This is a genomic window from Streptomyces hawaiiensis (assembly GCF_004803895.1).
Lineage (GTDB): Bacteria > Actinomycetota > Actinomycetes > Streptomycetales > Streptomycetaceae > Streptomyces > Streptomyces hawaiiensis.
This window is the reverse complement of record NZ_CP021978.1, coordinates 7,736,176-7,966,861: the sequence shown is the minus strand read 5'-3', so window position 1 is coordinate 7,966,861 and position 230,686 is coordinate 7,736,176. Positions and strand designations below refer to the sequence as shown.

The window sequence follows — 230,686 nt, the reverse complement described above, 5'->3', positions numbered from 1 at the left end:
GCTGCCGGGTGAGAGGGGAGACGTCCGTCGGGAAGTCCTTGTAGAAGGTGGGCAGCTGGGTCCTCTCCTCGACGAGCCGCTCGTACATCTCCAGGACGACGTCGCCATGGCCGTCGTCGGCGGTGTACGGCACACCGGCGCGGTCGCAGAGGCGGAGCAGCTCGGGCAGCTCGGTGCCGGGGTGGATCTCCTCGCCGAGGGCCTCGCCGATGGCGCCGTAGACGGTCTTGACGGGCCATTGGCCGGAGATGTCGTACTCCTTGCCGTCCTTGTGGGCGACGGGCCTGCCGAAGGCGGCGGTCGCGGCGCCCTGGACGAGTTCGCGGACGAGGTCGAGCATCACGTCGTAGTCGGCGAAGGCCTGGTAGGCCTCCAGCATCGTGAACTCGGGGTTGTGCTTGTAGGAGACGCCCTCGTTGCGGAAGGTGCGGCCCAGCTCGAAGACCTTCTCCAGACCGCCGACGCACAGCCGCTTCAGATACAGCTCGGGTGCGATGCGCAGGTAGAGGTCGAGGTCGTAGGCGTTGATGTGGGTGGTGAAGGGGCGGGCGTTGGCGCCGCCGTGGATCTGCTGGAGCATCGGCGTCTCGACCTCGAGGTAGCCGCGTTCCAGCAGGCCCTGGCGCAGGGCCTGGACGGCGGTGGAGCGGGCGCGGATCACCTCGCGGGCGTCGGGGCTCGCGACCAGGTCGAGGTAGCGGCGGCGGATCTTGGCCTCGGGGTCGGCGAGGCCCCGGCGCTTGTCGGGCAGGGGGCGCAGGCACTTGCCGGTGAGCTGCCAGGAGGTGACGAAGACGGTCGGTTCGCCCTTGTCGCTGACGCCCGCCCGGCCGGTGGCGGTGATGTGGTCGCCGATGTCGGTGTCGGCGGTGAAGCGGTCCAGGGCGGGGCCGGAGCGGTCGCGGGTGAGGGCGAGTTGGTGGTCGCCGGACCAGTCGCGCAGGACGGCGAAGACGATGCCGCCGAAGTCGCGGACCAGCATGATCCGGCCGGCGACGGTGACCTGCTGGCCCGGCCGTACCTCGGCGAGGGTGTGGGTGCGGGCCGGGATGCCCACCGGGTAGGGGTCGGTGCCGTCGGCGCGCAGCCGGTCGAGCTTGTGGTGCCGGACGCGGACCTGGTCGGACAGGCCGGAGAGGGGGTCGGCGGGCTCGGTCCCGTCCCCTCCGGCGAGGCCGAGCGCCGCCAACGACGGCAGCCCCTCCGTGGTGGCGGGCCGCTGCCCGCCCTTCGGGTGCCCTTTTCCCCAGAGTTTGCGCATGGACGGTACGGAGACGAAGCCCTCGGCGATGCCGGAGGCGAGGCCGACCCGGGCGAGGGAGGCGGCCTCGGCGTAGCAGAGGAAGCGGGGGTACCACTCGGGGTGGTACTTGGCGTTGGAGCGGTACAGGGCCTCCAGTTGCCACCACTTGGAGAAGAACAGCAGCAGGCGGCGCCAGAGACGGAGCACCGGTCCCGCGCCGATGCGTGCGCCCTCCTCGAACACGGAGCGGAACACGGCGAAGTTCAGCGAGACCTTGCGCACGCCCAGTTTCGGGGCGGCGGCGCACAGTTCGGCGACCATGAACTCCATGACGCCGTTGGGAGCGGTGCGGTCACGGCGCATCAGGTCCAGGGAGACACCGTCCTTGCCCCAGGGCACGAAGGACTGGATGGCGAGGAGCCGGCCGTCCTGGTCGAGGGCCTCGGCGAGGAGGCAGTCGCCGTCGGCGGGGTCGCCGAGACGGTCCAGGGCCATGGAGAAGCCGCGCTCGGTCTCGGTGTCGCGCCAGGCGTCGGCCCGTTCGACGAGCTGCCGCATCTCCTCCTCGGAGAGGGTGGAGTGGCGGCGGACGCGGCAGGTGCCGCCGGTGCGGCGGACCCGGTTGACGGCCTGGCGGGTGACGCGCATGTCGCGGCCGTCGAGGTCGAAGTCGAGGACGTGCAGGATCGCCTCGTCGCCGAGCTGGAGCGCGCCGAGCCCGGCGCGGACGAAGGCCCGGGCGCCCTCCTCGGAGGCGCCCATCACGGCCGGGACCCAGGCGTGGCGGCGGGCCACGTCCTGCCAGGCGGCGATCGCGTGCGGCCAGGCCTCCCGGTCGCCCACCGGGTCGCCGCTGGCCAGGCACACCCCGGCCTCGACGCGGTAGGTGACGGCGGCCTTGCCGCTGGGTGAGAAGACGGCGGCCTTGTCGCGGCGGGTGGCGAAGTAGCCGAGCGAGTCCTGGTCGCCGTAGCGGCCGAGGAGGGCGCGGATGCGGGCCTCCTCGTCGTCGTGCAGGGCGGCTTCCAGGCGCTGGGAGCGGAACAGGGTGGCGGCGGCGTTGAGCAGGGCGAGCGCGCCGAACAGGCCGAGCAGGAAGAACAGGGCGTGCGGCGGGCGGCCGTCGAAGCTCCCGGCGGGGACGAGACCGCCGCAGACCCGGTTCGCCGCCCAGGCCAGCCGTTCGCCGCTGGGCAGGGTGCCCGGGAAGGCCTCCACCAGGGCCCATCCGGCCAGGATCGCGACGACCAGGCCGGCCACCAGGACGGCGAGGGCCCGGCGTACGGCGGCCCGGCGGGATGCGGCGTAGAACTCCTTGCGGGCGATGATCATCAGGACCAGGGCGAGGCCGCACACCACGAAGGAGGGGACGGACTCGGCGAACTCGCCGACGGCCATGCCGAGGATGTCGGTCAGGACCAGCAGGCCCAGGTAGACGACGACCAGCCACCAGGCGATCTTCTTGCGGGCGCCGGTCGCGGCGGCGAGCAGGAACAGGAAGACGGCGTAGGCGAGGTTGGCGCTGACCGGGACGAGCAGCAGGTCCAGGAAGCGGACGAGGGGGCGCAGCCCGGTGCGCAGCGGAGGGATCAGCGCCAGCAGGGCGCAGAGCAGACCGAGGGCCCCGAAGAAGACGGCGAATCCCTCGGGTACCCGGCTGAGCAAACCGTGCGCCCGGTGGGGCGGCCGTATCGCGCCTGAGGTGTCCTCGGCCCTCTCGGTGTCCGCGATGACGCTCATGCTTTCGACTCTAGGAACACCCGCGCCTCCTCGCCCGTCGAGCGCTCCCGCCCGGCGGGCGGGCGGGCCAGGGGGTTCAGATAGCCTCGCGGCGTGACGGAACAGCACGCCCATCGGTTCGAGCGGGGCACTGACGGGCCCAAGGTGATCGTGGTCGGGGTGGACGGCTCCGACTCCTCCCTGCGGGCGGCGGCCTACGCCGGTGGCCTGGCCCGGCGGCAGCACGCGCTGCTCGCCGTGGTGTACGTGCAGCCGGTGCTGGCGGCGGGCGCGGCGCTGGGGGCGCCGGTGGCCGAGACGACGGACGAGATCGCCGAGGACCTGGTGGCGCAGATCCGGGACGCGGCCGAGCGGCTCAAGGGGATATTCGAGGTCCGCTGGGAGTTCCACACGTTCCGCGGCGACCCGTACAACGGCCTGGTGACGGCGGCCGACGAACTCAGGGCGGACGCGGTGGTCGTGGGCGCCTCGGAGCAGGCGGGCCACCGCATCGTCGGCTCGGTGGCGGTCCGCCTGGTGAAGGCGGGGCGCTGGCCGGTGACGGTGGTGCCGTAGGGGAGCCAGGTCTCCGGTCGGCACGGTGGTGCCGCAGGGGACCCAGGACTCCGGTCGGCACGGTGGTGCCGTAGGGGAGCCAGGTCTCCGGTCGGCACGGTGGTGCCGCAGGGGACCTAGGTCTCCGGTCGGTGGGCACGGGGTTCGCCAGTGCCCGAGGATGCTGCGGTGACTTCTGACGCCTTCGATGTGGACGCCTTCCTGCGCCGGCCGCTCACCGCGCGCCTGGCCACGAACGGGCCGACGGTCCGGCCCGTGTGGTTCCTCTGGGAGGAGGGTGCCTTCTGGGTCCTGACCGGGCCCTGGGCACGCCTCCTGGACCGGGTGCGGGCCGATCCCGAGGTCGCGCTGGTCGTGGACGAGTGCGAGCCGGCGACCGGGCTGGTGCGGCAGGTGATCGCCCGGGGCCGTGCCGAGCTGCTGCCGTTCGACGTGGCGCGGGGGCGGCGCAAGCTCGTCCGCTACCTGGGGGCGGACGAGGAGCGGTGGGACGAGCGGTTCGTGCGCTACCTCCACGACGACCCGGCGCGGCGCGGGACGGTGTGGCTTCGGATGGAGCCGGTGTCGCTCGTGGCGCACGACCTGAGTTACACCGTGGCCCCCTGAGAGGCCACCGGTCCGCGCCGGGGCCGTGACAGCATCGCGGGTGCCGTCGCCGCCCTGCCCCGCGCCGAGTTCGCCGGGCTCGTCCCGAGGGCGGCAGGCGCTACTCCCCCATCACCAGTCCGTCCCCGGCCGCGCCGCGGCTGAGCACGACGTCGCGGATGCGGTCGCGGACGGCCCGCACGTCGGCGCCCTGGGCGATGGCCCGGTTGAGGTTCACGACCCGGCCGGCGTCGACGTCGAACAGCTGCGGGACGAACTCCGCCTTCGTCACCTCCCAGCGGCCGCCCGGGCGTGCGGGCGGGGCGAAGGTGAAGCGGCCGAGGGTGGACTGGTTGCCCCGCGGGTCCTTGGCGCCCTCGTGGTTGGTCATCAAGCCGGCGATCTGGTCGCCCATGCCGTAGACGACCCAGGTGCCGTTGACCTTCTCGTAGGCCTGCGGGACGTGCGCGTGGGTGCCGAGGACGAGGTCGATGTCGGGTCGGCCCTCGGTGCGTGCGGCGGTGAGGGTCCGGGCCAGGGTCAACTGCCGGTCGTCGGGGGCGTCCTGCCACTCGGTGCCCCAGTGCACGGAGACCACGACCACGTCGGCGCCCGCCCGGCGCGCGGCCCGGGCGTCCTCGAGGATCCTGGCCTCGTCGATGAGGTTGACGGCCCAGGGCTGCCCGTCCGGGAGCGGGAAGCCGTTGGTGTCGTAGGTGTAGGCGAGGTGGGCGACCTCGGCCGGGCCCGCCCGGAGGACCGTCGTCGTGCGGGCCTCCTGCTCGGTGCGTGCCGATCCGGCGTGCCGGACGCCCGCGCGGTCGAGGGCGTCGAGGGTGCGGCGGATGCCGTCGGCGCCGTCGTCCAGGGTGTGGTTGGAGGCGGTGGAGCAGCCGTCGTAGCCGGTGGCGGCGAGGGCCCGGGCCACCTCGGGCGGGGACTTGAAGGTGGGGTAGCCGGTGTAGACGCCGTCCGCGCCGTAGACGGTCTCCATGTGGCACAGGGACACGTCGGCGCGGGAGACGACGGAGCGGATCCCGGCGAGCATCGGCCGGAAGTCGTAGCCGGTGCCACCGGCGTCGAAGCGGGCCCGGTCGATGATCGTGCTGTGCGGGAGGACGTCGCCGGAGGCGACCAGTGTGAACCCGCGGGGCCCGGCGGCGGCCGGTGCCGGGCGTCCACGGTCGGGCTTCTCGTGGCCGCGGGCCTGGCAGGCGGCGCCTGCGGCGAGGACGACGGTCAGGGCCAGGGCGATCTGTCGACTGCGTGCGAGCATGCATTCACCCCACTGTGGGCGTTGTGGTCGTATTTACGCACAATCAGGAAAGAAGGCTCGCGGCGCCCCACGCGGCTCCGACACGCTCATCAGCCCCTCCGGCACCCACATGGCCGGGCACCCGACCGTTCGTCGAACCGTTCGTCGACGCGATCGACCGTCCGCCGCACAGCCGGGTGCGTGCCCTGTGCCCGGGCCGCGCCCTGCGGTGGCATACGGCCATGACGGCCGGATCCACTCTCACGAACGGAACCACCGCCGAGCACGAGCTCGCCGCACTGCAGCGGGAGCACGGCCGGCCCCTCTTCGCGTTGCTGCTCCGGCTCTGCGACGGCGACCGGCAGCGCGCGGAGGACCTGGTCCAGGAGACCCTGGTGCGCGCCTGGCAGCATCCCGAGGCTCTGCGCGCCGACGACTTCGACTCCGTACGGCCCTGGCTGATGACCGTCGCGCGGCGGCTCGCGATCGACGCACGGCGTGCCCGCCAGGCCCGTCCGGCCGAGGTCGGCGACGCGGTGCTGGAGAGCGCGCGGGTCATCTCCGACCACGCCGAGCGGGCCGCGGCGATGCTCGACGTCCGCCAGGCTGTGAAGACACTCACTCCCCAGCACCGTGAAGTCCTGGTGCTCGTGTACTTCCAGGGGGCGAGTGTGGCGGAAGCCGCGGCGGCCCTCGGGATCCCGCCCGGTACCGTGAAGTCCCGCGCGTACTACGCGCTGCGTGCCCTGCGCAGGGTGCTTCCGGGATACGCCACCGACCTGCGGTGAAACCCATGGATGGGTCAAGCCTCCGTAAAGCGCCTTGCCGATGACCCCGGTTGAGTAATCGGCTGTTCTCATCCGTGTTCCGGAGGGGGCCGTCAGCGTCCCCGGGGGCCCGGTGTCGGGCAACGCGCGCGTACCGGAGGAAGGCAGGAAGGGATGCTGGACGAAGAGCAGGGGAGCACGGACGGTGCCGACGGCGAACTGACCGTCCCCATGGCGTGGTTGTACGCCGAGTACATCGCCGACGAGCTGTTGCGGACCGGCGATCTGATGCCGCCGACGTCCTTCGAGTTCCGCGCCGGGCGGGATGCCCTGGCGCTGACCATCTTCCTCTCCGACACCGACGGGGAGCTGTCCGGCATCCGGGTCGTCACCCAGCTGGAGACGTGGCTGTCGCTGACCGCGTACGACCAGCCGTGGCAGGAGTGGGTGCGCGAGCGGCTGGCCGAGGTGGCCGCCGGCGCCGCGCGGTCGGGCCGGCCCGCGCCGGACCTGGCCCTCGCGGACGAGGCCTGGCGCTGGCTGCAGGAGACGGAGCTGCTCGCGCCCGATCTGAACGCGGTGCCGGGGGGCGCTCCGGTGGTCGGGGAGGACGAGGGGCCGAAGGTCTGGACGCCCGCCTGGCAGCTCGGACTGCCGCTGGGACACCTCGCGATCCATCTTTTTTAGATTTCCGCGGCCCCCGACCAATCCGGGGGCCGGAGGGCTCCGAATCCTTTGGTTGCGATTGTGTCACCGGCTTGAGTGATTCAGCTGCCTGGTCCGTACCGGTGGGAGCAAGGAGTAACCCCACCCGCACCCAACGGCACGAGGATTCGGCATGAGGTCCCTGGAGAGGCATCGCGACGTCGCGGCCTACGCGCTCGGCGTGCTGGACGAGGCGGAGGCCTTCCGCTTCGAGGACCACCTCATGGAGTGCCCTCGGTGCGCCGCAGAGGTGACGGAATTCGGCCCGACCGCACGGCAGTTGATGCTGTACCGGCGATCGACGCCCCGGTTCGTGCACCCGATGGCGCAGCCCGGGCCGCGCATGCTGGACGGGCTGCTGGCCGAGGTGGCGGCCCGGCGCCGGACCGGACGCAGGCGTCTGCTGTTCGCCTTGGCCGCCTCGGTGGTCTTCGCGGCGTCCGTACCGGGCATCGCGATGATGGCCGAGGGCAGCGCCGAGGGGCCGCTGACGGTCGCGGCGACCGACACGCGCACGGGCGTGTGGGCGCAGGTCACGACGGAGGACGAGGCCTCGGGCAGCCAGGTCGAGCTGAAGGTGAAGGACGCCTCGGCTCCGCGCGCCTGCCACCTGGTGATCGTCGGACGCGACGGCACCGAGGAGACCGCGACCAGCTGGCACGGGCCCGGTCACGACGACCACCCCGACACGATGATGGCCAGCTCCTCCATGCATCCGGAGGAGATCGCCCGCTACGAGATCCGCTCCGCGGCCGGCGAGGTCCTGTGGAGACTCCAGCCGAGCTGACCATCCGTGTGCCCCTGCCGCCGGGCGCCGGCAGCGCCCCGGTGTGAGACTGCTGGACGACGCACCCGGACAGCACGCGAGGGGAGACGAAGTGGCGACGGCGGAGACCGGCGACGGTCGTCTGGAGGAGTTCCTCGCCGACCCGGGGACCGCGGCGCTGGACCTGACCACCGCCGCGGCCTGCTGCACCAAGGCCCTGGGGATCCCGCACTCCGTGGTCTACCTGGCCGACATCCAGCAACGCCGGCTCGTGCCGCTCACCGACGTCACCTCGTCCCTCCTCGTCGACGACTCACTCGCGGGCTGGACCTACCGCACCCAGTCGCTGCGCGTGGCGGAGTCCGAGTCCGGCGGCATGACCGCCTGGCTGCCCCTGGTGGACGGCGCGGAACGCCTCGGCGTCCTCGCCGTGCACGCGCCCGCGCTGACGCCGGCCGTCCTGCACAGCGGCCGGGCCCTCGCCACGCTGATCGCGATGATGATCACGTCCAGCCGGGCGTACGAGGACTCCTTCGTCCGGCGCACGCGCATGCACCGGATGCGCCTGCCGGCCGAGATGCTGCGCGCCTTCCTGCCGCCCCGCACGATCGGCACCGCCCACGTCGTGTCCACGGCCGTGCTGGAACCGGCCTACGAGATCGGCGGGGACGCCTTCGACCACTCACTGACCGAGACGACCCTGCACGCCACGGTCCTCGACGCCATGGGCCACGACCTGGCCTCCGGGCTCACCACGGCCGTGTCGCTGGCGGCGTGCCGCAACGCCCGGCGGACCGGCGCGGATTTGCCGGAGCTGGTGCAGGGCGTCGACGACGCGCTGGCGCAGTGGCTTCCCGACCAGTTCTGCACGGGCGTCCTGGCCCAGCTGGACCTGGTCTCGGGAGTGCTGCGATGGACCAACTGCGGTCATCCGACCCCGCTCGTGATCCGTGACCGGCGGCTGCTCGTCGACGCCATGCTGCGCGAGCCGGACCCGCCGATGGGCCTGCCGTCCCTGCTCGCCGGACGCAGGCGGCCGGTGCACGAGATCGCGTTGAAGCCCGGCGACCGGGTGCTGATGTACACCGACGGGGTCACCGAGGCGCGGTCCGAGGACGGCGGGGAGTTCGGCCTGGAGCAGTTCGCCGACTACATCATCCGGGCGACGGCCGCCGGTGAGCTGGCGTCCGAGACACTGCGGCGCCTCATCCACTCCATCCTCGACTCCTCCACCAGCCGGCTGCGGGACGACGCGACCATCCTGATGTTCGAGTGGACACCGCCCCCACGGTGACGCGGGTCCGGGTCACTTCAGCAGCCGGGACATCCTGCGGTCCGCCAGCGGCTTGCCGCCCGTCTGGCAGGTCGGGCAGTACTGGAGCGAGGAGTCGGCGAAGGACACCTCGCGGACGGTGTCGCCGCACACCGGGCAGGGCTCGCCGGTGCGGCCGTGGACGCGCAGTCCGCTCTTCTTCTCGGCCTTCAGCCGCCCGGCCGCCACGCCGCGGGAGCGTTCGACCGCCTCGGTGAGCGTGTCGCGCAGGGCCGCGTACAGCCGCCCGGTCTCCTCCTCGCTCAGGGACGCCGCCAGCTTGAAGGGCGACATCCTCGCCGCGTGCAGGATCTCGTCGCTGTAGGCGTTGCCCACGCCTGCGATCAGGCTCTGGTCCCGCAACGCGCCCTTGAGCTGCCGCCGTTCACCGGCCAGGAGTTCCGCGAGGCGCCGCTCGTCGAAGTCGTCGGCGAGCGGGTCCGGGCCGAGCCGGGCCACGCCCGGGACCTCTCGCGGATCGCCCACGACGTACACCGCGAGCCGCTTCTGGGTGCCGGCCTCGGTCAGGTCGAAACCGGCGCCGGTCTCCAGGGCCACCCGCAGCGCGAGGGGGCCCTTGCCGGGGCGGGGCGGGCCGTCGGGAAGGCGGTCCTTCCAGTGCAGCCAGCCCGCGCGGGCCAGGTGCGCCACGAGATGCGGGCCGTCCGCGGTCTCCAGGTCGAGGAACTTGCCGTACCGGCGTACGGCGGCGACCTCGTGGCCCTCCAGCGCGGACAGGGGCGGTTCGTACGTCTTCAGGACGCTGATCGCGACGGGCAGCACCCGTACGATCTCGTGGCCGACGAGGTGCTCGGTCAGGAAGTCCTTGAGCGCCTCGACCTCGGGGAGTTCCGGCATAGGTCCAGAGTGCCACGCGCGGTCAGCCGCGGCCGGGCACCACGAACTCGCACCACACGGCCTTGCCACCGCCCCGGGCCTCCACGCCCCATACGTCGGTGAGCAGCTCGACCAGGAGCAGGCCCCGCCCGGAGACGCCCGAGTCGCCCGCCTCGCGGCGGCGCGGCAGGGCGCTGGAGGAGTCCTCGACCTCGACGCGCAGCCGGCGCTCGGAGCCGGTGAAGGCCCGCAGGGTGAGGACGGCGGAGCCCTCGGTGTGCATCAGGGCGTTCGTGATCAGCTCGTCGGCGACCAGTTCGATCTCGTCGGCGCGGTCGCCCGCTCCCCAGCCGGCGACCGCGGTGCGGATCATGTGCCGGGCCTCGGCGAGGGCCCCGGGGTCACCGGGGGCCACGTGCCGCTGGAGCCGGCGGCCGGACTGCGGGCCGTCGGGACCGCGCCGGCGCAGCAGGAGCAGCGCCACGTCGTCGTCGCCGCCGCGCTCGGCGGCCACGTCGATGAGCCGGTCGGCGAGGTCCCGTACGTCGTCGGGGCCGGTGTCGACGAGCGCGGTGAGGGTGCGCATGCCGTCGTCGAGATCGGCGCCGGGCTGCTCGACCAGGCCGTCGGTGCACAGCAGCAGGGTGTCGCCGGGGTCGAGCTCCATGGTGCCCACCGGGTAGTCGAGCCGGCCGAACTCGGCGGACAGGCCGAGCGGCAGACCGCCCGGGACGGTGACCCGGCGGCAGGAGCCGTCGGGGTGCCGCACGAGCGGGTCGATGTGGCCGGCCCGGACCATCTGGAGCACGCCGGTGGACAGGTCGGCCTCGGCGTAGAGGCAGGTCGCGGAGCGGTCGGTGTCGAGTTCGTGCAGGAAGACGGAGGCCCGGGCCATGACGGTGGCCGGGGGGTGCCCCTCGGCGGCGTAGGCGCGCAGGACGATGCGCAACTGGCCCATGACGGCGGCCGCGTGGGTGTCGTGGCCCTGGACGTCGCCGATGACGGCGCCGACGCGGCCGCCGGGCAGCGGGATCAGGTCGTACCAGTCGCCGCCGATGTCCCGGCCGACAGTGCCCCCGATGGTGGCGGCGCGGTAGCGCACGGCGACGTCGGCGCCGGGCACGCTCGGGATGGTCCGGGGCAGCATGGCCTGCTGGAGGCCCTGCGCGAGGTCCATCTCCTGCTCGTAGAACATGGCCCGCTGCAGGCTCTGCGCGATGCTGCTGCCGAGGGCGACGAGGATGTTGCGCTCCTCGGGCGTGAACCCGTGCCGGTCGCTGTAGAGCAGACCCATCGCGCCGATCGGCCTGGCCTGGACGATGAGCGGCAGATAGGCGGCCGAGGTGATGTCGAGGTCGGTGATGTGCGGCCACAGGATCGGGTAGCGCTCGGCGAACTCCTGCGGTGACTCGATGAAGCACGGGCCGAGGGTCCGTACCGCCTCGCTCATCGGGTAGGGCTCGTCGATCCGTGTGACGCGGGTGCCGGGCACGAAGCTGTCCGAGGGGCCCTCGGCGACCAGGCGGATACGGCCGGCCTCGACCAGGCCCATGACGAGGCTGGTGGCGCCCAGGTGGACCAGGCCGTGGGTGTCCTTGAGGACGTCGATGACGTCCTGGACGGTGCGGGCGTGGGCGAGCGCGGCCGTGGTGAGTTCGACGACGCTGGTCTGCTCCCGGCGGGCCTCGTCCTTGGCGGCCTGGTCGCGGCGGGCGTCGCTCTCGCCGAGTTCCCGGGTGGCGTCCCGGATGATGCCGATGATGCGGCGGGGGCGTCCGGTGTCGTCGCGCCGGATGTAGCCCTGAGTGTGGGTCCAGCGCAGGGTGCCGTCGCGGCGGCGGATGCGGAAGTAGGCGCCGTAGTTCTCGCTGCCGTCCTTCAGGGCCTGGGAGACCGCGGTGTCCAGGCGCCGGGACTCGTCGGGCGGGACGCGCTTGGCGAGGGTCTCGGGGTGGTCGTCGTACTCGTCGGGACGCATGTCGAAGACTTCGTGGGCCTGGGCGTCCATCTGCATCAGGCCGGTGTCCAGATCCCAGTCGAAGCTGCCCATCCGGTTGAGCGCGAGGATCGGGTCCGGGTGGGCGGGCCAGTCGTCCGGGAGGGACAGGGCGCTCGCTCCCCGATCAGCCATGGGCCCACCTTGCCAGGATTCGTCCGATTCTTCGACCAGATGTGCCGAGTGTACGAGCCGCTCCGCCGGATCGGCCCTCAGTTGATGAAGACGCCTGTGGGGCTGCCGGGGATGCGGTCGGCGGCCCGGTCATCGGGAATCAGCCCGGCTCCGTCGGGCGGATCGGGGTTGTCCGGGACGGTGCCGGGGCCGACCTCGTCCGGGCCGCCGGGCTCCTCCTCGGGGGCGGCCGGCTGGTCGGGGAGCGGGGCCGTCTCGTCGGCCGGGGGCAGGGCCGGGTCCGCGCCCGGGTCCGTGCCCGTGTCCGTGTCCTGGAGATCCACGTCGGCCGGGGCGTCCCAGGGCTGGGCGGTGCCCGGGTCCGGGAGCGGGACGGCAGGGGTCTGCCGCAGGGGCGGGGACGGCGGCCGGGACGGCTCGGGGGGTGCGGTCGTCCAGACCGGAGGAGGCAGGGCCCGGTCGTGGCGTACGTCGTGGCCGGGGCGGCGTTCGATCCAGGTCCGGGTGGTGAGGTCGATGATCGTGAAGTCGGTGACGCCCCGCGGTGCGGGGGTCACGACGATCACCTCGCCGGGGCGGTAGCCGGGCCAGGGGGTGCCTCGGGTGACCGGGGTGCCGCGCAGCGCCGCCGGCGGGCGGAGCGGGTTGCCGCAGGCGCAGCGGACACGCGGCATGCCCCGGTCGTCGACCAGGACGGCGGTTCCGGCCTGGAGGACGGACTGGTAGTGGGTGATCCGTCCGGCCCGGAAGCCGTGGCCGGTGACGCGGGTGTCGGCGCGCAGCACGACAGGGGTCAGTGCGCGCACGTGGTCGGGGACGGACGCCGGGGAGATGCCCGCGACCCTGGCGAAGGCGCGGCCCCTGGCCGGGTCGCGGGTGAGATGGCCGATCTGCCGGCCGATGTCACAGCTGCCGGTCCGCTCGGTGCCGCCGTACAGGCCGGGCGTTCCGCCGGAGAGGGAGCGCGGCCCGCGCGAGGCGGGGAAGGCCCGGTCGGTGCCACCCGGCGTTCGCGGGGCGAGGGACGGGGTAGCCGCCGTGAGGGCAGTGGAGTCCGTGAAGGGGTCGGGGCCCGGGGCGGCGGCGGGCTGGAGGAAGAGTTCTCCCCGGGTGCCGGCGTCGTCGCCGTGGCCGGTCGTGCCGCCGCCGCAGCCCGAGAGGAGGAGCGCCGCCGAAAGGACGCAGGCCAGGACGAAGGTTCCGGTGGGTGTCCGCACCTCGTCCTCCCGCTCACCTCGGCCCGTTGCGGGCAACTCGTCACTATTGTTTGCTTCGCTCACCTGGGTCACGCAACCGGAGCGGCGGTACACGGAGCGTGACAACCGGGTCGGGCGCCGACCGGGAGGAGGACCGCACGGCCGTGGAGTGGTTCACCGCATCCGACTACTGGCTGACCCGCCTGGTCTTCCAGCGGGCGCTGGCCGCCATGTATCTGGTGGCGTTCCTGACGGCGGCGCTCCAGTTCCGCGCGCTGATCGGGCGGCGCGGCATGCTGCCGGTGCCGCGTTTCGTGGAGCGGGTGCCGTTCAGGCGGGCGCCGAGCCTGTTCCAGCTGCATTACTCGGATCGCTTCTTCGCGCTCTGCGCCTGGGCGGGCTGCGCGGTCTCGGCGGCGCTGCTGGCCGGGCTGGACTCGCTGCTGCCGCTGTGGGGCGGCATGCTGCTGTGGCTGGTGCCCTGGATGCTCTACCTGTCGATCGTCAACGTCGGGCAGACCTGGTACTCGTTCGGCTGGGAGTCACTGCTGCTGGAGGTCGGTTTCCTCGCCGTGTTCCTCGGCAACGACGAGGTGGGGCCGCCGGTCGTGGTGCTGTTCCTGCTGCGGTGGATCCTGTTCCGCGTGGAGTTCGGCGCGGGGCTGATCAAGATGCGCGGCGACGCGTGCTGGCGGAAGCTCACCTGTCTGGACCACCATCACGAGACCCAGCCGATGCCGGGCCCGCTGAGCTGGTTCTTCCACCATCTGCCCAGGCCCCTGCACCGCGTCGAGGTGGCCGCGAACCATGTCACCCAGCTCGTGGTGCCGTTCCTGCTGTTCGCCCCGCAGCCCGTCGCCACGGCCGCAGCGTCGCTGATGATCGTCACCCAGCTGTGGCTGGTGCTGTCGGGCAACTTCTCCTGGCTGAACTGGATCACGATCGTGCTGGCGCTGTCGGCGCTGCGCTTCCCGGCCGATGCGCCGGACGTGCCCGACGCCCCGCTCTGGTACGTCGTGGTGGTGCTGGCGGTGTCCGCGCTGCTGGTGGGCCTCGGTTACCGGCCGGTCCGCAACATGCTCTCCCGCCGCCAGGTCATGAACCGCTCCTTCGACCCGCTCCACCTGGTCAACACCTACGGGGCGTTCGGCAGTGTGAGCCGGGTGCGGTACGAGGTGGTGGTGGAGGGCACCTCGGACGACGTACCGCGTGCCGACTCGGGCTGGCGGGAGTACGAGTTCAAGGGCAAGCCGGGCGATCCCCGGCGCTGGCCGCGTCAGTTCGCGCCCTACCATCTGCGGCTCGACTGGCTGATGTGGTTCGCGGCCCTCTCCCCCGCCTACGCCGAACCCTGGTTCGGCACGCTGGTGGAGCGGCTGCTGGAGAACGACCGGGACACCCTGAAGCTGCTGCGCCGCTCGCCGTTCCCGCCGGACGAACCCCCGCGGTACGTGCGCGCCCGTCTGTTCCGCTACCGCTACACGACGTGGCGCGAGCTACGGGAGACGGGCGCGTGCTGGGAGCGGACGTTCGTACGGGAGTACCTGCCGCCGACGCGGCTGGCGGAGCCGGTTCAGAGGCCGTAGACGCGGGTGGCGGTGGTTGTGAAGATCTGCGCGTGATCGTGCGGGTCGGTCAGCCGGCGCGTGGACCGCAGGATGTCGCCGTACGTCGCGCCGAGGGTGGACACCGGCCAGTCCGAGCCGTACATCAGCCGGCCGGGCCCGAAGGCCTCCAGGGCCACGTCGGCGTAGGGGCGCAGGTCCTCGACGGTCCAGGAGGCGAGGTCGGCCTCGGTGACCAGGCCGGACAGTTTGGCGACCGTGTTGGGCAGGGCGGCGAGGGCGCGCAGGCCGGACGCCCAGGGTTCGAGGGCGCCGGAGGCGACGGGCGGTTTGCCCAGGTGGTCGAGGACGAAGGTGAGGCCGGGCAGGGAGGCGGCGGCCTTGACGCAGGCGGGCAGTTGGTGCGGGACTACCACCAGGTCGTAGACGAGTCCGGCGTCGGCGACGGCGGCCAGTCCGCGGTGTACGTCCGGGCGGAGCAGCCAGTCCGGGTCGGGTTCGCCCTGTACCTGGTGGCGGATGCCCTTGAGGTACCGGCCGCCGGGAAGTTCCCGCAGCCGGGCGAGGTCGTCGGCGATGTCGGGGCGGGTGAGGTCGGTCCAGCCGACGACGCCCGCGATCAGGTCGTGTGCGTCGGCCAGGGCCAGGAACTCGGGGGTCTCCTCGGGCACGGTGACCGTCTGGACGAGGACCGTGCGGGTCACTCCGGCGGCTCTTGCCTCGGGTTCGAGGTCCCTCATGGTGAAGTCGCGGCGCAGCGGGGCGAGTTCCGGGCCGGTGATCCAGTCCTGGTCGCGGACGGACAGGTTCCACAGGTGGTGGTGGGCGTCGACGACGGTCATGACGGCAGCTCCCAGACGACGGGCAGGCCGGCGTCCGCGCCTTCGCCGGAGTAGTCGTGCACGGCGTCCAGCAGCTCGGCCATGCGGGCCTGCCAGGCGACGTTGACCGGCAGCTTCTCCAGTTCGGCCAGGAGACGGGCGTAGTCGTCGCACTCCAGGACGTGGAACAGATCCGTCCCACTGCGCCAGATCGTCCAGGAGACGGCGCCGGCGGCGCGGATGGCGTGGACGAGCTCCTCGGGGACCTCGCGGTGGGCGGCCTCGTACGCGGCGATGCGGTCGGCGCGGACCTTGGTGTGCAGGGCGACCCTCATGACGGCTCCTTCGGCGCCTCGCCGGGAACGGGTGCCTCGGTGGGCAGCAGACCCTTCGCCCGCAGGTCCTGCCAGAACGCGGCGGGCATCCGGGCGGCGAACTGGTGGGCGCAGTCGCGCACTTCGTGCGCCGAGCGGGCCCCGACGAGGACGCTGGCTACGGCCGGGTGGGCGGCGCAGAAGGCCAGGGCGGCGGCACGCAGCGTGGTGCCGTGACGGTCGGCGACGGACTTCAGTCGCAGGGCACGGTCGACCAGTTCGGAGGGGGCGACGGTGTAGTTGTACCTCGCCCCGGGCTCGGGGTTGGCCAGCAGACCGGAGTTGAAGGCGCCGCCGATGACGACGGACGTGCCGCGTTCGTGGGCCGCGGGCAGCAGGTCGGCGAGGGCGCTCTGGTCGAGCAGGGTGTAGCGGCCGGCGCACAGCACCACGTCGACGTCGGTGTCCCGGACGAAGCGGGTGAGCATCTCCGCCTGGTTCATCCCGGCGCCGATCGCGCCGACCACACCCTCGGAACGGAGCTTCTCCAGCGCCGGGTATCCCTCCCTGAAGGCCGCTTCGGCGTGCTCGTCGGGGTCGTGGAGGTAGACGACGTCGACCCGGTCGAGGCCGAGGCGTTCCAGGCTGGACTCCAGGGTGCGGCGGATGCCGTCGGCGCTGAAGTCCCACACCCGGCGGTGGGTCGCGGGCACGGCGAAGCCGCCCGCCAGGTCGTCGCCGGTGCCGTCCGTGGGTTCCAGGCGGCGGCCCACCTTGGTGGAGACGGTGTACCGGTCGCGGGGCCGGTCGCGCAGGGCGGCGCCGAGGCGGCGTTCGGACAGGCCGAGGCCGTAGTGCGGGGCGGTGTCGAAGTAACGGATGCCCCGCTGCCAGGCGGCCTCCACGGCCTCGTGCGCCTGTTCCTCGCCGACCTCCGTGTACAGGTTGCCGATGGCGGCGGCGCCGAAGGACAGGGCGCTGACCTCGACGGCGCTGCGGCCGAGCCGGTTCACCGGGCCACCGGGCGCAGCCGCAGGCCCTGCATGCCGCCGTCGACGGCGAGCGCGGTGCCGGTGGTGGCACCGGCCAGGGGGCTCGCCAGGTAGGCGATGGCACCCGCGACCTCGGCCGGGGAGACCAGTCGGCCGGTGGGCTGGCGGGCTTCCAGGGCGGCGCGTTCGGCGGCCGGGTCGGGCGCGGCGTCCAGGAGGCGGCCGACCCACGGGGTGTCGACGGTGCCCGGGTTGACGCAGTTGACGCGGATGCCCTCGCGGACGTGGTCGGCGGCCATGGCGAGGGTGAGGGAGTACACCGCGCCCTTCGTGGCGCTGTACAGGGTGCGCTGCGGCAGGCCCGCGGTGGCGGCGATGGAGCAGGTGTTGACGATCGCCGCGTGCGCGGAGGCGCGCAGGTGGGGCAGGCAGGCGCGGGTGGTGCGGACCATGCCGACGACGTTGACGTCGTAGACGCGGTGCCATTCGTCGTCGGGGTTGTCCTCGACGGTGCCCTGGGCGCCGATACCGGCGTTGTTGATCAGAACGTCCAGACCGCCCAGGTCGGCGACCGCCGCCGCGACCGCCTCACGCACGGACGCGTCGTCGGTGACGTCCGCGCGGTGGCCGAGGAGTGGCTTGTCGACCGGCGACGGGTCCAGGTCGAGGACGGCGACCCGGGCGCCGCGCTCGGCCAGGAGGTCGGCGGTGGCCCGGCCGATGCCGGAGGCGCCGCCCGTCACCAGGGCCTTCAGACCCTTGAAGTCGCTCATGAAACCTGCCCCTTCCGGAGGTCGGCGGCCCAGAACTCGCCGCCCGGGTAGGTGTACCGCGCCAGCGACTCGGGCCGCATGGCCGCCGAGAAGCCCGGCGCGGTGGGTGCCGTGTAGTGACCTTCACGGATCACCACCGGGTCGAGGAAGTGGTCGTGCAGATGGTCGACGTACTCGATGACGCGGTCCTCGGTGGTGCCGGTGAGGGCCACGTAGTCGAACATCGACAGGTGCTGGACGAGTTCGCACAGGCCGACGCCGCCCGCGTGTGGGCAGACCGGTACGCCGAACTTGGCGGCGAGCAGCAGGATCGCGAGGTTCTCGGGGACGCCGCCGACGCGGGCCGCGTCGATCTGGACGATGTCGAGTGCGCCCGCCTGGAGGAGCTGCTTGAAGACGATCCGGTTCTGCGCGTGCTCGCCCGTGGCGACCTTCACGGGGGCGACGGCCCGCCGGATCGCCGCGTGGCCGAGGATGTCGTCGGGGCTGGTGGGCTCCTCGATCCAGTACGGGTCGAACTCGGCGAGGGCCTTGGTCCAGCGGATCGCCTCGTCGACGTCCCAGCGCTGGTTGGCGTCGACGGCCATGCGGAGGTCGGGGCCGATGACCGAACGCGCCACGCGGCAGCGGCGGATGTCGTCGTCGAGGTCGGCGCCGACCTTGAGTTTGATCTGCCGGAAGCCGTCGGCGACGGCCTCGGCCGCGAGCCGGGTCAGTTTCTCGTCGTCGTAGCCGAGCCAGCCGGGCGAGGTGGTGTAAGCGGGGTAGCCGCGCTCCATCAGGCGGGCGGTGCGCTCCTCGGCGCCCTTCCGGCCCTGGCGCAGCAGGGTCAGGGCCTCCTCGGGGGTGAGGGCGTCGGTGAGGTAGCGGAAGTCGACCTGGCGTACGAGCCATTCGGGTTCGGCCTCGGCGAGCAGCCGCCACAGCGGCAGGCCGGCGCGCTTGGCGGCCAGGTCCCACACGGCGTTGACGACGGCGCCGATCGCCATGTGCATCACGCCCTTCTCGGGTCCGAGCCAGCGCAGCTGACTGTCGCCGATCAGGTCGCGGTTGAGGAGGGAGGGGTCGGCGCACAGCTCGTCCAGGTCACGGCCGACCAGGTGTCCGCGCAGCGCGTCGATCGCGGCGACCTGCACCTCGTTGCCCCGCCCGATGGTGAAGGCGAATCCGTGCCCCTCGTGCCCGTCGGCCGCGTCCGTGCGCAGGACGACGTAGGCCGCCGAGTAGTCGGGGTCCGGGTTCATCGCGTCGGAGCCGTCGAGCTCGCGCGAGGTGGGGAAACGGATGTCGTGGGTGTCGACCGCGGTGATGCGGGCGGGCGTCGGGGACACGGAGGTCCTTTCGGGTCGGGTGCGGGGGCGGGGACGTCAGTCCTGGGCGCGGCCGGTGGTGACCCGGGCGATCATGAGGGCGACCAGGATGATCCCGCCGTAGATGGCCTGGATCCAGAACGACGGCACCTGCGCGAGGGTGAGCAGGTTCTGCACGACCCCCAGCAGCAGTACGCCGGTGAGGGCGCCGAACATGGTGCCTTTGCCGCCGTCGAGGGCGATGCCGCCGATCACCGCGGCCGCGAACACCGTGAAGATCATGTTCTGGCCCTGGTTGGCGCTGATCGCGCCGACGTAGCCGGTCTGCATGATGCCGCCGACCGCGGCGAGGACGCCCGCGACGACGAACACGCCGAGCATGACGCGCTCCACGCGGATGCCCGCCGCCCGGGCCGCGTCCGCGTTGCCGCCGATGGCGTACAGGGCGCGTCCGACCCTGTGGTACTTCAGGACCAGCCCGGCGACCGCGAAGGCGATCGCGGCCAGCCACACCGACAGCGGCACCGTGAGGAAGGTGGTGGTGGCCAGCGAGTAGAAGCTGTCGGGCATGCCGAAGAGCGTCTTGCCCTTGGTCGCGCCGACCAGCAGGCCGCGCAGCACGATCAGCATCGCCAGCGTCACGATGAACGCGTTGAGCTTGAACTTCACGACCAGGACGCCGTTGAAGGCGCCGATGGTCGCGCCCGCGACCAGGACCGCCAGCAGGGCGAACGCGGCGGGGAATTCGGTGCCCCAGCCGGACTGGGCGGCCGGCAGCACGAGCAGCGCCCCGACGGCGGGCGCGATGCCGACCACCGATTCCAGGGACAGGTCGAACTTGCCGGTGATGAGGACGAGCGACTCGGCGAGCACGACCATCGCGAGGGCGGCGGAGGCGCCGAGGATCGAGATCAGGTTGCGCTCGGTGAGGAACGAGTCGTTGACGATCGTGCCGAGCACCATGAGCAGCAACAAGGCCGGTACGAGGGCCAGTTCGCGAGCCCTGCGCAACAGTACGGTCCTCGCCGACCCGGTGCCGGTCACGAGCACCGGCTTCACCGGCGGGGCCTTGGTGTCAGCCATGGTCCACTCCTTCGATGGAGGCGATGAGCTCGTGGTCGCGCCAGCCCGAACGGTGCTCGGCGACGACACGGCCGTGGAAGAGGACGAGGACCCGGTCGCAGCGTCTGAGGTCGTCGAGTTCGTCGGAGACGACGAGCACGGCGGTGCCGTCCTCGCGGGCGCTGTCGACGCGGGCGAGCAGGGATTCCTTGGACTTCACGTCGACGCCCGCGGTCGGGTTGACGAGGACCAGGAGCCGCGGGTCGGAGGCGAGGGCCCGGGCCATGACCACCTTCTGCGCGTTGCCGCCGGACAGGTCCGAGACGGGCTGCTCGGGGCCCTCGGCGTGGATGTCGAGCCGTTCGATCAGCGCGGTGGCGACGCCGCGTTTGCGGTCGGTGCCGACGAAGCCGAAGCGGCCGAGCCGTTCCAGCACGCTGAGGGTGGCGTTGTCGCCGATGGACATGCCGAAGACCAGGCCCTGCTCGTGCCGGTCGCGGGGCACGAAGCCGACTCCCGCTTCGAGGGCCCCCCGGACGTCGCCGAACGGCAGTGGCGCTCCCTCCAGCCGGGCCGTCCCGCTGGTGGGTGTGTGCAGTCCCGTGAAGGTCTCGGCCAGCTCGTTCTTGCCGCTGGCGCTGGACCCGGCGAGTCCGACGACCTCTCCGCGGCGCACGGTGAGGTCGACGTTCTCGTAGGCCGTCGAACGCAGGCCGCGGACGTCGAGGAGCACGGGGCCCGCGGCCTCGACGGTCCGCTGCCGCTCGGCCTGTTCGGTGATCGTCTCCCCCGCCATGGCCTCCACCAGCGCCTGGCGCGGGAGGTCGGCGACCGGTGCGGTGGTGATCCAGCGGGCGTCGCGCAGGACCGTGACGGTCTGGCAGACCTCGTACACCTCCTGGAGGTGGTGCGAGATGAACAGGAAGGTGACGCCGGAGTTCTGCAGGGCCCGCATCCGGGTGAAGAGGCGCTCTATCTCCCGGTTGTCGAGCTGCGCGGTGGGTTCGTCGAGGACGATGAAGCGGGCGCCGAAGCTCAGGGCCCGGGCGATCTCCACCATCTGCCGGTCCTCGACCCTGAGGTCGGCGGTGCGGGCCTCGGGGTCGACGCGCACGTCCCAGGTGGCGAGCAGGGCGGCGGCTTCGGACCGCAGCCGGCGCCAGCTGATGAAGCCCCGGCGCAGCGGCTGCCGGTTGATGAACAGGTTCTCGGCGACGGTCAGTTCGGGGACGACCGTCGGGTGCTGGTAGACGCAGGCGACCTTGCGGCGCCAGGCGTCCCGGTCGGTGAGCGGGGGCGCGGGTTCGCCGTCGAAGCTGACGGTGCCCTCGTCGGGGGCCTGGAGCCCGGTGAGGATGCGGACCAGGGTCGACTTGCCCGCTCCGTTGCGGCCGACCAGGGCGTGGGACTCGCCGGGCAGGACGGTGAGCCGGCCGTCGGCGAGGGCGGTGGTGGGGCCGTAGCGCTTGACGACGCCCCGCGCTTCCACGAGTGACGTCGTCATTGGACCGTGTTGCCCCAGAGCTCGGGGTCGTCGACGTTGTCCTTGGTGACCAGCGGCGCGGGCAGCTGGTCCTCCAGGATGCCGCTGGGCAGCTTGACGATGGTCGAGTCGTGGTCCGTCGGGCCCGGCTTGAACGTCTTCCCCCGCATCGCCGCCTTGATGTAGTACATGCCGTACTTGGCGTAGGCGTCGGCGGGCTGCGAGACGGTCGCGTCGATCTCGCCCTTGCGGATCGCGTCGAACTCCTGCGGGATGCCGTCGTTGGAGACGATGGCGATGTGGCCCTGCTGCCCGGCCTTCTTCAGCATGCCCTTGGACTTGAGGGTCTGGAGGGTGGGCGCGAGGTAGACGCCGCCCGCCTGCAGGTAGATGCCCTTGATGTCGGGGTTGGCGTTGAGGAGGGTGTCGAGCTTGGAGGCCGCCGTGTCGGACTCCCACTTGGCCGGGATCTCCAGCACCTTCAGCTTCGGGAAGTTCTTCTTCACACAGGCGCGGAACGCCTCGGAGCGGTCGCGGCCGTTGACCGAGGCGAGGTCGCCCATGATCTGCACGACCTTGCCGGAGGTGAGGTGCTCGCCGAGGTACTGGCAGGCCTTCTCGCCGTAGGCGACGTTGTTCGCCCGGACCACCATGGCGACCTTGCCCTTGTCGGGCGCCACGTCCACGGCGACGACCGGCACGCCCTTGCGTTCGGCCTGGTCGAGACCGGCCTCGATGGCGGCGCTGTCCAGCGGGGCGACGACCAAGCCCTTGACGCCCTGGTTCAGCTGGTTGTTGATGTCGGTGATCTGCTGCGAGGGGTCGCTGTTGGAGTTGACGGTCTTCATCGCGTCCACGCCCTCGGACTTCGCCATCTTGGGCACGTAGTCGTTGTACGACTGCCAGAACGGCGAGGTCAGCAGGGGCAGCACCACCCCGACCTTGCCGGTGCCGTCACCGCCTCCGGCCCCGGAGGCGCCGGTGTCCTCGGTGCTGCCGCAGGCGGCGAGCACCAGGGAGGCTCCGGCGGCCAGGGCCACCGCGCCGAGGATCCGGGACGTGGTCCGCTTGCGCACTGTGCTTCCGGGCATATCAGGGGGCTCCCATCGACCGGTCTTCCAGCAGATGCCCGCATATTTATCAGACCACTTCCCCGCCAGAACACCCTCTGACGCGGATTTTCGCGCTTCTGGGACCATAGTGGTCCGACCACCCTGCTGGTTAGACTGCGCCGGAGCACGGTGATCGGAGGAATGGCGTGGACGACGAGACAGCCCCGCAGAAGGGCACCGTGACGCAGCGCGCCATCGACCGGATCAAGGCGATGATCGGCGAGGGCCGGCTGGAGCCGGGCCAGCGGTTGCCGACCGAGCGCGATCTGGCCGTCCAGCTCGGCATCTCCCGCAGTTCGATGCGGGAGGCGATCCGCGCGCTCACGGTGCTGGGCGTGCTGGAGGCCCGGCACGGCTCGGGCATCTACGTGACGCAGCTGGAGGCCGGCGACCTGCTGGAGACCTTCGGGGTCGTGGCCGATCTGTCGCGCGGCCCGCAGCTGGTGGAGCTGCTGGAGATCCGGCGGATCCTGGAGTCGACGGCGACGGCACTGGCCGCCGCGCGGATCACCGCGGACCAGCTGGCCGAGGTGGAGAAGCACCTGGCGGCGATGAACGCCACGGACGATCCGGAGGAGATCCTCGCCCACGACCTGGCCTTCCACCGGGAGATCGCGGCGGCCGCGGGCAACGAGACCATGGCCGCGATCCTGGAGGGCCTGTCCTCGCGGACGTTCCGCGCCCGTGTCTGGCGCGGCTACCAGGAAGAGGGCGCCTTCGCCCGCACCCGCCGCGAGCACGCCGCGATCCATCGGGCCCTGGCGGCCCACGACCCGGAGGCGGCCCGCGCGGCGGCGGCCGCGCACGTGGGCGAGGTGGAGCAGTGGCTCCGGGCACAGCTCGGGCCCTAGGAGCATCCCAGGGCCCGGTACCGCGTGGTTACTTGAACTGACCCGGCTGGTAGTCCCCGGCCGGCTGCTCAAGCATCACGTTCAGCCGGTTCGCGGTGTTCATGAAGGCGATCAGGGTCACCAGCGCCATGAGCCCGTCCTCGTCGTAGTGCTTGGCGGCCCGCTCCCACACGTCGTCCGGCACCCCGCCGGCGCTGTCCGCGATCCGGGTCCCCTGCTCGGCCAGCTCCAGCGCGGCGCGCTCGGCCTCCGTGAAGACCGTGGCCTCCCGCCACGCCGCGACCAGGTGAAGACGTACGGCGCTCTCCCCCGCGGCGGTGGCCTCCTTGGTGTGCATGTCGATGCACACCGCGCATCCGTTGATCTGGCTCACCCGCAGCGAGACCAGCTCCCGTGTGGCGGCCGGCAGCGGTGACTCCACCACCAGCCGTCCCACGGCGGTGAACTGCTTGACGAGCTTGCTCGCGCTCGGGGAGGCGAAGATGTCCAGTCGTGCGCTCATGGTGAGCTCCTCTGCCGTTGTCGGTGCGTACACCCCTATGAGGCAGCGGCCCATCACGATGTGACACGCACGAATGTGACCTGCGTCTCCCGCTGCCCTCCGGCGGGACGCGGTCCCGGTCAGAGCTACCCTCCCGTGGTCGACGGGGTCACACTGGACCGTATGCGGCTTCGGGGCACCGCCTGCGCGGCCGCCGGACTGCTGCTGGCCCTCGCGACGGGCTGCACCGGCGGTGCGGAGGGCAGCGCGCCCGAGACCTCTGTGACGTCGGCCCGCGCCACCGGCGAGAGCCCGCGCCGCACGCCCTCCCCCACCCCGGCCGACCCCGTCTCCCTCCGGGCTCTGATGCAGCGCGAGCACACCGGCTCCGGCCTGCGCCTCGGCGCGGTGCTCGACCGCACCTCCGCCTACACCCGCTACGCCGTCACCTACGAGGCGAACGGCCTGACGATCTCGGGGATCATGAACATCCCGCAGGGCGAGGGCCCCTTCCCGGCGCTGGTGCTGGCGCATGGCCACATCGACCCGGACGTCTACTTCAGCGGCCAGGGCATGCCCCGCGAGCAGGACCGTCTGGCCCGCAGCGGCTACGTCGTCCTGCACACCGACTACCGCAACCACGCCCGCTCCGACAAGGACCCGGACAACGACGTGAACCTGCGGCTCGGCTACACCGAGGACGTCATCGGCGCCGCCCTGGCCCTGCGCGACTCCGGGCGCCCCGAGATCGACAGCGACCGCATCGGGCTGTTCGGGCGGTCCATGGGCGGCGGGGTCGTGTACAACACACTGGTCGTGGCGCCCGGTCTGTTCGACGCGGCGGTCGCGTACGCCCCGGTCAGCGCGCGGCCGCAGGAGAACATCGACCACTTCCAGCGGCCTGACGGTGACCCGCTCGTCACCGAGATCGAGGACAGGCACGGCACGCCCGAGGAGAACCCGGCGTTCTGGCGCGGCGTCTCCCCCCTCACCCACGCCGACCGCATGACCGAGCCCCTGCTGATCCAGCACGGCACCGCGGACGACACCTGCCCCCGCGCTGGTCACGCGAGGCCGCCGCGGTGTTCGAGAAGGCGGGCAAGGACGTCGAGCTCCGCACCGTCACCGGCGAGGGGCACACGTTCGGGCCGAAGTGGGCGGCCTCGATGGACGTCACCGAAACCTTCCTCGAGCGCCATCTGCGCTGAACCGGCCGCGGCAGGGCCCCCGCCCTCGGCATCGGCCCGGCCCCGGCATGGCCGGCGACCTCGACGCACGGCCTTCACCGGGTGCACAGTTCTCCCTACGTACTCGTCAGTAAGTCCGCCCTCTCCCCTCCGAGGAGCCGCTGTGACCACCTGGGCCGCCCGCACCGCCGCCGAGATATCCGCCGCCGTACGCGACAAGCGGGTGACGCCTCGCGAGGTGGTCGCCGAGCACCTGGCCCGGATCGAGCGGCTCGACGCCCGGGTCGGGGCCTTCCGCGCGGTGCGGGCCGATGCGGCCCTGGCCGAGGCCGACGAGGTGGCGGCACGCGGCGACTTCGCCGAGCTGCCGCTGGCCGGGGTGCCCGTGGCCGTCAAGGACAACCTCGCCGTGCGCGGTGAGTCCCGGCGGGTCGGCTCGGCCGCGACACCGGACACGCCGGCCGCGCGGGACCATGTGACGGTGGCCAGGCTGCGGGCGGCGGGCGCGGTGGTCGTAGGCCTGACGAACGTCCCCGAACTGTGCGTCTTCGGCACCACGGACGGTGTGCTGGGCATCGCCCGCAACCCCTGGGACCCCTCGCGTTCGGTGGGCGGTTCGTCGGGCGGCAGCGCGGCCGCCGTCGCCGCCGGGATGGTTCCGATCGCCCTCGGCAACGACGGCATGGGCTCGTTGCGCATACCGGCCGCCAACTGCGGCCTGGTCACCATCAAGCCGGGGCAGGGGGTGGTCCCGACCGGTGAAGGGGACAGCACCTGGTTCGGCATGTCGGAGAACGGGCCGCTCGCCACGACCGTCGAGGACGCCCGCCTGATGTTCTCGGTCCTCGCCGGCGTCGAACCCGGCCCCGTGTCCGCGCCGGGCGTCCTGCGGGTCGCGGTGTCGCTGCGCAGTCCGCTGGCCGGTGTCGCCATCAGCCGCCCGTACGCGGCGGCCGCCCGGGACGCGGCCGGGCTGCTGATGAGGGCGGGCCATCAGGTCCGGCGCGCCGACCCGCCCTACCCGCTGTCCCTCGCCACGACCTCCCTGGCTCACTGGACGGCGGGCACCGCCGCGGACGCCCGGCCCCTCGACCCCGGCTGCTGACCCGGCGTACCCGCGTCCACGCCAGGCTCGGCCGCCCGTTCCTGCGCACCGTGAGCTCGGGGGCGGGCCGGGAGCAGCTGCGCCGGCGGCTGGAGCCGTTCTTCGCCGAGCACGACGTGCTGCTCACGCCCGCGCTGGCCCGGCGCTCCCCGAAGGCCGGGCCGTGGCACGAGCGGGGCTGGCTGAGCAATGTGCTGGCGAACACGAACTACTCGCCCCTGACGCCTCCGTGGAACCTGACCGGCTGGCCGGCCATGTCCGTCCCCTGCGGGACTCTCCCCTCCGGCGCCCCGTGTGCCGTGCAGTTGGTGGGCCGCCCCGGCACGGAGTCCCAACTCCTGGATCTGGCCGGGCAGCTGGAGGAACGAAATCCGTGGCAGCGTACGGCGCCGATGGACTAAGGTCGGCCGGGTGACTGCCGGGTCGGCCATAGGCCATGTACGAGTGAGGCGCCCGGCCTCGACGTGAGCGCGGCGGGGGTGACCCCGCCCGGGCCCGTCCGAGAGCCGGAGAGGGCACGCGCCCCGCCTCTCGTCCTTGGTGTCTTGCACCCCTCGCGCCTCAGTGGCGCTTCACCACGGACCCCACGACCCGGAGACGAACTCACCCATGTCCCACACCCAGCACGCTCCCGAACCGCCGACCACGGTCGCCCACCTGAACCACACCGCCGTCTACGCCTCCGACCGCCACCTGTCCGCGGAGTTCCTGGCGGCCGTCCTGGGCCTGCGGATCGGCGCCCCCTTCGGCCCGTTCCTGCCCGTCGACCTGGGCAACGGCGTGACCCTCGACTACTACGAGAAGACCGACGAGCCGATCCAGTCGCAGCACTACGCCTTCCTCGTGCCCGAGGAGCAGTTCGACGGCATGATCGGCCGTCTGGAGGCGATCGGCGTCACCTACTACGCCGACCCGAGCCACACGCGGCCCGGCCGGGTCAACGACCTCTTCGGCGGTCGTGGCGCCTACTTCGACGACCCGGACGGCCACAACATGGAGATCATGACCCGGCCGTACGCCCGGCCCTGACAGCCGCGACGGCCCGGTCGGTCTACAACGCCCGGTACATGATGTGCAGCCCCACCCGGCCGTGCCGGGGGTGGTCGAACGCGTCGGGCACCGTGCCGAGGATCGTGAAGCCGAGGGACGTCCACAGTGTCACGGCCGGGTTGGTCTCGACGACGGCGTTGAACACCATGCCCCGGTAGCCGGCGGCCCGGGCTTCGGCCAGGAGGTGTTCGGCGAGGGCCCGGCCGTAGCCCCGGCCGCCCTGACCGGGGTCGACCATGAAGCCGGCGTTGGCGATACCGGCGGCCGGGCCACCGTAGTTGGGGGTGAGGTAGGCGGAGGCGACGACACCCCCGCTGTCGTCCTCGACGACGTAGACGCTTTTCGCCGGGTTCATCCACAGGACCCGGGCCTCCTCCTCGGAGGTGCCCGGGTCCCATGCGTAGGTCTCGCCCGCGGCGACGATGCGGTGCCAGAACGGCCAGATGCGAGGCCAGTCGTCAGCCGTTGCTTGCCTGATCAGCATGGTCGTGAGTCTGGCACGCCCATGAGCTGCGATCGCGGTGGGGGCTGCCCGCTGTCAGTCGACGCTGGGCAGGATGTGGGGCTCTGCGAGGTCCTCCTCGTAGCCCGCGAGGCGGATCGGGGCCGAACGGGCCCACACGTCGAGGCTGCCGAGCTCGTCGACCCGTCGGCCGGCGCGCTCGCCGCGTTCCTTGGGGCGCTGATCGCGATTCGTCTTCTCCGGTGTCACCGCGCACTCCTTATGTGTCGGTCACCCTCGGGACGCACGCGCCGGTCCTGCTGCGCCTGACGCCCGCTCGGGCCTCTATGTCAAAAGCAGTTCGGACGCGGTGGCGCCGGTCGACTCACGGGAGAGCAGGCCGTGGTGAACCGGCTGGTCCCATGACGGACCATGGGTGTGGGTAGGACCCCGTGCTGCTGTCCGTCCGCATCAGACTAACCAAATGAGCGGGGCCCCGCTCGATGGGGCTGAAAACAACCGGTAACGATCGCGCGTCACCAGTCGGTCAACTCGCGTTTACGTACGGTTTTGTAGACAGAAGGGCGTTTTGCGAATCACTCGAACGGCGTACGTCGGTGACGGCGCTTTCCAGCCGGTCGCGCGGTTGAGGTGCCGTTGGCCGTGTCGCAGGCTCGCGGACGCCCCGGTCCGGGCCCGGCCTCCTCGCCCTGCGCCAGGCATCCGAGGAGGGCCGCACCGCCGGTTTCGACGCCGGGGCCCCGGATGACCAGCGCAGGGCCTCTGACTGCCCGCGGCGCGCAACTCCCGCCTCGCAGCCGTCGAACGCCTCGTCACGGGAAACGCGCGACTACCACTTCCCGGGCGCGTAGTCCTTCAGGAAGACCCCGTACAGATCCTCTCCCACCTCGCCCCGCACGATCGGGTCGTAGACCCGGGCCGCACCGTCGACCAGGTCGAGCGGCGCGTGGAACCCGGCCTCGGCAAGCCGCAGCTTGTCGTAGTGCGGCCGCTCGTCCGTGATCCACCCCGTGTCCACCGAGGTCATCAGAATGCCGTCGGTCTGGAACATCTCCTGCGCGCTGGTCCGCGTCACCATGTTCATCGCGGCCTTCGCGGCATTGGTGTTCGGATGCCCCGCGCCCTTGTACCCGCGCCCGAAGACCCCCTCCATCGCGGAGACGTTCACGACGTACGCGCGCCCGCTCTCCGCCTTCTTCGCGGCCTCGGCCATGGCCGGCCGCAACTTGCTGATCAGGATGAACGGCGCCGTGTAGTTGCACAGCTGCGTCTCCAGCAGCTCGACGGGCGAGATCTGCTCGATCGTCTGCACCCAGGTGTTGGAGTCGACCACGTCGGGCACGAGCCCGCCCGCGTCGATCGCCGTGCCGTCCAGGTGCCGCTCGACGCTGGCGTTGCCCGCGACCAGGGCGAGGTCGGCGACCTGCTGGGCGTCGAGCCCGCTCGTACCGAGGGGCAGGGCGGCGATACCGTCGACCGCGCCGGAGTTGAAGGCGCCGATGACGTGGTGGGCGGGCAGCTCACCGGCGGGCAGCGGGGCGCTCTCGCCCTCGACCAGCGCGGCGTAGGCGGAGGGCAGGCGGCGCACGGTCTGCGTCGCGTTGTTGACGAGGATGTCGAGCGGGCCCGCCTCGGCGACCTGGTCGGCGAGGGCCACGGCCTGGGCCGGGTCGCGCAGGTCGATGCCGACGACCTCCAGGCGGTGCATCCAGTCCGCGGAGTCGTCCATCGCCTTGAAGCGGCGGATGGCGTCCTTCGGGAAACGCGTGGTGATCGTGGTGTGCGCGCCGTCGCGCAGCAGCCTCAGCGCGATGTACATGCCGATCTTGGCCCGGCCGCCGGTGAGCAGCGCGCGCTTGCCGGTGAGGTCGGCGCGGACGTCGCGCTTCTCGCGGTTCTGGCGGGCGCAGTCCGGACAGAGCTGGTGGTAGAAGTAGTCGACTTCCACGTACCGGGCCTTGCAGGTGTAGCAGGAACGCGGGCGCTGGAGTATCCCGGCGACCCTGCCCTCCTCGGTGTGCGAGGAAGGCAGCAGGCCTTCGGTCTCGTCGTCGATGCGCCGGGCGGAGCCGGTCGCCGTGGCCTCCGTGACCGCCTTGTCGTGGGCGGTCTTGGCGGCCCGGCGCTCCTGGCGCCGGCGCTGCTTGACCGTGCGGTAGACGCCGGCCGTGGCCCGGCGCACCGCGATGGCGTCCGGGTGGTCGACCTCCAGCTTGTCGAGTTCCTCGAGCACGCTGAGGCAGACGGCCAGCCGCTCCGGGTCGATGCCGGGTCCGTACGAGAGCGCGCTCGCCTCGTCCATGGCCTGCGGGCCGTCCTCTGTCACCGTCATCGCCGCTGTCGTTCCCTGCTCTGCCGTCGCGGCGCGCCGGTCGCGCCCGCTTTCGAAGGGCGAATTTTACGGAGCGCGGGCCGCGCCGCCAAACTCGCCTTGATCACGACCGGCAGGCCTTGATCAGCGTCGCCACCTCCTTCGAGACGGCCGTGGCGAACAGGTCGAGGTCGGGGACCGCCTCACCGTCGGCGACGAGGCCGTAGTGCACGCTGCCCCGGTACGTGGAGACCGCGACCGCCAGGGAGTGCCCGGGGGCCAGCGGGGCCAAGGGGAAGACAGCCGTGAGCGGGTGGCCGCCGAGCTTCAGGCCGAGACTGGGCAGGGGCACGCTGGTCACCAGGATGTCGAACCAGAGCCGGGCCGCCTGGCCGACCAGAGGGCCGCCGAGCCGGTGGGCGAGGGCGGGGACGTGGTCGGCGAGCAGGGCGACGGCGCCCGCGCCCCGGTTGGGGCCGGCGTCCTTGTTGCGGTCCATGGCGTCCCGGACCGAGGCGAGGCGGGCCAGCGGGTCGGGGTCGTCCACCGGAAGCCGTATCAGGTACCCGGAGAGCCGGTTGCCCTGCGGGTACGCGGTGCGCGGGCGGCGCTTGGAGACGGGGATCAGAGCGCGGGGCGCGACGTCCTCGCTGCCGTCGCCGCGCTCGTCGAGCCAGCGTCGCAGGGCGCCCGCGACGACGGCGATGAGGACGTCGTTGACGGTGCCGCCGACGGTCTTGCGGACGCGGTGCACGTCGTCGAGGTCGAGCACCACTCCGGCGGTGCGGCGGGTGCCGCTCGGCTCGCAGGTGAGCGCGGGGGTGGAGCGCACGTCGAGGGAGGAGCGGGCGACGGAGGCGCCGATGTCCAGCGCGCGGCTCATGTCGGACAGGGCGCCGCGCATCATGCCGGGCAGATCGCGCACGTCCGGCAGGGCGCCGCGCGGGGCCTCGGCGGGGCGGGGCCGGGGAGCTGGCATGTCCATCGGGTCCATGACGCCGGCGGCGAGGGTCAGCGCCCGCAGCCCGTCCGCCAGGGCGTGGTGGAACTTGAACAGCACGGCGAAGCAGACCCCGTCCTCGCCCGGCAGCACATGAGCCTCCCAGGGCGGCCGATAGCGCTCCAGGGGGCGCCCCATGAGCCGGCCCGCCACCGCGTGGAAGTCGGCGGTCGGGGCGTGCAGCCGCACATGGTTCAGGGGGTCGAAGTCCCGGTCCGCCTCACGGGCCGCGCCGCCGAAGGCGAGAGGCCGGCGCAGGGCGGAGGGCAGTGGCTGCCACACGTCGCGGATGCGCATCCGCAGGCCTGGGACACCGGCGGCCCGGGCCGCGAGCAGGTCCGCCGCGTGGGCGCCCGCGGCGGGCGAGTGAGCCGAGAAGATCCCGAGCGCGCCGAGGTGCATCGGGTGGTCGGCGGACTCGATGTTCCAGAACGCCAGGTCGAGAGGAGCGAGCAGGTCAGCAGTCAAGGGCTTGCCTCGCGTCGACGACGGGTGGGTCAGCAGTCAACCGCCCCCAACCGATTACGGTCAAGTACGATCAGGCTACGTACAGTTAACATCGGATTAAGTCCCGCCCCGATGAGAGGGGCGGGACTTATGGTGCATGTGCGGTCAGTCCAGCACAGGTCGCGCCGCCGGGCACTCCGTGGGAGTCACCCGGGAGGCGTCACGGATCAGCGCCTCGTGCGCGGCTTTCAGCTTGGCCGTGTCGGGTTTCAGCACCGTGCGGTCGTACGTGAGGAAGCCGTTCAGCTCACCCTCGACGTCCGCGATCTGGGTGTACACGGCACCGTTGCCGCCCTCGCAGACCAGCGCCCGGACCTCGTCCAGCTTCGTCAGGTAGTCCTCGGTGTAGGTCGCGGGGTCGACGTCGACGTACGACTGCTGCACCGGCCAGGCGTGGCCGGGTACCGCGAGCCCCAGGCCGCCGTACTCGCCGCTGACCAGGGCGCGCTTCCCGTCGGGGCGGGGCGGCAGGGCCGGGCTGGGGTAGCCGTGCTCGTCCATGAGGTCGCCGGTGCCGCCGTCGGCGCCGAGGTTCAGCCCCGACTGGCCGTTGACCAGCCGGGTCGGGTCCCAGGCCTTGGCCTGCTCGGCGACCCGGCCCACGTCGTACTGGCCCCAGCCTTCGTTGAAGGTCACCCACATGACGACCGACGGGCTGCTGATGTGCTCGTCGATCATCTCTTTCATCTCACGCTCGTAGCGGGCACGGGACGTGCCACTCGGGTTCACCCCGGCCGTCATCGCCGGCATGTCCTGCCACACCAGCAGCCCGAGCTTGTCGGCCCAGTAGAACCAGCGGTCCGGTTCGACCTTGATGTGCTTGCGCACGGAGTTGAAGCCGAGCCGCTTGTGCACCTTCAGGTCGTGGGCCAGGGCCTCGTCGGTGGGCGCGGTGTGCAGGCCGTCCGGCCAGAAGCCCTGGTCGAGGGTGGCCATCATGAAGACCGGCTCGCCGTTGAGGACCGTGCGCGGCACGCCGTCGATCTTCTCGACGGCGATGGACCGCATCCCGAAGTAGCCGCCCACCCGGTCGGCGCCGACCTTGACCTTGAGCTGGTAGAGGAAGGGGTCGTCGGGCGACCAGAGGCGCGGGTCGTGGACGGTCAGGGTCAGCGGGGCTCCGGTGCGCCCGCTCGCCGTGGCCACCTTGCGCCCGCCCTCGTACGCCGTCGCCGTGACCGGGACGCCGTCGCGGACGCCTCGGGCCTCCACGGTGACCTTCTCGCCGGCCACGTCGGGGGTGATCTTGAGGGAGTCCACGTGGTCGCGGGCCACCGGCTCCATCCAGACCGTCTGCCAGATGCCGGAGGACGCGGTGTACCAGATGCCGCTGGGATCCAGGCGCTGCTTGCCGAGCGGCGGGTTCTCCCCGGAGGCCGCGTCGGTCGGGTCGTAGACGCCGACGATCAGCTCCTGGGTGCGGCCGGGCTTCAGCGCGTCGGTGATGTCGGCGCCGAACTTGTCGTAGCCGCCCTCGTGTGTGGCGACCTTCGTGCCGTTGACGTACACCTCGGAGCGCCAGTCGACGGCCCCGAAGTTGAGCTTGAGCCGCTTGCCGGAGCCGATGTGCCAGTCGGCGGGGACGGTGAAGGTGCGGCGGTACCACATGCGGTCCTCGTGCCGTTCGATGCCGGAGAGCTGGGACTCCACCGGGTACGGGACGAGGATGCGCTCCTTCAGGGTCCTGCCGACGGGCGGCTGCTCGCCCGGCTCGGCGGCGGCGAACTGCCAGCGGCCGTTGAGGCTCCGCCAGGCGTCCCGGGTCAGTTGCGGGCGGGGGTATTCCGGGTGGGCGTTGCCCGGTCCGACCTCGTCGGCCCAGCGGGTGCTCAGTTGGTACTTGGAGTGGTTGGGGCCGCTGCTCCAGAACTCCTTGACAACGTTGCCGTCGGTGCCGGAGAGGCCGCCCTCGCCGTCGTAGCGGATGTCGGCAGTGCCGCGGGCCGTGCCGGTCTTGTTGCCGACGACCGGTTCCTCGAGGGTGACCAGGAGGGACGTGGGGTCGGCGGGGTCGAGGCGCGCCCCGCCCAGGGGCCAGGCGGCACCGCCGATCACCGCGTCCAGGTGGTCGGTGAAGCCGGCCGGGGGTGCGGTGACGGGCTGGGCGAAGTCGAGCTTCAGGGTGCGGCCGGTGGCCTGGACGGTGGCCGCGAGGGCTCCGTCGTAGTCGAAGCCGTCGGGGAGACGAAACGCCGACTGCGGGACGGGTTCCTTCGCGGCGCCGGGCCGGGTCCAGCGGAGGTGGAGGTTGGAGCCGCCGTAGTGCTCGAAGTACTCGACCTTGAGGTCGTAGGCCCGGCCTGCGGTGAGGTCGAGGGGCTGGGAGGTCTGTTCGCGGTCCCAGTCGTCGATCCAGTGGTCGATGGCGAGCTTGCCGTCGATCCAGAGGCGGAAGCCGTTGTCGCCGGTGATCGAGAAGGTGTGAGGGCCGGTCTTCTCAGGGACGAGCTTTCCGGTCCAGCGGACGCTGACGTCGTCGGACCGTCCGGTGGTGAAGTTCAGGCGCGGCTCCAGGTTGTCGAAGTCGAGGTCCTGGTCGAAGGCCGTCGCCTTGAGGGTGTGGAAGTCGAAGGCGCCGGGGGCGGAGTGGGTGTAGTACTCGCCCTTGAGGCCGTGGATCTCGGCGGGGTCGTCCGCGAGGGCGGGGGCCGCGGTCAGGCCGGTGAGGGCGAGGAGGGCGGCGAGCAGTAACGCGGGCCGGTTTCTGAGGCGTCCGGTACGCACGGAACCTCCATAACAACGTTGTCATGTACAGGAGATGGCATGACAACACGGATTCCGTTCTTCGTCCAGAGGCAGGACAAAGTCGCGCGGCCGGACTGCCTCAGGTGACCAGCTGGCCCTTTCCGAGCGCGATGACCCCGCCCTTGGACACCGTGTACAACTCCGCGTCCCGCTCCGGATTGACGCCGATGGTCGCGCCCGGCGGCACCTCGACGTTCTTGTCGAGGACGGCGCCGCGCACCACCGCGCCCCGGCCGATGTGCACGTTGTCGTGCAGCACCGAGCCCTGCACCACGGCCCCCGGGTCGACCACCACACCCGGCGACAGCACGGACCGGGTGACCTGCCCGCGCACCAGGCAGCCCGCGCTGATGATGGACTCGCTGGCGATACCGCCCGCGTTGAAGCGGGCCGGCGAGAGCTGGTACGAGTGCGTGTAGATCGGCCAGCTGCGGTTGTACAGGTTGAAGGCGGGGCGCTCGGCGATCAGGTCCATGTGGGCCTCGTAATAGGCGTCCAGCGTCCCGACGTCCCGCCAGTAGCCCTGGTCACGAGTGGTCTCGCCGGGCACGTGGTTGGCGCTGAAGTCGTACAGCGCGGCCTCGCCCCGCTCGGTGAGCTGGGGCAGGATCGAACCGCCCATGTCGTGCACGGAGGACTCGTCCTCGGCGTCCCGCCTGAGCGCCTCGATGAGGGCCTTGGTCGTGAAGATGTAGTTGCCCATCGAGGCGAAGACACAGGCGGGGTCGTCCGCGAGCCCCGGCGGGTCGGCCGGCTTCTCCAGGAAGCGGTCCACCGTCTGCCCGTCCGAGCCCGGCGTGATCACCCCGAAGGACGAGGACTCCGTGCGCGGCACCCGGATCCCGGCCACCGTCACGCCCGCCCCGCTCTCGATGTGCTGGGCGAGCATCTGACGCGGGTCCATGCGGTACACGTGGTCGGCGCCGAACACGGCGACGTACTCGGGGCGCTCGTCGTAGATCAGGTTCAGCGACTGCAGGATCGCGTCGGCGCTGCCCAGGTACCAGCGCGGGCCGAGGCGCTGCTGGGCGGGCACGGGCGTGACGTAGTTCCCGAGCAGGTTGGACATCCGCCAGGTCATGGTGATGTGCCGGTCCAGCGAGTGCGACTTGTACTGCGTCAGGACGCAGATGCGCAGCACGTCGGCGTTGACGAGGTTGGACAGGACGAAGTCGACCAGCCGGTACGTGCCACCGAAGGTCACCGCCGGTTTGGCACGGTCCGCGGTCAGGGGCATCAGCCGCTTGCCCTCACCGCCCGCCAGCACGATCCCCAGGACCGAAGGACCACCACCACGCATGGCCGCTCCCCTCACGCCGATTTCCCGATGCCTGCCCCTGAGCAGGACGGACTAAGCCTGTTTGACGATCTCCTCGTAGAGCCGGACCGTGCGGCGGGCCACGGCGTCCCAGCCGAATTCGCCGACCGCCCGCTCCCGCCCGGCCTCGCCCATCCGCCGTGCGGCCTCCGGATCGCCCAGGACGCTGTCCATGGCCCGGGCGAGGCCCGCCTCGAAACCGTCACCGGCCGGGACGAGCAGGCCGGTCCTGCCGTCGTCCACGACCTCGGGGATGCCGCCGACCGCCGAGGCCACCACCGGCGTGCCGCAGGCCATCGCCTCCAGGTTCACGATGCCGAGCGGCTCGTACACCGAGGGGCAGACGAACAGCGCGGCATGGGTCAGAAGCTGGATCACCTCCGGGCGCGGCAGCATCTTCGGAATCCAGAACACACCGTCGCGGACCCCGCTCAGCTCCCCGAACAGCTCCCGGAACTCCTGGTCGATCTCGGGGGTGTCCGGGGCGCCCGCGCACAGCACCACCTGCGCGGCCGGGTCGATGTCCCGCACGGCGCGCAGCAGGTGGGGCACGCCCTTCTGGCGGGTGATCCGGCCGACGAACAGCACATACGGGCGGGAGCGGTCCAAGCCGATCCGGTCCAGGGCGTCCGTGCCGTGGTCGGGCCGGTACAGGCTCGTGTCGATGCCGTTGTGCACGACGTGGACCTTCCCCGGGTCCAGCGCCGGGTAGCAGCCGAGGATGTCCTCGCGCATGGCCCCGGAGACCGCGATCACCGCGTCGGCGGCCTCGATCGCGGTGCGCTCGGCCCAGCTGGACAGCTCGTAGCCACCGCCGAGCTGCTCGGCCTTCCAGGGGCGCAGGGGCTCCAGGGAGTGCGCGGTCATCACGTGCGGGATGCCGTACAGCAGCTTGGCGAGGTGACCGCCCAGGTTGGCGTACCAGGTGTGGGAGTGGACCAGTTCGCGGCCTTCGAGGGCGGCGGCCATGGCGAGGTCGACGGAGAAGGTGCGCAGCGCGTCGTTGGCACCGTCCAGCGCGGACCAGGGCCGGTGGCGCAGCACGCCGTCGGCGCGGCCCTCGCCCCAGCAGTGCACGTCCAGGTCGATGAGCGGTCTGAGCTCGCGGGCGAGGAACTCCACATGGACGCCTGCACCGCCGTACACATCCGGCGGGTACTCCCGCGTCAGCAGTCCCACTCGCACCCGCAACTCCCTGCTCTCAGCGGCCGTTCCCTTTCATGGTCACCCAGAAGGGGCGCGTGGGGAAGAGCGAGGCGGCCGTGTGAAGCAACAGTCCCCGCAGACGCCCCCGCCGGGCACCCGGTAGTACAGGCAGCAGCTGCGGCGGCGGAAGGCGGTGCCAGTGAGGGTTCCGGCGCCGGTGAGCAGGGGGTGGGCCAGGAGTTCCGCGGTCAGCGACCGGCCCCGGGCGGCGACGTCCGTACGGCCGTGCCGCCCGGCCCAGCGCTCCAGTTCCCGGGCGGCGCCGGCCAGCGCGGAGGCGGCGTTGCCCCGCAGCAGGCCCGGGGCGAGGCGGTGGTGGGCGCGCAGGGCCGCCGCCAGCGGGACGAGGTGGCCGTGCAGGACGACGTCCGCGAGGGTCGCCGCGTCTCCGGGGAGCGGCGTCACCTGCGGGAGCCACAGGTCGTCGGGGGCGCTGCCGTCGGCGTCCCAGCGCAGCAGCCGGGCGTCGAGGCCGGGGACGGAGCCGTACAGTGCGGCACAGCCGAGGGCGATCGACCAGAGCCGGGCCGCGAGTCCCTGGTGGGTCACGGAGGCGGCGACGCGCAACTCCGGGGCGCGCAGGGCGGTCGCGACCTTCCGCACGCGAAAAATCAGGGGATTTCCCGACACATCCGGTGACGTGGCGGCATAGGCCTGTGCGAGAGTGGGAAGGGACCCGGCCGATGCTCCTTCCGTGCGCAGCACGAAGAAGCCGGCGAGCGGGCGGAGCGCGGCAAGGTCGGGGTCGAGGTCCACGAAGAGCAGTAGTACCAAGGCCCCTAGGGGATGCGACCCGGTGGCCCCCGACCGGAGGCGCCCACCCTGGGGATGACGGTGCTCCCCTCGTACTCCATCGGCAGTAGGACCCAATGAGTGCTCAGGGACGACGACGGGAAGACCTGGACACGGCAGGGTGTTGGTCATGAAAGCCCACCTTTCGCCGCGCCGGGCCGATGGCCCCCGCCTGACGCAGAGGAGCAGCCGATGAGCGCCCTCGCGTTGTCCGTCCTGCTGTCCCTCGTCTCCGCGTTCGCCTACGCGGGCGGGGCGATCGTGCAGGAGCGGGTGGCGGAGTCCTCGCCGGGCGAGCAGTACGCGCCGCTGCGGCGGCCGGGCTGGTGGGCGGCGGTCGCGCTGAACGGCCTCGGTGGGCTGCTGCACGTGGTGGCGCTGGCCTACGGGCCGCTGAGCCTGGTGCAGCCGCTCGGCGCGCTGACCATCGTGGTGGCCCTGCCCATGGCGGCGCTCTTCGTCGGCCGCAAGGCCGGTGCCACGGCCTGGCGGGGCGCGATCATGGCGACGGTGGGGCTCGCCGGTCTGCTGTCCCTGGTCGCCGCGTCCGACGCGCAGTCGCTGAACGCGGCGGAGCGGGTGGCCGTCGCCGTCGTCACGGCCGGTGTGGTCGTGGCGCTGATGATCGCCGCCCGGGCGGCGCACCGGCACCCGGCGGTCCGCAGCATGCTGCTGGCGACGGCCTCCGGTATCGCCTTCGGCATGTCCTCGGTGTTCACCAAGACCGTGGCGGTCGACTGGACCGGTGGCGTGACGGCGGGGGACGCGCCGTCCCTCGCCGTGATCGGCGTCCTGGCCACGTCCGGCATGCTGCTGTCGCAGGCCTCCTACCGGGGCGCCGGCCTCGCGGCCCCGCTGGCCACGCTGACGGTCGTGAACCCGGTGGTGGCGGCCGCGGTCGGCATCACGATGTTCGGAGAAACCTTCCGCTACGGCACGACGGGCACGGCACTCGCGCTGAGCTGTGGTGTGGTGGCGGCGGGCGGCCTGATCCTGCTGACGACGGAGCGGCTGGCGCACGGGCAGCCGGATGCCGTGCCCGGACCCGCGAAGGAGCCGAGCGGGGTGGGCGTGCGGGACCTGCCGGCCGCAGGCCTGCGTCGAGTGCCGGAGAGGGTGGGCCGGGGTGCTCTGCCCGAGCCGGTGGGTGAGCCGGAGAGCCCGCGCGGCGTGCCCGAGCCGGTCCATGCCGGGGCGGAGGCCGGGCCCGCGGGTGGGCGGCTGCTCGTGGAGGACGTGCTCGGGGCCGGAGCGAGGGGCGCCGCGGCGGTGCGGGTACCTGAGCCGGTGGCAATGGCGGCAGTGCGGGTACCTGAGCCGGTGACCACGGCGGCGGTGCTCGTGCCCGGGCCGGATATGCCGGCCGCGGTACTCGTGCCAGGGCCGGAGGAAGCGGCGGCGGTGCGGATACCGGAGCCGGTGGCTATGGCGGCGGCTCCCGTACCGGGGCCGGTGACCACGGCGGCGGCTCGCATACCGGAGCCGGTGACCACGGTGGCAGTGCTCGTGCCAGGGCCGGACACATCAGCCGTGGCACTCGTGACCAGACGGGACACACCGGCCGCGGTGCTCGTACCAAGGCCGGAGGAAGCGGCAGCGGTGCGCGTGCCAGCGCCGGACACGCCGGCCGCGGTGATCTTGCCCGGGCCCGCGGAAGCGGCCGCGGTGCGCGTGCCGGGGCCGGCGGGGCCTGCCGGGCAGGACACCGGGCAGGATGGCTCGTACGAGAGCGGGGAGCCGTCGGTGGCGGTGGCCTCCGACGACGAACGCCCGCTCCCCTACGCGCCCTTCTACGGCATCCCGTACGTCCCGTTGCCCACGGTCGACCGGCACCGCATGCGTGTCAGATCCTGACGCCGCCGGCCCGGAGGTACGCCACCGGGTCGACGTCCGAGCCGAACCCGGGCCCCGTCCGCACCTCGAAGTGCAGATGCGGGCCCGAGCTGTTGCCGGTGGAGCCGGAGCGGCCGATGCGCTGGCCGGCGCTCACCGACTGACCGTCCCTGACGGAGATCGCGGACAGATGGGCGTACTGGCTGTAGCGGCCGTCGGTGTGCCGGACCACGACCTGGTAGCCGAACGAGCCGCCCCACCCGGCGCTGACGACGCTGCCCGCCGCGACCGACGTGACCGACGTTCCCGTGGGCACGGGGAAGTCGATGCCGGTGTGGTAGCCCTTCGACCAGGAGGAGCCCGCCTTGCGGTAGGGCGTCCCGAGGGAGGCGTCGACGGGGGCGACAAGGCCCTGCCGGGTGGCCGTGGACCGGCCGGCGCGCTCCTTGTTCTCGTTCTTGGACCGCTCCTTCGACCGTTCCTTGGACGGCTCCTTGGACCGCTCCTTGGCGCGTTCCTGGGTCGGCTTCTTCGGTGACGGCTCGGCCGACGGGGCCGGCCTGGGCGCGGGGCGCGTCTTCGTGGCACCCTCGCCGCGCAGCGCGAGGCGCTGGCCGGGCACGATCAGATCGGGGTCGGACCCTATGGCCGAGCGGTTGGCGGTGTACAGGCCCCGCCAGCCGCCCCGGACGTCCTGGTCGTCCGCGATGCCGGAGAGGGTGTCGCCGCGGACCACGGTGTACATCTCGGCGTTGCCCGCCCGGGACTGCGGCGTGGATTGCGGCCGTACGTCCTCGATGGAGGTCTTGGCCTGCTTCTTGCTGTCCTTCTTCGTGTTCTGCGCGGCCGGCCGGATGTCGGGCTCGCCGCCACCCCGGGTCAGTCCGGCCCGTACGGAACAGACCGGCCAGGCGCCCGGCCCCTGCCCGTCGAGGACCTTCTCCGCGACGGCGATCTGCTGGTCCTTGCTCGCCAGGTCCGCGCGGGCCGCGTAGGCCCGGCCACCGTAGGCCTCCCAGGTGGACTGGGTGAACTGCAGTCCACCGTAGAAGCCGTTGCCGGTGTTGATGTTCCAGTTGCTGGTGGACTCGCAGGCGGCGACCTTGTTCCAGGTGTCCACGTCCGCCGCCTGGGCGGCGCCGGTGCCCATGAACGGCAGCGCCATGCCCGCGCCGCCCGCCGTGACGGTGAGTGAGGCGCGGTTGATCCTGTTCGGCTGATACCGGCGGTGCCGGCCGCGTACGGCCATCGAAAGCCCCCCTAGACATGCGTCAGGAGGGGCAAAAGTAAGCGCTGCGAACCGGCCAGAACAAGACGGCTATCGGCCGCCCGGAAGTCCAAATGGCCGGTATGAGGCCCCTGTTGCGCGACGTGCGCCACGGCGGTGCACCGTGTACGGCACACCGTGCGCGGGTGCGCCGTGCGCGGGGACGCGTACGTCGGCTGAGTGCGACGGGGCTCTCGTCCGTATCAGCCTGCGCGATGCCGTGCGCCCCGCGCGTGCGGACGAAGTAGCGGCACGTCAGGATGGTCGGCGGGGGCTGCCCGTGGGCGCCCCCCACCGGCAGCACCGATACCGAGGTCTTTAGGAGCGAACCGAATGAGCAGTACAGCGCAGATCGGCGTCACGGGTCTCGCGGTCATGGGCCGCAACCTCGCCCGCAACTTCGCCCGCAACGGCTACACGGTCGCGGTGCACAACCGGACGCCCGCGCGCATGCACGCGCTGGTGGAGGAGTTCGGCGGCGAAGGGGAATTCGTCGCGTGCGAGAGCGCGAAGGACTTCGTGGCGGCGCTGGAGCGGCCGCGGCGTCTGGTCGTGATGGTGAAGGCCGGTGAGCCGACGGACGCGGTGATCCAGGAGTTCGCGCCGCTGCTGGAGCCCGGCGACATGATCATCGACGGCGGCAACGCCCACTTCGCCGACACCCGGCGCCGGGAGCGCGACCTGCGCGAGCAGGGCATCCACTTCGTGGGCATGGGCGTCTCCGGGGGTGAGGAGGGCGCGCTGAACGGCCCGAGCATCATGCCGGGAGGCCCGAAGGAGTCCTACGACTCGCTGGGCCCGATGCTGGAGAAGATCTCGGCGAAGGCGGCGGACGGCTCGCCCTGCGTCTCCCATGTCGGTCCGGACGGTGCCGGGCACTTCGTGAAGATGGTGCACAACGGCATCGAGTACGCGGACATGCAGCTCATCGGCGAGGCGTACCAGCTGCTGCGGGACGTCGCCGGATACTCCCCCGCCGAGATCGCGGAGATCTTCCGGACCTGGAACCGGGGCCGTCTCGACTCGTACCTGATCGAGATCACGGCCGAGGTGCTGTCCCACGTGGACGCGGAGACGGACAAGCCGTTCGTGGACGTGGTGGTGGACCAGGCCGAGCAGAAGGGCACCGGCCGCTGGACCGTGCAGATCGCGCTGGACCTGGGTGTGCCGGTGTCGGGTATCGCCGAAGCGGTGTTCGCGCGCTCGCTGTCGGGCCACGCGGAGCTGCGGGAGGCCTCGCGCGGGCTGGCCGGCCCGAAGGCCCAGCCGCTGAGCGAGGCGGAGGCCCGGACGTTCGCGGACCGCGTGGAGCAGGCGCTGTACGCGTCGAAGATCGTGTCGTACACGCAGGGCTTCCACGAGATCGACGCGGCGCGCGGCGAGTACGGCTGGGACATCGACCTCGGTGCGGTGTCCGCGCTGTGGCGGGGCGGCTGCATCATCCGCGCGGCGTTCCTGGACCGGATCCGCGCCGCCTACGACGCCCGGCCCGACCTGCCGAGCCTGCTGTCGGACGCGACGTTCGCGCAGGAGATCGCGGACGCCCAGGACGACTGGCGTGAGGTGCTGGTCGCCGCGACCCGCCAGGGTGTGCCGACGCCCGGTTTCGCGGCTGCTCTCGCCTACTACGACGCCCTGCGCGCGGAGCGGCTGCCGGCGGCGCTGACGCAGGGGCAGCGGGACTACTTCGGTGCGCACACCTACCGCAGGGTGGACCGGGACGGTTCGTTCCACACGCTGTGGGGCCAGGACCGGTCGGAGACGTCCGCGTAGGCGCTGCCGCCGAGGGACGTGTGCGGGGCGGTGGACGGGCAGGAGATGCCGTCCACCGCCCCGTTCGCGTACCGGGTCAGGACAGTGGCGGGCCCGGCTCCGGGTTCGGCACGGGGTCCGGCCCCGGGGGGATCGGGGACGGGTCGGGGCCCGGCACGGGGTCGGGGCCCGGGGGCGCCGGCGGGGTCGGGCCCGGCGGCGGGGTGGGCGCCGGCGGAGGCGGGGTCGGCTCCGGGCCCGGCGGGGGCTGCGGGTTCGGCACCGGATCGGGGCGCGGTGGCTCCGGTTGCTGGGGATCCGGGCCCGGTGTCGGCGCCGGCGGCACGGGGTCGGGAATCGGGTTCGTCATCAGGTCCTCCAGCCAGTGGGACGACTCCGGCTCTGGACTACTCCCCCGCCTACCCGGCACCCGCCCCGGCAGTCACTCCCCCGCAGGACGAGGAGGGGACCAGGTGGGGGTAACGGGGCCGGGGCCGGGCGCCCGGCGGGGACGGGGTCGTCGTCAGAAGCGGCCGGGATGGGCCCTCAGCCAGTCCTTCGCCGCCGCCAGTAGAGCCTCGTCGGCCGACTGTGCCTCGTCGGGGTGGCGTTCGGCCCACTTGGTGATGTAGGGGCAGAGCGAGGCGACCGCACTGTTCTCACGGCCGGCGAGGGCGTAGAGCTCGCGGGCGAGTGAGCCCGCGATGCCCTGGCCCTCGTGGGCCGGCTCGACGATCGTGTGGACGGGCACGAGTGCGCGCTCGGGGCTTTCGAGCACGAAGTACTCGATGCGGCCGACGACTTCACCATCGGTCACGGCCTCCAGGCGGCCCGCCGCCCGGTCGTCACGAATCTCCGGGTCGCTCATGGACACGCTCCTCCTCTGCTCCGGACGCTTCCGTCAGGCCCGGACGGCCTGCGGGCTGCGCTGCTGGTCCGAGTCCGGCACCGGCTCGGACGGGTCGGCGCCCAGGGCCACGATCCGGTTGTCGCGGTCCACGTGCACGACCCGGGGGGCGAGTGCCCGCGCCTCGGCGTCCGTCACCTGCGCGTAGCTGATGATGATCACGAGATCGCCGGGGTGGACGAGGTGGGCGGCGGCCCCGTTGATCCCGATCACGCCGGATCCACGCTCGCCCTCGATGACGTACGTCTCCAGCCGGGCGCCGTTGGTGACGTCCACGATGTGCACGAGCTCGCCGGGCAGCAGATCGGCGGCGTCGAGCAGGTCGGCGTCGATGGTCACGGATCCCACGTAGTGCAGGTCGGCCTGGGTGACGGTGGCTCGGTGGATCTTGGACTTGAACATGGTTCGCAGCATGTTGAACTCCTGGAAGGCGGCTCCCTGCCTGCTTTGTGCAGGTCAAGGGCGATCCTCACTTTACAACTGGCACACGCCTGACTCGAAGATTGTGAGGAACATCGCTTCACCCTGAAAAAGGCGCCCTGCCTGCATTTCCGCAGGTACCAGGCCCGTTGCGACGCCACCCACCAGGCATCTGCTCGGGCAGCCGTCTCGGAGTGTGTCGGGGGCGATGCTGACCATTCGCGCTGGTCAGGTAGTTCTGGAAGGAAGTCGGTCGGCGGGGCGTGGAGGCGCCTCCATGTCCTTCACCAAGGCACCCTGTCGGGTTTGGGATAATTCGGACTGGGAACCGACCTCGCCGGTTTCACCCACAGCCATTGCATGCTACCGAAAGACGTCCCGATCAGCCGCTCTGGCCCGGCCGTGTCCGCGTAGCCCACGACGAGAACCTGAGGTCCGGCAAGTAAACGAAGCGAGAACGTCAGCTATCGCTCCGTGATCTCGACGTCCATGGTCATCGTGAATTTTACTTGGGGTGCCACCTCATCGAACCTGCTACGTCGGCGGAATGGTGCCACCTGTCGATTCCGGAGCGTTTCCATTCACTATATCGCCGTGGGTTACCGGCGGTCCGAGATCATCGACTGCCCCGCCCATTGCCTTGACCCCGCACTCCCTCGTGCGCTGTCCGACAATTTGTCCTTACTCACCGACTGTGACGGCGGTGAGGGCCGCCCCTCTTTCTAGCGTTCCCACCGCCTCGCCTGACAGCTGGACTTTGGCACTATGGGGCGGATCAATAAAATCCACTAGCCGCTCATAGCGGTTGATCCAGTCCAGGATCACAGGTGCTGCAATCATGTTGGAGCCAGCATTTGAGTCGATGCTGAAATGCTGGCCAGTGCGCACCACGCCCGCCACGCAGCGAACGATGCAAGTCGCTGCCGTCGCAGTGCTTTCCTCAACCTCATAGATCTGCAACTTCCCCGCAGTACTGTCAGCCATGCCTGTAGGCCTCCGCCACAAATTGTTTGATCTGTTCAGGTGCTAGTTTCGGTATGTCCCATTCCAAGGCATCGCTGATTCCTTCGTAAGTATTGATTCGAGGAACGTGGATCCCCATACCCTTAAGGATACTATGAGCGGTGCTAACAGGAAGCTCTACTGCAGCTCGGCGAGTCAGCTCAGAAGCAGATAGGTTCACGCCGACTTCTGCCTCTGCCCGGATGTAACCTCTCGCGGTGTCAACCCCTTCGAGCGCACTCCGAGGAATTACCTGGACCACGGACTCCCCGAATTGTTCTGAGTGTCTGGCAAACGCGGTTGCTACCCCTGGGTCCGTTGATGTGGGAGTGAACCCTGACGTCTGTGTACCCGCGCTGGCCTCAAATCCCTTTGTGGTTCCTCGGAAGAGGTGGTCCTCTTCGGGACATCCGACTGGCGCCAGGCCGAAAGGGTCAGCCCATGTGTGTGGATTGTGGACGTAGGCAGCTGCGTTGGGTGCGGGTGCCAGACCGAGAGGATCAGGAGTTAGGTAGCGCGCCGTTTCCGGGTCGTAGTGGCGGAAGTAGTTGTAATGCAGACCCGTTTCCGGGTCGTAGTACTGGCCGGGGAAGCGGAGGGGTGTGTAGGTGGTGCTGTTCGCGGCCCATGAGGTGGTACCCCACAGGGTGCTGCGTGTTCGCCAGGCCAAGTCTCCGTGTTCGTCGACCAGCTCGGTCGGCGTGCCGATCAGGTCGGTGACGATGGAGAAGAAGCGGGAGTCGATCTCCTCCTCTGGTGCGTCTGCGGCCGTGATGCGCTCGGTCTGGGCGACGGGGTGCAGGCCCCGGTGGTCCCACGTCACGGTGACTGGGTTGGGTAGGTCGATGGACGTGGTGGTCTGTTCGCACAGGGTCGTGCCATCCCAGGTGAAGTTCACGCGCTCGACGACCGTTTCGGCGTCTTCCGCCAGGCGGAGTTTCGCCGTGCGGCGGCCCAGGGGGTCGTACGTGTAGCGCCAGCGCGTGCCGTCCGGGGTCGTCACCGACGTGAGGCGATCCTCCGCGTCCCATTCGTAGCGCCAGGTGTCCGGCTTGCGGGACAGGCGGGTCTTCTGGCGCAGGGTGATGCGGCCGAGGGCGTCGTGTTCGTAGCGGACGTTGCCGGCTCGGGTGATGCGGGTGCCCTCGTAGTCGCGCGTGCCGGTTACATCCCCGCCCGGGTGTGAGGACGGCCAGTGCGCGGTCGTCTGGTTGCCGGCCGCGTCGTATGCGTACGTCTCCGACCAGTTCGCCGCGTGGACCGCCGTCACCCGGCCCGTCGCGTCCAGGTCGAAACGGCGGGAGCCCGAGAGGCGGTCGTCGATGCCGATAAGGTTGCCGTCGGCGCGGTAGGTGTAGGAGCGGTGTTGCACGGCACGGTCGCCGGTGCCCGTCACCGACTGGGTGGTCAGACGGCCCAGGGGGTCGAAGGTGTGCTCCAGGGTGACCGTCTCGCCGATGCAGCGGGTCAGTTCGCGGCCTGCCGGGTCGTAGGTGATGTCGATCGAGCGGCCTGAGGCCACCATGCCGGTGCGGCGGCCCGCGGCGTCGTACGACCATGTCGTCGTCGCGCCGGTCGGGGTCGTACGGCCCGTGCGGCGGCTCATCTCGTCGTACGTGTAGGTCAGCGTGCGGCCGTCGACCGTCTCCGAGCGCAGGCGGCCGAAGCGGTCGCGCAGGAGGGTCAGACGTGTGTCGTCCGGGCCGATGGCCTCCGCCAGTTGGTCCGTCATGTCGTACGCGTACGTCGTGATCCGGCCCGCCGCCTCCTTGCGGATCACCTGGCCGAGCTCGTTGCGCTCGAACCGCGTCTCCTCGCCGAGCGCGTTCCTCCGGGAGGTCAGGCGGTCGGCCGGGTCATACGTGTAGGTGAGTGTGCGGTCGTCGAAGTCCGTCTCTGTGATGAGGCGTCCGGCCGAGTCGTACTTGTAGTCCCACGTCAGGCCTTGTGGGTTTATGACCCTCGTCAGCCGAAGTTCCAGGTCGTGGTCGAACTCGTAGCGCACGCCGTCCGGACCCGTGCGGGCGGTCAACAGGTCGAAATGCGTGTACTCGAAGCGGGAGACCCCGCCGATCGGGTCCGTATGGGTGGTGCAGTTGCCCTCGCCGTCGTATGTCCATGACTCGGTCGAGCCGTCTGCTGCCGTACGGCGGGCCAGGTGGCCCTCCACCGTCCACTCCAGGCGGGTCACGGCGCCCGTGGGGTCGGTGACGGTGACCGGGCGGCCGAAGGCGTCGCGTTCGTAGCGGGTGGTCGCGCCGAGCGGGTCCGTGATCTCCAGGGGGAGGCCTGCGCGGTCGCACAGGATAGTCGTCGTGTGGCCCAGCGGGTCGGTCACGGAGGTGACATGGCCCGCCTCGTCGTGGGTGAAGTGCGTGGTCCGGCCCGACGGGGCGGTCACCGACGTCCGGTTGCCCCGGTCGTCGTACGTCTGGCGGACCACCGTGCCGTCCGCGTTCACCACCTTCACCGGCAGGCCGAGCTCGTTGTACTCGGCTCTTGCTTCGCGGCCGTCGGGGCGGGTCAGGGTGAGGAGGTGGCCCGACTCGTCGTAGTGGAACGTCGTGCGGTGGCCGAGGGGGTCGGTGCGGGAGAGGAGGCGGTGGTAACGGTCGCGTTCGAAGCGGGTGACCGCGCCGAGGGGGTCGGTCTCGGCGACGATCTGGCAGGCGTCGTTCACGACGTAGCGCCGGGTGTGACCTTCGGCGGTGGTCGTGGTCGTCACACGCAGGCCGGTGTCCGGGTCCCTGTCGTCGTAGGAGAGTCGCAGGGTCATGTGGCCGTGCGTGCCGCCCTCGGCGACGCAGCGGTTTTGGTCGTCGTACTCGTACGTGTAGCCGCGGTTGTTCGTGTCCGTCCAGGAGGTGATGCGGCCGGACTCGTCGTAGGTGAAGCGGAGAGGTCGGCCTGAGGAGTTGATGACCTCGGTGAGGTGGCCGTCCGTGTAGGCGTAGCGCTTCAGCTCCTCGCCCGTGGCGGCGAGCTGGAGGGCCGTCACGCGGCTCGCCTCCGTGGTGACACGGACGTGGTAGCCGCTGCTGGAGATCACGGCCAGCGGGGTGCCCTCCGCGTCGTACTCGAACGTGATCCAGTTGCCGTTGCGGTCGTCGATCTGTTCCAGGACCGCCAGGTCGTCGGTGCGGTCGGCGAAGTGCCAGACGCGGTGGGTGGTGGGGTCAGTGACCGTGTAGCCGCCGTTCTCGCGGTCCAGCGGCCAGCGCGGGCCGTGGGAGGGAAGCGTGGGGAGGCCCGGGGCCGGGTGCGGGTAGGTGAGGAGAAGGCCGTCCTCGGTGACGAGGACGACGCCCTCTGCGTCGATCTCCAGGCGCTGGTCCAGGGTGGAGGACCAGGAGGGGCCGAACCACCTGCCGTAGTGGTACCCCGACTCCACCCGCCGTCTGAAGACGAGGGGGAGGGCGCCGGGCAACGCCACGTCGGTCTGCGGCAGGTACATCTTGCCGGTGGTGAGGTCGACCGGGTCTGTGGGATCGCGCTCGACCTTCTCCCGCGGGTTCGGGGTGTCGTGCTGCTCCGGGTGCTTTCTGGCGGCGTCCGCGGCGCCCTTGGCTTCTCTGCTCGCTGCCCCCTCCATCCCCTCCTTCACCGCGGTCCGCAGCCCGCCCCGGGCCAGCCCCAGTCCCTTGGTGCCGATCAGCTCGGGGATCAGGCGGCCGATACCCTCGGACGGATCCTTCTTGAAGCCCTCCCACGCGGACTTCACCACGCGCTCGGGATGCGCGGCAGTGGAGACGAGACCGGAGAGCGTCATGCTGACGTTCTGGAGGTACTGGGCGGGGTGGGTGATGTTGTATCCGTCGAGGGGGTTGAGGCCTCGGGCGAAGTTGACCAGGCCCGCCCCGCCTTTGACCACACCACCGGCGACGTGGAGGATCTCGGTGTTGACCGCCACGTACCCGTCCTCGGCGTTGGCCCGGAGGCGGTCCAGGGCGGGCGGTTCTGCGGGTGCGTGGGCGAGTGCGGCCTGGACCGACGTGGCGGCGGTACGGCCGGCGTCGTTGCGCTGGCGGCGGGCCTCGGCGAGGATCTCGTGGGCGCGCTTGATGTCGGCGGTGCCCGGATCCTTGAAGGGCTCGGGACGCGGGCCCGGGTCCTCGTTCGTCTTCAGCTTGGCGTTGTAGGCGTCGACGCGCTTGTTGTACGAGTCGACCGCGGCGTCGGAGGCCTTCTTGCCCTTCTTGTACAGGTCGATGGCGTCCTGGGCCTGGGCCTGCGCCCACTTGACCGTGTCGGCGAAGTCCTCCAGCGCCTTGGCCGCCTTGTCACACGCGTCGGCAGCGTGCAGCCACTTGCTGGGGTGCATGGCGAACTTCTCACGGAAGGTGTCGGCGGCTTCACCCTTCCAGTGCGAGGAGTCCAGCTTCCGCATCCCGTCGCCGACCTTGTCGAAGGCCTTCCGGAAGTCCTTCAGGTGCGCGGCGGACGCCCGGATGGTGCCCGGGTTTCCGTGGATCAGCTCGTTCGCCTGCTCGGTCTGCCCGAGCTGCTGCTCGCCCGGCGTGGCACCGAGGTCCGAGGCCAGTTCGTCACCGAAGTCCTCGACCTTGTCGGCCCAGCCCTCGGCCCCGACCTTCTCCAGACCCGCACCGACGAGGTCGGTACCCTTGTCGATGCCCTCGCCGACAAGCTTCTTACCCGCGTCCCAGCCGTCCTCGAGCTTGCCCAGTCCGTCGTTGACGAGATCGCCGAAGCCCATCAGCGGCTCTCCTCCCCTGCTGGGGCTGTGGCTGCTGGGCCCGTTCCTCGGCCGACGGCCCGAAGGTCGCGTCCAGGAAGGTCTCGTACTGCTCGTCACTCACGCCCGTTGCCTGCTGGACGTTCAGCGGACTGGGGATCGGGCCGGACATCGCCTGCGAGGTCATCATGTCGCGGCTCGCGTCCATCCAGCCCTGCTTGCTGTTGTCCCACGCCTGGTCGAAGGACTCCTCGCTGTAGTCCGGGTTCCTGAGGGAGTCCATACCGGTGCCGGCGATCTGGCGCCAGCCCATCTGTGTGACCTCATCCTCGGAGGCGTAGGGGTTGCCCATCAGGGAGTTGGCGCCGATCTTCAGGGCGCCCTCCACGTACTGGTCCGTCTCGTGCAACGTGCCCGCCGACAGGCCCACGTTCTGCGCGAAGAGGTTGCCCTCGATCACGAGGTCGCGCACGCCCCACTCCCAGCGCTCGCAGAACGACTTGAACGTCGACGTGAGCCCGTCGTGCCCCAACTCGAGCCCCGACAGGGCGAGCGCCTCGAAACCACGGCCGGAACCGGCCATGCTGTCCATGCCGAGCTCCTTCAACTCGGTCAGCGTCAGTGTGATGCCCTGCGCAATGGCGTCGAGGCCGACCGCCTGAAGATCCTCGCCGCCTTGGCCTCTTTCACCGCTCACTGCGACTCCTCCCCGTTCACTGCCTGCGCGTCCACGGCTGTGGCGTCCGCCACGATCCCCGTCACCGGCGGGAACAACACGCCGTCCCCGTCACTCCCCACGTCCAACGCCACCCCGGTCGGCACCCCCGTCGCCGGAACACCGGCATCCAGCAACCGCGCCCCCAGCACATGCCGGTACTCCCACTCCCGCGAGCCTTCACCCCTCGCGATCGCGAACCGGGCCAGCGCCGACTCGTCCGAGAAGGCGTAGATCCAGCGAATGCCGCCGTAGTCCCCGACCAGCGGGGCTTCATCCTCGTCCAACGGCACGAGTACGGCCGTACGGCGGAACTCCCCGAGCAGGGCGGCGAACTCGCGGCGGGCACGGGCAATGTCGTCCGTGCTGCCCGGAGAGGGGGCCGCGGCGGTCGGCGATATTGCAGCTCTCGTCAGGGGGTCAGGCGATGGCGATTCAACGCTGTCCCGCGGCGCCTGCCCGGCCTTGTCGTCCGCGTCAGCGTTCTCCAGGTAGTCGTACAGCCTGGACCTGGGTATCTCCGGGCCCTCGCCCCCTCCTTCAGCCATGCCCGGGATCATCACATCCGCATATTGTCGAGCGCAACGCGGACCACCGGCCCCGTGGCGGGATTTGGCTGTCAAGTCGGCGCCGACTTCCCCGATTCCTACTGTGCGCGGAGGGCTCGGTACAGCCGTGAGGGGATCAAGGGGATGGCAGTGAGCCTCTGCCAGTAACGGAATATAACTTTGGTGATCGCTCCAGACGAATCATCAGGGATGGGTTCGTCGCTCACAATTGGGTGGGTCTCAGGGCCTGCTCAATCGCGACGGCAAAGCGCTGCTGCCGGCCGCCGGAGAGCTCCCACCGCGAGCATAGTTCCTTGCTCAGCCGGGAGCTTGATGTGGCGGGAAAGGCCTGAGTATGCCGAGGCGCTGCAGTTCGACGATGTGCTCTGCCGTGCGCCGCGGTGCTTCACCGCCTGTCACCAGCACACCCGCCTCGATGTTGCGCCGAGCAGCGGACTCGGTCAGGTTGGCGCTGCCGAGCAAGAGAGTGCGACGGTCGGCGACCGCCAGCTTGGCGTGCTGGCGTGAGCGGCCACTTTCGGCCGGGTCCCGTGCCCAGACCCACAGCAGCAGGCCGGGCACGGACGCGAACGCTTCGGCCGGTTCCCTCCCCGAGAGCAGGCCACCTGCGCCGGCCAGGGTCTCGACCACGACGTGCGTCCGTACGCCCCTGCCCGCAGCCTCTGTCAGGGCACGCGTCAGGGCGGGATACGGACGAGCGGCGTACGTCATTGCCAGCAGTTCGTGCTGCGCCTCGTTGATGACCTCTACCAGCACCTGGGCGGTGGCGCGCACCGGTACCGCCGGTGTCGAAGGACCGCTCCACACGGTGCGGACCTGCACCGTGTCCCGGGCCTGCCGCCGGGCGGCGACATAGCCGCGCACATAGGCAGCCGCCTCGGAGGCGGGCACCGACTCCGACTCCATGGCGTCGTGCAGCGCCGCGACAGCCTCGCTGACTCCGGGTGTCGCCAGTTCGGTCAGTATCCGTTCCCTGGTACGTCCCTGGGCGAGCAAGCCGGCGAGGTCCTTGCTGCGGGAGAGACCGAGGGCCACGACGGCGGCCTCGGCAGCGCCCTCGAAGGCGGGCCGGCTCACGGCAGCAGACCGACCGGGGTCAGCACAGGATCCTGGTCCCCGGTCAGCGGCACGAGGAACCGACGGTCAAGGAACCGGTTGCCGCGTTCGCACGTGGTTTCCGACACGAACAGGCAGACATGGCAGGCGGCTCCGTGGAGGAAGTCGGCCGGGTCCTGCGGCAGGCGCTCGGCGCACAGCGGGTCGGCCGAGCAGTGGCGCGCGTCGGTCAGGGCCCGACGCACGATCCGGTCGAACTCCCGCTCCTCGGCGAGGGACACCAGACCTCCCAAGGTGCCCTCGGAATCCGGGACGGCGGTGTAGATGAGGATGCCCGTCCTCGGATTCTGGTCGTCACCCGCGTAGATCCGCTCGGCGAGCGAGGCGGAGTTGTAGCCGCACTCCAGGGCGATGGTGCGGATCAGCAGGTGGGAGAGGGTGTGCAGGGCGATGTACCGCGCTCCGGGCCAGCCGTAGTAGGGGTCGAAGTCACTGGTCTTGCGGTCCGACTTCCGGTTGGCGCGGAACCGTGCGTACGCCTGTCTGTGCGCCTCCATCTGCGGTGACTTCTCCATACGAGCGACCCACTCGGCCATCAGACCGTCCCGCACGCGGAGGAAGACGCCCTCACCGCGCACCTCACTGGCCGGTACCCAGTTCCGGATCCCGCGGGACAGCTCGACGCGCGTGGCGATCTCCGGTGATTCGGGGTCGGGCGCGTCGAGCCGGGTGAACCCGATCAGCGCCCGCGCCTCACGCAGCCGCTCGACCTGTCTGATGTCGGCGAAGAACTCGCTCAGACGGGCCGGCACGGGCATCTGCCGGAGTGCGAAGTCGTCGCTGGGGGTGGGAACGGGACCGGAGAGCGCGTCCCATTCAGGTCCGAAGAGGTCGGCCTGGACGTCGGGGGCGGAGGGGGCCGACCCGGCCGTTCCCTGCTTGCGGGCCGTGATCGCCGCGACCACCGCGTCGGCGTCGAACTCCTTGAGAAAGGTGAACTTGGGCATGCGCGCCATGAAGTCGAACTGCCCTCGGTCCTCGATCAGTTCGAGGTCGGGCCAGTGGTCGTCCAGGAGCTTGCCGATGTCTCCGCCCTGCGCCTTGGGAAGTGCCAGGGCACTGAGGGTGAGCGGGAACCACTGGTTGGACGCGCCCGCCACCATCAGGACCGGTTCCTGGTCGCAGCCGTTCGTCTCGTAGGTGCCGAGATGCGGATGCCTTCCACGGCACCGGGGCAGGTTGCGCCGGCCTCGTTCGCCCATGGCTTCCCGGATGTTGCGCTTCACGCCGCAGGCGACACACTCGATGGTGACGTTGGCGGCCTGGTTGCCGCCATGGTCCTTCATGCGCAGCTTCGGGCGCGGCGTCTTGCCGCAGGCCTGCCCACGGTGCACGTACGGGGTGTAGGGGAACTCGTCGAGATGGCCGGCGGTGCACACGAGGGTGAATCGGGCCGCCACGGCCAGCGGCTTGCCCCGCTTGCAGTCGTGGACGAACTTCGCCTCGTGCGGTGTCCGTGGGTTGGCGTTGACGAAGGCGAACTCACCCGAGTCGATCGCGGCCAGCACATTGCACGCGGTGCAGCGCAGCCACTGCGGGAACGGCGTGACGGGCACTCCGACCCCCTGTGCCGCCCAGCCCTTCGGGTCCGCGTCGGCGCCCTCCAGCCAGGGAGCGGCACGCAACTGCTCGACCTGGCCACGTCCATAGCGCTGGAGCGACCGGTTGACGGCGGCGCGCAGCCGGGGTTCGTCGATGTCGTAGTCGGTGACACCGGAGTGACTCCAGGAGTCGATTCCCCGGATCAGGACGGAGAAGTTGGGCAGGTCGACGAGGGCCCCGACCCCTGCGGTGAACATGAGGTGGCTGGGCCGTACGGCGCCGACCCTGCGGTTGCTGCCCTGACTGCTCATCGCTGTGCCTTCCTGACCGTGTCGGCCGTGACGGGCCCGTACTCGTCGCTGTCCACGGTGCTCGCCGTGTCCGGGTCGGTGCCGGAGTCGGTCCCTGAGGCGCCGAACGTCCAGTCGGGTCCGTCGCCCGAGGGTTCTTCCAGGAAGGCGCCGCCGCCGGGGAGAAGCAGGTTGATCTCGTTCTCCGTCTCGCGCATCGACATGCCGACGGTCAGTTCGGTCCACCGGGATCCGTCCGCCCGTCGCAGCAGGCCGTTCACGACGGTCGTCTTGTGCTTCTCCTTGCGGTAGGCGAGGGCCGAACTGCTCTCGTCGCGTTTGCGGCGCCATTCGTCCTTGAGCCGGTCCAGACGTTCGCTCAGGTACTGGCGGGGCCGGTCGCCTCCCACCCGTTCGGCGCGTTCGAGGAGCCGCCGTTCGACGTCCTGGGCGAGTGGTCCGTCGAGGTCGACGTGATGGGCGTCGAGGTTGCGGGAGGAGTCGTAGGTCGCGTGGCGCAGCGCGGCGACGTAGGTGGCGGCGACACCGCGGTCGAGCGCGCGGCGCGTGTACGGGGTGACGGACAGGGCTTCCACCTGGCGGTAGAACGTCGCGTGATAGTGCTCGAAGTCCTCGTAGTGGGCGAGGTCGCGAGGGCGTGACCAGTTGTAGAGGGTCACCACCAGGCCCGGACGGGCGGCGTCGCGGCCGACCCGTGAGGACGCCTGGATGTACTCGGCCGTGTTCTTGGGCTGGCCCACGACAAGCATCAGGCCGAAGCGGGAGACGTCGACGCCGACCTGCAGCATGGAGGTCGCGAGGACGACGTCGACGGCCTGTCGAACAAACGGCGTCATGGACGCTCGGGGTTCGCGCTTGTCTTTCATGGCGGCGGCGTACTCGCGCAGGAAAGCACGCCTGCGCACCGAAGTGTCCCGCTCGGGGTCGAACTCGATCTCCAGCCGCTTCAGGGCCGCGCCGATGTCCGAGGAAGAGATGCGTGAGGTCAGTTCCTGAATGCTGAGCATCCCTGCTCTGCTCACAATGCGGTCCGACAGCGTGTCCTGACCCTTGCGGCTGCCGTTGGACCGCACCCGGGTGGTGATGTCGTCGTCCATGTACCGCCGCATGCCGGCGAGTTCACGGGTCGCATTGAAGTAGCCGACGAGAGTCATGTACGGGTCCGCCGGCCTGCCGTAGTCGTCGAAGAGCTGCTGCGCCGCGAGCAACAGGATCTCCGCGACGCGGATCTCGGCGGCCTTGAGGCGAGTGCCGTGCGCACAGACGCCGAGGTAGCGGCGGCCGGGATTCTCCCGGCTCAGTTCCACCTGCCGGGAGAAGAACGTGTCGCCGACGTCCAGCACCTGGGGCGGGAAGACGGCGACCTTGCGGCCGAAGACGCCGAGCACCTGGTCGGCGGCCCGCTTGGTGGTCGCGGTGGAAGCGACGATCTTGGGGCCGACTTCGTGACGTCCTCCGTGAACGTCGGTGAAGCTCCACGTGCACAACTGGTCGACGGCCGCTTCGAAAAGACCCACGGTGGTGCCGAGGGCTCCGGAGATCAGGTGAAGCTCGTCCTGGATGATCAGGTCCGGAGGTCGCAGGCGGGTGACGGGCTGGGCGGTGACTCCGGGCAGGTCGCCCCTGGCGTTGTGGCGGCCACCGCAGCCGGTCTTGGCGTCCAGGTCGTCGTGGCGGTAGCCGTGGCGGGGGCACAGCTCGGTGACCCTGCCGAACAGCAGGCCGGAGTAGCCGTTCCAGGGGAGCTGGGCGAACTTGTCGACCGTGGCGATCAGCAGCGAGGGCGCGAGCCGGTAGATCTCTTCGTCGACGGTGAGCACGGGGATGCCTTCGCCGAGTGCTTCGCGACGGGAGAAGGGGCAGCGGTCCTCCCCCTCTGCGCGAGGGCAGTACAACAGGACTCTGCGGCGGCCTTCGTCGTACTCCATGTTCGAGCGGGCGGTCAGCCCGCTGCCGCACCAGGGGCAGGTGAGGACCTGCAGGACGCGAGCGTGCTTGTCGCTGGCGTTCTCCTTGGCTTCGGCGATCTGTTCCTTCGCCTCGTCGAACCAGTTCGGTGAGACGGAGGTGCCCACCCAGAGCCCGATTCGGAACGGGGTGGGCCCCCAGCGCCGGTCTCGCGCGAACTCCTCGCGGCGCAGGACTTCGCAGGCGCTCACCAGAGCGGCGGCGCGCTGGAACTGCTGGGCGGTCAGCAGCCTCAGGGTGTAGCGCATGAGCACGCCTACGCCCGCCTCACCGCTGCGGGCCTCCGCACCCGAGCCGAGGGTGCCCTGGAGGCGCCTCAAGGCGAAGGTATAAGCGGCGAGTCCGAGGTATGCCTCGGTCTTGCCGCCACCGGTGGGGAAGAACAGCAGATCGACGAGGGCTTCACGGCCGGTACCACGGTGCGGGTGTCCGGGCTGGGTGAGCGAGTCGATGTTCAGCAGGACGAAGGCGAGCTGGAACGGACGCCAGCTGGCCGCCGCCTTGCCCTTGCCGTGTACCTCGTCGTAGGCCTCCTGGTAGGACCGGGAATCGTTCTCGCGGCCGGCACGGGCGGCCGCGATGGCTGTGTTGCGGCGCTGCAGGGCCATGGCCCTGTTGGCGAACCGGAAGGCCAGCAGGGCCGTCTCGTCGGCCACGAGCCGGTCGATGCCGAGGGTGACGCGGTCGCAGACCTCAAGTGCCTGTTCGATCGCGGTCATGGCCGCTTCTCGCAGGTCCTCGGGGAGTGAGGCGGCACTGCGGCGCTGCTGCTCCAGCCACGTGCCGTACCCGTCGGCCAACGGGGCGAGAACGGCGCTCAGTTCGGCCCGGCGGTCGGGCACGGCGAGTGCCGCCAGCTCGTCCATGCCCAGCTCCAGCCCCTGGAGGAGGTCCTGCTCCTCAAGTGCCGGCGCGGTGGTCGCCCTGACGTCGTACTCGGGAAGCCAGACGGTGGTCAGGCGGTGGGCGTTGCGCTCCCCGTCGCGGACGTGCGCGTGAACCGCGACGTTGCGACCCTTGGCGTGGCTGAGGCTGTCCCGGTAGAGGAGGCGCAGTCGCCGTTCCTCGGCGTCCTCGGGCGCGTTGTCGTGGCTCGCCGGGTCGAGGGGGTCGTCGACCGGCAGGAAAACGGCCGCCTGGTCGTCGGGAAAGGCGGTGACGTCGATCTCGGTCTGGAAGAGCCAGTGCGCGTCGCGCGCGTCCGCGCTGTCCGGCTGCCGGTTCACCAGGGCCAGCTCGACTATGCGCAGATCCTCGGCGCCCGTTCGGCCGGTGTGCCGGCGTACCTGCACGTCGAGGACGACGGCATCGCCGTCGAGTTGAACGGTGCGGTCGGCCCCGTCGGTCACGTCGATGTCCACCAGGCGCTCGACGGGCTCACGTGACCAGACCCTGCGCGTCGTCCCTCGCTCGGTGGCCTCGTCCGACTGGGTGTAGCGACCCCAGCGGACGGTGGCGCTGAGCGTGCCGACCGAAGCCGGCGCGGTGAAGGACAGCCCCATGGAGGATGCCCAGATGTGTCCGGCGGCCTGGGGGCTCAACCGGTCCTGCAGGTCGCTGTCGTCACCTTCCTGCTCGTCACCCGACTCCCCATCCGCGCCCTGGGCGGCCGCACGGGCGATGCGATCGGCGGTGACGGCCTGGGGGCGCGGACCGAGCATGCCGACCAGGTACCGGTCACGGGGGCCGGAGGAGGCGCTCGGCAGCGTTTCCGTCTCACCGTCCCAGGGGCCCAGCAGATCCCGGCGGATGTAGTGCACGAGTGCGTCGCGCACCGCGTAGGAGTCCCCGGCACGGAACGTCTGAGGAACTTCGTCGAGCGGGTGCGGAACAGCGGCCTGGGCAGGCTGGGCCGGCATGCGGTGGGTCCCTTCGGACAGGGCCGTTGGAGCACGGATGTGCACCGGTGGTGTGACAGCACGAGAAATATAGACTCGTTGACTCAGTTCACACAACGAATACGGGGGGTCCGTCGCTCTGCATTCCGTCAGTCTCTAGGCTGGTGCCCGCCACCGCCCGTCCGCGACCCGAGGACTCCCATGCCCCGTCTCGCCCTCTCCGACGACTTCGTCGCGGATCTGATCTCCCTGCAGAGACCTGTCCAGAAGGAGGTCAACGACGCAATCCAGATGTTCCGGAGCCTGACCGTGCCTCAGCTCCATGCCAGCAAGGGAATGCATCTGGAGAAGCTCGAGCGGGCGCGCGACCCCCGGATCCGTACGATCCGGGTCACCAGGTTCTACCGGGGCGTTCTCCTCGCCCCGGACGACGGCAGTGAGTTGTTCACCCTCCTCAGAGTGGCACCCCACGACGAGGCGATCAACTGGGCCTGCAAGCGCACCTATTCGGTCAACGGCGCCACCGGCGGGCTGGAGGTACGCAATGTCGAGGCACTCGAGCAGATGGAGACCTACTTCGAGACGAAGGCGGTCCAGACCCCGGCCCGGCTCTTCGCGCACCACTCCGACACCGTGCTGCGTGACCTCGGCATCGACGAGCAGGTCCTGCGACTGGCGCGCGTGTGCGTCACGGCCGACGACCTGACGGTCATGGCGCCCCCTATGATGCCTGCCGATCAGTACGAGGTACTGGAATACCTGGCGGCCGGCTACTCGCCCCAGGACGTCTGGGAGCAACTGATCGCCTCGCGCGGACAAACGGTGCGCACGGCGGAAGACCGGCCGGCCGTCACGCTCAGCGAGGCGATCCTCAACACGCCCAACCGCATCGTGGAGGTCACCGGCCCCGGTGAGCTGGAGCGGATCCTCACCGAGGACTTCATCCGCTGGCGCGTCTTCCTGCACCCCGCCCAGCGCCGGCACGCCTACCACGCGGGCTTCAACGGGCCGGCTCAGGTGACGGGCGGCCCCGGCACCGGCAAGACGGTCGTCGCCCTGCACCGGGTACGGCACCTGCTGCGCACCGGCCGCGAGGGCGACCGGATTCTGCTCACCACCTTCACCAACGCCATGGCGGCCGCCCTGCGGGACAGCCTGGCCCTCCTGCTCGGCGATGCAGACGCGCATCTGCTCGAGCGTGTCGACGTCACGACGGTGGACTCGCTGGCCGCCAGGGTCATCCGGGAAGCCAGGGGCAGCTCGCCGAAACCGCTGTCGGCGGCATCGGAGAAGAGCGCGTGGGTCCGTGCCGCCGCGCGCGAAGACCTTCCTTGGTCGGAACGCTTCCTGTCCCAGGAGTTCCGCAACGTCGTCCTGGCTCAGGGGCTCCGGACGCCTGAGGAGTACCTGAGATGTGTGCGCAGAGGGCGCGGCACACAGGTGGGGCGAGTGCAACGGGCCCGGCTGTGGCGGGTCATGGAGCGATTCACGGCAGACCTGAGTTCCCGTGACTCCGCGACGTACACCATGGTGTGCGACCAGGCCGCCCGGATTCTGGCCGAGCAGGGGCCGCGCTACCGTCACGTCGTGGTGGACGAGGCCCAGGACCTGCATCCGGCCCAGTGGCGGGTGCTGCGTGCCTGCGTGGCCGAGCAGGCGGATGACCTTTTCCTCGTCGGCGATCCGCATCAGCGCATCTACGACTCCCGGGTGTCGCTGCGATCACTGGGCGTCAACGTGCGTGGACGTTCGTCCCGGCTGCGCCTCAACTACCGCAGCACGGAGGAGATCCTGCGCTGGTCCGCGTCCCTCCTGGACGGTCAGCCGGTGGGCCGACTCGGTGAGGACGACGAGGACGACGGCGGCCGGGACTCGCTGCGCGGCTACCGTTCCGAGCTGCACGGCCGCGTCCCGGTGGCTCGTGGTCATGGCAACCAGGACGACGAACTGCGCGCGCTGGTGGAGCAGATCCGCACATGGATCGACCAGGACGGTGTGAAGCCGTCCGAAGTGGCGGTGTGCGCCCGATTCAACACACTGGTCGACGCGGTCATCGCCCGCCTGCGCCGGGAGGGCGTCCCCGCCGTCGCGGTCAAGGACGACCCGGGGCCGACGGTTTCGGGTGTGCGCGTGGCGACCATGCACGCCATGAAGGGGCTGGAGTTCCGCTGTGTGGCCGTCGTCGGCGTGACGTCCAACGTTCTGCCGTTCGCGCCGCAGGTGACGCCGGCCGACGAGGACGCCGTGCAGCACCGTTCGGATCTTCTGGCCGAGCACTGTCTGCTCTTCGTGGCCTGTACGCGGGCGCGCGACGCCCTGGCGATCTCCTGGAGCGGTGAGCGGAGCCGCATGCTGGACCCTGTCACCGGCTGAGCCGCATCGGGCCGTGCCCCGCAGCCCGAAGGGTGGGTCCGCGGGGCAGGGCCCGTCTTGTCGCAGTGCCGTGGCCGCGATCAGACGCGGATCTCCCGCACGACGACCGTGCGCGACCTGCCCTGGGACGCGTCGTACGAGATCTCGCGTCCTGTCGGCTGCCAGGTCAGCGCGTGGCCGAGAGGAGAGGACGGAGAGACGATGTCCGCCTCCTCGGTGGGCAGTTCGGCGATCGTGTACAGCGTGTCCTCATCCAGCTGTCCGTCGAACTCCAGGCGGAGCAGAGCGCCTGGAATCACGACGTCGGGGATGGCTCCTTCCCGCCCGACGCCGACGGAGTCGAGGAAGGTCCGCAGGAAGGCGAGGCGCTTGGTGCGCCGGTCGCGCTGCTCGGCCTGGGTCTTCCTGAGGAAGACAAGCTGGGCCGCGTCCGCTCCTTCGGGGGGCTCGCAGGGAGCGTCGACCGCCGCCTGGAGTTGCTGCAGCTCACGCACCAGCCGCTGGAAGGCCGCGGCGGGGATCTCCCGGACGGGCAGAGGACTCGGTGCGGCCGGGGTGGGCACCGCCGACCGGGCCGGGCCAGTCGGTCGTACGGCAGACGCTGCCTCAGGAACCGTCGCTCCAGTGGCCCGTGTGGGAGCGGCCCCGTTGCCGGCGGTCATGGCACGCGGCCTCGTCGGAGCAGACGTCGCCCACAGGGCCTGACCACGAAGGGACTCGCGCGGGTCCGTGCCCCTGGGCGCGGGCACCGCCCCGAGGGCGGCCGCCGCTCCCGTCGGCGCTTGTGCTCGCGCCGTGTCCCGACCCCCCGCCTCATGGCTCGACGCGCCCCGCTGCTCGGACGGCCCGCCGTCACCGACCACGGCAGCATCACCGGCCCCTGCCCAGGCCACATCAGCAGTCTCGGCCACGTGCCAGGTCACGGCCACGTCACGGTCGGCCGCCGCCTCACCGCCGGCCGCCGCCTCAACGGTCGGCTCCGCCCCGTCGGTCGCGGCGTCATCTGCGGCGCCGGATTCTTCCGGCTCCGGCGCGACCGGTTCGATGCCCAGCCGTTCCAGTTCGGCCCACAGCGGGGCCAGCGCCTGCTCGCGGTCGAGGTGGAAGCGACTGCCCCGGATCCGGATGAACGTCCAGTCGACGCGTTCCAGGTCGCGCTGTCTGGCGGCCGCGGTGGAGGCGTCCTCACCCTCGGCGAAGGCATCACCGTCGCAGGCGACCGCGAGGCGACGCGTTCCGCCCTCCACGACCAGGTCGATCGTGTGGCGGCCCACCTTGTATCCCGGACGGACCCGGTGGCCCCGTGCCGTCAGTTCCAGGTACACCTTCTGCTGGAACAGGCTGTCGAAGGCTTCGTGCCGGACATCGGGCAGGACCTCGCCCTCGACCACGACGAGGTCCTCCTCCGCGGGACGGGTGAGGTGATCGAGCCACCGCCTGCGCAGGTCGTTCTCGTGGAACTGTTCGGCCCGCGCGCTGTGGAACACCCACACCTGGTCCTGGGCACGTGAGGCAGCCACGTTGATGCGCTGCTCGTAGGTCTTGCCGTTGAAGCCGCCCGGGACCGATCCGGCGGCAGTGGTCGCCGAGTTGACGAACGAGATGAACATGATGTGCCGCTCGTCGCCCTGGAAGTCCTCGGCGTCACCGACGCGAATGCGCCGCTCCTCGCGCTGTTCGTAGTCGAGGCGCTCGGCGAGCAGGTTCTCCAGCTCAGTGAGGTGCCCCTTGCTCGCGCGGAGGCTGACGACGCCCATGGTCTTCCCGTCGTAGGCGGGGTCGGCGCAGCAGCGGACGATCGCGTCGACGAGTGCCTCCGCCTCGGCGACGTTGGTCAGCCGGGTGTTGGCGCCGACGGCTTCGCCGGTCTCGACGTACACCGTGCGGATCGGGGGCAGCCGGTCGACGCCGTACTGCCGCAGGGGCAGCAGATCACGGTTGTAGCAGAGGTCGTTGGAGAAGGAGATGATCTCCGGCATGCACCGGAAGTGTTCCTTGAGCATGAGCGTGCCGCGGCCCGCCGAGAGCGCTTCCGTGAGGTCGAAGAAGCTGGACTCGGGGCCGAACAGGCTGCGGACGTCCGGTTCCAGCGCGGTGAGCAGACGATCCCTGAGGTGGAAGTACTCGTCCTGCTTGAGGCCGACGTTGGACGGACTGACCTGCTTGCTGTCGCCGACGACGACCATCCGGTCGGCGAGCCAGCTCAGCAGCATGGCCTCCAGGCCGGACTGGCTGGCCTCGTCGACGATGACGACGTCGAACAGGCCCGGTCTGTCCATGGGTACGGTCTCGGCGACCTGGTGCAGGGGCATGATCCAAGCCGGCACCGCCGTCTGCGCCTTGCGCAGAGCGGCCTGTGCGTCACGCCGGTAGCGGTGCTGGTACTTGCCCTTGATGCGCCGTGCGGCCTGCTGGTAGGCGCTGAGTGCCCGGGACTGATCTCCGGTGAGCAGTCCGAGGCAGCGGTGCCAGGCGCGGGCGGCGGCGAGCCGCGCGAGCATGATGCGGGCCTCGTCGTCGGCTTCCGTCAGCCGTCGGCGCAGAGTTCGCTCGGCCTCGGGGTGGGTCAGCCGCTCCATGCGGTCGCGCCACGCGGACCAGGTCCAGGCCTCCGCGAGCGAGGGCAGGCGGACGTCCCAGACGCTGTCCTCGTGTGTGCTGGTGATCCGGTCGGCGAGGGCGGGGAACGCCTCGCGGACACGAGCGAGGGCCGCGTCCTGTTCGGCCCGTAGCCGGGCGGCCTCACGCACCTCGGCCATCTCGTCGCTGAAGGCGCGGTAGCCATCGGGGTCACGGTCGCGGACCGTGCCGAGTGCGCGCACGACGGTGGGCGACACACCGGGCCGGTCGCCCCAGGCCCGCAGCATTTCCTCGGCGTCCGCGATGGCCTTGCGTGACTGTTCGGCCGCACGCAGGGTGGTCGACGCGCGCAGCAGGGTGCGTACGGCGTTCTCGACGGACAGGTCGTGCCACGCGGCGACCGCGAGTGCCGGGGAGGTGGCCGCGGCGGTCAGGACGTCGGTGCGGGTGGCGGCGACGGCGAGCAGCGCGTCCAGCACCTCCGCGTCCTGCCGCAGTCGCGCGAGGCGCGGTCCGTGTCCCTGCCAGGCGGCGACGGGCGTGCCCCACTCGGACTCCACCTGGGCCAGGCGCAGTTCCAGCTGGACGCGAGCGAGGACGATGGCCGAGGTCGGGACGTCCTCCGATACCCGCCCGTCGACCCGTACGTTCTCCGCGAACGCGCCGGCCGTCTTCGCCAGTTTAGAGCGCATACCGAGGGGGCCGCGCAGCTTCTGTCCCTGCCCGAGGCCGTCGTGCAGTGCGGTGACCTGGGCGAGCGCCGTGGCCGGGTCGTACTGCTCCAGGCCGCTGACCATGGCCGTGCCCAGCGTGGCGAGCGAGCCGTCGACGGCCGCCAGGGTTTCGGTGACGGCGGCCCGCCGACTGCGTGTCTGCCAGTCCTGTCCTTCCATCACCTGCCTGAGGAGCGTCGCGGCCCAGTCACCGACGGAGGCGGCGAGAGCCGCGGCGCGGGCGCGGGTGGTGGAGAAGGCGTCGAGCGCCGAGGACAGCCGCTGCTGTTCGCTCTCGCCGAGACTCCTCACGGCCGTGTCGTACTCCGCGCACAGGGCGTCCTCGCGCGCGGCCGCGTGTGCGTCCTCAGCCGACCGTACGATCCGTACGGCCTCCTCGAAGTCCCCGGGGCCTGGGAACTCGGAGGGGCCGGGCACCTCGGCCGCGAGGGCCTGGTGGTGCGGGGTGTACCCACGGGTGGCGTGCAGCAGCCGCAGGGCGTCGTCGGCGCTCAGGGCGGGCTGTTCCTGCGGGACCGGGCCGAGCCAGTCGTACCGTCCCGCCTCCGTGGTGAGGCGCTCGGCGATCTCCTGCAGGCTGCCGCTGTAGTCGCCGATCTCCGCCTCGAAGCGGTGGGTCTCCTGTTCGCGCAGTACGGCGAGGTCGCGCAGCATGGCCTGCTGAGCGGCACGGGCCTGGGCGAGGCGCGTCTGGAGGGTACGGATTCCCTTGCGGGAGGCCTTCTCGTCGTAGCCCGCGTACTCGCCGAGGATCCGCTGCACGGACCCCTCCAGCTCCCGCTGGGCGGCCGCGCCGTCCTCGGTGCGGCTCACGCACAGGTCGCGGACGGACTCCGGCAGCTTGTCCCGCAGCACGCGCAGGGCGCGCGGGGTGTGGCTGGTGATGAGGACCCGCTTGCCCTGGGCGAGCAGGTCGGTGACCAGGTTGGCGATGGTGTGCGTCTTGCCGGTGCCGGGCGGTCCCTGGACGACGACGAGCCGGTTGGAGCGCAGGCGTTCGGCGATCGTGCGCTGCTCCTCGTTGGCGGGCAGTGCGAAGTACATCTCGTCGCTACCCTGCGCCGTTCCGTCGTCCTCCGCCGCCGCGAGGTCCGCCGCGGTCAGCGCGCCGTCCCGGCCCGCGATGTAGCTGAGCAGTGCGGTGGGCGGTGTGCCCGCGTCGATCTGCCGGGCGATGGCCTTGAGCGCGTCCATGGTGGAGCGGCGGCTGCGCTCACGCAGGACGAGTGCGGGGGTGAGTCCCACCTGCGGGACGTCGAGGCTGCGCGGCTTGGCGCGCTCGACGGTCGGCGCATAACTTCCGGCGCTGTGCGCGGCGTTGACCCAGCTGCGCAGGGCGGTGTGTACGGCGTCGAGCTGTTCGGGGTCGGTCACGTCCAAGGCGCCTTCCAGCTCCTCGACGATCGTCTCGCGCACGGCGCCCGGCACGTGCTGAGCCCCTTCGAGCATTCCTTCTTCGAGTTCCAGGCCCGCGCCGGTGGGGTCGGGAGCGGCGGTGAGCGTGCCGGTGGACGGGTCGAGCCGGAGGGTGGCGCGGTGCGTGATGAGGTGTCGTTCCACCCGCTGCCCGGTGGTCGTCTGCCAGGTGAGTCGGCCGAGCCCGAGCACGAGTTCATACGCCTCGCCGAGGCCCGCGGCGTCCTCGTGCATCTTGTGCAGCCTGTCGTACAGCAGGACCAGGGGATCGATCGCACGGCGCCGTTCCGCCCAGGCGAGCCATTCCTGTTCCCAGGCGCCGTACAGCTTCTCGATCTTCTCGCGCTGGGGGTGCTCGTCCAACTCGTGGTAGGTCTTGTCGAGCGGGATGCCCCGGGACCAGTCGGGGAAGTCGGGTTCGATACGCCGGCGCAGGTGCGGGGCGCGAGGCTCCTTGAAGTCACGGATACGGGTCTCGTCCACCCAGGGCGCGAGCAGCGTCTTCGGGTGTGGGGCGTCCTCGCGTTCGGGGCGGGCGACGGTCAGCCAGGCCGGGTCGTCCCCTGCGAGAGTGCCGTCGATCATCACCTCGACGCCGTCGTCGTCCGGCAACTCGTCGAACCACACGGCGCCGGCCGCGCCGTCGAGGGTGCGCACGGGGCGCGTCTTCGACTCCTCGGCCTCGGCGAGGAACCGGAAGATCTGCCGGACGCGAGCGGCGTCCAGGCCGTCGGCGGAGACCTCCGGGACGGGCGTCCGTGCGGCCTGTCGCGCGGGGCCGGCCGACTGGGCCGGGACGGCGTCGAGCACGGCGGGTACGGTCGCTCGCTGCCCACCTGCGGCCGAGTACGTGTCCCCGTTCGTGGTCCCGGGCTTCGGGGCGTCATCCAGGTCCGCGAACAACGACTGCTGACGCTCACCGAACAGCACGGACTGGTCGAACGTCACTCGTACGGGGCGCTCCCCGACCACCGTGGCGGCGGCCGACGCCGTGCTGAACGTGACGCTCCCCCGGTCGCGTGCCGGGAAGCGGACCTCGATGTCCAGGTCGCCGGCGGTACCGGCCGGAATGCTGTAGGCCCAGGTGACGGAGACCCTGCGCCCGGTACGCAGAGTGCCCTCGAGCGCGTCGTCGATGACATCACTGCTGTACTCGTGCACCTGACGGCCCGTCTTACCGTACGGCCCTCCCCGGACCAGCAGGGTGACGCCGTCGAGGTCGAACGGCCGCCCGGTGCCATTGCTCAGGTGCAGGGTGCAGCGCACCAGGTCGTCACCCTGCCGGTAGCCGTGACCGTCCTCAGGGTCTGCCAGCACGTGAGGCACGACGTCGTCCACCCGCACGTACAGACCGTCGTCGTACTGGTAAACGGAACCGACGGACCGCAGACCGTCGCCCAGCCCGCGCTCATCCTGACTCACACGCCCACCCCATCACTGCTCCTGTGGGCCATCCGGTGACCCGCCCGGTCATCCCGCCCCGACCACCACGAGCCCGGTCACAAGACGCCCCCGGCGCGCGGACTCGACTGTGAACTGAGCACACAATTCGAGCGTAGCAGCAAACCTGGACACCCACCCCCGTCCACAACGCTCACCCCGCACAAATCGCCACAGGCGAGTGACTACCGAGAACCCGCATCAGTCTCGACAGCATCTTCGAACCCGGCCTTCATGCGATATTGGCGTTGACTTAGTTCACAATCCAAGACAAGCTGTCGCGGACGTCACCCCCAGAGGAAGGCAAAGGTCCCCAATGCACATTCAAGTGGTCGACGTGTCACCCCAGTTGGCAGCGCAGTGGCTCACCCGCAACACCAACAACAGGCCGCTCAGCAAGAGCACGGTGCAGCAGCTGGCCGGCCAGATCCAGCGTGGGGAATGGCAGCTGACGCACCAGGGCATCGCCTTCGACGAGGACGACGTTCTCATCGACGGACAGCACCGCCTGGCCGCCATCGTAAAGGCGGGCGTCACCGTGCCCCTGACCGTCACGCACGGCGTGCCACGCACCGCGTTCACCGTGATGGACACGGGCCGCAAGCGCACCGGCCGGGACGCGTTGGCCCTCGCGGGGGAGGCCAACGCGACCCACCTGGCGGCCGCCCTGCGAGGACTGCACCTTTACCGCAGTGCCCCCAACTCCGCGTGGAGCGGCGGATCGTCGGTCACGAGCAACGACCAGCTTCTGAACCTGCTCGGCGAACACCCCGGTGTCCGCGACGCCCTGCACCACGGCATCGCACTGAACCGGGGGTGCCGTATCACCGTCACGGCCGCGACGATCGGCTGGTACGTCACCAGCGAGGCCCGGCCCGACATCGACCAGTCCGACTGGGAGGCGGGGGTCGTCACCGGCGCCCGCCTGGAGCCGGGCGATCCACGTCTGACGTTGCGCAACACCATGCTCAACCTGGCCCTGGGCAACGCGCACCGGCGCCGCGACGACTCGCGCGAGCACCTGCTCTACTACCTCAAAGCCTGGAACGCGTGGGTCGAGGGCCGCACCATCAAACTGTTGCGCCGCTCCCCCAACGAGACGATGCCGCGCATCTCCAGCCGTTCGTCCTTGGTTCCGGCGGACAGCGACGCCGGCGAAGGATAGATTCATCGGACAACTGCCTCTGGGTCGTGAGACATCGGACATGAACGGCTCGACCCTGTACACCCGTCTGGGTGCCGTAGGAAAGGGAGGCGCATGCGCGCCCAGGAGATCACCTTCCTGAAGCTCGTCCAAGGGGACAAGCAGTTCCAGGTGCCGCTCTACCAGCGCACGTACAGCTGGGGCAGGGAGCAGCTTCAGCGGCTGTGGGAGGACGTCGGCGAACTCGTCGACCAGCACCTGGCCGGGGAGCCGGCCGCGCCACACTTCCTCGGCTCGGTGGTGCTCGCACCCGGTCAGATCCAAGCGGGTGGGGTGCAGCGATGGCTGGTGGTGGACGGACAACAGCGGTTGACCACGCTGATGCTGGCCTTCACCGCGCTGCGCGACCATCTGAAGGAGATGGGTGACGCGCGCGGAGTCGACCGGGTACACCGCCAGATACTGGTCAACGAGTTCCACGAGGGCGCGGACCACTATCGGTTGCTGCCCACGCAGGCGGACCGGGAGGCGTACACCGCCTGTGTCCAGTCCCGGGCGGACGCCGGCGGAGGCGACAACATCGGGGCTGCCTACCGGTTCTTCCGCGGTGCGCTCACCGAGGGCCACGAGGCGGGCGACGCGCAGTGGGCCGCCACGGTCGAGACGGCGCTCAAGGACCTGCTCTCCATCGTGGAGATCACCGCCGAGCCGGGCGACAACGTGTACCGGATCTTCGAGTCGATCAACAACACGGGGGTCGGGCTCAGTCAGAGCGACCTGCTGCGCAACTACGTGTTCATGCTGCTGCCCAAGCGTGGCGAGCGGATTTACCAGGAACTGTGGCTGCCCATGCAGCGGAGTCTCGGTCCGAAGAACCTCGAACTCCTGGTCTGGCTCGACCTGGTGGTACGTGGCCACTACAAGACCAAGCAGAGTGAGATCTACCGCGAGCAGCAGAAACGACTCCAGCCGCTGACCGGCGATGAGGACGCGCTGCAGCGCGAGATCGAGCAACTTGCCCAGCGAGCCAGGCGATTCCTGCGGATCATCGATCCCGCGCGTGAGCGGTCTCCCGCCCTTCGGGCGGTCCTGGAGCGTCTGGCCGCCTGGGGTGGCCAGACCCACTACCCGCTCACGCTGCACCTGCTGGACCTTCTCGACGCCGGCAGGACGACCCCGGACGACGCCGCCCAGGCGCTGGGCTACGTCGAGTCCTATCTGGTGCGCCGCCTGATCTGTCAGACGCCGACCACCAACCTCAACCGTATCTTCATGGAGGCGCCGAAGGAGCTCGAGACCGACCGACCGGCCGCCGAGGCGGTGAAGCGGTTCCTGTCCGGCCGGCGACGGCGTTGGCCGAGCGACGAGGAACTGCGCGAGGCGGTCCGCACGAAACCGTTCTACTGGTCTGGGCGCCCTCCCCAGCGCAGCTACATCCTGCGCCGCCTGGAGGAGAGCTACGCCGCCTCCGAGCCCGTGGATTTCGCCAAGGCGGCCCTCAGTGTGGAGCACGTCCTGCCGCAACGCCCCGCTCCCGCCTGGTTCGACCTGCTCGCCGAGGAAACGGAGCCGAACCAGACTCCGCAGGAACTGCACGACCTTCTGGTGCACACGCTCGGCAACCTGACGCTGACCGGCGACAACGCCAAGCTCTCCAATCACCCCTTCGAACGCAAGCAGCAGATCCTCGACTCCAGTGCCCTGCGCATGAACCTCGAGATCTCCTCGGCAGAGCGCTGGGGCAAAACACAGATCCTGGAACGTGCCGACCGCCTGGCCGACCGTGCCGTGGAGCTGTGGCCCGGTCCGATCGGCGGAGTCAAGCCGACCGGTGAGGAATCGCCGGGCTGGGTCGAGCTACGTGCCGCTCTCGTGGCGATGCCGAGCGGCACCTGGACGACGTACGGCGATGTCGCCGAGCTGATCGGCAGCCACCCGATGCCCGTCGGGGCCTACCTGGGCGCCAACACGAGCGTGATCGGCGCCTACCGGGTGCTCACCGTGGAGGGCAGGATCTCCCAGCAGTTCCGCTGGGCGGACGGCAGTGACCGGCCGCCGCCGCAGGAACTGCTGGCGAGCGAAGGAGTGCGCTTCGACTCCCTCGGGCGGGCCCACCCTTCCCAGCGCCTGTCGGCCGCCGAGCTGGCCACCCTGCTGGGCAGGGACGTGGCACAGCCCGCCGCCCACGACCCACTCCCCGAGGGGGAGGATGCGGCGGCGGCCGAGCGGTTCCGCGCGCAGTTGCGGGAGAACTCGCCTGACGCGTACGCCGGAGTCGTGGCGGCCCTCGACTTCTGGCGCCGCCAGGGCGGCCACGTGACCTACGGCCGCTACGAGGAGACGAGTTGCTTCCCCATGCTGGACCTCGGGACCAGTCGTCGACCGCACCTGATGTGGCCGGTCGGGATCTACCCCGTCAGCGGAACGGTCGAGGTGGTCTTCCAGTACCTGAAGACCCGCAGCCCCTTCGACGACACGGAGCAGCGCCGAGAACTCCTGAACCGCCTGAACAAGATCGACGGCATCGACCTGCCCGAGGCGAAACTGGAGCTGCGTCCGTCCTTCCCGGTCAGGGTCTTCGCGGAGCACAGTGACGAGATCTGCGAGGTGCTGGACTGGTTCGTGGGGGTGGCGGCGCTGGATCTGGCGCGGCGGGGCTGACGGTCAACAGTCAGTTCGTGACGCGGTCTGGGACACCGTCGGCACCAGCCTGGGTGGCAGCGGGCGGGGCGGGTTCGCGTAGGTGGCGTGCGCGCGTTCCTGCTCGTGGCGCCAGATCTTCAGCAGTGCCTTGTCGGTCTGCGGGACAGCCAGGCCCGCGGCTTTGAGAATGTCGCAGAAGGAGGGCACAGGACCGCCCGCCCTCCCTGCGACGACGGCGGAGAGCATCGGCTCCTCGCTACCGGTTGCTCGCTCGACGTCACCCAGCATGCGACGGGCGCCCTGACTCTTCGCGTCGGTCTTCAGGTGTTCGTTCTCGATCGCGTACATGGCCGAGTTCGCGGGGTCGAAGACCGGGGACGTAAGCGGTGGCCGGCCACGGGGTCGCCGCGTCCGTGTCGGCAGCGAGCAACGAAATCATGTCCCGGGACAGCGGGCTCGGGGTGAGGACCCCTGAACGGGTGGCGCCAGCAGGTTAGTTGGTTAACACGAACCCGACACGTTTGATCACCATTGGCCCACCCGTGACAGACTTGACTGCTTGGACAGGCACATATGCTCAGGCAATGTCACAACCGAACGGGGGCGGTCAGAGTGTCATGGGAAGAAGAGTGGGCTCAGCTCAAGACGGATGCCTTGGCACGGCAGCAGCATTCGGCCCACACGCAGCTGAACCAGCTGCCGGTTGACGGAGGGGGATCCTCTGACAGTCCGGGCGCACTCCGAGACGGGTTTTCCGTGAACGCGGAGTCTGTTGACGGAAGTTCACATCTGCTCATCGAGGTCGCAGGAGTTCTCTACGAGGGGCGGATGGACGCGGAGAACGCTACGGTGTGCCGTGTTCCCCGGTCCCATCCCGATGTGGCCGCGAAAGTCGACACCTTCGCCCGGTACGCCAAGGACCAGTACGACGACGCGGTCGTGCTGCTCGCGGCGCTGGCCGGCCATCTGAAGTCAGCGAACAACGCGTACACCGAGTACGACCAGCACGTCCGCGATCGGCTGCGCTCCGTCCTCGCGGGCGGCAGCTACGTCGAAGCCAAGGACCGGTGATCCGCTGTGGCCTATCGCAAGGACGTCGAGTTCCTGGAGGACTCGAACCCGGCACTCATCGAGCGCAACGCAGCGGAGTTCAACCGCCTGCACAAGCTGATCGACACCACCGACGACGCATTCCGCAAGGCGGGCAAGGTGGACTGGCAGAGCGAAGCCCGTGACCTGTACGTCAAACGCCTGGGCGAGGCCAGGAAGCTCACCGACGCCTTGTCGGAGGCATTCAGTAGGGCGGGTAAGGCGCTCTCGTCGTACGCGGAGGCGGTCACCACCGCCAAGAGCCACTTCAAGAGTGGGCAGCAGACCGAGGGCAAGTTGGCGGAGGTGATGGGCCGGGAGGCCTCCGCGATCACCCCGACCGCGCGCGCTGCGGAGCCCCTGCGGCAGTGGGAGGACCTGCGGGACACCACGGGTGTGCTGGACTGGTTCGCCGAGCTGAGTGTCGACCTGGACGCCATCCGCGAGGACGCCGAGCGCTACTACAACCAGACCAAGGACCACTACGGCGACGCCTTGCGCGTGGAGTCCGAGGCACGCGAGACGTGCATGGCGGTGGTTCAGGCCGCTTACCGTTCCCTGCCCGACTTCCGCAGCACCATCGGCGACCCGGAACAGTTCTTGCAGAACCTGGGCCCGCTGCGCGCCGAGGCACGGCAGGCCGGCGACAACCCCTACGCCCAGCTTCCGGGCTCCGGTCCCAAGGTGGACGCGTTCCCCACGATGGGGGACCACGTTGTGATCTCCGAGCCGCTGTACCGCATCAAGATGCGCGTTGACGGCCTGCCCGACGCCCAGGGCAACAACTACTGGTTGTGGTCCAACTCGGACGAGGGCCGCCGCGAGTACGTCTCTGCCAACAAGGAGCTCATCAAAGCCGCCGCCCAGGACGCCGGACTGCCGCCCGAGATGGTCGCCGGTATCGCCTGGCAGGAGGTGGAGGGCGACCCCGGCTGGCTCGACGACGCGGCGTATGGAGCACGAAGGAACGTTCCCGGTCTCGAGGACGCCGACCAGACGTCGATGGGCCCGATCGCGATCCAGGTCCGCCGGGCCGCCGAAGTACTCGGGTACGACCCGCACAACCTCACCGACATGCAGCGGGACGCCATCGTGGAAGCGACCAAGGACCCGGCCCAGAACACCTTCATCGCGTCCGAGTACTTGGCCCAGCTCAAGGCGGAGAGCAGCTTCGCGGACGTACCGCCGAGCCAGATGACCCGCGCCCAGATGCAGGAACTGGCGGCCCGCTACAACGGCGGCCCCTACTACGAAAGCAGCGACGCCCAGGCATATGGTCGGGGTTTCGACCGGAAACTGGATGATGCGAGAGAGGCACTGAGGTGAGCTTCACCCCGACAGCCGGTGTGCGCGAGAGCCGGCAGCCGAGGTCCCCCAGCCGGGTCGCCACCGCCGTGTGCGCGCTCGTGCTGGCTCTGGCGATGCTGGTGACGGGCTATGTCGTGCTCACCGCCTACATGGTCGAGCCAGACGGCCCCTGGGACAAGCAAGCCGTGGCCAATTCCGGCGTCGCAGCCAGTGTCGGCCTGGCCTTCTCCGGCGTCATGGCCCTGCTGACGTGGCTGTTCTCAAAGGCCAGGTGGCTGGGCAAGTGGTGGTACGCCATCCCCGCAGTGCTGGCTGTCGCAGCGCTGCTGCGGCTGACCCTGCTCGCCCCCGAACTCTGAGTATCTCCAGGTCGACGGGGGATCAGAGTCTGCCTGCCTTTCGTCCGCCAGTCGGACACTTGGGGCGCGAACGCCCCTTCATCGACGACAACCTCACGAAGGAGGCCAGGCTCGGCACCCACGGAGCTCCCAGCCGAACAGTGATCTCGGTGGACATGGTTCCAGCAGGGAGCTCCGCCCCTGTTCAGGCGGCTTGACACAGCCGCTCCACACCTGACTGCACGGCACGGGAACCAGCCTCCGCACGGGCCCGGTTGGTTCTCGTCCCCCGCGGCCGCCCTCTTCGGCCCCGGGTCGGGGTCAGGGCACCTCGTACCGTACGAGTGCCCTGGCGAAGGGCTCGCCGCTGCGCCGGGCGTACGTCATCCGCTCGCGAACCTCGCTCAGGGAGCGGGGACGGTAGCCGGGCCCGCCGCAGCAGCTCTTGTGGAAGCGGACGCCCGCGTGCAGCAGCACGGACAGCGTCCGCCAGGCCGCTGTGTCCCGGCGGCGGGGTGTGGCGAAGGCGGAGCCCACATGGATCAGTGGCTGCGTGCAGCGGGGGCAGCTCCGCTGCCTGTCCCTGTCGTAGGGCTGCTTGTACGAGGCCCGGCAGGGCAGACAGACATACGAGGTCTTCGCGTGGGCCATGCAAGCAGGGTAGGCGCCGCCCGAGCGGAACTCGACGGGATTTCGGCACCGTGGGTGCCCGCAGGTCAGCTCGCCCTACGAGCCGGGCTCACTTGCACCCGTGGAGAGCGAGATCTGCTTGACCTTTCCGCTGTAGTCCCCCACGGCTCCGTCCTGGGTCGCTCCGTCGGAGTAGTGCAGGGCGGACGCCCAGGTCTCGGCATCCTTCGCCAGCCTGCCTTGGTCGTGCGTCGGTCGGAGGGCCGGCCGGAGTCAGCGGTCCCGCCGGGCTCGCCATTCCAGCAGCGCGTCCCTGGCCGTCTCGAAATTCATGGGGCCTTTCTCGATGCGGAGGTCCCGCATGTATTCATAGGCTCTTCCAAGCTCGGCCCCGGGACGGATGCCGAGAACCTCCATGATCTGGTGGCCGTTGAGGTCCGGACGGGCGGACTGCCGTTCGTCCTCGACAGCCAGGTGCTCGATGCGCTCTTCCAGGGAGTCGTAGGCACGCGCGAGGGCATTCGCCTTCCGTTGGTTGCGCGTGGTGCAGTCGGCGCGGGTCAGCTGGTGCAGCCGGCCGAGCAGCGGGCCTGCGTCGCGAACGTAACGACGCACAGCGGGGTCGGTCCACCGCCCGTCGACATAGCCGTGGAACCGGAGATGCAGCTCCACCAACCGGGCGACATCCTCGATCAGTTGCCCCGGATACGCCAGGGCACGAAGACGTTTGCGGGCCATATTGCGCCCCACTACCTCGTGGTGGTGGAAGGAGACACGACCGTCCCGGCCGGTCCGGCGGGTGCGTGGCGTACCGATGTCGTGGAGCAACGCCGCCAACCGCAGTGTCAGGTCGGGCCCGTCCGTCTCCAGGGCGATGGCCTGGTCGAGGACCTTCAGTGTGTGCTCGTAGATGTCCTTGTGACGGTGATGTTCGGCGCTTTCGAACCGCAGGGCCGGCAGCTCCGGCAGGACGTGTTCGGCGAGTCGCGTGTCGACCAACAGGCGCAGACCGGTACTGGGCCGGGCCGCGAGCATGGTAGCCGTGAGCTCCTCCCGCACGTGTTCAGCTGGGACCTCGGTGACTCGTCGCGCCATGGTGTGCATCGCGTCCCTCAGCTCCGATACCGGTTCGAAGCCAAGTCGGGCCGCACCGCGAACCACTCGAAGCATCAGCGGCGGGTCGTTGGCGATCGACGCCGTAGGCGCGCGCGGCGTGCGCAGTACGCGCCGCTCCAGGTCCCGAAGGCCGCCGAAGAGATCCGTCAGGGTCACGCGCGACAGTCCGAGGGCCATGGCGTCGATGGTGAAATCCCTGCGCCGCAGGTATGCCTCCAACGCCTTCTCGTGTACCGCACGTCGGGATCTGGGGGAACGGTCGTGCGGCGGTGTCGGACATGCGCTGATCCGCAGGCTGTAGTTGTCGGTGTCCGACTGCTTGCGCAGGCTCACGACACCGGGTGTGTGTTCTCGGTGAACCCGGACCTCGTCTCCCCAGCCGTGAATGATCTGTCGTATCTGCTGCACGTCGGATTCCGTGACGAAGTCGAGTTCGTGACCGACGTTCCCCTCCAGCGCCTGGCGCACCGAGGTGCCGACCAGCGTGAGGCCCAACCCCGCGGCCGTGAAACGATGCAGGAGATCGTCGACGACCGGCGGGAGCCCTGCCCGCGCCGCCTCCACCCGGGGATCGACAGTTTCCTGGAGTGCGGCCCCGGCCGTCTGGTGTGGTGGGGAATCCGTCGCCCACGGCTGCTTCTCCCGCCCGCGCACCTTGTCCCGTTCGGTTGCCTGTCGCCGTGGCTGAGGCGCCGACGTCGCAGCCCCCTCCGCTGTCTTGAGACGCAGAACGTCGCCCTCCGAAGCCACTTCGAGGGACGGCGTCACGAGTCCCAGGTCGCTCAGGCGGCACCGTTCGAGAATCGTCCACTGAACCGTGTGATCAGGCGACTGCGTACCGATCGACACCTCTCGCGTGCCGTCACGCGTCTCGCACCGGAAGCGCAGCGCGTATCCGGCGGCCTGTACCTCGTAGGGGGAGAGTTCGCTCTCCGGCCCGTATGTGCGAATCATTGGGCGCTTGCCGGGCGCGGCTTGGAGCCTTCTGCTGTCGTCCTTCCACTCGGAGAAGGAGCGGCGGACCATCTGTACGTGCAGAAGGCGGCGTCGCCCTTTCGGCCCGAACCGGATCTCTATCGAGTCGCTGCGGGCATGGGCCTGCTGGACGTACGCGACCGTGATGTTCGGTTGGCCCTGCCCGCGCAGCCAGAGGACGAGGGCCTCTCCGATGTACAGGTGGTCCGCGCTGTTCTCCCCCACGGCGGTGCGGCGGCACCGTACGGGCGGGCGGTGGGCGAAGTGGGATTTCCTGTTACCGCAGGCGCGCAGGGTCAGCACCTGGCCGCAGCCTCCGAGGAGGGCACCACAGCTGAACGCATCGGCACCGTGGAGCTGCCGGAGACGCTGGGCATCCTCTTTCTCGAAGGGAAGGAAGACGGGCTGATGCCCCTGGGATCCGCCCAGGACGGCGGTCTGTACCTTGCGGTTGTCCTCTTCGGTCACGGCCCAAGCCATCTCTGCGCCCCCTCATGTCGCACGCGGAAGTCACCAGAGGGTCACCTGCTGCCCGTCTGCCCAGGTGGACTCCGACGAGTCCCCCGTCGCCCTGGAATCGCCCACGAAGGCACCCTCCGGCATCCATTGCCTCCCCGGAGCGAGGACGCCTCCGGGCGCGGGAACGCCGCATGCAAGTCAGTATCACCTCCATGCACTTAGTTCACAAGAGACGAATCCATGGATCTAGGTCATCGACCTGGCGGGTTCGTTCATGGAACGAGTCAACCGACGAGCTCGCGCGGTAGGGCAGGGGGCCCCTCACACTCTCAGCGATCGTGTCGCGCCCTCTTCTGGAAGTGCTTGGATGACCGCGCCGGGCGACACACGACCACGATGCGGCGGAACTCATCGAAGCGCCCCTACGGTGATCCGATACGCTGCACAGGCCGGATCCGGTGCTGCTGCTTTCAGCCGCCAGCGCTGACCTCGGTCCTGCACTCACGGACTGCCGAGGACGTGCCGCCAACTCGCCTCGTTCGGCGCTCACTCAGCCTTGCCCGTCCCCTTCCACCTCGCTCCCACGCCGACGGCGCGCTCGCTCGGCGATCCCGCCGACGACTTTTTCCTTTGCCGAGCTGGCCCGGTCGAGGGTCACCTTGCCGCGGCTTCTGGCGGCGTCGACGCCCTTCGCTCCTGTCTCGAGCGCCTTGTCCCTCACCTCGGCGGCCGCGTCCACCCATCGTCTCGCCTCCGACGACCGGCGACCGGACTCGATCCCGAGCCTCTCGTGGAAGTCATGGACGCCGATCGCGACTTGGTTGCTCGACTGGACCGCAGCCGGGGACTTGGCCGGGTGCAGCAGCACCTTCGCGTTGGCCGTGCCGGCGACCGCGTCCATCCGCGCCACCAGACGCTCGGTGCTCCGCGAGATGAGTTCCTGCCGGTCCTGCCGGGCAGCCTTCAGTCCAAGGCGATGACCGTCCAATTCCTCCGGGGACGCGTCCAGCACCCGGTCGAGTTCGAGCACGGCGATCGCGTCCTGCAGTTGGAAGCAGCGAGCCAGAACGGCGAGCCACTCCCGAACCGGGGACTCGGCTTCCCTGACCGTCACGGCGAGATCACCGATCTTGGACTGCCGATCCATCTTTTCCGCGACCGCGTCGAGTTGACGCAAGGCGTACACCTGGGTCTCCGCGATCGCCGTCGGCGCGTCCTGCACCTTCGACCACATGGTCTCGTCGACCCTGCCCCTCGCCTCGCGGATGGTCATGGTCTCGTCGATGACGATGCCCACTCCGATCATGCGGGACAGCACAGTGTCCTTCTGGGCGCGCAACACGTCCTCGACCTTCGCGTCGATCGCGGCGAGATAGTCGGTGATCTCGTCCATGCTCTGTTGCATCGCGACCTGCGACATGAGCTTCGCGGCATTGGCGAGATTCGCCGGGTTGGTCAGAAACGATCGGGGTCCCTTCACGAACTCCACGAATCCCCTGATCTGGCCCTTCTGCCCCTTCACCACGCCCGTGCTGAAACCGGTCTTCGCGCTTTCCCTCAGCCCGTACTTCTTGACGAGCTGTGCCGACTTCGGAGTCAGCTTTACCCAGCTACCGGATTCCGCGGCGAACTCCGAACCTGCCTGCGCGACCGCGGCCCCTGCGCCGAAGACGGACTTGAGCCATTGCGGTCCGAGAGCCTTCGACGACGACAGCCCCTCCGAGATGAGGAAGCGGTCGACATCCGCCGCGTTCCCGATGACCATCAGTCCGTCATCGTCACTGATCAGCTGGATCTCGTTGTCCATCGCCCGCTCCTGAAGTCGCTTGTCGCAGTTGTGGGTGGTCGGAAGTGCGTGCGGCGATCGCCGGGCACGGCCGAGGTCTTCCGATGACGGGAGGGCGAGGCACCGGCCCGGGTAGGGCAGGGCGTGCTTCCCTTGCGCCGACGTGGAGTCGGCGTCCGGGCAGACACCAGTTCCTCATGGTTCGGGGCATGTTCGAGCCGGCCCGTCGTCGGGCTGGCAGCAACTCGGGCACGACCCAGTCTTCCTGGTCTGCTGCGTCGTGGCGCCCGACCACCGGTGCCAACGCTGCGGAACTGGAAGCGCACACGCTGCCTGGCCGCGCCCACCTGTTCACGCATTCCCCCGGCCATGCGCGCCTGCCCGCCGAGAGGGCGGGCGGCGGTTGATCGCCATCAGTATGGGACCCATGCACTCAGTTCACAAGGCCAAGCATGTTCAATAAGCGCGTTCGAACAGCGCTCCCACCATCGGTGGCATAGGTTCGACAGTCGTCGGAATCCGAGGTCGGGAGGGGCACATGCAGAAGGGCACTCTTGAGTACGAGCAGGCGCTGGACGCCGTGATCGAGATCCTGCGTTCGCGGGCACGTCAGGGCGCGGCGCCTATTCCGTACGGTGATCTGAGCAGCGAACTGGCACGACTCGGTCATCACGTCCCCGCCCACGAGGGCCCTATGCCTTACCTGTTGGAGGACGCCTCGGTCAGGGAAAGCCCGGACGGATCGCTGCCCCTGCTGTCGGCACTCGTGGTGCTGAAGGACAGTGGCTGGCCGTCCGGTGGGTTCTTCAAGCTGGCCCGGCGGGCACCGTACAAGCGGCCGGGCGACGACGTATTGCTGTGGACCCGGGAGATCGAGAAGCTGGCGGAACACTACGCCGATCACTGAGGGTCTGCTTCGTCGGTGGTGCGGCGGCTTTCGCTGGGCCTTTCCCCGACGAGGGGTAGGCGTCATGAGGCCGTAGTGCGGAGCTGCACCTCCACCCAGACCATCTTCGTGTACGTGTCGCGAACCATGTATCCCCACCGGTCCGCGTACGCCTGGACGAGAAGCAGTCCGCGGCCTGAGGTCCCGTCGGCGGGCTGCGAGGGCACGGGCGGCGGGAGGCGCTCGGGGCGAGTGTCCGTCACCTCGATTCGGAAGCCGTGGGGCAGGAGCAGCAGCGTCAGGCGGAAGTCCCGACCGGGGAGGCTGCCGTGGCGGACCGCGTTCGACGCCAGCTCGGCGGTGACGAGGGCGACGGCGCGGGCCGGGTCGGAGTCGTACGAGAGGCCCGTCCACTCGGTGAGCTGCTGGACGGCGAGCCGGCGGGCGAGGCGGGCGCCGCGTCTGGTGCCGCTGAAGCGCAGGGTCAGTTGGCGGGTGGGAGCGTGAGGCGGCTTTGCCTCGTCGGTGAGCTGATGGTGGGTCACAGTGCCAGCGTGGTGGGGTGGACGGCCTGCTGACCAGGTACGACGGCCGTACGTCGTCCTTGTCGTACGGAGTGGGCGGCGTGCTGCGGGGTTGGTTGTACGGGGCTTGTACGGGCGTTGTACGGGTCCGGCGCGTGTCCCGGTCGCCGCGCGTCGCGTTGGACATGGACCGGTGGCGAGCGCGGCCGTGGGCGGGGCGCGGAGCAGGATGGAAGGGCGTGGGACTGTGAGGACGGTACGGGACGTACGGGACACGCGGACGAGGCGGGGCGCGAAGACGAAGGACGAGGGGCCCGATGTGCCGGGCGAGTGGTCGGCGTACGGGGTGCTGTTGCAGTACCTGCGCAAGCGGGCCGGGCTGAACCAGCAGCAACTCGGGGACGCGATCGGCTACTCCCTGGAGCAGGTGGCCTCAGTCGAGCAGGGGCGGCGGCCGGCGAAGGTCGCGTTCACGGCGGCGGCGGAGCGGGCGCTGGAGGCTGGCGGGGTTTTGGAGGCACTCCAGGGAGAGGTGGATCGGGCGAAGTTGCCGAGGTTCTTGAGGAACTTCGCGCTCTTCGAGGCGGAGGCGGTGAGCCGCTTCTCGTACGATCCGCTGCTGGTACCCGGGCTGTTGCAGACGGAGGCGTATGCGAGGGCGGTGTTCGCCGGGCACTGTCCGCCGCTCAGCGAGGAGATCATCGACCAGCACACGGAAGCGCGACTGAGTCGGCAGAAGCTGCTCACGCGAGTGCCGCTCGCCGAGTTGTCCTTCATCATCAGCGAGGAGGCATTGCGCGATCCGGTGGGCAGCCCGGAGGTGATGCGTGCACAGTGGCAACGGGTACTGGAGGTGGCCGCGTTGCGGAACGTGGAAGTCCAAGTCATGCCCGTTCGGCGGGGCTTCCACCCGGGCAAGAACGGCCCGTTTGTGGTGGTGGAGACGCACGAGCACAAGCAACTTGGGTACTTCGAGTCCCAAGGCGTTGGGTGCATCGTCTCAGAGCCCGCCGAGGTCAGTGCCTTCGCCTTGCGGTATGGCAAGCTGCGATCGCAGGCCTTGAACGTCGAGGAGTCTGCGCGACTCATCGAACGGATGGTTGGAGAGACATGAGCGTGGAGCGGATGGCCGAGCACGTGGACGGGCTGCACTGGTTCAAGAGCAGCTACAGCGGATCGGACGGCGGCGACTGCGTGGAGGTGGCCGCCGGCATGGGCGCCGTGTACGTACGGGACTCGAAGGTTGTGGGTGGCGGGCCGATGCTGCGGATCGGCCGGGGCGAGTGGGCGGCGTTCGTGGCGCTCGCGGTGGAGTAGGGCCGAGTACGGCTTCTGAGCGGAACAACGGGCTCGCTCACGTCACTTGGGGTGACGTGAGCGAGCCCGTTGTCATGCCGACGGCTCAGAACAGGGCGCCCTCAGCGCCCTCTCCGAAATCCGACCCACCTCGCGCGGCAAGCTGCTCCTTTCGCTTCCGAATGGCCTCGGGCGACGGCGGGGGCAGGTCGGGATACTTCTCCCTCGCCTTCTTCTCCGTCACGCCCTTATGCAAGCCGAGGTGAACCTCGTCGGCGTATGCCTGGTGGTTCAGCTGGCGCAAGCGGTCGATGATCTCGGTTCGGGCGAGGAGGCCGATGGTGTAACGGGTGCCTTGGTCGGTCTCGTGGAAGCTGTGGTCGAGCGGGTAGGTCTCGTGGGTCGGATGAACGGGTGCTGTCTCCCCATCGTTGTCCAGTAGGTCATGCCAGCCGTACGCCTCGATGGCGGCAACGTCGACCTCTTTATGAATTTGGCGAAGTTCGACAACATCCCCGTCCTGACAGTCGCTTCTATGAAACAAGTTGTAAATCTCAGTGAGGCCAACATTGCGCGATCTCATCAATTCGCGACGATAGGCGTCGAGATGGATCCCAGCAACACGAAGACGAGAGGTGAACGGAGGGCGCGCAAGGGTCTCAAAAACGTCAGTTGGAGTATAGCGAAGGTCACCTTTCATAGTGGAGGCGCGATCGATTGCCCACCAATAGTGAGGAGCACTACTCAGCAAAGCCAAGAGCTCATAGCTATTGGAAGCAAAGACAACCGTGGCCTCGCTGAACACTGGGCCCGTAGGAACCATTACCGGCATTACCGTATGAGTGTGTCGCGTCATGACGATGCAACGCTCATTCACCGCGAGCCGCTGATACAACTCCGGTCGCCTTCGTTCGTAAAGCCACCACTGCTCACGTGCCGACTTGCTAAACTTAACTTTCAACCGTTCTGGTTTCACGTCACGCAGAACCTTGCCGTAAGCCAACGCATACTCCCCTGCGCGACTCTCCGACCAGTCGTGAAAGTTAATCACCCATCGCACTGTTCCATGCTCCGGATGACCGTTCACATCTTGACCGTTGAGATAGGGGAACAGGATTTCTCCATAACGTTGATCCTGCTCAATCCAAGCATGGGCTTCACTCTCGGGCATAGTGAACCCAAGCCCAAGAACGATTGAGCCCTGAAAGCAAAGGCCTCCATTACTCAAAAGAGGCTCACCCCAAAATCGTTCCCGCGTAGCCGGAGTTAGCGAGGTTGAGATTCCCTTAGGTGCAACGGACTTCCCCAACACGCACGTCGCGTTATCAGCAATCACCGCTCCACTAGTCCACACCGCGCAGTACTCCAGCACTGCTGAACTTGACGGCCACGGAGCACTCTTGATTGCCCGCCGGATCACCACCCCAGCAAGGTCAAGCTGGTCGAGCCCAACCTCACGTGTGTCTCCCTGGGCCAGGGTATTGGTGGCGATGAGTCCCGTCTGCCCGCTTCCGTTCAGCAGCTCATGCGCCCGCAGTTCGAAATACGCTACCAGGTCGGCACTCCCTCGCTTGCCGCCCGCCAGGTAGTCGACCATGTACTCCCGGTATGCGTCACCCATTGCGCCAGTGAGTTTCTGGCCACCCAAGAACGGCGGGTTACCCACAATCGCGTCGAACCCGCCCCCGCGCGAAAACACCTCCGGAAACACCAACGGCCAATGCACCGGCCGCCGCTCCAAGGCCCCCTCCGGCAGCTCCGCCCCCAGCCACTCCTCCGCCGTAGCCCGGGCCGCCCGCACCACCTCGGAGTCGTCCTCAACCCCGTCCTCCATGATCCGCTGCACGATCCACGCAGCGCGCGGGAACAGATCCCGCACCCGCTCCCCGCCCTCCTCCTCGTACCAAGGCACCCGCCCCGAAGCACAAGTAGCCAGCGCGGCCCCCGCGATGAGGTCCCCCACCAACCGCAGTCGCCGCGAATGCCGGTTGACCTCCTCCAGCCGCTCCCGCTTCTCCTGGAGCGCCGGCAAGTCCACGCCCTTGATGGCTGTGATGGCCAACCGCTCCCGCGTCAGCTGGTCCACCAGCTGCCGGGCCTGCTCGGCCAGGATGTCGGTCTGCTGGTCTGGCTTCATGTGCACCGACTGGATCTGCTCCATGTCGTGCACGCCCAGCAGCGAGTCGCCCGCCACCAACCGGTCGTCCAGGAACGTGAACGGCCGCCCCGGGTCCATCGACACCAGCCACAGCGACAGCTTGGCCATCTCCACGGCCATCGGGTTGATGTCGACGCCGTACAGGCAGTGCTCGATGATCTGGCGTCGCGCCTCGACGACCACCGGGTCCTGCTCCGCGTCCGCCGCCGTCAGGGCGTCCACGGCCCGGCCCGCCCGGTACGCCATCGCGTCCGCGCGGCCCTCGGACTCCCACGCCTCGATCAGGCGGTCACCCAGGTAACGGCAGGCCGCGACCAGGAACGCCGCCGAGCCCATCGCGATGTCCGCGACCTTCAGGTCGAGGATCTGGTCCGCCGACTTCAGGCGCCACTCCCCCGTATCCGCCGTCTGGAGCGGGCCGGGCTCGTACACCAGCGGCTCCAGCGCGTGCAGCACGACCTCCTCCGCCAGGAAGCGGGGCGTGTAGTGCGTGCCCGTGTTCTTCCTCAGGGAGGACTCCGTGACGTACAGCGCGCCGTTCGGGATGACCGTCGGCAGGCCCCGCAGGTCGTCACGGAGGATGCCGACGAACGGCAGCAGCCGCTCCGTCAGCGCCGGGTCCTTCGTCACCGCGTTCAGCCGGCGCCGGGCCTCCGCCGCGTCCTCCGTGCCCAGCGGGGCGAGCTTCTTCTCCAACTGGCCAGCCGTCGCCGGGGGCTTCGGGTCCTTCCACTTCTCGTGGATGGACGTGGCGAGGGTCTTCACGGAACCGCCGGCCTTCGCCGCCAGCGCCTCCAACTCCCGCAGGGTGACCTCGTGTTCCAGGCCCTCGGGGCCGATCAGCCCCACCATGTGCTCAGTCGCCCGGCGCCCGTCGAAGGACAGCAGACCCTCGTACACGTAACCGATCTGCTCGACGTCCAGCGCGCGGAAGCTGAGCGTGCGGACCTCGCGGTCCTTGCCCTTGCCGACGCGGACCTCCTGGACCGCCTGGAGCATGTGCAGGACCGTGCGGTCGTCGATGGGGAGGAGCGGGGTGGTGCGCTCCAGCCACGGGTACTTGTCGGGGTCGAAGATCGAGCCGTCGTAGGCCGGGAGGTGGAAGCCCGAACCCGGGTGGTCCACTCCCCCATGTACGGCGTGGAAGAGGGCGATCAGGCGGTGCCACGCGGACGTCGTGTGCTCCAGCGACGTCTCGCCCTCCTCGTCCGCCCGCGCCTTCAGCTCGTCGCGCAGGAAGCGGGCGGAGTAGGAGCGGGCGTACACCTCGTTGTCCGCCGGGAGCAGACCCCGCTCCTCCGCGAACAGCAGGAAGACGACGCGCATCATGACCGCGACCGCGCCGCGGTAGACCTCACCCGCGCTGACACCGGACGCGTGCAGGCCCGGCGCCCCGTGCTCGACCGCCCGCACATCGGCGCGCCCTATGGCGTCCACGAGGAGTTCGACGGCCTGGCGGACCTGGACGCCCAGCGCCTCGGTGACGTCCTCGCCCGCCGCGACGCTCGCCTTCAGCAGGCCGACCAGCGTCTCGGCGTCGTCGTACTCGAAGAATCGGCGGCGGCGCAGCAGGGACACGAACGCGCGGACGACGTTGCGCTCGGCCCGCTCGTTCCAGCCGATGGAGTCGAAGACGGCCGTGGTCGTGACGCCGCCGAGCGGGGCCCAGACCAGGCACCACCAGCGGCCGTCGGTGACCAGGCCGAGCGGTACGCCGTGGTGGCGCAGGAGGCGGGCCAGGCGGTCGGCGGGGGCCGCGGACCAGTCGCCGCCACCGCCGACGCGGGCCGTGGGCGCCGTGCCGGACGGGACCGTCATGCCGAGCAGGCGTACGCGCTTGGCGGCGGACTCCGCGTCCGGTTCGACCGCGAGGTCCGTGTCCGGTTCGACCAGCGCGAAGTCGGGCCGCACCTCAGTGTTGTGCTCCGCGACGCGCAGGGTGAGGCGGTCGAGGCCGTGGTGCTCGGAGTCGCCCTGGCGGAACGCCAACGCGTCGTCCCAGCACAGCAGGCGGCCGAGCACGTAGGCCACCCACTCGTCGCGGCCCGCCGTCGTGTCCGTCTGCCAGTCGGCGTGGCGGGCGCGGAGGCGGGCGCGCTCGTCCTCCTCCAGGGCGTCGAGCTGGGGCCAGGCGCGCAGGAGGACGGGCATGGTCAGGAAGGGGCCGGAGACCTCGGTGAGGTCGAGCCACTCCTGGTGCTGCCGGCGGCCGTCGGCGGCCTGGGCCTTGGCTGCGGCTACTCCGGCGCTCATGGGGCGGCGGGGGCTCATCGGCGGGCTTCCTTTGCGGGGATCACGAAGACGACGGCGGCGGGGAAGAGGTGGGAGCGGGGCTCGCGGTAGCGGGCGGCGATGGCGGCGAGTTCGCGTTCGCGTTCGGCGGGGAGCCCTTCGAGGCGTTCCTGCCAGCGGCGGCGGTCGTCCTCGAACTGGCGGCGCTCGTGGCCGGTCAGCTCGTGGGTGGACAGCAGCGCGAGCTGTTCGCCCTCCCCTTCGCCCTCCTCCTTGAGCTTGGCGCGCAGGGTGGCCTCGAAGCGGTCGAGGGTCGCGGTGATACGGCGTTCCTCCTCCGCCCGGCGGTCGGCGAGTCTGCTCTCCAGCTGGCGGCCGAGTTCGCCGGCGCGGGCCTCCAGGGACCGGTAGAGCGGGTCGCGGAGTTTCGGCCAGGCCTCGGTGAGTTCCTTGCGCAGGTGCAGGGCCGCCTCGATGCCCTCGGTGAGTGCGTGGGAGAGGACCCTGCCCTGTTCGTTCACCGACTCCCAGCGGCGGAAGCGTCCGGTGTCGCCGAACCAGCCGCCCGAGTACAGCACTTCCTCGTGCAGGCGGGTGCCGTCGGTGCCGACGAGGACATACCGGGCGTAGGCGGAGACGAGGGTCGTGGTCACGGCGGGGTCGTCGGAGACGACGGCGGTGACGCGGTGGAGGTCGATCAGGTCCGCGTTCCAGACGGCGGCGGTCAGCAGGCGCGTGGAGAGGGCGACGAGCGGGTGCTTGAGGTGGGCGAGGACCACGTCGTCCCTGCCCTGGGCGGCCACCGCCGGGGAGAAGGTGAGCGGGCGTTGCTCGCCCTCGCGGAGCTTGTGCGCGAGACCGCGGGTGGCCCGCTCCCAACTGCCGGACAGGGGCTGCACGTCGAAGAGGTCGCCCGGCTCGAAGTCCTCCGCCCGCAGCGTGGACGGCAGCAGCGGCGGCTGGTTGTCCAGCGCCAGCGCGGTGTCCACGACGCGCTTGACGTTGCCCGGGGTGAGGCCGAGCGCGCTCACCGTCTCGTCGTACTGGTCGGCGAGCCGCTTCGTCTGCGCGGTGACGTTCTGCTCCGGGGCGACCTCGCCGCCCGTGCGGCGGCCTTTGATCGGCTTGGGCTTGGCGTTCTCGATGTCGACCGGTGCGGTGTCGCCGGTCATCCGGCGCTGGACGGCGTCGGCGAGGACGGCGTTGACGGAGCCGAGGTCGTGCTCCATACGCGCGACCTTCTTGGCGACCCGGGAGAGGAACTCCAGGTCGGCCTCGTACGAGCCGGCCTGCGCCTGCTGCCAGCCGGAGCCGATGAAGTGGGTGATTTCCGGGTCGTGCTTCTGACCCCAGCGGTCGATACGGCCGATGCGCTGTTCGAGCTTGTTGGGGTTGAAGGGGATGTCGTAGTTGATCAGGCGGTGGCAGTGGTTCTGGAGGTCGATGCCCTCGCCGGCGGCGTCGGTGGCCAGGAGGATGCGGACCCTGCCCTCCGCGCGGGACGGATCGGTTTGGAAGCCGAGGCGGATGCGCTCGCGCTCCTCGGCGGACAGGCCGCCGTGCAGGCGCTCGACGCGGCCCCCGTCGGTGAGTTCCTCCTGTTGGAGGAGGTCGTGGAGCCACTTCTGGGTGTCGCGGTACTCGGTGAAGACCACGACCCGTTCGTTGGTCCACTTCTTGCCGTCGGGCCGGCAGACGGCCTTGAGTTCGGCGATCAGCGCCTCGGCCTTGGAGTCGGGCGCGGCCTCGTGGGTGAGGGCCCAGCGCTCCATCTCCTGGAGCAGGTCCAGTTCCTGGCCGTCCTCCGCCGGGGTGAGCGAGGTGGAGCGGGTAAGGGCGTCGTCCTCGGCGTCGACCAGTCCCGTGTCGTCGAGGTCGGCGACGAGGTCGGCGAACTCCTCCAGCCACTCGGGGACTTCGGCGGCTGCCGTACGGCCGCGCGCGGGGCCGGTGTCCTCCAGGTGGGAGAGGTAGACCTGGACGGTGTGGAGGAAGGCCGCCGGGGAGGAGAACAGCCGCTTCTTCAGCAGCAGGGTCACCAGGTCGGCGGCGCGGCGGCCGCCCCGGGCCTTCGGGGTCAGCTTTCTGCGGCGCAACTCGGCGAAGGAGCTGAGCAGTTGGTGGATTTCACGTTCCTGCTGGGTGTAGTCGACGGAGAGGTCGTGCATCCGGCGGTTCCGGAAGCGGCGGGTCACGCCGTCCCGTTCCGTGATGGACGACTTCAGGCGTCGTACGACCGTGTCCCTGAGGGCTTCCTTGTCGGGGTCGACGCCGCGTGCAAAGCGCTGGTCGTCGATGAGTTCGAGGAGCGCCGTGTACGACTCGGGATAACCGTTGTGCGGGGTCGCGGAGAGGAAGAGCCGGTGCTCGAAGTGCGGGACGAGGCGCCGGATCAGCTTGGTCTGCTGGGAGTCGACCGCGTACACCTGCTTGGGGGCGGCGGGCGCGACGTGGTGCGCCTCGTCGAGGACCAGCAGGTCGAAGAAGCGCTTGTGCTCGCCGTCCGTGCTCTCCTCGGGGGCGCCGATGACCTCGTCGAGGAGGCGCTGGGCCTTCTGGCCGCGCAGCCAGGGCAGGGAGACGATGGTCAGCGGGTGCACCCGGAAGGGGTTGGCGGCGGTGCCGTGGGTGCGGCGCAGGCGGGCGCAGTGCTCGGAGTCGACGATGGTGAACTCCAGGCCGAACTTCTCGGCCATCTCGTCGCGCCACTTGAGGGTGAGGCCGGCGGGGCAGACGACCATGGTGCGGCGGGCCCGGCCGCGCAACATGAGTTCCTGCACGACGAGGCCGGCCTCGATGGTCTTGCCGAGGCCGACGTCGTCGGCGAGGAGGAGGTTGACGCGGGGTGCGCCGACCGCCCGGGAGACCGGCTCCAGCTGGTACGGCTCGACGGCGACGCCGGAGCGGAACGGGGCCTGGAGGGTCCTGCCGTCGGCGGAGGCGACGGCGGACCAGCGGACGGCGTCGAGGAACGCGGCGAGGCGGTTCGGGGAGTCGTAGGAGCCCGTGGAGGCGTCGGGCAGGGAGCCGGCGGGCAGGACGCGGCGGCCGGGCTCGACCTCCCAGATCACGGAGAGGGTGTCGCCGAAGCGGCCGTCGGCGACGGACTGGAGGTGGACCAGAGTCGCGGGGCGCCGGTTCTCCTCGCCGTCGGGGGCGGCCGGGGACGGCTCGACGCGGGCGACCACCCAGGACTGGCCGCGCACCTCGACCAGATTCCCCTCTTCGGGGAGCGGCTGCGCCCCCGTCCGCTCGGTCTCGCGCTGAGCTGCTGGCGTCATGGGCGCTGTTTCCCCTCGGTGTTCACCTGCCGTCGTCCGTAGACAGTGTCCCGTGTCCTGTCTCCCCTCCGGAAACGACGTGACGGCAGGCTAACACGAGCCGTCACCTGTGAACAGAGATTACAAATCTTTGAGTCGGTGTTCGGATCACGGCCGCCCTCAGCCCATGCGGCGCAGCCGCTCCAGCAGCTTCCGGCTCCGTCCGTGCCCGGCGTCGGACTCGGGCAGGACCGTCTCCTCCTCGTCGGCGAGACGGCGCAGCAGCTCCTCGGCGGCGTGCCGTTCCCCGGTGCGGATCAGCAGGACGGCAATCTCGTAGCGGGTGTCCAGCACTGCGGGGTGGCCCGGCCCGAGCAGGCTGCGCTGTTCGGCGAGGACGGACTTCAGTTCGTCCAGGGCCTCGCGGGTGCGGCCGAGCGCCCCCGCGCACAGGGCGGCTCCGGCCCGGGCGGCGAGCATGCCCGCGCGGTCCAGGCCGGGGGCGGCCATCAGCTCGTGGTACTCCTCCAGGGCGCGGGCGGGATGTCCCGCACGGCGCAGGGCGGCCAGCTCGGCCAGCCGCGGGTGAGCGGACGTGGTCCCGGCGGCGGGAGCCGGTCGGGGCGCCCAGGCGGCGAGCAGGGCGGCCACCTCCTCGGCGGAGGCGGGCCGGTCCTCGGGCTTCTTCTCCAGCAGCCGCTCGACCAGCATGCGCAGGCCGTCCGGTACGCCGGGGCGACGGTCGGCGAGCGGCGGGACGGGGTCGTTGGCGTGCCGGTGGTACAGCATGAAGGGACTGCCGTCGGTGAAGGGGGGCTTACCGGTGAGCAGTTCGTACAGGACGCAGCCCAGCGAGTACAGGTCGCTCGCGGGCACGGTCCGTCCGACGGCCTGTTCGGGCGCCATGTAGACGACCGTGCCGGGAGTGGCGTTGGCTGCGGTGAAACGGGTCTCGCCGGGCTGGGGCTCCAGAGCCGCCGCGACCCCGAAGTCCAGGACCTTGATCTCCCCGTCGGGGGTCAGCATCAGGTTCGACGGCTTCAGGTCGCGATGCACGACCCCCTGACCGTGGGCGTAGGACAGCACCTCGGACGCGCGGCGGGCCACGTCCGCCGCCTCCTCGACGCGCAGGGGGCCGTCGTTCTTGAGGACGGCGTCCAGGGCCCGGCCCGGGACGAGATCCATGACCAGATACAACTCGCCCTCGTGGTTGCCGTGGTCGTGGACGGCGGGGACGCCCGGGTGCCGCAGGCGACCGGTCAGGCGTATCTCGCGCAGGAACCGGCGCTCCAGCGTGCTCGGTTCGGCACCGTGGCCGCGGGTCGCGAGGAGTTTGACGGCGACCTCGCGATCATGGTCGCGGTCGTGGGCCGCCCAGACGACGCCCATCCCGCCCCGGCCCAGTTCGTGCGTCAGCTCGTACCGTCCAAGCCTCCGCCGCATCGCACCCCGCCCCCAGTTCCGGCGCCTGCCGTGCCCGCCGCCTCCCGCGGCCGGGAGCCTCACGGCACCCCTGCCGACCGGGCCATTGTGTCACCGGTCACGAGACTCCTGTGCCGCACGTGACCAAAAAGTGCGGCCTACAACGATCGGAGCGCCCTCGCCGGAACCTGGTGACACTGTCGTTATAGGGGCATCGGGCCCTGGGGGACCAGGAAGGGGCGGCGCGGGTCCTCGGGCGGAGTCCGCCTGACTGCCAGCCCGGGATCCGGCTCCGGCAGGTGGGGAGCCAGGGCGGCGTAGACCTCGGCCGCCGACGCGGGACGGTCGTCCGGCCTCTTGGCGAGCAGGGCCGTGATCAGGTTCTGGAGATCCCCGGGCACGCGTACGCCCGCGTCCGCGACGAGGGGCGCGGGCGACGCGAGATGGTGGGAGGCCAGAAGCGCCGGCTGATCCGTGGAGAAGGGCGTCTCCCCGGTGAGCATGTGGTGCAGCAGGCAGCCCACGGCGTACAGGTCGCTGCGGCCGTCGATGCGGTCCCGGCCTGCCAGCAGCTCGGGAGAGGCGCAGATGAGGTTGCCGACGCCCTCGCCGGTCATGGTGAGCCGCGGGTCGGTGTCACTGAGCAGCTTGACCAGGCCGAAGTCGAGGATCTTCACGACGCCGTCGCGGCGGACCATGACGTTCTGCGTCTTGAGGTCGCGATGTACCAGGTCGGCGGCGTGGACCGCGGACAGCCCCGCGCACAGCTGGGCCGCGACGGCGGCAGCAGAAAAGACGTCGAACCGGCCGTCCTCCTGCTGGTCGAAGAGGTACTCAAGTGTGGTGCCGTCGATCAGCTCCATCACCAGACAGCACGTGTCGTCCGTGATCGAGGCGTCGAAGACCGCGGCGACGTTCGCGTGGTCGAGGCGCGCGGCCGCCCGCGCCTCCCTGCCGAACCGCGTGAGTGCGGCGTCGCGGCTGCTCGCCACGGCCAGCAGTTCCGTAACGACGGTCTTCACTGCGACGGGCCGGTCAAGAGGCAGGTCGCGGCCCTGCCACACCTGCCCCATCACTCCCCGACCCAGCACGGACTCCAGCCGATAGCGGTCATGGATCACCATTCCCGGCGCGAGACTCCACATATCTAACGACCTCCACATTCCCTGCACAACCAGATGGAACGTACACGCTGTGAACAAAGTCAATGAGGGTAGTAGCCTGCCCCGTATGAACGGCCGCCGGGAACGCCGACCAGCATGCCGCCAAGTACCTCGGAGACTGAACCATGAGTGCCCATGACGCCGTCCCCGTCAGCCTGGCCGAGATCGCCCGGATCGCCGGCGTCGGGCGAGCCGCCGTGAGCAACTGGCGCCGCCGCCACGACTCCTTCCCCACCCGCATCGGGGGCACCGACGTCAGTCCGCAGTTCTCGCTGGCCGAGGTCGAGCAGTGGCTGCGGGACAACGGCAAGCTCGCAGACATCGGCGGCCGGGAACTCCTCTGGCCGCGCTTCGAGGCGCTGGGCAGCCGTAACGAGTCGGGGCTGGCCATCGCCGAGGCGGCTCGTCGGATGCGTTCCTCCAGGGCACGGATCGCCCATCCCGAGCTCTCCCCGCAAGCCCGTGACCTGGTGGCCGAAGCGGCGAGGGTGGGGCGGGAAGAGGGACCACGCGAGACCTTCGAGTTCCTGCTGCAACGGTGGCTGGAAACCCATGTCCGACAGCTCAGTACCACACCGCCGCAGCTCGCCGCCCTGATGGCTCGGATCGCCCTGGCCGTCCGCCTCGGCCCGGCACAGGGCGGACTGACCCTCCTCGATCCGGCGTGCGGTACAGGACACCTGGCCGCCGCTGCCGTACAGGAGTACGACAGCCCCGGGCTGGAGGTACTCGCGTGCGAAAGGGACCCGGCGCTGGCCGCGTTGACGGCCGGCCGTCTCGATTTCCTCGCGGAGGACCGCGGCATCCGGACTCGGATCGCCACCGCCGACACACTGCGAGACGACCCCTTCGCCGGAGCGAAAGTCGATATCGCACTGTGCAACCCCCCCTTCAACGAACGCGACTGGGGCTACGAGGAGCTCGCCACCGACCAGCGCTGGACGCACGGCCTGCCCCCTCGCACCGAGCCCGAACTGGCCTGGGTGCAGCACCTGCTCTCCCACCTCAAGCCGGGCGGGACCGCCGTGGTCGTCCTTCCGCCGGCCGTCGCGTCACGCAAGGCGGGCCGCCGTATCCGCGGCTCGCTGCTGCGCACCGGAGCGCTCCGCGCAGTCGTGTCCCTGCCCCCTGGCAGCGCACAACCGCACAGCGTGTCACTGCAATTGTGGATCCTCCGCACGGCGCCGGACGGCGGCCCCGCGGCCGCTCCCCCGAGCCAGAACGCCCTCCTGGTGGACGCCACACGTTTCGCGAGGTCGGGAACGCGCGAACCGAGCCCCGACTGGGACGGCCTCGGTTCGTTCGTACTCACCGCGATGGCGGCCCTCGACCAAGTGGACCAGGAGCCTCCGCAGGGCGCCGTGCGTGTCCCCCTGCTCGACCTTCTCGACGACGAGGTGGACGTCACTCCGGGGCGCTACGCAGCGGCGGCGGCCGAGCCGTCCCGTAAGGAACTCGCTGGCAAGTGGGACGGGTTCGGGTCATTGCTGACCGATCTGGCCGATCATGCGCAGCGTCTGTCCGCGCTCGACTTCGAGGCCGGGACTTCACAGACCACAACGACGGTGGGGGACCTCGTCAAGGCCGGAGCGCTGACACTGCGCGCCGGCCAGCAGCAGCCGGACCCGGCCGCAACGGCTCGCGGGGCCGCCGTTCCGCTCCTCACCATCGCCGACCTTCTCCACGACGGCACTCCCAGCGGGGTGGTCCCCACCGGCTCGGCCCCAGCCGTCGCCGAGGAGGGCGACGTCGTGGTCGCCGGAGTGGCTCGAGCCTTCAAGGCGTGGGTCCACGAAGGACCGCCGACGGCCTTGGGCCCTCAGCTCTACATCCTGCGGGTGGATGCGGAGAAGCTGGACGCCCACTTCCTCGCCGGCTGTCTGTGCGCGCCGGCCAACGGGCGCCAGGCAGGCACCCATGCCTCCAGCTCGTCGAGGGTCGACATCCGACGTCTCCAGGTACTCCAACTTCCTCTGGAGAGGCAGACGGTGTACGCCGAGACGTTTCGTCGTCTGCGGGCCTTCGAAGAGCTGCTCACCGCAAGTGACAGCGCGGGCAAGGGGTTGGTGAGCGACATGAGTGATCGACTGGCGGCAGGCGGGCTGACCACCTGATCGCCTCCTGCCCGGTCGGCGATCCACACCACCGTTCCGGCTTCCCCCGGGGCTGTCCGCAGGACGACCGCTCCTTCCAGCATCAGGGCGGAGCAACGGTCTCAGAAAGCCGGCCCAGCCGGGTGAGTCACTGAAGTCATGGCCCAGCCGGCAGGGGTGGTTCGACCGTGTCAGTCCACCATGCGGTGAACCGTCACCCGAGGTCCTCCAGCAGCAGATCGAGCGCGGCCTCCTCATGCAGGGCGATCCCCAGGGCATTCATGGCGGGTGCCAGTTCCGCGTCCCACACGGCCTCGGCCGACGGTCCGGTGAGGGCGATCTGCGGTGTGCCGCGCACCTGCGTGCGGGTCGCGAGGTACTCGTAGTCGGCCGCTCGCATACGCCACGGCTCGGCTCCGTACCGATGCATGATCCGGTTGGCCAGCGTGATGCCGGGCCAGTCGAAGTCACCGTGGTAGGCGAAGGTGCAACCGGACGCCGCCAACACGTCCAGGAGGGTGAGAACGACCGTCGTCGCGCTCCCGGACGTGCAGACCATGGGCGCCGTACGGCCGGTGTCGGCCGCGGCTTCGACCACGTGTGGGTTCTCGCAGACGTGGACGTGGGTGCCAGGCGGCATCTTTGGCCTCAGTGTGCGTAGCTCGCGCAGGGTCACATGAGTTTCCATGTGGTGGTCGGCTCGCTCGCGCAGGGCCGCCTCCCGCCACGTGCCGCCGGTGGGGCGCAGGGCGTATGTGAGCACCGTGCTGGACACCTCGTCCGGGGTGACCGAGGCCGTGCGCCACAGGGCCCGGCGCGCGGGCGCATCTGCGGGGAGCTGGACACCGTGCGCCAGCGCGATGCCGCGGAGGACCAGCCGGGACAGCAGCGTGCCGTCGTCCAGGCCGTGGGCCGAGCCGGTGGCGCGGGTGGCCAGTTCGCCGCGGCCCCAGGTGGCCGCCCTGGAGCGTGGGGCCGTGCCGGGGAAGAGCATCGCCAGTGTCCGGACGGCCTGGGTGATGACGGTCGCCGCGGTGTTCGGATCCTGGCGGGCGAGTGTGCCGCCGCGTCGTATCTCCTGCAGCCACTGTGCTGTCCAGGGCTGGGCCGACAGAGACGTGACTTCCACCTCCGTCTGAGCCGCTGACCACACGCGGGCTCGTTCGGCCGCCGCCGCGTCGCGGACCGCCCGGCGGTTGGTCAGGGACGGCCCCAGTTCCTCCAGTGTGGAGGCCAGGCCCCGTCCGACCGCGCTGGTGCGCAGGCGGGTGTCCAGGTCCGGCAGGCGGATCGTGGTGGTGGTGTCGGTGATCGGTCGAGCCAAGAGGAGGGACAGTGCCTCGCGCTCCTGTGCGTCCAGGTGCTCCAGTCTGATGCTTCCGGCCGGTTGGAGGCCGTTGCGTTCGAGCCGGGTCCGTGCCGCCGTCCAGAGACGGGTGAGGCCCGGCCGGGTGAGAAACGCGAGGGTTTCGGTGGCCGGAGGTTGTTCGTCGGCACTTTCACGTCCCGTCATACCGACATCAGCCTCCGCTGTCGCCCGTTCCACGTGTAGTGGAGCGTGGCCACACCCCGCACATGCGGGTCCCGCAGGCACTCGTAGATGTGGAGGGACGGTACGTCGGGCCAGTTGCCGATCAGTCGCTCGCTGGTGAGAACGAAGTCGAGGTCGAGGTCGACCAGAATGCGGCCGAGGCGGGCGTGCGTGGGCTCGTCCACCTTGGCGAACGCGTCATCGAGGAGAATCAGGCGGGGTGTTTGCGGGGCGGTGTCGGCGAGACTGGTGAAGTGGGCTGCCGCCGCGGCGAAGAGGACCAGGTAGGAGAGGACCCGCTGTTCGCCTTGGCTCAGACCGGTGCGGCCGGAGAGTTTACGGCGGCTGCCCGGTGCCGCGTCGTTCACCACCCAGGGGGTGAAGGCGAACCAGCCGCGGTAGTCCAGGGCGGTGCGCAGGTGGGCGGCATAGCCGGCGGCCGGGTCGGCGCGGCGGGCGTCCTCGATACGGCGCTGGAGGACGTCGCGGAGTTGCTCGGACTGCTCACGGGTGCGCAGCCCGGAGGGGCTGCGCAGGAGGTCGACGGCCGCCTTGACGTCGGCTTCGACACCGTCCGCCAGCTTCCAGTCGAGGGTGACGCCCAGGCCGTGTGAGGTACGAACCGTGGCGAGGGTGCTGTTGAGGGCGGCGACCAGGGCGCCTGCGGCCAGCACCTGCGAGGACAGGTGGTCACCCAGCTCTCCCGTCAGGAAGCGCTGGAAGACCTCGCGTTCGCGCTCCGTCAGACGGTCACGAGCCTCGGCGGCCTCGGCCGCGATGCGCTCGCCGACCACAGCGATGTCGTGCGGGCCGTGGTCGTCGACGAGTCGGCACAGCTTGATGCCGTCGTGTTCCTCGATCGTCGCGTCGTAGCCGCCGGAGAGCTGGTCGCGCAGGTCGGTGTGACAGTTGAGGAGGGTGGTGTCCGAGATGTCACGGCGTTCGGCGTCCAGGCCGCGACGCACGGCGTCTCCCAGCAGACGCAGCGCTGCGATGCGTTCCCGCACCTCGTGGTGGACGGGGTCCGGGGACTTCAGGGCACCGTCGTCCGCGTCGGTGTCGAGACCCGCTCCTCTCAGCACGCCCGGCAGTGAGAGGGCCGTACGCAGCCTCCTGCCGCAAGCCAGCACCTCGGCTTCCTGGCCGGCGAGTGTCTCGCGCTGCACCCTCTCGTCCTCTTCCGCCCGTACGCGCAGGTCGTGCACCTCGGCCAGGTCCCTTCGCGTGTGCGGGAGTTGGCGCCCCACGGCCTCCAGACGGCGCGTCGCCGCGGCCTCCCGGGCGAGGATCTCCTGCTCCGTGGCTCCGAGGGCCTCTTCCATGGCCTGGACCGTTCGGCGGGCGGTCTCCAAGCGTCCGAGCGGCTCGGCGTAGTCCGACTCGGCATCCCGGCGGGCAGACTCGGCGCGCTCGTAGTCCGTCCGGCCGCCGCGGTGGTCGTCGGCCGCGGACAGGATCGTGCGCACGCGCCGACGAAGCCGCTGCGTACCCTGCCCGAGGCGGTCCAGGGCCAGACGGACCGTTTCCAGTGCGGCCGGGTCCGCCGGGAGGTCCTGGGCACTCGCCGTCGCCTCCGTCTCGCGCCGGGCGGCGACCGCGCGGGCACGTGCCTGCTCCGCTTCGCGGGCGGCCGCGGACGCCTGCGAGGCGAGGGATTCTGCGGTGCGCTCAGCCTCGGTCGTGCGAGCCCACGCGTCCGTCAGCCCACGTGCCGGGGGCGGACGGCGCAGGGTGTCGCCGATCCGGTCGCGGTGCTCTGTGAGGTGCCGCAGACCATGCCGGCGTTCCGCCAACTCGCATCCCAGGTCGGCCAGTCCTCGGTCGAGTTCCGCCAGCGCCCGACGGCGTGTCTCCGCACGTACCTCCGCGCCGACGTACTCGGCGGCCTCCTTGGTGTGGCGGCCGTGGGCGATGCCGAGCCTCCAGGAGCCGTCGGTACCGATCACGGTATGCGGCCCCGCCTCTGTCGCCTCGTCCACCCGGCCGGCATCGCCGGCGTGGACCCCGGCCCCGGCCCCGGCCAGAGCCACCGCCCCGAGTACGCGCTCGATTCGCTCCGCCGTCACTCCACTGTCGGGGGCGGCAACCGCCCGCAACACCCGAGCGAGCGTCAGCCCGGTCACAGGTGCTCCCGGGACCAGGAGGGTGTCATGGGTGGTCGGGTCGAGGACCGCGCCGTCTGCGCGCACCCAGGCGTCGAGCAGGCCGCTCGCTTCCAGCGCGGCCTCCAGGCCTGCCCGCGCGTCCGGCTCCAGGTCGTGGGCGAAGTCCACCAGCCGGTACAGGGGCGCTCCGGTGCCGGACACGCGGGGGGCCGTGCGGTGGGGCGGGGGCGGGGGCTCGGGGTCGGTGCGGCGATCCCATTCCTCGCGCCGTCGCCGGAGGCGGACCTGTTCTGCCTCCAGTTCGCGGACGGCCAGGGCGACGTCGTCGCGCTCCGCGCCCAGTTCCGCCAACCACGGGTCGACGGCCGACCGGGCTGCTTCGGCCACCTCGTCGGGGGTTTGCGCGGGCAGCGGACCGTCGGCCGGGTCCTGCGCGACAAGGGCGTACACGGTGTCCAGGGGCGCCCCTGTGGAAGTCCGCAGCCGCTCGCTCCAGTCTCTGACCGCGATGGCGTACACCTCCGACTCACGCGCGGTTTCCTGTCGGCGACCGTCGGCCCGGGACCGCGCATGGTCCGCCTGTTCCTCCAGACGTTCACGGGCGGCGTCGGCCTCGTCCGCCTGCCTCTGAGCCTCACTCGACCGCTCGATGAGAGCGCCTAGTTCCGTGACGAACCTGACGCGGTTCCTGATCACCGGCTGCGCGACGTCGAGTCGGGCGTCCCATGCCTGCAGCGCGGTCGTGCATGTCTCGGTGTCGACCGCCAGCACCTGGCTGAGTCGTACCAGGTGGAAGTCGCCGTCGGGTGCGGTCAGTTCGGCTGTGGTGGCGGGCGTGACCGGTGCGACGGGTGTCGCCACGGGCTCCCCCAGGTGCACGGGGTCGATCCCGGACCGCTCGGCTTCGCGCACCAACTCGCCGTGCGTGGTGCCCAGCTCGACCAGCTCTCCACCGAGTCGTCGGGCCTCGGCGGTGAGACGCCGCCCCGCCTCCTCCTGGTTGCTGTGCGCCTGGCGGACGGCCTTGAAGGCGGTGGCAGCCGCGCTGTGCAGGGCGGTGACCGTGGTGCGTTTCTCTCCGAGTTCCTGCAGGCTGCGGTATCCGGTGCTGGCGTGCAGGGCGGCCAGGTCCGTCTCGGCGGCACTTGACTCGCTCGTGAGGGTTTCGATGCGGGCGTCGAGTTCCTGCTCGCGCTCGCGGAGCCCCTCCGCCCTGCGCGCCGCGTCACCCGCGGACCTGCGGTGCTCCATCAGTTGCTCCAGCTCACCGGTCACCTGATCCGTGCGGCGGCGCAGGGCGCTGTGCAGGTAGCCGCGGTAGTTGGTGAGGAAGGTGCGCAGCGCCTGGTCGGTGCGTTCGAGGCGTCCGAGGTAGGCCCTCACGGAGTCCAGGTCGTCCAGATTGCGGGCCACCTTCTCCACGACCTCGTCGTCGAGGGCGGGCAGGGTTTCGGCGAGGACCGAGACCAGTCCGCCCGAGTCGATGCGGTCACCGATGGTGGGACGGCGCAGACGGTGCAGTAGGTGGAGCAGGTTGCGGTAGCGCGCCGGGTCGGTGAGGCCGAACAGTTCGCGGGCCACCCTGGCCCGGTGTTCGACGGCGCGGTCGGTGACGTTCTCCGAGCCGACGAGCGACTTGAGCTGGTCGACGGGAAGGGGGCGCCCGGCGGGGGCAAGGCCGAGGTCCTCACCGATTCGCAGTCGAGTGGTGAAGAAGAACGGCTTCGCCGTCTTGGTCGACTGGGACCCGCGGATGGCCGCGCCGATGGTCAGGTGGTGGTCGTTCCCGTGCTCGTCCGTCCGCACGAACTCCAGCCACAGATAGCCCAGCCGGTTGGTCTGCTCGAAACCGTCGAGCATCAGCCAGACCAGCGTGGTGCGTCCGGTTCCCGTGGCGTCCAGCGCACGGGCGTCGCCGTCGAGGAGGTAGGGCAGCAGCATCTCCAGGGCCTTGGACTTGCCGGCGCCGTTCTTGCCGCGCAGCAGCAGGCGGCCCTCGCCGAAGGCGAACTCCTGCTCGTCGTACTGCCAGACGTTCCGGATGCCCGCGCGGTGCAGTCGGTAGCGGTGCAGGGTCGGCGGGCGGTTCATCGGGTCGACTCCTCGGAGACATCGTCCGCTGGGGACCGGTCGGTACGGGGCCTGACCGCCACCGTGGTGGCGTACCGGGCGGCTGCGGCAAGCAGAATCCAGCTTCCGTCCGGACGGTCCTGGCCCCGCGCCTGAGAGACATCGGTGACGGAGCGCCCGTCGGCCACCGTCTGCTCGTATCCCTCAGGCAGGCAGTGGCCGTCCGCGCGCACGGGCCCGGCGGGAGCCATCAGCCGCATCCGGCCGAGGAGGTCGAGTACGGCCGCGAGGAATCCGTCCCGGTCCTCCAGGTGGCCGCGCTGCCAGTTGGCGCGCCTGCCGTACTCCTCGATCAGTTCGTCGAGCAGGTCGGGGAGCAGCCCGTCCGGGACGGGTACGCCGATGACCAGTCGTCCGCCGATCGCCGGGTGGCCCGGGTCTTCGGGACGCAGTCGGGCGACCAGCCGCTCCACGAGGAGCAGCGCGGCTTGAGCCACCGTGCCTGTGCCCGGCAGGTGCAGGTCGGTGAGTTCGTCAGCAGTGTCGACCAGGGCGATCCCCTCGGCGCGGATCTCGGCTTCCAGGCCGAGCAGTTCGGAGAACGCCTGAGCCTCGCGTCGCTGCCGGGTGCGCAGCCATTCGCGCTCGGCGTCCGTGAGGTCGTCGAGGTGGACGACGGGGGTTTCGACGAGACGTCTGCGCACGTATGTACGTGGCCCGCCGAAACCGGGGTCGGCGGCGCGGCGCACGAGGTCCGCGCCGTCGCGGCTCTGGGCGAGGGGGCCGGCGACCACGGCTCGCGCGATCTCGCGGTCCACGGTCAGCAACGCCTCACCGGCCCGCTCCTCGGCGACGGCCCCGACATGACCCTCGGTCTCGACCAGAACGCCCCAGTCGACTAGTTGCCGCAGGGCGGCCGCGAGGGTCCTCCGCTCGGCCTGCCGCCCGGTGTCGGCGATCTCGATGCCGGCGTCGACGGCCGCGGCCTTCAGGTCGGCGACGAGTTGGGAAAGCAGGAGCTGTTCCGGTGCGGTGACGAGGACGGACAGCGCGAGGGCCAGATAGGCGTACGTCCGCGGGCTGAACGGCGTTCCGGTCGAGGGTCGTTCCAGACGGTGGCCCGAGCCCGGGCCGAGGCCCGCCTTGAACAGCCGGGCGTAGGAGGCCTCCACCAGCAGGCGGTATCCGAACACCTGCTGGAAACGCTGGGCCAGCCAGTCGGCGTGGCGCCGGATCAGTGGAAAGGTGTCGCTGTGCGGTCCGGTGCTGGTGACCAGGGGGTGGGCCAGCAGGAGCCGGGCAGCGGTGCGGCGCTCGGCCGCGAGGGCGACATCGTGCGCGGAGGGCAGGGGCATCAGGCGCTCGCCTCCCCCATCGCCGGTGCGGAGGTGCTCTCGATGGCGGGGCTTTCGGCAGCCAGCGTGAGATCGTCCGCCGTCAGGTCGCCCTCCACCGACCGCAGGACGGTGGACCGGCCGGGGGTGCGCCACGCGTTCAGTCGGATACCGAGGTCCACGTCGTCCGCCTGCGCGCCGTCGAGCAGGAAGTCGCGGGCGTCCTTGCTCAGCCGGGCGTTGCCGAGGGCGGTCGTCAGGAGCTCCAGGAGCAGTCGCATGGCCGGGGCGCTGAGGCGCACCTGATCGAACCTGCCGGAGGCGCTGCGCAGTTCGTCGGCGGCCGCCTGCCGGGCCTCGGCCTGCTGCCGCGCCTGCTCCATGAGGTGGCGCTTCTGCTCGGAGTGGTCTTCGGCGGCCGCGGCCCGTCCGCGCGGAGTTCTGCTGCCGCGCTCGCGCAGCGCCACCGGCACGTCCACCACAGGTCCCGTCCACCAGCTCACGTACGCCGGCACGGACCGGTCGGGGTCCGGTGCCACCCCCAAGTGGCGTGCGCCGTAGAGCCCGAAGGCGGCGACCGCCAGGTCGTGGGCCTCTTCCGGCTCCGCCGCGTCGAACCAGGCCGCGAGCCGCAGCAGGTCCTTGCGACGGGACATCTCACCGGACGCCGAACGCAGCATCCGCTTGGCGTTGGCGAGCAGCGACTGCAGGGCCCGCAGGGTGGCGTCCCGGAGCTGATCCACCTGGCTGGAGTGGCCTCCGGTGTCGGTGAACCACTCGCGCAGCCCCTCCCAGTCCGCGATGTCCCGTCCACGGCTGCGCTGCACCCGCGTCTCGGTCAGCCCGTCGGCGAGTGCTCCCATGCCCGCCGCGTGTGCGTCGATGCGGGCGAGCAGCATGGGCAGGTGCGGCCAGGCGACGTCCAGGTGAGCGGCAATACGCGGGGCCCGGAAGGAGACGTCCTCGGTGATGGCCTCCACGTAGTCGAGCAGCAGTTCCTTGAACCCCTGGTACTCGGCCGAGTCGAGGTCATAGCGCGCCAGTACCTGGCCCAGGTAGGCGTAGAAGTCCCGGACGGACTCGGCGAATTCGGCGAACTGCACAAAGAGCGTGCTGATCCGCTCCAGCGCCTTTTGCGGATCGGCACCACCCGGCGCCGCGGCCATGGCGGCGATCTCACGCAGTCCGCGGTCGACGAGTACCAGCAGTTCGCTGCTCACCTCGCGTGCTGCGTCCGCCCCGGCCAGTACCTCGTCCGCGCTCCGCTGCACGCGCTCCCCCAGCTTGGACAGCTGGTAGCGGGACCGTGAGCGCTGGTACTCGGTGATGCTGGTCGCTTTGACGGTGTGCGTGCTGCGCAGCAGATTGCCCCAACGTACGAGCTCTTCGAGCCTGCGGGTGAGCGTTTCCGCGTCCAGCGACGCACCCGGGGCATCCTTCTCGGCCAGCTTGGCCAGGAGGTCGGATACGGACAGGTCGGCGAGCAGCGTGCCGCAGAACACCCGCATCACCGCGATGTACTCCAGGCGCTCGGGCGCGCTGAGGTACGCATAGGCACTCAGCCGCTGCCAGGCCTCGGCGTCGGCTTCCTCCCCGTGTGGGACTTTCTGCTCGTTCCCGGCCATGCCGTCGAGGGTACGGACCGCCACTGACACTCCGGAGGAGTGTTGCGAAAAACCGGCTGTTCACGTATCGGAGCCCTGCACCGCTGCGTGGGCCGAAGCGCATGGCTCCCAGGCACAGGGGGAGACCACCGCTCCAATACCGCTGGATCGAAGCAGTCCGTCCATCACTCCCTGCCCGGGCTTGCGTGCGAAGCGGGCTGTTGTGGCGTCGCCGGCATAACGACATCGGATCGCCCGCAAAGGGCATCGAGTCCGGCCTTCGTCGGCATAGCCGCAGCCCTCTTCCGCCTCGGCGGTAAGCTGCGGAGGAATCTCGGTTCAATTCGGGAGTCCCGATAGCCGGACGGCCAAGCCTCAGTCGGGGGTGAAGTCCGCGATGCAAGGGGAGTTGACATGAGTGACAGCATCGAGTGGCTTGGTGAGTACTGTTTCGAGGAACCCATGGGGGGTCCCGGAATGCGTGGCGGGGTGTCGCTGACCGCGGTGCGTGGTCTGGCGGTGGAGGACCTGTTGCGGCGCGTGGGTGCCCGGGATGGCCAGATCGGCACATGTTCCCATTACCGTGATCTCGATCCTCTCTCCGTGGACGCCCCGTGGACTCCCTGCGTGTACGGCACGTCCGGAGAGTGGTCGTACGTCCTGGAGGATTCCGGAGTTTGTGCCTGGTATCAGCATTGGGCTGACGACAACAGTTCTGTGATGCCTCGTGACGGCGAGGAGTTCGTGTGCCTGTACGCGAACGTCGCGGTGCAGCCGTCGTGGCTTTTCTATTCACCCGGTGACGGGGACCTGCTACGGGCGGAGTTCCGGCACAGCCTGACGGGTCCTGCTGCGGAGAGCGAGTCCGGTAGGGCTCACCTGCTGGACAGCCGGATGCGGAGCAACGGCGCCGTGTGGCCGGACCCGGACGGTTTCTCGTCTCCCGCGGAGTGGCGTGCTTTTGTGGAGGACCGTTCCGCTGGGCTTCATGCCGCGGTGTGGAGGTCGGTCGGCGAGCACACCGGTCTGAGGATCCCCAGAGGGGCCGTCGAGTCGGGTGATCTCCCCGTGGCATTGCTGGTGGATCCGTTCATGTGACATGCGACGTTCATGTGACATGCGCGTTCATGTGACATGCGCGTTCATGTGACATGCGCGTTCATGTGACATGCGAAGGGCGGCTGGTGGACCAGCCGCCCTCGCTGTTTCTCCGGTACCTAGTTCGTGGTCATGGTGCAGTGCATGAAGGTTCCGGTTCCAGTGGCACAGTCACCCTTGATGTTGGTGTTCAGCCAGTAGGCGTCCCTGTCCATGAGGCGCATGTTCTTGGCGAATCCCGAGGAGAAGGCTGCCATGGATCCGCTGTTCTGGACTCCTGAGATGGACGACCTTCCACATACCTCCCTGAAACTCGGCATCGTTCCGGGAAGATTTCTGAGATGGACGGCTCCGTTGTCCATCTGCGCGTAGGTCTGCATGCACTCTGCGCCGGTGGAGACGGGATTGAGTCCGTCGAGGTCGGCCGGCTGTCCTCCGCTGTTGTAGGAGGCGTTGAAGGAGAACTCGTCGCAGTTCGGAGCGTCGGTGCTGCTGTTCATGGCTGCCGGGTCGTAGGTGGTCCGTGCCCATCCGTCCACGTCGCAGATGACGGCACGGTTCGCTCCGTTGCGTCCGCCCGGCAGGTAGTACAGGGGGGTGTTCGCGCTTTCCAGCCCCGGGCTCTTCGGACTGCCGTGCTGGATGAGCCATGCGTGGGCTGCCGCCTGCGGATACTTGGCGGCGTTGAAGGTGTAGGTGGGTGCGTAGTTGTGGAAGACGCATCCTCCGGTCGAGGTTATTTTGGTGTCGCAGCGGATTTCGTCGAGGTCGGTCTTGCGGACCTGGCTCTTGGACCACTGGTAGCCGGTGTGGGTGGGGGCGATGCTGCTGTCGGAGGGGTAGATGTCTCCGTCGATCTGGACGTCCGGGTGGAAAAGGAATTCCTTACCGGCGACCGAGTTGTCCCAGGTGTAGGTGGTGGTGAGGTTCGCCGCGTGGGTGTCTCCCGGTGTCCAGTTGGGTGCTCCGTTCCAGGCGCTGTTTCCCGGTTCGTCGGGTGTGCAGCCGGTGTCGCACAGATGCTTGTTGATGGCGAGCATGACATCGGCGATGTCGAGAGGGACGGAGTCCGGCGCGATGCTGAGATGCTCGGTGAAGGAGTTCGTTCCGTCCAGTTCCAGTACGCGCTGGATTTGGAACATGATCGTTCCGCTGGCACCTTCCGAGGTGATGTAGTAGTACGGCATGGCCCGGTTCTCGCAGGTGATGGTGCGGGTGGCGCGGGCGATGATCTTCCCGTCGTCGCACCAGGTCGCGAGGCCCTGGGTCGAGACGCTGGTCGCCAGCGAGCCGTCAGGGCCGGGGTTGGACGCGTCCTTGCCGAGCGCCGCTGTGGCCTTGTCGTCCGGGGACTGGATGGCCTGGTTGGGGTTGGGGCTGCTGCTGTCGTTCGCCGGCAGGGCGAGGTCGACGGCGTAGTCCTTCGGGATGCCGTAGTCGCCGGGGATGAAGGCCATGGCGTCCCAGGCGATGTCGTCGTCGCCGGATCCTGTGTAGGTGGTGTTGGAGAGCCTGACTTCGGGCGCCTTGTCGTTGAAGCGGAAAGCGCCGAGGTAGACCCAGGTGTTGCTCTCGTTCGCGTCCTGGTTGACCACGACCTTGGCGGTGCCGAGGGCGGTGGGTATGTCGTAGAACGCTTTGGTGGTCTGGGCTCCGGTGTCGGGGATGTGGACGTAGATGGCGGCTTGTTCCTCGGGGACGGCGCCGGGGAGTTTCCAGTCGCCCTGGATCGTCATGCGACCGCTGTCGCCGCCGAGGTGGGCCGGATCACGGGTGTGTGCGTACCAGAAATGGCCCTGGTAGCCGCCGCCGATCTGATGGAGGTCGGCTTTGGCGTCGTACTGGCCGAGGCCGGGCCCGGTGGCGTTGGGATCAGGGTAGAACGTGAACTGGAACGAGCCGTCGGTTGTCGTCGTTCCGCAGTCGCTCCAGGTGGGTGTTCCCGCCGGAACGGATGCGACGATCTTCGCTCCTGACGGAAGGTTCCCGGTATCGCACTGCGGTGTGCCGTACTGAAGGCGGTATCCGCGACCGGGCTCGCTGATCAGCGTCGCATATTTGATCTTCTCGTTGCCGCAGGTGGAAGAACAGTCGTCCTTCCATGTGGCATTGGCCGCGTTCCACCAGTACTGGGTGTAGCAGCCGGCGTCCGGGCAGTCCGGCGGGTTGGCGGCGTCACAGTTGTTGGCCGCATTGCAGAACGTGTCGAGTGGTGGCTTGATGGCGGTGCGCTCGGCGGTGCTGTTCCACCAGGACGGGTAGAAGCCGGCGGAGCTGTAGCCGGATTCGCCGGGCCAGTCCTGGCGTCCGGAGGTCGCGTAGGAGTGGCCGGTGTCGATGGACCAGGCGGCCCACCCCATGACCTTCTCCTCATACGGCCAGTACTGCGGATGGGCGGCGTCCCAGGGCCAGTTGGCCGGGTCGGCGTCCATGTCCATGAAGGGGTCACGGTCGGCCGGGTAGACCGGGTTGGCGGGATTGTTGAACCAGCCGAGCCCCCAGTTCCCGTTCTCGGCTTCCTTGGACCTGGGGTTGAAGCCGAGGTTGTAGTTCCAGACTGCGGTGAACCAGTTCTCCGGCTTGGCCGGGTCGTCGTTGTTGACGGTGATGGTCTGGTCGGCCTCGTGAACCTCGTTCCACTTGTCCGCGAGGATGTAGAGCGAAGAGGCGATGTTCATCGTGTAGTCGAGGGCGACGGCGCGCTGGAGGCTGGGGTCGAGAGCGGTTTCGTCGTCCTTCTCGAAGCCGGCTTTGCGCATGCCGTCGGTGACCTGGCCGACGCCGTAGCCGCAGTCGGACAGGTCCCAGTGGATGGTCCAGTAGTCCGCGAGGCTGCCGCCGGTCTGGTGTCCGTAGTAACCGTCCACGGAGGCCAGCGGGCTGCCCATCTGGCCGGGAATGGCGCCGGATTCGGCCTGCCACAGGTTGGATTCCTGGGCGAGGATGCCGAGTTCGACCTGCGCGGGGATGCGGCCGCCGCCGTTGAGCGTGGGGGCGGGCCAGGTGCCCTGGGGGTCGATGGTGGCCAGTCCGGTCTGGGTGCGCCAGCCGCCCTGCTTGATGTAGCCGGAGGTGAGGTCTCCGCGCACGGCCATGTCGACGGCCCACTCCACCTGGTTCGGGGTGGGTTGGAGGGCCTGGGTGTTGACGTCGTTGCGGGGCACGGAGCACCAGGCATCGGTGTCCACGGGGTCGTGCGCGCGCGGGTCGTCGGTGGCCGTGGTCATGAGGCTCATCGTGGACATCTGCGGCCGGCTGTCACCGGTCAGGGCCGGCGAGGTGGTGCCGCCCGCTGTGGCGTCAGGCTCGTCGGCTGTGAGCGTCGTGCGCTGTCCGGTGACGGTGGAAGTCGCGGTGATGTCGAGGAGGTGACTGACGCTTCCGGCGCCCTGCCCGGTGGCCGGCTCCTTCGCGGTGTGCGAGAGGTCCTTGCCGACGCCCTTGATGGTGGCGACGCCGCGCTCCACGGCGTCGGAGACGACGGGGTCGACGGCGAGGCGTCCGCGGGTGGACAGCTGCGCTTCGTGAGGGACGTTCTTCTCGGTGATGCCGCTGTGGCCGAACGCCGCGTCGTGGGTGGCCTGGCCGAGCAGGTAGACCTTGCCGGTGGCGTCCTGGGCGAGGCCCATCGCCGTGGTCTCGCCGTGGGCGACGGTGGTCTTCGTGCCGTGTGCGTACGTCTGCACGCGGGCTCGCGTGTCACCGGTGCGGTCGATGTAGGTGACCGTTCCGTCTTTCCCCGCGGTGATGTCGTACGGGGCGTGCTTCGTCGCGGTGAGCGTCGCCTGCTTGCCCTTGCGACTGATGTGGACGAGCCGGTTCCCGGCCGCGCCGATCAGGCCGTCCTTGGTGGGGACGGCGGAGGTGATCTCACCGCGGGCGGTGACGTCCGCGTCGGTGTCGCCGTGCGTGTCGACGGTGATCAGGCGCGTCTTGTCGTCCCGCAGGGCGGTGAACGCCGCGCTGTGGGTGTGCGCGTCGCAGGTCGGGTCGAAGTAGGCGAGGGACGCGGTGAACGGCATCTTGGTGACGTCGCCACTGTCCAGGTCGACGACGGCCGTCAGGGCGCCGCCCATCATCAGGTCGGGTTTGTTGGTGAAGGTGCGGGGGGCGTAGACGACGGCCGCGTGGTGATCGTCCATGAGGCAGCTGTTGCCGATCCAGGTGTCGGCCGGCAGCTGGGGTTCGGACAGGACGGTGGCGGTCTTCCAGTGGTAGCCGGTTTTCGCGTCGGCGACGAGGAGGTGCAGTCCGTCGCTGTCGGCGGCGGTGGTCACGGCCCGGTCGCCGGAGGTCTTCCAGTTCTTGCCGAGGACGCTGTCACGGTCCTCAGCGGGAATCGCCAGAGGGTGCTTTCTCTTGGCCGGTCTGGCGTGTCCGGTCTTCTTCGGCGGTGTCGAATCCGCTGCTTGCGCTGTACTCGCCATGGTGAAGGTCATCGCGGCGACCGCGGTCGCCGAGATGACAGCCATGGCACGCTCTTTGTGCCGTCTTCGCATGGTGGTCTCCTTTCTTTCGGTCAGACACGTCCGTGGCCCTGACGCATCGTTACGTCGAGGTCGTCCAGGCCACGGTGTGCATGCTGGATTCCCGGGGCCCCGCTGCCGAGGACGGAACCGGTCGCCTCAGGCGACCATGAGACCGACGTCGGTACGATAGAGCCGCGGGAGAGAGGGGTGTCCGCGCTCCGTCCCGGCACCACACCCCCGCACAGTGCGGCCGCGAGCGCATCGCCCACCGCGACCGGGGCTCGGTTACGCCCCCCGCAACGCTCATCCGCCCTGCTGGGCCCGGGCCGCCGACAGCGCCTTGCCGTGGCCTGAGGCGATCGCCTCCAGCTTGGCCTTGTTGGCGGCGATCTGCTTGTTCTCGATCTTTCTCTCGGTGTCGAACCAGATCTTCACCAGGTTGGTCTGCTGCTTGCACGCCACATCGTCGACAGCGAGGTCGATGCTGTCCTGGCTCTTCGAGGCACGGCCTTCGGTGACGCCCTGTGCCATCGCCTGGTACGGGTCGGCGAGGTTCTTGTGGCCTTTGGCGTCCATGCAGGACGACCAGGCGCTGATCGCCTTCTTCACCACTCGCTTCCGCTGCGAGGCGGTCAGGCTCTTTCCGGCGAGTTGGGAGACGAACAGCGCGTCGGAGTCGTCGAGCTTGATCTGTTCCTTGCTCCAGCCGACACAGCCGCCTTTCTTCAGCGCCTTGCCGTGGTAGGAGGCGCGTGCCGGCCTGACGCTGTCGGGGGTGATGTAGAAACCGCCCTTGCCGTTCTTGGAGTGGGTGGTGACCGGCTTGGTGTGCCCGGTCAGTACCTCCACTTGCACGCCGGGGAGGTCGGGGACGCTCTGGCTGGTGCGCCCCCGGAACTTCGGTGCCGGCTCATAGCCGTACCTTGCGGCATCATCCGGGTCGGTGATGCCGTAGCGGCGTTCCATAGTGGCGTCGTCGGTACTGGGGGGCGGATTCGCTCCGGCCTTGGGAAGGGCGACGTGGAAGCCGTAGCCGGCCATGCACTTCTGCTGAAGGCCGGTCGTCGCCTGATCGAGGGTGACCCGGTCGGCGTAGGAAAGCATGTACTTCTCCAGGGGAAGCACCATGTTCTCGGCCAGTCCCTGTCGGGGGGCCTTTGCGGGCCGGTTGTCCTTGTTCACGACCGGTTTGTCGGCCGGGGTGTTCCCGGCGCTGGTGCTGTTGCCGCCGCACCCGGTCATGAGCGTCGCTGCGGCGACGGCGGCGATGGCCGCCACCGAGGCCGTGGTACGGCGCATGCTCATCATGGGCTCCTTGAAGGGGGGTGGTCCGAACGCAGAGACGAGGGGGACTTGACGTTCCGCCAGGCCCCATTGCGGCAGTAATCCGCTCAGCTCATGACCGGACCGCGCGTGGAGGTTTCCCTTTGCTACTTCCGGTCGACGAGGGGAGTGAACTCATCGACGTAGATCTTCGGTACCTGTGGAGCCGGACCCATGTCTCCCGAGCCGATCACCGCCTCGTCCCGCCCGGTTTTCCCCGGAGGGACGTCCTGCAGCCAGAACCGGTTGTACGCGGTCCAGCCCTTACCGTCGGCGATGCTGATCTGGACGGAATACGTCGCATCCCGCTGGTTGGTGTTGGCCACTTCGATCTCGGTACGCACACCACTGCTTTCCGGTGTGGCACGCACGGTCAGGTCTCCGTACTCCAGGACACGCGTACGGCCTTCGGAGTGCACCGAGGCCACAGGCGACGGCGACGGCGACGGGCGCACTTGCGGACTGCTCTGCTCCGCGCTCGGAGTCGCCGGCCGCTGCGGCGCGGGGGCGGCCTTGTCGGCGCCGCCGTCCGTACACCCGGCGGCCAGCACACACGCCGCCATCAGCCACAGTGCCCGGGTCATGCGCGGTCCGGGCCCTACCGCACCGGTCCTCACTGGACGGAAGCCGCCATCTGGTTGCGCGCGGCGGCCCTTTCCTTGTCGTGCTGCTCCTTGATGCCGGTCAGCCGGCTCTTGTTGTCGGCGATCTGCCGGTCCTGGATCACGGACTCCACACCGGACCAGACCTTCACCAGGTCCGTCTGCTCCTTGCAGTCGATGTCGTCGACCGCCAGAGCGATGGACTGCGGCGACGGCTGCCCGTTGTTCGTGACGCCCTGGTCCATCGCCTTGTACGGATCGGCGAGTCCCTTGTGCGCCTTGCCGTCCATGCAAGAGGACCAGGCGGCCAGGACCTTGATGACCTTGTCGTCCTTCAGCGACAGCACCAGGCTGTCCCCGGCGAGCTGCGCCACGAAGGCGGGGTCGGCCTCCTTGAGGCCGAGTTGCTGCTCGGACCAGCCGACACAGCCGCCTGCCTTCAACTTCTTTCCGTTGTACTCCGCCCGAGCGGGCTTCGTGCTCCTGCCGGGCGCGGCCAACGGCTCTGCGGCCTTGTCTCCCGTGGGGGGTCTGAGCGGCTCGGGCTTGGTGTGGCCGGTCAGGACCTCCACCTCGACACCGGACAGATCACGCATGGTCTGCCTGGTGTACTCCTGCAGCGCCGGAGGGAGCTCGTAGCCGTACTTCTCGGCCTCGGCCCGGTCGGTGATGCCGTAACGGCGTTCGATGTTGGCGTCGTTGTCACTGGGAGGCGGGTTGGCGCCCGCTCGCGGCAGCGTCAGGTCGATGCCGTAGTCCTTCATACAGGACTGCTGGAGATCGTTGGCGGCCTGCTCAACGGTGACCTGGTCCTCGTAGGAGGGCATGTACGCCTCCAGTGGGAGGCTCAGACCCTTGGTCAGGCCGCTGGTGGGGATTCTCTTGGGCCAGTTTTCCTTGTTCACGACGGGTCTGCTGTCGGCCGCGTTCTTCGTGGTGTCCGATGTCGTGCCGGAGGAACAGGCGCTGACCAGGAGAGCCGAAGCGGTCAAGGCCACTGCGGCGGCTGTCTGCTTGATGTACTTCACGGGGAGTTCCTTCATGTGCTTTATGCGAAGTGAGAGGAGGCGTTGTTGTTCTTCAGAGCGGAGATCAGGTCGGTGATGTTGCAGTCTCCGTAAGGGCCGTTCTTCGCGAAGTACTGGGATGTGCCGCCGTAGCCGGAGTTGTAATACACGCGGTAGTTGTCGTCCGAGGCGCAGTTCTGCACGGACGCCGCGTTGTTCTTCATGTACTGGCCGTTGCCGTAGCCGCCGTTGCCGAACACGTACCGGTAGGTCGACAGTGACGAGCCCTCGTACTGACTGGTTCCCCAGTGGTCGGACACATTGCCGTAGAACGTCGTGAAGGCCGACTTGTAGTAGCCGTCCTGGACGGCGATGTCCTTCGAGTTGTAGAACAGCCACAGGTCACCGTAGGAGCAGCTGATCCACGGAACGTCGCAGTTGTCCATGACCGTGTACTCCGCCGCGTTCACCGGACCGGCGGTTGCCAGGACAGCGGCCACTGCCGCGACTGACATGGCGCAGGCGGCTGCCTTCTTCTTGACGCGGATCCTTTTCATGACATCTCCGTCGATAGATCATTTGTGCGACAAGGACCTTCGCACCAGGTGAGTGTCATGGCCATGCTTTTTGCGTGATCAGGGCCTGCCTGAGGAACAACCTTGACCAGCCCGCCGTGAGGGCGATGGAACGGGGCCGGCCGGCACCGGGCCAGGGGCGGCCGACAGCGCGGAGACCCGGGTCGCGGACGGCTCCGCCAGAAAGTTCGTCACGGCTACCAACGGGACGCGTCAGACGCTCGGCGCCTGATCGTGTGCTGGGCAACGCGCGCTATCTGGTGATCCGTCGGGGTACGGCCACCACACGGGCCGACTGCCCGGCCTGAGTACGGACCCGGCCGGAGAGCAGGCGCCGCAGTTCGGTTTCGGGCAGTTGGATCGCGGGGCTGTCGTCCCGCTCCGCGTCCACCGACGGGCCCTGCCGCCCGTGAGCCGTGGCCAGCCTGCGAGAACCCCGTCGAGTTCCACCCGGGTGCCGCCTACCCTGACGGCATGGGACATGCGAAGACCTCCTACGTCTGCCTGCCCTGCCGGGCTTCGTACAAGCAGCCGTACGACACCGACAGGCAGCGCGTCTGCCCCCGCTGCGCGCAGCGGCTGATCCACGTGGGCTCGGCCTTCGCGGCACCCCGCCGCCGGGACAGCGCGGCCTGGCGGACACTGTCCGTGCTGCTGCACGCGGGCGTCCGCTTCCACAAGAGCTGCTGCGGCGGGCCCGGCTACCGTCCCCGCTCCCTGAGCGAGGTTCGCGAGCGGATGACGTACGCCCGGCGCAGCGGCGAGCCCTTCGCCAGGGCACTCGTACGGTACGAGGTGCCCTGACCCCGACCCGGGGCCGAGGAAGGGCCGACCCAGACCAGGCCGAGCGCGCCCTGGCCGGCTTCCTCGGTCCGGCCGCCGTCCGGGCCGCCCGGCACCTGCCCGAGCACGCCACGTCCGTCAAGGCCGCCCTCGCTCGCGCGCCGGCCCCGTCTGTTCCGGACGTTCGGCGGGGACCGGTCGTACGGCCCGGGCCTTCCGGAACGCGGGTCGCCTGCCGGCACCCTCACTCCGCCCAACCGCACGCCGCTGTTCGACACTTGGGCCGCTCGTTAAGGGTAGGCTAACCTAGCCTCTTGCTGGGCGTCGAGGCCGTGTCGATGGATGAGGGGAAGGCCCTGCGGGCTTGCCGGCCGTCGACACGGGAGCGTGGTCGCCCGAGATGCAGGTCCGGGCCCTGCCCGGCCTCGTGGGGAAACGGAGTGACCGCGTGACCGTGACAGCCGCCCGAGAAGGGGATCCGTCCGCCCGGGCGCTTTCCTGGCCCGAGGAACTGCGGGGCAGTGTGGTCGTCGTCAAGTTCGGTGGCAACGCCATGGTGGACGCGAGGCTTCAACTGACCTTCGCCCAGGACGTCGTGGAGCTGTGGCACGCGGGTCTGCGCCCGGTCGTCGTGCACGGCGGCGGGCCGCAGATCAGCGCGATGCTGGACCGGCTCGGCCTGGAGACGCGCTTCGAGGCGGGGCTGCGGGTGACCACACCCGAGACCCTGGACGTGGTGCGCATGGTGCTGACGGGGCGCGTCCAGCGGGAACTGGTCGGTCACATCAACGCCCACGGCCCCTTCGCGGTGGGCCTGACCGGGGAGGACGCGCACACGATGACGGCGGTGCGGCGGCCGGCCCGGGTGGACGGCCGGGCGGTGGACATCGGTCTCGTCGGCGACGTCGTGGACGTCAACCCGGCCATGGTGCGCGCGCTGTTGGAGCAGGACCACATCCCCGTCGTCTCCCCCGTGGCACGCGGCGCGGACGGGCAGGTCTACAACGTCAACGCCGATCTCGCGGCGGCGGCCCTCGCCGTCGCACTCGACGCCGAGCGGCTGGTGATGCTCACCGACGTCGAGGGGCTGTACGCGGACTGGCCGCACAGTACCGAGGTCATCGGGCGTCTGACAGCTCGTGCGCTGGACGGGCTGCTGCCCGGGCTGGCGAGCGGGATGCTGCCGAAGATGGAGGGCTGTCTGCGGGCCGTCCGCGGCGGGGTGCGCAAGGCGCATGTGGTGGACGGGCGCGTGCCGCACGCGGTGCTGCGAAGTGTGCTCGCCGAGACCAGCCCGGGCACCACCGTGGTTCCCGACGTGGTCACCCGTCCTGACCAGACGCGCGAGTGACTCGGTCACCCAGTCCTGTTCAGACGCGCGACCGACGGGGTCACCCAGTCCTGACCAGACGCGCACGACCGGCGTGGTCACGCCCTCCTGACCAGGACGCGCACGACCGACATGGTCACCCCCTTCTGACCAGGACGCGCGCGTTGCGCCGCGGGTCCAGGGACTCCGCCCAGGGCCGCGGCGCGCGGTGCGCGGTCGTGGGTGTGAAGCCGTGGCGGAGGAACAGTCCGGCGCCTCCGGTGGTCGCCGTGAACAGGGCGCCGAGGGACTGCGCGCGTGCCGTGGCGAGCACCGCGCGTAACAGCCCGGCTCCCGCTCCGCTCCCCTGCCGGTGCTCGGCCACACAGAAGTTGTAGACGACGCCCGCGAGTTCACGGCCCTCCCCCGCCTCCGCAGGGTAGGCGCGCAGGCCCACGCAGCCGTCGAGAGTGCCGTCGGGGGCCTCCAGCACCAGGAAGTCGGCCGCGTGGGCGGCGTAGAGGGAGAGGGGGCGTTCGCGCAGCGCGCCCGAGTGCGCGAAGGGCTGGGACAGGGTGGCGAGGGCGGCGGCCTCGTCCGGGCGGGCGGTGCGCACGATGGGCGTCGGTACGACGAGGGCGCGCGGCAGCGCGGGAGGGCGCGGCGTGGCCGTGGTCAAGGGGTTCCTTCCTCGGTCTTGGACCGGGGATCAAGTGCGCGGGCGGCTCGGGCGGCCGTCGACGTAGGTCTCCACCACCTCGATGTCGCCGATGCGCGAGGTGTCGACGCGCCGGGGGTCGTCGCCGAGGACGACCAGGTCGGCGTGTTTGCCCGGGGTGAGGCTGCCCAGGCGGTCCTCCCAGTGGCAGGCCCGGGCGCCGGCGAGGGTGTAGGCGTGCAGGGCCTGGTCGACGGTGACGGCCTCGTCCCGGCCGATGAGCTGCCCGGAGGTGGAGGCGCGCTCGGCCATGAACTGGACGGCGCGCAGGGGCGATCCGTCGGCGACCGGCCGGTCGGAGCTGCCCACGAGGGGAATGCCGTGGTCCAGGAAGGCCCGGCCCCGGTACATCCAGGGCGCCCGTTCCTCGCCCATGATCGAGGCGTAGTCGTCGCCGAAGTAGCGCAGGAAGCTGGGCTGGACGACCGCGCTGATGCCGAGTCGCGCCATACGGGGGAGCTGGTCGGGGCGGATCAGCCCGGCGTGTTCGATGCGGTGGCGTGCCTCGGGGCGGGGGCGCAGGCGCTGGGCGCGTTCGAGGGCGTCCAGGGAGACGTCGGCCGCGCGGTCGCCGATCGCGTGCACGGCGAGCTGCCAGCCGGCGAGGTGGCCGTCCACGATGAGGCCGGTGAGCACCTCCGGGTCGTCCTGCAACTGCCCGGCGTGGCCGAGCCCTTCGTATGGGCTGGTCAGTGCGGCCGTACGGGCCATCATGCCGCCGTCGGTGTAGACCTTCAGCGCGCCCACGGAGAGCCGGTCGTCGCCGAACCCGGTGCGCAGGCCGAGGTCGAGGGCGCGCGGGATGCCGTCGGCCTCGTGGGCGGCGACCGGGCGCAGCCGGTCCGCGGACACCATGAGCTGTACGCGCAGCGGCAGCAGGCCCTTGTCCCGGGCGAGTTGGTAGGCGCCGAGTTCGACGGGGCTGTGGCCGAAGAGGGTGCCGCCGATGCCCGCTTCGGCGCAGGCGGTGACGCCCTCGGCCAGGCAGGTGCGGGCCGCGCGGCCGATCGCCCCGGCCAGGTCCTCCTGGGAGTGCGGCAGGCGCAGGGCGCGGGCGGCGCCCATGGCCTGCTCGGCGAGGAAGCCGTTGTCGTGCGGGATGCCGGCGGGGAGCAGGTCCAGGACGGCGGTGTTGACGACGCAGCCGTGCCCGGAGTCGTGCAGCAGGTAGAGCTTGCGTCCGGCGCTGACCCGGTCGAGGTCGGCGGCGGTGAGATGGCGGCCCAGGGCCCGCTGGTCGTAGCCGGCGATGCTCACCCAGTCGCCGGGTGCGTGCGTGCGGGCGACGGCCTCGGCCACGACCGCGAGGACGTCGTCGACGCGGGTGCGTCCCGCGATGCTCGGGGTGTTCTGCTTGAACCCGGTCCAGGCGAGGTGGACATGGGCGTCGATGAACCCCGGCAGGACCGTGGCGCCCTGCAGGTCGACGACCTCCCGGGCGGGCAGGGAGGTCACGGCCTCGTCGAGGCCCGCGATCCTGCCCTGCCAGATGCCCAGGTCATGAGCGACCGGATGGTCCGGATCCATGGTGAGGAAGCGGGCGTTGGTCAGCCTGGTGCACAGCATCGGCGGAGTCAGGCGTCCTGGGCCGTGGCGAGGGACTTCGGGCGCAGGTCGGTCCAGTGGGTCTCGACGTACTCCAGGCATGCCTCGCGGGTGTTCTCGGCGAAGGCGATCGTCCATCCCCCGGGCACCTCGGCGAAGGAGGGCCAGAGGGAGTGCTGGCCCTCGTCGTTCACCAGGACCAGGAAACGGCCTTCGTTGTCGTCGAAGGGGTTGGTGCTCATGCGCGGTGCCTCCTCGGAAGGCCAAGATTAGGTTAGGCTCGCCTAATTGACGAAGCTTAGCCTTCGGCCCTTCCCTCTCACAAGGAGACGTTCATGCGCTTGGCCGCGGCCGACAGGGAGGACGCGTTCACCGGGTTCGGGCTGCCCGGGGCGCCCGGCACCGGGGAGTTCTGGGCCGGGGTCGGTGCCCCGGCGGCCGTGCCCGACGGCGACGGCGGCTGGATCACGCTGTTCCTGTGGCGTGGGTCGTCGCCGGCCAGGATCGAGTTCGAAAGCTGGTCGGAGGCGGTGCCGTTGCGTCGCTGGGCCGACTCGGACTGCTGGTACGCCGAGGTACGCATGCCCGCGCGGCTGCGGGTGACGTATCAATTCGTGACGGGGGACGCGTCCCAGTCCGACCCGTTCAACCCGGCCGGGGCGGGCGGCGACCGGTCCATCGCCGCGACCCCGGACGCCCCGGAGCAGCCGCACTGGCCCCTCGTCGGGGCCGACGCGGTGCTGCCCGTGCCGCGGGCACGGATCCGCTGGGCGAGTGAGCGGCTGGGCGGGCGGCGTACGGTGCGGGTGCATCCGGCGGGGGGCGGCGGGCCGGTGGTGCTGCTGCTCGACGGGGACGACTGGCTGTATCTGCATCCGGCGATCACCGCGTTCGACTCGGCCGTGGCGGCCGGTGAGTTGCCGCCGGTCACTCTTGTCTTCCTGCCTGCCAAGGACCGGGCCGCCGAGTTCACCTGCCGGCCCGAGCTGTGGGAGGCGGTGCGGGACGAACTGCTGCCGCTGGTGGCGGAGTCGGGCGTCAACGCCGATCCGGAGCGGCTCGTGGTTGCCGGGCAGAGCCTCGGAGGGCTGAGCGCGGTGTACGCGGCGCTGGAGTTTCCCGAGCTGGTGTCGCGGGTTGCCTGTCAGTCGGGGTCGTTCTGGTGGACGCCGGATGCCATGCGGCTGGCCGATCCGTTGGGGGGGCCGCTCGGGGGTGTGATCGCTGAGCGGCTGCTGGAGAGTGTCGATCTGTCGGGGCTGCGGGTCGCGTTCGACGTCGGGGAGCACGAGGACCGGATGTTGCCTCACTGTGAGGTGACCGAGGGCTTGGTGCGGCGGGCCGGGGCGACCGTGCGGGTGTCCCGGTCCGCGTCGGGGCATGACCGCGCCGGGTGGCGCCATGCCCTGCTCAGGGATGTCGGCTGGGCCCTCGGTGAGTAGTCGTGTGCGGGCTGGTGGGGGTTGATCGCGCAGTTCCCCGCGCCCCCAAGAGGGACGCCGGCTGGGCCCTCGGTGAATAGTCGTCTGCGGGCCGGTGGGGGTTGATCGCGCAGTTCCCCGCGCCCCCAAGAGGGACGCCGGCTGGGCCCTCGGTGAATAGTCGTCTGCGGGCCGGTGGGGGCTGATCGCGCCCACGCGGCGGAGCCGCACATCGACTCAGCCCCGCGCCCCAGAAGGCATGTCCCCCAGCTCCCTTGAAACTCACCGTGCGACCGCCAGGCAGTAGGCCTCGTCGTTGGCCAGGAGGTTGCGGTGGGTGTCCTCCCTCGTGATGACTCCGTCGTCCAGGACCAGCACTCGGTCCGCCGCATCCAGGAACGCCGGGCTGCTGGTGATGACGATCGTCGTGCGGCCACGGCGCAGCTTCGCCACGTTGCGGGCGATGAGTTGCTCGGTGACCGCGTCCACCGCTGTCGTCGGGTCGTGCAGGACGAGGACGTCGGTGTCGGCGGCCAGGGCACGGGCCAGGGAGAGGCGTTGGCGCTGGCCTCCGGAGAGGTTGGCGCCCCGGTCGCGGACCCCGTAGTCGAGGCCTTCGCGGTGCAGGGCGACGACGTCGGTCAGCATGGAGGCCTCGACGGCGTCGGGGACCGTCCGGCTGGTGCCCGACGGGTCGATGTTCGTACGGAGGGTGCCGGCGAAGATCTCCCCGTCGTACGGGTTGACCAGGATGTGCTCGCGGACCGCCTCGACGGAGAGGTCCGCCAGCTCCCGGCCGCCGATCCGTACCGTCCCCTCGTACGCGGCGGGCGGGACGCGCACGGCCAGGACGGCGGCGAGGTCGGCCGCAGCGCGGGGCTGGTAGGGGGCGATGGCGACGAACTCGCCCGCCTCCACCTGGAACTTGAGGTTTGCCAGGGTGCCGTGGCGGACGCAGTCGATCTCCAGGTCGCCGCCCGCGGACGGGCGTTCGGCGCCCGGGGTCATCACCGGCGGGGCCGACAGCACCAGCGCCATTCGCTCGGCCGAGGCGCGCGCGATCATCACGTACTTGGGCATCTCCGAGAACAGCTTGAGCGGCTCCATGATGAACTGCGCCAGGCCCACGGCCATGACGAGTTCCCCGATGTTGATCCGGCCCTCGAACGCCAGCCAGCCCGCCGTCAGGGTCACGGCGCCGGCGAGGACCGCGTTCAGGGCCAGGGCGGTACCCGCGTAGGCGCCGTTCACCTTGGCGACGGTGATGGACTGGTGCTTCGCCTCCGTGCTGACCTTCCGGTAGGACCGGAACGCCGCGTGGTTGCCGCCGAAGCCGTGCAGCGGGCGCAGGCCGGTGATCAGGTCGGCGACCTTCGCACCCGCCCGCGCCACCCGGGCCTGCTGCTCCTGGGTGCTGGAGCCGATCCGCCTGGACATCACGCTGAGGATCGACAGGATCGCGACGGTGCCCACGATCACCAGAAGTCCGAGCCGGATGTCGGCCAGACCCAGGGCGACCGCCGCGACCAGCACCGCGACGAGCGAGCTGATCAGCAGCGGCACCACCTCGATGATGTCGGCGGTCTGGTCGGCGTCCTCGGTGGCGATGGTCAGCACCTCGCCGGACTTGAGGTCGACGTCCCTGGCCACGGGTTGCAGGCCGCAGGCCGCGACCTTCACCCGCCAGCGGTGCGCCTCGGTCGTATTGGCCTTCTGCAGGATCCGCATGCCGAACCGCCACGACAGCGACACCGTCGTGATGATCACGGCGAGCGCGCCGATCGACAGGGCGAGCGCCTGGAGGCTGCGGCCTTCGCGCATCGTGTGCTCGACGATCAGGCCGAGCGCGATGGGGAAGGCCGTCTCACCGGCCTGGTAGAGGCCCATGAGGAGGGTGCCCCAGGCCATGGCGCCGATGTTGCGGCGCAGGGCGGTCCGGAGGATGGCGGCCCCTTCGCGGGGCCGCTGCGTGTCAGTTGTCATCGAGATGGCGGGCAATCGCTTCCGGGGTTCGCAGGGTGAACAGATCGCGGATCGTGATCACGGGACCGTACTCGCGGCGGAGCAGCCCGACGAGCCGTACCGCCAGCATGGAGTGTCCCCCGAGGGACACGAAGTCGCTCACCGCGCTCACCTCGTCGTCGTCAAGATCAAGTGCCTCGGCGAAGTACTCGCACACCGCGGTCTCGGTCTCGGTCTGCGGGCCGCGCTCCCCCACCGTGGTCAGCGCGCCCAGCGGCTTGGCCTCGGGCAGCGCCTTGGTGTCGGCCTTCCCGTTCACCGTCAGTGGGATGCTGTCGACCTGTGCGTAGTGCGTGGGCCGCAGGAAGTCCGGCAGTGCGGCGCCCACTTCGGCGGCGACGGCCGCCAGCTCAGCGCCCTCCAGCACCAGGTAGGCGGCCAGCCGGTGGGCGCCGTCGACCTGCGGGTCGGGCTGGGCGACCGCGGCGGCGAACCGCACGGCCGGGTGCGCCGCGAACACCGCCTCGACCTCGCCGAGTTCGACCCGGTGGCCGCGGATCTTGACCTGCTGGTCGGTGCGGCCCAGGTACATCAGGTTGCCGTCCGGCCGGCGGACCACCAGGTCGCCGGTGCGGTACATGCGCTCGCCGGGCTCGCCGAACGGGCAGGCGACGAAGCGGTGCGCGGTCTGGGCGGGCTGCCCGAGGTAGCCGCGCGCGATGCCGATGCCCGACACGTACAGCTCGCCGGGGACGCCGTCCGGAAGGGGCCGCAGCCAGGGGTCCAGGACGTACACGTCCGTGTTGTCGATGGCCACGCCCACCACCGGGTCCGCGCACTCGAACGTGCCGACGCCGAGGGTGTTGATGGTGTACTCGGTGGGCCCGTACAGGTTGTAGCCGACCGTGCCCTCGGTGTCGGAGAGGCGCTGCCACAGCGTCGGCGTGACGGCTTCACCGCCGAGCAGCACCAGCGCGGGCCGCCGTGCCGGGTTGTCGAGCAGGCCCTCGGCCACCAGCTGCTGCGCGTAGGTCGGGGTCACATTGACGACGTCGATGCCGTGCTCCAGGCAGTACTCGACCAGCCGGGGCGCGTCGCGGCGCAACTCCTCGTCGCAGATGTGCACTTCGTGGCCGTCGGCGAGCCACAGCAGCTCCTCCCACGACATGTCGAACGCGAACGACACGGTGTGCGCGATCCGGAAGACCCGGTGGCCGTGCTGCGCCAGCACCGGCTCGAAGATCCGGCGCTGATGGTTGACCAGCATGTTGGTGAGACCGGCGTACTCGGTCACCACGCCTTTGGGCTTCCCGGTCGAGCCGGAGGTGTAGATCGTGTACGCGGGGTGGCCCAGCCGGTCCGGGTCCTCCGGCGCGAACGTCACGAACGGCTCGGCCTCGGGGAGCGGCCGGTCGAGTTCGATCAGCTCGCCGGTCAGCCGGGGTGACACGGTGCTCACGGTGAGGATCAGGTCCGGCCCGGCGTCCTCGACGATGGCGGCGATCCGCTCGTCCGGGTGGTCCAGCTCCAGCGGCACGTACGCGGCACCGACGCGCAGGACGGCGAACAGCGCCACGATCCAGTCGAGGGAGCGCGGGATCGCCAGGCCCACGGTCGTCTCGGGGCCGATGCCGCGCGCGGCGAGCACACCCGCCACGGCCCGGCTGTGGTCCCGCAGTTCGCCGAAGGTCATCGTCGAGCCGTGGGCGACGAGCGCCACCCGCTGCGGGTCGCGGTCCGCCGCCCGGTCGAACCGGTCGACGACGGTGTCCGTGCCGACGTCCGTGCGCGTGGCCGGCTCGGGCATCGGACCCAGGCCCCGCAGCGCGCCGACCGGCCCGGTCGCCCGGGCCAGGTCCTCGAGCAGGCTCAGGTAGTCGTCGAGGAGACGGCGGGCGTTCCCGGTGTCGCCGTCGCGGTACTCCAGTTTGACCGTGAGCCGGTCGCCGGGGGTGACGACCCAGGTGAAGGGATAGTGGGTGGAGTCATCGGCCTTGACCGAGGTGATGCCGTGCCGGGTGTTCATCTCGGCGAACGCGTCCATGTCCAGGAAGTTCTGGAGCACGAACAGATTGTCGAACAGGGTGTCGTGACCGCTGGCGCGCTGGATCTCGCCGAGCCCGAGGTGCTCGTGCTCCATCGCCTCGACCCGGGCAGCCTGGACGGCCGACAGGTAGGCGCGGACCGTGTCGTCCGGGCGGGGCCGGGTCCACATCGGCACGGTGTTGAGCAGCACGCCGACGATGTCGGACAGCCCCTCCCCGTCGCGGCCGGAGACGGTCACACCGAACACGGCTTCGCTGCGGCCGGTGTGCGCGCCGAGCAGCAGGCCGAACGCGCCCGTCAGCACCGAGTTCAGGGTGACGCCGTGCACCCGGGCCGCTTCCCGCACCAGGTCGGACTGCTCGGCGGACAGGGTGTGCACGAGGGCCTGCGGCAGGTCGTCCGAGAACGACGGCGCCGGTCCGGCGAGCAGCGTCGGGCCGGGCAGAGCGGCCAGCTGGTCCGCCCAGAAGCGCTCCGACCCGGCCGGGTCCTTGGCGGCGAGCGCCCGGGCGTACTCCTCGAAGCTCGGCGTGGCCGGCGTCGGGTCGAGCGGCTCGCCCGCGAGAAGGGCGCGGTAGGCGTCGAACAGGTCGCGCAGGACGATCTCGCGGGACCAGCCGTCCCACAGCAGCAGGTGGTAGCTGAGCAGCAGGCCGTCCCGGTCGCCGGGCAGTCGCACGACGGTCAGCCGGATCAGCGGCGGCTCGCCCGGGTCGAAGCCTGTGTCACGGTCCCGGGCGCGCAGCGCGTCGACCTCCGCGTCCGTCGTCAGGGCCACCGTACGGACGTCGACCCGTCGGCCGGCCTTGAGGACCTGCACCGGGTTGCCGTCGTCGTCGGTGCCGAAGCCGGCGCCGACGACCGGGTGCCGCGCGATCACGTGGGCCATGGCCTCGGTCAGCGCGTCGCTGTCCAGGCGCCGGTCGAAGGTGAACCAGTTCTGCGCGACGTAGTGTCCGGCCGAGCCCGCCATCTGGGCCTGGAAGAACAGGCCGCGCTGGAGCGGGGTGACCGGCGCGGTGCGCTCGGCTGTCGTCGCGGCGTCCGCCAGGTGCTGGAGCGCGCTGCGCCAGTGCTCGGTGATCTCGTCGGGGATGCCCTCGGCGAGGACGAACTCGGCGAGCAGGCTTCCCGTGGCCTCGTCGGTCCACGCGTTGACCTCGACGGCGTACGGACTGCCCTGGTCGCCGCCGGTGAGGTGCAGCGCCTGGGACTCGCTGCCCCGGCCGAGGTAGTTGAACAGTACCTGCGGGCTGGCGGTCAGCAGCGGGGCCGTCTGCGGGTTGAGGTAGCGGAGCCGGCCGTAGGCGACGTGTCCGTCCTCGTCCGGCTGGCGCTCGACGACCTCGCGAGCGGCGGCGACGGGGTCGGTGTGCGGGGTGAGCCGTACGGGCGCGATGGAGGTGAACCAGCCGACCGTACGGGTGTAGTCGTGCTGTGCGAGGACCGGGACCCGGCCGTGCCGCTCCAGGTCGATCGCGAGGTCGGTGGGCGCCGGCTGGATCCGGGTCAGCGCGGTGCGCAGGGCGCCGCACAGCAGCTCGGTGAGGCCGACGCCGAGTGCGGCGGGCGCGGTGCGGGTGAGGCGGTCGCTCACGTCGGGGGCGAGGACGACGGTGGTCTCGCGCAGTGCGCCGGGGGCGGGCAGCAGTTCGGGGGCCTGGAGCGTGGTGATCCATGGGCCGAGGTCGTCGACGGTACGGGCCGACCGGAGGGTCAGGGCTTCGGCGTACTCGGCGTAGGAGGTGGTCGGCGGGGCCAGGGCCTCGCCGCGCAGGGCCGCTGTCAGGTCGTCGAGCAGGATCAGCCAGGACACCGAGTCGACGGCCAGGTGGTGCACGGTGACGACGAGGGTGTGGCTCGCCTCCAGCCATGCGAAGGCGATGGACTCACCGGACTGGGGGTCGAGTTGTCCGGCGGCCTCGTCAGCGACAGCTGTCGCATCGGTGGTGTCCGGGCGAGCGACGGTGATCTCGCGGGCGGGGTCGGTGCGGAGGGTCCACACGCCGTGCTCTGTCCGGAGCCTCAGCCGCAGGACCGGGTGGGCGGTGACCACGGCGTTCGCGGCGCGTACGGCGTCGGCGTAGCCGGTGCCTTCGGGGGCCTGGAGGGTCCTGGCCTGGGCGAAGCGGGTGAGGGAGCCGCCGAGTTCGCGTTGGCGGAGAACGATCGGAGTGGGGGGCAGTGGGCCGTCCTCGCGGTGGGCTGCCGCCGGTGCGGGGCGGTGTGTGTTCGTACCCAGGTGTTCCGCCAGGGCGCGGGGCGTCTTGAACAGAAAGACGTCCCTGGGGGTGAGGGGCAGGCCCAGTGTCCGGGCCCTGTTCACCACCGTGATGGCGATGATGCTGTCGCCTCCGGCGCGGAAGAAGTCGGTGTCGGCGGTTACGTCTGAGCCGGGCAGTGTGTGAGTGAAGATCTCGACCAGCGTGGCAAGTGCTGTGTCTTCACCTGCGGACGCGTCGTGGCTTGTCGCGCAGTTCCCCGCGCCCCCAAGGGGACGTCCAGCCAGGGCCTTTCGATCCAGCTTGCCGTTGATCGTCAGCGGTAGGGCCTCGATGGTGAGGATCTGGCCCGGGACCATGTGGACGGGCAGCTTGGACGACAGGCGGGCGCTCAGGTCGGTCGGCACGCTGCCCACCACGTGTGCGATCAGGTGGTCGCCGGTGTCCGCCACCGTCACCGCCGCGTCGGTCACGCCGTCGAAGTCTCTGATCGCGGTCTCCACCTCGCCCAACTCGATCCGGAACCCCTTGAGTTGGACCTGGTCGTCGGCGCGGCCGGTGAAGACCAGCTCGCCGTCGAGGGTGCGGATGGCGAGGTCGCCCGTGTGGTACATGCGGGAGCCGTCGGCCGCGAAGGGGTTCGCCACGAAGCGGCCCGCCGTGAGGCCGGGCCTGCCCAGGTAGCCGAGTGACACCTGGTCGCCGGCGACGTAGATGGCGCCCTCCCGGCCCGGCGGCACCGGGCGGAGACGGTCGTCGAGGAGGTAGGTGACCAGGCCGGGGACCGGGCCGCCGATGGGGCTGACGTCGTCGCCGGGACGGAAGTCGTCGTCGGTCAGCACCCGGTGGGTGACGTGGACGGTGGTCTCGGTGATGCCATACATGTTGACCAGCTCAGGGGCGGCCGTGCCGTGCCGCTCGACCCAGCCGCGCAGGCGTCCGAGGTCCAGGGCTTCGCCGCCGAAGATGATCCGGCGCAGTGCGGGCAGTGGTTCGCCGGCGAGCCGGTCGGCCTCGATGAACTGGTAGAAGGCCGACGGGGTCTGGTTGAGCACGGTCACGCCCCGCTCGCGGACCAGCCGGTGGAAGTCGACCGGGGAGCGCGTCAGCCCGTACTCGGGCACCAGCAGCTCGCCGCCGTGCGCGAGCGCGCCCCACAGCTCCCAGACGGCGAAGTCGAAGGAGAAGGAGTGGAACTGGACCCAGACGTCGTCGGGGCCGAAGTCCATGCCGGGCTGCGTGTGGGCGAGGAGCGACACCACGCTGGAGTGCGGGACGACGACGCCCTTGGGGCGGCCCGTGGATCCGGAGGTGTAGATCACGTAGGCCGGGGTGTGCCAGTCGGGCTCGACACTGGGGACCGTGAGGGCGGCCGGGGGCTCTTCGCCCCGCACCAGCACACGGGCGGCCACTCCCGCCCGGGCCAAAAGTTGCGTGCAGCGGTCGCGCTGGTCACGGTCGACGAGGACGACCTGCGGGGCCGCGTCGGCGAGGATGTACTCCAGCCGTTCGTCCGGGTACGCCAGGTCCAGCGGGACGTACGCGCCGCCCGCACTGACGATCGCGACGAGGGCGACGACCTGCTCCAGGGAGCGCGGGACGGCCACGGCGACCCGCTTGCCCGGGCCGACTCCGGCCGCGCGCAGGGCGGAGGCCAGGGCGTCCTTCGCGGCGGTCAGTTCGCCGTAGGTGAGGGAACGGGCGGCCCCGTCGAGGCCGCACTGGGTGACGGCGGTGGCCGCCGGGTCGCGGCGGGCGGCGGCGTCGAACAGTCCGCCCAGGGTGGTCGGGGTGATCGGGGCGGGGCGTCGTTCGGCTCCCGTTGCCAGGTCGTCGACCAGGGTGTCCGGGTGCGCGAGCAGGCCGGTCAGGGTCCGGGTGAACGTGCGCAGGATCGCCCGGGCGGTGGTCTCGCGCAGGAGTTCGCCGTCGTAGATGAGGTTGAAGCGCGGGCGGCCGTCGAGTGCGCGCTCGACCACCAGCGTCAGCGGATAGTGCGGGGCGCCCTCGTTGACGAGGTCCGTGATGGTCAGTGTGTCGCCCGGCCTCCGCAGGGACGTCACGTCGGTGGCTACGTCGAACACCACGAGGGTGTCGAAGAGGGAGCCGGAGCCCGCTTGGCGGCCGATGCGCGCGAGGGAGACGTGCTGGTGCGGCAGGACCGCGCTCTGGTGGTCGCGCACCGAGGAGAGCAGGTCGGCCGCCGTGGTGCCGGGGACCCAACGGGCGCGTACCGGGATGGTGTTGATGAACAGGCCCACCATGTCCTCGATGCCGGGCACCTCGGCGTCGCGGCCGGAGACCGTGGAGCCGAACACCACGTCCCGGCCCCGGAGGATGCCGCCCAGAGTGAGGCCCCAGGCGCTGTGCACGGCGACGCTCAGCGGCACGCCGGCCTCGCGGACGGCGGAGTCGATGTCGCCCTCGGGCTCCACGGCGGTGTCGGCGAAGCGGTCGGAGGGGGTGTGGCCCTCGGCGATCAGCGAGGGGCCGGGCAGTGCGGCGAGTTCCTCGCGCCAGACGCGGTCGCTCTCGTCGGCGTCGCGGGCGGCGAGCCAGTGCACGTAGTCCGCGAAGCCGCCGATGGGGTGGACGGTGCCGGGGGCGTGGTACTCGGCGAGCAGCGCGCGGAGCATGGGCGGCACGGACCAGCCGTCGGCGATGATGTGGTGCACGGTCTGCACCAGGACGTTCCGCCCGGAGCCGGTGCGGATGAGCGTGTACCGCATGAGGGGGCCGGTGGCCAGGTCGAAGCCGGCGCGGCGGTCCCGTTCGGCGAGGTCGCGTATCTCCTCGTCGGTGATGCCGGGGCGGTCCAGCGTGGTGAAGGGGGCCTCGACTCCGTTCTCCAGGACGGAGACCACACGGCCGTCGGGGAGGGCCGTGAAGCGCGCGGCCAGGTTCGGGAACAGGGTGAGCAGCCGGGTGGCCGCCGCCGTGAGCCGGTCGGCGTCCATCTCGCCGTCCAGCGTGAGGAGTTGCTGCTCGACGTAGGCGCCCGCGGAGTCGTCGTCGAAGACCGAGTGGAAGTAGAGGCCTTCCTGGAGCGGTGTCAGCGGCAGGACGTCCCGCAGCGACGGGCCGTCCAGGGCGTCGACGTCGGTCTGGGTGAGCGGTACCAGGGGGAAGTCGCTGGGCGAGTGGCCGCCCTGGTCGAGTGCGGCGAGTCCGGCCAGGGCCGTGCGGAAGTAGTCGCCGAGTGTCGTGATGTCGGCGTCGGTGAACATGCCGTCGGGCCAGGAGATGGTGGTGACCAGTTCGTACGCGCCGGTGGCGGCGGGTTCGGCGATCGCGTTGAACTCCAGGGCGCGCGGCAGGCGCATCCGCGGGTCGCGCTTCTCGCCCAGCTGGCCGGTGCTGCCCGCGAGTTGCCAGTCGCCGGAGGCACCGGCGGCGAAGCGGCCGAGGTAGTTGAAGAGCACCTGGGGGGCAGGGGCGTCGAACTCGCTGTGGGTGAGGTAGCGCAGGGCGCCGTAGGAGATGCCGTTGTCCGGTACCCGGGCGAGGTCCTCCTTGACCGCCTTGAGCGCGGCGGCCAGGTAGGCGGGGGCGGTGAAGTCGGCCGCCGTGCCGGGGTCGACGGTCACCGGGAAGAGGGTGGTGAACCAGCCCACGGTGCGCGACAGTTCCGGCTCGAAGCCGGCGGAGCCCGCCACGAACCCGGCTTCGCGGCCGTGGCCTTCGAGTTCGATGTGGGCGAAGGTCTGGTCCTGGCCGAGGTCGCGGCGCCGTCGGGCGAGGGCGACGGCGAGCGCGGTGAGCAGGACGTCGTTGACGCCGGTGTGGAACTTCGCGGGGATCTCGTTCAGCAGCGCGGCCGTGACCTCGGGGCCGACCGAGACGGTCCGCAGGCGTTCGTTCGCGACGGTGTCCGTCTCGGACAGGGCGCGGTGGGCCAGCGGCTGGTCCTCGCCGGGCAGGGGGCGCCGGTAGCAGGAGCTGTCGGCGTCGAAGGCGGCGCGTTCCAGCAGTTGGGTCCAGCGCCGGAAGGACGTGCCCACCGGGGGGAGTTCGATGGGGTCACCCGAGGTGAACCGGTGCCAGGCGGTGGCCAGGTCCTCCATCAGGACGCGCCAGGAGACGCCGTCGATGACCACGTGGTGGGCGACGAGGACGAGTTGGCGTGCCGTGGGGCGCCAGACGGCGCGGAGCATCACGCCGCCCTCGGGGTCCAGTCCGGTGGTGGCGAGGGCGATGCACTCGTCGAGCGGCAGGTCGCTCTGCTGCCATCCCGGCCCGGCCGGGTCCGCCTCGGGGATGTCGAAGCTCCAGCGGCTGCCGCGCACCAGCTTGGCGCGGAGCATGTCGTGCCGGGCGACGAGGGCGGTGAGGATCGCGTCGAGGGCGTCCGCGGTCAGGTCTGCGGGGGTGGTGAGCACCACCGACTGGACGAAGCCGTCGACGGCGTCCGTGGTCTCGCCGAGCCACTGCACGATGGGTGAGCCCACGACGGTGCCGGTGGCGACGTCGGCGTGGTCGACGGTGGAGACGTCCTCGTGGCTCGCGACCGCTGCCAGCGCGCCCACGGTGCTGTGGGTGAAGATCTGCCGTGCCGTGACGTGCAGGCCCTGTTCGCGCAGTGCGCTCAGCAGGGAGATGGCGAGGATGCTGTCGCCGCCGAGCTGGAAGAAGTCCTGGTCGACGCCGACTTCTTCGAGGCGCAGCACCTCCGCGACCGCGGCGCACACCGCGCGTTCGTCGTCGGTGGCGGGGCGGACGAGCGAGCCCGTTCCGAGAGTGGGCTCGGGCAGCGCGTTCCGGTCGAGCTTGCCGTTGGCGGTGAGCGGGAACTCCTCCATCACCACGATGTGGGCGGGCACCATGTACTCGACCATGTGCGCGCCGGCCCACGCCTTGACCTCGTCGGCCCGCAGGTCCTCGCTGCCGGCGGCGGGTATGACGTAGCCGATGAGGTAGGTGCCGCCGGCCGCGTTCTTCTTGGCGACGACGCAGGTGTGCCGTACGCGGGGGTGTTCGGCGAGACCGGCCTCGACGTCCTCGATCTCCAGTCGCATGCCGCGGATCTTGATCTGGTTGTCGGCGCGGCCGAGGAAGTCCAGCGATCCGTCGGGGGCGAAGCGGGCGAGGTCGCCGGTGCGGTAGAGGCGGGAGCCGTCGTTCGCGAAGGGGTTGGCGACGAAGCGGGAGGCGGTCAGGCCGGGTGCGCCCACGTAGCCGCGGCCCAGGAGGAAGCCGCCGACGTACAGTTCGCCGCCGACGCCGACCGGGACCGGGCGCAGTTCGTCGTCCAGGACGTAGAGCTGGGTGTTGGGGTTGGCCTTGCCGATGGATGTCGACAGGCGTTCCGCGGCGCCCCGGTAGATGACGTGCGAGACGCCGATGGTCGTCTCTGCGGGGCCGTAGCCGTGGTACATGGGGACGTTGTCGAGCTTGGTGCGGAACCGCTCGTACAGCTCGGGGGTGAGCACCTCCCCGCCGCACCACACATGCCGCAGGCTGTCCAGGCGGCCGGTGTCGCCGGCCATCTCCAGCAGCACGTCCAGCATGGAGGACACCAGATACGTGAAGGTGACGCGCTGTTCGGCGATGACGCTCAGCAGGTGGTGCGGGTCGCGTTCGCCGCCGGGCCGCAGGACGACGAGCCGGCCGCCGCAGACCAGGGGCAGGAAGATCTCGTTGATGGAGATGTCGAAGGACAGCGGCGCCTTGAACAGGGAGGCGTCGTCGTGGCCGAAGCCGAGGATCTCGTTCACCTGCCACAGCAGGCGTTCGCTGATCGCCTCGTGACGGATCATCGCGCCCTTGGGCCGCCCGGTCGAACCGGACGTGAAGATCACGTAGGCCAGTGCGTCGCCGAGGACCGTGACGCCGGTCCCGTCCTTCGGGTTGGAGCCGTACCGCCAGTCACCGAGGTCGACGGCCACGGCGTCCGGTTCGGCCGGGTCGTGCTCGCCCGAGGCGTTGAGCTGGACGACGACCCGGGCGTCGGCGATGACGACGGCCCGGCGCGCGGCGGGCCACTGCGGATCGAGCGGTACGAAGGCGCACCCGGCCTGGAGCACGGCGAGCAGCCCGATGACCATGTCGGCGGAGCGGGTCAGGGAGATTCCCACGACCTGCTCGGAGCCGAGTCCGCGGGCGAGCAGGTGATGGGCCAACTGGCTGGAGAGCTCGGCCGCTTCACGGTAGGTCAGTGACCGGTGCTCGTCGACGACCGCCACGGCGTCCGGCCGGGCACGCGCCTGCTCGTGGAACATCTCCACGATGGTGGGGCGGGCCCGGTCGGCCCGGTTGTCGTTCCACCCGGCCAGGGTCCGCAGCCTGGCCTCGACGCTGGACGGACCGATGGTGCCGAGCGGCCGGTCCGGGAACTCGGCCAGGTCGTCCAGCGCGAGCTGCGCGTCCTCGGGCGTGACGTCGTCGGGGACGGTGATGCCGCGGCCGTCCGGGGAGATCTCCCAACCGCCGGGCGCGCCGCCGCCGTTGTCGACCCAGCCGAGGACGTCGGCGAAGAGCGTGCCGGGGGCGAGGTCGATGCCCTCGGGGCTTCGGCCCGTCGCCCAGTACGACAGGGCGATGGCGCAGGCCTCGGTGATGGTCCTGTCCGGGTAGTCGCCGATCCGCCGGCGCACGTCGGCCAGGCGTGTGGGGGAAATCAGTGCGAGACGAGCGCGCGGTTGCATCATCGAAGACTCAGCGTCCCTTCCAGAATGTGGAGTTAGGCTAACCTAAATAAGGCTTGCCTAACTACCCTCTCGCCAGGCCCGCCACAGTCGTGCGTACCGGCCGCCCAGAGCCACCAGTTCCTCGTGCGTCCCCTGCTCCACGACGCGGCCCGCGTCGAGCACGGCGATCCGGTCCGCGGCCATCGCCTGGGTCAGCCGGTGCGCCACGAACAGCGTGGTCCGGCCCGCACAGGCGGCCAGCACGGCCCGCTCCAGCTCGGCGGCGCCCTCGCTGCCGGCCTCCGCGGTCGACTCGTCGAGCACCACGACCGGAGCCCGGCCCAGCACCAGCCGCGCCAGGGCGATCTGGGCGACCTTGGTGACGTCCAGGCGCTCACCGCCCTCGCCGACCGGGGTGTTCAGCCCGTCGGGCAGCGAGCGGACCCAGCCCTCGGCGCCGACGGTCCGCAACGCGTCCAGCAGCTCGGCGTCGCTCGCCCCCGGCGCGGACAGCCGCAGGTCGTCGGCGAGCGGGCCGGAGAACACGTGCGTCTCCTGCGTCAGGATGCTCACCAGGGCCCGCGCCCCGGCCTCGTCCAGGCCGGAGAGGTCCGTCGTCCCGATGCGCACCGACCCGGCCTCCGGGGTGCCGATACCGGCGATCAGGGCGGCCAGAGTCGTCTTGCCCGCGCCCGTGGCGCCCACCAGGGCGAGCGACCCGCCGGCCGGGATCGTCAGGTCGACGTCCCGCAGCACCGGCTCCTCGGAGCCGGGGTAACGGAACGTCAGTCCCTCGACGGTCACCGGATACGCCCCGGCCCGGGCCGCCGGGACGGACTCGTCGCCGACCAGCCGCTCCTCGGCGGACTCCCCGAGCACCCCGACCAGGCGGGTCAGGCTCGCGCCCGACTTCTGGGCCTCGTCGAAGGTGAACATGATGGCGCCCAGCGGGGTGAACAGCCGGTGGAACAGCAGCGGGGCCGCCGACACCTCGCCCAGCGTGGCGGCGTCGGCCTCCAGCAGGGCGTACCCGACCACGAGGATCAGGACCAGCCCGATGAACTCGGCGCGGTTCTCCCGGCCGACGAACCGGCCGAAGAACCGGAACACCTCGATACCGAGCTCGCGCACCCGCCACGACTCGGTGGTGACCTTCTCGCGGAAGGCACCCTCCAGACGGTAGGCGCGGACCGTGTCGATGCCGTTCAGGCCGCTGATGAACGCCTGGGCCCGGTCGGCCTGGGCCACGCGCTGCTTGCGGTAGAGCGGTGCGGAACGGGGCAGGTACCAGCGCAGCGCCAGCGCGTACGCGGGCAGCGCGCCCGCGCCGGCCAGGCCCAGCCGCCAGTCCAGCCCGAACATGCCGAGGGTCGCGATAATGACCAGCACGCCCGCCGAGAACACCGTGGGGACGGCCGTGCGGATGCCCTTGGAGATGACGGCCACGTCGTCCCCGACCCGGGAGAGCACGTCTCCCCGGCCGACCTGCTCGATCCGCGCGCTCGGCATGCCGAGCACCGCCCGGACGGCGCCTTCGCGCAGCCGCGCGAGCAGATCCGCGCCCAGCCGTCCGATCAGGTAGGTGGACACCGCGGTGGCCGCCGCGCCGAGCAGCGCGGCGGCACCGATCAGCACCCCGATCGTGACCAGGACCGAACGGTCCTCGCCCCCGACGACCCCGTCGACCACCCGGCCGAGCAGGAGCACCGGGAGCACCTGGAGCGCCGCCCCCGCGACCGTGGTGAGCACGGTCGCGGTGGTCAGCCCGGGCATCTCGCGGCAGTGCGCCGCGACCCAGCGGCCGGCTTCGCGTCCGGTTGTCGTGCGCAGGGTCGCCGGCGCGACGCGCGTGTCGGTGGTGCTCACTTCCTACTCGACCGACTTGACGAGCTCGTCGATCGCGTACGGCATGGACAGCAGGGTGCCCTGGGAGATGGCCGCGCCGACCGCCGGCCCCTCGCTGTCGAGCAGGTAGGACACGTTGCCCTTCTTCACGGCGTCGAGGTTGGCGAACAGCTTGAACTTCTTGAGCGCCTCGGTGTCGGCCTTGTCGTTGATGACGAAGATGCGGTCCACGTCGACTAGGTCGATGCGCTCCGGCGAGAGCTGGGTGTAGAAGCTGCCGCCCGCGACCTTGTCGATCTCCGTCTGGTACTGGAAGCCGATGCCCGTGACGAGCCGGCCGCGTACGTCGGTGGAGGTGAAGGGGGCCACGGAGTCCTTGTACCAGGACAGCGCGACGGCGGTCTCCTTGCCGAGCTCGGGGTGCGCCTTCTTGGCCGCGTCCAGTTGGCCCTGGATGCCGTCGACCATCTTCTGGCCCTCATCGGCCTTGCCGAGGGCCTTGGCGATGTGCAGGGCGTTGTCCTGCCAGGGGGCGCTGAAGGGCTCCTTCTCGGCCTTGGTGCGGGCCACCGTCGGGGCGATCTTGGAGAGCTTGTCGTAGCCGGCCTGGTCGATCTCCGAGTAGACCGCGACGATCAGGTCGGGGCGAAGGGCCGCGATCTTCTCGTAGTTGGGGCCGGAGTCGCCGTTCTTCATGATGACCTCGGGCTTGGTGTCACCCCACTTGTCCTTCACCCAGGGCCACTGGGTGTTGATGTCGGGGGACTTGCCCGGCGGGTTGGGGTACTGGTCGACCATGCCGACGGGCTTGATGCCGAACGCCAGGATGGTCTGGTCGTCGGTGTAGCCGACGGAGACGACCCGCTGGGGCGCCTTCTCGACCTTCGTGGATCCGAACGCGTGCTCCACGGTGACCGGGAACGCGCCGGCTGCCGCGGCCTGGGTGCCCTCGTTCTTGTTGTCCGCCGTGTCCGCCGAGTCCGAGCCGCATCCCGCGAGGAGACCGACGCCGAGGGCGGCCGCGGACACGACCGCCGCCAGCCGCCGCCATGGCTTCCGGGACGTCGTTCGATGGAGGAGCATCCAAAACCCCTTGCTTTCGCGCTAGTTCGCTGCACCCTCGCCTAAGGGCAGGCAAACCTTATCGCGCTCGAATGAGGTTAGCCTAGCCTTACCTCTACTCCTTTATCGGGATGTGTCCCGGGTGCACATGAGTGCGCCCGATCGGCACGATGAGCGGCCGGTCACCGACCGGGTCGTCGATCACCTGAGCGCGCAACCCGAAGGCCTCGTGCAGCAGTTCGGCGGTGACGACGTCCCGCGGATGCCCCTGCGCCAGGATCGACCCCTCCCGCATCACCACGAGGTGGTCGCTGTAGCGCACGGCCAGGTTGAGATCGTGCAGCACCATGACGACGGTGCAGCCCGACTCGTGCAGGTCGTCGACCAGGTCGAGGACGTCGACCGCGTGCGCCAGGTCCAGATAGGTCGTCGGCTCGTCCAGGAGCAGCAGGTCGGTGCCCTGAGCCAGCGTCATGGAGATCCAGACGCGCTGTCGCTGCCCGCCGGACAGCGCGTCGACCGGGCGGTCGGCCAGGTCGGACACGCCGGTCATGGCGAGTGCGCGTTCCACCACGTCGGCGTCGTCGGACGACCACTGGCGCAGCCAGCTCTGGTGCGGGTGACGGCCCCTGGCCACCAGGTCGGCCACGGTCAGCCCCTCCGGCGCGACCGGCGCCTGCGGCAGCAGACCGAGCTTCTTCGCCACGTCCCGCGTCCTGAGCCCGCCGATGTCCTCGCCGTCCAGGACGACCGTCCCCCTGGCCGGCTTGAGCAGCCGCGACAGCGTCCGCAACAGGGTCGACTTCCCACAGCCGTTGGGGCCGATGATCGTGGTGATCACGCCGGGCGGTATCGCCACGTCGAGGCCGTCGATGACGACCCGGCCGCCGTAGCCGACCGTGACGCCTCGGGCTGCCAGCCGCGAGGCGTCGCCGACCGCGGCCTCGGTGACGGACTGTGCGACCACGGGTCCCCCCTTGCTTAGGTTCACCTGACTCTTGTACATCTACCGGAGGTTCGCGCGCACCAGCAGGTAGACGAGGAAGGGCCCGCCGATCGCGGCGGTGACCACGCCGACCGGGAGCGAGACCGGCAGGACCGCCCGCGCGAGCAGGTCCGAGCCGATCAGAAGCAACGCGCCCACCAGGCCCGAGGCCACCATCGGCGGTGTGGGGCAGCGGGCCAGACGCATCGCCACCTGCGGAGCGACCAGTGCGACGAACGGGACCGGGCCCGCCGCGCTCACCGCCACACCGGCCAGCAGTACGGCGCACAGCAGCAACACCGCCCGCACGGCCGTGTACCGCACACCCAGGCCGGCGGCGACCTCGTCGCCGAAGTGCATCGGCTTGAACTGGAACGCGACGGCGGCCACGACGACCAGCAGGACGAGCGTGCCCCACAGGGCCACCTCGACCTCGCCCCACGAGCGGTCGTCCAGCGAGCCGACCAGCCAGGCCTGCGCCTGGGCCACGTCCCTGATGTCGGCCGTGACGAGCAGCCAGGTCGTGAGGGCCTCCATCACCGCGCTCACCGAGATGCCGATGAGGATGAGCCGGAAGCCGTCGATCCCGCGCCGCCAGGCCAGGAAGTACACCAGCAGTCCCGTGGTGAGACCGCCGGCGAGCGCCGCCACCGACAGGCCCACGGTGTCGACCACGGCCGCGGCGGCCCCGCCCGACACCGTCACCAGGAACACCGCGACCGCACTGGCGCCCGAGGTGATGCCAAGGACGTCCGGGCTGGCCAGGGGATTCCGGGCGATGGACTGAGTGATCGCCCCCGACACCCCCAGCGCGATCCCCACGACGAGCCCGGCCAGGGCGCGCGGCATCCGCAGGTCCATGATGACGAACTCGTCGACCTGCTCGCCCCGCCCGAGGAGCGTACGGATCACCTGCGGCAGGCCGATGGGGAAGTCCCCGACGCCGATGGACACGCAGAACACCAGGAAGGCCGCCGCCGCCAGCAGCAGCGAGACGCTCACCAGCCAGGGCCGCCAGACGAACGACACCCGGCCCAGCCGCACGCCCGGCGGCAGCGACGGCTTCACATCGGTCACGTTCATGCGCTCCTGAACTTTCCGCGCCAGACGAGCACCGCGAAGAAGGGAGCGCCGAGAAGAGCCACGACGACACCGGCGTCCAACTCGCCCGGCCTGACCACCAGTCGGCCGACCATGTCGCAGACCAGCAGGACGACGGCGCCGAGCAGTCCGGCGTAGGGCACCAGCCAGCGGTAGTCCGGGCCGGTCAGGTAGCGGGCCACGTGGGCCACCATGAGGCCCAGGAAGGCGATGGGGCCGCACGCGGCCGTCGCCGCCCCCGCCAGCAGCGTGATGGCGGTGATGCCGACGGTCCGGCTCAGCGCGATGTTCACGCCGAGCCCCCGCGCCACGTCGTCGCCCAGGTTGAGCAGGTTGAGGGAGGGCAGCGTGGTCAGGGCCAGCACCACACCGACGGCGACGAACACGGTCACCGGCCGGATGACGTCGAATCCGACGCCGGCCACGGAGCCCGCGTTCCAGAACCGCAGCGCGTTCAGCGAGGCCTGGTTCGACAGCGCGACCGCCGTGGTCATCGCCATGAGGAACACCGTGATCCCCTGCCCGGCCAGTGCCAGCGTGAGCGGATTGCCGGCCCCCCGGCCGATGGTCGCGAGGCCGAACACCACGACACCGGCGACCGCCGCCCCGAGAAAGGCGAACCAGACGTACTGGAACGGGTTGGAGAACCCGAACACGGCGATCACCGACACCACGGCGAACGAGGCGCCGGTGTTCACCCCGAGCAGGCCGGTGTCGGCGATCGGGTTGCGGGTGTACCCCTGGATCAGCGCCCCGCCGATCCCCAGGGCGATGCCCGCCACGATCGCGAGAACCGTACGAGGCACCCGTACGGTCTCCACGATGAGCCGGATCTCCGTGAGCCGCTGGTCGGACGTCGGGGCTCCGAAGAGCCCGTGCCACACCTCGGCGGGGCTCAGCGCCCGCGCGCCGACGGCGAGCGACAGTGCCGCGGCGACCACGAGGACGGCCAGAAGGATGCCCAGACCCACGACCCGTCGCCGACGGGCCTTGGCCATGCCCCCGGGCGCGGGGCGCTCCACCACAGCAGTCGTGCCCATGTGGACGTACGTTATCCCTTGCGCCGGAGGTGAGTTGATCGTGCGCGGTGTCTACTGACGGGCCGTGCTTCCCGTGCCGTCGGCGAGTGTCCGCGTGCGGTCCGAGGCGGGCCCGGTCCCGCGGCCGAGGAGCGAGTCCAGGATCTCGCCCACCCTGATGGCGGTGTTGGAGAGCAGGGACGAGGTGATGCCGTGCGTGTGCTCCGTGCCGCCCTGCAGGTAGATGCCGCACCGCAGGGCGGGGTCGGTCGCGATGCGCCAGTCGCGCTCGACGCGGACACGGCCCTCGTCGTCGCGGAGGCAGCGGTCGGCGACCTCGCCGAGCAGGCTCGTGGGGTCGGCCTGGCTGTAGCCGGTGGCGAAGACCACGACGTCCGCGTCCAGGTCGGTCTCCTCGCCGGTGACGAGGGACGTCACGGTGGCCAGGGCGCTGGTGGGCGTCTCCTTCACGGCGGTGAGCCGGGAGACGTTGAGGAATCGCAGGCGCTCGGTGCCGAGGACCTTCTCCTGGTACGACTGCCGGTAGAGGTCGTCGATCAGGTCGATGTCCACCACGGAGTAGTTGGTGTTGCCGTGGTAGTCCATCAGCCGGCGCTTGACGTCCTCGGGCGCCGCGAAGTACTCGTCGACCGCCTGGGGGTCGAAGATCCGGTTGGCGAAGCTGCTGTCGTCGGCGGGGCTGTAGCCGTAGCGGGAGAAGACGGCGCAGACCTCGGCCTCGGGGAAGCGGCGGTGCAGGTAGGCGACGTTCTCGGCGGCGCTCTGCCCGGCGCCGACGACGACGAGCCGGGAGGGTGAGGTGCCCTCCAACTCGTCGACCCTGGCGAGCAGTTCGGAGTTGTGCCAGACGCGTTCGCCGCGCTCCACGCCCTCGGGCATGAGGGGGCGCAGGCCGGTGCCGATGACGAGGTTGCGGGCCCGGTGGACCTCGAGGCCGCCACCCGACCGGACGGTCACCTCCAGGTACTCCACGACGCCGTCCCGGGTCACGGGCGCGACGCCGACGACCTCGTGGCCATAGGAGACCATGTCGTCGACCTGGGCCGCGGCCCACTCGAAGTAGTCGTGGAACTCCACGCGCAGCGGGAACAGGTTCTTGTGGTTGATGAAGTCGATGAGCCGGCCCTTGCTCTGCAGGTAGCAGAGGAAGCTGTACTCACTGGCCGGGTTCCGCAGCGTCACCAGGTCCTTGAGGAAGGAGACCTGCATGGTGGCGTCGTCGATGAGCATGCCGCGGTGCCAGCCGAAGCGGGGCTGCTGCTCGAAGAAGTGAGCGGTGACCGCCTCCTGCCTGCCGACGCGGGTGTTGTGCTCGCGGAGCGCGATCGCCATGGCCACATTGGACGGCCCGAAGCCGATACCGATCAGGTCGTGGACCGGTGATGCGTCACCAGGAAGAACCTGCGACATGTCACTCCCATCGTGCGGGGCAGCCGCGTGTCAGGTGTGGAGGGAAGGAAAGGCGGGCATGCCAACGAAGCGACCCACCGAGGAACTTAGGTGAGCCTAAGCTAAACCCGTTGAGGTGTCGACAGGGCAAAACGGACCACTCCGTGAATCGGTCCCGTCAACTGGGCCATCGTGCGCACCCGTTGCGAACTAAGGTAAGCCTTGCTTTACTGGCCTCGCCAACACCTTGCTCTGAGGAGGAACCCCATGCGGGTCGTCATGTTCGGTTACCAGACCTGGGGACACCGCACCCTGCAAGCCCTCCTGGAGTCCGAGCACGACGTGGTGCTGGTCGTGACCCACCCCAAGAGCGAGCACGCCTACGAGAAGATCTGGAGCGACTCCGTCGCCGACCTCGCCGAGGAGCACGGCGTCCCGGTGCTGATCCGCAACCGTCCTGACGACGAGGAACTGTTCGAGCGCCTCAAGGAGGCCGACCCGGACATCATCGTGGCCAACAACTGGCGCACCTGGATCCCCCCGCGCATCTTCGGCCTGCCGCGCCACGGCACGCTGAACGTGCACGACTCGCTGCTGCCGAAGTACGCCGGGTTCTCCCCGCTGATCTGGGCGCTCATCAACGGCGAGTCCGAAGTGGGCGTCACCGCGCACATGATGAACGACGAGCTCGACGCCGGCGACATCGTCCGGCAGGAGGCCGTGCCGGTGGGCCCGACGGACACCGCGACCGACCTCTTCCACAAGACCGTCGACCTCATCGCCCCCGTCACCATCGGCGCGCTCGGCCTGATCGCCTCGGGGCAGACGGAGTTCACCCGGCAGGACCGCTCCCAGGCGTCCTTCTTCCACAAGCGGGCCGACGAGGACAGCCGCATCGACTGGACCTGGCCGGCGGAGGATCTGGAGCGCCTGGTGCGCGCCCAGTCCGAGCCGTACCCCAGCGCCTACACCTTCCACAAGGGCAAGCGGCTCGACGTACTGGCCTCGTTCGTGTCCGAGGGCCGCTACGGCGGCACGCCCGGCCGCGTCTTCTACCGCGAGGGCGAGGGCGTGGTGATCGTCGCCGGCGCCGACGCCCGCACCGGACGCAACCACGGCCTGGCCATCACGCGCGTACGGACCGAGGACGGCCGGGAGCTGCCCGCGGCCGACTACTTCACCTCCATGGGCGGCTACCTCACCAACCGCCCCTGACGCGCGGCCCGGCAGCCCTCAAGGGGCCGGTTCCCGAACGGCGTTCACAGAAAGGGCACAGCCGGGCTAACGTTCACGCATGACGCCGCCCAGCGTGCTGAACCTCAGCGCGTACCTGATGTACGCGACGGGAAAGGCCGCCCGCCGCACCCTGTCGGAGAAGCTCACCGCCAGAGGGCTGCGGTTGTGGCACCTGACCGTGCTGACCCTGGTCGCCGACCTCGGTCCGCAACCCAAGGGCGTGCTGGCCGCCCGGCTGGACATGAACGCCAGTGACCTCGCGAAGATCGTGAAGGACCTGGCCGACGCGGGGCAGGTCGAGTGCGTCCGCAGCCTCACCGACCGCCGCCGCGTCGACGTCCGCATCACCCCGGAGGGCAGGACCGCCCTCGACCATCTCAGCGCCGACATCGCGTCCGCGGACGACGACCTCCTGACGCCGCTGAGCGAGGCCGAACGGGAGCAACTCGCCTCCCTGCTGCGGCGCGTGCAGGCCCACCACGAGGAAACGGGCCCCGCGGCGGGGCTGCGGGTGGCGGCTCAGGCCCGCCAGCCGTAGCGGCGTTCCGGCCGGCCGGCGGCGCCGTAGCGCAGGGACACCTCCGCGCTGCCCGTGCCGTGGAAGTACTCCAGGTAGCGGCGGGCGCTGACCCGGGACACGCCGGTGACGGCCGCGCACTCGGTGGCGGACAGGGTGCCGTCCGCCTCGCGCAGGGCCCGCTCGACGAGTTCGGCGGTCTCCACGCTCATGCCCTTGGGCAGGGTGTGGGCCGGTGCGGGGACGAAGGCGCCTGCCAGGACGCGGTCCACGTCCGCCTGGCCCCGGACCACCGTCGTGAGCAGCCGGCCCCGCTGGGCGGCGTAGCGCTCCAGGCGAGGACGCAGATCGTCGAACTCGAAGGGCTTGAGCAGATAGTCGACCACACCGCGGCGGACCGCGCCGCGTACGGTGTCGGCCTCCGTCGCCGCACTGATGACCATGACGTCGCAGTCGTGGCCGGCGGTGCGCAGCCGGGGAATGACGTCGAGCCCGAAGAGGTCGGGGAGGTACAGGTCGAGCAGGACGAGGTCGGGGCGCAGTTCGTCGACCGTCTCGATGGCCTGTGCGCCCGTGTGGGCCGTACCGACGACGCGGAACGGCTCGACGCGTTCGACGAACGCGCGGTGGACCCTGGCCACCATGAAGTCGTCGTCGACCACGAGGACGTCGATCGTGCCCGCCTTGTCGCTTGCCGCGGTCATGGGGCCGCTCCTTCCGCCACCGTGCCGGTGAGGTGGCTGACGGTCATGCGTGCGGTGAACACGGCCCCTTCGGGGGTGTTGGCCACCGAGATCTCTCCCCCGTGCCGTTCGCAGACCAGCTTGGTCAGGGCCAGTCCGATGCCGCGCTCGCCCTCGCGGGCGGCCTTGGTGGTGAAGCCGTGGGAGAAGACCTCGCGGGCCAGTTCGGGAGCCACGCCCGGCCCGGAGTCGCGGACCGCGATCTCCACGCTGGAGGCGTCCTGCCGCAGCGCGACCTCCACCCAGGCGTCGTCCCGGGCGGCAGCGGCGTCGACGGCGTTGTCCACCAGGTTGCCCACCACGGTCGCCACGTCGGCGGCGTCCTCCGGGGCGAGGCGCTCCAGCGCGGTGTCGTCCGAGATCCGCAGGCTGACCTTCCGTTCCGCCGCGAGGGACGCCTTCGCCATCAGCAGGGCGGCCACCGCGGTGTCCCGGACCCGGCGGCTGAGGGTGACGTCCAGGGACTGGCGGTGCCGACTCAACGCGCGGATGTAGCGCACGACTTCGTCCTGCTCGCCGATCTGGATCAGCCCCGAGATGGTGTGCAGCTGGTTGGCGAATTCATGCGCCTGCGCGCGCAGCAGTTCGGAGGAGCTGCGGAAGGAGCCGATCTCCTGCTCCAGTCGGGCCAGTTCGGTGCGGTCGCGCAGGGTGGTGACCGAGCCGAGGGACCGGCCGTCCTTGGTGACGGTCATCCGGTTCATCACCAGGACCCGGCCGTGGCGGACGACGACCTCGTCGCGCTCGCCGGCCGCCGTGCCGGACAGCACGTCACGCAGCCGCCCGTCGATGCCGAGCCCCTCCAGGCTCTGGCCGACGCAGTCCTCGGGCAGGTCGAGCAGCCGGCGGCCCATGTCGTTGACGAGGGTGAGCCGGTGCTGCGGGTCCAGGGCGATCACGCCCTCGGCGATCCCGTACAGCATCGCCTCCCGGTGCTCGGCGAGCCCGGCGATCTCGCCCGGCTCCAGCCCGAGGGTCTGCCGTTTCACCCGCCGCGCCAGCAGCCAGGAACCGGCCACGCCGAGTCCGCTGGCGATGCCCAGATAGGCGAGCAGGTAGGAGGAGGCGCCGTTGAGCCGCTGCCACACGGTCGGATCGGCCTCGCCGATCATCACCGTGCCGAGGATCCGGCCCAGGTTCTCCTCGGTGGCTCCGAAGACGGGCACCTGGGCGGCCAGCTCGCGGTTGCCGTCCAGGGTGGACTGCCCGGACCAGCCCCGCCCCCGGGCGCTGCCCGGCCCGAGCCGCATCCGCTCGCCGATCACCGTCGGGTCGGTGGAGCTGACGATCCGCCCGGCCCCGTCGGCCACTGTCACCGACGTCACCCCCGACTGCGCCTGCGTGGCGAGCACCAGCGGGGCGAGCGCCTCCCCCGGCGCGGGACGCACCAGCTGGCTGCGCACCAGCGGGTTGGCGGCCAGCTGCTCGGCGAGCGCGCTCACCCGGCGGCCCTCGACGCGGTTGAAGGTGGCCTGGGACTGGGCGAGGGAGACCGCGGCGACAGCCAGCAGCACCACCACGACGATGGCGAGCTGGAGCACCAGCATCTCGCCCGCGAGCGAATGGCGACGAAAGGTGGCGACCACGACGAACTCAATCTCCGAGGCCGCCGAGGGGGCGGCTCATGTGCCGAGCCGCACCATCATGACGCCCACCAGCTGAAATCGAAAGGGAGCTGTCACTCCTCGCCCGGTTCGGGGCCGATGCCCCGCAGCTCCCTGATCGTGCCGCCGAGCTTCGCGCGGAAGGACTCCAGCAGCGCCGGCTTCCCGCTGACCACCCAGCGCATGCCGACGAGGTAGGTGCCCCCGTACACGCGGGCCGCTTCCAGCCAGGTCTCCTTGAGCTTCTCCTCGGGGAACGTGGTGATGAGGTAGTCGCCCTTCTCGGTGTGGCACACGCCCTCGCGCAGCTCGTCCGCCTCGGTGCGGATCTTCGCCTTGCAGCCGGTCAGACCGGCGATCACCTCCACCTTGGCCGGCGCGACGACCCCGGCGGCGGCAGCGGCGGACGTGCTCGGCTTCGCCGCCGCCTCGCCGTCGCCGGCCGGCGGGCCGTCGTCACCGCCGCCGCAGGCCGTGACGAGGGGAAGCACGACCAGGACCCCGGCCGCCGCCGCGACGGTGCGCAGCCGTCGGGCGCGGGACGGGGTCCGGCGGTCGGATCGTACGAGCGGTTGCTGCTGGGACACGTCGCCTCTCCGGGTGCGGACGGTGCGGAAGTACTCGAGAGGAGTACGGACCGGTCCGGGGAGGCGTTCACCCCGCTACGCCGCCTCCTCCACCTCGGGGGCCCGCGCCGTGTCGAACTGGGTGCGGTACAGCTCCGCGTACCGCTGCCCCGCCGCCAGGAGTTCCTCGTGCGTGCCCCGTTCCACGATCCGGCCGGCCTCGACGACCAGGATCTGATCCGCCGCGCGGACGGTGGACAGGCGGTGGGCGATCACGACGGCCGTGCGGCCTTCGAGGGCTTCGGTGAGGGCTTCCTGGACGGCGGCCTCGGAGGTGTTGTCGAGGTGGGCGGTGGCCTCGTCGAGGATCACGACGCGCTGGCGGGCCAGCAGCAGCCGGGCGATGGTCATGCGCTGGCGTTCGCCGCCGGAGAGGCGGTAGCCGCGTTCGCCGACGACGGTGTCGAGGCCGTCGGGCAGGGACCGTACGAGGGTGTCGAGGCGGGCCCGGCCCAGGGCGTCCCACAGCTCGTCCTCCGTGGCCTCGGGGCGGGCGAGCAGGAGGTTGGCGCGGACGGTGTCGTGGAAGAGGTGGCCGTCCTGGGTGACCATGCCCAGGGTCTGCCGCAGTGACCGCGCCGTGAGGTCGCGGACGTCGACGCCGCCGATGCGCACGGCCCCCTCGTCGGTGTCGTACAGGCGCGGCATCAGCTGCGCGATGGTCGACTTGCCCGCGCCGGAGGAGCCGACGAGTGCCACGGTCTGGCCGGGTTCGGCACGGAAGGACAGGCCGTGCAGGACCTCGTCGCCGCCTCGCTTGTCCAGGGACGCGACCTCCTCCAGGGAGGCCAGGGAGACCTTGTCGGCGGCAGGGTAGCCGAAGCGGACCCCGTCGAACTCGACCGCCACGGGCCCCTCGGGCACCGGGCGCGCGTCCGGCTTCTCCTCGATGAGCGGCCTGAGATCGAGCACCTCGAAGACCCGCTCGAAGCTGACCAGCGCGCTCATCATCTCGACGCGTGCCCCCGCGAGCGCGGTCAGCGGCGCGTAGAGCCGGGTCAGGAGCAGCGCGAGCGCCACGACCGCGCCCGGTTCCAGGGCACCGCGCAGGGCGAACCAGCCGCCGAGGCCGTAGACCAGGGCCAGGGCAAGGGCCGAGACCAGGGTGAGGGCGGTGATGAAGGCCGCCTGGGCGGTCGCCGTCCGTATCCCGATGTCCGCGACCCGACGGGCCCGCTCGGCGAACTCCCGCGACTCCTCCTCCGGCCGCCCGAAGAGCTTGACCAGCGTGGCACCGGGGGCGGAGAACCGCTCGGTCATGCGGGTGCCCATCGCCGCGTTCAGCGTCGCCGCCTCACGCTGCATCCGGGCCATCCGGCTGCCCATGCGCCGCGCCGGGATCACGAACACCGGCAGCAGCACCAGCGCCAGCAGGGTGATCTGCCAGGACAGCGTGAGCATCACCGCGAGGGTGAGCAGGAGGGTGACGACGTTGCTGACCACCCCGGAGAGGGTGTTGCTGAACGCGCGCTGGGCGCCGATGACGTCGTTGTTGAGCCGGGAGACGAGGGCGCCCGTACGAGTACGTGTGAAGAACGCGACCGGCATGCGCTGCACATGGTCGAAGACGGCCGTGCGCAGATCGAGGATGAGGTGTTCGCCCAGCGTCGCCGACAGCCTCCGGCCGAGGATGCCCAGCGTCGCCTCCGCCACCGCGATCAGCGCGATGAGCAGGGCGAGGCGTACGACCCTGCCCTCGTCACCGTCCGAGACGATCGTGTCCACGACCCACCCGGCCAGCACGGGCGTCGCCACGGCCAGCAGGGCGGTGCCCACGCCCAGCAGGACGAAGAGGGCGATGCGGCGCCGGTGCGGGCGGGCGAACGCGCCGATGCGGCGCAGGGTCGCCGCGGCGAAGGGACGGCGTTCCTGTTCGGCGTTCATGACGCTGTGCAGCTGTGTCCACGCTGTGGTCTCCATACTCATGGAGACGACCGTAGAACCTCAATCAATCTTGAGGTCAAGAAGCTCGCACATTGTCCCGACATCCCGCACAATCGGCCCGATCCCCCTCTTCCCCGTCCCTCCGCGCAAAGGCCCCGATGACGCTCCCCACGCAGCCGCTTCCCGCGCGCAATCCCCAGTCCCCGCTCCCGCAACCCGCAGTTGGCCCGTCCTGGACAGCCTCGGGAGATGTGACAGCGGTACAACTCCCCGAACTCCGCCCGGGACGACTCCCCCGTCGCGTCCCGGTCCGCCGCCTGCGGCAGATCCTGTGTCTGCTCCCGCTCCTGCTCGTCACCGTGGTCGCGGTGCGACACCGGTCGGTGCTGGCCGCCGGTTTCGCGCATCTCGGCACCGCCGAGTGGCCCTGGCTGCTGGCCGCGGCCGGAGCGACCTGTCTGACCTGGGTCGCCGCCGCCTGCACCCGGCAGGGCGCGGTCGTCGAGCGGCTGCCCCGACGACGGCTGCTGGCCACGCAGTTCGCGGCGGGAGCGGCCAACCACCTGCTGCCGACCGGGCTGGGCGCGAGCGCGGTCAACCTGCGGTTCATGACGGTGTGCGGGCTGCCGCTCGCCCGCTCCTCGGCCGCCCTCGCGCTGTATCTGCTGGCGGAGAGCGTCGGCCGGGTGGCCCTGCTCGGTGTCCTGCTCATCGCGTTCCCCGACGCCCTGAGCCTCGGCGCGCTGGTGCCGGAGACGGCGTTCGGGCCGCTGCTGGCCGGCGTCGCGGTGGTGCTCGTGATCGCAGCGGCCGTGCTCGCCCTCGTACGGCGGCTGCGCTCGGCTCTGGTGTCCTTCCTGCGGACGGCGCTCGGCGAGGCACGCTCGGTGCACACGCGTCCGGCGCGGGCCCTGGCGCTGTGGGGCGGGGCCTTCGCCTTCCCGGCGCTGCAGGCGTCCGTACTGGTGCTGGTGGGGCGGGCGCTGGGGCTGGACGTCCCGGTGGCGCACATGGCGGTGGCCTACCTGGCGGCGACGGTCGCCGTCGCGCTGGTGCCCACGCCGGGCGGGATCGGCTCGGTGGAGGCGGCGCTGGTCGTGGCGCTGGTGGCGGCGGGCGGCCCGGCCGCGGTGGCCACGGCGGTGGTCCTGGCCTTCCGGGTGATCACCGTCTGGCTCCCGCTGGTGCCGGGCGCGCTGACGCTGGGGGCGCTGGTGCGGCTGAAGGTGATCTGACCCGGGCGTGACAGTGCGTCATGTGCAGTAACTCACCCTGCGCTCACCCCCGTCCGCGGTACGGAACCCCGTTCGGGATACGGCAGGATGAACGATCGCGCCGACCGCGGGTCAGGGTGGTCGGGCACCTTCGAGCATCCCGGAAGACGAGCAGGTGACGACGTGACGAGACTTCACATCCGGCCGTTGGTGGCGGCGTTCGCCGCGGTTCCCCGCCCCGGGGGTGACCGGTGAACCGGGCGCTCACCGTGGACGATCTGCTGTTCGCCGGCATCGCCCTCGCCTCGGGTCTGCTGGCGGCGTTCGCGCTGCGTGTCCTGCTGCGCTGGCTGGGCGGGCACGCCGACCGCACCCGCTGGACCGGCGATGACGTGATCGTGCACGCGCTGCGGGCCGTGGTGCCCTGGGCCGCGGTCGTGGGCGGCGTGGCGGGTGCGGCTGCGGTGCTGCCGCTGACCCGCACGGTGCAGCACACCACCAACCAGGTGCTCACCGTGCTGCTCATCTTCGTGGCGACGGTGTCGGCGGCGAGGGTGGTCACCGGACTGGTGCGCACCGTCACCCAGTCCCGTTCCGGTGTCGCCGGATCGGCCACGATCTTCGTCAACATCACCCGGATCCTGGTCCTGTCGATCGGCTTCCTGGTGGTGCTGCAGACGCTGGGGATCTCCATAGCCCCGATGCTCACCGCCCTGGGTGTCGGCGGCCTGGCGGTCGCGCTGGCGTTGCAGGACACCCTCGCCAACCTCTTCGCGGGCATCCACATCCTCGCCTCCAAGACCGTCCAGCCCGGTGACTACATCAAGCTCAGCAGCGGCGAGGAGGGCTACGTCGAGGACATCAACTGGCGGCAGACGACGATCCGCAACCTGTCCAACAACCTCGTCGTGCTCCCCAACGGTCAGCTCGCGCAGGCGAACATGACCAACTTCATGCGCCCCGAGGAACAGCTGACCATCCTGGTCCAGGTCGGGGTGGCCTACGACAGCGACCTGGAGCACGTGGAGCGGGTGACCAACGAGGTCATCGCGGAGACGATGACCGAGGTGGACGGCGCCGTGCCGGACCATGAGCCCATCATCCGGTTCCACACCTTCGGCGATTCCCGCATCGGCTTCACCGTCATCCTGGGCGTCGGCGAGTTCAGCGACCAGTACCGGATCAAGCACGAGTTCATCAAGCGCCTGCACAAGCGGTACCGCCTGGAGGGCATCCGCATCCCCGCCCCGGCCCGCACGGTGGCGCTCCAGCAGGGCGGGGTCGTCATCCCGCAGCAGCGGACCGGCGAGATCGAGCCGGGCGGACTGAGCGCCCGGCTCGACTGAGGCGCGCCGGCTTCCTACAGCGTCGCGGAGTTCTCGTGATGGTGGCTGTCCCTCCGGTCGCGCGGCGCCGAGAGGGACGCCTTCACCGGCGTCACCGTCCAGTCCGGGTGACCCGGCATCCGCGGCGTCTTCGTGCCGTACAGCCACTCCCGCAGGAAGCCGGAGAGGTCCTGACCGGAGACCTCCGAGGCGACGGCGATGTAGTCCTGCGTGGAGGCGGCGGAGTCGCGGTACCGCTCCAGGAACACACGCTCCAGGGCCGTGAAGGCCGCCTCGCCGACCTGCTGCCGCAGCGCGTACAGCACGAGCACGCCGCCCAGGTAGCGCTGGCCGTCGAACAGATTGGCCGCGTTGGGCGCCGCGACCGGCCCCGAGTCGCGACGCCACTGGTCGCCCTGGGCGTAGGTGTGCTTCATGCGGGCTTCCAGCGAGGTCATGCCCAGGGAGTCGGGCCAGCCGCGCTCGTAGCGGTAGAGCAGCCCGTAGAAGTCGGCGTGGCCCTCGTTCAGCCACAGGTCGGCCCAGGTGGCGGGGCTGACGCTGTTGCCGAAGTACGAGTGGACCAGCTCGTGCATCATGTGCGAGCCGATCTTGCTCTCCTCCTGGAGGAGGTAGTTCGGCTTGTAGATCGTGAGTGTCTGGGTCTCCAGGCCCGTGAAGTCGAAGGCGTCCGGGGCGTCGTTGTTGCAGGGCAGCAGGCCGTACGTCTCGAAGGGGTACGCGCCGAGCCGCTGCTCGACCCAGGACACCAGGGCCGGGGTGAGCGCCAGGGCGGGCTCCAGGGCGGCGGCCCGGGCGACGGGGACGACATCGCGCAGCGGCAGCCCGTGCGGGCCCTGCCGGTCCTTGATCACGTAGTCGCCGACGGTGATCTGCACGACCTCGGTGGCGATCGGCGAACCGGAGCGGTACGTGTACGCGGTCCGGTCGCCTGCCAGCTGCTCGGTGCGCACCAGCCGGCCGCTGGCGACGCCCCGCAGTCCGGCGGGCACGGTGAGGCGGAAGGTGAAGTCGGCCTTGTCGGAGGGGTGGTCGTTGCAGGGGAAGACGGTGTGCGCCAGGTCCGGCTGGCAGCACACCGCGAACCCGTCCGGGGTGGCCACCCAGCCGCCGGCGGGCGGCGGGGTCCGGCGCGGGTCGGCGCCGTAGGCCACGGACACGGTGACGCGGGTTTTCGCCGGGAGCTTTCGGGCGGGGGTGATCCGCAGCTTCTCGGCCACCTGCTCGAAGGCGGCGGTGCGGCCGTCGACCCGGACGGAGCGGACGTCCAGGCCGCGCGCGTCCAGGGAGAAGCGGCTCAGGGCCTGGGTGGTGCGGATGGCCAGGGTCGCGGTGGCCTCGACGAGCCTGGTCGTGGCGTCGTACGCGAAGTCGAGGTGGTAGGCCGAGACGCGGTATCCGTCGTTGCCGAGGGCGGGGTAGACGGGGTCGCCGAGGGTCTCCGGGCCCGGGGTGGCGCCGGTCCTGCCGGCCGCCTGGGCCGGGATCCCCGTGGTCAGCGCCGCCGCCGTGCCGATCAGGACGGTCGCGGGGGCCGTCACTCTGGTGCGATATCTCATGGTCCGCTTTCGCTCGGGCGGCCGGGTGGTCAGGTCCGGCCGTGGCTTGGAGTGAGTGATCTCTCTCCAGGACACGGGAACGCGGAGATCGGTTGCACGAAACTGGTCGCGGACCCCTGTCGAGCCGAGGCCGGTCACGAGATATCTTGATGTCGAGCAATGTTGCAGACGTGGAGCGGAGCACCCGGTGACTGACTCGACCATCATCTATACGCACACTGACGAGGCCCCCGCCCTGGCGACGTATTCCTTCCTGCCGGTGGTCCGGGCGTACGCGTCACAGGCGGGTGTTCCCGTGGAGACGCGCGACATCTCGCTGGCCGGACGCATCATCGCCCTGTTCCCGGAGTACCTGACCGAGGACCAGCGCATCCCGGACGCCCTCGCGGAGCTCGGTGAGCTGGCCAAGACGCCCGCCGCCAACATCATCAAGCTGCCGAACATCTCGGCGTCCATCCCGCAGCTCAAGGCCGCCCTGGCCGAGCTGCAGGGCCAGGGCTACGCGCTGCCGGACTACCCGGACGACCCGAAGACCGACGAGGAGCGCGAGATCCGCGCCCGCTACGACAAGGTCAAGGGTTCCGCCGTGAACCCGGTCCTGCGTGAGGGCAACTCCGACCGGCGCGCCCCCGCCTCGGTCAAGAACTACGCCAAGTCCCACCCGCACCGCATGGGCGCCTGGACCGCCGAGTCCAAGACCAACGTGGCGACCATGGGCCAGAACGACTTCCGCTCCACCGAGAAGTCCGTCGTGATCGCCGAGGACGGCGCGCTGCGCATCGAGCTCGTCGGCGACGACGGCACCACCACGGTGCTGCGCGAGTCCGTACCCGTGCTCGCCGGTGAGGTCGTCGACGCCTCCGTGATGCGCGTCGCCGCGCTGCGCGAGTTCCTGACCGCGCAGGTCGCCGAGGCCAAGGCGCAGGGCGTGCTGTTCTCGGTGCACCTGAAGGCGACGATGATGAAGGTCTCCGACCCGATCGTCTTCGGCCACGTGGTGCGCGCCTTCTTCCCGAAGACGTTCGCGCGGTACGGCGACAAGCTCGCCGCGGCCGGCCTCACCCCGAACGACGGTCTGGGCGGCATCTACAAGGGCCTGGAGGCCCTGCCGGAAGGCGCCGAGATCAAGGCCTCCTTCGACGCCGAGCTCGCCGAGGGCCCGGAGCTGGCGATGGTCGACTCCGACAAGGGCATCACGAACCTGCACGTCCCCTCGGACGTCATCGTCGACGCCTCCATGCCGGCCATGATCCGCACCTCCGGCCACATGTGGGGCCCGGACGGCCAGGAGGCCGACACCCTCGCGGTCCTGCCGGACTCCTCCTACTCGGGCGTCTACCAGGCCGTCATCGACGACTGCCGGGCCAACGGCGCCTACGACCCGTCCACCATGGGCTCGGTGCCGAACGTCGGTCTGATGGCGCAGAAGGCCGAGGAGTACGGCAGCCACGACAAGACCTTCGAGGTCCCCACCACGGGCACCGTCCGCCTGGTCGACGGCAACGGCACCGCGCTCATCGAGCAGGCCGTCTCGGCCGGCGACATCTTCCGCGCCTGCCAGACCAAGGACGCGCCGATCAGGGACTGGGTGAAGCTGGCCGTCACCCGCGCCCGCGCCACCGGCGACCCGGCGGTGTTCTGGCTGGACGAGACCCGTGCGCACGACGCCAACCTGATCGCCAAGGTCAACACCTACCTCGCCGAGCACGACACCGAGGGCCTGGACATCCGGATCCTCAACCCGGTCGAGGCGACGAAGCTGTCGGTGGAGCGCATCCGCCGCGGCGAGAACACGATCTCGGTCACCGGCAACGTGCTGCGTGACTACCTCACCGACCTGTTCCCGATCCTGGAGCTGGGCACCAGCGCCAAGATGCTGTCGGTCGTCCCGCTGATGGCGGGCGGTGGCCTGTTCGAGACGGGCGCGGGCGGCTCGGCGCCCAAGCACGTGCAGCAGCTGGTCAAGGAGAACTACCTGCGCTGGGACTCCCTGGGTGAGTTCTTCGCCCTGGTCCCGTCCTTCGAGCAGTTCGCGAAGGTCACGGGCAACGCCCGCGCCCAGGTCCTGGCCGACACCCTGGACCGCGCCACGGCGACCTTCCTCAACGAGGACAAGTCCCCGACCCGCCGCGTCGGCGGCATCGACAACCGCGGCAGCCACTTCTACCTGTCCCTGTACTGGGCGCAGGAGCTGGCCGGGCAGACCGACGACGCGGACCTGGCGAAGGCCTTCGCCCCGCTCGCCGAGACGCTCGCCGCGAACGAGCAGAAGATCGTCGAGGAGCTGATCTCCGCCCAGGGCAAGCCGGTCGACATCGGCGGCTACTACCAGCCCGACCCGGAGAAGGCCGCGGCGGCCATGCGCCCGTCCACCACGTGGAACGAGACCCTGGCGTCCCTGAGCTGACGCCCCGGGCCTCCACGCTCCACCGACTCCGCCCCGGCCGGCACAGCGCCCGGCCGGGGCGGAGCCCTGTGCGCCCCCGGCCTTGTGCACTCTCCCCGGCCCTCACCACTCCCGCGTGGCGATCAGCTCCTCCACGTCCGCGTCCGGGAAGCCGTAGGCACGCGCCAGGAAGTCGAAGTCCCCGGCTATCTCCTCCCGGGCCAACGTCTCGATCTCGCTGCCCGCCGCCTCGAACGCGGCCTCCAGGTCGTTGAACTCCTCCGTGGCCGCGTGGGTCAGCGCGTACAGCGCGGCGAGGCCGGCCGGCCGCTCCCGCTCGATGCGCTCGCACAGGGCGAGCAGGATCGCGCGGCCGCGGTCCACGACGTGGTCCGGGTAGTAGGCGTCGTCGTACAGCCCCCGGAGAAACGGATGGGTGCTCACCTGCTCGTTGCTGATCGGCATGACGTCCTCGGCCTCGATGGTCGGCGATGTGGCACCTTGATCCTGCCGGACACCACTGACAACGCCCCCGGAGTCGCCCCCGTGACCGACGCACCGCCGCCCTTCGAGCTGCTGCCGGGGGCCACGGACTCCCCCGTGATCCTCCATGTGCCGCACTCCGCGCGGGAGATACCGCACGCCGTGCGGGCGGGGATCGTGCTCGGGAACCAGGAGCTGGCGCGGGAGCTGGACCACATCACGGACGCGCACACGGACCGGATCGCCGAGCTCGCGGCCGGACCCGCCGGCGTCACCCCATGGCGGTTTGTCAACCGGCTGTCCCGGCTCGTCGTCGACCCGGAGCGGTTCCCGGACGAGCGGGAGGAGATGCTGGCCGTCGGGATGGGGGCGGTGTACACGCGGACCACGCACGGCGGGGTGCTGCGGCCCGAGGGCGTCGATGCCGCGCCGCTCGTCGAGCGGTACTTCGAGCCGTATGCGCGAGCGATGTCGCAGGCCGTGGCGGACCGGCTTGCGGCCGCCGGGCGGGCCGTGATCATCGACGTGCACTCCTACCCGAGCCGGAGACTGCCGTACGAGCTGCACGGGGAGGGGCCCCGCCCCGCGGTCTGCCTCGGTACCGACCCCTTTCACACCCCTCCCGCGCTGCTGGACGCCGCCCGGGAGGCGTTCGGGGAGACGGAGGTCGACACACCGTTCAGCGGGACCTACGTCCCCCTGGAGTTCTACGGGAGGCGGCCCGAGGTGAGCGCGCTCATGGTGGAGATCCGCCGGGACACCTATATGTCCGAGCCGGGCGGTTCCGCCGGGCCCGGGCTGGAGCGGCTCGCGGGCGCGCTGGCCGGGCTGGTCGACGCCGTGTCCCGCTGAACCGTCACCGCCCCGTCACCGTCACCGGCTGGAGCACTCCCGCGCGACAAGCGGGCGGGGGCGCGGGGAGGGTGGGTGCATGACGGAGGAGACCACCACGCTGACCGGCCAGGCCCCGCCCCCGGTACGGGACTGGCCCGCCCTCGACCTGGACGGTACGGAGTTCGACCCGGTCCTCGCCGAGCTGATGCGCGAGGGGCCGCTGACCCGGATCCGGCTGCCGTTCGGCGAGGGGTGGGCGTGGCTGGCCACCCGCCACGACGACGTGAAGCTGATCACCAACGACGCGCGGTTCAGCCGGGCGGAGGTGACCGGTCGTCAAGTGACGCGCATGGCACCACACTTCAAGCCGCGTCCCGGTTCGCTCGCCTTCGCCGACCAGCCCGACCACAACCGGCTGCGCAAGGCGGTCGCCGGGGCCTTCACCGTCGGCGCGATGAAGCGGCTGCGGCCCCGCGCGCAGGAGATGATCGACGAGCTGGTGGACGGGGTGGTACGGGACGGGCCGCCGGCCGAGCTGATCGAGCGGGTCCTCGAACCGTTCCCGATCGCCCTGGTCAGCGAGGTCATGGGCGTGCCCGCCGCCGAGCGGGAAGCGGTGCACACCTGGACCCGGCAGATCATCTCCACGTCCGGCGGGGCCGAGGCCGCCGACCGGGCCAAGAACCGTCTGTACGGCTGGATCACGGAGACGATCCGCTCCCTGGCGCACAGCACCGGTGAGGACGTGTACTCCCTGCTGGGCGCCGCCGTGGCCCGTGACGACATCAGCGAGTCGGAGGCGGCCGGCCTCGCCGGTCCGCTCCAGATCGGCGGCGAGGCCGTCACCCACAACTGCGGGCAGATGCTGTATCTGCTGCTGACCCGGCCGGAGTTGCGGCAGTGGTGGCAGGAGCGGCCCGAGGCGCGGGACGCGCTGCTGGACGAGTTGCTGCGGTACATCCCGCACCGCAGCTCGGTCGGCCTGGCGCGGATCGCCCTGGAGGACGTCGACCTGCACGGGCACCGCATCCGAGCGGGCGACGCGGTGTACGTCTCGTACCTCGCCGCCAACCGCGACCCGGACGTCTTCCCCGAGCCCGACCGGATCGACCCCGGCCGGGCCTGCGCCCCGCACCTCGCGCTGGGCAACGGGCCGCACTACTGCACCGGCGCCGTCCTCGCCCGCCTCCAGACCGAGCTGCTGCTCACCACCCTGCTGGACCGGCTGCCGGGCCTGCGGCTCGCCGTCCCCGCCGACCAGGTCGCCTGGCGGCGCAAGACGATGATCCGGGGACCGCGGACGCTGCCCTGCACCTGGTGAGGGGCGTACGGGCTGGTGCCCGGCTCACTACCGGGTGACTAGGCCCGCAGCCACTCCGTCACCACCACGTCCCCACCGGTCCGCAACCGCAGGGCGAACGGCCCGGACAGCGGTACGTCGCCGGTGAAGCGGCCCAGGGCGTCGGCCGTGAGCGGGGAGCCGGGCCGCGGCCCGCCGAGGACCTCGATCCGGGCCGGCTGCGGCGGCAGCACCTGCCCCATCAGCCCGTGCGCGCTCACCTCGACGTCGACGGTCACCTCACCCGCCCGGAAGGTCAGCATCCGGGGCACGTCGGTGGCGCCCCTGACCGGGAGGGCGTCGACCAGCGAGTCGAAGGTCAGCTCGGCCACGCGCGCGTCGAGGTCGTGCAGCGCGTAGGCGTCGACGGCGAGCTGCTGGAGCTCCGCCGGCACCGGGTCGAGGACGGCGGCGGCCTGCCGCAGCTCCTCCTCCAGCATCCCGGCGTCGAACTCCTCGTCGCCCCATTCCTCTTCGCCGAAGAGGTCGTCGTCGTGCCGGTCGCCGTTCATGCCGCTCACATCGCCCCCCGTGCCTCGAGCCGGGCCCGCAGGCGCCGCAGACAGCGCTGGCGCAGCGGCCCGATGCTGCCCACCGCGATCCCGAGCGCGGCGGACACGTCCTGGTAGCTGGGCGGCGGCGTGGCCATCAGCACGCGCAGCAACTGCCTGCACCGCTCGCCCAGTTCCTCGAACTCCTGCCACAGCCGCCGTACGCGTTCGCTCTGCGCGGCGGCCTCCTCGGAGTCGAGCAGCGACTGTTCCGGCGTGCGGTCCTCGCTGACCCGGTCCAGCAGCCGCGGATCGTCCGTCAGGGTGAGCCGCTGCGAACTCTTGATGACCTTCAGGCACTCGTGGCGCGCGGTGCTCGCCAGCCACGCGCCCGCCTTGCCGGGCTCGCGGATCCGCCCGAGGTGCCGGGCGAAGCGGAACCAGGCCGTCTGATAGACCTCGTGGGCGTCCGCGTCGGAGAGCCGGTGGGCCCGGACGACGGACCAGACCAGGGGGCTCAGCCCTTCCACGAGCGCCTTCCAGGCCGCCGCGTCACCGTCGGCGGCTGCCTGGACGAGTGCGCCGGCATCAGTACGGTCCACGGCAGCCCCACCCCTCGAGTACGGCACGTCATCGTACGCCGTGGAGGGGGCGGCTTCGGCCCTCACAGCCCGGGGCCGAGACGCACGACCGGGACCGGGCGCCAGGTGGGCGGACGCAGGGCCGGGACGCGCGCACCCCGTACTTCCGCCGATTCCGCGTTGGATGCGAGGAGTTGCTGGCGGGCCGCGCGCGGGTCGGTCTCCTTGTGCGCTGTCATGTGGGCGGCGACCAGGCCCGCGGTCACGGGGGCGGCGAAGGAGGTGCCGCTCCACTGCGCGTACCCCTCGAACATCACCTGGTCCGGCTTGGCGGCGTTGCCCTCGTCGCTCAGCACGCCGCTGTGGCGGGGGTGCCGGCAGGTGCAGCCGTAGGAGAAGGCGTAGCGACAGGCGTCGTACGTGGAGTGCTGGTACACGTACGGGACGGGCGAGTCGAAGCCGGTGAGGACGCTGGTGAGGCGTTCGCCGGGGGCGTAGACCTTCACCCAGGGGCCGTGGTTGGTGAAGCAGGCGCCGGACTCACCGTCGCTGCGCAGGGCGCCGACCGACAGCACGGAGTCCTCCCAGCCGGGCAGACCGGCGTAGGCGGCGGGCCAGAACGGCGCGGCACCGGCGTTGTTCCCGGCGGCGGCGACCAGCAGGGTGCGCTGCTCGCGCAGTTCCCGCATGAAGTTCTCGACGCCGAGCAGGCCGTCGGTGCGGCCGTTGGAGGTGCCGGCCGAGAGGCTGAGCACGTCGGGCCAGCCACCGGCGTCGACGGCCTCGAAGAGCCTCTCGCCGAACTCGGACTCCAGGATGGCGCCCGCGTCGTTGAGGCTGCCGCGGACGGTGATGTCGGTGTTGGGCGCGACGGCGGCGACGAGCCCGGCGATGAACGTGCCGTGTCCGACGTACTGCCGCAGGATCCCCTGGTCGTCGCACTCCTGGACCTGGGCGTCGCCGTCGGTGTGGGCGAGCAGGCCGCAGGAGCGATAGTCGTGCATGAGGCCGGTGTCGACGACGAGGACGCCGACTGCGGTGTCCGGGTCGTGGGGTGTGTCGGCGGCGGCCGGGTTGGGCGGCTCGCTGAGCGGGGCGGGGACGGGTTCGTCGCCGGGGCAGGCGTTGACCGCGATGTGCACGACATGGTTGCGGGCGACCATCCGGTGCCCCGCCCGCGACTCGTGCTCCCGAACGGAGCGCAGGGCGTGGGCGACGGAGCGGTCGGTGTCCCGGCCGCCCTCGCCGGGGTCGCCTACGCGGATCCGGGTGATGCCGCTGCGGTTGGTCTGCGGGCCCGCCCGGCGGATCTGCTCCTGGTCGAGGTCGGGTGCCGCCGTGAAGTGCGCCCGTACCGTGTCCTCGACGACTTGGGCCTCCTCGCCGTCGCGGACGAGGACCACGCCCTTCTCGTACATGAACTCCGCCGAGTCGTCCGGGCCCATCGCCAGGGGGACGTCCGGCATCGAACGCTGGATCTGGTCGAACTGCTCGTGGAATCGCTGAGGTGCCATGGCGGGTCCTCCCGTTGGTGCGACGGCGTCGGTCGGTGCCGCTGAGCGGTCGACAACAAGAGCCGCCGGGCCTTTCCTTGATACAGCTCGACACCTGTGTGGCGCGCTCCGGGGCCACTACCATCCGAGGAGTGACAGCGGGAAGCGACTCGGTTACGGAACTGCTGCCGATGGTGTTCGCCGACCCGGGCGAGGCTCTCGCGAGGGCCCGGGCGCTGCTCGACGCCGATCCGTCCCCGTCGGCCGCCTCCGTGGCGCACCAGGTGATCGGCATCTGGCAGCGGGACTTCGGCGATCTGCGGCTCGCGCTGCATCATCTGCGGCGGGCCCGGGAGTGCGCGGCGCGCGCGGACTCAGCCGACCGGGAGGCGGACGTGCTGGCCACGCTGGGCGTGGCGCTGGTGCACGCGGGCCGCACCCGGGAGGGCCTGGCGGCGTTCGAGCGGGGTGTGGCGCGGGGCGGCGGGCACACCAGGGCGCGGGTGCTGTACCGGCGGGCGTATGTGTGGTGGGTGCTCGGTCACCATCGTGAGGCGCTGGAGGACGTGCGCCGGGCGGTGCCCGTGCTGCGGCAGGCGGACGACGTGATCTGGACGGCGCGGGCGCTGACCCTGCGGGCCACCGTGCATCTGGCGCTGGGGGCGGTGGAGCGAGCGGAGGCGGACTTCACCGCGGCCGAGGCGCTGTGGGACACCACCGGCCAGGAGCACGACAAGGCCGACGCGGTGGAGAGCCGGGGGCTGGCCGCGTTCCGGTCGGGGGACGTGCCGGCCGCGCTGCGGCTGCTGGACGAGGCGGAGGAGCGGTACGCCCGGCTCGGCACGCCGACGTTCATGCTGAACATCCGGCGCTGCGAGGTGCTGATGGCCGCCGGTCTCGCCCCGGAGGCGCTGGCCGAGGCGGACGCGGCGATCGGGAAGCTGGACGGGATCGGCGGGCAGTCCACCCGCAAGGCGGAGCTGCTGCTGGCTGCCGCCCGCGCCGCCCGGCCCGCCGGGGACCCGCACACCGCCATCGCGCGTGCCGCCCTCGCCGTACGGCTGTTCGCCGGGCAGCGGCGCACCTGGTGGGAGACGCACGCCCGGCTGGTGCTGATCGAGGCGCGGCACGCGGCCGGGCGCGGCTCGGGGCGGCTGGTCGCCGACGCGGCCACGGTGGCCGGGAAGCTGGCCTCTTTCGGCGCCCCGGCCGCGCCGGAGGCGTCGCTGCTCGCGGGCCGGATCGCGCTGGGTCTGGGCTGGACGGCGGACGCGGAGCGGCACCTGACCGTGGCCGCGCGCAGCCGGCGCAGCGGTCCGCCGCTGGCGCGGATGACGGGCTGGGCGGCGCAGGCGCTGCGGGCGCAGGCCGCCGGGTCGACCCGGGGTGTGCTGGAGGCCTGCCGGCGGGGCCTGGACGTGCTGGACGACCACCGGATGACGTTGGGGGCCTCGGAGTTGCGGGCCCGTGCGACCGAACAGGGTGCTGAGCTGGCGGCGTTGGCGCAGCGGGCAAGTCTGGTCTCCGGCGGGCCGCGGCGGCTGCTGGTGTGGAGCGAGCGCTGGCGGGCCACCGTGCTGTCCACGCCGCCGACCAGGCCGCCCGCCGACCCGGAGCTGCTCAGCGGCATGACCGCCTTCCGCGAGATCGCCTCCCGGGCGGAAGCCGCCCGGATGGAGGGCCGGCCGGTCCCGGCGCTGGAGCGCGAACAGCGGCGCCTGGAGCGGGAGATCCGCTCCCGGACCCTGCACATGAGGGGTGAGGCGCCCGGGGGCGGAGACCGGTTCGACGTCGGCCGGCTGCTGGAGCGACTGGGCGACGAGGTGCTGCTGGTGGAACTCGCCGTGCTCGACGGCCGGGTGCAGGTACTGCTGTGCGGGCGGGGGCGGGTGCGCCGGTTCGAGGCCGGGCTGCTCGCCGAGGCGGAGACCGAGGCCGAGCACGTACAGGCCGGGCTGCGGCGGCTGGCCCACCCCGGGGCGGAGGCCCGGCTGCCGGTGGTGGAGGCGGCGGGGCGGCGGCTGGAGGAACTGCTCCTGGGACCGGCCGCGGCGCACCTGGGCGGCGGCCCGGTGGTGATCGTGCCGCCGGGGCGGCTGCACCGGGTGCCGTGGGCGCTGCTGCCCTCGCTGCGGGAACGGGTGCTCAGCGTCTCGCCGTCGGCGGGCAGCTGGCTGCGGGCCCGGGAGACCCCGCCGCCGCCGGACGGCTGCCATGTGCTGGTGCGCGGCCCGGGCCTGGCGACGGGCGGCGCCGAGGTGCCCGAGCTGGCCGGCCGGTACGAATGTGCGACGGTCCTGGAGGACGACGAGGCGCGGGTGCCGCGTGTGCTGGAGGAACTGGACGGCGCCGCGCTGGCGCACATCGCGGCGCACGGCACGTTCCGCGCGGACAGCCCGCTGTTCTCCTCCCTGCGGATGGCCGACGGGCCGATCGTCGTGCACGACTTCGAGCGGCTGGACCGCAGCCCCTACCGGATCATCCTGTCCTGCTGCGACACCGCCCGCCTCGCCTCGGTCGGTGCCGACGAACTGCTCGGTCTGGTCACGGCGTTGCTGCCGCTCGGCACGGCCGGGGTGGTGGCGTGCAGCGCGCCCGTCAACGACGCCGCGGTGGTGCCGCTGATGCTCGCGCTGCACAAGGGCCTCGATGCCGGCCTGTCCCTGGCGGAGGCGCTGCGCGACGCCCGGGCCGCCCAGCCGGGCGATGCGCTGCACCAGGCCACGGGGTGGGCGTTCTCGGCGTTCGGGGCGGCCTGACCCGTCCCCTGTTCGGGTCAGGCCGCCGGTTCTGGTACCGGCTCAGGCCGGTTGGGCCTCCGGCTGAGCCAGCCACGGCAGGGCGCCGCGGTCGCTCGCGCCGAGCCGGGCGTAGGCGCTGTAGAGGTGGTTGCCGACGGTGCGGACCGACAAGGTGAGGCGTTCGGCGATCTGCCGGTTGGTCAGCCCCGCCGCGGCGAGGGTGACGATCTGCCGCTGCCGGGTGGTGAGTTCGCCGAGGACCAGCCCGGACAGGGCGGGAGTGCGGGCGCCCTGGCAGCGCCGGGCCAGGGCGACGGCCCGGGTGCGCGAGTGCCGGGCGGCGCGCGGATCGCGGTGGGCGCGTACGGCCTGGGCATGCGCTTCGGCGGCGAACAGCAGGTAGCCCCGCCGCTCCAGTTCCCAGGCCACCTCGTCCAGGTCGGGGCCGTCGGCACGGGTGAGGGCGTCGGCGTGCCGGGCGAAGACGCCGCCGAGCCGGTCGACGGCCTTCTCGGGGGCGCCGAGGCGGACGGCGTCGTAGGGGTCGGTGAGCGCCTCCAGGTCCGGGTCCGGGTCGCCCATGCTGTCCAGCGTCGCGCGGGCGCGGTCGAGTTCCGTCCGGCAGGACGCGTCCCGGGGATCGCTGCGCAGGCCTTCCCGCGCCCAGGCCGCCGCCTCCCTCACCTCCCCGCGCAGTCGCGCGAACCGGGCGCGTACCGCGGCGTACCCGACCGGCAGCGGGCCGCCCTCGGCGACAAGCCACTCCCCCACCGGCGTGGCCGTCGCCCGTACGTCGGCCCGGTCGATCCGGCGGGCCAGGGCCGCCGACTCGGCGTCGAGAGCGGCTGCGTACGCCTGCGGGGTCCGGGCCAGGCGGCGCGCCCGCAGCCGGCCCGCCGCGGCCCGGAGCACCGGCCCGTGCAGGGGGTGGGCGAGACGGACGGCACCTCGGTCGTCGACCTCGACCAGGCCGTCGGACTCCAGCACTTCGAGAGCGCCGAGGTCCAGCTCGTCCGGGTCCGACGGCAGGGGTTCGGCGAAGGCGAGGCGGTCGAGGGTCTCGCGTTCGAGAGGGCAGGTCCGGCCGAGCACGGGGGCGGTGCGTTCCCGTACGGCCGTGGTCAGCGGGACCGGGCCCCGCCATGCCCGCTCGCCGGTGTCCGGGACGGGGGTCAGCAGCCCGCGCACCGCCCCCAGGAGGTCGCGCAGCAGCCGCAGGTCGCCCTGGCTCAGGCGGTGCAGCCGGTTCACGGTGAGCGCGTCGAGAGGGCCGGCGCCGGCCGTGAGCAGCCGGGCGGTCTCCTCCCCGGGCAGCGGCTCCAGCGCGAGGCGCGGCAGGAGTTCACCGGTCCACAGCCGGGAGATCGCGCAGGGCACGGGGGCGCCGTCCGCGGCGACGACCAGCAGCCGGGTGCGCCCGTGCACGGCGAGCTGGTGGACCAGGGCGGCGGAGGCGTCGTCGAGAAGGTGCGCGTCGTCCACCAGCAGCGTGCGGATGCCGGACAGCGACTGGACCGCGCGGTGCAGCGTGACCGACTCGGGCAGCAGATGGGCGAACGCGGCGAACGGGATGGTCCGGCTCTCGGGCGTGCCGGCCGCCCGGGCGCAGTCGGTGCCGCGGACCGCCTCGGTGACGAGACGGGTCTTCCCGCAGCCCGCCTGGCCCGTCACCACGATGCCGCGCCGTACGCCGGTCAGGGACCGGCGGACCAGCTCCAGTTCGTCCTCCCGCCCGGCGAACGGCCAGGGCGGCTCCAGCGTCGTCGCGTCCCTCTCGTAAGTCATCACACAGACATGAGCGCGACTACTCACCTTTGATACAGGGCGACTTGAGTAGCCCCCGACTCAGGCGCCCGGGGCGGGCCGCGGGGCAGGCTGTGGCCCATGACCGCACGCTACTGCTCGCTGGCACAGGCGCCGGCGCCCGCCTTCGCACCGGGGCTGGCGGCCGAGCGGCTGAGCGCACTCGCGAGCGGGCGGCGGATGTGGGTCAACGGCACCGTGGTGCACTACTGGTTCTTCGACGGCGACACCGACGCGTCCGTCATCCCCGTGCCGGGGAGGGGGATGACGCGACGGGTCTCGTGGGCCGGCGCCGAGGAGCAGCGGGACGTGGTGCGCGCGGGCTTCCGGGAGTGGCAGGACCTCGGTATCGGGATCACCTTCACCGAGGTCGGCGACCGCTCGGAGGCCGAACTGCGCATCGGTTTCCAGGCGGGCGACGGCTCCTGGTCGGCGGTGGGCCGGGACGCGCTGCTGGCCGGCCGGCAGGAACGCACCATGAACTTCGGCTGGGACCTGACCGCGCCCGGGGAGCGCGGGACGGTCCTGCACCAGGTCGGGCACGCGCTCGGCATGCTGCACGAGCACCAGAGCCCGTTCGCGGGCATCCACTGGGACGACGAGGCCGTGTACGCCGAGCTGGCGGGCGCGCCGCACCACTGGAGCCGGGAGCGGACGCACTACAACATCCTGCGCAAGCTCGGCCCGGACGAGGTCGACGGCCCCGTCTGGGACCCGCAGTCGATCATGGAGTTCCCGTTCCCGCCGGGGCTGATCCTGGAGCCGGAGCAGTACCGCGGGGGCCTGAACCCGCCCGGCACACTGTCCGCCGCCGACAAGGAGTCCGTGCTGCGCTGGTATCCGCCGGCGCATCCGCGGGGTTCGCCGGCGCTGGTGCCGTTCCGCTCGGCGCCGCTCGGCCTCGGGCCGGGCGAACAGGCGGACTTCGTGATCGACCCGCCGGAAACCCGCACGTACACGCTGGGCACCTTCGGCGACTGCGACGCCGTCGTGGTGCTCTTCGAGGAGCGGGACGGGGAACCCCGCTACCTCGCCGGCCGGGACGACGGGGGAACTGTGCACAACGCCACGATCGGCGCCCGGCTCGTCAAGGGCCGCCGCTATCTCGTCCGCGTACGCCTGTACTCCGCCTGGGGATCGGGCGGGACAGCGGTGATGTGCTGGTGACGGCACGGATCCGCCGCGCGGACACCTGAACCACAGTCCGGCACCGGGGGGAGCGGTCGAGGACGTCGCCCATGGGGGTGGGTGACGTCCTCGACCACGCCACACGAGCGGGCGTGCCGGGAGCCGAGAGCATGGCCCCGCAGCCGGATCACCCCCGGGCCTCGCTGCACACCCTGAGGCCCGCGATGCCCTTGTCCTCCTCCTGGTCCGTCACATCCTGGACTTTCTGGACGCCGCCCAGGATGTCTCCGAAGTCCCCGTCGGACAACCCGCCCTTGACCACGGCGGCGACGGTCCGCAGCACCGCCTCGTGGAACGCGTCCCGCACGGCGGGCCGCATGACGTCGGAGGCGTCGAGGCAGCGCGGCACCTCGGTCTGAAGGAACTTTCCGTAGATCGCGCGTGCGGTGCCGTCCACCTCGCCGTGGTCGGCGATCTCCGTCATGACCGGGAGCATCGCCGAGTACATGGTGCCCTGGCCCGCCCACCTCTGCTGCCCTTCCTCGGAGAAGAGGGCGCGCAGCGCCTTGCGGGCCGGTTTCCTGTCATTGAAGAGGGCGGCGAAATCGCCGGACACCTCGTAGGCCCGTGTCCGGTAGGGTCCGCCCGGCAGCAGTGGGGCGGCGTCGGTGAGGCGGGCGTCGTCGTCACCCTTCGCGAAGGAGCCCTGGTGTTCGAGGGCGCAGCGGGGGGCGGCCTCGCGGAAGGCGGTGTCGTTGCGCGGTTTCAGAGCACCGGGGCCACGCCAGTCGGTGATCAGCGCCTGCCCTGCCCGCTTGCCGTCCGTGGCGAGGAACCCGGCCCACTGCCCCCATGCCTCCCTGACCGGTCCCTTCGTCCACGCCGTGGAGGCGCCCTCACCGGTGCCGAGAGCCCAGTCGGCGTAGACCTTCGGTCCTGACCGCTGCAACACGATGTCCTCGATCCAGTCGGTGCCGGGCCAGCCGGCGGCGCCGTCCTCGCCCATGCCGAGGCACCAGGAGGACGGGGCGTCGGGGCGGCCGACGACATCGCGGGAGCGCCACACGATGCTCTTGAGGTTGGCGTTGACCGGCCACCAATAGGTGTGCCCCTTGCCGTCCGGGCGCCAGGGGCCCGCGTATCGCAGGCCCTTGACCAGTTCGTCGAGCGGCTTCAGGTGATTCTCGGAGCGGTACTCGGCCAGCTCCCCGATGCCGGGCATGATCGCGATGTCGGGCGGGTCGCCGGCCTGTACCCGCGAGAGCAGCACCTCGCGCTGGGCGGGGGTGCCTTGGTAGCTGATACGGATACCGGCGCCTTCCATCAGGTCGCGGAAGCGCTGTTCCTCCTTGCCCGTCCACGGGCCGAGTACCGTGACGACGGGGTCGCGCTCCAGGAGTTGCGGGCTGGCGATCGCCGCCAAGACGGCCAACGCGGCTGCCGCGGCGATCCAGCGGCGCCCCTTCGTGCGGGTCGCTCGGTTCCACGAGCGGCGCGCCCACGACCAGTCGACCGGGCGCTCCGGATAGTCGGTGGTGAGCCGGGCGACGAGGCCGGCGACGGCGGCGCAGGTGCCGGCCAGACCCACGACGACGTAGGCGCCGTTCCACCAGCCGAACGCGGACAGGTCGGGCAGGCCGGTGGCGGCGACCCGCTGCTGTGCGGCGGCGAGGGCCTTGGCGTTTCCGGGGAGCGAGTCCGGCAGGGCGATGTGCAGGATGTCCGCGAGATGGGAACGGGCGGTGTTCAGACCCTGGGCGGTACGCCACGCCAGGAAGGCCGGCACGGTGGCCAGGGCCAGTGGAGCGGTGGCGCCGGCCAGGATCCAGGGGGCCAGCAGCCGGCCGCAGCGCCGGCTGATGGCGCGGCACGCGAGGCCCGCCACGGTGGCAGCGGCGGCCAGCGCGGCGGCCACCGCCACCCAGGACGCCGTCAACAGCAGGCCCGGGTCGGCCAGTTCGTCAGCCCGGCGCTGTTCGGCGATGGCTACCTTGTCGAGGCGGTCGAGCAGACCGGTGGCCGGGCGCTCCAGCAGGGCTTTCGCTTCGGCGAGTTTCTCGTTCCGCATCTCGCTGTCCGCCTGGTATTTGACCGTGGCGAGCGTGATGGCGTTGTTGTAGGCGGCGAGCAGGCCGTTGGCCGCGGAGATGTCCTGGTCCATGTCGCTGCCGACGTGGTCCGCGAGCTGGGTGAGGCCCTGGTCCGCGGCGGCGAGCTGGCTCTGGGCCGTCTCGCCCGCCCCGACCGTACGGGCGACCTCTCGCTCGATCGAGTACCGGGCCGCCGCGTCGGCACGCAGCACGGCGAGCCTGACGGCTGCCGCCCCCTGGACGGACGGCGCGACATCGTCGCGCAACTCCCTGACTCTGGCGTCGAGTCGTGGTACAGCCACGGCGGTGAGCAGGGTGACGCCGACGGCGGCGCAGCCGAGGAAGCCCCACAGGTGCCGCAGCAGCAGCCGTCGTGTGCTCACGCCGTGCCGCTGCTCACGCCCTCGCCTCACGACAACTCCTCTCCGCAGCGCACGCAGTAGAGGGCACCGGGGACGGCCGGCTCCCGGCAGTCCGGGCGGGGGCAGGCGGTGTGCTGTCGGCCTGCCGTGCGACTCGTGCCCTCGTTCGCCGACCGGGCGCCGAGGCGCATCAGCGTGACGCTGACCCGGTGGGCGTCGGCGGGCAGGCTCACGCTCACGGATCCGGCGGCGGCGTCGTGGATGTCGCCCCAGACCTCGATCTCGTCGAGGACCCAGCGCGCCCGCAGCCGGTGGGCCACCGCGGCGGCCTGACCCAGGTGCCGTTCCGCATCCGCTCTTCGGCCGGCTTCCAGGCAGGTGAGGCCCTTCTTGAGATGGGCGATCATCCGGTTCCGCGAGTCGAGGAAGCGGCTGCTCCCGCCGGTCGTCTCGTCGCTCGCGCTCGAGGCGGTTCGTGCGGGTGGGAGTCCGGGATCACGCCAGCGGGCGGTGACGGCCTCGTGCTGGGGTCCCAGCGAGACCATGGCGAACTGGAGCACCTCGCCGAGCGGATCGCCGGCGCCGTCGACGCGCAGGTCGAGCAGAAAATCACTGCCGGTGCCCTCCGGGTCCCACGGCAGGGCGTGGAACACGTGACGGAGCGGTCCGGACAGCGGGTCGGCGGCGAGTTCCAGGTGCTGGGGCTTGAACTGGACGAAGGACTCGATGCGCACGCCGGGACGCACGGTGACCTCCAGCGGCAGCGCGGGGACGGCCCGGCGGCAGGCCCGGCGGACCGCCTCGGCGAGCTCGGCGGCGAAGTCCGGTCCCGCGTGGTCAGCCGTCCCCCGCAGACGGCTGACGATCCGCTCCAGTGGCTGGTAGTCCCAGCCCGTGCCGACGGCCACGACCTCGCAGGTGAAGCTGGTTCCGCACGCCGCCAGTTCCTCGGTGAGCGAGGCGTCCTCGTAGCCGGTGCCTGCGTCGGTGACGAGCAGCAGTCGGCGCAGCGGCCGGTCGCATCCCGCAAACATCCGCCGAGCCTCGCCCAGCCATCCTTCGTAGCCGGAGGATTTCGGTGCGCCGTCGGCTGCCAGCGGGGCCGCGCCCATCGCGAAGGCCGCGTTGACCCGGTGCTGCCGGTCGGCCGGCGTCCATGCTCCGGGTTCCGCCGGGTAGTAGCGCATGGGCCCGTTCCCGTTCCCGCGCCCGCCGGCCGCGGTGACCACGGCGAACCACGCGCCTGAGGGCATGGCCGCGAGCGCTGCCCGCATCGCTGTCACCATGCGCTCTCTGCGGTGTTCGGCGAGGTCGAGCGCGATGAGCAGGGCGAGCTGCCCGGGGTCGGCGTGATCGCCCTGCGCCCGGTCGAGGACGGCCACCCTCACCTGCGCGAGGAGCCTGACCGACTCGCCCGGTACCCGCGGCACGAGCTCGGGCTCGTCGACGTCGACGACGAGCGTGGTGGCGTAGGGCACCACGGTTTCGCCGCCGCCCCCGGGCGGCGGCATCGGGGCCTGCTCGGCGGGACATCTCATCAGAGCCTCCTGACAGGTGCTGCGGTACGGCGACACCGACACCGTCGGCGTCTCATGTCAACGTCGTCGGACGGACGGCATGGGCGCGCTCCACCAGGGCCTCGCTGAGGTCCGGGTCGGTGGCGGCGAGTTCCAGGTAGTCGCGCTCCAGCAGGACGCGGACCTCCATCGCCCGGCATTCGTCGGGGGTCGGTTCGCGCGCGGGGCGCCACCAGCGGCGCAGGCGGCGCAGGCGGCGCCTCAAGGTGGCCTCGCCCGCGTCGGTGATGCCGTGGTTCAGGTGCAGCGCGGCGAGCTGCCATTCGTTGACCTCTATGCGCAGCCGGAGTTCGTCGAGCGGGGCGAGGACCAGCTCCCGTTCCTGTGAGGAGCGGTTCCGGTCCGCGACGTGTGCGGCGAGCACGGCTTCGGCGGCTTCCGGCGAGGGCAGGTCCTCGGGGCCGTGGCCCAGGCAGGCGGCCCGGATCCGGGTGGCGGCCCGCTGGGCGAGGGTGCGGCCCCGGGTGCCACGCGGTACCCGTTCGAGGGCGGCCAGCGCCTTGTCGCGGTCGTGCTCGTCGAGGGCGAGGCGGGCCAGGCCCAGGGCAGCGCCGCAGTGCGCCGGGTTGCGCAGATGCACCGCGTGGAACAGTTCGCGGGCCCGGGCGCGTGCCCCGGCGGCGTCCGGTGGCTGTGGTTCCGCGTGGGCGGCGCACTCGTAGGCGTAGGCGAGGGCCAGTTTCGGCGCGTACTCCCCCGGCAGATCGGCGCGGACCAGCTCGAAGCTCCGGCAGGCCTCGGCCAGGTCCGCCGCCAGGCCCGCGGGCCGCCCCGAGGCGCCCGTGCCGAACCGGGCGAGCGCGATCAGCCCTCGGTGCCACTCCAGGCGCCAGCGCCGCACTTCCTCGGGGCCCGGAATGCCCTCGGCCAGGGCCAGCTCCGCCTCCGCCGCATCGACGTCGGGCGGTGCTGGATCAACGGCGAGGGCGACGCGGATGTTGTGCAGGCAGATTTCGGCGGAGGGCTCGTCGTCGGGGGCCTGCTGGAGCCGCACCGTGCGGGCATAGCCCCCGCTGACGCCGAATTCCGGGGTCCGCGGGTCTTTGGAGAACGGCTTGGGGACGGGGAGCCGTCGGGCGATCTCGACGGGCGTGGGCCGCCCGGGGTCCAGGACCCGCAGGACGGGCGGGGCGCCGCGAAGCGGGCGGTCCTCACCGGGGCGCGCGAGGTCGGACGTCGCGGGCACGTCGCCCAGCCGTTCACCCAGCCAGTCCGACGACGGGTCGAAGTAGCCGGACGCCTCGGGTGAGCCACCCTTGCCGCGCAGCGCCCTGATCTCACGCAGTGCGCCCCGCAGTTGGTCGGCCATCTCCTCCGCGTCCTTGAACCGCGGCCCTTCCTCCACTGTGCGCGTGGCGCGGTCGATGACGGCGTCGAGCGAGCCCGTGCCGAGGCCCGGCACGTCGTCGCGGAGGGCGGGGGCGGCGAGGCAGCGCAGGGTCACGCCGACGGTGTGCAGGTCGTTGGGGAGAGTGAGTTCACCGGCCAGTTCCGGCGCGTGGAAGCCGGGCGTCACATGGGGCGGCGGCTCGGTCTGGTGGAGTTTGCGGACACTGCCCATGTCGATCACCTTGACGTGGTCATCGACATGGACGACGTTCGACGGCTTCATGTCTCCGTACAGCAGATCCTGCTGGTGCAGGTGGGAGAGCGCCGTGAGGATCTGGATGCCGTACGTGGCGACATGCTCGATGTCGAGCGTCTCGCGTCCGCGGCGGACCTCGTCGATGACGGACTGAAGGGTGTGGTCACCGACGTCCTCCATGACGATGTGACCGCCCCTGACGCGGAGTTCGGGCTCCGGGGCACTGTCCTCGCCGGATGCGGGCGCCTCGTAGGGGAGGAAGTCGCGGATCCGCACGATGTACGGGTGCCGGCTGGCCACGAGGGTGCGCCGCTCGAGGTCGGCGAGGGCGGCGCCGTGCGCGCCGTAGCGGTCTCGCAACGTCTTCACGGCGACGAGGTCGTCGAGGTGGGTGTCCTCGGCGAGATACACCCAGCCCTGACCGCCACGGGCGACGGGGCCCTTGATGTGGTACTGGTCGCTGAGCGTCGCGCCCTGCGCGAAGTCGGGCCGCATGGCGTGCGGTTTGCCGCAGCGCGGGCAGTACTGCGGGTCGGGACGGTCGGCGAGGACGGGGATCGTGGCACCGCAGTCCGGTCTGCGGCAGCGCTGCGGCTGGTCCGCGATGTGGGCGCCGCCGGCGAGCCGCTCCTCGGGCGAGCGCGGCGTGCGGGGTGGCAGTTTCAGCAGCTGCCGGGGGCCCCGCGGCCCGTCGCCCGGCTCCGGCAGCGGCAGCGCGTCCCGCCGCCGGCCGCACCGGCCGCAGTACCCGGTCGGCAGGATCTCCCCGCCGCAGGGCCCTCCACTGAGCCGTCGCTGACGGCACGGCTCCGTACTCACGCGCATGCTCCTCCCCCGTCTTGACTCACGGCCTGCCACGACGGCGGGTCGCACAGCTCACCCGCGCCCCGTCTCGGGGCACGCCGCTCGCTGCGCACCGGCCGGCTTCCCCGAACCCGGCGGTACGCCCTTCCGGCAGAACCCGCCGCGCCGCCCCCACACCCCCACTCACCCGGCTCCCGGATACGCCGTCCGCAGCCCGTCCGCGAACTCCCTCAAGGCGAGCAGCCGTTCCGCCGGATCTGCCAGGGCCGTGATCGCCTCACGGCGGATCAGCAGGTCCGCGGTCGCGGCGGCCGCGTGGCGCAGGGACTCCGCGTCGACCATTCCGGCCTCTCGCGCCCGGCGGGCTTCCCACACCTTCCCTCGGGCCAGCAGGTCATCGACGTAGGCGAGGAGGCCGGGCTCCAGCACCAGGTCGCGCACGTCCCGCCATCCCGGGCCGCCGCTGTCATGGAAGACCAGCAGCAGCCGCACGCCGCACCCGGCGAGCCGGGCGAGCAGCGCGGCCAGGCGGGCGGGGCTACGGGCCTCGTCCACGCCGTCGACGAGGACGGTGATGTCGGGTTCGGCGGCGTACGGGGAGTCACCGGCCGGGCGCACTCCCCGGCCCAGCAGCCACTCCCGGCACGCGGGGTAGCCGCCGGGCGCGAAGGCGAGGGCCCGGCCCAGGAGCCGGTCGACCAGCTCGGCCCGGGAAGCGTCGGCCGGCCGGTGCACGTAGCCGGCGAGGTGTTCCAGGTGGCGCAGGCTCCGCTCCCGGCCGCCCCCGCGCTCCACCACGCTGACTTTGACCGGGGGGCCGGACGGGTCGGCCAGCCAGCGCCGCGCCCGCTCGTCGAAGTCCCGGTCCCAGGCATCGGGACGGGCCAGCTCACGTACGACGGGGGAGAGTTCCGCCATGCGCGCGACAGGGATCAGGTACGAGTACGCCAGCACGTTGTCCTGCGGCAGCGGCTCGTCCAGGTCGCCCCGCCAGCTGACCACGATTCCCACCACGACCGGTTCTCCGTCCGCGGACACGGCCCATGCCCCCGCCCCGCTGAACCCGCGGCGCACCACTTCCCTGCGGTGCCGCGCATCGAACTGCACCCGGTGTCCCCTCAGGCCACGCACGGTCCCGGTGAGCACCATGCCGTCGTCGAAGCGCTCCGCGTACCCGGTGACGGTGACCGCGAGACCCGCGGTGAGCTGCGTGGACAGGGTGGCCGGGCGGGCCTGCGGACGCGGGCTGTCCAGGCACAGAACCGCGAGGTCCTCGCCGTGGCCGTCCAGCAGGTCCGGCAGCCAACCGCCGTCGGCGACGCGCGCGGCCACCGGCTCGACGCGCGGGTTCTCCACGAACTCGACCCACATCACCGCGTCCCGGTCCCGGACCACATGTGCGCACGTGAGGACGGTCCGCGCATCGATGAGGATGCCGGCGCCCCGTACCTCGCCCGCCGCTCCTCCCCAACGCAGGCGCACCCGCCAGTCCGCAGCCAGTTCCCCCATCCTCATCACGCTACGCATCAGGACCCGCCGGGACTAGACTCGTGCCCTTGCCGGATAAGCCAAGTGCCGTGCGGGGGGCATGACATGACGCAAAATCAGTCCGAACCGATCGGTCTCGCGCAGGCGATCGACTCGATCCGCACGGAACTGGCTCAGGCGGAGCGGGACGGCGCGGGCAGTGACTGGCGGTTCACCGTCGAACAGGTGAGTGTGGAGTTCTCGGTGCAGTTCCACCGGGCCGGTGAGGGCGGCGCGGGGTTGCGCCTGGGCATCGTGGAGGCGCGTCTGGGCGGCGCGGTGAGTCACGACTCGGTGCATCGGGTACAGGTGGACCTCAAGCCGGCGCCGACACAGGGTGGCATCGAGCGGGTGGTGGGCCGGTGATCCGGCCCGGGCCGTGACCGGCCCGTACTTCACACGTCGGGACGACAGGATGCGAACCTGCAGAACCAGGATGCGCAACGTGCGTCCCGGCGAACGCGCGCCTCGCCTACCAGGCGTACGAGGTGATCTTCTCGTCCGACCGCTGGTTGGAGCCCGAGGCCGTTCGCATGATCACCGCTGCGGACGTCCGCGACGCCGCCGACATCCTGCGCCCCGTGTATCAAGCCCGACGGCATCGTGCTGTCCGGCTTCGACCCCAAGTCGACCGCGCAGCGGCACCACGCGTCTTGATCATGGCGGACGAGGTCGGCCGGTGATGGGCGGACATCACCAGAAGAACGGCCAAGGGCCGGTTTCGGATTTCTCCGAAACCGGCCCTGCCCAGCGACTCTCACACGTCGGGACGACAGGATTTGAACCTGCGACCCCTTGACCCCCAGTCAAGTGCGCTACCAAGCTGCGCCACGTCCCGATGCGTCTCGCGCGGGTGAACCGCGTGATCACGCAGGTCAACCCTACCGCATGTGAAGGGCCGAACTCAGCCTCGCGGCCCCTGTGGCGGCAGGCGCTCGGGGTGTGGGGCGCGGAGCGGGTACGCGCCGGGGATCTGCTCGCCGTGGTCCGTGGAGTCGTCCCGTGGCCGTCGCCCACGACCGAGGTGGGCGCCGGTCCAGCCGACGAGGCCCGCTGTCGAGACGGCGACGGCGAGAACGGCCCACCAGGGGAGACCCGCCGTGGTGGCATGGCCCGCGAAGGCCGCGACGGCCAGGAGGGCCGTGCCGGCACCTCCGGCCAGCTCGGCTCGCCGGACGGGCCGGTGCCGCGTCTCGTCCACGTGCTGTCCCCCTTCGCCTGCGCGATGGCACACCCGGCACATCGCAACTCCCGGGCATATGCCGCAAACAATACGCGAGTCGGCGGGAACTCCCGACCAGGGCATAGGGGTTGAGACGGACACCAGGAGCCCTGCCCGTGTGCGGTCGGTCAAGCCGCCGGTGCCGCGCCGAGGGCCGGCTGGGCGACGGAGTGTCCGGCCGGCCCCACCGGCACCCCACACTCTGTCGAGGCCGCTGCCCCGCTCACCGGGGCTAGGGTCGCCGCATGACGCACAGCTTCGTACTGCACATCCCCGACGCCGAGCTCGAGCCCGAGCCCCTCGCGCCCGAGCAGATCGTCTCCGGGACGCCCGAGGTGACCGGGAAGGTGGTCTGGGAGTCGGAGGACGGCCGTCAGGTGCGGGGCGTCTGGCAGATCACGCCCGGCGTGGTCACCGACACCGAGGCCGACGAACTGTTCGTCGTGATCAGCGGGTCGGCGACGATCGAGGTCGAGGGCGGGCCGACGCTCACGGTCGGGCCCGGCGACCTGGCCGTGCTCCGCGAGGGCGACCGTACGACGTGGACGGTGCACGAGACCCTGCGCAAGGCGTACGCGATCAACCTCTGAGCGAGGCCCGCGATCAGGGCGCCGGCGCCGTCGATCCCCGGATCTCCAGGGTGGGCGTGGCCAGTTGCACCCGGCCCGCTCCGCCCGCGCCCTCGAAGCGCTCCAGGAGGCACCGGGCCGCACGCCGGCCGACCTCGTGACTGGAGTTGTCGGCCGTCGTGAGCCACACGTGCCGCAGCCGGGCGATGCTCGTGTTGTCGTAGCCGACGACGGACAGGTCGCGCGGGACGCGCAGCCCCAGTTCCTCGGCCGCCGAGAGCACACCGATGGCGGCGATGTCGTTGACGGCGAAGACGGCCGTGGGCCGTTCGGGGCGGCTGAGCAGCCGGACGGTCGTGCGGTAGCCGCCCTCCTCGGTCATGTCGCTCGGCTCGACCACCGCCTGCTCCGCGAGCCCGTGCCGGCGCATGGCCGCCTCGAAGCTCCGGCGCCGCAGCTCGCCCACCGTGCCGTAGCCCGCGATGTGCGCGATGCGGCGGTGCCCGAGGCCGATCAGGTGCTCGGCGACCAGCCGGGCGCCCCGCTCGTCGTCGCCCGCCACGACGTCGACGCCCGGCGGTGCCGGTTCGCGGGAGCCGGCCAGCACGACCGGGATCCGCTCGGCCACCCCGCCGAGGGCCGCCGGGTCGGGCAGCGTGCCGACCACGACCAGGCCGTCGACGCGCAGGTCCAGCAGCGGGTCGGCCGGGTCCTGGCCGGTGCGGCGGTTGAGGCGGGCGTCGGCGAGCAGCATCTGCAGGCCGTGGGCGTGCAGCAGGGAGTTCAGGCCGTCGAGGAGGTCGACGAACCAGGGGTTGCGCAGGTCGTTCAGGAGCACACCGACCGTGCGGGTGCGCTGCTCGCTGAGACTGCGGGCGGCGGCGTTGGGCCGGTAGCCGAGTTCACGGGCGGCCCGCAGGACTGCGTCCCGCTTCTCGGGACGGACCTGCTCGGAGCCGCGCAGCACGAGGGAGACCAGCGACTTGGAGACACCGGCCCGTTCGGCCACGTCCCGGATCGTCGGCGGTCTCATGGGATGGACCGTTCCATGGGGCGCCACGGCTTGTCAAAGGGTTGACAGCGTCGACAGACCCCGCTCAGGGTGGCCTCGACAGGTTCTGGAACGGTCCAAGAAGGGCACTCATGGTGGACACGCTCGGCGTCGCCGTCATCGGATTCGGCTGGATGGGGCGGGTGCACACCCAGGCGTACGCGCGCGTGCGGCACCACTTTCCGCAGCTGCCCCTCGTTCCGGAGCTGGTGACGGTCGCGGAGGAGGTGCCGGGCCGGGCGGAGGAGGCCGCCGCGCAGTTCGGGTTCGCCTCGACGACCCGCGACTGGCGCGAGGTGGCCGCCGACCCCCGGGTACGGGCGGTCAGCATCACCGCGCCCAACTTCCTGCACCGCGAGATCGGCGTCGCCATGGCCGAGGCGGGCAAGCACATCTGGATCGAGAAGCCGGTGGGCCTGACCGCCGAGGACGCCGGGGCGGTCGCGGACGCGGTGGCCGAGGCGGGCGTGCAGGCCACCGTGGGCTTCAACTACCGCAACGCACCCGCCGTCGAGGCGGCCCGCGAGCTGATCGCCTCCGGCGAGATCGGCGCGGTCACGCATGTCCGCGTCCGGCTGTTCAGCGACTACGCGGCCCATCCCGAGGGCGCGCTGACGTGGCGGTACGAGCGGGAGCGGGGCGGCAGCGGGGTGCTGGGCGACCTGGCCTCGCACGGCGTGGACCTGGCCCGTCATCTGCTCGGCGACATCACGTCACTGATCGCCGACACGGCGATCTTCCTCCCGGAGCGGGCCCGCCCGGCCGGCGCCACGGCCGGCCACAGCCGCGCCGCAGGAGGTGAACTCGGCCCGGTCGAGAACGAGGACTACGTCAGCTGCCTGCTGCGCTTCGCCTCCGGGGCGCGCGGTGTCCTGGAGGCCTGCCGGGTCTCGGTCGGCGAGCAGAACAACTACGGCTTCGAGGTGCACGGCACCAAGGGCGCCGTGTTCTGGGACTTCCGCCGCATGAACGAGCTGGGGATCAGCCGCGGCACGACATATCAGGACCAGGCCGTCACCACGGTCTACGTCGGCCCGGGCCACGGAGAGTTCGCCGCGTTCCAGCCGGGCGCGGCGAACGCCATGGGGTACGACGACCTGAAGGTCATCGAGGCGTACCGCTTCCTGCGGTCGGTCGCCGAGGGCACCGCGCACGGGGCGACGCTCACGGATGCCGTGCACAGCGCGGCCGCGCTGGACGCCATGGCGCGGTCGGCGCGGAGCGGTGCGTGGGCGGAGGTGGCCGGACCGGCGTGATGCGGCTGCCTCAGCTCGTGGCCTGGAGCCGCCGCCCCAGGTAGGCCTTCGTCGGGACGAGGACCAGCCACAGCCACATGATCCAGGGGCCGGTCACGAAGACGAGCGGGACGGTGACGAGGAAGACCACCACGATGGTGGCACTGTCGAGCAGGTAGAGCGGGGTCGTCGCCTCGGTGGGCGTGTCGTGGCGCAGCCAGGGGCGTTTGGCCAGGACGGCGGCCACCGCCAGATGGCAGGCGCCGAGCGCGGCGACGGCCCCCGCGTAGACGGCGACCGACACCGGCCGGTCGCCGTACTCGGCGAGCAGCCGGGTCGGGAACGGCACCAGCGCCGCGACGCCGAGGCCGAGGACGGAGAGGCTGGTCACCTGTCCGTCGACCTCCCGCACCCCGCGGAAGATCCTGCGGTGGTCGCGCCAGTAGCTGCCGAGCACCGCGACGCTGAGCGCGTAGGCCCCGAGGTCGGGGAGCACCCGGCGCAGGGCCTCCCGGTACTGGTCGGGCTCCAGGCCCCGCGGCACGTAGAGGTCCAGGACGAGCAGCGTGATGGCGATGGCGAACACGCCGTCGGCGAGCGTCAGCAACCGGTCCGGCCCGCCGTCCGGGCGTGAGGTCCACATGGGCCCGACGGTAGGGGCAGCGCAAGCTCCACCTTTCGATCCACGCCCGGTCGTGCCGCCCGGATCACACGGCCGCCTGCGGCGGCATGTTGTACGGCGTCACCACCTGGATCGCCGACGGCAGGGTCGGGCCGGCGGGTGGAAGGGCGCCGTGGGCGCGCATGACGGTGTGGCAGGCCTCGCGCACGTCCTGGCGGAGGTCGTGGTGGAGCACGGCGGACAGGCGGTGCTCGCGCAGCAGGCGGGTGTTGTCGTGGTCGAGGTCGTGCGCGACGAACACCGCGCAGTCGCGGCCGAGGTCGTCGAAGGCCCGCAGCGTGGCGATGTTGCCGCCGCCGATCGAGTACACCGCGCGGATGTCCGGGTCGCGTTCCAGAGCGGCCCGGACGAGGTCGTACTGGGTGGCGTCCAGGCCCTGTCCCTCGGCGATCTCGACCAGCGTGCGCGCGGGGTACCGGGCGCGCATCGCGCTGCGGAAGCCCATCTCGCGCTCCTCCTCGTTGCGGAAGAAGCCGCTGCTGAGGCTGGTGAGGATGTTGCCCGGGCGCTCCCCCAGCCACTGGCCCATCAGGTAGGCGGCCGTCGCGCCCGCCGCCCGGTCGTCTATGCCGACGTAGGCGAGCCGGGCGCTGGCGGGCAGGTCGGTCACCAGCGTCACGACCGGCACGCCGGCGGCTTCGAGCCGGCCGACCGCGGCGGTGACCTCGGGGACGTCCGGGGCCTTGAGGATCACGCCCTGTGAGCCGCGCCGGGCGATCCGGTCCAGGATCCGCACCAGTTCCCCGCCCGGGCCGGTCTCGCGGAAGTGGAAGCGGGAGCGCAGCACCGCCGGATGCAGGGACGGCAGCTCGGCCTCCAGGGCGGCGCGGATCGCCGTGGTGAACCGTTCGGGTGCCTGCATCACGATGTCGACCATGAACGTCCGGCCGACGAGCCGGACCTGTGTGCGCTGCCGGTCGAGATCGGCGATGGCCTGACGGACCTCCCGTGCGGTGCTCTCGCGCACGCCTCCCCTGCCGTTGAGCACCCGGTCGACGGTCGCCTCGCTCAGGCCCGCCTGGCGTGCGATCTCCCGGATCGGGAACGGGTGGCCCATGCGCCGGCTCCTTGAGGGGTTTTTGATGGCTCGCTGCTGGTTGTTCGAGGGGTTTGTACTGACAAGAATGACAGGGCTGCGTCGCTCCGTGACCCCGAAGGGACGACGATGTCCTTCACTTCCGTCCACCACCGTGCCTGGCTGTCCGAGCAGGACTGCGATCTCGACGCGTTCCGCGCGCTGGTCGAGCAGGCCACCGACCCCGCCGACTATCCGCACGCCTCCGCCGTGGAGCGGAACGTGCCCGTCTACGACTGCGGCCTGCTCGAAGGCGACCGGGTGGTCCAGGCCGAGCTGGTGCGGGCGCTCGCCGACGGGCCCGGCATCGTGGTCTTCCGCGGCGCCTTTCCCGACCCTCAGGTCGTGGACCGGGCCACCGGCGTGTTCGAGGCGCTGATCGCCGAGCAGCGCGCCTCGGGTGCGGCGGCCGGTGACCACTTCGCCGCGCCGGGCGCCAACGACCGGGTGTGGAACGCGCTGGAGAAGGCGGCCCTGTACGACCCGGAGGCGTTCGCCGACTACTACGCGAACGAGATCCTGGCCCTGGTGGCCACCGCCTGGCTGGGCCCGGGCTACCAGGTCACCTCCCAGCTCAACGTGGTCAACCCGGGCGGCGCCGCGCAGAGCGTGCACCGCGACTACCACCTGGGCTTCCTGACGAACGAGGTCGCCGCCGCCTACCCGGCGCACGTGCACCGCCTCTCCCCCGTGCTGACGCTCCAGGGCGCGGTCGCGCACTGCGACATGCCGGTGGAGTCCGGGCCGACGATGTACCTGCCGCACTCGCAGAAGTACCCGCCGGGCTATCTCGCCTGGCGGCTGCCGGAGTTCCGGGCGTACTTCGAGACGCACCAGGTGCAGTTGCCGCTCGCCAAGGGCGACGCCGTGTTCTTCAACCCGGCCCTCTTCCACGCGGCCGGCACCAACCGCTCGGCGGACATCCGGCGCATGGCCAACCTGCTCCAGGTGTCGTCCGCGTTCGGCCGGGCGATGGAGACGGTGGACCGTGAGGCGGTGGCCAACGCCGTGTACCCGGCTCTCCTCAGGCGCAAGGCCGAAGGCGCCGACCAGGCGTGGCTGGATCACGTGGTCGCGGCGAGCGCCGAGGGCTACCCCTTTCCCACCAACCTCGACAGCGACCCGCCGGTCGACGGGCTGGCCCCGCCCTCCCAGGCGGATCTGATGCGGCGGGCGCTGCGCGAGGAGTGGACGCCGGAAGCGCTCCGGGCGGAGCTGCGGGCCGGTACCGAACGGCGAGAGAGCTGAGGAACGCGATGGGACTTCTCGACGACAAGGTCGTCCTGGTCAACGGCGGCAGCCAGGGGGTCGGCGCGGCCATCGCGCGGGCCGCGGTCCGCGAGGGTGCGGTCGTCGCCGTCACCGGGCGGCGCCCCGAGCCGGGCGAGGCCCTGGTGCGGGAGCTGACCGCCGCCGGCGGCAAGGCCCTGTACGTACAGGCCGACCTGTCGGACGCCGAGCAGGCGAAGGCGTCCGTGACGCGCGTCGTGCAGACGTACGGCCGGGTCGACTGCCTCGTGAACTCGGCCGGGCTGACCTCCCGGGGGACGCTGCTCGACACCACGCCCGAGCTGTTCGACCAGCACATCGGGATCAACCTCAAGGGCCCGTTCTTCGCGATGCAGGCGGTGGTGGCGGACATGGTGGGGCGTGAGGAGTCCGGCACGATCGTCAACATCATCACGTCGTCGGCCCACGGTGGGCAGCCGTTCCTCGCGCCGTACGTCGCCGCCAAGGCGGGGCTGATCGGCCTGACCCGCAACGCCGCGCACGCCCACCGCTGGGACCGGGTCCGGATCAACGGCCTGAACATCGGCTGGACGGCGACGGAGGGCGAGGACGCCACGCAGAAGGCCTTCCACGGGGCCGGGGACGACTGGCGCGAGGAGGCCGCCGCGAAGCTGCCCATGGGCAAGCTGGGCCAGCCGGACGAGATCGCCGACTTCGTGGTCTTCCTGCTGTCGGACCGGTCCGGGGTGGTCACCGGGTCGGTCATCGACTGGGACCAGAACGTTCTGGGGGGACTCGACTAAGGATGTGCCGCGCCTTGCCGTCGGTTGTGTGAGGCGCCGTTGTGGCTGGTCGCGCCCACGCGGCGGAGCCGCATATCAGGACAGCCCCGCGCCCCTGAGGGCATAGAACCACTCCCCGTTTGCAGCTAGGAGCAACACTCATGCGTATCGGAATCCTCGGCCTCGGCCGCATCGGCGCCTTCCACGCCGAGACCCTCTCCGGACTCGACGCCGTCGACTCCCTGGTCGTCACCGACCCGTTCGCGGACGCCGCCAAGGCCGCGGCCGAGCGGTTCGGGGCCGATGTCGTGGACTCGCCGGAGGCGCTGCTGGCCGCCGGAGTCGACGGGATCGTCGTCGCGGCCGCCACCGACGCCCACCCCGCGCTGATCCTCGCCGGGGTCGAGGCCGGGGTCCCGGTCTTCTGCGAGAAGCCCGTCGCCAGGACCATGGCCGAGGGTGTCGAGGTGCTCAAGGCCGTCCGCGGCCGGGACGTGCCGATCCAGATCGGCTACAACCGCCGTTTCGACGCCGGGTTCGTCAACGCCCGTGCCGCCGTGCTCAGCGGTGAGCTCGGCCCGCTGCACACGGTCCGCTCGACCACGCTGGACCCGGCGCCGCCGCCGGCCGCGTACATCGCCGCTTCCGGCGGCATCTTCCGCGACTGCTCGGTGCACGACTTCGACATCATCCGCTGGGTGACCGGCCGCGAGGTGACCGAGGTGTACGCCGTGGGCGGCAACCGCGGCGCCGACTTCATCAAGGAGGCGGGCGACGCCGACACCACCGGCGCGATCCTCACCCTCGACGACGGCACCCTCGCTGTGGTCTCCAACTCCCGTCACAACGCGCGGGGTTACGACGTCCGCATGGAGATCCACGGCTTTACGGACTCCATCGCCGTCGGCCTGGAGGACAAGCTGCCGCTGCGCTCGGTCGAGCCGGGCGTGACCTTCCCGGCGGGCACGCCGCACGACTTCTTCATGGACCGCTTCACCGACGCCTACCGGGCGGAACTGACCGCGTTCACCGAGGTCGTCGCCGGCACCCGCCCCTCCCCCTGCACGATCGAGGACGCCCTGGAGGCGGGCTGGATCGCCGACGCGTGCACGCTGTCGCTGCGGGAGCACCGTCCCGTGACGATCGAGGAGGTACGGCAGGCATGAGCGAGAAGGGCCGGGAACCCCTGCGCATAGGTGTGCTGGGAGCCGCGCGGATCACCGAACGCTCCCTGATCGGCCCGGCCCGGGCGACCGGCCACCGCCTCGTCGCGGTGGCCGCCCGCGACCGTGCCCGCGCCGAGGCGTTCGCCGCCGGGCACGGCGTGGAGCGGGTGGCGGGCTCGTACGCCGAGCTGATCGCCGACCCCGAAGTCGACGTCGTCTACAACCCGCTCGCCAACGGCCTGCACGGCCCGTGGAACCTGGCCGCCCTCGCGGCCGGCAAGCACGTGCTGTCGGAGAAACCGTCGGCGAGCAACGCGCAGGAGGCGGCGGAGGTACGGCAGGCCGCCGGGAAGTCGGGGACGGTCTTCATGGAGGCCTTCCACTACCTCTTCCACCCCGTCACCCGGCGCCTGCACGAGCTGCTCGCCTCGGGCGAACTGGGCGAACTGCGGCACGTCGAGGCGATGGTCGCCATCGCCGCGCCGCCGGACACGGACCCGCGCTGGTCGCTGCCGCTGGCCGGCGGCGCCCTGATGGACCTCGGCTGCTACAGCCTGCACGCCCTGCGGATGCTCGCCCCCTGGGCGGGCGGTGCCCCGCGCCTGACCGGGGCCCGGGCCGGTGAACGCGCGGGCGCGCCCGGGGTCGACGAATGGCTCGACGCCGACGTGGAGTATCCCAACGGCGCGACAGGCTCCGCCCGCTGCCACATGGCCCACGACGGCCTGGACATGAGCATCAGGATCGTCGGCTCACGGGGCGAGGCGACAGCCCCGAACTTCGTCCTGCCCCAACTGGACGACCGGCTCGTGATCCGCACCGCGGAGGGCGAGCGCACGGAGCATCTCGGGACCCGCTCGTCGTACACGTACCAGCTGGAGGCGTTCGCGGCCCGGGTCCGGAAGGGCGTGCCGCTGCCGCTGGACGCGGACGACGCGGTGACGACGATGGAGCTCATCGACGCGTGTTACCGGCGGGCCGGGTTCGAGCCGCGGCCGCGTACCGCGATCTGACCGCACGGCCGGACAGACAGGGCCCGGGGACCTGCCCCGGGCCCTGTCTCACGCGTACAGCGCGGGCTTCTCCACCAGGTCGACCTCCACCCGGCCGCCGTCCTTCAGTGCCCGGACCCCCGCCTCGCACACCGCCGCCGCCGCGTAGCCGTCCCAGGTGCTCGGGCCGGTGGTCCAGCCGCGGCGGGTGGCGTCGATCCAGGTCTGGATCTCGTGGTCGTAGGCCGTCTCGAAGCGTTCGGTCCAGTCCTGGGCGATGGTGCCGCCCCAGCGGCCGGCCATGTTGGTGACCAGGGCGTGGCCGTCGCCGATGCGGGCGGTGCCGCGTTCGCAGACGACTTCGGCCTGGACCTGGTAGCCGAAACCGCAGTTGACGAAGATCTCGACGTCGCTGAGGGCGCCGCCGTCGGTCTCGAAGACGACGAACTGGGGGTCCTGCAGGGCGTCCGGGGCACTGGCCGACGGGGTGGGGCGCAGCACCGTGACCGCCGTGATCTCGTGGCCCAGCAGCCAGCGGGTCGCGTCGGCCTCGTGGGCGACGGAGTCGCTGATGAGCATGGAGCTGGTGAAGAAGGGCGGGCTGGCGACGTTGCGGTGCCGGTTGTGCAGCATCAGCGGACGGCCCAGCTGGCCCGTCGCCAGCAGGGCCTTCAGCTTCGCGTACTCGGGGTCGTAGCGGCGCATGAAGCCGACCTGGACCCGGCGGTGGCCGAGGCGCAGTTCGGCTTCGAGGACGCGCAGGGCGGAGGCCGCGTCGGGGGTGAGCGGTTTCTCGCACAGGACGGGCAGATCGTGCTCGAAGGCGGCGAGGAGGGTGGCCTCGTGGGCCGGGCCCGGGGAGGCGATCAGGACGGCGTCGACGTCGGCCGCCGCCATCGCGGCCGCCGGGTCGGTGTAGGCGGTGCAGCCGTCGACACGGGCGGCGACGGCCTTCGCGCGCTCCGCTTCGACGTCCACGACGGCCGCCACCCGGGCCCCGCTGGTGACGTGTTGGATGCGGCGCACGTGGTCGGCGCCCATCCTTCCGGTACCGATGACCGCGACTCCCAGAGTGGCGCGCTCCGTCATGGCCGTCCTTTCGGGTCGTCAGGCGCCGCAGGACCTCAGGAACTTGCGGGTGCGCACCGCGATCGGCAGCGGCTTGTCCGGCTCGCAGGGGTACATGTCCTGCTCGACGATGGCGAAGAGGTCCACGCCCAGCTTCTGGGCCGCCGTGAGGACGGGGCCCAGCTCCGGGACACCGGCGGGCGGTTCGCACATCACACCGCGCGCGACGGCCGGGCCGAACGGGATCTCGTTCTTGACGACGTCGGCGAGGATCTCCGGGTCGACCTGCTTGAGGTGGAGGTAGCCGATGCGCTCGCCGTACGTCTCGATCAGCTTGACGCTGTCGCCGCCGCAGTAGGCGTAGTGCCCGGTGTCCAGGCAGAGGTTGACGGCGTCGGAGTCGGTCGAGTCGAGGAACTGCTCGACGTGCTCCTCGGTGTCGATGTGGGTGTCGGCGTGCGGGTGGACGACGATGTCCAGGCCGTAGGTGTCCTTCACCTCACGGCCGAGGCGCTCCATGCCCGTGGTGAGGTGGCGCCACTGCTCGGTGGTGAGCTCCGGCGGCTCCAGGATCTCGGCGGTCTTGTCGTCCCGCCAGAAGGACGGGATGACGACCAGGTGCTTGGCGTCCATGGCCTGGGTGAGGGCGGCGACCCGGCTGACCTGCTCCCACGTGGAGTCCCACTCGGAGGGGCCGCGGTGCAGTCCGCAGAAGATCGTGCCGGCGGAGACCTTGAGGTTCCGCTTGGTCACCTCGTCGGTGAGCCGGGCCGGGTCGGTGGGCAGGTAGCCGTAGGGGCCGAGTTCGATCCAGGAGTAGCCGGCCTCGGTGACCTCGTCGAGGAAGCGTTCCCAGGGCACCTGCTGGGGGTCGTCGGGGAACCAGACGCCCCAGGAGTCGGGGGCGGAGCCGACCCGGATGCGGTCGAGCGCGAAGGCCATGTCAGGACTTTCCTTCCGAAGACGTGGCTACGGGAGCGGTGAGGTCCCCCTCCTCGGGGAGCTCCTCGACGTCGACGCCGCGGACCTGCGCCAACTCGTGCTTGAGAGAGGCGAGTTCGGTGCCGCCGGCCATGTGGTTGGTCAGCTCTTCGAGGCTGACGTCGCTGCGGGAGGCGGACAGTTCCATGGTGCCGAGGCGCAGCACGCTGAAGTGGTCGCCGACCATGTAGGCGTGGTGCGGGTTGTGGGTGATGAAGATGACGCCCAGGCCCTTCTCGCGGGCGGCGGCGATGTACTTCAGCACCACACCGGACTGCTTGACGCCGAGGGCGGCGGTCGGCTCGTCCAGGATGAGGACGCGGGCGCCGAAGTAGACGGCGCGGGCGATGGCGACGCACTGGCGCTGGCCGCCGGAGAGCGTGCCGATGGGCTGCTCCATGTCGTCCAGGACGATGCCCATGTTGCGCAGCTCTTCGTCCGCTGTCTTCTTCATCTTCTCGATGTCGAGACGGCGTACGGGCCAGGGGCCCTTGGTCAGCTCGGAGCCGAGGAAGAAGTTGCGCCACACCGGCATCAGCGGGACGACCGCGAGGTCCTGGTAGACCGTGGCGATGCCCTTGTCGAGGGCCTCGCGCGGGGTGGAGAACCGCACCGGTTCGCCGTCGACGAGGAACTCGCCCTCGGTGTGCTGGTGCAGACCCGAGATGATCTTGATGAGGGTGGACTTGCCGGCGCCGTTGTCGCCGAGGACGCAGGTCACCTTGCCGGGGTGGACGGTGAGGTCGACGCCGTGCAGCGCCCGGATGTTGCCGTACGCCTTGCCCGCGTTGCGCAGTTCGACGAGGGGACGCTCGCCGGCGGGCGGGGTGTCCTTCAGGACGGCACCGTGGGTGCCGGTTTCGTTGCTGGTCATCGCGGTCACCTCCGGGTCGCCGTGCGCTGGACCCACAGATTGATGAGAACGGCGCCAAGGAGCATCACGCCGAGGAAGGCCTTGAACCAGTCGGGGTTCCAGCCGGCGTAGACGATGCCCTGCTGCACCATGCCGAACATGAAGGCGCCGAAGACCGGGCCGATCGCCGAGCCGTAGCCGCCGGTGAGCAGACAGCCGCCGATGACGGCCGCGGCGATGTAGATGAGCTCCTGGCCCACGCCCTCGCCGGACTGCACGGTGTTGAAGGAGAACAGCTGGTGCATACCGACGAACCAGGCGCCGAAGCCGACCAGCATGAACAACGAGATCTTGGTGAAGGTCACGGGCACACCGACGGCCCGCGCGGAGTCCTTGTTGCCGCCGACGGCGAAGATCCAGTTGCCGTACTTGGTGCGCAGCAGCACCCAGGTCGCCAGGGCCGCGAAGGCCAGCCACCACACGACGGTGATCTTGACGTTGACCCCGCCGACGGTGAAGGTCGAGGCGAAGAGCTTCTGCGCCTGGCCGAAGCCGTCCATGTCGCTGATGTCGTCGGTGGCGACGTTGCCGGTGACCAGCTTGGTGATCGCGAGGTTCACGCCCTGGAGGATCAGGAAGGTGCCCAGGGTGACCAGGAAGCTCGGCAGGCCGGTCTTGACCAGCAGCCAGCCGTTGAAGGCGCCGATGGCGAGCGACACGAGCAGGGCGACGATCACGCCGACCCAGACGTTCATGGTCAGCTGGTAGCTGAGCATGGACGCGGTCAGCGCCGAGGTGATCACGGCGACACCGGCGGACAGGTCGAACTCGCCGCCGATCATCAGCAGGGCCACGGGCAGCGCCATGATCCCGATGGTCGACGACTGGTACAGGATGTTCGCCATCGAGCTGCCGTCGCGCACCGGCGGCGCGGCGAACAGGAAGAACACGAGCACGGCGACGGCCCCGAGGAAGACGCCGACCTCGGGCCGGGCCAGCAGCCGCAGCGCCAGCGGGCGCTGCCGCGTCCGGCCGTCGGACTGCTTGGGGCCGGGGGCCGGCGGTGTGTCAACCGCCGGCGCAGCCTGTTGGGTCATGCTCATCACCGGGTGCCCTTCGCGGCGAACTCCCCGATCTTGTCGACGTTGGACTTGTCGACGAAGGCCGGGCCGGTCAGCACAGGCTGCTCGCCGCCGCCGCTGTAGTTGCCGTTGTTCTTGTAGAGCCACAGGCCGTCGACGGCCAGGTAGCCCTGGAGGTAGGGCTGCTGATCGACGGCGAACTGGATGTCGCCGGCTTTGATGGACTTGATCAGGTCCTTGTTGAGGTCGAAGGTGGCGACCTTCGCCTTGCTGCCGGCGTCGCCGACCGACTGCACCGCCGTCAGCGCGAAGGGGGCGCCGAGGGTGACGACGTAGTCGATGGACGGGTCCTGCTTCAGCTTGGCGGTGATCGTCGACTTCACGGACGGCATGTCGGTGCCGTTGACGTTCTGCGGGTCGACCTTGCCGTCGAAGGTCTTCGCCACGCCGTCGCAGCGCTGGGTGAGGCCGACGTTGCCCTGCTCCTGCATGACGCAGAGGACCTTCTTGGCGCCGACCTCGTTGAGCTTCTTGCCGAAGGCCTCGCCCGCCACGGACTCGTCCTGGCCGAAGAACTCCAGCAGGTTGAGGTTCTTCCAGTCGCTCAGGCCGGAGTTGAGTCCGACCACGGGTATGCCGGACTTCTCGGCCTTGCCTATGACGCCCTTGAGGGCGTCCGGCTTGGCGAGGGTGACGGCGATGCCGTCGACCTTCTGGTCGATCGCGTTCTGGATCAGGTTGGCCTGGTTGCCCGCGTTCGGGTCGGCCGAGTAGATGAGCTTGATGTTGTCCTTGGCGGCGGCGGCCTCGGCGCCCTTGCGGACGGTGTCCCAGAACGTGTCGCCGGGCGCCTGGTGGGTGACCAGCGCGACGGTCATGCGGGGCGTGGTCGCCTTGCCGGCGGACGCGTCCGCGGCGCCTTCCTCGGACTTCTTGCCTCCGGAACTGCTGGAGCAGCCGGCGAGGGTCAGGGCCGCTGCCGCGGCCACGGCGACGACGGGCGCGAACCTGCGAGAGCGGGGGTGGGAAGAGCGGTCCATCTTTCCTGGCACCTCACTGTGCTACTGCGGGGGAAAGGAGGGGATCACGAAGGGATCCGTGGTCCCGGAGCCTTACGGAGTCCGGATCATGATGCCGCAAACCGACTGTTGCGATGGCACGGGATACAAGTCCCTGCCGCGCCCGCTGTCAATACTTTGTTAGGACATCATTTCACGAGCAGGTCCGAATGTAAGTACAAACTATTGACAGCGCCGCCCTCCGAGACCTACACCTGGGGGGCGGCAGGTCCCGTGGATCCACGCCCCCCACCGTGGCAGGGCGCCCCAGGACCCGCATCCCCAGCTTCCCGAGGAGGTCGCGCATGGCCGAGCCAGCCCAGTATTTCGATGTGATCACGATGGGCCGCATCGGGGTCGACCTCTACCCCCTGCAGACCGGCGTCCCCCTGGAGCGAGTGGAGACGTTCGGGAAATTCCTGGGAGGTTCCGCGGCCAATGTGGCGGTCGCCGCGGCCCGCCTGGGACGCCGTACGGCGGTGATCACGCGCACCGGCGACGACCCCTTCGGCACGTACCTGCACGAGGAGCTGAAGGGCTTCGGCGTCGACGACCGCTGGGTCACCCCGGTCGGCGCGTACCCGACGCCGGTCACGTTCTGCGAGATCTTCCCGCCGGACGACTTCCCGCTGTACTTCTACCGCCGTCCCAAGGCGCCGGACCTGGAGATCCACACCGACGAGCTGGACTTCTTCGCCATCCGCGGGGCCAGCATCTTCTGGATCACCGGCACCGGCCTGAGCGAGGAGCCCAGCCGCTCCGCCACGCTCGCCGCCCTCAAGGCCCGCGACAAGTCGGGCACCACCGTCTTCGACCTCGACTGGCGGCCGATGTTCTGGCGCGACCCCGAGGAGGCCCGCCCGTACTACCGCGAGGCCCTGCGGCACGCCACGGTCGCCGTCGGCAACCTCGACGAGTGCGAGATCGCCACCGGTGTGCGCGAGCCGCAGGCCTGCGCGGAGGCGCTGCTGGAGGCCGGTGTGGAGCTGGCCGTCGTCAAGCAGGGCCCCAAGGGTGTGCTGGCGGTGCACCGCGACGGCGCCCGGGCCGAGGTGCCGCCGGTGCCGGTCGAGGTGGTCAACGGCCTGGGCGCGGGCGACGCCTTCGGCGGCTCGCTCTGCCACGGCCTGCTCGCCGGCTGGGACCTGGAGCGGATCATGCGCCACGCCAACGCCGCCGGCGCCCTCGTCGCCTCCCGCCTCGCCTGCTCCTCCGCGATGCCCACCGAGTCCGAGGTCGAGGACCTCCTCGCCGGGGTGCCGTCGCCGAGCACCAGCCACTGAAACGGAGCCTTCCTTGAACATCGGCATCCCCGACCTCACCACGGTCCGAGCCCGCAACCCCGAGGCCGTCGCCGAGGCGGCGGCCCGCCGGGTGCGGCGCCCGCTGCTCGGTACAAGCGGGCGTCTGATGATCGTGGCCGCCGACCACCCGGCGCGCGGCGCCCTCGGGGTCGGCGACCGGCGCCTGGCCATGGCCAACCGCGCGGACCTGCTTCAGCGGCTGTGCATCGCGCTGTCGCGGCCCGGCGTCGACGGGGTGCTCGCCACCGCCGACATCCTGGAGGACCTGCTCCTGCTCGGGGTGCTGGAGAACAAGGTCGTCATGGGCTCGATGAACCGCGGAGGCCTGGCCGGCGCCGCCTTCGAGATGGACGACCGCTTCACCGGCCACCGCGCCGAGGACATCGCCCGGCTCCGCTTCGACGCCGGCAAGCTGCTGGTCCGCATCGACTACGACGACCCGGGCTCGCTGACCACACTGGAGTCCACCGCGCGGGCGATCGACGCCATGGCGGCCCACCGGCTGCCCCTGTTCGTCGAGCCGTTCCTCTCCCGGCGCGTCGACGGCAAGGTCCGCAACGACCTGTCCGCCGAGGCCGTCACCCGGTCCATCGCGATCGCCTCGGGCCTGGGCGGCACCTCCGCCTACACCTGGCTGAAGCTGCCCGTCACCGACGACCCGGACGACATGGCCGAGGTCCTTGAGACCTCCACACTGCCCGTCGTCCTGCTCGGCGGCGAGGTCGGCGACGACCAGGAGGGCGCCTACGAACGCTGGCGCAAGGCCCTGCGGCTGCCCGCCGTCCAGGGCATGGTCGTCGGACGGTCGCTGCTCTACCCGGCCGGGGGCAGCGTGGAAGAGGCCGTGGACACGGCCGTCGGTCTGCTGTGATCCGGAGGATGCAATGACGTACCACCTTCCCGCCGGCAAGGCCCTCGGCGGCCCCTACGCCGTCGACGTCACGCCCGAGAAGGCGGGCTGGGGCCATTCCAGCCTGCGGATCCTGGAGTTGCCGCCGGGCGGCGCGCACTCCTTCGACACCGGTGACAGCGAGTGGATCGTCGTGCCGCTGAGCGGCGGCTGCACGGTCGCCGCGGCGGACGACTTCGGCCAGGAGACCTTCGAACTCCAGGGCCGCGCCGACGTGTTCAGCGGCGTCAGCGACTTCGCGTACCTCCCGCGCGACGCCCGCGCGAGCGTGACGTCCGCCGGGGGCGGCCGGTTCGCGCTGACCGGCGCGCGCTGCACCCGCCGGCTGCCCGCCCGCTACGGCCCGGCCTCCGAGGTACCGGTGGAGCTGCGGGGCACCGGGAACTGCTCCCGGCAGGTCAACAACTTCGGCGCGGCCGGGGTCTTCGAGTGCGACAAGCTCATCGCGGTCGAGGTGATCACCCCGGGCGGCAACTGGTCGTCGTTCCCGCCGCACAAGCACGACGAGCACCGGCCGGGCGAGGAGTCCGTGCTGGAGGAGATCTACTACTTCGAGTTCGCCGGCCACGACGGCATCCCCGGCCTCGGCTACCAGCGCGTCTCCCCGTCCGGCCCGGGCCGCGACACCGACGTGCTGGCCGAGGTCCGCGACGGTGACGTCGTCCTGATCCCGGACGGCTGGCACGGGCCGTCGATGGCCACGCCCGGCCACCACATGTACTACCTCAACGTCATGGCGGGCCCGCAGGCCGAGCGCGCCTGGCTGATCTGCGACCACCCCGACCACGCCTGGGTCCGCGACACCTGGCCGAACCAGCCGGTCGACCCCCGGCTCCCCCTCTACACCGCCCCGGAGACCTCCGTATGAGCGCCCCCACCCGCCGACTGACGACCGCCCAGGCCCTGGTGCGGTTCCTGTCCGCCCAGTACACCGAGCGGGACGGCGTGCGCCGTCGGCTGATCGCCGGGACCTGGGGCATCTTCGGCCACGGCAACGTCGCCGGGGTCGGCCAGGCGCTCCTGGAGGCGGGTGAGGCGGCCATGCCGTTCCACCAGGGCCGCAACGAGCAGTCCATGGTGCACGCGGCCGTCGGCTACGCCCGGCAGCTCAACCGCCTGTCCGCGCAGGCGGTGACGACCTCGATCGGCCCGGGCGCCACCAACCTGGTCACCGGCGCGGCCCTGGCGACGATCAACCGGCTGCCGGTGCTGCTCCTGCCCGGCGACTACTTCGCCTCGCACGCCCCCGACCCGCTGCTCCAGCAGCTGGAGCACCCCGTCGAGGCCGACGTGTCGGTCAACGACACCCTGCGCCCGGTGTCGAGGTACTTCGACCGCGTCACCCGCCCCGAGGCGCTGATCCCCTCGGCGCTCCAGGCGATGCGCGTGCTGGCCGACCCGGCCGAGACCGGCGCCGTCACCCTCGCCCTGCCGCAGGACGTGCAGGCGGAGGCGTACGACTGGCCGGAGGAGTTCTTCGCCGAGCGCGTCTGGTACGTACGGCGCCCCGCGCCGGACCCGGTCGAGCTGGCCGCCGCCGTCGAGGCGATCCGGTCGGCCGAGCGGCCGCTGATCGTGGCGGGCGGCGGCGTCCACCACAGCGAGGCCGAGGACGCGCTGAAGGCGTTCGTGGAGGCCACCGGCGTCCCGGTCGCCTCCACCCAGGCCGGCAAGGGCTCCCTGCGCCACGACCACCCCGCCGACCTCGGCGGCATCGGCCACACCGGCACGGCGGTCAGCGACGCACTCGCCCGCACCGCCGACCTGGTGATCGGCGTCGGCACCCGCTACACCGACTTCACCACCGCCTCCGGCACGCTCTTCCAGAACCCGGAGGTGCGGTTCCTCAACCTCAACATCACCGGCTTCGACGCGCACAAGCTCTCCGCGCGCACGCTGGTCTGCGACGCGCGGGCAGGGCTGGAGAAGCTGGCCGAGGGGCTGTCCGGACACCGCGTGTCCGAGGCGTACGAGGCCGAGTACCGCGGCGGCAAGGAGCGCTGGGACGAGGTCGTCGAGGCCGCCTACCGGGCCGCCGACGAGAACGCGGTCCCGACCCAGACGCAGGTGCTCGGCGCGCTGGACGCCGCCGTAGGCGACGACGACGTGGTGATCAACGCGGCCGGCTCGCTCCCCGGCGACCTGCACAAGCTGTGGCGCTCGCGCAGCCCGCGCCAGTACCACCTGGAGTACGGCTACTCCTGCATGGGCTACGAGATCCCGGCCGGCATCGGCGTCCAGCAGGCCGCCCCGGGCACCCCGGTGTGGGCGCTGGTCGGCGACGGCACCTACCTGATGATGCCGACGGAGATCGTCACGGCCGTCCAGGAGCGCCTGCCGGTCAACATCGTCCTCCTCCAGAACCACGGCTACGCCTCCATCGGCGGTCTGTCGGAGGAGACCGGCGGCGAGCGGTTCGGCACCGCCTACCGCTTCCGCGCCGCCGACGGCACGTTCACCGGCGCCCCGCTCCCGGTCGACCTCGCCGCCAACGCGGCCAGCCTCGGCATGGACGTCCTGCGCGCCAAGACCGTGCGCGAGCTGCGCGAGGCCCTGGCCGCGGCCCGCGCCTCCGACCGGCCGACGTGCGTGTACGTCGAGACCGACCCGGCCCCGACCGCTCCCCCGGCCGAGGCCTGGTGGGACGTACCGGTGGCCGAGACCGCCTCCCGCGAGGCGGCCGTCGCGGCCCGCGAGCGCTACGACCGCCAGGTGGCCGGACGCCGCCGCCACCTCTGACCCTCCCCGCCGCTGCTGAACTCAGGCTTCACGAAAGGCCCTTGCGCACCATGAAGACCATCACCCACTGGATCGACGGCAAGCCCGTCGAGAGCACCTCCGGCCGGTTCGGCCCCGTCTACAACCCGGCGACCGGCGCCCAGGACAAGCAGGTCGCGTTCGCGTCCGTCGACGAGGTCGATGCCGCGGTCGCCTCCGCCAAGGCCGCCTTCGACAGCTGGGGCCAGTCCTCCCTGGCCAAGCGCACGGCGATCCTGTTCAAGTACCGCGAGCTGCTGGACGCCCACCGCGACGAGATCGCCGAACTGATCACCGCCGAGCACGGCAAGGTGCACTCCGACGCGCTCGGCGAGGTCGCGCGCGGCATGGAGATCGTGGAACTCGCGTGCGGCATCTCCGTCCAGCTCAAGGGCGAGCTGTCCACCCAGGTCTCCACCCGGGTCGACGTCGCCTCGATCCGCCAGCCGCTGGGCGTCGTCGCGGGCATCACGCCGTTCAACTTCCCGGCGATGGTGCCGATGTGGATGTTCCCGCTGGCCATCGCCTGCGGCAACACGTTCGTGCTGAAGCCGTCGGAGAAGGACCCGTCGGCCTCCCTGCGCCTGGCCGAGCTGGCCACCGAGGCTGGCCTGCCGGAGGGCGTCCTGAACATCGTGCAGGGCGACAAGACGGCCGTGGACCGCATCCTGGAGCACCCCGACATCGAGGCGGTGTCCTTCGTCGGCTCGACGCCGATCGCCAAGTACATCCAGCGAGCGGCCGTCGAGCACGGCAAGCGGGTGCAGGCCCTGGGCGGCGCCAAGAACCACATGCTGGTGCTGCCCGACGCCGACCTGGAACTCGCCGCCGACCAGGCGATCAACGCCGCGTACGGCTCGGCGGGCGAGCGCTGCATGGCCGTGTCGGTGGTCGTGGCCGTCGGCGACATCGGTGACGAGCTGGTCGGAAAGATCGCCGAGCGCGCGAAGAACCTGAAGATCGGCCCCGGCAACGACCCGACGTCCGAGATGGGCCCGCTGATCACCCGCGAGCACCGCGACAAGGTGGCGTCGTACGTGTCCTCGGCCGCCGAGCAGGGCGCCGAGGTCGTCGTCGACGGCACGGGCTTCTCGGTCGACGGCCACGAGAACGGCTTCTTCCTCGGCGTCTCCCTGCTGGACCGGGTGCCGCTGACGGCGGACGCCTACCAGGACGAGATCTTCGGCCCGGTGCTGGCGGTCGTACGGACGGAGACGTACGAGGAGGCCATCCAGCTGATCAACTCCTCCCGCTGGGGCAACGGCACCGCGATCTTCACCCGGGACGGCGGCGCGGCCCGCCGCTTCCAGCTGGAGGTCAAGGCGGGCATGGTCGGCGTCAACGTGCCGATCCCGGTCCCGGTCGGCTACCACTCCTTCGGCGGCTGGAAGGACTCCCTCTTCGGCGACCTGCACGTCTACGGCAACGACGGCATCGCCTTCTACACCCAGGGCAAGGTCATCACCACGCGCTGGCCGGACCCGGCCGACGGCGGCATCAACCTCGGTTTCCCGAGCAACTCCTGACATCCAGAGGGGGGTCATCCATGGCGAAGACCGCCGGCCGGGCCCGTACCACGGCCGCCTCCGCGCTCGGCTCGCTGGACTTCGCCCTGGACCGGGGCAGTCCGGTGCCGCTGTACCACCAGCTCGCACAGCAGCTGGAGGCGGCGATCGGGCGCGGGGTCCTCGCCCCGGGGAACCTCCTGGGCAACGAGGTCGACCTGTCCGTGCGCCTCGGCCTGTCCCGCCCCACCGTCCGCCAGGCCATCCAGTCCCTCGTCGACAAGGGGCTGCTGGTCCGGCGGCGCGGGGTGGGCACGCAGGTGGTGCACAGCCAGGTCAGGCGCCCCCTGGAACTGAGCAGCCTCTACGACGACCTCGAGGCGGCCGGGCAGGCACCGGCCACCGAGGTCGTGCGCCACGAGGTCGTCGCCGCGGCCTGCGACGTGGCCGCCGCCCTCGGCGTGCCGGAGGGCAGCGAGGTGACCGTCCTGGACCGGCTGCGCCGCACACACGGCCGGCCGGTGGCGCTGCTGTGCAACTACCTGCCGGTGTCGCTGCTGGACCTGGACAGCGCCCGCCTGGAGTCGACCGGCCTGTACCGCATGATGCGCTCGGCGGGCATCACCCTGCACAGCGCCCGCCAGACCATCGGCGCCCGCGCTGCGACCGCCGGGGAGGCGTCGCGCCTGGACGAGCGGGAGGGGGCGGCGCTGCTCACGATGCGGCGCACGGCGTACGACGACACGGGGCGTCCGGTCGAGTACGGAACGCACATCTACCGGGCCTCGCTCTACACGTTCGACTTCCAGTTGCTGGTCCGGCCCTGACCCGACCCGAAGGTTGGGTGCCGAGTCGTACATATACACCGTAAACATACGGTTTCCAACGACACCCGACGCGGGAGTCCAGGCATGGCCCGCAGGAACCAGTTGCCGGCCTCTCGAGGAACCGGATCCTCGTGGGCACCCTCGACGGTCCTCGTCACCGGCGGGGCCGGTTTCATCGGCAGCCACACCTGCGTGGAACTGCTGGACCACGGCTACGAAGTGATCGTGGTCGACGACTACTCCAACAGCAAACCGCAGGTCTTCGCCCGGGTGGAACGGATCGCCGGCCGCTTCGTCGGCGCCGTCTACGAGCTGGACATCCGTGATCGGCACGCCCTCTCGGCCGTCTTCGACCGACACTCCGTGGACGCCGTCGTGCACTCATGCAGGTGTACAACCTGGGTGTGGGCGCGGGCAGTTCGGTCCTCGACGTCATCGGCGCGTTCCCCCAGGCCTGCGGCAGGCCCATCCCGTACGCCGTCGAGGCTCGCCGCCCCGGGGACGTCGCCGAGCTGGTCGCCGACGCCGCGGCCGTGGAGCGCGCCTGGGGCTGGCACCCCACCAGGGATCTCGCCGAGGTGTGCCGGGACGCCTGGCGCTTCCAGCGGCTCAACCCGCACGGTTCGCGGTACCGCACGGTCGAAGTGGCGGGGCCCGGGGCAGCACAGGTGCGCGTTGCCGCTGCTCGCCACGCGTCTGCCGGCGGTCCCGCTGGCCCAGCGGCCCGCCGCGGTCCTGCGCGTCACGAAAGGGTGCTGACCCTGCTGCGCGGCGCCGGTTTCGACGAGGCGGCCACGGCCGACGTGTTCCGCGCCTTCACGGCCTGGCTGCTGGGCTACGTGTCCGTGGAGCTGCGCCCGGTGGTGGACCAACCCGACCGAGACCGACCCGGCCTTCCGCCTCGGGCTGCACCGGCTGTCCGCGAAGGAGCTGCCGATGCTGCGCAAGACGGCGGCGGCGCTCGCCGAGCGGGGCGGCCCGGAGGGCCTCGCGGCCGGGCCGGGCGCCCTGCTCGACGGCTTCTCTAGCCGCCTTTCCGCAGCATCCGGCTGAACGGCGTGTCCGGCCGCTCCAGGCGCTCGCCGTCCAGCGTGATGTCGACGACCTCGTTGAAGAAGGCGACGCGTCCCTGGATCGCCGCCACCGCGGGCAGCGGCTCGGGATAGGTCCACACGAGGTTGGGCGGCACGCCGGCCCCTCCGCGCCAGGACCAGTACGCGGCGGTGCCCTTGTAGGGGCAGCCGGTGTGGTGGTCGGTGGCGTCGAACAGGTCCAGCCGGACGTCCTCGCGGGGGAGGTAGTACCGGGCGGGCAGGGAGGTCTCGAAGAGCAGGACGGGGGCGTGGCTGTCCGCGACGACCTGCCCGTCGATCTCGACCTGCACGTGCCGGCTGCTCGGCAGCGCGTCGACGCGTTTGTGCGGGTCACGGGGGTGGATGAAGATCTCCTCGTCCTCCTCGTACCAGTGGTCGAGGCCCGTGTCGGTGCGCAGGAACCACGCGAAGGCGATGTGGCCGGCCAGGTCGTCGGCGGGGAACGTCCAGGCCGCGTTCTCGCGCACCTCGCCGCCGGCGTCGAGGTCGTAGAAGATCCGGGAGCCGGTGTGGGGGCCCGTGGGCGGGCTCTTGGCCGGGCGGAGGAGGTCGGTGCGGACGTCCTCGCGCGGGAAGACGTACTGCGGCACGGGCAGGTGGGGTTCCCAGACGAGCACCGGGTGGCGGCTGTCGACGACGGTGACGTCGCCCTTGCGGCCGCGCACCCAGCGTTCGCTGGGCTCCCACATGAGACCTTCCGGGGTGGTTCTGATCGAGCGGGCGGCGGGGTGGGCCGGGTGGGTGGTCATGGCCGGTGCTCCTTCCGGAGGTCCGGATGCCGTCCCCTCCACGGTCCCACGGTGTCAGTGCGCCGCGTCCAGCCGGGCGCGCTGCTCCGATGTCAGTTCCAGGTCCACCGCGGCCAGGTTCTCCTCCAGCTGGGCCGGTGAGGAGACCCCGGCCAGCGGCAGGACGGGCGGTTCGCCGCCGATCTGCCAGGCGAGCACGACCTGGTTGACGGTCGCGCCGGTCTCCCGGGCCACGTCCCGCAGTACCGCCAGCCGGGCCGGGGTGCCGGGGTGGTCGAAGCCGGCGGGCAGCCGCTCCGGGCGGCTGTAGGCGCCCTTCAGCAGCGGGGAGTACGCGACCAGGGTCAGGCCGGGCTCGGCCCTCAGGTAGCCGAGCAGGTCGGGGCCGGCGTGTCCGAGGCTGCCGTCCGGGAAGAGGGCGCCGGGGACGTCGGTGCGGGGGCGCAGGTGGGTGTGCGCGTACTGGAGGACCTCGTAGCCGGGCAGTCCGGCCGCGGCGGCGAGGGCCCGGGCCCGCTCCACACGCCAGACGGCGTGGTTGCTCACGCCGAGCAGTCCGACGGTGCCCTCGGCGACCAGGGCGGCGAAGGCCTCGACGGTCTCCTGGAGGGGGACGGTGTGGTCCTCGATGTGCGCGTACAGCAGGTCCAGTTTCGTCAGGCCGAGCCGTTCGCGGCTGCGTTCGGCGGACTCGCGGATCACCTTCGCGGACAGGCCCTCGGGGTTGTCGGTGTAGCTGGTGCCGGGAGCAAGGGGGCGGGCGCCGAGCTTGGTCGCGATGACGATCTCGTCGCCGACGCCGCGGCTGCGCCGCCAGCGGCCGAGGAGCTCCTCGCTCTGGCCGCCCTGGCCGCCGTCGGCCCAGAAGGCGTAGTTGTCGGAGGTGTCGATGAGGTTCCCGCCGGCTTCGACGTAGCGGTCGAGCAGGGCGAAGGACGTCGCCTCGTCCGTCACCGAGCCGAACAGCATCGCGCCGAGCGCGAGGACACTCACCTCGCGGCGGGTCGTGGGGTCCGTGCCGATCGTGCGGTACTTCATGGCTGTCGCTCCCTCCGGCGGGCCCCGGGGTTCGGGGTACGGAGGGAGTCTTCAGCTTGGAGTGCTCTCGAGGTCAAGGGCACCGCCTCGCTGTCAGGCTCCCCGCGCCTCGGCGCCACCACCTTGCCGACTCCTCCCAGCGCCTGGGCAGCCCTGTGGGAGATGCGCCAAAGCTGCCCCTGAGGGTTGCTGACGTAGATCCTGGCCGTTGGGGAGGTCCAGGGCGAGGCCCTCGCAGCTCCCGAGACCGGTGGCCACGACGCGCTGCGCGCCGTCGGTCAGGGTGACCTCGTACAGGCGCCCGCCCGAGTGGTCGATGGTGTATGCCTTGCCGGTGCCGTCGAGTAACAGGCGCGCGGTGCTCGCCCCGGCGAAGCCGGCCACCACGCGGTGGGTTCCGTCGGCGAGATCCACCTCGAACACCTGGCCGCCGCCTTCCCGCCGGCCGACGTACGCCTTGCCCGCGCCGTCCAGCGCCACCCCGGAGATACCGCCCGGGAGGCCGGTGGCGACCGTCTTCTTGTCTCCGGTACGCAGATCGACCGCGAACAGCCGCCCGTCGATCCAGTTGGCGACGTACGCCGTGCCCGCGCCGTCCAGCGCGACACCGTACGCGCCCGGGACGCCGGCGAGCGGGCAGCCGCCCCGGGAATGGCCAGAGGCCGTGCCGGTTGGTACCGACACGGCCTCTGGCCTACTGCTTCACCGTCGGGACGACAGGATTTGAACCTGCGACCCCTTGACCCCCAGTCAAGTGCGCTACCAAGCTGCGCCACGTCCCGGTGCGCGCCACCCGCGGTGAACCGCGTGATCGCGCGAACAGCACTTTACCCCACACCCCCGGCCGCGCCGAAAGCGGGCCGGGCGGGACAATCGGCGTATGGGCAGCACAGGAGAGACCTACCCGGGCCGGCCGGGCGACGCACGGGACCGCGACAGTGAGGGGCGGGCGCGCAACGCCCGGCCCCGGGACGGTCTCGGGCGGCCCCTGCCGTACGGCGCGGACGGCGTGCCCCGGCAGCCCGAGGGCGTCGTCCGTACCCCGGAGGAGACCGTCGCGGAGGCGCAGCGGCTGCTGGACGAGGGCAAGCCGTTCCACGCGCACGAGGTCTTCGAGGACGCGTGGAAGTCGGGGCCCGACCAGGAGCGCGAGCTGTGGCGCGGCCTCGCGCAGCTCGCCGTGGGGCTCACGCACGCCGCTCGCGGCAATCTGGCGGGCGGGGCCCGGCTCCTGCGGCGCGGGGCGGGCGCGGCCGAGGCCTGGGTGTCCGGCGCCGGGCGGGCAGTGCCGCACGGGATCGACATCGCGGGCGTGTCCGCGTGGGCGCGGGAGCTGGCCGGGGAAGTGGAGCGCAGCGGCCGGCCGGTGGACGCGGGGGCGCGGGCGCCGCGGCTGCGGGGCCCGGCAGCGGGGCGCTGAGCCGGGACACGGTGCCCCAGCCGTTCACCGCTACGGCAAGCGGTGCCGGGCGCTCCCCCGAGACGCCCGGGGTCCGGCGGTCCGGCCTCGATGCACGCCCGGGACCGCCCGGAACCGTCCCGCCACCGCCCCAGGACGAGGCGCCGGGCCGTCGACCGCCGACCGCCGACGCGGCCAGCGCTCCCCCACCCGACCGCGGTGAACCCGCCCGGACCCCCGTGCGGCAGACTCGGGGCGTGCGAAAGATTCATGTCATCGGTATCGGCGCGGGCGACCCCGACCAGCTCACCCTCCAGGCCGTCAGGGCGCTACGGAGCACGGACGTGTTCTTCATCCTGGAGAAGGGCGAGGTGAAGGCGGATCTCACCGGGCTGCGCCGGGACTTGCTCGACGCGCACGTACCGCAGGGGACGTACCGCGTCGTCGAGGCGCGTGACCCGGAGCGGGACCGCAGTGCCGGCGGCGCGGCGTACTCCCCGGCCGTCGGTGACTGGCGCAGCGCCCGGGCCGAGATCTACGAGCGGCTGATCGCGGAGGAGCTGGGCGAGGAGCAGACCGGCGCGTTCCTGGTGTGGGGCGACCCGTCGCTGTACGACAGCACGCTGGGGATCCTGGAGGAGGTGCTGGAGCGGGGCGCCGTGGCGTTCGAGTACGACGTCGTGCCCGGCATCAGCAGCGTCTCGGCGCTCGTCGCCCGGCACCGCACGGGCCTCAACCGCGTAGCGCGGCCGGTGCAGATCACCACCGGCCGGCGGCTGGCGGAGGGGTTCCCGGAGGGCGTGGACGACGTGGTGGTGATGCTCGACGCCCACCAGACCTTCCGGCAGTACGCGCAGGAGGACGTCGACATCTACTGGGGCGCCTACATCGGCACCCCGGACGAGATCCTCGTCTCCGGCCCGATCGCCGAGGCCGCCCCCCGCATCGAGCGGTTGCGGGCCGAGGCCCGCGAGCGCAAGGGCTGGATCATGGACACGTATCTGCTGCGGCGGCACCCCCGCAACTGAGGGGACTGGTGGGCACATCGCCGGGCACCCGTGCGGACGTTCTGGCATGCGCACGTAGCCCACAGCTGTGAAGGTGACGACGTGACCGTCGTGGAGGAAACCGCCCCGCCCGCCTCCCAGCCGCCGGTGCTGGACTCCCGTCGACGCAACGTCGTCTTCGTGACGATCATGCTGGGCATGCTGCTCGCGGCCCTCGACCAGACCATCGTCGGCACCGCCCTGCCGACCATCGTGTCGGACCTGGGCGGGGCCGAGCACATGTCGTGGGTGGTCACGTCGTACCTCCTCGCGGAGACCGTCGCGACCGTGCTGGTCGGCAAGTTCGGCGACCTGTTCGGCCGCAAGGCGGTCTTCCAGGTCTCGGCCGTCGTGTTCATCACGGGTTCGTTCCTGTGCGGCCTGGCCACCGACATGTCGCTGCTGATCACCTGGCGGGCGATGCAGGGCATCGGCGCGGGCGGGCTGATGGTCACCTCGATGGCGCTGATCGCCGACGTGATCCCGCTGCGCGAGCGCGGCAAGTACCAGGGCGCGATCGGCGCGGTGTTCGGGGTGGCCACCGTCATCGGGCCGCTGCTGGGCGGGTTGTTCACCGACCATCTGACGTGGCGGTGGGCGTTCTACGTCAACGTCCCCATCGCGATCGTGGTCGTCGTGGCGGCGGCCAGGACCATCCCGGTGGTGAAGTCGGCCGCCCGGCCCGTCATCGACTACCTGGGGATCGCGCTCGTCGCCGTCGGCGCCAGCGCCCTGATCCTGGCGACGAGTTGGGGCGGCAACGAGTACGCGTGGGGCTCGGGGGTGATCATCGGGCTGTTCGTGGGCGGCGTCCTCGCGCTCGCGCTGTTCTGCCGGGTGGAGATGCGGGCACGCGAACCGATGCTGCCCATGCGGCTGTTCGCGAACCCGGTGTTCACCGTCTGCTCGGTGCTGAGCTTCATCGTCGGCTTCGCGATGCTCGGCGCCTTGACGTACCTGCCGACCTATCTCCAGTACGTCGACGGCGACTCGGCCACGATCTCGGGTGTGCGGACGCTGCCGATGGTGGCGGGGCTGCTCATCGCGTCGGTCTTCAGCGGCAACGTGGTCAGCAAGACCGGGCGGTACCGGATCTTCCCGATCGTCGGCGCGCTGGTGATGGGGGCCGGCCTGTTCCTGATGTCCCTCATGGGGCCGGGCACGGGCTCGTGGCTGGAGTCCCTGTACATGTTCGTGCTGGGCAGCGGTATCGGCCTGTGCATGCAGGTGCTGACGATCGCGGTGCAGAACACCGTCGACTACGCCGACCTGGGCACCGCGACCTCCGGCGTGACCTTCTTCCGCACGCTGGGCAGCTCGTTCGGCACGGCCGTGTTCGGCACGATCTACACCCACGCGCTGGCGCCCAACCTGAGCGACGGGGTGGCGCAGGCGGCGCGGACGGGTGATCTGGATCCGGCCACCCTCAGCCGGGCGGCGACGAGTCCGGAAGGCGTGCACGAGCTGCCGTCGGCCGTGGCCGCCCCGATCGTCGGCGCCTACGCCGACACGATCCAGACCGTGTTCCTGTGGACGGTGCCGGTCGCCGCACTGGGCTTCCTGGTAGCCCTGTTCCTCAAGCAGGTCCGGCTGCGCGACACGGCGCGGACGGGGTCGACCGACATGGGCGAGGGGTTCGGCTCGCCGAGCGGCGCGGACTCCCGGCGGGTGCTGGAGGCCGCCGTCGGCAAGATCATCGGCGGTACGGATCTGGACACCGCGCGGCGGATCGTCCTGGAGTCGGACACTCGGCTCGACGTGGCCGGAGCGTGGGCGGTGATGCAGGTCGAGCTGTTCACGCGCATGGTCGGTCATGCGAGCCTCGGGCTGATCGCCGCGCGGCGGCGGTTGCCTCCGGAGGTACTGCTGCCGGTCTTCGAGCGGATGGTCGAGGAAGGGTTCCTGGCCCGCGACGGCTCCCTGCTCTCCCACACCGAGGCGGGCGCACGCGAGGCCGCGGTCCTCACCCGGGCCTGGGCCGACTGGCTGGAGGACCGGCTGGGGCCGGACATCGGCCGCCCCTCGGACAGCGACCTGCGCGTGGCGGTCGACGCGATCGCGAAACGGCTGCTGGTGGAGGACCTGAGCCATGGGCTGCCGGGCAGTCCGGCGAAGTCCCTCACGGCCGGCTCGGTGTGAGCGCCCTACCCGAGCCCCAGCCGTTCCAGCACGCCCTCCACATCCGCTACCGCCGTCACGCCGTCCGGCAGCGGCGGCCGCCGTACGACCACGACGGGCAGTCCGAGGCCCCGGGCCGCGGTCAGTTTGGCCGCCGTCGCCGCTCCCCCGCTGTCCTTGGTCACCAGGACGTCGACACGGTGCTCGCGCAGCAGGGCCGTCTCGCCGGGGACGGTGAACGGGCCGCGGGCGAGCAGTACATGGGTGTCGGGCGGCATCGGCGGCTCGGGGGGATCCACCGACCGCACGACGAAGTGGAGGCGCGTCAGGTGGGCGAAGGAGGCCAGGCCGAGGCGCCCGGTGGTGAGGAGCACCCGACGGCCGAGACGCGGAAGCAGATCGGCGGCCGCGTCCAGTGAGGGGGCCGGGTGCCAGTGGTCCCCGGGGCCGGGCCGCCACCCGGGGCGGCGGAGCACCACCGCGGGTACGCCGGTCTCGGTCGCGGCGCGGGCCGCGTTGGCCGTGACCGACTCGGCGAAGGGGTGCGTGGCGTCGACGAGCGCGTCCACGCCCTCCTCCCGCAGCCACCGGGCCAGTCCCCCGGCCCCGCCGAAGCCCCCGACGCGCACGTCCCCGTCGAGCGCCCCCGGCTTGGCCACGCGGCCCGCGAGGGACGTCGTGACGCGGACACCGGGGCGCCCGGACAGCGCGGCGGCCAGGGCACGGGCCTCGGTCGTGCCGCCGAGGATCAGAACGTGAGGGGACACGACGCAGAGCGTACGAGGTCCGTACGGCGCGCGCCGGAACGGGTACCGACCGGCAAGCGGCCCCCCGGGCTCCCTGTCGGCGCGCGACGGGACGGGTACCGACGGGAAGCGCGGCTCCCGTACGACGACTCCCGTACGACGACTCCCGTACGACCGATGCGAAGGGGTCCGACCGGCGAGCGCGGCTCCCTGGGCTCCCTATCGGCGCCAGACGGCTACAGGTACCCGACCGGCCAGCGCGGCTCCCCTACTACCGACTCCCGGACGACCGATGCCGGGAGGGGTCCGACCGGCGAGCGCGGCTCCCTGGGCCCCCTACGGCCGACGCCGGGACGTTGCCGACCGGCGAGCGCCGCTCGCGATGGCTATCGTCCTGGCATGGAGTCCGTGCGTGCCGTGCTCGTGGACATCGACGGGGTGCTCACCGTCTCGTGGCGGCCGTTGCCCGGGGCCGTCGAGGCGTTGCGGGAGGTCCGGGAGGCCGGGTTCGCCGTCCTGCTGGTCACCAACACCACCTCCCGCACCCGGGCGTCGATCGCCGGGACGCTGGCGGAGGAGGGGTTCCCGGTGTCCGCCGAGGACATCCTGACCGCGCCCGCCGCCACCGCCGCCTACCTCGCCGAGCACTGCCCCGGAGCCCGGTGCGCCCTGCTGAACAGCGGCGACATCGCGGAGGACCTCGACGGTGTCACCGTCGTGGAGGCGGGCGACACCGGACGCGTGCCGGATGTCGTCCTGGTCGGCGGGGCCGGCCCCGAGTTCGGTTACGCGGCACTCGACCGGGCCTTCGGGCATCTGCAGCGCGGGGCCCGGCTGGTGGCGATGCACCGCAACCTGTACTGGCGTACGGCCGAGGGGCTGCGGCTGGACTCCGGGGCGTTCCTGGCCGGGCTGGAGCGGGCCGCGCGGGTGGAGGCGGAGATCACCGGGAAACCGGCGCGGGCGTTCTTCGAGTCGGCGCTCGCCCGCCTGGGCGTCGGTGCGGACGAGGCGGTGATGGTCGGGGACGACGTCGAGTCCGACGTGCTGGCGGCGCAATGGGCCGGCGTCACCGGGGTGCTCGTGCGGACCGGGAAGTTCCAGCCGGAGACGCTGCGGGCCGCCGACGGCACGCCCGACCACGTGATCGACTCCTTCGCGGACCTGCCGGCGCTGCTGCGGGAGTCAGCGCAGCAGTAGTTGCAGGCCGCCCACGACGGTCGCCGCGATGACGAGCCGCTCGAACAGCCGCTGGTTGATCCTGTGCACGGCCCACTTGCCGAACAGCGCGCCGGGCACGACGAACGCCACGAGCGCCAGGTCGAGGAGCAGCGAGCGGCCGTCGATCAGGCCGAGGCCCGCGCTGAAGGGCAGCTTGGAGACGTTGACGATCAGGAAGAAGAAGGCCGAGGTGCCGAGGAAGCCGAGCTTGCGGAAGCCCGCGGACAGCAGGTACATCGACATCACGGGGCCGCCCGCGTTGGCGACCATGGTGGTGAAGCCGCCGAGGACGCCGTAGGAGCGGGCTTTGAGGCGGCCCGGGCGGGTGGTGACCGACTCCGGCTCCTCCCCCGTCTCGGCCGTCCGCCTGCGCCACACCGTCACGGCCGCCATCAGCAGCAGGATCGCGCCGATCGAGGTCCGTACGATCGCGTCGTCCGCCCAGACCAGGAACACCGTGCCGACGACGACGCCCGCGGCGACCGCCGGGAACAGCCGCCACAGTGTGGGCCAGTGGGCGTGCCGCCGGTAGGTGGCGACGGCCAGGAGGTCTCCGGCGATCAGGATCGGCAGCAGCACGCCGGTGGAGGCGCGGGCGGGCAGCACCGCCGCGAAGATGGCGAGACTGACCGTGTTGGCCCCGCTCACCGCGGTCTTCGAGAAACCGACGAGCAGGGCCGCGAAGGCGAGGGCGGCGAACTCCCAGCCGGTGATGTGCCAGAGCGTCATGGTGTTCATGCGAACACTGATGCTATGTGCAACGAACGGGTGCTCGTAAGCGCCGTCTCGCCTGGTGGGCCCGCCGATGCCGCCAGGTCGGCTGGGCCCGGCCCGCCAGGTCGGCTGAGTCCGTCAGGGCCGTTCGACGAGAACCGCGCTCCCCTGTCCCACCCCGACGCACATCGTGGCGAGCCCCCGCCCCGCGCCCGTGCGCCGCATCCGGTGGAGCAGCGTGGTCAGGATGCGGGCGCCGGAGCAGCCCAGGGGGTGGCCGAGGGCGATGGCGCCGCCGCTGGGGTTGACCAGGTCGGGGTCGATGCCGAGCTGGTCCACGCAGGCCAGGGCCTGGGCGGCGAAGGCCTCGTTGAACTCGGCCTCCTCCAGGTCGCCGACGCTCCAGCCGGCGCGGGTCAGCACCTTGCGGGTGGCGGGGACGGGGCCGACGCCCATGACGTCGGGGTGGACGCCGGCGGAGGCGCCGGCGACGTAACGGCCCAGCGACTCCAGGCCCAGGTCGTTCAGGGCCTCCTCGCTGACGAGGAGGAGGCCGGCGGCCCCGTCGTTCATCGGCGAGGCGTTGCCCGCGGTGACCGTGCCGCCGTCGCGGAAGACCGGCTTCAGCCGGGACAGCTTCTCGTGCGAGGTGTCCTCGCGGACGCATTCGTCGGTGTCGACGACCACGCCGTCGGGGCGCTCCACGGGCAGGAGTTCGTCGTCGAAGTGGCCGTATCTGCGGGCCAGGGCGGCACGCTGGTGGCTGCGCAGGGCGAAGTCGTCCTGGCGTTCGCGCGAGATGCCGTACCGCGTGGCGACCTCCTCGGCCGTCTCGCCCATGGCCAGCAGCCCGTGCAGCTCGCGCATCGCCGGGTTGACCAGGCGCCAGCCGAGGCGGGTGTCGGCGGTCTCCATGCGGTGCGGCAGGGCCTCGTCGGGGCGGGGCAGGACGAAGGGGGCGCGGCTCATCGACTCGGAGCCGCCCGCGATCACGATGTCGGCCTCGCCGGCGGCGATGGTGCGGGCGGCGGTGGTCACGGCCTCCAGGCCCGAGGCGCAGAGGCGGTTGACGGTGGCGCCGGGCACCGAGTCGGGGAGGCCGGCGAGCAGCGCGGCCATGCGGGCGACGTTGCGGTTGTCCTCGCCGGCCTGGTTGGCGGCGCCCCAGTAGACGTCGTCGATCCGGGCGGGGTCCAGCGCGGGCACGCCGGTGACCAGGGCGCGGACGACGGTCGCCGCGAGGTCGTCGGGCCGTATCGAGGAGAGGGATCCCCGCAGTTTGCCGATGGGGGTGCGGCGGGCGGCCGCGAAGTGGACGGGACGCACGAGAGGCTCCTCACACCGCGGATAATTAGCACTGCTAGTTTCGGACTATAGACCCCCGCCGTGCCACCTGTGAAGATTCTGCGTCTTCCGGGACTCTCCACAGGTCATATCGCAGGCCGGACGACCCTCATGCGACGCGTTTGCACCAGGGCGCCCAGGGCACCCGCGCGTTCATGGAGTGGTTGCGGAGCGCCGCCTGCGTGGACGAGGACCCCGAGCTGTTCTTTCCCGTCGGCACCGCCGGCCCCGCCCTGCGTGACGTGAGCGCCGCGAAGCGGATCTGCGCGCGCTGCCCGGTGACCGACCAGTGCCTGAGCTTCGCGCTGGGCAGCGGTCAGGCCTCGGGCGTGTGGGGCGGCACCGGCGAGGAGGAGCGCGACGCACTGCTCCGGACGACCAGGAACGACGCGAGAAGGAGAAGTGCCCTATGACGGCTGTGAGGAGCACACTGCCCGACGACGCCCGCAAGGTCTCCTGCGAGGCACTCCAGGACACCCTGGTGGATCTGCTCGGGCTCTCGCTGGTCGGGAAGCAGGCGCACTGGAACGTCGTCGGACCCCGGTTCCGGTCCATCCACCTCCAGCTCGACGAGGTGGTCACGGCGACGCGGGACTTCGCCGACACGGTCGCGGAGCGGTCCGCGGCGCTCGGCGTCCCGCCGGACGGCCGGCCGGAGACCATCGCCAAGGCCTTCACGCTGCCCGCCCCGCAGGAGGGCTGGGTGCGCGACTCCGACGCCGTGCAGGTGATGGTGGACGCGCTGCAGGAAGCGGTGGGCCGACTGCGCGAGCGCATCGACGCGACGGAGAAGGCGGACCCGGTCACCCAGGACCTGCTGATCAGCATCACCGCGGAGCTGGAGAAGCAGCGGTGGATGTTCGACGCGGAGAACTTCCCCCGCTGACCCGCGAGGGAACGGCGCAGAGCATCCGACGTACGTACGGAAGGGGCAGACGATGACCGACGCCCTCGAACTCGACGCGCTGTGGGAGGACTTCCACCGCGTGGTGAACATGACCTCGCAGGAACTCGCGGCCTGGCTGCGGGTCCGCGACGCCGACGAGGCCACCGAGCCGCTGCCGGACCAGGCGGGCTCGGCCACCGGGCAGCACGTCCTGGCGATCCTCCAGAAGCGGCGCACCGACCTGACCGAGGACGACCTGCGCGTGATGCGGAAGGTCGTGGACACGGTCACCGACCAGGTGGACCTGGAGAACGAGCCCGAGCCCGAGGTGACGGCCGAGGACACCCGACGCCGGCACCGGCTGATGACGGTCGGGCACGACCCGCTGAAGGGGTAGGCCGTGGACCGCCCGGAGCGCGTCGTACGGGAACTCGTCGGCGCGCACGGCCGGACGTACGCCGAGGAGGCGGGCATCGGGCTGAAGGACACCCCACAGCCGCTGTACCGGCTGCTGGTGCTGTCCCATCTGCTCAGTGCCCGCATCCGCGGCTCGGTCGCGCTGGCCACCGCCCGTGCCCTGCACGAGGCGGGGCTGCGCGATCCGCACCGCATGGCACGGGCCGGCCGGCAGCAGCGGGTCGACGCGCTCGGCCGGGGCGGCTACCGCCGCTATGACGAACGTACGGCCACGCAACTCGGCGACGCCGCCGAGCTCCTGAACGAACGGTGGGGCGGCGATCTGCGGCGGCTGCGCCGGGAGGCGGACGGCAAGGTCTCCGAACTGCGCCGTCTCCTCCAGGAGTTCCCCGGGATGGGTCCTGCCGGAGCCGGCATCTTCCTGCGCGAGGCGCAGGGCGTCTGGCCGGAGGCGGCCCCCTGCCTCGACGCCAAGGCCCTCCAGGGCGCCGAGCGGCTGGACCTGCCGCAGGACCCCGAGCGCCTCACCGCACTGGCCGGGGACACCGACCCGGCCGTCCTCGCCGCCGCGCTGGTGCGGGCGGCGGTGGACAAGAACGTCGTGGAGGACACGCTGCGGCGTGCCGGGTGACCGGCCGTCTCCCGGCGGTGGCCCAGCGGTCGCGGCCCGTCGGCGATCACCGCGCCGACGTGGACGCCGTGCTGACCGCGGAGGACTCCGACGAGGAGGACCGCCGCATCGCCCCGCACAGCGCCGGCAGGACCACCACCCGCCCGACCCGCCTGGTCTAGGACCTCCTGCCCACGGCCCGCCACAGCGCCCCGCCCTGGCCGACGCGGACGTCGACCGCCCGCCTGCCCCGCCTGGTCGAGGACCTCCTGCCCACCCGCCGTGGCGAGTCCACGCTCCAGCGCGACGGGCTCGCACTGCGCCTGGCGGTGCTGTCGGCGCTGCGCGCCCTCGTGCCCGCCACAGCGCCCCGCCCTGGCCGACGCGGACGTCGATCTGGCGGCGGCGGCCGCCCAGGCCTGCGAGAAGTTCGCCCCCCTCGCCGTCGAAGACCGGCATGCAGGACGTGAGGATTCCGGCCCTGGCCCGGGGCCTGGCCCCCGCACCGCGGCCTCACCCCCTCACCCCCGGCCTCACCGTCATCGGCGACCACGACGCGCTGCGCCGGGCTGTCGGCGACCGGCTCTCCGACGCCGTACGGAGGGCCCGCCGGGGCCGAGTGGTGCGGCCTCCGTCGGCCGGCTGATCGCTCGCCCGATCGCTCACCCGAGCAACCAGCCTCCGTCCACCGGCAGTTCGACCGCGTTGACCGACCGGTTGCGCAGCAGGAAGTCCACCGCGTCCACCACGTCCGCCATCGCGGCGAGCCGCCCCGTGGGTGTCTCGGTACGCAGCGCGGCGAGCACCTTCTCCGGTTTGGCCTGCCAGTACGGGCTGTCGCCCACGACACCGGGATGCACGGCGTTGACCCGGACGGGGGCGAGCTCGACGGCGAGGGAGTTCATCAGGCCCCGCACCCCCGCGTTGACCGTCGCCACCGTCGTCGCGCCCGGGTAGGGACGTTCCTTGGCCTGGCCGCCGAACAGCACGATGGCGCTGTCCTCGTGCAGCCGGCCGCGCAGCGTGTGCACGACCTCGGTGTAGCCGACGAGCTTGAGGGTGACCAGGCGCAGGGCGGCGTCGATGTCGTACTCGGTCACCTTGTTGTCGTCCCGGGAGACGCCCGCGATCACCAGATGGTCGACACGCCCCATATCGGCCAGGGCCGCCGCGATCTCCAGCGGCCGGGCCAGGTCGAGGGCGAGTCCGCGGGCGCCGACCTCCTTCGCGACCGCTTCGGCCCGCTGGGTGTCGCGGCTGGTGAGAACGACGTCGTCTCCTTGCCCGGCCCGTGCTCGGGCGAACTCGAGCCCGATCCCGGACGTGCCGCCGACGACGAGCACACTGCTCATGACTTCTCCTCCAGTGCCGCGCGCAGGTAGTCCCAGTCCCGCGTGAACCGGTACGAATGCCGCGACGGCGGTTGTGGTGCCTGTGTCTCCAGCCAGCGCAGCGACCCAGGCCCGGCGTTGACGAAACCGTGCACACACCCGGCGCCCGCCCAGGCCAGATCGCCGGGCTCCAGCCGGTACCGCTCGCCGTCGAGGGTGGCTTCAGCCACACCCTCCAGGATCAGATACGTCTCCTCGAAGGGGTGGTCGTGGGTGCCGATGACCCCGTCGGACGCGTACCGCACCATGAACATCGTCGAGGCGACCGCGCCCAGATCGCCGTCGATCATCATCTTCACCGTGATCCCGCTGTAGACCAGCAGCGCGGTCCGCATGCTCGCCGTGGCGGCCAGCAGATCCTGCGACTGCTTGCCGGGATCCATCTGGGCGGGCTCGAAGTGGCCGAAGGAACGCGTACGCGGGTCGCGGACGTCCACCCGGGCCGGCTCACGCGCGGGCAGGTCCGGTACGGCCTGGGTGTCGTGTCCGTAGCGGGCGCGCGGCACCGGGGCCAGCATGTCCGCCCAGCGGCCGCCGGTGCCCCCGGCCCCGCGCCAGGCGTGCGGAACGCCGATCGGCAGCAGACCGTAGTCGCCCTCCTCCAGCAGGTACGAGCCATCCAGCAGGTCGAGGATCACGGCCCCGTCGAGGATGTGGAAGGTCTCCTCGTACGAGTGCACATGGGCGGGCACCCGGCCGTCCGGGAGCAGTTCGCACAGGCCGAAGCCGGTGTGGACGCTGCCGTCCTCCTCGCCGACCAGCGCCCGGCGCCGGTGACCGTGGCGGTCGTAGGCCGGCTCGGGCAGGCCGGCGGCGTGGTGCACCAGGTGATTCGTCATGCCGGTGCCTTCGCCCCCTTGGCCTCCTTCGCCGCGAGGAGCCGGTCGCGGGACTCGCCGACGAGCCGCAGGGCGCGTGCCGTGTCGCCGAGGAGCCTGCCGTCGCGCTTGCGGATCACGCCGTCGACGAGGACGGTGTCCACGTTGGAGACGTCGGCGCACAGCGTCACCGCGGCAGCCGCGTCGTGCACGGGGGCGACGTTCAGGGCGGTCGCGTCGATCGCGACGATGTCGGCGCGCTTTCCGGGGGTCAGGGAGCCGGTACGGTCCTCCAGCCCGGCGACGTGGGCGCCGTTGACCGTGGCGATCTCCAGCATCTGACGTGCGGTCAGCATGGTGTCGGGGACCGGCATGTTGGCCTGCCAGCAGTCGGCGTTGACGCGGGCGCGTTCGGCGCCGAAGGCCGCGCGGATCTGGGTGAACATGTCGCCGGGCACGGTGGTGACGACGTCGATGCTGAGCGACGGCCGCAGACCGTGCTCGATGGCCTGCATCACGGGCGGCCAGCCGTGCCCCATCTGGAGCTCCACCTGCGGCGCGATCGACACCGTGCCGCCGCTGTCGGCGACCATCCGCCACTCCTCCCCGCTGAGGTAGCAGCTGTGGACGTAGGTGGTGTCCGGGCCGAGCAGTCCCAGGCCGTGAAGCTGCTTGACCATGCCGAAGCGGCCGGCCAGCCGCCCCATGGCCACGTGCACGGTGATCGGGAGGCCCAGCTCACGCGCCATGGCCCACTCGGCGGTGACGACCTCGTCGAGGCAGAAGCCGGGGCCGCGGGTGGCGAGGCCCATGGTCAGCAGGCCGTCGTCGGAGGCGAAGTAGGTCGACCGGATCCGCCGTACGTCGTCCGCCGGGATCGCGATCCTGCTCTCGAACCAGTACTCCGCGAGCGAGGTGTTGGCGCTGCCGTACGCGTACCGCGCGCGGATGCCGGAATCGGCCAGGCCCTGGATCGCCGCGTCCGGGTGCTCGGGGGTGTTGTTGATGTGCGACCAGTCGACGAGCGTGGTGATGCCGGCGTTGACGCACTCCAGCGCGCCCGCGAGGTTGCCGGCGTACACGTCCTGCGGGGTGTACAGCGGCGCGAAGGTGTCGAGGATGTCGACGAAGTAGTCGTCGAGGGTGGCGTCGGGGGCGACGCCCCGGATGGGAGCCTCCCAGGTGTGGCGGTGGGTGTCGACGAAGCCGGGGATCACGAGGTGGCCGGTCATGTCGAGGATCTCGGCGTCGGCGCTGATCTCGGGCTCGACGGCCGCGATCCTGCCGTCCTCGACGAGGACGTCCCCCTGGGGCAGGTCTCCGATGTCCGGATCCATCGAGATCACGTGACCGGAGCGCAGCAGTGTCCTGGTGGTCATCGCGCTTCCTCCCATGGGGTGTGCGGTGGCGGGTGTGCGGCTCAGTACGCGGCGAGCCTGCGGACCTCCGTGACGACCTTGTCGACGGTGGGGATGACCTGTTCCTCCAGCACGTCGGCGAACGGCAGCGGGACGCACTCCCCCGCCACCCGCCGCACGGGCGCGTCCAGCAGGCCGAATCCCTCGTCGGCGACGATGGAGACGACGGTGGCGCCCCAGCCGCCCTGGTACGGGTTCTCCTCGACGGTGAGCAGCCGGGAGGTCTTGCGCAGCGAGTCGAGAACGGTCGCGGCGTCCAGCGGAACCAGGCAGCGCAGGTCGACCACCTCGGCGTCGATGCCCTCCCCGGCCAGTACGTCGGCGGCCCTCAGGGCCAGGGGAACCATGGAGGCGAGCGCGACGAGCGTGACGTCGCCGCCCTCCCGGACGACGGCGGCCCGGCCCAGCTCGACGAGGTGATCGGGCGGGGGCGGCGGGCCCTTGGTCGCGAGCAGCCCCTTGTGTTCGAAGAAGACCACCGGGTCGTCGCTGCGGATCGCCGCCGCCAGCATGCCGATGACGTCGGCCGGTGTCGCCGGTGCCGCGATCTTCAGGCCGGGGACGGTCAGGGTCCAGTTCTCGGTGGCCTGGGAGTGCTGCGCGCCGAAGCCGAGCCCGCCGCCGTTGGCGGTGCGTACGACGAGGGGCACGGTCACCTGGCCGCCGGTCATGTAGCGGACCTTGGGGATCTCGTTGGCGAGGTAATCCCAGCAGCAGGCCAGGAAGTCGGAGAACATGATCTCCACGACGGGCCGCATCCCGGTCATGGCGGCGCCCATCGCCGCGCCCACGATGGCCTGTTCGGAGATGGGCGTGTCCCACACCCGCTCGGGTCCGAACTCCTCGTGCAGCCCCGTGGTCGTCTTGAACACCCCGCCGGCCACGCCGATGTCCTCCCCGAGGCACACCACCGACGTGTCCCGGCGCATCTCGCGCGCGATGCCCTCGGCGACCGCGTCCCGGTAGGTGATCACGTCCGCCATGCGGCACCTCCGTCCGCCCACACGTCGGTCAGGGCCTCGCGCGGATCGGGCGGAGGCGCGGCCTTCGCCGCCTCCACGGCCCGCTCCACGACGGCCCGGGCCCGCTCGTCGGCCTCGGCGACCGTCTCCTCGCCCACCCCCCGTTCGGCCAGGCGCCCCCGTGCGAGGTCCAACGGGTCGTGCTTCAGCCACCGTTCGACCTCCTCGGCCGGGCGGTAGGTCGCCGGGTCGGCGCGGCTGTGCCCGAAGTGGCGGTAGGTCTCGGCCTCCAGCACGGCGGGCCCGTCTCCGGCCCGGGCCCGCCGCGCGAGCCGTCCCACCGCCTCCTCGACCGCCACGACGTCGTTGCCGTCGACGACCTCGCCGGGGATGCCGTGGGCGGGGGCCCGGTCGGCGGCGGGGCGGGGCACGGCCGTGACGTCGGCGATCGGCGTGTACTCCATGTACAGGTTGTTCTCGCACACGAACAGCACCGGCAGTTTCCACACGGCGGCCAGGTTGAGCGACTCGTGGAAGGCGCCGATGTTGGTCGCGCCGTCGCCGAAGAAGGCGACCGCGAGCTGCTCGGTGCCGCGCAGCCGGGCCGACCAGGCCGCGCCCACCGCCATCGGGAGATGGGAACCGACGATGGCGTACGAGCCGAGCATGCCGGTGGCGGCCTTGGTCAGGTGCATGGAGCCGCCCTTGGCCTTGCACAGCCCGGTCGCCCGGCTCATCAGCTCGGCGAGGCACTCCTCGGGGGTGGCGCCCCGGGCGAGGGCATGGTGGTGGCCCCTGTAGGTGGCGAACACATAGTCGTCCGGGCGCAGGGCGGCGCTCGCGCCCACGGCGATCGCCTCCTGCCCGGCGGCCAGATGCGTCGTGCCCTTGACCAGGCCTTGCAGGAACAGGTCGTGGGCGGCCTTCTCCGTCCGGCGGATGACGGCCATCCGCTCGTAGCAGGCGAGGAGTCCGGCGCCGTCCATCAGTCCGCCCCGTCGTCACGTGAGGTGTTGAGGTGGGACTGCGCCTCGCGCCGGGTGTTCAGCTCGCCGCCCACCGTCCAGTACTTGCGCCCGGCCACCAGCAGTTCCTCGGCGGGGAACTTGGTGATGACCTCGCAGCCGTCGGCGGTGACGACCAGTTCCTCCTCGATGCGGGCGGCGGACCAGCCGTCGGCGGCCGGCCAGTACGTCTCCAGGGCGAACACCATGCCCTCTTCGAGGACTTCGGGGTGGTCGAGGGAGACCAGACGGCTGAAGATCGGCTTCTCCCAGATCGACAGGCCGACGCCGTGGCCGTACTGGAGGGCGAAGGCGGCGGTCTCGTCGGCGAAGCCGAACTCCTCGGCGCGCGGCCAGACCCGCACGATGTCGGCGGTGGTCGCGCCCGGCCGGACCAGGGAGATCGCCTCGTCCATGTACTCCCGGCAGCGCACGTACGCGTCCCGCTGCGCACCGGAGGCGCTGCCCACGGCGAACGTGCGGTAGTAGCAGGTGCGGTAGCCGAGATGGCTGTGCAGGATGTCGAAGAAGGCCGGGTCGCCGGGGCGGATCAACCGGTCGCTGTAGACGTGGGGATGCGGTGAACAGCGTTCTCCCGAGATGGCGTTGACGCCTTCGACGTACTCGCTGCCGAGGTCGTACAGCACCTTGCTGACCAGGCCGACGCACTCGTTCTCGCGCACTCCCGGGCGCAGGTGGCCGTACAGCTCCTCGTAGGCGGCGTCGACCATGGCGCAGGCCTGGGTGAGCAGGGCGATCTCGTCGCCGGTCTTGATGCGGCGGGCCTCCAGGAAGACCTGCTGCCCGTCGGCGACGTCGATGCCCTCGGCGCGCAGCGCGGCGAGGACCGGCATCTCGGCGACGTCGATACCGAGGGGTTCACCGGCCAGGCCGTGCTCGCGCAGCTCGGTGGCGATCTTGGCGGCCACGTCCTCGGCGATCCCGGCGTCCGGGTGGAAGGCACCGCGCAGGGTGGAGATGCCGGCCCGCGCGCCGGTGGGCGGGCCGCCCTTGCCGTCGCTGTAGTCGAGCCACGGGTTGTACAGCTGGTGGTGGCGGGCGGCGGAGCCGAAGTCCCAGACGACCGGTTCGCCGTCGCGCACCAGCAGGGCGAAGCGGATCAGCTTGTCCATCGCCCAGGTGCCGATGTGGGTGGCCGTCATATAGCGGATGTTGGCGAAGTCGAAGCTGAGCACCGCGCCGAGCTCGGAGCGGTTCAGGGACTCGTGCAGCCGGGCCAGCCGCTGCCCGCGCAGCCGGTCCAGGTCGATGCGCTCTTCCCAGTCGACGGCGTTGGGTCCATATGTGCGGATCGCCATGGCGACCACCCCCACTTCGGAGTGAACGCCCGAGTGCGGTGGGTGTCAAGTGTCACTGAACATCGCCGGACACGAACCAGACGCCCACAGCCGGTACCTCTCCATCGTTGCGGTAACGGTGGGGTGTCGTCGACTCGAAGCAGACGGAGTCGCCCGGCCGCAGCGTGTACTCCTCGAAACCGAGGGTGAGGATCAGCTCGCCGGAGGTCAGATGGCCGTACTCGGTGCCGGGGTGCCGCATCAGCGCGCCGGAGCCGGAGGACGAGCCGCCGGGCCGGTACGTCACCAGCAGGAAGTCGGTCTCCGCGCCCGGCACCCGCCCGAGGCGCTCCCACACGACCCCCGAGTCCAGCTCCAGCGTCTCGCGCCCCTCCGCGCCGACCAGCGGCCCGATCCGCCGCCCCGGATCGGCGGCGAGGGCGGCGAGGGCGTGCGGCACGGTGGCGGGGGTCGCGCCGGGCGGGCTCGCGACGGCGCTCTCCCGGACGTCGAAGAGGGACTCGACGGAGATCCCCAGGGCTGTCGTGATCGCGTACAGCGTGCTGACCGACGGCTGGCTCTTGCCGGTCTCGATCTGCGACACGAGGCTCGCGGACATACCGATCTCCCGGGCCAGCGCGCGCAGGCTCGTACCGCGCTCCAGGCGCGCCTGCCGGATGCGCGCGCCGACGGGCGGCACGACGGCGGGTGACACGGGCGGCTCCTCTGCTCGGGCGGCTTGTGCAGTCTCATTGAACAGCGCGCGGGAGCCCTGACGCCAGGAGTCGTGCGGTCCCCCGCTCCCCCGGCGGCGCTCACCCGAACGGTCCGGTGCCGGTGGTGGGCCGTCGGCGGCGGTGGTGCGCTGTGGGCACGCGTCACGTTCCCAGGAGGCACCCCAGATGACCCGTCGTCGTCCGTCCCGGCCCGTCCGCGTTCTCTCCTGCGCCCTGGCGGCGGGCACGCTGCTCTCCACCGCCGCCTGCTCGGACGACGGCGGCACGGACGGCACGCGCGTCTCGGGCGTCACCGCCTCCCAGGTCGCCGGGGAGCGGCAGACCCCCTCCCCCACCGCCACGCTCTCCACGGACGGCGCACGGACCGCGCTGATCACCGAGGCGGACATCGAGGACGACTGGACACAGGTCAGGGACACGGAGGCCGACAACTGGCACGACAGCCTGCTCATCGGCACCGTGGACGTCTCCGACTTCCTCACCGCCAAGGCCCAGGCGTCCGACTGTCAGCGGCTCCTCGACTCGCTGTTCGACGACGATCTGCTGGGCAGGCCCTCGGGCGCTTCCGAACTGCGCGGCTTCGAGGAGGGCGACTCCCGCCTGCTGTACCAGGTCGCCTCCTACGACCGGACCGACCCGCAGGACTCCCTGAACTGGATGGGCACCCTGCCGGACAAGTGCGACCAGTTCACCGTGACCGACGGCAATGAGCAGCGGACCGTCCAGGTCATCGAGATCCCGCTGCCCAAGGCGGGCGACGCCCGCCGGGGTCTGCGCGTGGCGGTGCAGGGCTCGGCCGGCGGCGACGCCGCCACGCTGACCCTGGACGTCGCCGCCGTACGGGTCGGGGACGACGCGATCACCGTCACGGCGGGCGGGCTCGACGGAGACGAGAACGACTCGGCCGAGCAGGCGGTGCAGGAGGGCACCCAGCGCCTGAAGGACGTCCTGGCCGGGAAGTCGCCCGCCGCGAGCCCCAACTAGGCCGGCCCGCACGGCGAACAGCTCCTCCCACCCCCTGCCCCGCCCCAACCCCCGTGCCCGCTCCGCCGATTCCCGGGACAGCGTGATCACCGGAGCGGCACAATGGCGGCGATGACCGGTTTCGGTCGTTCGTGCGAGTGCGAGGAGAGGACGAGTCGTGAGCGATGGCCACACCCCTTCGGGAGGGTCGGCGAGGCTGAACACCGGTGTGGCGCACAACGCGCGCGTGTGGAACTACTGGATCGGCGGCAAGGACAACTACGAGGTCGACCAGCAGATCGGCGAGCACGTCGCCGGCATGTTCCCGGTCATCCGGGACATCGCCCGGGCGGACCGGGACTTCCTCGGCCGGGCCGTGTCGTTCCTCGCCGGTGAGCGCAAGGTGCGGCAGTTCCTCGACATCGGCACAGGGCTGCCGACGGCGGACAACACCCACGAGATCGCCCAGCGCCTCGCTCCCGACTCGCGCATCGTCTATGTCGACAACGACCCGATCGTGCTGGTGCACGCCCGTACCCTGCTGACCGGCACCCACGACGGCGTCACCGCCTACATCGACGCCGATGTGCACGACCCGGACGCCATCCTCGAACGGGCGGGGCACACCCTGGACTTCACGCAGCCCGTCGCCGTGATGATGCTGGGCATCCTCAACTTCGTCCTGGACGTCGACAAGGCCCGGGACATCGTGCGCCGTGTGATGGCCACGATGCCGTCCAGCAGCTTCCTGGTCCTCACCCACCCGACCTTCGACGACGAGCTCGGCGGCGCGGGCCAGGTCCCGGCCATGAAGTTCTGGAACGAGAACGCCACTCCCCCGATCACCGCCCGCAGCGGCGCGGACATCGCCGCGTTCTTCGAGGGGCTGGAGGTGCTGGAACCGGGCATGGTGTCGTGCGGACAGTGGCGTGCCGAGCCCGGGTCGGCCGTGCTGGTGCCGCAGTACGGCGCGGTGGCCGTGAAGCCCTGACGCGCGGCGCCGAGGCCGCCGCGCAGGACCGTGGAGGACCGTGGAGGACGTATGACCACCCTGGCCGATCCCGTGCCCGGCGGCCGTCCCGGCGATGTCGAGCGGGCCACCGCGCTGAGCGGCGAGCTCGCCGGCCGGGGCGTGCACGGTGTCGTGCTGGCCTACGTCGACACCGCGGGCATCGGCCGGGTGAAGACCGTCCCGACGGCCCGGCTCGCCTCCGCGGCGGCCTGGGGCGTCGGCATGTCGCCGGTGTTCGACACGTTCCTCGCGGACGACTCCATCGTCACCACCGACGCCCTCGGCTCCCCCGACGGCGATCTGCGCCTCTACCCGGACCTGGACCGGCTCGTCGTCCTGGCCGGGCAGCCCGGCTGGGCCTGGGCGCCGGTGGACCGTGTCACGCAGGACGGCGAACGGCATCCCGGCTGCACCCGCACGTTCCTGCGCCGGATCGTCACCGAGGCGGCCGAGCGGCACGGCCTCACCTTCAGAGCGGCCGTCGAGGTGGAGTGGACCGCGTCCCGGGGCGACGCCCCCGGCGACGCGTTCGTCCCGGCGACGGCCGGGCCGGCGTACGGGGCGACCCGGCAGGTCGAGCTGAGTGACTGCACCGCCGACCTGCTGGCGGCGTGCGCGGCCCAGGGCATCGACGTCGAGCAGGTCCATCCCGAGTACGCGGCCGGGCAGTTCGAGATCTCGGTGGGTGCCGTCGATCCGGTGGCGGCGGCCGACCGCAGCGTGCTGGTCCGGCAGACCGTCCGGGCGGTGGCCGGGCGGCACGGTCTGCGGGTCTCCTTCGCCCCGGCCGTCGTGGGCCAGGGCGTCGGCAACGGCGGGCACATCCACCTGTCCGCCTGGCGTGACGGGGCCAATCTGCACTCCGGGGGCGAGGGCCGGTACGGCATGACGGCCGAGGCGGAGTCGTTCACGGCCGGCATCCTCGCCCATCTGCCCGGTCTCACGGCCGTCACCGCCCCGAGTCCCGCCGGCTACCTGAGGCTCAGACCCTCCCAGTGGGCCGGGGTGTTCACCGCCTGGGGCCGGGAGACCCGGGAGACCGCGCTGCGGGTCATCACCGGCACCGCGGGCCTGCGCGACCAGGCGGCCAACCTGGAGATCAAGCCCGTCGACCTGGCCGCCAACCCCTACCTCGCCATCGGCTCCCTGATCGCCGCCGGGCTGGACGGCCTGACGAGGTCCGCCGCCCTGCCCGACGAGACCACCGGCGACCCGGCCCGCCTGGCCGAGGCCGAGGCGGCGGCCCGGGGCGTGCGGCGGCTTCCGGTCACGCTGGAGCGGGCCGTCGAGGAGTTCCGCGCGGACGAAGTCCTGCGGGCGGCCCTGGGCCCGGTTCTCGCCGACGCGGTGATCGCCGTACGCCGGGGAGAAGTGGCGTCCGTCGCCGGGCTGGACGACGGCCAGGTGGCAGCGGCGTACCGCTGGAAGTACTGACGTGAGCGCGGTGCGCGAGGCGCTGGACTCCGTGCGGCTGGTCGACCACCACTGCCACGGCACCGTCACGGCCGACCTCGGCCGGGAGGCCTTCGAGTCGCTCATCACGGAGGGCGAGGCGTGGCCGGGCGTCTCGCCGTTCGACAGCCCCGTGGGCGTGGCCGTACGCCGGCACTGCGCGCCCCTGCTCGGCCTGCCCCGGCACGCTCCCGCCGGGGAGTATCTCGCCCGCCGCTCGGACCTCGGATGGCGCGAGGTGCAGCGCCGCTTCCTGCGCGCCGCGGGCACGGACGTCTTCTGCGTCGACACCGGCTACGCCCCCGACCGCCTCACCACACCACGGGAGATCGCCGAGGCCGCCGGCGGGACCTCGTACGAGGTCGTACGGCTCGAGGGTGTCGCGGAGGCGGTGCGGGCCGCGGGGCTCGAACCGGACGCGTACGCGGACGCCTTCCGCACGGCCGCGCTGGACGCCGTGCGGCGGCCCGGCGTGGTGGCCGTGAAGTCGGTGGCGGCCTACCGCACCGGCTTCGGCCTGGATCCGGCCCGCCCCTCGGACGCGGCGGTCACCGAAGCGGCCCGGCGCTGGCTCGTCAGGGGCGGACGTCTCGACGACCCGGTCCTCGTACGGCACCTGCTGTGGACCGCCGTCGACCTCGGCCTGCCCCTCCAGCTGCACACCGGGTTCGGAGACAACGACATCCGGCTGCACCGCGTCGACCCCGCCCGCCTCACGGACTGGCTGCACCTCACCGCCGGGACGATTCCCGTCCTGCTCCTGCACTGCTGGCCCTACCAGCGGCAGGCGGCCTACCTGGCGGCGGTCTTCGAGCGGGTGTACCTCGACGTCGGCCTCACCCTTCACTACGTCGGCCCCGCCCGGGCCGGTGCGGTCCTCGCGGAGGCCCTGGAGATCACACCGTTCCGCAAACTGCTGTACAGCTCCGACGCCTACGGTGTGCCCGAGTTCCACCACCTCGGGGCGCTGGCGTTCCGGCACGGACTGGCGGGGCTGCTCCAGGAGCGGGTGGACGCCGACGAGCTGGCCCTGCCGGACGCGCTGCGGATCGCGCGGTGGGCCGGGCGGGACAATGCCCTGCGGGTCTACCGGTTGCAGGCCGACGGGCCGCAGGACGATTGAACAGGCGTGTGGCCGGTCACAGTTCTCATGGAGCGGCTACCCAGGAAGTCCGAACGGCTGAAAGTATGATCAAGCAATGTCTGACATGACCGAAACCACGCCCGGCTGGCTGTCCTCCGACGAACTGGAGATGACACGCGCTCGCATGCCGATCCTGTACGTCGAGGCCGTCCCGGTCCGCGTCGACGACAGCGGCGAAGTCACCAGTGTCGGCGTGCTGCTGCGCATGGGCCCCGAGGGTACGGTCAGCCGGACGCTGGTCTCCGGCCGCGTGCTGCACCACGAACGCGTCCGCGATGCCCTCCTGCGCCACCTGGAGAAGGACCTCGGCCCCGTCGCGCTGCCCCGCGTCCCCACGTCGCTCCAGCCGTTCACGGTCGCGGAGTACTTCCCGACCCAGGGCATCACGCCGTTCCACGACCCCCGCCAGCACGCGGTGTCCCTCGCCTACATCGTGCCCGTGACGGGCGACTGCCGGCCCCGGCAGGACGCGCTCGACCTGGTGTGGTTCAGCCCGCAGGAGGCCGTCTCGGAGGCGGTGCAGAGCGAGATGCCGGGCGGGCACGGGGTGCTGCTGAAGCAGGCGCTGGCGCATGCCGGCTGCGTGATCTGACCCGCCCGGGCAGGTCAGGAAAGGACCTCTGCCGATGCAGCTTCCCGACATGCCGTTGCACGACCCGTTCGTCGTCGCCGACGACAGGACCCGCACCTACCACCTGTACACGTCCAACGTCCCCTCCGTGTCGGGCGTGGACGGCACCGGCACGATGGTCTACCGCAGCCGCGACCTGCGCGACTGGGCGCCGCCCGTGGTGGTCTTCCGGACCGCCGGGCAGGAGGGCATCTGGGCCACGGACGGGGCGTGGGCGCCGGAGGTGCACGCGTGGGGCGGCAGGTACTACCTGTTCACGACGCTGCACAACGCGGACCGGCCGCTTCCGGCCCTGCCGCCGCCGAACCAGTGGGCTGTGCCCTTTCGGACCCCGACCCACATGCGCGGCACGGTCACGGCGGTCTCCGACTCCCTGCTCGGCCCCTTCACGGTGCTCGACCCGTCCCGGCCCGTCCCGCCCGAGCACCTGATGACCCTGGACGGCACGCTGTACGTCGACCCGTCCGGGCAGCCGTGGATGGTGTACGCGCACGAGTGGCTGCAGACCATCGACGGAACGATGGAGGCGGTCCGCCTGACCCCCGACCTGTCCAGGACAACCGGCGATCCGGTGTTCCTCTTCAAGGCCTCGGACGCGCCGTGGACCGCCGAGCAGATCCCCGCCGGCGTTCCGCACCAGCTCCCGCCGTACATCACCGACGGCCCCCAGCTGTACCGCACCCCCGACGGATCCCTGCTCATGCTGTGGTCGACGTACGAGAAGAACGTGGCCGGTCAGGACGGCACGGTCAGCGGCGGCTATGTGCAGACCTACGCCGTGTCCGGATCAGGGAACCTCGAGGGACCATGGGAGCAGCGCCGTCCGCTGGTCCGCGACGACAGCGGCCACGGCATGCTCTTCCACACCTTCGACGGCCGGCTGATGATGATCCTCCACCGGCCCTTCGAGAACGCCCGCGGCAAGCTGTACGAGATGCGGCTCGACGGCCACGAGCTGGAGATCGTGCGCCGACGCGAGGACCTGGACGGCGGCGGCTGACCCCGCCCGGCGACTCCCCCGAACACGATCAGCGGGTCTGCCGATATCGGCAGACCCGCTGATCGATTCTGTCGGGCCGACAGCATCCCCCCAGGCGAAGACGTCCGGCTCGGGACGCTCGCTCTTCTACCGGCCCGGGGGAAGTGGCGGCCCGACCCGTCCTCCGTGCTCAGCCGACGCCACGGGGGGTGGCTTGCCTGGCCACGTTGGCCGCCGTTCCGATCGTGGCGGCGATCCAGATACGGACGGGACGCTCGATGGCCGCCACGGACACGGAGCGCCACGAACGCGACCACGAGGCCACCGGGCAGGTCATCGAGTACCTTCAGGCCCAGCCGGTGCTGCGCGCCGGCGGCCGGACCGCCGCACGCTTCCGGCTTCTCGACGACTCGTTGCGAGAAGTCCAGCGCGCCTCCCGCCGAACCGCCCTGTCGGCGCTGCCCGGCGTGGTGGGTCTGGCACTGGCGGTGCAGACGATGTTCACCGTCGTGCTGGCCCTGGGCGCCTACCTCGTACTCGGCGGGAACATCGGTGCGGCGGAGCTCCTGGCCATCCTGGTGCTGGCCTCCCGCTGCGCGGATCCGCTGCTGTCGCTGTCGGACATCGGCGGCCAACTCCGTGGAGCGCGTCACCAGTTGGCGCGGCTCGACACGGTACTGCGCACCGAGCCGCTGCCGGAACCAGCCGACCCGGTCCAACCGGTACGCCATGACCTGGAGTTCGAGTCCGTCGCCTTCCGGCAGGGCGACCGCACGGTGATCGACAACGCGTCGTTGTCCGTGCCGGAGGGACAGTGGCTTGCCGTTGTCGGACCGTCGGGCGCGGGCAAAAGCACACTGCTGCACTTGATCGCGCGGTTCTACGACGTGAACGCGGGCGCTTGCGCGTGGGAGGGGTGGACGTGCGCGCTGTGAACACGGAGGTGTTGATGGCGCGGATCGCCATCGTCTTCCAGAACGTCCATCTCTTCGACGGCACGATCGAGGAGAACGTACGCCTCGGCCGTCCCGACGCCGACGAAGCCGAGGTGCGGGCGGCAGCGACCGCGGCGCGGCTGGACGAGGTGATCGAGCGGCTGCCCGGCGGGTGGGCGGCGAATGTCGGCGAGGGCGGCGCGCTGCTGTCGGGCGGTGAACGCCAGCGTGTCTCGATCGCGCGAGCCCTGTTGAAGAACGCGCCCATCGTGCTGCTGGACGAGGTGGCCTCCGCACTGGACCCGGTGAACGAGGCGGCCGTCCCACGAGGGCATCGAACGCCTGATGGCCGGCCGGACGGTGGTGATCGTCGCGCACCGGATGCGGACCGTCCAACGCGCCGATCACGTCGTCTTTCTGGACGGCGGCCGGATCATGGAGCAGGGCACCCACGACGAGCTGCTGTACCGCGGCGGCCGCTACGCCGATTTCTGGAACGCGGGCGCTGATGTGGGATCACCTCGCCGGCCAGATGCGAAGGGCAGCGACGTGGAGCATGGCAAGGGGGACGGCTCGGTCGCGTCGGAGCTGGTCCCCGATCGATCCCCAGAAACAATCAAGAGGTCGTGTCGGATTCCTCCGATACGACCTCTGACCTGCGACTCTTACGAGTCGGGACGACAGGATTTGAACCTGCGACCCCTTGACCCCCAGTCAAGTGCGCTACCAAGCTGCGCCACGTCCCGTTGCCCGTCTGACCTGGGGATTTCCCCGGCCGAACACGCAGGGAAACAATACCGCACTCGCGCCGGTGATCGCGCACCCCTTTCCGGGACGCCACCGCTTGACCTCAAGGTTGGTTGAGGTTGCACGCTCGTCGTCATGACCAACGCGACGTACACGTACACGTATGCCGACCTGCCGGGGCTGATGGGCCTGATGACCGGCGACGAGAAGCACGGCCCGGCCGCGACGTCCACGCTGGACGTGCTGTGGGTGCTCTACGACCGGGTGCTGCGGGTGAGCCCGGAGGGCAGGACCGACCCGGGGCGGGACCGGTTCCTACTGTCGAAGGGACACGGGCCGATGGCGTACTACGCCGTGCTGGCCGCCAAGGGCTTCGTGCCGGTGGAGTGGCTGCCGGGCTTCGGCTCCTACGACTCCCCGCTCGGCCACCACCCCGACCGGACGCTCGTACCGGGGGCCGAGATCGGCAGCGGATCGCTGGGACACGGGCTGCCGATCGCCGTCGGTACGGCGCTGGGGCTGCGCGCCCAGGGGCTCGACGAGCCGCGGGTGTGGGCGCTGGTCGGGGACGCCGAGCTGGACGAGGGCAGCAACCACGAGGCGATCGCCTTCGCCGGGCCCGCGGGACTCGAGCGGCTGCACACCGTCGTCGTCGACAACTCCTCCGCGACATACGCGCGGCCCGGCGGGATCGCCGCCCGCTTCGAGGCGGCGGGCTGGTCCGTGCTGACCGTCGACGGCCGTGACCACGACGCCCTGTACGCCGCCTTCACCGCGCCGCACCCGGGCCGCCCGCACGTGGTCGTGGCCCGGGTCGAGCCGAAGTCCGCCTGACCTCCCGCACCGGAAGGAACCTCATCTCCATGGACACCATGCGTGACCGTTTCGCCCCTGTCGCCTCCCGGCTGCTCGACGAGGACCCCCGGGTCGCCGTGGTCCTCGCCGCGATCGGCACGGACGGCTTCGCCGGGGCCGCCCGCCGCCATCCCGGCCGGGTCGTCGACGTCGGCATCCGCGAGCAGCTCCTGGTCGGGGCGGCGGCGGGGCTGGCCCTGACCGGGCTGCGGCCCGTCGTACACACCTTCGCCAGCTTCCTCGTCGAGCGGCCCTTCGAGCAGATCAAGCTGGACCTCGGGCATCAGGACGCGGGCGCGGTGCTGGTGAGCGCCGCCGCCTCCTTCGACTGGCCGGCCGGAGGCTACACCCACATGTCGCCGGGCGATGTGGCGCTGCTCGACACCCTGGACGGCTGGACCGTCCATGTGCCCGGGCACCCGGACGAGGCCGAGACGCTGCTGCGGCACGCGGTCGCCGCGGGTGACGACAAGGTGTACGTCCGGCTGTCCCTGCAGTCCAACCAGCGGGCGCTGTCGGTCGACGGGGAGCGCTTCCGCACGGTCCGCGAGGGGCGCTCCGGTGTGGTGGTCGCCGTCGGACCGATGCTCGACGCCGTGCTCGCCGCCACCGAGGGGCTGGACGTCACCGTCCTGTACGCCACCACCGTCCGCCCCTTCGACGCGGCCGCCCTGCGCCGGGCCACCGAGGCGGCCGGGACGGACGTCGTCCTCGCCGAGCCCTACCTGGCGGGGACGTCGACGGCCGCCGCGAACGACGCGCTGTCGGATGTGCCGCACCGGGTCCTCGGGCTGGGCGTGGGCCGTCGCGAACTGCGCCGCTACGGGCAGTTGGAGGAGCATGTCGCCGCCCACGCTCTCGACGCCCGGTCACTGCGGGAGCGCATCGGGAGCTTCGTCGGGGCGGCGGTCCGAGTGTGAGACCGGCAGGACGTCACTGCGCGGGGCGGCCGAGCGGGGGATGGGCCTCCAGCAGCCGGGGCGGGGCCGCCTGACGCCAGGAGTCGGCGAGGATGTCCCGCAGCTCGGCCTCGTCCTCGATGGCGTCGAGCCGGGCCCGCACCCAGGCGAACTGGGACTCGTGGTCGGCGATCCAGAACTTTCCCGGCTCGGCGAGCACCAGTTCGTCGCGCTCCTCCTTGGGGCAGCGGACGGCGATGGAGGTCTCGTCCTCCGGCAGCGTGGCGAACATCTTTCCCGCGACCCGGAACGTGGGCATGCTCCAGGCGATCTTCTCCGTCGTGTCCGGCAGGGACAGGGCGATCCGTCGTACGTCTTCGGCATCCTGCATGGCAGGCACCGTATCGGCTCGCACTGACAATCACCTGGTGAGAGCGGTTGCCGGTACGCGCTTGTAGTAGATCGTCGTCGGCCGCAGCACTCCGCCGGGGTCGGCCGCGTAGTCGGGGATCGCACCGATCGCGGTCCAGCCGGCGGACCGGTACAGACGCTCGGCGGGGCCGGCGGTCTCGGTGTCCAGGTGCAGGAGGGTGACACCGGCCGCCGCGGCCGCTTCCTCCGCCGTGGCCAGGAGCCCGCGGCCGAGGCCGCGCCCACGGGCGTCCGGGTGCACCATCAGCTTCACGAGCTCGGCACGGTGACTGCTGTTGGCCTTGTCGGGGAAGGCCAGGCTCACGGTGCCGAGCACCCGGTCCCCGTCGTGCGCCGCCCATACGGCGAGCCGGCCCGCGGCCACGTCGGCGGCCCGCCCCTCCCACCAGGCCAGAGCCTCCGCATGACGGAGCGGGGCGAGGAAGCCGACCGAGGCGCCCCCGTTCACGGTGGCTGCCAGCAGATCCGCCAACTGGGATGCGCGGGCGAGCAGCAGGGTGCCGTCCAGGCGGATCACGGCCGCACCACCGCCAGCAGATAACGGACGCCCTCGGGGGCCGTGCACCGGAACCGGGTCGGGCCCCACACTCGCAGCCGCAGGCAGTCGCCGGTGCCGAGGTGGTGTTCGGTGTCCTGTGCGGTCACCTCCAGCGCACCCTCCAGGATCCAGATGTGCTGCTCCAGTCCGGTCACGGGCGGACGGTCGTAGGCGATGTCGGCGCCGGGCGAGAGACGGGCCTCGACGAGTTCGCCGCGCAGGGCGGCATGCGGGGGTGACACGGAGCGTCGTACGAAGCCGGAGGCCCGGTCCTGCCACACGGGCTGGCCGGTGGAGCGGACGACGGCCTCCGGTTCGGCCTCGACCTCGCTGAGCAGCTGGGACATGGTGCGCCCGTAGACGGCGCACAGGCGGTTCAGCAGTGCGGCCGTGGGACTGATCTCCGCCCGTTCGGCCCGGGACAGGGTCGACCGGCTCACCCCGCTGCGGTCCGCCAACTCGCCCAGGGACCAGCCGTGTTCGGCCCGCAGCTCGGCCAGGCGTGCGCCCAGCCGGGCGTCGACGGGGTCCACCTCGTTGCTTCTCATATCCGGGATGCTATCCCGGATATGAGACATGCGGGTTACGGGCCGCTCACACCCGGGCCGCCGCGCCGAGCGCGTCCAGCACCGGGCGGATCAGGGGGTGCTCCTCGGCTCCCCTGCGTACGGCGGCGAAGACCCTGCGGGTGGGGGCCGTCCCGTCGACGGGGCGTACGACCACCCCGGTGAGGTCCATGCCGCGCAGCGCCGAGCGCGGCACCAGGGCGACGCCCGCGTCGGCCGAGGCGAGGGCGACGACCGCGCGGAAGTCGTCCGAGGAGTGCTCCATGCGGGGCTGGAAACCGGCGCTCTCGCAGGCCAGGATCACCACGTCGTGGCAGGGGTTGCCGGGGTACGGGCCGATCCACGGGTCCTTGGCCAGTTCGGCGAGGGGCACCTCGGCCGCGTCGGCCAGGCGGTGGGTGACCGGGACGACCGCGTCGAAGGGCTCGGCGTACAGCGGTACGTGGGCCAGTCGCGGGTCGTCGGCGGGCGGCGCCCCGCGGTACTCGACGGCGACGGCGACATCGACCTGCCGGTCCAGCACCATCAGCAGGCTGGCGTCGCCCTCGGCGTCCTGGACGCGGATGCGGATCCCGGGCGCCGACCGGGCGAGACCGGCCACGGCGGGCGCGACGACCAGGGCAATGCCGGTGGCGAAGGAGGCGACCGTGACGGTGCCGGCCGCGCCGGAGCTGTACGCGGCCAGCTCGGCCTCGGCCCGCTCCAGCTGGGCGAGGACGGCGTTGGTGTGGTTGAGCAGGATCTCGCCGGCGGGGGTGAGCCGTACTCCCTTGGCGCCGCGCTCGACGAGCCGGTGGCCGGTCTCCTGCTCCAGGGCGGCGAGCTGCTGGGAGACGGCCGACGGGGTGAGATACAGCGCGGCGGCAGCCGCCGTCACCGTACGGTGGTCGGCCACCGCCCGGAGGATGTGGAGCCGCCGCGCTTCGATCATGCGATCGATTGTCTCAAATCCGACCTGTGCTGTCTGTCAGCCCTACAGCTCCGCCCGTGCCGCGACGAACGCGTCGACCGCGCGGTTGACGTCGTCCGTGGAGTGGGCGGCCGACAGCTGGACGCGAATGCGGGCCTGGTCCTGCGGCACCACCGGGTACGAGAAGCCGATGACGTAGACGCCGCGCTCCAGCAGCAGCTCCGCCATGCGCCCGGCGACCGCCGCGTCGCCGATCATCACCGGGGCGATCGCGTGGTCGCCGGGAAGGACGTCGAAGCCCTCCTCGGTCATGCGGCCGCGGAACAGGGCCGTGTTCTCGGCCAGCCGGACGCGCAGGTCGTCCGCCGCCTCCAACAGGTCGAGGACCTTCAGGGAGGCCGCCGCGATCACCGGGGCGAGGGTGTTGGAGAACAGGTACGGCCGGGAGCGCTGGCGCAGCAGGGCGACGATCTCGGCACGGGCCGCGACGTAGCCGCCGGAGGCGCCGCCGAGGGCCTTGCCGAGGGTGCCGGTGATGATGTCGACGCGGTCCATGACGCCGTGCAGCTCGGGCGTCCCGCGGCCGCCAGGGCCGACGAAGCCGACCGCGTGGGAGTCGTCGACCATGACCATCGCGTCGTAGCGGTCGGCGAGGTCGCAGATCTCGCGCAGCGGGGCCACGTAGCCGTCCATGGAGAAGACGCCGTCGGTGACGATCAGGCGGCGGCGCGCGTCGGAGGCCTCCTTCAGACGGGCTTCCAGTTCGGCGATGTCACGGTTGGCGTACCGGAGGCGGCGGGCCTTGGACAGGCGGATGCCGTCGATGATGGAGGCGTGGTTGAGCGCGTCGGAGATGACCGCGTCCTCCGGGCCGAGCAGCGTCTCGAACACGCCGCCGTTGGCGTCGAAGCAGGAGGAGTAGAGGATCGTGTCCTCCTGGCCGAGGAAGGCGGACAGGCGTGCCTCCAGCTCCTTGTGCACCTCCTGGGTGCCGCAGATGAAGCGGACGGAGGCCATGCCGTAGCCCCAGCGGTCCAGGGCCTCGTGGGCGGCGGCGACGACCTCGGGGTGGTCGGCCAGGCCGAGGTAGTTGTTGGCACAGAAGTTCAGGACCTCGCCGGGGCGGCCGCCCGCGGTGACGTTCACGGTCGCGGACTGCGGGCTGCCGATCACCCGCTCGGGCTTGTGCAGGCCGGCGGCGCGGATCTCGTCGAGGGTGGCGCGCAGGTCGTCGCGCACGGAGTCGAACATCGGGAAGCTCCTGAGGTGCTTGCGGGGAAGGGGAGTTACGCGGTCCAGTCGAGGATGACCTTGCCACCGCGGCCGCTCGCCGCGTCCTCGAACGCCGCCTCGTAGTCGCGGTGGCCGTAGCGGCCGGTGATGACGGGCGCGAGGTCCAGCCCGGCTTCGAGCAGGACCGACATGGCGTACCAGGTCTCGAACATCTCGCGGCCGTAGATGCCCTTGATGGTGATCATCGAGGTGACGACGCGGGACCAGTCGACGGGGAACTCCTGCGCGGGCAGGCCGAGCATCGCGATCCGCCCGCCGTGCGTCATGTTGGCGATCATGTCGCGCATGGCCTCGGGCCGCCCGGACATCTCAAGGCCGATGTCGAAGCCCTCGCGCAGTCCGAGGGTGCGCTGCCCGTCGGCGATGGTGGAGCCGGAGACGTCGAGCGCGAGGCTGACGCCGATCTTGCGGGCCAGCTCCAGCCGCTCCTGGCTGACGTCGGTGATCACGACGTTGCGGGCGCCGGCGTGCTTGGCCACGGCGGCCGCCATCAGGCCGATGGGGCCCGCACCGGTGATCAGGACGTCCTCGCCGACGAGCGGGAACGACAGCGCGGTGTGCACGGCGTTGCCGAACGGGTCGAAGATCGCGGCCACGTCGAGGTCGACGGGGACCCGGTGCACCCAGACGTTGGCGGCGGGCAGGGCGACGTACTCGGCGAACGCCCCGTCCCGGCCCACCCCGAGACCCACGGTGGCCCGGCACAGGTGCCGGCGGCCGGCCAGGCAGTTGCGGCACTTGCCGCACACCAGGTGGCCCTCGCCGCTCACCCGGTCGCCGATGCCGATGTCGGTGACGTCCCGCCCGGTCTGGACGACCTCGCCGACGAACTCGTGTCCGACCACGAGCGGGGTGCTGATCGCCTGCTGGGCCCAGCCGTCCCAGGCCCGGATGTGCAGGTCGGTGCCGCAGATGCCGGTGCGCAGCACCTTGATGAGTACGTCGCCGGGCCCGACGGCGGGCTCCGGGACGTCCGCGAGCCACAGCCCGGGTTCCGCCTTCTGTTTGACCAGCGCCTTCACCGCTACGGCTCCTGAGGGTGAGTCCCGGCTCCGGGTATGCCGAAGGAACCCCTGGACCGGGAGAGGAGTGGGATCGCACAGCAATCTGCCGTACGGCGACCACGCCGGTCCATCGAGGTTTTCTTAAGCGCCGCCTCAGCTCTCCTTCACACCCTCGCGAGGCCCACGGCTGCAAGGGGCTTCAGTAGGGCGGCAGGCCGCCCCGGCTCTCCAGCTCCACGACGAGCTGCGCGGCGTGGTCCTTGATCGCCGTCAGGCCCGGCTTGCCCCACGGCCGCGGTTCGACGTCCGCGACGCTGACCGTGCCCAGCACCAGGCCCGTGGCGTCGATGAGCGGTGCCCCCAGGTAGGAACGGATGCCGAACTCGTCGACGACCGGATTGCCGGCGAACCGCGGATAGTCGCCGACGTCCTCCAAGGCGAGGGCCTTGCGGCGTGCCACGACATGGGGGCAGAAGCCGTGGTCGCGGGGCAGGGCGCGGCTGAGGCGCGGGCTGGTGCCGTCGCTGCGCACCACCGGCGTGACAGCCGGCACGTACAGGCCGGCGTAGAACTGCCCTTGTTCGTCGGGGAGGTTGACCATGGCGTACGGCGCCCCGGTGAGCTCGGCGAGGCGGTGCGCGAAGGCGTCGAGTGCGGGTTCGGGACGCTCCCCCAGGCCCAGTCGGCGCAGTCGGCGGGTGCGGGCGGGGGCCTCCTTGTCCTCGGGTGTGAGCAGCAGACGACCGGCCGGGCGCGGCGGGTCGTAGGTCATGGGCGAGCTCCTGGGCTGTGGGCTTGCGTCATATATGAACTCCGTGGCGGTGTGAGGGGGTCACATGTGGGCGCCATAGCCCGTCGCGGGGGCCGGCGTGTGGGCGATGAGATGGCGCACCAGGGTCAGCAGGGTCTGCACCCCGGAGCTGGAGATGCGCGCGTCGCAGCAGACGACGGGGACGTCGTCGGACAGGTCCAGGGCACCGCGCACCTCATCGGGGTCGTAGCGGTAGGCGCCGTCGAACTCGTTGACGGCGATGATGAAACCGAGGCCGCGCTGTTCGAAGAAGTCGACGGCGGCGAAGCACTCCTGCAGCCGGCGGGTGTCGGCGAGGATGACCGCGCCGAGCGCGCCCTCGCACAACTCGTCCCACATGAACCAGAACCGCTCCTGGCCGGGCGTGCCGAACAGGTACAGCACATGTTCCGGGTCGAGGGTGATGCGGCCGAAGTCCATGGCCACGGTCGTCTCGACCTTGTTCTCGATGCCGTCGAGGTTGTCGGTCGCGGCACTGACGGTGGTGAGCAGTTCCTCCGTGCTGAGCGGCGCGATCTCGCTGACCGCGCCGACGAAGGTCGTTTTGCCCACGCCGAACCCGCCCGCGACCAGGATCTTCAGCGCGGTGGGGAACGGGTCGGCGCCGTGGCCCGGTCCGTCGGTGTAGTCAGAGCTGTCGTCGTAGTCCATCGAGCACTGCCTCCAGAAGGGCCCGGTCCGTCGGGTTGTGGTGGAACGCGGGGGGCTTGGTGGTCAGCGCCCCGCAGTCGACGAGGTCCGCCAGCAGCACCTTGGTGACGGCCACCGGCAGTTTGAGATGGGCGGCGACCTCGGCGACGGCGACGGGCACGCGGCACCGTTCGAGGGCCTGCGCGTGTTCGGGGCCGAGATAGCCGAGGGGGGTCGCCCCGGTGGCCATCACCTGCGACACGAGGTCGAGCGCGACGGTCGGACGGGTGCGGCCGTTGCTGACCGTGAACGGCCGCACCAGCCGCCCGGCCGCGTCGTCGAGCCAGGGCCCGTCACCGGCCGCCGTCACGCTCAAGGCCTCATCGCCGGGGATTCGACGGATTGCCGGGGAGCGGTCACCAGGTAGGGGCGGACGCTCTTGACCAGCATGGCCATCTCGTAGCCCAGCACGGCCGCGTCGGCCTCGCGGCCGGCGAGCACGGCCAGGCAGGTGCCGGAGCCGGCGGTGGTGACGAACAGCAGGGTCGAGGCGAGTTCGACGACGACCTGCCGGACGTCGCCGCCGTCGCCGAAGCGGACACCGGCGCTGCGGCCGAGGGAGTACAGGCCGGAGGCCAGGGCGGCCATGTGGTCGGCGCTGTCCGGGTCGAGGCCGTGCACGGACTTCACGAGCCCGTCGCAGGACAGGAGCACCGCGGCACTCGTGTGCGGCACGCGCTGCACGAGGCCGCTCATCAGCCAGTCGAGATCGGAAACATGGGCGGTCGGCGCATCGCTCGCCATGGTGGATCGACTCCTTGGGGTACGAAGGTCTGCGGGAGCGCTGGGGGTGGGGGTGGGAAGGGGGGTGGTCATCCGGCGGGTGCGCTCCCGTCCTGCCGGGTGGTGGTCGTGCGGTGGTCGGAACGGGACCCGGGCGTCGGCCTGTTCGAGGGGGACAGCTCCGAGGGGAGCGCCTCGAGGTGAACCGGCCGCACGGGCATCGGGTCCCTGAGGGCGGGCCCGCTGGGTGTCGGGTCCGTGTGGGCGGGGTCCATGTGGGCGGGGTCCATGTGGGCGGGGTCCATGTGGGCGGGGTCCATGTGGGCGGAGTCCGCGTGGCCCGCGTCCATGTCGCCCCAGTCCGTGTTCCCGGCCTCCATGCTCTGCTGGGCCTCGGCGAGGCTGATGCCGCGCTGGAAGGCCGCCATGAGACCGGGGTCGTGACCCACGACATGCTCGGGGTCCTGGCGTGGCGTCGGGCCGTCACGCAGCTGGGGTGCGATGTGCTCCTGGGCGCGGCGACGAGGCAGTTGGGGCTTGCCCATGGTGCCGCGCACCGTGCCGTTGCGCGGGGTGGGAGGCGCGGTGACGTTCTCGGCGAGGACGCGCCGGTCGTCGGGGCTGATACCGGGCCGTGCCTCGGCCGGGGTAGGACGCTCCCGGCGGGCCCCCCGCATGGGCAGGGGCGCGGGCCGGCCGCTCTGCGCGATCCCGCCCGGGGCAGGTTCGGCTTCCTGCTCGTGCCCCCGGGATGCGGCGGGTGCGGAGAGCGGGACCGACGGCCCTGAGCCGGACGCGGGCAGCGGCACGGACGAGACGCCGAAGTCAGCGTCCCCGACGAGGGACAGCCCCCTGGACGCACCACCGGCACCGGCAGCATCGGCCTGCCCGTTCTGCCCAGGCCGCGCCGTCTGCCCGCCCTGCCCGGTCCGGCCGGTCTGCCCGTCCGGCCGTCCCGGCGCAGCCGGCCGGGCAGTACCGGCCGCCGCACCCTCCGGCTGCCCCGCTCCACCGGCCGTCCCGGCCCCCGCCTCCGCTCCCAGCAGCGCCTGCGGTACGACCAGCACCGCCTGCACTCCGCCGTAGATGTTGCTTTGGAGGCGGACGGTGATGCCGTGCCGCCGGGCGAGCTGGGAGACGACGAACAACCCGATGCGGCCGTCCGCGAGGAGCCTGGCGACGTTCACCTGGTCGGGGTCGGCGAGCAGCGCGTTCATCCGCGTCTGCTCCTCCAGGGGCATGCCGAGACCGCGGTCCTCGACCTCGACGGCGAGTCCGGAGGTGACGAGGTTGGCGCGCAGCAGCACCTGGGTGTGCGGGGCGGAGAACACCGTGGCGTTCTCGACGAGTTCGGCCAGGAGATGGATGACATCGGCGACGGCGTGGCCGCGCAGCTGCCCGTCGATCGGCGGCACGAGCTTGACCCGCGAGTACTGCTCGACCTCGGCGATGGCCGAGCGCAGCACCTCGGTCATGGGGACCGGGTTGCTCCACTGGCGGCGGGAGACGGCTCCGCCGAGCACGGCGAGGTTCTCGGCGTGGCGGCGGATGCGGGTGGCGAGGTGGTCGACGTGGAAGAGCCCCTTGAGCAGGTCGGGGTCCTCCATCTCGTTCTCCAGCTCGTCGAGGATGGAGATCTCGCGGTGCACCAGGGACTGCAGGCGCCGGGCGAGGTTGACGAACACCTCGAGCTTCTGTTCGCTGCCGGCCTGGCTGGAGAGCTGGGAGGCCTGCACGACGGCGGTGACGGCGCCGTCGTGCGCGCGGGACAGGTCGGCGGTGAGGAGGTCGAAGTCGTCGGCGTCCTCGGCGGGGCCGCCGTGCCGGCTCTGCGGTGCGAGTGGGGGCGGGCCGTCGCCGCGGCGCAGCGCCTCGACGAGGGTGCGCAGGTCCGCCTCGCGCCGAGCGGTGCTGCGACGCAGCCCGCCGATGCGGTCGTGCACGGACCGGGCGGCCCGGTCGGCGGCGACCGCGGCGACGGCGATGCCGACGAGGGCCACGAAGACCGCGCCGCCGAGCACGGCCCACAGTGTGAGACCCGGCCGCGCTCCGGTGGACCGGACGGTGAAGAGGACGGCGGCGCAGCCGCTGAGGGCGACGGCGACGGGCGGCAGCACCGCGAGGCGCAGCAGCTGGGACCGTATATGGGTCTCGGGCAGCGCGGGTGCGGTGCGGACGGCAGGCCGCCCGTGCCGCCCGCCCTCACGGCGGTCTGCGCGTGCGGCCGGGGCGCGGAGGTGAGACATCGGTGTCCTCGTACTGGTCCGTCGGGCCGGGGTGCCGGGGGAGCTCGCGGGGGTACGTCCGGGTTCGCGTGGCCGCTTGCGCGCGCCCCGGGCCGTGCGCCCGGCCTCTCCCCGCTTCCGTACGGCACCGGCGCCGCCGGGGCCCGCATGCCGACCCGGACCGAAAACCCCGGCGACACCCGCGTCGACCCCGGCCGCACCCGCACCGGCCCCGGCAGCACCCGCGCTGCCGAC

At 71.3% G+C, this 230,686-nt stretch carries 175 protein-coding genes, 3 tRNA genes and 5 pseudogenes (2 of these 183 running past the window's edge); 71 read left to right on the top strand and 112 right to left on the bottom strand.

Annotated features, from left to right (window positions below):
• Positions 1 to 2,983 carry the 5' portion of a bifunctional lysylphosphatidylglycerol synthetase/lysine--tRNA ligase LysX gene (gene lysX, locus CEB94_RS36195; protein ID WP_175436168.1) on the bottom strand. 302 nt of this gene lie to the left of the window's left edge, so 2,983 of the gene's 3,285 nt are visible here — the first part of the coding sequence; its start codon is at positions 2,981 to 2,983; its stop codon lies beyond the left edge, outside the window.
• A gap of 93 nt (positions 2,984 to 3,076) precedes the next feature.
• Here lysX and CEB94_RS36190 point away from each other — a divergent pair, with 93 nt between their 5' ends.
• Both CEB94_RS36190 and CEB94_RS36185 read left to right on the top strand, forming a co-directional pair.
• Positions 3,077 to 3,538, top strand: coding sequence for a universal stress protein (locus CEB94_RS36190; protein ID WP_175436167.1), 462 nt, complete (start codon positions 3,077 to 3,079; stop codon positions 3,536 to 3,538).
• A 168-nt stretch (positions 3,539 to 3,706) separates the two neighbouring features.
• Positions 3,707 to 4,144, top strand: coding sequence for a pyridoxamine 5'-phosphate oxidase family protein (locus tag CEB94_RS36185; protein WP_175436166.1), 438 nt, complete (start codon positions 3,707 to 3,709; stop codon positions 4,142 to 4,144).
• A 100-nt stretch (positions 4,145 to 4,244) separates the two neighbouring features.
• Here CEB94_RS36185 and CEB94_RS36180 read toward each other — a convergent pair whose 3' ends face one another.
• Positions 4,245 to 5,399, bottom strand: coding sequence for a CapA family protein (locus tag CEB94_RS36180; protein ID WP_175436165.1), 1,155 nt, complete (start codon positions 5,397 to 5,399; stop codon positions 4,245 to 4,247).
• 221 nt (positions 5,400 to 5,620) lie between these two features.
• Here CEB94_RS36180 and CEB94_RS36175 point away from each other — a divergent pair, with 221 nt between their 5' ends.
• The 4 genes from CEB94_RS36175 to CEB94_RS36160 all read left to right on the top strand — a co-directional run bounded on the left by CEB94_RS36175 (position 5,621) and on the right by CEB94_RS36160 (position 8,910).
• On the top strand, positions 5,621 to 6,166 hold the full coding sequence (locus tag CEB94_RS36175; RefSeq protein WP_175436164.1) for a sigma-70 family RNA polymerase sigma factor: 546 nt from the start codon (positions 5,621 to 5,623) through the stop codon (positions 6,164 to 6,166).
• Positions 6,167 to 6,319: 153 nt separating this feature from the next.
• Complete coding sequence (locus tag CEB94_RS36170; protein ID WP_175436163.1) at positions 6,320 to 6,832, top strand: hypothetical protein; 513 nt, start codon at positions 6,320 to 6,322, stop codon at positions 6,830 to 6,832.
• A gap of 151 nt (positions 6,833 to 6,983) precedes the next feature.
• On the top strand, positions 6,984 to 7,637 hold the full coding sequence (locus tag CEB94_RS36165) for a zf-HC2 domain-containing protein (protein WP_175436162.1): 654 nt from the start codon (positions 6,984 to 6,986) through the stop codon (positions 7,635 to 7,637).
• Between the two features lie 91 nt (positions 7,638 to 7,728).
• Positions 7,729 to 8,910: a PP2C family protein-serine/threonine phosphatase gene (locus tag CEB94_RS36160; RefSeq protein ID WP_175436161.1), complete on the top strand. Its 1,182-nt coding sequence runs from the start codon at positions 7,729 to 7,731 to the stop codon at positions 8,908 to 8,910.
• A 12-nt stretch (positions 8,911 to 8,922) separates the two neighbouring features.
• Here CEB94_RS36160 and CEB94_RS36155 read toward each other — a convergent pair whose 3' ends face one another.
• The 3 genes from CEB94_RS36155 to CEB94_RS36145 all read right to left on the bottom strand — a co-directional run bounded on the left by CEB94_RS36155 (position 8,923) and on the right by CEB94_RS36145 (position 13,113).
• Complete coding sequence (locus CEB94_RS36155; protein ID WP_175436160.1) at positions 8,923 to 9,786, bottom strand: Fpg/Nei family DNA glycosylase; 864 nt, start codon at positions 9,784 to 9,786, stop codon at positions 8,923 to 8,925.
• A 22-nt stretch (positions 9,787 to 9,808) separates the two neighbouring features.
• Entirely contained in the window at positions 9,809 to 11,896 is a 2,088-nt protein-coding gene (locus tag CEB94_RS36150; protein WP_175436159.1) for a SpoIIE family protein phosphatase, read from the bottom strand.
• Positions 11,897 to 11,973: 77 nt separating this feature from the next.
• Positions 11,974 to 13,113, bottom strand: coding sequence for a DUF6777 domain-containing protein (locus tag CEB94_RS36145; RefSeq protein ID WP_175436158.1), 1,140 nt, complete (start codon positions 13,111 to 13,113; stop codon positions 11,974 to 11,976).
• A gap of 143 nt (positions 13,114 to 13,256) precedes the next feature.
• On the opposite strand from CEB94_RS36145, the gene CEB94_RS36140 reads away from it, so the two are divergent.
• Positions 13,257 to 14,678 (top strand): lipase maturation factor family protein, encoded by a 1,422-nt coding sequence (locus CEB94_RS36140; RefSeq protein WP_175437312.1) that lies wholly within the window; start codon positions 13,257 to 13,259, stop codon positions 14,676 to 14,678.
• On the opposite strand, the gene CEB94_RS36135 is transcribed toward CEB94_RS36140, so the two are convergent.
• From CEB94_RS36135 to CEB94_RS36100, 8 genes are read right to left on the bottom strand one after another with little or no spacing between them, the layout of a single operon-like run.
• Complete coding sequence (locus CEB94_RS36135; RefSeq protein WP_175436157.1) at positions 14,666 to 15,499, bottom strand: amidohydrolase family protein; 834 nt, start codon at positions 15,497 to 15,499, stop codon at positions 14,666 to 14,668. The genes CEB94_RS36140 and CEB94_RS36135 overlap by 13 nt on opposite strands.
• A complete protein-coding gene (locus CEB94_RS36130; protein ID WP_175436156.1) occupies positions 15,496 to 15,813 on the bottom strand; it encodes an L-rhamnose mutarotase in 318 nt (105 codons plus the stop codon). Before CEB94_RS36130 ends, CEB94_RS36135 begins: the two co-directional genes overlap by 4 nt.
• The gene (locus CEB94_RS36125) at positions 15,810 to 16,805 is read right to left on the bottom strand and encodes an aldo/keto reductase (RefSeq protein WP_175436155.1); all 996 of its coding nucleotides are present in this window, start codon (positions 16,803 to 16,805) and stop codon (positions 15,810 to 15,812) included. Before CEB94_RS36125 ends, CEB94_RS36130 begins: the two co-directional genes overlap by 4 nt.
• Positions 16,802 to 17,557, bottom strand: a complete 756-nt coding sequence (locus CEB94_RS36120) for an SDR family NAD(P)-dependent oxidoreductase (RefSeq protein ID WP_175436154.1) — start codon at positions 17,555 to 17,557, stop codon at positions 16,802 to 16,804. The genes CEB94_RS36125 and CEB94_RS36120 overlap by 4 nt, the downstream gene beginning before the upstream one ends.
• Complete coding sequence (locus CEB94_RS36115) at positions 17,554 to 18,888, bottom strand: L-fuconate dehydratase (protein ID WP_175436153.1); 1,335 nt, start codon at positions 18,886 to 18,888, stop codon at positions 17,554 to 17,556. Before CEB94_RS36115 ends, CEB94_RS36120 begins: the two co-directional genes overlap by 4 nt.
• A 36-nt stretch (positions 18,889 to 18,924) precedes the next feature.
• Positions 18,925 to 19,950, bottom strand: a complete 1,026-nt coding sequence (locus tag CEB94_RS36110) for an ABC transporter permease (protein ID WP_175436152.1) — start codon at positions 19,948 to 19,950, stop codon at positions 18,925 to 18,927.
• On the bottom strand, positions 19,943 to 21,433 hold the full coding sequence (locus CEB94_RS36105) for a sugar ABC transporter ATP-binding protein (protein ID WP_175436151.1): 1,491 nt from the start codon (positions 21,431 to 21,433) through the stop codon (positions 19,943 to 19,945). Before CEB94_RS36105 ends, CEB94_RS36110 begins: the two co-directional genes overlap by 8 nt.
• Positions 21,430 to 22,503, bottom strand: a complete 1,074-nt coding sequence (locus tag CEB94_RS36100; protein ID WP_175436150.1) for a sugar ABC transporter substrate-binding protein — start codon at positions 22,501 to 22,503, stop codon at positions 21,430 to 21,432. The genes CEB94_RS36105 and CEB94_RS36100 overlap by 4 nt, the downstream gene beginning before the upstream one ends.
• Positions 22,504 to 22,670: 167 nt before the next feature.
• Between CEB94_RS36100 and CEB94_RS36095 the strand changes: the two genes are divergently transcribed.
• Positions 22,671 to 23,375 carry a FadR/GntR family transcriptional regulator gene (locus tag CEB94_RS36095; protein ID WP_175436149.1) on the top strand — a complete coding sequence of 235 codons (705 nt, stop codon included), beginning with the start codon at positions 22,671 to 22,673 and terminating at the stop codon, positions 23,373 to 23,375.
• 28 nt (positions 23,376 to 23,403) lie between these two features.
• On the opposite strand, the gene CEB94_RS36090 is transcribed toward CEB94_RS36095, so the two are convergent.
• Entirely contained in the window at positions 23,404 to 23,877 is a 474-nt protein-coding gene (locus CEB94_RS36090) for a carboxymuconolactone decarboxylase family protein (protein WP_175436148.1), read from the bottom strand.
• A 162-nt stretch (positions 23,878 to 24,039) separates the two neighbouring features.
• Between CEB94_RS36090 and CEB94_RS42010 the strand changes: the two are divergent.
• The 3 genes and pseudogenes from CEB94_RS42010 to CEB94_RS36075 form a co-directional block, all read left to right on the top strand.
• Positions 24,040 to 24,855, top strand: a pseudogene (locus CEB94_RS42010) (alpha/beta hydrolase family protein); the annotation flags it as partial.
• Between the two features lie 351 nt (positions 24,856 to 25,206).
• Positions 25,207 to 26,549 (top strand): annotated as a pseudogene (locus CEB94_RS36080) (amidase).
• A gap of 208 nt (positions 26,550 to 26,757) precedes the next feature.
• Positions 26,758 to 27,177, top strand: coding sequence for a VOC family protein (locus CEB94_RS36075; protein ID WP_175436147.1), 420 nt, complete (start codon positions 26,758 to 26,760; stop codon positions 27,175 to 27,177).
• 22 nt (positions 27,178 to 27,199) lie between these two features.
• Here the strand turns inward: CEB94_RS36075 and CEB94_RS36070 are convergent, their stop codons facing one another.
• From CEB94_RS36070 to CEB94_RS36035, 8 genes are all read right to left on the bottom strand, one after another.
• On the bottom strand, positions 27,200 to 27,682 hold the full coding sequence (locus CEB94_RS36070) for a GNAT family N-acetyltransferase (protein WP_175436146.1): 483 nt from the start codon (positions 27,680 to 27,682) through the stop codon (positions 27,200 to 27,202).
• 54 nt (positions 27,683 to 27,736) lie between these two features.
• Entirely contained in the window at positions 27,737 to 27,910 is a 174-nt protein-coding gene (locus CEB94_RS36065) for a hypothetical protein (RefSeq protein WP_102913158.1), read from the bottom strand.
• Between the two features lie 580 nt (positions 27,911 to 28,490).
• Positions 28,491 to 29,993 carry an SDR family NAD(P)-dependent oxidoreductase gene (locus tag CEB94_RS36060; protein WP_175436145.1) on the bottom strand — a complete coding sequence of 501 codons (1,503 nt, stop codon included), beginning with the start codon at positions 29,991 to 29,993 and terminating at the stop codon, positions 28,491 to 28,493.
• A 103-nt stretch (positions 29,994 to 30,096) separates the two neighbouring features.
• Positions 30,097 to 31,440, bottom strand: a complete 1,344-nt coding sequence (locus CEB94_RS36055) for a wax ester/triacylglycerol synthase family O-acyltransferase (protein ID WP_175436144.1) — start codon at positions 31,438 to 31,440, stop codon at positions 30,097 to 30,099.
• Between the two features lie 144 nt (positions 31,441 to 31,584).
• Positions 31,585 to 34,203, bottom strand: a complete 2,619-nt coding sequence (locus CEB94_RS36050) for a PA14 domain-containing protein (RefSeq protein ID WP_175436143.1) — start codon at positions 34,201 to 34,203, stop codon at positions 31,585 to 31,587.
• A gap of 100 nt (positions 34,204 to 34,303) precedes the next feature.
• The gene (gene glgC / locus CEB94_RS36045; RefSeq protein WP_175436142.1) at positions 34,304 to 35,524 is read right to left on the bottom strand and encodes a glucose-1-phosphate adenylyltransferase; all 1,221 of its coding nucleotides are present in this window, start codon (positions 35,522 to 35,524) and stop codon (positions 34,304 to 34,306) included.
• A gap of 51 nt (positions 35,525 to 35,575) precedes the next feature.
• Positions 35,576 to 36,727, bottom strand: coding sequence for a glycogen synthase (glgA, locus tag CEB94_RS36040; RefSeq protein WP_175436141.1), 1,152 nt, complete (start codon positions 36,725 to 36,727; stop codon positions 35,576 to 35,578).
• Between the two features lie 39 nt (positions 36,728 to 36,766).
• Positions 36,767 to 37,522 carry a (2Fe-2S)-binding protein gene (locus CEB94_RS36035; RefSeq protein ID WP_175436140.1) on the bottom strand — a complete coding sequence of 252 codons (756 nt, stop codon included), beginning with the start codon at positions 37,520 to 37,522 and terminating at the stop codon, positions 36,767 to 36,769.
• 210 nt (positions 37,523 to 37,732) lie between these two features.
• Between CEB94_RS36035 and CEB94_RS42350 the strand changes: the two genes are divergently transcribed.
• Complete coding sequence (locus CEB94_RS42350; protein ID WP_175436139.1) at positions 37,733 to 39,394, top strand: DMT family transporter; 1,662 nt, start codon at positions 37,733 to 37,735, stop codon at positions 39,392 to 39,394.
• On the opposite strand, the gene CEB94_RS36025 is transcribed toward CEB94_RS42350, so the two are convergent.
• Positions 39,384 to 40,622, bottom strand: coding sequence for a transglycosylase family protein (locus CEB94_RS36025; RefSeq protein ID WP_175436138.1), 1,239 nt, complete (start codon positions 40,620 to 40,622; stop codon positions 39,384 to 39,386). The genes CEB94_RS42350 and CEB94_RS36025 overlap by 11 nt on opposite strands.
• A gap of 351 nt (positions 40,623 to 40,973) precedes the next feature.
• Here CEB94_RS36025 and gndA point away from each other — a divergent pair, with 351 nt between their 5' ends.
• On the top strand, positions 40,974 to 42,413 hold the full coding sequence (gene gndA, locus CEB94_RS36020) for an NADP-dependent phosphogluconate dehydrogenase (RefSeq protein ID WP_175436137.1): 1,440 nt from the start codon (positions 40,974 to 40,976) through the stop codon (positions 42,411 to 42,413).
• A gap of 502 nt (positions 42,414 to 42,915) precedes the next feature.
• Here gndA and CEB94_RS36015 read toward each other — a convergent pair.
• From CEB94_RS36015 to drmA, 9 genes are all read right to left on the bottom strand, one after another.
• Positions 42,916 to 43,260 (bottom strand): GNAT family N-acetyltransferase, encoded by a 345-nt coding sequence (locus CEB94_RS36015; RefSeq protein ID WP_175436136.1) that lies wholly within the window; start codon positions 43,258 to 43,260, stop codon positions 42,916 to 42,918.
• Positions 43,261 to 43,293: 33 nt separating this feature from the next.
• Positions 43,294 to 43,713 (bottom strand): aspartate 1-decarboxylase, encoded by a 420-nt coding sequence (panD, locus tag CEB94_RS36010; RefSeq protein ID WP_175436135.1) that lies wholly within the window; start codon positions 43,711 to 43,713, stop codon positions 43,294 to 43,296.
• Between the two features lie 687 nt (positions 43,714 to 44,400).
• Positions 44,401 to 44,703 (bottom strand): hypothetical protein, encoded by a 303-nt coding sequence (locus tag CEB94_RS36005; RefSeq protein ID WP_175436134.1) that lies wholly within the window; start codon positions 44,701 to 44,703, stop codon positions 44,401 to 44,403.
• Complete coding sequence (locus CEB94_RS36000; protein WP_175436133.1) at positions 44,696 to 49,435, bottom strand: putative T7SS-secreted protein; 4,740 nt, start codon at positions 49,433 to 49,435, stop codon at positions 44,696 to 44,698. The genes CEB94_RS36005 and CEB94_RS36000 overlap by 8 nt, the downstream gene beginning before the upstream one ends.
• Positions 49,371 to 50,111: a hypothetical protein gene (locus CEB94_RS35995; protein WP_175436132.1), complete on the bottom strand. Its 741-nt coding sequence runs from the start codon at positions 50,109 to 50,111 to the stop codon at positions 49,371 to 49,373. The genes CEB94_RS36000 and CEB94_RS35995 overlap by 65 nt, the downstream gene beginning before the upstream one ends.
• Positions 50,108 to 50,677, bottom strand: coding sequence for a hypothetical protein (locus CEB94_RS35990; RefSeq protein WP_175436131.1), 570 nt, complete (start codon positions 50,675 to 50,677; stop codon positions 50,108 to 50,110). Before CEB94_RS35990 ends, CEB94_RS35995 begins: the two co-directional genes overlap by 4 nt.
• 318 nt (positions 50,678 to 50,995) lie before the next feature.
• The gene (drmC, locus tag CEB94_RS35985; RefSeq protein WP_175436130.1) at positions 50,996 to 51,775 is read right to left on the bottom strand and encodes a DISARM system phospholipase D-like protein DrmC; all 780 of its coding nucleotides are present in this window, start codon (positions 51,773 to 51,775) and stop codon (positions 50,996 to 50,998) included.
• Complete coding sequence (gene drmB, locus CEB94_RS35980) at positions 51,772 to 53,667, bottom strand: DUF1998 domain-containing protein (protein ID WP_175436129.1); 1,896 nt, start codon at positions 53,665 to 53,667, stop codon at positions 51,772 to 51,774. Before drmB ends, drmC begins: the two co-directional genes overlap by 4 nt.
• A complete protein-coding gene (gene drmA / locus CEB94_RS35975; RefSeq protein ID WP_218945951.1) occupies positions 53,664 to 57,494 on the bottom strand; it encodes a DISARM system helicase DrmA in 3,831 nt (1,276 codons plus the stop codon). Before drmA ends, drmB begins: the two co-directional genes overlap by 4 nt.
• A 180-nt stretch (positions 57,495 to 57,674) precedes the next feature.
• Here drmA and CEB94_RS35970 point away from each other — a divergent pair, with 180 nt between their 5' ends.
• The gene (locus CEB94_RS35970; protein WP_175436128.1) at positions 57,675 to 59,846 is read left to right on the top strand and encodes a UvrD-helicase domain-containing protein; all 2,172 of its coding nucleotides are present in this window, start codon (positions 57,675 to 57,677) and stop codon (positions 59,844 to 59,846) included.
• An 80-nt stretch (positions 59,847 to 59,926) separates the two neighbouring features.
• Here CEB94_RS35970 and CEB94_RS35965 read toward each other — a convergent pair whose 3' ends face one another.
• Entirely contained in the window at positions 59,927 to 65,998 is a 6,072-nt protein-coding gene (locus tag CEB94_RS35965; RefSeq protein ID WP_175436127.1) for an AAA domain-containing protein, read from the bottom strand.
• A gap of 334 nt (positions 65,999 to 66,332) precedes the next feature.
• Between CEB94_RS35965 and CEB94_RS35960 the strand changes: the two genes are divergently transcribed.
• Together CEB94_RS35960 and CEB94_RS35955 are read left to right on the top strand one after the other, a co-directional pair.
• Positions 66,333 to 67,181 (top strand): hypothetical protein, encoded by an 849-nt coding sequence (locus tag CEB94_RS35960; protein WP_175436126.1) that lies wholly within the window; start codon positions 66,333 to 66,335, stop codon positions 67,179 to 67,181.
• A gap of 93 nt (positions 67,182 to 67,274) precedes the next feature.
• Positions 67,275 to 69,821 carry a GmrSD restriction endonuclease domain-containing protein gene (locus tag CEB94_RS35955; RefSeq protein WP_175436125.1) on the top strand — a complete coding sequence of 849 codons (2,547 nt, stop codon included), beginning with the start codon at positions 67,275 to 67,277 and terminating at the stop codon, positions 69,819 to 69,821.
• 3 nt (positions 69,822 to 69,824) lie between these two features.
• On the opposite strand, the gene CEB94_RS35950 is transcribed toward CEB94_RS35955, so the two are convergent.
• Entirely contained in the window at positions 69,825 to 70,151 is a 327-nt protein-coding gene (locus tag CEB94_RS35950; RefSeq protein WP_175436124.1) for a hypothetical protein, read from the bottom strand.
• A 531-nt stretch (positions 70,152 to 70,682) separates the two neighbouring features.
• Between CEB94_RS35950 and CEB94_RS41305 the strand changes: the two genes are divergently transcribed.
• The 3 genes from CEB94_RS41305 to CEB94_RS35935 are packed head-to-tail and all read left to right on the top strand — an operon-like array spanning position 70,683 to position 72,559.
• The gene (locus CEB94_RS41305; RefSeq protein ID WP_246112023.1) at positions 70,683 to 70,874 is read left to right on the top strand and encodes a hypothetical protein; all 192 of its coding nucleotides are present in this window, start codon (positions 70,683 to 70,685) and stop codon (positions 70,872 to 70,874) included.
• A 6-nt stretch (positions 70,875 to 70,880) separates the two neighbouring features.
• Positions 70,881 to 72,218: a hypothetical protein gene (locus tag CEB94_RS35940; RefSeq protein WP_175436122.1), complete on the top strand. Its 1,338-nt coding sequence runs from the start codon at positions 70,881 to 70,883 to the stop codon at positions 72,216 to 72,218.
• Positions 72,215 to 72,559, top strand: a complete 345-nt coding sequence (locus CEB94_RS35935; protein ID WP_175436121.1) for a hypothetical protein — start codon at positions 72,215 to 72,217, stop codon at positions 72,557 to 72,559. The genes CEB94_RS35940 and CEB94_RS35935 overlap by 4 nt, the downstream gene beginning before the upstream one ends.
• A 300-nt stretch (positions 72,560 to 72,859) precedes the next feature.
• On the opposite strand, the gene CEB94_RS35930 is transcribed toward CEB94_RS35935, so the two are convergent.
• The 3 genes from CEB94_RS35930 to CEB94_RS35920 form a co-directional block, all read right to left on the bottom strand.
• Positions 72,860 to 73,189 carry a deoxyxylulose-5-phosphate synthase gene (locus CEB94_RS35930; protein ID WP_175436120.1) on the bottom strand — a complete coding sequence of 110 codons (330 nt, stop codon included), beginning with the start codon at positions 73,187 to 73,189 and terminating at the stop codon, positions 72,860 to 72,862.
• A gap of 252 nt (positions 73,190 to 73,441) precedes the next feature.
• Positions 73,442 to 75,310, bottom strand: a complete 1,869-nt coding sequence (locus tag CEB94_RS35925; RefSeq protein WP_246112022.1) for a CCA tRNA nucleotidyltransferase — start codon at positions 75,308 to 75,310, stop codon at positions 73,442 to 73,444.
• A gap of 958 nt (positions 75,311 to 76,268) precedes the next feature.
• The gene (locus CEB94_RS35920) at positions 76,269 to 77,525 is read right to left on the bottom strand and encodes a hypothetical protein (protein WP_175436119.1); all 1,257 of its coding nucleotides are present in this window, start codon (positions 77,523 to 77,525) and stop codon (positions 76,269 to 76,271) included.
• A gap of 517 nt (positions 77,526 to 78,042) precedes the next feature.
• Here CEB94_RS35920 and CEB94_RS35915 point away from each other — a divergent pair.
• Positions 78,043 to 78,411, top strand: a complete 369-nt coding sequence (locus tag CEB94_RS35915; protein ID WP_175436118.1) for a hypothetical protein — start codon at positions 78,043 to 78,045, stop codon at positions 78,409 to 78,411.
• A 62-nt stretch (positions 78,412 to 78,473) separates the two neighbouring features.
• Here CEB94_RS35915 and CEB94_RS35910 read toward each other — a convergent pair whose 3' ends face one another.
• The gene (locus tag CEB94_RS35910; protein WP_175436117.1) at positions 78,474 to 78,935 is read right to left on the bottom strand and encodes an ATP-binding protein; all 462 of its coding nucleotides are present in this window, start codon (positions 78,933 to 78,935) and stop codon (positions 78,474 to 78,476) included.
• A 208-nt stretch (positions 78,936 to 79,143) separates the two neighbouring features.
• Between CEB94_RS35910 and CEB94_RS35905 the strand changes: the two genes are divergently transcribed.
• Both CEB94_RS35905 and CEB94_RS35900 read left to right on the top strand, forming a co-directional pair.
• A complete protein-coding gene (locus tag CEB94_RS35905; RefSeq protein ID WP_175437309.1) occupies positions 79,144 to 80,028 on the top strand; it encodes a helix-turn-helix domain-containing protein in 885 nt (294 codons plus the stop codon).
• Positions 80,025 to 80,231: a DUF397 domain-containing protein gene (locus CEB94_RS35900; protein WP_175436116.1), complete on the top strand. Its 207-nt coding sequence runs from the start codon at positions 80,025 to 80,027 to the stop codon at positions 80,229 to 80,231. Before CEB94_RS35905 ends, CEB94_RS35900 begins: the two co-directional genes overlap by 4 nt.
• A gap of 85 nt (positions 80,232 to 80,316) precedes the next feature.
• Here CEB94_RS35900 and CEB94_RS35895 read toward each other — a convergent pair whose 3' ends face one another.
• The 4 genes from CEB94_RS35895 to CEB94_RS35880 all read right to left on the bottom strand — a co-directional run bounded on the left by CEB94_RS35895 (position 80,317) and on the right by CEB94_RS35880 (position 90,406).
• On the bottom strand, positions 80,317 to 84,639 hold the full coding sequence (locus CEB94_RS35895; RefSeq protein ID WP_175436115.1) for an Eco57I restriction-modification methylase domain-containing protein: 4,323 nt from the start codon (positions 84,637 to 84,639) through the stop codon (positions 80,317 to 80,319).
• The gene (gene drmD, locus CEB94_RS35890) at positions 84,636 to 87,881 is read right to left on the bottom strand and encodes a DISARM system SNF2-like helicase DrmD (RefSeq protein WP_175436114.1); all 3,246 of its coding nucleotides are present in this window, start codon (positions 87,879 to 87,881) and stop codon (positions 84,636 to 84,638) included. Before drmD ends, CEB94_RS35895 begins: the two co-directional genes overlap by 4 nt.
• 159 nt (positions 87,882 to 88,040) lie before the next feature.
• Positions 88,041 to 89,303 (bottom strand): serine/threonine-protein kinase, encoded by a 1,263-nt coding sequence (locus CEB94_RS35885; protein WP_175436113.1) that lies wholly within the window; start codon positions 89,301 to 89,303, stop codon positions 88,041 to 88,043.
• Positions 89,304 to 89,485: 182 nt separating this feature from the next.
• Positions 89,486 to 90,406 carry a serine/threonine-protein kinase gene (locus CEB94_RS35880; protein WP_246112019.1) on the bottom strand — a complete coding sequence of 307 codons (921 nt, stop codon included), beginning with the start codon at positions 90,404 to 90,406 and terminating at the stop codon, positions 89,486 to 89,488.
• A 164-nt stretch (positions 90,407 to 90,570) separates the two neighbouring features.
• Between CEB94_RS35880 and CEB94_RS35875 the strand changes: the two genes are divergently transcribed.
• The gene (locus CEB94_RS35875) at positions 90,571 to 92,559 is read left to right on the top strand and encodes an N-6 DNA methylase (protein ID WP_175436111.1); all 1,989 of its coding nucleotides are present in this window, start codon (positions 90,571 to 90,573) and stop codon (positions 92,557 to 92,559) included.
• A 193-nt stretch (positions 92,560 to 92,752) separates the two neighbouring features.
• On the opposite strand, the gene CEB94_RS35870 is transcribed toward CEB94_RS35875, so the two are convergent.
• The 4 genes from CEB94_RS35870 to CEB94_RS35855 are packed head-to-tail and all read right to left on the bottom strand — an operon-like array spanning position 92,753 to position 101,227.
• Positions 92,753 to 94,051, bottom strand: a complete 1,299-nt coding sequence (locus CEB94_RS35870; RefSeq protein WP_175436110.1) for a TIGR02679 family protein — start codon at positions 94,049 to 94,051, stop codon at positions 92,753 to 92,755.
• Positions 94,048 to 98,265, bottom strand: a complete 4,218-nt coding sequence (locus CEB94_RS35865; protein ID WP_175436109.1) for a TIGR02680 family protein — start codon at positions 98,263 to 98,265, stop codon at positions 94,048 to 94,050. Before CEB94_RS35865 ends, CEB94_RS35870 begins: the two co-directional genes overlap by 4 nt.
• On the bottom strand, positions 98,262 to 99,599 hold the full coding sequence (locus CEB94_RS35860) for a TIGR02678 family protein (RefSeq protein WP_175436108.1): 1,338 nt from the start codon (positions 99,597 to 99,599) through the stop codon (positions 98,262 to 98,264). Before CEB94_RS35860 ends, CEB94_RS35865 begins: the two co-directional genes overlap by 4 nt.
• On the bottom strand, positions 99,599 to 101,227 hold the full coding sequence (locus CEB94_RS35855) for a TIGR02677 family protein (RefSeq protein WP_246112018.1): 1,629 nt from the start codon (positions 101,225 to 101,227) through the stop codon (positions 99,599 to 99,601). The genes CEB94_RS35860 and CEB94_RS35855 overlap by 1 nt, the downstream gene beginning before the upstream one ends.
• A gap of 369 nt (positions 101,228 to 101,596) precedes the next feature.
• On the opposite strand from CEB94_RS35855, the gene CEB94_RS35850 reads away from it, so the two are divergent.
• Positions 101,597 to 102,280, top strand: a complete 684-nt coding sequence (locus CEB94_RS35850) for a hypothetical protein (protein WP_175436106.1) — start codon at positions 101,597 to 101,599, stop codon at positions 102,278 to 102,280.
• 119 nt (positions 102,281 to 102,399) lie between these two features.
• Here the strand turns inward: CEB94_RS35850 and CEB94_RS35845 are convergent, their stop codons facing one another.
• From CEB94_RS35845 to CEB94_RS35825, 5 genes are all read right to left on the bottom strand, one after another.
• Positions 102,400 to 106,752: a golvesin C-terminal-like domain-containing protein gene (locus tag CEB94_RS35845; RefSeq protein WP_175436105.1), complete on the bottom strand. Its 4,353-nt coding sequence runs from the start codon at positions 106,750 to 106,752 to the stop codon at positions 102,400 to 102,402.
• Between the two features lie 300 nt (positions 106,753 to 107,052).
• Positions 107,053 to 108,048: a hypothetical protein gene (locus tag CEB94_RS35840; protein WP_175436104.1), complete on the bottom strand. Its 996-nt coding sequence runs from the start codon at positions 108,046 to 108,048 to the stop codon at positions 107,053 to 107,055.
• 131 nt (positions 108,049 to 108,179) lie between these two features.
• A complete protein-coding gene (locus CEB94_RS35835) occupies positions 108,180 to 108,656 on the bottom strand; it encodes a hypothetical protein (protein ID WP_175436103.1) in 477 nt (158 codons plus the stop codon).
• 29 nt (positions 108,657 to 108,685) lie between these two features.
• Complete coding sequence (locus CEB94_RS35830; RefSeq protein WP_246112017.1) at positions 108,686 to 109,717, bottom strand: hypothetical protein; 1,032 nt, start codon at positions 109,715 to 109,717, stop codon at positions 108,686 to 108,688.
• A 5-nt stretch (positions 109,718 to 109,722) separates the two neighbouring features.
• The gene (locus CEB94_RS35825; RefSeq protein WP_175436102.1) at positions 109,723 to 110,238 is read right to left on the bottom strand and encodes a hypothetical protein; all 516 of its coding nucleotides are present in this window, start codon (positions 110,236 to 110,238) and stop codon (positions 109,723 to 109,725) included.
• A 492-nt stretch (positions 110,239 to 110,730) separates the two neighbouring features.
• On the opposite strand from CEB94_RS35825, the gene CEB94_RS35820 reads away from it, so the two are divergent.
• Positions 110,731 to 111,060 carry a deoxyxylulose-5-phosphate synthase gene (locus CEB94_RS35820; RefSeq protein WP_175436101.1) on the top strand — a complete coding sequence of 110 codons (330 nt, stop codon included), beginning with the start codon at positions 110,731 to 110,733 and terminating at the stop codon, positions 111,058 to 111,060.
• Positions 111,061 to 111,493: 433 nt separating this feature from the next.
• Positions 111,494 to 112,390, top strand: coding sequence for an acetylglutamate kinase (gene argB, locus CEB94_RS35815; protein ID WP_381104080.1), 897 nt, complete (start codon positions 111,494 to 111,496; stop codon positions 112,388 to 112,390).
• 115 nt (positions 112,391 to 112,505) lie between these two features.
• Here argB and CEB94_RS35810 read toward each other — a convergent pair whose 3' ends face one another.
• From CEB94_RS35810 to CEB94_RS35800, 3 genes are read right to left on the bottom strand one after another with little or no spacing between them, the layout of a single operon-like run.
• A complete protein-coding gene (locus tag CEB94_RS35810; protein WP_175436100.1) occupies positions 112,506 to 113,027 on the bottom strand; it encodes a GNAT family N-acetyltransferase in 522 nt (173 codons plus the stop codon).
• Between the two features lie 30 nt (positions 113,028 to 113,057).
• The gene (locus CEB94_RS35805; RefSeq protein WP_175436099.1) at positions 113,058 to 114,632 is read right to left on the bottom strand and encodes an amidohydrolase; all 1,575 of its coding nucleotides are present in this window, start codon (positions 114,630 to 114,632) and stop codon (positions 113,058 to 113,060) included.
• Between the two features lie 8 nt (positions 114,633 to 114,640).
• Positions 114,641 to 114,853, bottom strand: a complete 213-nt coding sequence (locus CEB94_RS35800) for an MbtH family protein (protein WP_175436098.1) — start codon at positions 114,851 to 114,853, stop codon at positions 114,641 to 114,643.
• Between the two features lie 93 nt (positions 114,854 to 114,946).
• Here CEB94_RS35800 and CEB94_RS35795 point away from each other — a divergent pair, with 93 nt between their 5' ends.
• Positions 114,947 to 116,053 carry an alpha/beta hydrolase-fold protein gene (locus CEB94_RS35795; protein ID WP_175436097.1) on the top strand — a complete coding sequence of 369 codons (1,107 nt, stop codon included), beginning with the start codon at positions 114,947 to 114,949 and terminating at the stop codon, positions 116,051 to 116,053.
• A gap of 261 nt (positions 116,054 to 116,314) precedes the next feature.
• On the opposite strand, the gene CEB94_RS35790 is transcribed toward CEB94_RS35795, so the two are convergent.
• From CEB94_RS35790 to CEB94_RS35755, 8 genes are all read right to left on the bottom strand, one after another.
• The gene (locus CEB94_RS35790) at positions 116,315 to 118,015 is read right to left on the bottom strand and encodes an ABC transporter ATP-binding protein (RefSeq protein WP_175436096.1); all 1,701 of its coding nucleotides are present in this window, start codon (positions 118,013 to 118,015) and stop codon (positions 116,315 to 116,317) included.
• Complete coding sequence (locus CEB94_RS35785) at positions 118,005 to 128,909, bottom strand: non-ribosomal peptide synthetase (RefSeq protein WP_175436095.1); 10,905 nt, start codon at positions 128,907 to 128,909, stop codon at positions 118,005 to 118,007. Before CEB94_RS35785 ends, CEB94_RS35790 begins: the two co-directional genes overlap by 11 nt.
• A gap of 57 nt (positions 128,910 to 128,966) precedes the next feature.
• A complete protein-coding gene (locus CEB94_RS35780) occupies positions 128,967 to 130,754 on the bottom strand; it encodes an ABC transporter ATP-binding protein (RefSeq protein WP_175436094.1) in 1,788 nt (595 codons plus the stop codon).
• A 3-nt stretch (positions 130,755 to 130,757) separates the two neighbouring features.
• Positions 130,758 to 131,816: an iron-siderophore ABC transporter substrate-binding protein gene (locus tag CEB94_RS35775; RefSeq protein ID WP_175436093.1), complete on the bottom strand. Its 1,059-nt coding sequence runs from the start codon at positions 131,814 to 131,816 to the stop codon at positions 130,758 to 130,760.
• A 94-nt stretch (positions 131,817 to 131,910) separates the two neighbouring features.
• On the bottom strand, positions 131,911 to 132,762 hold the full coding sequence (locus tag CEB94_RS35770) for an ABC transporter ATP-binding protein (RefSeq protein ID WP_175436092.1): 852 nt from the start codon (positions 132,760 to 132,762) through the stop codon (positions 131,911 to 131,913).
• A gap of 39 nt (positions 132,763 to 132,801) precedes the next feature.
• Entirely contained in the window at positions 132,802 to 133,863 is a 1,062-nt protein-coding gene (locus CEB94_RS35765) for a FecCD family ABC transporter permease (protein ID WP_175436091.1), read from the bottom strand.
• Positions 133,860 to 134,921, bottom strand: a complete 1,062-nt coding sequence (locus tag CEB94_RS35760) for a FecCD family ABC transporter permease (protein WP_175436090.1) — start codon at positions 134,919 to 134,921, stop codon at positions 133,860 to 133,862. Before CEB94_RS35760 ends, CEB94_RS35765 begins: the two co-directional genes overlap by 4 nt.
• A gap of 51 nt (positions 134,922 to 134,972) precedes the next feature.
• Positions 134,973 to 136,331, bottom strand: coding sequence for a lysine N(6)-hydroxylase/L-ornithine N(5)-oxygenase family protein (locus CEB94_RS35755; RefSeq protein ID WP_175436089.1), 1,359 nt, complete (start codon positions 136,329 to 136,331; stop codon positions 134,973 to 134,975).
• Between the two features lie 246 nt (positions 136,332 to 136,577).
• Between CEB94_RS35755 and CEB94_RS35750 the strand changes: the two genes are divergently transcribed.
• Complete coding sequence (locus CEB94_RS35750) at positions 136,578 to 137,525, top strand: methionyl-tRNA formyltransferase (protein WP_175436088.1); 948 nt, start codon at positions 136,578 to 136,580, stop codon at positions 137,523 to 137,525.
• 79 nt (positions 137,526 to 137,604) lie between these two features.
• Complete coding sequence (locus CEB94_RS35745; protein WP_175436087.1) at positions 137,605 to 138,084, top strand: MarR family winged helix-turn-helix transcriptional regulator; 480 nt, start codon at positions 137,605 to 137,607, stop codon at positions 138,082 to 138,084.
• Here the strand turns inward: CEB94_RS35745 and CEB94_RS35740 are convergent.
• The 4 genes from CEB94_RS35740 to CEB94_RS35725 form a co-directional block, all read right to left on the bottom strand.
• Complete coding sequence (locus CEB94_RS35740) at positions 138,066 to 138,767, bottom strand: response regulator (protein ID WP_175436086.1); 702 nt, start codon at positions 138,765 to 138,767, stop codon at positions 138,066 to 138,068. The genes CEB94_RS35745 and CEB94_RS35740 overlap by 19 nt on opposite strands.
• On the bottom strand, positions 138,764 to 140,392 hold the full coding sequence (locus tag CEB94_RS35735; protein WP_175436085.1) for a sensor histidine kinase: 1,629 nt from the start codon (positions 140,390 to 140,392) through the stop codon (positions 138,764 to 138,766). Before CEB94_RS35735 ends, CEB94_RS35740 begins: the two co-directional genes overlap by 4 nt.
• A gap of 92 nt (positions 140,393 to 140,484) precedes the next feature.
• A complete protein-coding gene (locus CEB94_RS35730; protein ID WP_175436084.1) occupies positions 140,485 to 140,997 on the bottom strand; it encodes a hypothetical protein in 513 nt (170 codons plus the stop codon).
• A gap of 75 nt (positions 140,998 to 141,072) precedes the next feature.
• Complete coding sequence (locus CEB94_RS35725; RefSeq protein WP_175437306.1) at positions 141,073 to 142,956, bottom strand: ABC transporter ATP-binding protein; 1,884 nt, start codon at positions 142,954 to 142,956, stop codon at positions 141,073 to 141,075.
• Between the two features lie 215 nt (positions 142,957 to 143,171).
• Here CEB94_RS35725 and CEB94_RS35720 point away from each other — a divergent pair, with 215 nt between their 5' ends.
• Together CEB94_RS35720 and CEB94_RS35715 are read left to right on the top strand one after the other, a co-directional pair.
• Positions 143,172 to 144,155, top strand: a complete 984-nt coding sequence (locus CEB94_RS35720; RefSeq protein WP_381103862.1) for a lysylphosphatidylglycerol synthase transmembrane domain-containing protein — start codon at positions 143,172 to 143,174, stop codon at positions 144,153 to 144,155.
• A 230-nt stretch (positions 144,156 to 144,385) separates the two neighbouring features.
• Entirely contained in the window at positions 144,386 to 145,480 is a 1,095-nt protein-coding gene (locus CEB94_RS35715) for a mechanosensitive ion channel family protein (protein ID WP_175436083.1), read from the top strand.
• 14 nt (positions 145,481 to 145,494) lie between these two features.
• Here CEB94_RS35715 and CEB94_RS35710 read toward each other — a convergent pair whose 3' ends face one another.
• Positions 145,495 to 147,039, bottom strand: coding sequence for a M1 family metallopeptidase (locus tag CEB94_RS35710; RefSeq protein ID WP_175436082.1), 1,545 nt, complete (start codon positions 147,037 to 147,039; stop codon positions 145,495 to 145,497).
• 187 nt (positions 147,040 to 147,226) lie between these two features.
• On the opposite strand from CEB94_RS35710, the gene CEB94_RS35705 reads away from it, so the two are divergent.
• Positions 147,227 to 149,446 carry an NADP-dependent isocitrate dehydrogenase gene (locus CEB94_RS35705; RefSeq protein ID WP_175436081.1) on the top strand — a complete coding sequence of 740 codons (2,220 nt, stop codon included), beginning with the start codon at positions 147,227 to 147,229 and terminating at the stop codon, positions 149,444 to 149,446.
• Positions 149,447 to 149,548: 102 nt separating this feature from the next.
• Here the strand turns inward: CEB94_RS35705 and CEB94_RS35700 are convergent, their stop codons facing one another.
• Entirely contained in the window at positions 149,549 to 149,890 is a 342-nt protein-coding gene (locus tag CEB94_RS35700) for a DUF5713 family protein (RefSeq protein WP_175436080.1), read from the bottom strand.
• Between the two features lie 81 nt (positions 149,891 to 149,971).
• Between CEB94_RS35700 and CEB94_RS35695 the strand changes: the two genes are divergently transcribed.
• Both CEB94_RS35695 and CEB94_RS35690 read left to right on the top strand, forming a co-directional pair.
• Positions 149,972 to 150,760: an N-formylglutamate amidohydrolase gene (locus CEB94_RS35695; RefSeq protein ID WP_175436079.1), complete on the top strand. Its 789-nt coding sequence runs from the start codon at positions 149,972 to 149,974 to the stop codon at positions 150,758 to 150,760.
• Between the two features lie 79 nt (positions 150,761 to 150,839).
• Positions 150,840 to 152,063: a cytochrome P450 gene (locus CEB94_RS35690; RefSeq protein WP_175436078.1), complete on the top strand. Its 1,224-nt coding sequence runs from the start codon at positions 150,840 to 150,842 to the stop codon at positions 152,061 to 152,063.
• Between the two features lie 38 nt (positions 152,064 to 152,101).
• Here the strand turns inward: CEB94_RS35690 and CEB94_RS35685 are convergent, their stop codons facing one another.
• From CEB94_RS35685 to CEB94_RS35675, 3 genes are all read right to left on the bottom strand, one after another.
• On the bottom strand, positions 152,102 to 152,593 hold the full coding sequence (locus CEB94_RS35685) for a hypothetical protein (protein WP_175436077.1): 492 nt from the start codon (positions 152,591 to 152,593) through the stop codon (positions 152,102 to 152,104).
• A gap of 5 nt (positions 152,594 to 152,598) precedes the next feature.
• Positions 152,599 to 153,174, bottom strand: a complete 576-nt coding sequence (locus CEB94_RS35680) for an RNA polymerase sigma factor (protein ID WP_175436076.1) — start codon at positions 153,172 to 153,174, stop codon at positions 152,599 to 152,601.
• A gap of 62 nt (positions 153,175 to 153,236) precedes the next feature.
• The gene (locus CEB94_RS35675) at positions 153,237 to 154,667 is read right to left on the bottom strand and encodes a S8/S53 family peptidase (RefSeq protein WP_175436075.1); all 1,431 of its coding nucleotides are present in this window, start codon (positions 154,665 to 154,667) and stop codon (positions 153,237 to 153,239) included.
• 131 nt (positions 154,668 to 154,798) lie between these two features.
• Here CEB94_RS35675 and CEB94_RS35670 point away from each other — a divergent pair, with 131 nt between their 5' ends.
• Positions 154,799 to 157,405, top strand: a complete 2,607-nt coding sequence (locus CEB94_RS35670; protein ID WP_175436074.1) for a CHAT domain-containing protein — start codon at positions 154,799 to 154,801, stop codon at positions 157,403 to 157,405.
• Between the two features lie 42 nt (positions 157,406 to 157,447).
• Here the strand turns inward: CEB94_RS35670 and CEB94_RS35665 are convergent, their stop codons facing one another.
• Positions 157,448 to 159,172: a LuxR family transcriptional regulator AbsR2 gene (locus tag CEB94_RS35665; protein WP_175436073.1), complete on the bottom strand. Its 1,725-nt coding sequence runs from the start codon at positions 159,170 to 159,172 to the stop codon at positions 157,448 to 157,450.
• Between the two features lie 99 nt (positions 159,173 to 159,271).
• Between CEB94_RS35665 and absR1 the strand changes: the two genes are divergently transcribed.
• Positions 159,272 to 160,357: a beta-glucuronidase AbsR1 gene (gene absR1, locus CEB94_RS35660; protein ID WP_175436072.1), complete on the top strand. Its 1,086-nt coding sequence runs from the start codon at positions 159,272 to 159,274 to the stop codon at positions 160,355 to 160,357.
• A 148-nt stretch (positions 160,358 to 160,505) separates the two neighbouring features.
• Here absR1 and CEB94_RS35655 read toward each other — a convergent pair whose 3' ends face one another.
• From CEB94_RS35655 to CEB94_RS35640, 4 genes are all read right to left on the bottom strand, one after another.
• Positions 160,506 to 162,821, bottom strand: a complete 2,316-nt coding sequence (locus tag CEB94_RS35655; RefSeq protein ID WP_175436071.1) for an extracellular solute-binding protein — start codon at positions 162,819 to 162,821, stop codon at positions 160,506 to 160,508.
• Complete coding sequence (locus tag CEB94_RS35650) at positions 162,818 to 164,308, bottom strand: hypothetical protein (RefSeq protein ID WP_175436070.1); 1,491 nt, start codon at positions 164,306 to 164,308, stop codon at positions 162,818 to 162,820. Before CEB94_RS35650 ends, CEB94_RS35655 begins: the two co-directional genes overlap by 4 nt.
• Positions 164,309 to 164,360: 52 nt before the next feature.
• On the bottom strand, positions 164,361 to 166,757 hold the full coding sequence (locus CEB94_RS35645) for a protein kinase domain-containing protein (protein ID WP_175436069.1): 2,397 nt from the start codon (positions 166,755 to 166,757) through the stop codon (positions 164,361 to 164,363).
• Between the two features lie 162 nt (positions 166,758 to 166,919).
• Positions 166,920 to 168,245: a S1 family peptidase gene (locus tag CEB94_RS35640; RefSeq protein WP_175436068.1), complete on the bottom strand. Its 1,326-nt coding sequence runs from the start codon at positions 168,243 to 168,245 to the stop codon at positions 166,920 to 166,922.
• A gap of 84 nt (positions 168,246 to 168,329) precedes the next feature.
• Between CEB94_RS35640 and CEB94_RS35635 the strand changes: the two genes are divergently transcribed.
• On the top strand, positions 168,330 to 168,629 hold the full coding sequence (locus CEB94_RS35635) for a trypco2 family protein (protein WP_175436067.1): 300 nt from the start codon (positions 168,330 to 168,332) through the stop codon (positions 168,627 to 168,629).
• Positions 168,630 to 169,027: 398 nt separating this feature from the next.
• On the opposite strand, the gene CEB94_RS35630 is transcribed toward CEB94_RS35635, so the two are convergent.
• Positions 169,028 to 169,101, bottom strand: a tRNA-Pro gene (locus CEB94_RS35630).
• Positions 169,102 to 169,167: 66 nt separating this feature from the next.
• Positions 169,168 to 169,464 carry a hypothetical protein gene (locus CEB94_RS35625; protein WP_175436066.1) on the bottom strand — a complete coding sequence of 99 codons (297 nt, stop codon included), beginning with the start codon at positions 169,462 to 169,464 and terminating at the stop codon, positions 169,168 to 169,170.
• 266 nt (positions 169,465 to 169,730) lie between these two features.
• Here CEB94_RS35625 and CEB94_RS35620 point away from each other — a divergent pair, with 266 nt between their 5' ends.
• Positions 169,731 to 170,075: a cupin domain-containing protein gene (locus tag CEB94_RS35620; protein ID WP_161367280.1), complete on the top strand. Its 345-nt coding sequence runs from the start codon at positions 169,731 to 169,733 to the stop codon at positions 170,073 to 170,075.
• A gap of 13 nt (positions 170,076 to 170,088) precedes the next feature.
• Here CEB94_RS35620 and CEB94_RS35615 read toward each other — a convergent pair whose 3' ends face one another.
• Entirely contained in the window at positions 170,089 to 171,087 is a 999-nt protein-coding gene (locus CEB94_RS35615) for a LacI family DNA-binding transcriptional regulator (RefSeq protein ID WP_175436065.1), read from the bottom strand.
• Positions 171,088 to 171,197: 110 nt separating this feature from the next.
• On the opposite strand from CEB94_RS35615, the gene CEB94_RS35610 reads away from it, so the two are divergent.
• Entirely contained in the window at positions 171,198 to 172,361 is a 1,164-nt protein-coding gene (locus CEB94_RS35610; protein ID WP_175436064.1) for a Gfo/Idh/MocA family protein, read from the top strand.
• A 10-nt stretch (positions 172,362 to 172,371) separates the two neighbouring features.
• Here the strand turns inward: CEB94_RS35610 and CEB94_RS35605 are convergent, their stop codons facing one another.
• Positions 172,372 to 172,983 carry a TMEM175 family protein gene (locus CEB94_RS35605; RefSeq protein ID WP_175436063.1) on the bottom strand — a complete coding sequence of 204 codons (612 nt, stop codon included), beginning with the start codon at positions 172,981 to 172,983 and terminating at the stop codon, positions 172,372 to 172,374.
• Between the two features lie 64 nt (positions 172,984 to 173,047).
• On the bottom strand, positions 173,048 to 174,079 hold the full coding sequence (locus CEB94_RS35600; protein ID WP_175436062.1) for a LacI family DNA-binding transcriptional regulator: 1,032 nt from the start codon (positions 174,077 to 174,079) through the stop codon (positions 173,048 to 173,050).
• Positions 174,080 to 174,187: 108 nt separating this feature from the next.
• Here CEB94_RS35600 and CEB94_RS35595 point away from each other — a divergent pair, with 108 nt between their 5' ends.
• The 4 genes from CEB94_RS35595 (at position 174,188) to CEB94_RS35580 (ending at position 178,288) form a co-directional block, all read left to right on the top strand.
• A complete protein-coding gene (locus CEB94_RS35595) occupies positions 174,188 to 175,345 on the top strand; it encodes a phytanoyl-CoA dioxygenase family protein (RefSeq protein ID WP_175436061.1) in 1,158 nt (385 codons plus the stop codon).
• An 8-nt stretch (positions 175,346 to 175,353) separates the two neighbouring features.
• Complete coding sequence (locus tag CEB94_RS35590; protein ID WP_175436060.1) at positions 175,354 to 176,130, top strand: SDR family oxidoreductase; 777 nt, start codon at positions 175,354 to 175,356, stop codon at positions 176,128 to 176,130.
• Positions 176,131 to 176,270: 140 nt separating this feature from the next.
• Positions 176,271 to 177,275, top strand: coding sequence for a Gfo/Idh/MocA family protein (locus CEB94_RS35585; protein ID WP_175436059.1), 1,005 nt, complete (start codon positions 176,271 to 176,273; stop codon positions 177,273 to 177,275).
• Positions 177,272 to 178,288 (top strand): Gfo/Idh/MocA family protein, encoded by a 1,017-nt coding sequence (locus CEB94_RS35580; protein WP_175436058.1) that lies wholly within the window; start codon positions 177,272 to 177,274, stop codon positions 178,286 to 178,288. The genes CEB94_RS35585 and CEB94_RS35580 overlap by 4 nt, the downstream gene beginning before the upstream one ends.
• 48 nt (positions 178,289 to 178,336) lie before the next feature.
• Here CEB94_RS35580 and CEB94_RS35575 read toward each other — a convergent pair whose 3' ends face one another.
• From CEB94_RS35575 to CEB94_RS35555, 5 genes are read right to left on the bottom strand one after another with little or no spacing between them, the layout of a single operon-like run.
• Complete coding sequence (locus CEB94_RS35575; RefSeq protein WP_175436057.1) at positions 178,337 to 179,356, bottom strand: Gfo/Idh/MocA family protein; 1,020 nt, start codon at positions 179,354 to 179,356, stop codon at positions 178,337 to 178,339.
• A gap of 18 nt (positions 179,357 to 179,374) precedes the next feature.
• Positions 179,375 to 180,277: a sugar phosphate isomerase/epimerase family protein gene (locus CEB94_RS35570; RefSeq protein ID WP_175436056.1), complete on the bottom strand. Its 903-nt coding sequence runs from the start codon at positions 180,275 to 180,277 to the stop codon at positions 179,375 to 179,377.
• Position 180,278: 1 nt separating this feature from the next.
• Entirely contained in the window at positions 180,279 to 181,190 is a 912-nt protein-coding gene (locus CEB94_RS35565) for an ATP-binding cassette domain-containing protein (protein ID WP_175436055.1), read from the bottom strand.
• Positions 181,191 to 181,195: 5 nt separating this feature from the next.
• Entirely contained in the window at positions 181,196 to 182,272 is a 1,077-nt protein-coding gene (locus CEB94_RS35560) for an ABC transporter permease (RefSeq protein ID WP_175436054.1), read from the bottom strand.
• The gene (locus tag CEB94_RS35555) at positions 182,272 to 183,291 is read right to left on the bottom strand and encodes a sugar ABC transporter substrate-binding protein (RefSeq protein WP_175436053.1); all 1,020 of its coding nucleotides are present in this window, start codon (positions 183,289 to 183,291) and stop codon (positions 182,272 to 182,274) included. Before CEB94_RS35555 ends, CEB94_RS35560 begins: the two co-directional genes overlap by 1 nt.
• Before the next feature lie 323 nt (positions 183,292 to 183,614).
• On the opposite strand from CEB94_RS35555, the gene iolC reads away from it, so the two are divergent.
• From iolC to CEB94_RS35515, 8 genes and pseudogenes are all read left to right on the top strand, one after another.
• Complete coding sequence (iolC, locus tag CEB94_RS35550; RefSeq protein ID WP_175436052.1) at positions 183,615 to 184,592, top strand: 5-dehydro-2-deoxygluconokinase; 978 nt, start codon at positions 183,615 to 183,617, stop codon at positions 184,590 to 184,592.
• A gap of 13 nt (positions 184,593 to 184,605) precedes the next feature.
• Entirely contained in the window at positions 184,606 to 185,484 is an 879-nt protein-coding gene (locus CEB94_RS35545; protein WP_175436051.1) for a Cgl0159 family (beta/alpha)8-fold protein, read from the top strand.
• A 13-nt stretch (positions 185,485 to 185,497) separates the two neighbouring features.
• Positions 185,498 to 186,391, top strand: a complete 894-nt coding sequence (gene iolB / locus CEB94_RS35540) for a 5-deoxy-glucuronate isomerase (RefSeq protein ID WP_175436050.1) — start codon at positions 185,498 to 185,500, stop codon at positions 186,389 to 186,391.
• Positions 186,388 to 188,262, top strand: coding sequence for a 3D-(3,5/4)-trihydroxycyclohexane-1,2-dione acylhydrolase (decyclizing) (gene iolD / locus CEB94_RS35535; RefSeq protein WP_175436049.1), 1,875 nt, complete (start codon positions 186,388 to 186,390; stop codon positions 188,260 to 188,262). Before iolB ends, iolD begins: the two co-directional genes overlap by 4 nt.
• 50 nt (positions 188,263 to 188,312) lie before the next feature.
• Entirely contained in the window at positions 188,313 to 189,806 is a 1,494-nt protein-coding gene (locus CEB94_RS35530; RefSeq protein ID WP_175436048.1) for a CoA-acylating methylmalonate-semialdehyde dehydrogenase, read from the top strand.
• Between the two features lie 20 nt (positions 189,807 to 189,826).
• Entirely contained in the window at positions 189,827 to 190,612 is a 786-nt protein-coding gene (locus tag CEB94_RS35525) for a GntR family transcriptional regulator (RefSeq protein WP_175436047.1), read from the top strand.
• Between the two features lie 84 nt (positions 190,613 to 190,696).
• Positions 190,697 to 191,235: pseudogene (locus CEB94_RS35520) on the top strand (SDR family NAD(P)-dependent oxidoreductase); the annotation flags it as partial.
• A gap of 40 nt (positions 191,236 to 191,275) precedes the next feature.
• A pseudogene (locus CEB94_RS35515) lies at positions 191,276 to 191,665 on the top strand (TetR/AcrR family transcriptional regulator); the annotation flags it as partial.
• On the opposite strand, the gene CEB94_RS35510 reads toward CEB94_RS35515, so the two are convergent.
• The 4 genes from CEB94_RS35510 to CEB94_RS35495 all read right to left on the bottom strand — a co-directional run bounded on the left by CEB94_RS35510 (position 191,637) and on the right by CEB94_RS35495 (position 194,275).
• Positions 191,637 to 192,455 carry a DUF427 domain-containing protein gene (locus CEB94_RS35510; protein WP_175436046.1) on the bottom strand — a complete coding sequence of 273 codons (819 nt, stop codon included), beginning with the start codon at positions 192,453 to 192,455 and terminating at the stop codon, positions 191,637 to 191,639. The pseudogene CEB94_RS35515 and the gene CEB94_RS35510 overlap by 29 nt on opposite strands.
• A 54-nt stretch (positions 192,456 to 192,509) precedes the next feature.
• Positions 192,510 to 193,493, bottom strand: coding sequence for an aldo/keto reductase (locus CEB94_RS35505; protein WP_175436045.1), 984 nt, complete (start codon positions 193,491 to 193,493; stop codon positions 192,510 to 192,512).
• 93 nt (positions 193,494 to 193,586) lie between these two features.
• Positions 193,587 to 194,177 carry an SMP-30/gluconolactonase/LRE family protein gene (locus CEB94_RS35500; protein WP_175436044.1) on the bottom strand — a complete coding sequence of 197 codons (591 nt, stop codon included), beginning with the start codon at positions 194,175 to 194,177 and terminating at the stop codon, positions 193,587 to 193,589.
• 24 nt (positions 194,178 to 194,201) lie between these two features.
• Positions 194,202 to 194,275: transfer RNA gene (locus CEB94_RS35495), tRNA-Pro, on the bottom strand.
• A 98-nt stretch (positions 194,276 to 194,373) separates the two neighbouring features.
• Between CEB94_RS35495 and CEB94_RS35490 the strand changes: the two genes are divergently transcribed.
• The 3 genes from CEB94_RS35490 (at position 194,374) to CEB94_RS35480 (ending at position 198,077) form a co-directional block, all read left to right on the top strand.
• Positions 194,374 to 194,913: a DUF309 domain-containing protein gene (locus CEB94_RS35490; RefSeq protein WP_175436043.1), complete on the top strand. Its 540-nt coding sequence runs from the start codon at positions 194,374 to 194,376 to the stop codon at positions 194,911 to 194,913.
• A 236-nt stretch (positions 194,914 to 195,149) separates the two neighbouring features.
• Positions 195,150 to 195,920, top strand: a complete 771-nt coding sequence (gene cobF, locus CEB94_RS35485; protein WP_175436042.1) for a precorrin-6A synthase (deacetylating) — start codon at positions 195,150 to 195,152, stop codon at positions 195,918 to 195,920.
• Between the two features lie 81 nt (positions 195,921 to 196,001).
• On the top strand, positions 196,002 to 198,077 hold the full coding sequence (locus CEB94_RS35480; RefSeq protein WP_175436041.1) for an MDR family MFS transporter: 2,076 nt from the start codon (positions 196,002 to 196,004) through the stop codon (positions 198,075 to 198,077).
• Positions 198,078 to 198,082: 5 nt separating this feature from the next.
• Here the strand turns inward: CEB94_RS35480 and CEB94_RS35475 are convergent, their stop codons facing one another.
• The gene (locus tag CEB94_RS35475) at positions 198,083 to 198,823 is read right to left on the bottom strand and encodes a cobalt-precorrin-6A reductase (protein ID WP_175436040.1); all 741 of its coding nucleotides are present in this window, start codon (positions 198,821 to 198,823) and stop codon (positions 198,083 to 198,085) included.
• 378 nt (positions 198,824 to 199,201) lie between these two features.
• Here CEB94_RS35475 and CEB94_RS35470 point away from each other — a divergent pair, with 378 nt between their 5' ends.
• Entirely contained in the window at positions 199,202 to 200,002 is an 801-nt protein-coding gene (locus CEB94_RS35470) for an HAD-IIA family hydrolase (RefSeq protein ID WP_175436039.1), read from the top strand.
• On the opposite strand, the gene CEB94_RS35465 is transcribed toward CEB94_RS35470, so the two are convergent.
• On the bottom strand, positions 199,988 to 200,761 hold the full coding sequence (locus tag CEB94_RS35465) for a sulfite exporter TauE/SafE family protein (RefSeq protein WP_175436038.1): 774 nt from the start codon (positions 200,759 to 200,761) through the stop codon (positions 199,988 to 199,990). The two genes, CEB94_RS35470 and CEB94_RS35465, sit on opposite strands and share 15 nt — an antisense overlap.
• A 114-nt stretch (positions 200,762 to 200,875) precedes the next feature.
• On the bottom strand, positions 200,876 to 202,063 hold the full coding sequence (locus CEB94_RS35460; protein WP_175436037.1) for a thiolase family protein: 1,188 nt from the start codon (positions 202,061 to 202,063) through the stop codon (positions 200,876 to 200,878).
• Between the two features lie 173 nt (positions 202,064 to 202,236).
• Between CEB94_RS35460 and CEB94_RS35455 the strand changes: the two genes are divergently transcribed.
• The 6 genes from CEB94_RS35455 (at position 202,237) to CEB94_RS35430 (ending at position 204,640) form a co-directional block, all read left to right on the top strand.
• Positions 202,237 to 202,494, top strand: a complete 258-nt coding sequence (locus tag CEB94_RS35455) for a WhiB family transcriptional regulator (RefSeq protein ID WP_175436036.1) — start codon at positions 202,237 to 202,239, stop codon at positions 202,492 to 202,494.
• Positions 202,491 to 202,967 (top strand): Dps family protein, encoded by a 477-nt coding sequence (locus tag CEB94_RS35450; RefSeq protein ID WP_175436035.1) that lies wholly within the window; start codon positions 202,491 to 202,493, stop codon positions 202,965 to 202,967. Before CEB94_RS35455 ends, CEB94_RS35450 begins: the two co-directional genes overlap by 4 nt.
• Positions 202,968 to 203,019: 52 nt before the next feature.
• On the top strand, positions 203,020 to 203,364 hold the full coding sequence (locus CEB94_RS35445; RefSeq protein ID WP_175436034.1) for a DUF3140 domain-containing protein: 345 nt from the start codon (positions 203,020 to 203,022) through the stop codon (positions 203,362 to 203,364).
• A 3-nt stretch (positions 203,365 to 203,367) separates the two neighbouring features.
• The gene (locus tag CEB94_RS35440; RefSeq protein ID WP_175436033.1) at positions 203,368 to 204,015 is read left to right on the top strand and encodes an HhH-GDP family DNA glycosylase; all 648 of its coding nucleotides are present in this window, start codon (positions 203,368 to 203,370) and stop codon (positions 204,013 to 204,015) included.
• Positions 204,012 to 204,176 (top strand): hypothetical protein, encoded by a 165-nt coding sequence (locus tag CEB94_RS35435; protein ID WP_175436032.1) that lies wholly within the window; start codon positions 204,012 to 204,014, stop codon positions 204,174 to 204,176. The genes CEB94_RS35440 and CEB94_RS35435 overlap by 4 nt, the downstream gene beginning before the upstream one ends.
• A gap of 275 nt (positions 204,177 to 204,451) precedes the next feature.
• Positions 204,452 to 204,640, top strand: coding sequence for a hypothetical protein (locus CEB94_RS35430; RefSeq protein WP_175436031.1), 189 nt, complete (start codon positions 204,452 to 204,454; stop codon positions 204,638 to 204,640).
• A 16-nt stretch (positions 204,641 to 204,656) separates the two neighbouring features.
• On the opposite strand, the gene CEB94_RS35425 is transcribed toward CEB94_RS35430, so the two are convergent.
• Genes CEB94_RS35425 through CEB94_RS35395 form a run of 7 tightly spaced genes read right to left on the bottom strand, consistent with a single transcriptional unit; the run spans position 204,657 to position 211,600 of the window.
• Positions 204,657 to 205,346: an SDR family oxidoreductase gene (locus tag CEB94_RS35425; protein ID WP_175436030.1), complete on the bottom strand. Its 690-nt coding sequence runs from the start codon at positions 205,344 to 205,346 to the stop codon at positions 204,657 to 204,659.
• Positions 205,343 to 206,224 carry a cupin domain-containing protein gene (locus CEB94_RS35420; RefSeq protein WP_175436029.1) on the bottom strand — a complete coding sequence of 294 codons (882 nt, stop codon included), beginning with the start codon at positions 206,222 to 206,224 and terminating at the stop codon, positions 205,343 to 205,345. Before CEB94_RS35420 ends, CEB94_RS35425 begins: the two co-directional genes overlap by 4 nt.
• Complete coding sequence (locus CEB94_RS35415) at positions 206,221 to 207,582, bottom strand: amidohydrolase family protein (protein WP_175436028.1); 1,362 nt, start codon at positions 207,580 to 207,582, stop codon at positions 206,221 to 206,223. Before CEB94_RS35415 ends, CEB94_RS35420 begins: the two co-directional genes overlap by 4 nt.
• Positions 207,583 to 207,623: 41 nt before the next feature.
• Positions 207,624 to 208,604, bottom strand: a complete 981-nt coding sequence (locus CEB94_RS35410; RefSeq protein WP_175436027.1) for an alpha-ketoacid dehydrogenase subunit beta — start codon at positions 208,602 to 208,604, stop codon at positions 207,624 to 207,626.
• Positions 208,592 to 209,569 (bottom strand): thiamine pyrophosphate-dependent dehydrogenase E1 component subunit alpha, encoded by a 978-nt coding sequence (locus CEB94_RS35405; protein WP_175436026.1) that lies wholly within the window; start codon positions 209,567 to 209,569, stop codon positions 208,592 to 208,594. Before CEB94_RS35405 ends, CEB94_RS35410 begins: the two co-directional genes overlap by 13 nt.
• Positions 209,569 to 210,906 (bottom strand): M24 family metallopeptidase, encoded by a 1,338-nt coding sequence (locus CEB94_RS35400; protein ID WP_175436025.1) that lies wholly within the window; start codon positions 210,904 to 210,906, stop codon positions 209,569 to 209,571. Before CEB94_RS35400 ends, CEB94_RS35405 begins: the two co-directional genes overlap by 1 nt.
• A 52-nt stretch (positions 210,907 to 210,958) precedes the next feature.
• Positions 210,959 to 211,600: a helix-turn-helix domain-containing protein gene (locus CEB94_RS35395; RefSeq protein WP_175436024.1), complete on the bottom strand. Its 642-nt coding sequence runs from the start codon at positions 211,598 to 211,600 to the stop codon at positions 210,959 to 210,961.
• A gap of 187 nt (positions 211,601 to 211,787) precedes the next feature.
• On the opposite strand from CEB94_RS35395, the gene CEB94_RS35390 reads away from it, so the two are divergent.
• The 7 genes and pseudogenes from CEB94_RS35390 to CEB94_RS42345 all read left to right on the top strand — a co-directional run bounded on the left by CEB94_RS35390 (position 211,788) and on the right by CEB94_RS42345 (position 219,247).
• Positions 211,788 to 212,606 carry a hypothetical protein gene (locus CEB94_RS35390; protein ID WP_175436023.1) on the top strand — a complete coding sequence of 273 codons (819 nt, stop codon included), beginning with the start codon at positions 211,788 to 211,790 and terminating at the stop codon, positions 212,604 to 212,606.
• A 157-nt stretch (positions 212,607 to 212,763) separates the two neighbouring features.
• A complete protein-coding gene (locus tag CEB94_RS35385; RefSeq protein ID WP_175436022.1) occupies positions 212,764 to 213,576 on the top strand; it encodes an SAM-dependent methyltransferase in 813 nt (270 codons plus the stop codon).
• Between the two features lie 51 nt (positions 213,577 to 213,627).
• Positions 213,628 to 215,031 carry a type I glutamate--ammonia ligase gene (locus CEB94_RS35380; RefSeq protein WP_175436021.1) on the top strand — a complete coding sequence of 468 codons (1,404 nt, stop codon included), beginning with the start codon at positions 213,628 to 213,630 and terminating at the stop codon, positions 215,029 to 215,031.
• 1 nt (position 215,032) lies between these two features.
• Positions 215,033 to 216,172 (top strand): amidohydrolase family protein, encoded by a 1,140-nt coding sequence (locus CEB94_RS35375; RefSeq protein WP_175436020.1) that lies wholly within the window; start codon positions 215,033 to 215,035, stop codon positions 216,170 to 216,172.
• Between the two features lie 85 nt (positions 216,173 to 216,257).
• Positions 216,258 to 216,785: an NUDIX hydrolase family protein gene (locus CEB94_RS35370; protein ID WP_175437304.1), complete on the top strand. Its 528-nt coding sequence runs from the start codon at positions 216,258 to 216,260 to the stop codon at positions 216,783 to 216,785.
• Positions 216,786 to 216,819: 34 nt separating this feature from the next.
• On the top strand, positions 216,820 to 217,824 hold the full coding sequence (locus tag CEB94_RS35365; protein WP_175436019.1) for a glycoside hydrolase family 43 protein: 1,005 nt from the start codon (positions 216,820 to 216,822) through the stop codon (positions 217,822 to 217,824).
• Between the two features lie 143 nt (positions 217,825 to 217,967).
• Positions 217,968 to 219,247: pseudogene (locus tag CEB94_RS42345) on the top strand (ABC transporter ATP-binding protein).
• A 163-nt stretch (positions 219,248 to 219,410) separates the two neighbouring features.
• Here CEB94_RS42345 and CEB94_RS35355 read toward each other — a convergent pair.
• Positions 219,411 to 219,484 (bottom strand) — tRNA-Pro (locus CEB94_RS35355).
• Positions 219,485 to 219,620: 136 nt separating this feature from the next.
• Between CEB94_RS35355 and CEB94_RS35350 the strand changes: the two genes are divergently transcribed.
• Both CEB94_RS35350 and CEB94_RS35345 read left to right on the top strand, forming a co-directional pair.
• Positions 219,621 to 220,319: a thiamine pyrophosphate-dependent enzyme gene (locus CEB94_RS35350; protein ID WP_175436018.1), complete on the top strand. Its 699-nt coding sequence runs from the start codon at positions 219,621 to 219,623 to the stop codon at positions 220,317 to 220,319.
• A gap of 29 nt (positions 220,320 to 220,348) precedes the next feature.
• A complete protein-coding gene (locus CEB94_RS35345) occupies positions 220,349 to 221,260 on the top strand; it encodes a transketolase family protein (protein WP_175436017.1) in 912 nt (303 codons plus the stop codon).
• Between the two features lie 13 nt (positions 221,261 to 221,273).
• Here the strand turns inward: CEB94_RS35345 and CEB94_RS35340 are convergent, their stop codons facing one another.
• The 11 genes from CEB94_RS35340 to CEB94_RS35290 form a co-directional block, all read right to left on the bottom strand.
• Complete coding sequence (locus CEB94_RS35340) at positions 221,274 to 221,630, bottom strand: MmcQ/YjbR family DNA-binding protein (RefSeq protein ID WP_175436016.1); 357 nt, start codon at positions 221,628 to 221,630, stop codon at positions 221,274 to 221,276.
• 30 nt (positions 221,631 to 221,660) lie between these two features.
• Positions 221,661 to 222,188: a GNAT family N-acetyltransferase gene (locus CEB94_RS35335; protein ID WP_175436015.1), complete on the bottom strand. Its 528-nt coding sequence runs from the start codon at positions 222,186 to 222,188 to the stop codon at positions 221,661 to 221,663.
• Positions 222,185 to 222,757 carry a helix-turn-helix domain-containing protein gene (locus CEB94_RS35330; protein WP_175436014.1) on the bottom strand — a complete coding sequence of 191 codons (573 nt, stop codon included), beginning with the start codon at positions 222,755 to 222,757 and terminating at the stop codon, positions 222,185 to 222,187. The genes CEB94_RS35335 and CEB94_RS35330 overlap by 4 nt, the downstream gene beginning before the upstream one ends.
• Before the next feature lie 46 nt (positions 222,758 to 222,803).
• Complete coding sequence (locus CEB94_RS35325; RefSeq protein WP_175436013.1) at positions 222,804 to 223,706, bottom strand: LysR family transcriptional regulator; 903 nt, start codon at positions 223,704 to 223,706, stop codon at positions 222,804 to 222,806.
• Between the two features lie 42 nt (positions 223,707 to 223,748).
• A complete protein-coding gene (locus CEB94_RS35320; protein ID WP_175436012.1) occupies positions 223,749 to 224,936 on the bottom strand; it encodes a glycine C-acetyltransferase in 1,188 nt (395 codons plus the stop codon).
• A 35-nt stretch (positions 224,937 to 224,971) separates the two neighbouring features.
• The gene (gene tdh / locus CEB94_RS35315; RefSeq protein WP_175436011.1) at positions 224,972 to 226,000 is read right to left on the bottom strand and encodes an L-threonine 3-dehydrogenase; all 1,029 of its coding nucleotides are present in this window, start codon (positions 225,998 to 226,000) and stop codon (positions 224,972 to 224,974) included.
• A 181-nt stretch (positions 226,001 to 226,181) separates the two neighbouring features.
• Positions 226,182 to 226,754: a GAF domain-containing protein gene (locus CEB94_RS35310; protein ID WP_175436010.1), complete on the bottom strand. Its 573-nt coding sequence runs from the start codon at positions 226,752 to 226,754 to the stop codon at positions 226,182 to 226,184.
• Positions 226,755 to 226,814: 60 nt separating this feature from the next.
• Positions 226,815 to 227,444 (bottom strand): GTP-binding protein, encoded by a 630-nt coding sequence (locus CEB94_RS35305; protein ID WP_175436009.1) that lies wholly within the window; start codon positions 227,442 to 227,444, stop codon positions 226,815 to 226,817.
• Complete coding sequence (locus CEB94_RS35300) at positions 227,422 to 227,793, bottom strand: DUF742 domain-containing protein (protein ID WP_062930368.1); 372 nt, start codon at positions 227,791 to 227,793, stop codon at positions 227,422 to 227,424. The genes CEB94_RS35305 and CEB94_RS35300 overlap by 23 nt, the downstream gene beginning before the upstream one ends.
• A gap of 2 nt (positions 227,794 to 227,795) precedes the next feature.
• Positions 227,796 to 228,227, bottom strand: coding sequence for a roadblock/LC7 domain-containing protein (locus CEB94_RS35295; RefSeq protein WP_031135180.1), 432 nt, complete (start codon positions 228,225 to 228,227; stop codon positions 227,796 to 227,798).
• A 68-nt stretch (positions 228,228 to 228,295) separates the two neighbouring features.
• Positions 228,296 to 230,452 carry an ATP-binding protein gene (locus CEB94_RS35290; RefSeq protein WP_175436008.1) on the bottom strand — a complete coding sequence of 719 codons (2,157 nt, stop codon included), beginning with the start codon at positions 230,450 to 230,452 and terminating at the stop codon, positions 228,296 to 228,298.
• Positions 230,453 to 230,599: 147 nt separating this feature from the next.
• On the opposite strand from CEB94_RS35290, the gene CEB94_RS35285 reads away from it, so the two are divergent.
• Positions 230,600 to 230,686 carry the 5' end (the start) of a hypothetical protein gene (locus tag CEB94_RS35285; protein ID WP_175436007.1) on the top strand. 144 nt of this gene lie beyond the right edge of the window, so 87 of the gene's 231 nt are visible here — the first part of the coding sequence; its start codon is at positions 230,600 to 230,602; its stop codon lies beyond the right edge, outside the window.

Bases quoted from the DNA above. Each gene is read 5' to 3' on its own strand.
- CEB94_RS35840 (WP_175436104.1), bottom strand. From the start codon at position 108,048: ATGCGCCGTACCACGGCCTCGGTGGCGGCCATCGCCGCCGTCGCCGCA.
- CEB94_RS36150 (WP_175436159.1), bottom strand. From the start codon at position 11,896: ATGGCTGATCGGGGAGCGAGCGCCCTGTCCCTCCCGGACGACTGGCCC.
- CEB94_RS35425 (WP_175436030.1), bottom strand. From the start codon at position 205,346: ATGAGCAGTGTGCTCGTCGTCGGCGGCACGTCCGGGATCGGGCTCGAG.
- CEB94_RS35885 (WP_175436113.1), bottom strand. From the start codon at position 89,303: ATGCGGCGGAGGCTTGGACGGTACGAGCTGACGCACGAACTGGGCCGG.
- CEB94_RS35675 (WP_175436075.1), bottom strand. From the start codon at position 154,667: ATGGCACCTCAGCGATTCCACGAGCAGTTCGACCAGATCCAGCGTTCG.
- CEB94_RS35325 (WP_175436013.1), bottom strand. From the start codon at position 223,706: ATGATCGAAGCGCGGCGGCTCCACATCCTCCGGGCGGTGGCCGACCAC.
- CEB94_RS35800 (WP_175436098.1), bottom strand. From the start codon at position 114,853: ATGAGCACCAACCCCTTCGACGACAACGAAGGCCGTTTCCTGGTCCTG.
- CEB94_RS35905 (WP_175437309.1), top strand. From the start codon at position 79,144: ATGGAAGGGCGTGGGACTGTGAGGACGGTACGGGACGTACGGGACACG.
- CEB94_RS35465 (WP_175436038.1), bottom strand. From the start codon at position 200,761: ATGAACACCATGACGCTCTGGCACATCACCGGCTGGGAGTTCGCCGCC.
- CEB94_RS35575 (WP_175436057.1), bottom strand. From the start codon at position 179,356: ATGACGGAGCGCGCCACTCTGGGAGTCGCGGTCATCGGTACCGGAAGG.
- CEB94_RS35755 (WP_175436089.1), bottom strand. From the start codon at position 136,331: ATGTCGCAGGTTCTTCCTGGTGACGCATCACCGGTCCACGACCTGATC.
- CEB94_RS36135 (WP_175436157.1), bottom strand. From the start codon at position 15,499: ATGACCGTCGTCGACGCCCACCACCACCTGTGGAACCTGTCCGTCCGC.
- CEB94_RS35875 (WP_175436111.1), top strand. From the start codon at position 90,571: ATGAGTGCCCATGACGCCGTCCCCGTCAGCCTGGCCGAGATCGCCCGG.
- CEB94_RS35510 (WP_175436046.1), bottom strand. From the start codon at position 192,455: ATGACCACCCACCCGGCCCACCCCGCCGCCCGCTCGATCAGAACCACC.
- CEB94_RS42350 (WP_175436139.1), top strand. From the start codon at position 37,733: ATGAGCGCCCTCGCGTTGTCCGTCCTGCTGTCCCTCGTCTCCGCGTTC.
- CEB94_RS36070 (WP_175436146.1), bottom strand. From the start codon at position 27,682: ATGCTGATCAGGCAAGCAACGGCTGACGACTGGCCTCGCATCTGGCCG.
- CEB94_RS36175 (WP_175436164.1), top strand. From the start codon at position 5,621: ATGACGGCCGGATCCACTCTCACGAACGGAACCACCGCCGAGCACGAG.
- CEB94_RS35415 (WP_175436028.1), bottom strand. From the start codon at position 207,582: ATGACCACCAGGACACTGCTGCGCTCCGGTCACGTGATCTCGATGGAT.
- CEB94_RS35580 (WP_175436058.1), top strand. From the start codon at position 177,272: ATGAGCGAGAAGGGCCGGGAACCCCTGCGCATAGGTGTGCTGGGAGCC.
- CEB94_RS35880 (WP_246112019.1), bottom strand. From the start codon at position 90,406: ATGGTGATCCATGACCGCTATCGGCTGGAGTCCGTGCTGGGTCGGGGA.
- CEB94_RS35785 (WP_175436095.1), bottom strand. From the start codon at position 128,909: ATGATGCAACCGCGCGCTCGTCTCGCACTGATTTCCCCCACACGCCTG.
- CEB94_RS35340 (WP_175436016.1), bottom strand. From the start codon at position 221,630: ATGCAGGATGCCGAAGACGTACGACGGATCGCCCTGTCCCTGCCGGAC.
- drmB (WP_175436129.1), bottom strand. From the start codon at position 53,667: ATGAGCAGTCAGGGCAGCAACCGCAGGGTCGGCGCCGTACGGCCCAGC.
- CEB94_RS35365 (WP_175436019.1), top strand. From the start codon at position 216,820: ATGCAGCTTCCCGACATGCCGTTGCACGACCCGTTCGTCGTCGCCGAC.
- CEB94_RS35740 (WP_175436086.1), bottom strand. From the start codon at position 138,767: ATGACCGCGGCAAGCGACAAGGCGGGCACGATCGACGTCCTCGTGGTC.
- CEB94_RS35420 (WP_175436029.1), bottom strand. From the start codon at position 206,224: ATGACGAATCACCTGGTGCACCACGCCGCCGGCCTGCCCGAGCCGGCC.
- CEB94_RS36000 (WP_175436133.1), bottom strand. From the start codon at position 49,435: ATGGGCTTCGGCGATCTCGTCAACGACGGACTGGGCAAGCTCGAGGAC.
- CEB94_RS35860 (WP_175436108.1), bottom strand. From the start codon at position 99,599: ATGCCCCTGCCCTCCGCGCACGATGTCGCCCTCGCGGCCGAGCGCCGC.
- CEB94_RS35760 (WP_175436090.1), bottom strand. From the start codon at position 134,921: ATGGGCACGACTGCTGTGGTGGAGCGCCCCGCGCCCGGGGGCATGGCC.
- CEB94_RS35555 (WP_175436053.1), bottom strand. From the start codon at position 183,291: ATGGACCGCTCTTCCCACCCCCGCTCTCGCAGGTTCGCGCCCGTCGTC.
- CEB94_RS35290 (WP_175436008.1), bottom strand. From the start codon at position 230,452: ATGTCTCACCTCCGCGCCCCGGCCGCACGCGCAGACCGCCGTGAGGGC.
- CEB94_RS35850 (WP_175436106.1), top strand. From the start codon at position 101,597: ATGAGTGACAGCATCGAGTGGCTTGGTGAGTACTGTTTCGAGGAACCC.
- CEB94_RS35895 (WP_175436115.1), bottom strand. From the start codon at position 84,639: ATGAGCCCCCGCCGCCCCATGAGCGCCGGAGTAGCCGCAGCCAAGGCC.
- CEB94_RS36165 (WP_175436162.1), top strand. From the start codon at position 6,984: ATGAGGTCCCTGGAGAGGCATCGCGACGTCGCGGCCTACGCGCTCGGC.
- CEB94_RS35690 (WP_175436078.1), top strand. From the start codon at position 150,840: ATGACGGAGGAGACCACCACGCTGACCGGCCAGGCCCCGCCCCCGGTA.
- CEB94_RS36090 (WP_175436148.1), bottom strand. From the start codon at position 23,877: ATGAGCGCACGACTGGACATCTTCGCCTCCCCGAGCGCGAGCAAGCTC.
- CEB94_RS36110 (WP_175436152.1), bottom strand. From the start codon at position 19,950: ATGGCTGACACCAAGGCCCCGCCGGTGAAGCCGGTGCTCGTGACCGGC.
- CEB94_RS35615 (WP_175436065.1), bottom strand. From the start codon at position 171,087: ATGAGACCGCCGACGATCCGGGACGTGGCCGAACGGGCCGGTGTCTCC.
- CEB94_RS35990 (WP_175436131.1), bottom strand. From the start codon at position 50,677: ATGGCTGAAGGAGGGGGCGAGGGCCCGGAGATACCCAGGTCCAGGCTG.
- CEB94_RS35665 (WP_175436073.1), bottom strand. From the start codon at position 159,172: ATGACTTACGAGAGGGACGCGACGACGCTGGAGCCGCCCTGGCCGTTC.
- CEB94_RS35380 (WP_175436021.1), top strand. From the start codon at position 213,628: ATGACCACCCTGGCCGATCCCGTGCCCGGCGGCCGTCCCGGCGATGTC.
- CEB94_RS35955 (WP_175436125.1), top strand. From the start codon at position 67,275: ATGCGCGCCCAGGAGATCACCTTCCTGAAGCTCGTCCAAGGGGACAAG.
- CEB94_RS36155 (WP_175436160.1), bottom strand. From the start codon at position 9,786: ATGCCGGAACTCCCCGAGGTCGAGGCGCTCAAGGACTTCCTGACCGAG.
- CEB94_RS35830 (WP_246112017.1), bottom strand. From the start codon at position 109,717: ATGAAGGAACTCCCCGTGAAGTACATCAAGCAGACAGCCGCCGCAGTG.
- CEB94_RS35865 (WP_175436109.1), bottom strand. From the start codon at position 98,265: ATGAACCGCCCGCCGACCCTGCACCGCTACCGACTGCACCGCGCGGGC.
- CEB94_RS35845 (WP_175436105.1), bottom strand. From the start codon at position 106,752: ATGGCTGTCATCTCGGCGACCGCGGTCGCCGCGATGACCTTCACCATG.
- CEB94_RS35400 (WP_175436025.1), bottom strand. From the start codon at position 210,906: ATGGCGATCCGCACATATGGACCCAACGCCGTCGACTGGGAAGAGCGC.
- CEB94_RS35470 (WP_175436039.1), top strand. From the start codon at position 199,202: ATGGAGTCCGTGCGTGCCGTGCTCGTGGACATCGACGGGGTGCTCACC.
- drmD (WP_175436114.1), bottom strand. From the start codon at position 87,881: ATGACGCCAGCAGCTCAGCGCGAGACCGAGCGGACGGGGGCGCAGCCG.
- glgC (WP_175436142.1), bottom strand. From the start codon at position 35,524: ATGCGTGGTGGTGGTCCTTCGGTCCTGGGGATCGTGCTGGCGGGCGGT.
- CEB94_RS35930 (WP_175436120.1), bottom strand. From the start codon at position 73,189: ATGGCCCACGCGAAGACCTCGTATGTCTGTCTGCCCTGCCGGGCCTCG.
- CEB94_RS36100 (WP_175436150.1), bottom strand. From the start codon at position 22,503: ATGCCCGGAAGCACAGTGCGCAAGCGGACCACGTCCCGGATCCTCGGC.
- CEB94_RS35410 (WP_175436027.1), bottom strand. From the start codon at position 208,604: ATGGCGGACGTGATCACCTACCGGGACGCGGTCGCCGAGGGCATCGCG.
- CEB94_RS35525 (WP_175436047.1), top strand. From the start codon at position 189,827: ATGGCGAAGACCGCCGGCCGGGCCCGTACCACGGCCGCCTCCGCGCTC.
- CEB94_RS35765 (WP_175436091.1), bottom strand. From the start codon at position 133,863: ATGAACGTGACCGATGTGAAGCCGTCGCTGCCGCCGGGCGTGCGGCTG.
- CEB94_RS35505 (WP_175436045.1), bottom strand. From the start codon at position 193,493: ATGAAGTACCGCACGATCGGCACGGACCCCACGACCCGCCGCGAGGTG.
- CEB94_RS35345 (WP_175436017.1), top strand. From the start codon at position 220,349: ATGGACACCATGCGTGACCGTTTCGCCCCTGTCGCCTCCCGGCTGCTC.
- CEB94_RS35445 (WP_175436034.1), top strand. From the start codon at position 203,020: ATGACCGACGCCCTCGAACTCGACGCGCTGTGGGAGGACTTCCACCGC.
- CEB94_RS35370 (WP_175437304.1), top strand. From the start codon at position 216,258: ATGACCGAAACCACGCCCGGCTGGCTGTCCTCCGACGAACTGGAGATG.
- CEB94_RS35685 (WP_175436077.1), bottom strand. From the start codon at position 152,593: ATGAACGGCGACCGGCACGACGACGACCTCTTCGGCGAAGAGGAATGG.
- CEB94_RS35645 (WP_175436069.1), bottom strand. From the start codon at position 166,757: ATGCGCGTGAGTACGGAGCCGTGCCGTCAGCGACGGCTCAGTGGAGGG.
- CEB94_RS36060 (WP_175436145.1), bottom strand. From the start codon at position 29,993: ATGACGGTGACAGAGGACGGCCCGCAGGCCATGGACGAGGCGAGCGCG.
- CEB94_RS35560 (WP_175436054.1), bottom strand. From the start codon at position 182,272: ATGAGCATGACCCAACAGGCTGCGCCGGCGGTTGACACACCGCCGGCC.
- CEB94_RS36170 (WP_175436163.1), top strand. From the start codon at position 6,320: ATGCTGGACGAAGAGCAGGGGAGCACGGACGGTGCCGACGGCGAACTG.
- CEB94_RS35915 (WP_175436118.1), top strand. From the start codon at position 78,043: ATGCAGAAGGGCACTCTTGAGTACGAGCAGGCGCTGGACGCCGTGATC.
- CEB94_RS36015 (WP_175436136.1), bottom strand. From the start codon at position 43,260: ATGAGCGACCCGGAGATTCGTGACGACCGGGCGGCGGGCCGCCTGGAG.
- CEB94_RS35530 (WP_175436048.1), top strand. From the start codon at position 188,313: ATGAAGACCATCACCCACTGGATCGACGGCAAGCCCGTCGAGAGCACC.
- drmA (WP_218945951.1), bottom strand. From the start codon at position 57,494: ATGCCGGCCCAGCCTGCCCAGGCCGCTGTTCCGCACCCGCTCGACGAA.
- CEB94_RS35960 (WP_175436126.1), top strand. From the start codon at position 66,333: ATGCACATTCAAGTGGTCGACGTGTCACCCCAGTTGGCAGCGCAGTGG.
- CEB94_RS35405 (WP_175436026.1), bottom strand. From the start codon at position 209,569: ATGGACGGCGCCGGACTCCTCGCCTGCTACGAGCGGATGGCCGTCATC.
- CEB94_RS35605 (WP_175436063.1), bottom strand. From the start codon at position 172,983: ATGTGGACCTCACGCCCGGACGGCGGGCCGGACCGGTTGCTGACGCTC.
- CEB94_RS35725 (WP_175437306.1), bottom strand. From the start codon at position 142,956: ATGGAGACCACAGCGTGGACACAGCTGCACAGCGTCATGAACGCCGAA.
- iolC (WP_175436052.1), top strand. From the start codon at position 183,615: ATGGCCGAGCCAGCCCAGTATTTCGATGTGATCACGATGGGCCGCATC.
- CEB94_RS36130 (WP_175436156.1), bottom strand. From the start codon at position 15,813: ATGAGGGTCGCCCTGCACACCAAGGTCCGCGCCGACCGCATCGCCGCG.
- iolB (WP_175436050.1), top strand. From the start codon at position 185,498: ATGACGTACCACCTTCCCGCCGGCAAGGCCCTCGGCGGCCCCTACGCC.
- CEB94_RS35490 (WP_175436043.1), top strand. From the start codon at position 194,374: ATGGGCAGCACAGGAGAGACCTACCCGGGCCGGCCGGGCGACGCACGG.
- CEB94_RS36180 (WP_175436165.1), bottom strand. From the start codon at position 5,399: ATGCTCGCACGCAGTCGACAGATCGCCCTGGCCCTGACCGTCGTCCTC.
- CEB94_RS35430 (WP_175436031.1), top strand. From the start codon at position 204,452: ATGCAGGACGTGAGGATTCCGGCCCTGGCCCGGGGCCTGGCCCCCGCA.
- CEB94_RS35565 (WP_175436055.1), bottom strand. From the start codon at position 181,190: ATGACCAGCAACGAAACCGGCACCCACGGTGCCGTCCTGAAGGACACC.
- CEB94_RS35310 (WP_175436010.1), bottom strand. From the start codon at position 226,754: ATGACCTACGACCCGCCGCGCCCGGCCGGTCGTCTGCTGCTCACACCC.
- panD (WP_175436135.1), bottom strand. From the start codon at position 43,713: ATGCTGCGAACCATGTTCAAGTCCAAGATCCACCGAGCCACCGTCACC.
- CEB94_RS35745 (WP_175436087.1), top strand. From the start codon at position 137,605: ATGACGCCGCCCAGCGTGCTGAACCTCAGCGCGTACCTGATGTACGCG.
- CEB94_RS35390 (WP_175436023.1), top strand. From the start codon at position 211,788: ATGACCCGTCGTCGTCCGTCCCGGCCCGTCCGCGTTCTCTCCTGCGCC.
- CEB94_RS35750 (WP_175436088.1), top strand. From the start codon at position 136,578: ATGCGGGTCGTCATGTTCGGTTACCAGACCTGGGGACACCGCACCCTG.
- CEB94_RS35585 (WP_175436059.1), top strand. From the start codon at position 176,271: ATGCGTATCGGAATCCTCGGCCTCGGCCGCATCGGCGCCTTCCACGCC.
- CEB94_RS35710 (WP_175436082.1), bottom strand. From the start codon at position 147,039: ATGAGATATCGCACCAGAGTGACGGCCCCCGCGACCGTCCTGATCGGC.
- CEB94_RS35950 (WP_175436124.1), bottom strand. From the start codon at position 70,151: ATGTACGCGATCGAGAACGAACACCTGAAGACCGACGCGAAGAGTCAG.
- CEB94_RS36025 (WP_175436138.1), bottom strand. From the start codon at position 40,622: ATGGCCGTACGCGGCCGGCACCGCCGGTATCAGCCGAACAGGATCAAC.
- CEB94_RS36105 (WP_175436151.1), bottom strand. From the start codon at position 21,433: ATGACGACGTCACTCGTGGAAGCGCGGGGCGTCGTCAAGCGCTACGGC.
- CEB94_RS35795 (WP_175436097.1), top strand. From the start codon at position 114,947: ATGCGCTTGGCCGCGGCCGACAGGGAGGACGCGTTCACCGGGTTCGGG.
- CEB94_RS35595 (WP_175436061.1), top strand. From the start codon at position 174,188: ATGTCCTTCACTTCCGTCCACCACCGTGCCTGGCTGTCCGAGCAGGAC.
- CEB94_RS35295 (WP_031135180.1), bottom strand. From the start codon at position 228,227: ATGGCGAGCGATGCGCCGACCGCCCATGTTTCCGATCTCGACTGGCTG.
- CEB94_RS35305 (WP_175436009.1), bottom strand. From the start codon at position 227,444: ATGGACTACGACGACAGCTCTGACTACACCGACGGACCGGGCCACGGC.
- absR1 (WP_175436072.1), top strand. From the start codon at position 159,272: ATGACCGCACGCTACTGCTCGCTGGCACAGGCGCCGGCGCCCGCCTTC.
- CEB94_RS35610 (WP_175436064.1), top strand. From the start codon at position 171,198: ATGGTGGACACGCTCGGCGTCGCCGTCATCGGATTCGGCTGGATGGGG.
- CEB94_RS35790 (WP_175436096.1), bottom strand. From the start codon at position 118,015: ATGACAACTGACACGCAGCGGCCCCGCGAAGGGGCCGCCATCCTCCGG.
- CEB94_RS35900 (WP_175436116.1), top strand. From the start codon at position 80,025: ATGAGCGTGGAGCGGATGGCCGAGCACGTGGACGGGCTGCACTGGTTC.
- CEB94_RS35775 (WP_175436093.1), bottom strand. From the start codon at position 131,816: ATGCTCCTCCATCGAACGACGTCCCGGAAGCCATGGCGGCGGCTGGCG.
- CEB94_RS35450 (WP_175436035.1), top strand. From the start codon at position 202,491: ATGACGGCTGTGAGGAGCACACTGCCCGACGACGCCCGCAAGGTCTCC.
- CEB94_RS35835 (WP_175436103.1), bottom strand. From the start codon at position 108,656: ATGACCCGGGCACTGTGGCTGATGGCGGCGTGTGTGCTGGCCGCCGGG.
- CEB94_RS35635 (WP_175436067.1), top strand. From the start codon at position 168,330: ATGACGCAAAATCAGTCCGAACCGATCGGTCTCGCGCAGGCGATCGAC.
- CEB94_RS35330 (WP_175436014.1), bottom strand. From the start codon at position 222,757: ATGAGAAGCAACGAGGTGGACCCCGTCGACGCCCGGCTGGGCGCACGC.
- CEB94_RS35700 (WP_175436080.1), bottom strand. From the start codon at position 149,890: ATGCCGATCAGCAACGAGCAGGTGAGCACCCATCCGTTTCTCCGGGGG.
- CEB94_RS35455 (WP_175436036.1), top strand. From the start codon at position 202,237: ATGGAGTGGTTGCGGAGCGCCGCCTGCGTGGACGAGGACCCCGAGCTG.
- CEB94_RS35920 (WP_175436119.1), bottom strand. From the start codon at position 77,525: ATGGACAACGAGATCCAGCTGATCAGTGACGATGACGGACTGATGGTC.
- iolD (WP_175436049.1), top strand. From the start codon at position 186,388: ATGAGCGCCCCCACCCGCCGACTGACGACCGCCCAGGCCCTGGTGCGG.
- CEB94_RS35350 (WP_175436018.1), top strand. From the start codon at position 219,621: ATGACCAACGCGACGTACACGTACACGTATGCCGACCTGCCGGGGCTG.
- CEB94_RS35650 (WP_175436070.1), bottom strand. From the start codon at position 164,308: ATGAGATGTCCCGCCGAGCAGGCCCCGATGCCGCCGCCCGGGGGCGGC.
- CEB94_RS35620 (WP_161367280.1), top strand. From the start codon at position 169,731: ATGACGCACAGCTTCGTACTGCACATCCCCGACGCCGAGCTCGAGCCC.
- CEB94_RS35870 (WP_175436110.1), bottom strand. From the start codon at position 94,051: ATGACGGGACGTGAAAGTGCCGACGAACAACCTCCGGCCACCGAAACC.
- CEB94_RS36075 (WP_175436147.1), top strand. From the start codon at position 26,758: ATGTCCCACACCCAGCACGCTCCCGAACCGCCGACCACGGTCGCCCAC.
- gndA (WP_175436137.1), top strand. From the start codon at position 40,974: ATGAGCAGTACAGCGCAGATCGGCGTCACGGGTCTCGCGGTCATGGGC.
- CEB94_RS35570 (WP_175436056.1), bottom strand. From the start codon at position 180,277: ATGGCCTTCGCGCTCGACCGCATCCGGGTCGGCTCCGCCCCCGACTCC.
- CEB94_RS35825 (WP_175436102.1), bottom strand. From the start codon at position 110,238: ATGAAAAGGATCCGCGTCAAGAAGAAGGCAGCCGCCTGCGCCATGTCA.
- CEB94_RS35600 (WP_175436062.1), bottom strand. From the start codon at position 174,079: ATGGGCCACCCGTTCCCGATCCGGGAGATCGCACGCCAGGCGGGCCTG.
- CEB94_RS35640 (WP_175436068.1), bottom strand. From the start codon at position 168,245: ATGGGGGAACTGGCTGCGGACTGGCGGGTGCGCCTGCGTTGGGGAGGA.
- CEB94_RS35805 (WP_175436099.1), bottom strand. From the start codon at position 114,632: ATGCTGTGCACCAGGCTGACCAACGCCCGCTTCCTCACCATGGATCCG.
- CEB94_RS36120 (WP_175436154.1), bottom strand. From the start codon at position 17,557: ATGAGCGACTTCAAGGGTCTGAAGGCCCTGGTGACGGGCGGCGCCTCC.
- CEB94_RS35970 (WP_175436128.1), top strand. From the start codon at position 57,675: ATGCCCCGTCTCGCCCTCTCCGACGACTTCGTCGCGGATCTGATCTCC.
- CEB94_RS35320 (WP_175436012.1), bottom strand. From the start codon at position 224,936: ATGTTCGACTCCGTGCGCGACGACCTGCGCGCCACCCTCGACGAGATC.
- CEB94_RS35820 (WP_175436101.1), top strand. From the start codon at position 110,731: ATGGGACATGCGAAGACCTCCTACGTCTGCCTGCCCTGCCGGGCTTCG.
- CEB94_RS35925 (WP_246112022.1), bottom strand. From the start codon at position 75,310: ATGGTCCGCCGCTCCTTCTCCGAGTGGAAGGACGACAGCAGAAGGCTC.
- CEB94_RS36005 (WP_175436134.1), bottom strand. From the start codon at position 44,703: ATGGCTGACAGTACTGCGGGGAAGTTGCAGATCTATGAGGTTGAGGAA.
- CEB94_RS35590 (WP_175436060.1), top strand. From the start codon at position 175,354: ATGGGACTTCTCGACGACAAGGTCGTCCTGGTCAACGGCGGCAGCCAG.